The following is a 206,720-nucleotide window of genomic DNA, read 5'->3' as shown; positions in this document are numbered from 1 at the left end:
ATAGTAGTTTGAGGTATATACATTACTGGTCATATCCTTTCGAGTAGAATTTTGTGTGGTAACTCAATTATTACTCTATATTGGATATGATTTTTAATTTTTTGTGAATTACTTTTGCAACACTCTATAATTTTTAATTTATAAAAATCTTTTTTCCCTTTCATCTACCAAGACTATTCCCATGGAAAAGATGCACCAGAATACAGGAGCTACAGAAACAACGCTGTCATTAAACAGAAGGGTAATCATATAAGCTGTTGAAGCTATGAAAATATAGCTGCTTTCACTAATTTCTCCTACTACTTCTTTTATAAGTCCCTTAATAAAGTAAACTCCAAATAATATAAGAGTTATTGCCAGGTAAAATAGTCCATTATTTATACCTATCTGTAAAAAGTAATTATGGGGCTTGTCCACCAGCATTCCCCTGTTTCCATAGAATAGACCCTTTCCAAAAAAATCATCCTGAGGAAATGCCAATACATAGTTATCCTGGCCCCACCCCAGAAGTGGTCTAGTCCACAACAAGGGAATGCTTCTACTCCAGATATACCCCCTCTTACTTCCCTTATTCTCATACCCGTCCAATAGTTTAAACCTCTCCACCTCCCTTACAGGAGTATACTTCCCCCTATGATCCCTGGTATAGAACTTTTCATCAGAGTACAATAACTCATAGGAAAAATCTTTATTGCTCAGAAGGTAAAGATTCTCATTGCTGCCACTCCTTTGTATCCTATAGTTCCTATAACCTTTCCTATCAAGGTAAGCTATGCCACCTTCTCTAGCTACCTCTATCTTTCTTCCCTGATCATCGAAGAATTCAATGCTATCTAGAGTTTCCCTTATAATTAAGTTGTGCTCCCCCTCTATCACTACTCCCCTGTCTATAGGCTTTATGCTGTAGATTTCAGCTCTTTCCCCACTGGAAAAATCCATACGTCTTCCCAGAAATTCCTGAGACCATGTGTCCATTCCCTGCCATACACCATAGATAAGAATCATTATCACTGTGAGCTTTCTCCAGTATTTTTTTATGTCTCCTCCCATAAACAAAAGAAATAGTAATAATCCTCCGTAATATCCCAGCTGTCCCGCCCTGGAGTGGCTTCCAACAAGATTTCCATATGCTAGCAGGGTATAGCATCCGTAAAGCAAGTTTTTTCTTCTGGTAAGGTATCTTCCCAATCCTATAAAAAACATGATTACAGCATAGGACCCCATATAGTTAGGGTTGAAGTGAGTTCCATATATTGCATTTTCTCCAAACCTAAAAACTATATCTCCAAACCTCTCTGATTGAAAACCAGTAATAAGCTTGTAGCCTATCTCATTTTCTAGAAAGTTATAACCAAAAAACTGCATTATACCTATAATAAACACCACCACGCTAGAAATCAGCATTGCATTTACAACAAGGTCTCTTTTTCTTTTCTCTCTGAAAACCTCTAGCCCAGCTATAAATATTGCCATATATGCAATCTGAGCTATCGCTCCTTCAAACCTCCCGTTTATTCCCCACAGGGCTACCTCTTTGCTTTCAGCAAAGATACAGCTTAGAATAGACAGGCATGTCATTACTACTCCTGCTTTTTTATATAAGTTACTTCTTCTTCCTTCTAAAAGAAGCAGAACTATCCCTCCTACTCCTAAAAATACTTCCCTATAGTAGCTGAAGAAGTCATACTGAATTCCTTCAGCTCCAATAGGAGCAGTTATGTATCTAATACTTCCTGGGTCCAGTTGCTTACTGTATCCCAATACCAAAAGCGGTATGATAAAACTAATCATCATTAATACCCCTGTTTTTACCTTCTCCTTCATTCCCTAGTCCTTTCCTCTTTTTAGTGAATTATAGCATAATCTAGACTGCACACTAAATTCCTTCTTAAACTTTCCCACCCTGATTTAAAAATTATAGATAAAAAAAGAGAGCCCCTCGGCTCCCTAATTTTTCTTAGAACTGTGACCAGTCTGTACTGTCTGCATAAGAATCTTCTTTAATATAAGCTCTTATTGCCCCATCAGTATTTCTATAAATCCATCCACCCGTTGCAGCTTCAGCATCTTTTGTAAATAAAGAGTTCCCAGTAGTTGATGATAATGCTACAGCATTCGTTGCAGTAATTGTATTTCCGTTATTTGTTCCAGGTGTTGAAGGTAGTACATTCTTTCCAAAGAAATCTGAAAATTCAACTGTTTGACCATTTGACCCTGAAGATACAACTTTTTCTAAGTCATCCTTATTAGTATTTAAAGCTGTCTGAGTTGGGTACTCATCAGCCTTAGCGTGGAACATAGCGATAGATGTTCTAAGAGATGATAGGTTCCCTTGTACATTAGCTACCTTTGCGCTTTCAGATACGTTAGCAAATCTAGGCAGTGCGATTGCTGCTAGAAGTCCGATGATAGCAATAACTACCATTAATTCAATTAGAGTAAATCCTCTTTTCTTCATTTGTTGCCTCCTGTTTTTTCTCTATTTTGTATTTTGTTACTTGATAATATAGGTATCCTTATTAGATACTATTTATTTTTTTCAATAATGATATCTTGTACATTGATTTATTTGAACAGAAGTCATTCTACTATACCTGAAGTTTTCTGTCAAGATTTCATCATGTAATTTTTGAAATATTAACATGACTAGTTTAGCCCAAAAAATATGACTTTGTCAACTTCTATTTTATTAGTGGTTGTTTTTTACCCCTACTACTGTTCATTCCAGTCTATAGACTGACGAAAGATCCCTGCAGGAAGGTTGGCATGGATCTCCCCGGTCCTCTCCCCGTAGTTATAGTTCCAGCCCCCACTACCGTCGGATTCTCTAAAATCCTGCAAATCGTTCACCGTATTTCTCCTCTTCACTCCCTCTACTTCAGGGGTAGATGGCATCTTCCTTCTTCCCAGCACCCCAGCAAAAGTTACCTGACTTCCATCGGAACTTCTCCCGGAAACGTCCTCCAACACATCCTCCACTCCCATGAGAGCTGGATACTCCTCCACCTGGGTATAGTAATCCTCTAAAGCTACCCTTAGGTCAACAAGATCCTTCTGTACCCCTGCAGCCTTGGAGGAATCCTTTACATCACTTAATCTGGGAAGAGCCATAAAAACAAATATTCCAATTACACTGACTATAATAGCTAGCTCCGGTATGGTAAATCCTTTTTTCATAATAGACCTCCTGACAGAAGAGCTGCCGATTAAGGGATATCCTCCCTACAACCAACAGCTCCCCTCCTTAACTATAGGATTTTTTACTTAGATACTCTTCTCGGTGTTATGAAGGCGTCCCTTAGCTCTACATCTGCACCCTCTGGAAGGTTGATCTCTATCTTAAGAGGTCCCCTCTTTACTGAGATCCATCCAAGTCCCTTGAATACAAGCTCCTCTCCCTCTTCAACAGTCCACGTTTCCTTCCTAAATGGAAGTTTCTGATACTCATCCTTACAGTGGTTACATGGAGGTGTAAGGATTCCCCCTACGTGCTCTGAAAGAAGCTCCTCTATCCTGTCCTCATTTGTCTGGTGGAAAACCACTCCCTTGGAAGCAAAAGCTGTAAAGATAGACTTGTTACCCTCCTCATTATCCAGTACCTTTATCCACATTAGGCCTCCAAATGCCAGGATCCTATTTGGCTTCATCTTAAAGGTCATTCTTGAGATCTCCTTAGATGGTACTACCTTCAGGTTACACTCCTGACAGACCATATCCGAGATTCTTCCCTCTGGTATAAGTCCAGGGGTATCCACAAGGGTAAGATCTGTCTTTGGTATCTTATTTACAACGCTCTTAAGAGTTGTTCCAGGGTATTTTGATGTTGTTACCTTCTTGTCCCCTAGAAGTCCATTTATAATACTGGACTTACCTACATTGGTAGTTCCCATAACTACCACTCCTGCTCCCTTAGGGTAGAAGTGGTTAAGCTTTCTTACTATTCCGTTTATTCCATACTTACTCTTGGCACTTATGATAGCTATATCTAGAGGAACTATTCCCTCCTCAGCCAGCCTCTCCTTTACCCAGTCGGATACCTCTGAAGGGTGCTTATCTCCAGGTATAAGGTCCACCTTATTTACAGCAACTATGGAGTCCATCTCCCTTAAAACATCCAGGATCTCATCGTCGAAGGATCCCTCAAAATCAATTATATCAAACACTGCAAGGGCTACCTTGGCCTTAGACACAGACTTTGCCACCTCAGCTCTGTAGTCCTCCTTTGTCATCTCCATTGGAAGGTAACTTCCATAGTTGGAAATCTTAAAACATCTCTGACAGTAGATCTCCTTCCTGTTCTTTAATACTTCCTTAGGTACATACCCCTGTTTATTTTCATCTATACTCTGCAGCTCTATACCGCATCCATTACATTTTTTGCTCATCTTACCTCCTACAATAACTTTTTATAAAAAGTTATCTTAAAAATTCACCCTTGATTCTTTGCTCGTCCAAAGAATCAACTAAGAAAGGACGCCTCTTTCAAATGTTTCATAGGTTCAGCTTAATTGCAACGCCTTTTTAAGCTACAGTCCTCAGCTAGCGCTTGCGGAACTTAAACTGTATAACGGCTAAGATAACTTTTCCAGCTCTAAGCCACATCAACTTGAAAGAGGTCACTTCCCCTTAATCTCTATAACAACTTTCCAATTTTTAACTATCACTTATAATTTTTTTATAGTTTCTCCACACTTATGTTTAGGTTTGTGTAGATACACATCTGTCCAGCCACCTTCATAGCTTCCTCAGCTATGGTCTTGGCATTCATATCTGTGTGCGTATAGAGCGCCTTTGCTGCTGCATAGGCATATACTCCGCCGCTTCCTATGGTTGCTATGCCGTCCTCAGGCTCAATAACGTCTCCATTACCAGATACGATTAGGACATTGTTTTCATCGGCTACAATTAGCATAGCTTCCAGAACCCTCAGTGCCTTGTCGTGTCTCCACTCCTTAGCCAGCTCTACCGAAGCCTTCTTCAGGTTCCCACCGAACTCCTCCAGCTTCCCTTCAAACTTATCAAAGAGGGCAAAGGCATCTGCGGCACTTCCTGCAAACCCTGCAATTATTGTATCATCATATACCTTTCTTATCTTCTTAGCTGTATTTTTAAAGACCGTTTCCCCCAGGGTAACCTGACCGTCTCCAGCCATAGCCACCTGGCCATCTCTCTTAACAGCTATTATTGTCGTTGCTTTAAATTGATTCATCCTTATCACCCCAGTTTCCATATCCCTTTAGTATTTTAGGTTTCCCCACCATCTCCTCATAGACCCTTGTGCTTTCTATGCTTACATGTCCCATGAGCTCCTGAAGGTACAAGATCTCCATTCCATGCTCCATCATATACACTCCAAAGGTATGCCTGAAGGTATGGGGGCTTATCTCCTTCTCTATTCCCGCTCTCTTTACATATCTGTCTATTATTCTTCTGAGAGACCTGTCACTCAACCTTGTTCCTGAACCGTTCACAAATAGGATATCAGGGGTATACTTTCCCCTGTACTTCTCCTTCTTGGCCTCTATATACCTGATATAGTACTCCCTGGCTCTCTCACTGAAAAACACCATCCTAGGCTGCTTCCCACTGGCCACCTTGAGCTGCCTTCTCTCTAAATCAAAGAGGTTTTCACTTAGAGCCAGGAGCTCATTGGCTCTTATACCGCTTGAGTAGAGAAGTTCAACTATAAGTCTGTCCCTCAGCCCATTGGCCTTCTTGGTATCTATTACCTCTCTTAGAGCATTTACTTCAGCCAAGGTCAGTATCTCAGGTTGCTTTGTATGAAAGGAGGGGCCAGTTAGAAGGAGAGTCGGGTTCTTCTCTATTACCCCCTGTCCCTTGAGATACTTAAAGAATCCTCTGAGGGATGAGAGCTTCCTGTTGAGGGATCTCTTTCCGATATTCTCCCTCTGAAGCTCCATAAGAAATCCCCTGAGCATCATCTCATCTATCTCTTCAGGAGCTATATCTCTTCCCAATCCCTCCAGATACTCCCTCAGCTGACCGAGATCTCTCTTGAAGGATTTTATGGTATTTATACTCTTACCCTGTCCAAACTCCTCATAGTATATAAAGTCCTTTATGAGTTTTAAAAGTTGTCCCCCCATAGATCCACACCTCGTAATCTTCTAGTCTGTAATTTAATTTAATTTAATTTAATTCCTTCAGCTTTTCATCCAGGTACTCAAGGGCTATTTCAGCTACCTTGCTGTATCTCTCCCTCTTATCCTTTATCCTCTTCCCCTCAAGGGATCTTACGATTCCAAAGTTAGGTCCCATAGGCTGGAAATCCTTCTTCTCCTCTGTAATATACTTGATTATTGCTCCAGTTGGGCTTCTGTCATCCAGTACAAATGGTGCCTTTCCTTCAAGCTTGTTGGCAATATTTATAGCTGCCATCATTCCGGTAGCCATTGCTACAACATATCCCTCTCCACCAGTTATCTGACCTGCAAAGTAGATATCTTCATGAGATTTTAAGTTAAGAGTAGGATTTAATACCTTTGTTGAGTTGATAAATGTATTTCTGTGCATTACTCCCAGTCTGATGAATTCTGCATTCTCAAGTCCCGGGATCATAGAGAATACTCTCTTCTGCTCTCCCCACTTAAGGTTTGTCTGGAACCCTACAAGGTTGTATAGCTTTCCTTCCTTGTCATCCTGCCTCAGCTGAACCACTGCATAGTCCTTTACTCCCTCTGGTAGTCTTGGATTGGTAAGCCCCTTTGGCTTTAGTGGTCCAAAGAGAAGGGTCTTTTCCCCTCTGCTTGCCATCTTCTCCACAGGCATACAGGCTTCAAATAATTTTTCCTCTTCAAACTTCTTTAATGGAATAGTTTCAGCATTGATCAGCTCATGGTAGAAGTTTTCATACTGCTCCTTTGTCATACCACAGTTGATATACTCTCCATCTCCCTTATCGTATCTCGACTGGTAGTACACCTTATCCTGGTCTATTGATTCTAAAGTTACTATTGGAGCTGCTGCATCATAGAAGTACAGGTGCTCGTCCTTGGTTAACTTTTTAATATCTTCTGCCAAAGCAGCTGATGCCAGCGGTCCGCTGGCCACTAGTACGATACCCTCTCTCGGTACTTCCTTTAATTCCTCTCTTATTATCTCAATATTTTCTTCCGCTTCCAGTATCTCAGTTACCCTTCTGGAAAAACCTTCTCTGTCAACTGCCAGAGCTTGTCCTGCAGGTACCTTAGTTTCATCTGCTATCCTTACCAGTAAAGAGCCCATTCTTCTCAGCTCTTCCTTCATAAGCCCTGAAGCATTTGATACAGCATTTCCCCCCAATGAATTACTGCAAACTAACTCAGCAAAATCATTTGTTGTATGAGCTTCTGTTTTAACACTTGGTCTCATCTCATAGAGCTTTACCTTTATTCCCCTCTTAGCCAGCTGGTATGCTGCTTCACTTCCAGCAAGACCGGCTCCGATTACTACTACTTCTTTCTTCATATCTATCTCCTTCTACACTCCCGCCACATAAGCAGGATCTACAAACTAATTTATTCTCTACAATATCTTTAATAGGGCCAACTACCCAATATAAAATTTCAACATCTAATTATACATTATTTTACAAATTATAGGAAGTTTTCACTTGTTTTATTTCAACATTTTCCCCTTAACTGCCTCTTAATGAACTTTTAACTCATAGTTAATCGTATAAAGGGAATCGTAATTATCTTTTATTTTTAACCAGTTGTATAATTTAAGAATAAAAATAACTTTTAATCTATAAGGAGTTGATTACTATGAAGATGACCACGATAACGGACATAGAGGATAAATTTCCTGCCAAGGTATCCAGGATAACTTCAGAGGGTGAAATTTACTACCTGAAGAGAAATATTGAAAAGAAGATAACAACAAAGAGGGCTATGAATATCCTTCAAAAATTCTTAGCTGATATACTAAAGATTAAAACCCTTGCTCCTACAGCCAATACTGAGCAGCACTCAACCCATGAAGCGGATAAGATATCCTCCCTAAGAGAGGCAGGACTAAAGGTACCAGAGATCCACTATAGCTGTGAGGAGTACTTTATCATGGAGGACTGTGGTCATAGACTAAAAGACATCTTAAAGAGGGAGGAGGCAGATAAGACACTCTACCTAAGAGAAGCCGTAAAGTCCCTAGCTCTTCTCCACAACCATGGTTTTGCCCACGGCGGATCCCAGATCCGAAACTTTACAGTTAAGGATGGGGAGGTCTATATGATCGACTTTGAGGAGAAGATCCATAAAAAATACCTTTCAGCTATTCAGTTTAGAGATGTCCTTGTTTTCCTCATCTCCATTGCAAGCCTCAGAGCAAGGGATATAGACTACTATGAGATCTTAAAGGTCTATGAGGAGCACTCCAGCTCCAAGGACAGTATCTTAAACAGGATAATAAAACTAACCGATAGATTGTACTTTCTGGGGAGGTTATCCAGAACCAGGGTTTCTAAGTTCTTTGGAAAAGATCTTCTGTTCATCTCCTATCTTATCGACGATCTTTCCTCTATTAAAAGAGCCTAGGGTTAAAAACCCCAGGCTTTTTTTACTTCTTTTTAGGAAGTTTTCTCATATTTTTACACTTTTCATTGGAGCAGGCAAGAAACTTACCCCATCTTCCTTCCTTTACTACAAAGGGCTTTCCACACTTTTCACATGGGCCAGCTTCCTCTACCAGTCTCTTATTCTCCTCGAGGTCCCTGTCTATGTACTTCTTCACAACAACAAGTCCGTCCCTCTCCTCTAGCTTCTCTTCCTTAGCCAGCTTCTTAAGCTCTGGATTCAGTTTTATCCTAACTTCATCCTGCTTATAGTCCTCACTCTCAAGGTAGTGTCCATACCTTCCGGGCTTCAGGTAGATCCTTGCACCCTTGTCGGTAACCATATCTGTAGGTTTACCCTTGGCTATAGCAAGAGCTGTCTCCGTCACAGCCTTCATAGGCATAATTCCGTTCACTTCCTTGATCTCATCCTCTGCCAGCATCTTCTTGATGCTTGCTGGTAGTGGTATCCTTAATCCGTCCTCCTTGAAGTTTTCACTTTCAAGATAGCTTCCAAAGGGACCGAGCTTTAGAAGAAGTTTTGATCCGTTGTCAGCTACCATATCTGTAGGCTGTCCACGCTTCTTCTTCTCCCTTACCTCTACTATATCCCTAACTATTATCTTTCCGGCTTCCAGCTCCTCCTTGGAAAGATCTATTCCCTTAAGGGAGTACTTTTCCTCACATGATTCATCCTCACACATGAGGTATCTTCCGAACCTTCCGCTCTTCATGATCATTATCCCACTTCCACAAGGGCACGGCACATCCGACTCAACTCTTCTGTTTTCAATCTCCTCTACCTTCTTCTGGAAGGCTGTCAGGTACTTGGAAAGGTCCTCGTAGAAGTCTCCTAAAACTTTCTTCCACTCTACCTCTCCCTCCTCTATAAGGTCCAACTTATTCTCCATCTCAGCAGTGAACTTTACATTCATTATATGAGGGAAGTTTGTCTCCAGCTCCTCCTTAACCTCATATCCAAGAGGTGTAGGGATGAAGGACTTTCCTGAAAGCTCCACATACTCCCTCTTCTTGAGGGTCTCGATGATAGAAGCATAGGTAGATGGTCTTCCGATACCGTCGGATTCCAGCTTTTTTACTATGGAGGATTCAGTCAGTCTTGCTGGTGGCTTAGTTATCCCGTCCTTAATAAGGAGCTTTTCAAGGGGCATGATATCCCCCTTCTGGATATTAGGGAAATCCACTGTCTTGATCTCTCCCTCACCCTTAAACACCTTGTAGTAACCGTCGAAGGTTATCTTGTTGGCTGTTCCCCTGAACTGATACTTATCATACTCATTTATAAACTCAAACTGCTTATACTTCATAGGTGCCAGTTGGGATATGATAAATCTCTCCCAGATTAGCTTATAAAGTTTATACTGGTCATCGTTAAGGTATTGCTTTATCTCATTGGGCTCCAGCTCCACATAGGATGGTCTTACTGCCTCGTGGGCATCCTGTACCTTCCCCTTACTCTGCTTCTCCTGGTAGTTCCCTATATACTCCTTACCATACTTTTCATTTATAAAGCTCTTGGCAGCTTCTTTGGCCTCATTGGAGATCCTTGTGGAATCTGTTCTCATATAGGTAATCAGACCCTTGAGGGTACCATCTATATTCTGACCTTCATAGAGGGACTGGGCCACTCTCATAGTCTTGGATGCTGAAAATCCTAGGTAGGAGGATGACAGCTGCTGAAGGGTACTTGTCTTCAGTGGCAGTGGTGGTTTCTTGCTTCTATCGGTGATCTTAGCACTAACTACCTCCAGATCCTTCCCTGCAAGCTCCTTCTCCAGTTCCCTTACTACCTTCTCGTCGAAGATCCTATCCACCTTTTCTCCCTCTATCTTATAGAGCTTAAGGTTTATATCATCTCTGAACTCCCCATTTATCTCCCAGTACTTCTCCGGTACAAAGGCCGCTATGGTGTCTTCCAGATCACAGATCAGCTTAAGGGCCACCGACTGCACTCTCCCTGCACTGGTATTGGAGGATATTACCTTCCACAGAAGGGGACTTATGGAGTATCCCACCAGTCTGTCCAGGATTCTTCTGGCCTGCTGGGCATCTACCTTATTTATATCCACCCTTCTCGGATGACTTACCGCTTCCTTAATAGCTGTCTTTGTGATCTCATTAAACTCGATTCTGTTGAGATCATCCTCTGGAAGCTTCAGTATATGGGCTATATGCCATGCAATAGCCTCTCCCTCTCTATCCGGGTCGGAAGCCAGGAATATCTTATCCGACTTCTTTGCCAGAGCTCTCAGGTTTTTAGTTACCTCTCCCTTTCCCTTGATTGTAGAGTAGGATGGCTCAAAGTTTTTTTCCACATCCACTCCCAATTTACTCTTTGGAAGGTCTCTTATATGTCCAAAGGAAGCTGTTACTGCATAGTTTCTTCCCAACATCTTCTCGATCGTTTTCGCCTTAGCAGGTGACTCCACTATGACTAGGTGTTTTTTCTTTGTAACTTTCTTTTTCTTGGTTGCCGTTTTCTTTTCTTCCGTCGCCAAGGTCTTTCACCTCTATTCTTTATTTACACATCCGTGTATTTATTTTGAAGGCCAAAGCCCTCCTATCACAATTTCTTTTTCAAAAATATAGCTTTTCTCCCTAAAAAAACTCAATGGATACAATTATAATAAATAAATTTAAAAAAATCAAGGATGGTTAGCTAAGACCTTCCTTCTATACTTCCCTCCTGGAGCTCCACAGATGAGCCCCTTCAACTCCAATTCCATGAGGTAAGCCAGCAGTTCTCCTGCTCCGATTTTAGTCTCAACAATAAGCTCATCAAGGTTTGCCTCCCTCTTTAAGGCCTGGAAAACCCTGGCCTCATTCCCGGTAAGGTTAACCTCTTCCTCAGTATCCTTTTCCACCTGGGACTCCCAGCCATATTCATCCAGTATCTCCCGTCCGTTGGTTACAAGTTTTGCCCTACTTTCCCTTATAAGATTATTACATCCAAGGGAGGTTGGAGAGAAGATATCCCCGGGAACTGCATAGACATCCCTTCCCTCATCCAGGGCCAGGGAAGCTGTTATGAGGCTGCCTCCCCTCTCCCTGCTCTCTATTACCACAACACCCATGGAGAGGCCCGCTATTATCCTGTTTCTGGCAGGAAAATTATAGTGGTTTGGAGGTGTTCCCAGGGGATACTCGCTTACTATGGTTCCCTCCCTCTCTATCCTCTTCCAGAGGTCCTTATTTTCTTTGGGGTAGATCACATCCAGGCCGCTGCCCACAACTGCTATGGTCCTTCCCCCTCTAGCAAGGGCTTTTTCATGGGCTGCCCCGTCCACTCCAGAAGCCAGACCGCTGACTACAGTTACTCCTGATCCTGCAAGGTCCCCTGCTATCTTCTCACAGGCGCTCCGCCCATAAACAGTCATCCTTCGAGTTCCAACCACTGCTATACTCTTTCTGGGGAATTCAATCCTTCCCTTTATATAGAGGAAGACTGGAGGCTGGGATATATTTTTCAGGAAGAAGGGGTACCTCTCATCTTTAAGGGAGATAACCTCTACTCCCTCCTTCCTCAGCCTATCCCTATCATCTGAGATATCCATATTTCTGGATTCTCTTATCCTCTTCATGTCGCTTTCTTCAACCTTACAATATCTGGCCAGCTGGATATCCTCCAAGAGAAATATGTCCTCATACCTCTCCAGAGCATTCATAAGCCTTCTCACAATGCTGTCCTTCACACCAGCTACTCTCAGCCTGTACCAGTTATCCATAACATCACCTATCTTTTAAGTTTAGAATACACCTCTACCAGCAGATCCCTTACCTCCTGCGACCCTGGATAGTTGCTGCTTGCTCTTTCCAGCACGCTCTTAGCACTGCTATACCTCTCCAGGCTCATATACATATTCGCTATGGCTACATAAACATCTACATTCTTCTTATATTCCAGATATCTCTCCATATCCTTTATTCCCTTGTTCAGATCCCCTGCCAGCTGGTAGGCACTTCCCCTTCCAAGGTAGGCCTCATAGAAGTCTGGATCCTCGTTGAGCACCCTGGTATAAAGTCCGGCAGACTTTCTGTACTCTCCCAGGAATCTCGTAGTTGTAGCTGCTCCAAAGAGGTTCCTTATATCTCCGTTTCTGTCCTTTAAAAAGACATCCCTTGCCTTCTCATATAGATCATCTTTGAAATACCTGTTCCCCAGTTCAAAGACCTTGTTGCTGTCCGAGTAGCCTGTCATCTCCAGGTACCCCTCATACACCTCATAATATTCCTCCAGGTACTTCCCCTTTCTCCACTGGGATTTGGTCTCATTTTCTATGAGTTTGTCTACAGTAAGGATCCTCTCATATACTATCCTTGCATCTCCAGGATACTTCTTCTCAGCTTTTTTAGCTGTGGAGTTGGAGGTACTGAGCTCCCCTGCCAGCCTTTCAGCCCTTATAAGATTGATATAAGCCTCTGGATCATCCTTTTTCCTGAGGTAGGTTACAAGGTTTTCCTTTCCCGCTGCATAGTTTCCTACCTCTATCTGATATCTTCCTTCGTTTAACAGGTCCTCTAAATCTTCGTTGGCCACAGCCACCTGGAATAGCGACAGGATCGCCATTACCACAATAAACTTCTTCATTACATCTTCTCCTTTACTATACTCTTTACCCTTCCTACGGAAAATACAGTTTCTATCTCCCCCTCTACCGGTATCTCAGAAGAGTCCTTCACTGCTTTTCCTTTATAGGTGGTGATACTGTATCCCATCTGCATTATCTTTGTAGGATCCACTCCGCTGAGTCTCTCCTGCATTACATCCATCTCCTGCTTCTTTTTAGCCAGGTAGTAGCCAAAGGCCCTGTCCAGAGCTTCCTCCCTGTCGGTAACCTCTACATTTCTCTCCCTTATATTTTTAAGGTATCCCTTAAGTCCATAGGACTCCTGCCTTCTTATTAGGTCGTGCTTCTTTCTGTCCAGATACTTGAGGAGGATGGTCTTCATATACCTCTCCCTGTTCTCAATCTCATCCTGTAGCTTCCTCTTTTCAGGTACCACCTTTTCAGAGGCATGGGTAGGGGTAGAGGCTCTCAGGTCTGCCACAAGGTCTGTGAGCAGAAAATCTATCTCATGTCCCACAGCAGATACAATGGGTTTCTTAGCATTGAAGTAGGCCAGAGCCACCTCCTTCTCATTGAAGCACCAGAGGTCCTCTATACTACCTCCCCCTCTACCTGCTATTATAACATCTATCTCCTCTATATTATCAAGGGTCTGGATACCCTTTATTATCTCCTGGGATGCTCCCTCACCCTGTACCTTGGCAGGGTAGACATAGATATTTATATTGGGAAACCTCAGTTTTGCTGTATTTATTATATCCCTCACAGCTGCCCCGGTTCCAGAGGTAACAATTCCTATGGTCTGGGGAACCTTTGGGAGCTTCTGCTTGTACTTCTCATCGAAGTATCCTGCTGCTGCCATCTCCCTCTTGTTCTTTTCCAGCTCCTCAAAGAGGGCTCCCATCTGATTTTCCTTCTCTATGTGCCTTACAAGTACCTGGTAGTCACCCCTTGCCTCATAGAGGGTCACATCTCCAAAGAGTTTGATCACATCCCCCTCCTTGAGGTCCTCGGCTATCCTCTTGTACTTGTAGTTGAAAGCGGCGCACTTTACCTGGGCTTTCTTGTCCTTCAGGGTAAAGTAGAGGTGTCCGCTCTTATAGTAGTTCACCCCCGACATCTCCCCCTTGAGGAAGAGCTCCTGGAAGTTTTCGTTCCCCTCTAAATAGCTTTTTACCTCCCTGTTTAACTGGGAGACTGTATATATCTTTTCTTTCTTTTGCATCTCTACCTCCCCAACTTTTATTTAAAGTTGATAAATCTATTTCGTTACTTCTGTCTTGATACAGAAGTAATCAAGAAATCAAGTCTTCGAAAATGTCTTCCTTGCTATATTATTAATCTAAGCCCTTTATAAGCTACAGTCCTCGTTCCTCTTGTTAAAATCATAGCATATCACTGCGGAACTTATTCTGTAAAGTGGTCTAGCTAATTTCTTAGTACAAAGCTAAATCGACCTTCTCAGACAATTAAATTTCTTTACTATTTAAAATTTCTAAAAAACACTCTCTTCTTGGAGTAGTGATCTCTTCATGAGTTTCTATCATTTTTCTTAATTCCGTTAATTTTTCAAACTTTGACTCCTTTAAAAGAGAAACTAACATTGTCCAAAATTGCCATTCTTCAAATGTCATCTTATTAGAAAAATCATAATCAAAATACTCCAAAACAGCTGCTGGAAATTTATTAGGCTTTATAAATTTTATAAATTCCTTCTCTGCCTTAACGTATTCCTTTTTCTTAATAAGCTCAATAAAGTTGTTCTCCTTCTCTTCTAAGTGTCTCTTTTCCACTTCATCAGATACTCTTTTTATTTCCTCTGAAAACTTCTTATATATACTACCTTTAAATGTAGACCTTAAACTACTCAAACTCCAGTAATTTCCCATTTCATACCTTGGATAGTTCCCAATCATATCAATCAAAAATTTCTTTATCTCATTTTTGGGATTCAATGATGTAACTTCACATAAATAAAGATAATGAAAGTACAGTTCAACTGATAATCTTTGATTGTAGTATTCTTTTTGATTATTTTCTTCCACATATTTCTCCAGCTTTTTTACTAATTCTACATGTCCTTCTGTTGTTAGATAAACATATTTTTTTATACAATTATTTAAAAAACCTGAAGTCTTATCAAGCTTCCACCCTAACTCAATTACAATTTCGTTTATGTTTTCTTTCGCTCCAAAGTAATAATTTTCTATTCTTTCACACAAATTTTTGTTGTAAAATTCATAAACATTACTATATTTCTCAAGCCTAAACTCTTCTTCTTTCATTTTTCTTTTTTCTAGATCTATCTCTTCCTTTTGTTTGAATTGCGATGAGCTATTTATCAAATTATCAATTCTATTCCAGTGGTTTTTAATATATTCCTTAATAAGGTGCAGTTCATTTTCACAAACTATATAAAAACAAACTCTTAGAAGTTTTTTCTTCCCTTCGTGAGTTAGTTCTCTCTCTTCTAAATCAAACATCAACTCCTCATATAGATGAACAAGTTTTTCAAGAACTCTAAGGTTATCCTTACAATGTTGTTTAAACTCTTCTAAAATCATGATCTCCATATCTGCTGAAAGTTTTAACTTTGAAGATTTTAGTTTTCCTAAAATCACTTCATCCTCTATTTCTTCCAATGAATACGTAAAATCAATTACTTTTTCCTTATAGGTTTTATATACTTTTTTCTGATCTTCATCTATCACGTCTTTATTACATAAAACCACTACATTCGTTTTTTGCTTAACTCTTTCTATGAATCCCATTAAATCTTCCATTGGTATTTTACATCTTTCTAAATCATCAAAACATACTATTGATTTTGGGCTATAGTTTAAATCTTTAATGGTAGACATCTCGACTAAATTATTTATAGAAATTGCTTCAAGAGTATTTTGCAATTTAATCTTATCTTTAAGAAAACCTTTTATAAGATTCCTTATAAATTTTGTTTCTGTATTAGATTCTATTTTATTTAAAGCTGGAAATTTATTTTCCTTTAGCATCATTACTTCCAACTCTCTCAAGTTAGAAATACCAAACAAAGAATAATACTTTTGCTCTTTCTCTCTTGCAAACTCTTTGTAAGTATGAGTCTTTCCAATACCCCATTTACCAGTTATTAGAAAACTATATTTTTTATCACTTCCAAGTTTATCATAAAACCTATTTAGCTTCTCTATTAATTGACTGCTATTCATAGATGCCCCCAATATCTTTATGCTCTATAATCTAAATCTTCGATTTCTCCTTAGTTAGAGAGAAACCATAGGAAGGATGATGGTTGTCAATAACCCCTCTATATCCCCTTTGACCTCGTGATTTTTTACCCTGATTGTCTTTATCCCCAGGCTGTTGAAGTATTCATCCCTAATTCTATCATACTCCCTTGCCTCTATGCTCTCATGAATCTCCCCGTCCACCTCTATCACAAGCTTCAGCTTAGGGCAGTAAAAGTCAGCTATGTAATCCCCTACACCATACTGTCTCCTAAACTTTAGCCCCATGAATTGTCTATTTCTCAATTTATTCCAAAGCATCTCTTCGGCTTCTGTTTGATTCTTCTTTAGATTTCTTCTCTTTTCCTCTGTGGATGGTTTATCATAAAGTTTTCTTGGCATACCTTGCTCCTTCCACCCTCAATCCCAGCCCTTCTCCCTATCCAAGGAGAAGGGAGTCTAAGATCCCTTACCTTAAAACTCTCTACTTTGGTTTCTCCCTAGCTAGGGAGAAACCATATAAAGGATGAGGGTTGGTATTCCCTATCCTACACCATCTTCTTGTCTTTTTCGTGATATTCTTTCCAAACTCTCTAAATTCACTCTTCCCTCATCTAAGTTGATTAAACTTTGTACTCAGATATATGCTAGGCTGTCCCACAGAATAAGTTCCGCAGACGACAGCCGAGGACTGTAGCTGATAAAAGCCGTATAGAAATAACCTGCTTATAAAACATTTTAGATGAGGGTCAGTTTTCTTTGGTTCGTTTCTTTTGCTGACCAAAAGAAATGAACTATTCTTAAAGTTCTAATAATAGATTTTCCAGCCTCTTCATCTCATCCCTCTTCACTATTGCTTCCTCGAAGTTCAGCTCCTCTGAAAGCTTTACTATCTCACCCTTGAGCTTCACTATCTCCCTCTCTATATCCTTCTTGGATGTAAATACCCTCTTAGGTCCTACATCGTCCATATCTCCCAGATCAACTCCGTAATCCAGGTTAAGCACCTCTTCCGAGATATCCCTCATGATACTCTTTGGATCGATGCCGTTTTCCTCATTGTATGCCAGCTGGTGCCCCCTTCTTCTGTCGGTCTCACCAATGGCTTCCTTCATGGATTTTGTCATCACATCTGCATAGAGGATAACCCTTCCCTCTAAGTTTCTGGCTGCTCTTCCCATAGTCTGGATGAGGGATCTTCTACTTCTCAGGAACCCCTCCTTGTCAGCCTCCAGTATTGCCACAAGGGATACTTCCGGTATATCCAGTCCCTCTCTCAGAAGGTTTATCCCCACAAGGACATCGAACTCTCCCTTACGTAGTCCTCTTATTATCTCTATCCTCTCAAGGGTATCTATATCTGAGTGCATATACTTCACCCTCACCCCAAATCCGATATAGTAATCTGTTAGCTCCTCTGCCATCTTCTTGGTAAGAGTAGTGACAAGAGTTCTCTCCCCCTTTGCACTCCTCAATCTAATCTCCTCCAGAAGGTCATCCACCTGGTTCACAGTAGGTCTTATCTCCACAGGAGGATCCACGATACCAGTAGGTCTTACCAGCTGCTCCGCTATCCTGTCTCCGCTTGCCTCTACCTCATAGTCTCCAGGGGTAGCCGACACATATACCGTCTGGTTGGCTATCTTCCTGAACTCCTCAAACCTCAGGGGTCTGTTGTCCAGAGCCGAGGGAAGTCTGAACCCGTTGTCCACAAGGGTTTCCTTTCGGGACCTGTCCCCGTTATACATCCCCCTTATCTGGGGAACCCCTATGTGGGACTCATCTATAAATATGAGGAAGTCTTCCGGGAAGTACTCCAGCAGGGTATGGGGAGTCTCCCCAGGCATCTTACCGGCCAGGTACCTGGAGTAGTTCTCTATCCCCTTGCAGTACCCTACCTCCCTTATCATCTCTATATCGTATTCCGTTCTCTGCTTGAGCCTCTGAGCTTCCAGGAGCTTGTTCTCCTCCTCAAACTTCCTTATCTGTATTTTGAGGTCCTCCCTTATCTCGGCCACTATCCGATCAAGGTCTCCCTCCTCCGTCACATAGTGGGTGGCAGGCATTATCGCCAGTCTCTCTATATTCTTTCTTATCTTCTGTCCTGTGAGGGTATTTATCTCGGAGATCTCCTCCAGGTCATCTCCCCAGAACTCCAGCCTGTATCCCGTCTCCATATAGGACGGGTAGATGTCTATTACATCCCCCTTCACCCTGAACTTTCCTCTTTCAAAGGCTATGTCGTTTCTTTCATACCTCAGGGATACCAGCCTGGAGATGAGCTCCTTCCTCTCTATACCAGTCTGGAGATCGATATAGATCCTCATCTTCTTATAGGTTTCAGGCGATCCCAAACCATAGATAGCCGATACAGATGCCACTATTATTACATCCTCCCTGTTTATAAGGGCTGCGGTGGCCGCATTCCTCAGCTTGTCTATCTCATCATTTATGGAGGAATCCTTCTCTATATAGGTATCTGTAGAGGGGATGTAGGCTTCCGGCTGATAGTAGTCGTAGTAGGATACAAAGTACTCCACTGCATTCTCCGGAAAGAAGGCCTTAAACTCAGCATAGAGCTGAGCTGCCAGGGTTTTGTTGGGTGCCAGTATAAGGGCTGCCCTTCCCGTTTCCTTTATTATATTAGCCATGGTAAAGGTCTTTCCCGACCCCGTTACCCCCAGAAGAACCTGGTCTCTGGCTCCTCCCTCTATATTCCTGGAGATCTCCTCTATGGCTCTGGGCTGATCCCCCATTGGTTCATAGTTAGAATGAAGTTTAAACATAGCCTCCTCCTCTTTCACACCTTATTATTTCCGATTATTACTAAGATTTTAACAGATTTATTCCCTCCAAACAAATTATACTTTTCCACTTATTTTTGTGGGAGAAAAGGAAGTTATGGATATCATCTAACAATACTTTCATAGATTATTTTTTAGGAGGAGAGGTATGAAAGTTTTATCTGGAAGCGAGATGAGAAGTTTGGATGAGAGGTATATGAGGGATTACGGGATCTCCCAGGAGATGCTTATGGAGAATGCAGCTCTGGGAGCCTACTACTTTTTAAGGGATAACAACCTGCTGAACTCCCCCTTTATCTTCTTCTGCGGACCTGGAAATAATGGAGGGGATGGTCTGGCCCTTGCCAGAAAGATCCACTCCTACAACAGGGATATAAGGGTGGTCCTCACCCACTCCCCTAAGAAGTACAGGGGAGCGGCTCTTACCAACTACAATATTCTCAAGAAACTCAGGGTTCACATAGAAGATGTAGAGGACCTTGATCTTCCCTCTATATGCAGCGACCTGTCCGAGGGATGCATAATCATAGATGCCCTCCTTGGAACGGGTTTAAACTCCAGACTAAAATCTCCCATAAAGGAGGTTGTGGAGATGATAAACTCCTGCGGGGGATACAAGATCTCCCTGGATATCCCCACAGGCCTCTCCTCAGAGAGCGGTCTCCCCCTGGGAAGTGCTGTTAAAAGTGATGCCACCATCTCCTTTGGACTCCCAAAGTACGGCCACTTTATCGGAAGAGGAAGAACCTATGTCCCCCGCCTGGCCAACTGCAATATATCCATGGGAGAGGACCTCATAGAGGATAGTTCCGTCAAACTCAACCTCCCTGGCCCCCTTCCCCGGAGAAATCCTGTGGGACACAAGGGCAGCTTCGGAAGGGCTCTCTTTATCTCAGGTTGCGATACCTATCTGGGAGCTCCCTACTTCAACTGCTACTCCTTTATCCAGGGGGGCGGGGGATACTCCTACCTCTTCTCCACTAGAAGGGTCATAGATTCTGTGGCTCCCTCTGCCAGGGAGGTTGTCTTTATAGAGGGAGGGGCAACCCCCGGAGGGTCCCTCTCCCCAGATAACCTCAAGGAACTGCTGATGAGGGGGGATTCCTGCGACGTGGTAGCCATAGGTTCCGGCATCTCCCTAGATCCTCAGACTAGTGAGCTTGTAAGGGAGTTTGTCTCTACCTTTACCGGAACCCTCATCATAGACGGGGACGGCCTCACAGCTCTTAAGGACAGCCTCCCGCTACTGAGATCCAGAGAGGGAGCAACTATCCTCACCCCCCACATGGGGGAGTTTGCAGGCTTGAGCGGCAGATATATAGAGGAAATCGAGAGGGAAAGGGTGGAGCTCCTCAGGGAGGTCGCCAGAAACTACAACTCCCATGTAATCCTCAAGGATGCCTCTACCCTCATAGCCTCCCCAGAGGGAGAGATCTTCATAAACCCCACTGGGAACAGTGGTATGGGGGTTGCAGGAAGCGGAGATGTTCTGGTGGGCATCCTGGCCTCTGCCCTGGCATCCTTCAGACTTTCCCCTATGGAAGCTTCCTCCCTGGGAGTCTTTATCCACGGACTTGCAGGGGATATGGTCAGGGATACCCTGGGAGAGGAGGGTGTTACCCCTACCAGGATGATGGAGATACTCCCTGAAACAATCAAAACCTTCAGAGAAAACTATAAGGAGATCATCCAAAACTACACCCCAATTAAGCTATAAAGGATATAAGCTTATTTCTTGTCTTGATACAAGAAATGAACCAAAGAAGATCAAGACTTCTGGTAATCACCTTTTTCAGCAGAGTAAGGTTTTCCTTTCTTTTCATAGGCTCTGGACAAACAAACTCCCATGTCTCTAGAATTTATTTTATAAATTAAGAGCTAGTGGGATAGATAGAACCTATACTGTTTGACGAAACAAAGTTTAAGTAATAATTGAAGCCCGGTGGTGACCTGCAGTCGGCCTTTAACCTCTTATTTTAAAGGGTTAAAGCGTCCGGAATAGTCGATGTGGCTTTGTACTCCAAATTTTTTTCTAGACCGTTAAGCAGGTTAAGTTTATCATAACGTTTTACACTGATCTTTCCCCACAGAGTTGTGATTGTAGCTAAAAAAGGTCGTATATTAACTCTCTACAACAGAGACATTATGTAGGACTAGATCTTCTTTGGGTACTTTCTTGCATCATGGTAAGAAAGTGCCTTGCTCCCAAAGGGAGTGAAGCTGTATTCCCATAAATTTAATATCTAAAATTCTATATCTTAATATTAAAAAAAGGTGAGATCCATTAAGGATCTCACCTTTTTATTCTCTTTCATCCAGATAGAGGGGCTGCTCTATGGTGAGCTTCTCCCTTCTTCCCTTGGAGGCTTCCACAAGGACCAGCTTGGCCTCGGAAAACCTGTCTGAATATACACTTCTTATCCTCTTGGGAGAGAAGTCGTTTCTCTCCAGCTCTACCAGGATCTCAGAAAGCCTGTAGCTTCTGTGGATCATATAGAACTGTCCCCTGGGCTTCAGGAGTCGCTTTGCATTCTCCACAAGCTCCCTCAGGTTGAGGCTTATCTCGTGCCTGGCTACCGCCCTACTGTCATTGGGATTTATCTTCTTCCCGTCTATGGTCATATAGGGGGGATTGGAGATCACACAGTCATAGGTATTCCCCTCCCTGAGCTCCTTCACATCCATATTGAGGACCCTTACCCTGTCCTCCATGGAGTTTCTCCTGAGGTTTCTCTGGGTGAGTTCCGCCATCTCCCTCTGTATCTCCAGAGCTGTTATATCCGAGGCTGCATTCCTCTGACAGAGAAGGATGGGTATAATCCCCGTCCCGCTCCCTATCTCCAGGATCTTAGCCCTGCTTTTCCCTCTATAGAATTCAGCCAGGATCACTGCATCTGCCCCAAACCTGAATCCCTGCTTCTTTTGAATTATATCTGCCCCGTCATCTAGAAGGGTTATATCCTCATCCTCTAGGATCTCCCGGGCTCTTTCTATCTTATCCTCTAGCATCTCTACTCCTTTTCCAGAGTCTTCAGCTTCTTCTCCTCAGCACTAAGCTTGTTCTGAAGCTTCTTAGCTTCCTTTACGCTGAACTTAAGCTCATCCAGGGTCATCTTAAGGATCCCCTTGTTGTATACATCTACATAGAGGTAGCCATTTAATGGATTTACACTCATTACCTTTCCAGGTCCGCTTGTAGTATCAACTGCCTGGTGTACTGCTGGGTAACCCTTCAGTGCTTCCGAGTACTGAGAGTGCTCATACTTTATACAGCAGAGAAGTCTTCCGCATGCTCCTGAGATCTTGGACGGGTTGATTACAAGCCCCTGGTCTCTGGCCATCTTAATAGATACCGAGTCAAACTTGTTGATAAATGTTCTGCAGCAAAGCTCCTTACCGCATATACCTATGCTTCCAAGGATCCTTGCCTCATCCCTTACACCTATCTGTCTGAGCTCTATTCTCAGCTTAAACACTATCGCCAGGTCCTTAACCAGCTCTCTGAAGTCTATTCTTCCCTCAGCTGTAAAGTAGAAGATAAGCTTGGACTTATCAAAGGTAAACTCAGATCCCACAAGCTTCATTGGAAGCTCGTGTCTTATTATCTTGTGCTTACATACAAGGTAAGCTGCCTCAGCTTCCTCTCTGAGGTTGTTGTATCTCTGAATCTCCTCTACACTGGCTTTTTTAAGCACAGGCTTTAGAGGAAGTACAAGCTCGGTATCTGGAAGGGTTCTGGCTTCACCATATACCACCCCTATCTCCTTACCCCTTGCAGTATCCACGAGGACCTTCTCTCCCCTCTTATACTCTGTATTGTCCACAACTTCAAAGTAATATCTCTTCTTTGTTACCTCAAACATTACTCCCAGTACCTTATAGTACTTTATCTCTCTGGGCTCCTCTGCCTTCTCCTCATTAGGAGCAGCTGCCCTTACCTCTTCCTTTACTTCCTGCTTCTTTCCCTGGCCTCTGTCGAAGGGTTTTCTAGGTCCCTTGTTCTTTCCCTGGAACTTTCTTTCTCCCCCCTTGCCTTCCTTCTTAGGTGCAGGTTTATCTCCATCCTTCCTTACGAAGTTCTTGCCTCTTCTGCCTTCACCCTTCTTTTCAGGAGCCTTACCAGGTCTCTTCTCCTGGCTCTTAGGTCTATTATCCCCTTGTTTCTCATCTCTATTCTTCTGAGGAGCCTGTTTTTTTTGCTCTTCCATTTTATCCTCCTAGTTCTATGATCCCTTCCTCTAAAAAACTGCAGTAGGAATCCCGACTTATTATAATATGATCCAGTAATCTAACGTCTAGTATCTCAAGTATCTTCTTCAACTTCACTGTTATCTCTATATCGGCTTTAGAGGGCACTACCGATCCCGAAGGATGGTTGTGGGACAGGATCACCGACTTTGCCCGGTGGTGTATCACCCTCTCCACTATCTCCCTTGGATAGACGGGACTTCTGTCTATGGTCCCTGTGGAAAGGTTCTCCGCCTCTATGAGATTATTGCTGTTATTTAAAAATATAACCTTAAACTCCTCCACCTTGGAGTGACCGATATCATTTCTCAGATACCTGATAAGGTCTTCTGTGCCTGAGATGGTGGTAATATCTCTTCCCTTGGCCCCTTGTTTAAACAGGCTTTTGGCCATCTCCCCCATGAGATTAAAAAAGAGAGCTGTACTTTCTCCCACTCCCCCTATCCTCTCCAGGTCTTCAGTGGGTGCTTTTACTACCTCTTCCAGGCTTCCAAATATATCTATAAGTTCCTTAGCTATGGGTTTTACATCTCTTCTGGGAATTACATAGGTCAGGATCAGTTCCAGCTGCTCATAGTCCAGCAGGGCATGGTAACCTCCCTCCCTGTACTTTCTTCTGAGCCTCTCCCTGTGACCTGTTACGTCCACCTTCATAACACCACCTAAAGTTCTTTCTACTAATTATATCCCTTGGAAAGATTATTGTCAAAGAAAGAAAAAAAGGCCCTGAGGCCTTTTATCCAAAGAGGTCGTAGACCTCATCTACTTTTTTCATGTTTTTTATCACTTCCAGGGCACCGGTTACTATAGGGTAAGCAAGGACCGCTCCCGTTCCCTCACCCAGTCTCATATCCATATTCAGCATAGCCTCCAGCTGAAGCTCCTCCAGGATTACCTTCACTCCAGGCTCCTCACTTCTGTGGGTAGCTATCATATACTCCCTTGTGTGGGGATTTATCTTGTAGGCTGCAAGGGCTGCAACCCCAGATATAAACCCGTCTATAAGCATTGGCTTTCTGTATCTGGCTGCTCCCAGATACATCCCCACCATACATGCTATGTCCAGTCCCCCTACATGCTTCAGGATCTCCATGGGATCTCCTTTGAGAAGGTTGTTCCCCTCTACTGTTTCCTTTATGACCCTCTTCTTCTTCATAAGGCCCTCATCTGAGAGACCTCCTCCCCTACCGACTATATCATCCAGGGGTGCTCCGGTGATTCCGTAGAGTACCGCTGAGCTTGTAGTGGTATTGGCTATTCCCATCTCCCCGTTGGAGAATACGTCGTAGTCCTCCTTAAGGTCCCTTATCATCTCTATTCCGGCTTCCACCGCTGCCACGCACTCCTCTGTGCTCATAGCCGCTCCGTGAACAAAGTTCTTAGTTCCCCTGGCTATATTTTTATTGTAGAGGTTTGGATACTCCCTCGGGATGCTGTTTTTTATCCCTATATCCACAAGCTTAAAGTCCGCCCCTATACTTCTGCACAGTATCCCTATGGCCGCTATCTTGTTGAGCATAGCCTCAGATACTATCCTGGTGTACTCCACCGGACATGAGGATACTCCCTCCTCCACTATTCCATTGTCAGCAGAGGCCACGATGTGACACCTTCTCTCTGCGCTGTTGAATACCCTACCGGTAATTCCCGCTACCTGTACTGCTATCTTCTCCAGCTTCCCCAGACTTTCCACAGGTTTCATCCTGCTATCCAGTCTTTTCTTGGCCTTCTCCTGGGCTTCCCTATCCAGCCCCTCTATATATTCAAGTGTTTCATTTAAAAGCTTCAAAGCTTCTTCCCCCCTATATTCAGTCCTTCCAGTACAGGAAACTTGTCCCTGAAGTTAATCACTGCGATCCCGCAGTTATCTGTGGCAAACTTCCAGTACCCCTCCAGTCCACCGGTGAGGTAGTGGCTGAGTACACAGTTGATTACTCCCCAGTGGGCTACCACCAGGATATCCTTCTCCTCCTCCAGCTTCTCCTCGATAAACTCTACAGATCTCCTCTGAAGTTCCCTTACACTTTCACCACTTTCATAGTCGTAGTCCTGCCACTTCTCCCTCCAGAGGGCTTCCTCCTCTGGATACTTTTCAAGGATCTCCTCATACTTGAGTCCCTCAAAGATACCGAAGTTCAGTTCCCTGAGCCTCTCTGTTTCAATGACCTCCAGTTCCCTGTGGTTAAGGATCCTTGCTGTATCCCTTGCTCTCACCAGGTCGCTCACATAGATCTCATCGTAGTGGAAGGCCCTCAGTATCTCCTTGGCCTCCTTAGCCTGTCTTACCCCTTTTTCTGTGAGTTCAGGGTCCAGCTGTCCATAGAATATTCCATCCCTGTTCAGCTCACTCTCCCCGTGTCTCACTAAGATCAGTCTTCCCATGGCAGCCTCCTAGAAGATAATAGCCGCTGTAAAGAGCACCACTACCTCTGTAAGCTCTACCACTGCTCCCATGGTATCTCCGGTTATTCCGCCTATCTTTCTCTCCATAAGCTTTGCAAAGTATGCTCCAAGGATCATAGCCACTGGTATAGTCAGAAGCCATCCCATGATATTACCCTCTAAAACAGGTGCCACTCCAAGGGTAAACCCTGCTGTAAGGAGAGTAGCTACTGCCACACCTGCTCCATTTGTGTTGGCAACAAGGGCTTTCCCCATTCCAGTAGGTCTTGCATACTTAGCTACCCCTGCATTTACCACCGAGTTTAACCTTGCTATTACAGGCATAATAAGAAGTACCGAGAATCCAACCTCTACCAGAAGGAATATCTTTAGTAGGAACCCTATGATAAGTGCCAGGGCACCATTTGCTCCAAGTCTTGAATCTCTCATTATCTCAAGCATCCTGTGCTTACTTCTGTAACTGAATATTCCGTCGAAGGTATCAGCCAGGCCGTCCAGGTGAAGTCCTCCAGTAAGTACAACTTCCAGAAGAACTACCAGAAGTGCCAAGGCGTATCTGTTGCTTATATAGTTAGACAGAACCAGGTAGGCTCCCCAAAGGATTACTCCTATTACCATTCCCACTATGGGAAAGAACTTAAAGCTTTTCCCCATCTCATCAGCATCGTAGTCGTGCTTCCCCGGTACCGGCAGTCTTGTCATAAATTGAAATAATAGCATTAATCCCTTCATTATCTTCCTCCAAATTTTTCTTTTTTTCTATCTCGGATCTCTAATCTTTAAATTACTTTAATCTTACAGGAAGTCCTGATACTATGAGATAGGCCTCGTGGGCTCTCTCGGCGATCATCTGGTTCATCCTTCCTGCTATATCTCTAAAGTGTCTTCCAAGGGCGTAGGGAGGAACCAGTCCCATCCCCAGCTCATTGGATACCACTACAAGTTCTATATCCGATCTATCTATATACTCGAGTATCTCCTCTACCTCTCCCCTGACCTCTTCCTCTAGGCTGTGCAGGTCCTCCTTGGAGATATTGTCCCAGTCATACTCCCTCTCCATTATCATAAGGTTACTTACCATATTGGTGAGGCAGTCCAGAAGAACTATCTTCTCCTCGGTTATATTCCCCTTAAGCTTTTCACCCAGGCCTCTATACCCCTCTATGGTGAGCCACTGACTTCCTCTCTGCTCCCTGTGCTTCTCTACCCTTAGCTTCATCTCATTGTCAAAGGGAATTGCTGTTGCCACATATACCTTAGGCAGCTTACTCTCCACCACATACTTCTCAGCAAAGGTACTCTTTCCGCTTCTGGCTCCCCCAGTGACATAGGTGATTTTACCCATCTTTTTCCACCCCTAATTACCGTTTTTATTATCTCCGATTATATCACTTACAATTTAAAATAGCAACAGCCAGGGAAAAAGTAGACTACATAAAAAGCAAGGTGACGTTGCATCATGATAATCAGTTGGAACACTTATTACTTCACGGAATTTTTTATAAATTCTATTCTATGCTCTCCTTAATAATAAAAGGGTCGGCTAAGTGCCGACCCGTTATATTACTTTTTACTTCCAACCTGGTTCTACGTGACCGTAGTCTCCGTCTCTTCTTCTATATACAACATTCATCTCTTCAGTCTCTGAGTTCATAAATACATAAAAATCATGGTTCAGAACTTCCAGCTGCATAATTGCTTCCTCTACATCCATAGGTTTAGGAGACACCTTTGTCTCTACTACCCTTCTTACTGCTTCCTTTTCTACAGTTTTAGTGACAGGATTGTACTTAACCTTTTTTACAGCTCCCGCATGCTTGTCGTCTCTTAACTTTTCCTTATACTTTGTGATCTGGGTCTCAAGTACGTCTACAACTTCATCTATAGCTGCATAAAGGTCTTCATCTGTTGAACTTGCTTTTATCTTGTGACCGTTGATATATACCAGAACATCTGCTGTGTGGTATGGTACGGTTTTAAGACGAGCTGCCGATAGAGTTATATCAACTTCCATAATATTATTAAAGTACTTTTTGATTCTTCCTACCTTTTTCTCTGCATGTGTTCTAATCGCTTCAGTTACCTCTAAATGTCTCCCATGGATAATCATTCTCATTCAAATCACATCCTCTCACTAGTCCTTTTGTATAAGCTACGATGTTGTAAGCATCTCTGCTATTAATAAGATTATACCCCACTTTTGGGAATTTCCTATTTTTATTTTTAATTTATTTAATTTTTCTTCCCATTTACCCTCTAGGACCCATAAATACTATATCTCTTCCTCCTGGTGAAGGGATCCCTTCTTGAGGTAGAGCCTCCTGTGGCATATCTTAGCCAGTTCCCTTGAGTGGGTCACCACAACGATGGACTGGTTCATCTCCTTGTTTATCCTGTGGAAGAGGTCGTGGATCCTCTCACTGGTCTCCTCATCCAGGTTACCAGTAGGCTCGTCTGCCAGGAGGATCTTAGGGGAGTTTATAAGGGCTCTTGCTATGGCCACCCTCTGCTTCTCTCCTCCGCTCAGCTCATTTGGTTTGTGGTGGGCTCTGTCTGCCAGCTCCACCTCCTCTAGGAGCTTCATAGCTCTCTCCTCTATCTCCGCCTTCCTGTTGAAGTCCTTAGCCAGGGCTGGCATCATTACATTTTCAAGGGCTGTAAACTCTGGAAGAAGGTAGTGGAATTGGAACACAAATCCCAGCATCTCATTTCTTATCTGATCTATATTGGTACCCTTGAGGTTATCCACCTCTACATTATCAAAGTAGATCCTTCCAGTGTCTGGTTTATCCAGAAGTCCTATGAGGTTCAGAAGGGTGGATTTTCCCGATCCGGATTTCCCCAGGATGGATACCAGCTCCCCCTCGGTCACCTCCAGGTCCAGGTCCCTTATAATGTGCAGGTCCCTCTTCTTGTCCTTATAATGTTTATTCAGCTTATCCAGCTTTAATATTACCTTTTTTCCGTTTCTGTTATTCATATCTTAACGCCTCCACCGGTTGTAGTTTTGCTGCTCTGTATGCTGGGAATATACTAGAGATAAAGATTATCGCCACATTGGCTCCCATTATTGTCAGTACCTCCCTAGCTGTTATCTCCACAGGTACCTTGGTCAGGTAGTAGATGGAGGTTATCTGGGCTATGGAGTAGTTCTTTACATACCAGAGGATTCCAAGGGCCACTGCCGTTCCAATAAGGATACCTGCAAGACCAAGGATCATTCCCTCTATGAGAAAAATCTTCATTATCCTCTGACTTCCAAACCCCATGGATCTCATTATCCCTATATCCTTTGTCTTCTCCCTTACAAGCATGTTAAGGGTCACCCACACCACAAATCCCGCTATTACAACGATGAGGGAGAATACCAGGATCATCACGGTCTTCTCCAGGGAAAGGGCTGCCAGAAGGTTCTTATTCAGGTCTCCCCAGGTTCTTGTGTAGAGCCCCAGGTCATCGCTTATGGTTTTAGCCACCCTGTCGGAATCATAGGCATTGTGAAGCATCACATCTATCTTTCCTGCCACATCCCCCGAGTAGGTGAGCACCTGCACCGCCTTAAGAGGCAGCATTACAAGGCTTGTGTCATACTCATAGTAACCGCTCTGGAATACCCCCCCTATCTTAAACCTTATCTCCCTGTTGTCTGCTGATACAAGGGACACCTCATCCCCGAGTCTTGCACCCAGGCTGTCGTAGAGCTCCTTTCCTATGAGGATCTCCGTTGGTTTCTTAAAGTCCATAGTCCCCTCTACTATCTGCTTATCCAGCTCCATGGCCACTTTGGCGTTTTCAAGGTCCAGTCCCTCTACCTTTACACCGGAAACATAGCTGCCGAAGATTCCCCTGTATTTCAGGATCCCCTGGGTGGATATCTTGGGAACGGATCCCTTTACCCCGGGGATGGCATCTATCTTCTCCTGTATATCTCTGTAATCCTCTATATCCCCGCTCTCCTGCACCACCACATGGGAGGTGATGGAGAGGATGCTGCTTATCATATTCTTATCCAGCCCGTTGGCTATCCCTATGGAAACAATAAGTACCGCCACACCTATGGTTATTCCAAGAGTAGCTATCAGACTCTGTTTTTTTCTCTCTATTATATGCTTTTTTGCTATGAAAAACTCTATCACGGCTCTCTCCTTCGTCTATCTCGGTTATTCAGTCAATTATACACTATCTCTCCTACTTCCTCAATAAACACTTTTCACCGGAGTCCCCTTTTAAAATTTCCGGGGGAGAATAGGGTAGCCCAGAGTGCCCAACCTCTTTTTTTTTCCTCCTAAAAATGTTAGAATTCCCTTGAAATAATTTTACTTTTGGAGGAGATTTTTTATGAAAAAGTTAATACTGTTAATATTTTTACTTGTTTCTGTTCTATCTGTTGCCAAGGATGAGATCACAGTCTACGGTCCCGAATCTATGAAGTGGATCGCTACAGATGTGGCTCCCCTCTTTAAGGCGGATACGGGGATCGATATCAACTATGTGGGGATCAAGGGGGTTGTTCCCAGGATGAAGCTGGAGGCCAGAAGACCAAAGGCAGACGTTGTTATAGGCCTTACCCAGGTCGACGCTGCCATAGCCAAGAGAGAGGGCTTAATTGCTGCCTACAAACCTGCTACAGCTGACAGGATAGCCAAGGAGGAGTTCATCATGGACCCTGAGTGGCACTCCACTCCCTTTGACTACGGTGCAATGGCTATAAACTACAATGCCCAAGAACTAAAGGAGGTCCCTGCATCCTTTGAAGATATCAAGAAGATGGAGAGAAGTCTTATCCTTCCTGGACCGGATTCATCCACTGGTAAGGAGTTTATGCTGTGGACTATCGCCCTCTACGGAGATAAGTGGCTAGAGTTCTGGGATGAGATGAAGCCTGCTGTTCTTACAGTTACTCCAGGGTGGAACGAGTCCTTTGCAAAGTTCACTGCAGGGGAGGCTCCTATGATGGCTGGTTATGCTTCCAGCAGTGTGTACTTCTATCAGGGGGGAGATGCCGATAGGTATGCCAGCTTTATCCCAAGGGAGGGTGGATATATCTACCTTGAGGGAGCTTCCCTTGTGAAAAAGAAAGAGATCAAGGATGGAGCCAAGATGTTTATGGACTATATCCTCAAGGATGAGTTCCAGAAGATGCTGGCTGCCAAGAACTATATGTTCCCAGTAACAGATGTAGAGCTTCCAGAGGACTACAAGTATGTTCCTGTACCTGAAAAGGTAGTTACAATAGATGGAGAGGAAGCCCTTGAAAACCTAGATAAGTGGAAGAAGGAGCTCTCCAGCCTTCTTAAGAATTAGGAGAAGAAATGAAGAAAAACTTTATTCTTAACACCCTGTATCTGCTCCTGTGGCTCCTTCCCATTGGGTTCTTTGCCAGGGATTTCTTTAACCCAGAGGACCTCCTGGAGGTCCTTTCAGCAGATACACTGAAGATAGTTGTATTTACTACAAAACAGGCTCTTATATCGGCTCTATTTTCCTTTATAGTTGCAATAGTGCCTGCATACTACATCACCTACAATAAAAATAAGATGGCTAGGTTCATAGAGGGGCTTATCTTCATTCCCTTCTTCTTCCCGGTCATCTCCACAATTGTATCATTTTCAATTATATTCAACCTGGAGTTCCTCAGGAACTTCCAGGTTCTTTATACTTTAAAGGCAATTATAATAGCCAATACCTTCTACAACTCCCCCATCTTCCTCAAGTATATCGCTGAGGGGATGAGGGCCATCCCCGGGGAGATACTGGAAGCTGCCAGGGTAGACGGGGCCGGAGAGAGGAAGATCTTCCTCTCTGTAAAGCTCCCCCTGATAATGCCCCAGCTTTTCAGGGGATTCTTCCTGGTATTTGTGTATTGCTTTACATCCTTTGCCATAATCCTCTCCCTTGGAGGGATAAACTTCTCAACCCTGGAGGTGGTCATAGCCACCACCCTCATGGGGAGTTTTGATTTTTCCAGAGCCTTTGCCCTGGGGATCACACAATTTATCCTCCTTACCCTGCTCAACTCAGCAGGACAGAGGATAGAGGCCTATGAGCTTCACGGGAAGCAGAGTATCAGGAAGACTAGCTTCCTGGTGGGGATCATCTCCCTTATCTACATGGCTGTACAGTACCTCATCGTGGGAACAGGGCTGATCTTTGCCTTCTTTGATTTCTACAGGGGAAGGTTCAGCCTTACATCATTTATAGGTTTATTTTCCCGGGATTTAAATGCATCCTATCCGGTAATTAAGGGACTTATCAACTCCCTGGCAATATCAGGATGCGTTTCAGTGCTCACCCTGATATTTACCTATCTCATACTGAGGAACTACACTAAGATAACCAACTACATTATCTTTTCCACCTTTGGTATGTCCAGTGCATTTTTAGCTATCACCCTCATCTACATGAATATCCTGTGGTATATCCCCCTGGGGGTTCTCCTTATAGCTGGTTACTTCCTTACCAGCGTTCCCATAGCTTACTCCTTTCTCTTTCAGTATGTGACTAAGTTTCCAGAGGATATAAGGGAGGCAGCCAGGGTGGATGGGGCCAGTAGTTTAAAGATCTTTACCCACATAGAGCTCCCCATACTGAAGAATATCCTCATATCTGTTTTCCTGCAGATATTTGCCATCATCTTCGGGGAGTTCACCATCACCTACACCATGCAGACGGGAAGTGTCCTTCCCCTGGCATCCCTTACAAACTACTCCCTGGCATCCAACAAGATGTTTTTAGAGAGTGCAGCTATGAGCTCCCTCAACCTGATCATTATCATTGGGCTCTTTGTAGGGGGACAGTACCTCAAGGAGAGGGAGGTCTACTAGGGATAGTATTTAAACTTGGTGTAATTCCAATACTTCGTGTATAATGGTAGCATCTATTTGTGAGGTGAATGATATGCTGTATTTCTTATATGGGGATATTCCCCTGGAATTAAAATATAATGAATTGATTAAAAGGATCAGGGAGGAGAACCCTGGTATCGTGGAAAAATACTATGATGCAGGGCTCAAGGAGGAGGAGGGCTTCCTCCAGTCCCTCTCTATAAACTCTATGTTCGGCGGGACCGAGCTTCTGGTTCTAAAGAGACTCAATGCCATGAGGAAGGGGGATAAGTTCCTCTCCATCCTGGAAAACTTCGTTATTACCAATAAGATCGTAGTTGTGACCTACGAGGAGAACCTGGATGAGTATGGGAAGGCTAAGAACGCCCTAAAGAAGACCGACCCCATCCTAAAGGTAGCCTCCAAGCTCTTTAAGGTGGTAGAGGCCAGACAGGCCGGGGAGAAGAAGGCCCTACTCTTCTATATCACTAGAGAACTCAGTATCTCCGAGGGTGAGGCTCAGAGGCTCTTAGATATGCTGGATGATAACTCAGCCCTTGTGAGAAATGAGGTGGAGAAGGTAAAACTCTTCCTCGATGGAGAGCCCTTCTCCTTTGAAAGGATTGAGGGTATCGTCTCCTACTCCAAGGACTACAACCTGGGAGTTCTCATAGGTGATTTCCTTGCTGGAAATACTGCCAAGCTTCTGAACCACCTGAAGCACGACAAGTCCTATATGGGATTCCTCTACGCCCTTACAGGGGAGCTGGATACCCTCTACAAACTGAAGCAGTTGGAGAAGAAGGGGACCATCTCCTACAGCACCTCCTACAATGCCTTCAAGGACAGGGTATATAACAGTGTAAAGGACCACTTTACCACAGGGGCAGGAAGGCCAATGCACCCCTACCCGCTGTTTCTCAAGTTCAAACTCCTTAACAGGTTCAGGGAGGAGTTTCTTCTGAAGAAGCTCAATGAGCTCTTGGAGATCGAATATAAGTTCAAGAGCGGACAGGGGGATGAGGAGATCCTCGTGGAGTCCTTTATAGCTACATTTAATTTGGATAAGTAGTTTTATACTTTTTACTTTTAAAAGGAAAACCTCCGAGGATATTGAATCCTTGGAGGTTTTATTTAGTTATATTTTTTGTTTTCTTATTTTACTTCTCTCTTAAAAGTTATGATACTTTTGTCTTGATACAAAAGTATCCAAAAAATCAAGGCCTCTCAAATGTCTTCTTAGCTCATTATTCCTCTACGAGCTTTTCAAGCTACAATCCTCAATACGTTGCGGAACTTAATCTGTTAAACGCTCTAGTCTATATTTCCTGATAAAGCTATATCGACTTGAGACACCACCCCTTCATGTCATTTCTAATTCTATTGGAGGTATCAGAACAAGCAATTTTCTCCGTGACTCGATGTTAGTTTTAGAAATTTAATATTAAGCATCAAAGCAGAAGATCAGCTATATTTTTTCTTTAAACCTCCTCTTTTCAGTTGATATAACTTTGTACTTTTCAATTAAGCTAGACCGTTCTGCAAGTTAAGTTCCGCAGCGCTTCACAATTTTTTTAACTAAAAAGCGAGGACTGTAGCTTATAAAGGTCGTATATTAACAGCCCTGCTTATGAAATATTGAAAAGAGGGCCAGTTTTCTTTGGTTCGTTTCCTTTTGCTGGTCAAAAGAAATGAACAAAGGCATTATTTGGTAAAAAAGAGGAGAACTCTGTTCTCCTCTTTTCTTTACTTCTTAATTATTCTTACTGCGTTTAGGATTGCAAGTAGTGCCACACCTACGTCGGCGAAGATTGCTTCCCACATAGTTGCGTGTCCACCTACTCCCAGTATCATTACACCTATCTTGATTCCAAGAGCCAGCACGATGTTCTGCAGTACCACCTTTCTGGTCAGAGCTGCCACATCAAAGGCCTCAACAAGTTTTGTAGGCTCATCCGTCATAAGTACCATGTCCGCTGCCTCTATTGCTGCGTCGGATCCTATTCCACCCATGGCTACCCCTATATCTGAAAGAGCTAGTACTGGAGCATCGTTGATTCCGTCTCCCACAAAGATTACGCTTCCCTCAGTTTCATTCTTGATCCTTGTTAGGTGATCAGCCTTCTCCTGAGGCAGAAGTTCACTGTGGATATTCTCTATTCCAAGCTCTCCTCCCACAGCTTCAGCTACACTTCTGCTGTCTCCTGTAAGCATGTGACACTCTACTCCCAGTTTCTTCAGTCCCTCTATAGCCTTGGCTGAATCCTTCTTCACCTTATCGGCTATTAAGATAGCCCCCAGGTGCTTACCATTCTTAGCTACATATACCACTGTTCCGTGGTTTTCAGCTTTCTCATATTTTATATTGTAGTCCTTCATGAGTTTTTCGTTACCTGCAAGGATCTCTTCACCCCTGTAGAATACCGCTACACCCTTACCCTCTATCTCCTTGTAGTCCTGGATATTCTTCTCTGGGATATCTATTCCGCAGGCCTCTACTATACTCTGAGCTATAGGGTGGTTGGAGTGCTTCTCCGCTGCTGCCGCCACCTCTAGAAGTTCCTCCTGAGATATCCCCTCTGCTCTCACCTCAGTTACCTGGAACTTTCCATATGTAAGGGTTCCCGTCTTATCAAAGACCACTGTCTTTACCCTGTTTAACTCCTCTAGATAGTTTCCACCCTTTACAAGGATTCCTCTTCTGGAGGATACCCCTATTCCGCTGAAGAAGCTCAGTGGTATAGATACCACAAGGGCGCATGGACATGATATTACAAGGAAGATAAGGGCTCTGTAGAGCCATGTGGAGAAATCACCATAGATGAAGCTTGGAACTATTGCTATAAGCACAGCTATTCCCACTACTATTGGTGTATATACCCTTGCAAACTTTGTTATAAACTTTTCAGCCTTGGCCTTCTTAGAGCTGGCTTCCTCCACCAGTTCCAGTATCTTGGATACAGTGGAATCTCCAAATAACTTAGTTACCTCTACCTCCAGCAGTCCGTTCTTGTTTAGGGATCCGCTTATCACCATATCCCCCTCGATTACATCTCTAGGGATAGATTCTCCCGTAAGGGCTGAGGTATCCAGGGCAGCTCTTCCCTTTACAATTTTACCGTCAAGGGGCAGCTTCTCTCCGGCCTTTACCTGGATTACATCCCCTACCCTTACAGTAGATGGGTCCACCCTCTTTACACCTTCAGCGGTTTTCACATTGGCATAGTCCGGCCTTATATCCATCAGGTTCTCTATAGACCTTCTGGAGCTGTCCACAGCTCTTCCCTGGAAGTACTCACCTATCTTATAGAATAACATTACTCCCACAGCCTCTGTGGATTCCCCCACGGCAAAGGCACCAAAGGTTGCTATGGTCATAAGGAAGTTTTCATCCAGGAAGCTTCCCCTCTTTATATTGCTGAAAGCCCTGTAGATTATATCCCATCCCACGATGAGGTAACCTGCTCCCATAAGCAGCGGAAGCCACTTAACCTCCTCTCCAATGAGAAGACCCACTATAAACACTACTATACCTATAGCCAGCACTATAAGCTCTTTTCTACCCATGTCGTGATCATGGTCATGGGAGTGGTCGTGGCTGTGATCGTGGCCGCCACAACAGCCTGACTCCTCGGATACTACCTCTACTCCCGGCTCTATCCTGTCTGCTATCTCATTTATTATTTCCAGAATCCCCTCTGGGGCTCCCTCGGCCAGCCTTACGCTTAACTTCTTCTTCATGAAGTTCAGGCTGACCTCATTAAAGTAACCTGATTTTTCAAGGGCTCCCTCTACCTTGGATGCACAGCCTGCACAGTGAAGGTTTTTCACAGTGTACTCCCTCTTAGGAGATGCCTCCTCCCTCTCCGTGATCTTGGTTCCAGGCTCTACCCTGTCAGCTACCACGTTAAGGTCATTGAGGAGCTCCCTGTGATCGTTTCTCTTGGTCTTCAGTGTAAGCTTCTTCTTCAGAAAGTTCAGGCTTACCTCCTCCACATACTCCAGTCCCTCTAAGGTCCCCTCCAGCTTTGCTGCACATCCTGCGCAGTGAAGATTTTTTATGCTATACTCCTTTTTTATAGTCATCCTTCCCACCTTCTTCTCTATTAATTAATTTATTTAACTAACTTGTCCACAATATTATATGAATAATTGTTCATATGTTAAATTATATAACCATATTTTTTTTTTGTCAACACTGTTAGAGGTGTTTTTCCTCCTCCTCTTTTGCCCCTCTTCTTCCTACCTAGAATAAAGGTGTGAAGACCTATCTACCTCTATTCATTTTTTTACAGAGGTGTATCTTGAGAGAAATTTTGTGAAATTTTATTTTATTCCTAGTTCATTTCTTGTCTTGATACAAGAAACGAACCAAAGAAGATCAAGACTTCTGGTAATCACCTTTTAAGGTAGAACAAGGTTTTCGTTTCTTTTTAGAGGCTCTAGATAGAACCTATACTGTTTGACGAAACGAAGTAGGGAAAATAAGCGAAGCTCAACGGTGACCTGCAGTCGGCCTCTCTTTCTAAGGCATACTTTAAATAAAAGCATTCAAATAGTAAGGTCCCCTCTTTATGTCGATATGGCTTTAGGCTTGCCTATCCGCTAGACCGTACAACAGATTAAGTTCCGCAGAGATATACTAATTCATTTTCCAATAGGAGCGAGGACTGTAGCTCATAAAGGTCGTAGAATAACAATTAAACCCCAGAGGTATTATAAAGAGGGCACATTTTTTTCTAAAATAAGGAGCTATCCTAATAGCGACTATATTTTAGTTATAGGGCTTTGCGCTACTTTGGTTCGTTTCTTTTGGGTGACAAAAGAAATGAATAATTATAAAAAAAGACCGCATCTGCGGTCTCTAGTGCTGGTGGTGACTCAGTCCCTGAGCCAATATATTCTTTACATGGTCGTCATCTAGGGAGTAATATACTACCTTCCCGTCCTTCCTGTTCTTTACTACCCTGGACTGCCTCAGTACCCTAAGCTGGTGGGATATAGAGGAGTGGGTCATCTCCAGACTTGCTGCTATATCACACACACACATCTCCTCCTGAAGAAGAAGGGAGAGTATCTTAAGTCTTGTTTTATCTGAAAAAACCTTAAAGAAGACAGCTACCCTGTCTAGAAGCTCCTCTGAAGGCATATTTTCTGCTACTTTATCCACCACATCCTGGTGGATTACATTACAGCTGCATATATCGGTATTCTTACTCATCTCTTCCCCGCCTTTCCTGCTAGTCTCTTATGACGCTAAACTTTCCCTGAAGCTGTTTTCTCAGAAGAGCTGTAAAGTCTGCCTTCTTAGTCATTATAAGGGGAATTATTATCTCCTTCCTGTCCACAGTTATCACATCTATACACGCCTGAAGCTTCTTGCTTCCAGGGGCTACCATCCTCTTAAGAACAGCTGTATCTATCTCCTCCAGCTTCAGGTTCAGCTTATCGTTCTTTAGGGTTCCTCTGTCAAAATCGATTACCACTCTATATGAAAAAGCCATCTTAAAGTGATAGATCCCAAGACCTGCAAGTACTAAGGCAAAGATATAGTAAGCTGCCTTATTTCCCATCTCATATCCGGTATATGCCTGAAATAGTCCCATAAGCAAAAGAGGTATCCCCGTTGCCAGCCACGTCACCTTTTTTTTAAACTCCAGCCCGAAGGAATACCTTCCCACAAGAGCCATATCTTTTTTTTCTATTTTTTTTACAAATTCATCAAAAAATAGCATCCTTTATCTCCTCCATCTATTTTCATTTGGTCACAGAGGATTCCCTCCTCTACCGCTATATTGTAACCTAGTTACAGGGAAAATCAAAACTAAAATATTCTTTGATTCATTTTCCCCACACTCCTCTAGAAATACTAGGGCGTTAAGATTTAAAAACAGCAGGCTTCCCTGCTGTTCTTAAATGATCTATTTAACAAGTTTCTTTATCTTCTCATCCTTGTAGTCAAGGTTGTGTACCGAGTTGATGTATCTGATAGTCTTAGTCTTTCCTCTTACAAGAAGGGTCTGAGTTCTAGCGATATTCCCCTTTCTCTTGATTCCCTCAAGAAGGTCTCCACTTGTGATTCCAGTGGCAGCAAAGATAACCTCATCGTCCTTTACCATATCGTCCATCATAAGAACCTTTCCAAGGTCGATTCCCATATCCTCACATCTGCTCTTCTCATAGTTTGAGATCTTGTCGTTTTCAAGGGATACTCCCTTTACCTCGCTTCTAAGCTTTAGCTTGGCGTTCATATCTCCCCCAAGAGCTTTTATTACAGCTGCAGAGATAACACCCTCTGGTGCTCCTCCGATACCGTAGAGTACATCCACATCTGAATCTATTACCGATGTCAGGATAGATCCTGCCACGTCTCCGTCTGGAAGAGCGTATACTCTAAGTCCTAGGTCCTGAAGATCCTTTATTACAGTCTTGTGTCTAGGCTTATCCAGTACCACAATAGTCATATCCTCATATGGCTTTCCAATAGCTTCCGAGATTGCCTTAAGGTTTTCCATAAGGGGCTTATTCAGGTCGATTACACCCTTTGCCTCTGGTCCTACAATTAGCTTTTCCATATACATATCCGGTGCCTTTAGGAAACTCCCCTTGTTTCCCACAGCCAGTACCGTGATAGCGTTAGCCTGACCCTGAGCGGTCATTCTTGTCCCCTCTACTGGATCCACTGCAATATCAACTGGAGTGCTTACTATAGCAGACTTTTCAGTCGCTTCCTCGGTATTACAGATTCCTACCTTCTCTCCAATATACAGCATAGGAGCCTCATCTATCTCTCCCTCACCTATTACAATCTCCCCATCTATGTGGATTCTGTTAAACATAGTTCTCATGGCATCTACCGCTGCCTGATCTGCTGCTTCCTTGTCTCCTCTACCCACATACTTGTAAGCTGCTAGAGCTGCCGCCTCTGCCACTCTGGCAAACTCTAAACCTAATTCTCTTTTCATTACTCCTCCTAATCGGTCAACCTATATATTTTTTCACCTTTTTTCTTCATCTTCAGCTTTTCCCTTGCCTGCTTCTCGATGAAGTAGTCGTTATGAAGCTCAGCTATACTTTTATCAAGCCCAGCTATACGTATTCTAACATTTTTTTCCTCTAATTCTAAGGATTTTTTTTCCGTATAGAGCTTGTTTATCTTTATGTGACTTCTGTATATTTTAGGAAGAAAGATATATCCCACAAGAATTACAAATAGAGTCAGCACAAGTTCTACCTTATTTTTTAATCTCATCTACCTACCTCGATCTTATACTCTTTACCAGGATCACTCCTGCTCCAAAGGCTATGAGATCCCTTGCTATACTCATAGGAGCCATAGTTATTCCAGGCCACACCTCTATCAGGGAGAAGGTTATTATCCCCAGTACAAAGTAGAGGGTCTCGTCGTGATACCTCTTAAGGAGCTTGTCCATAACCTTGGCAAAAAGAACTATTCCAAGAACAGCCCCCACTCCCACAAGTCCTATGGGAACAACCTTAAAGTCACTTACAAAGCCCACGATATTTGCATACTCTCCCAGAAGAATCAGAAGAAGGGATCCTGATATTCCCGGGATTATCATAGCCCCCCCTGCCATAACTCCACAGAAGATTAGCTTTCCCATGTAGTAGGGAGTCATATCCCCCGCTATCATAGCCTGCATTGTATTACCATAGTGCACATTATAAAAGAAAAATGCCAGGGGAATCAATCCCCCAATGAGAAAGAGTACGCTCTCTCCTCTAGTTGGAGTGATCTTCTTTCTGTGGTGGATTACCGCAGGAAGGGAAGCCACAATCAGTCCTAAAAACAGGAAGCTTGTCCCCTCATAATGGTTTTCAAATAGATACTTTATGAGCTTACTGAAGAGCAGGATTCCTCCCACTACCCCTGCAGCTATCTGGGAGAGGAAAACTATATACTCCATCCTCTTCTTGTGGGTACACTCAAAGAACTCCCCTATGGCCTCTGTGAGCCTCTCATATATACCTAAAATAAGTGCCAATGTTCCCCCAGAGACTCCTGGTATTACATTGGCAATTCCGATCAGTGCACCCTTCCATATGTTACTAAACATTCTATTCTGCCTCCTTTATGTAGTCCAGTGCCATGAGATATCCACGATATCCCAGTCCACAAATCTGACCAACTGCTATATCTGCTATTACGGATTTTTTCCTAAAATCCTCTCTGGAGTGAATATTCGAAAGGTGTACCTCTATTGTTTTTAATCCCACTGCCAGCACAGCATCCCTTATGGCAATACTGTAGTGTGTAAAGGCTGCGGGGTTTATCACTAAATAATCGCTTCTTCCATAGTGTTCATGCAGTTTTTCTACTATAGCACCCTCATGGTTGGACTGAAAGATCTCCACCTCGAGGGAGTGCTCTGCAGCTTTTTCCTCTATCATACTATTGATATCTTCCAGGGTAAGGTGCCCGTAGATCTCAGGTTCCCTTCTCCCCAGAAGGTTGAGGTTTGGGCCGTGTATGACCAATACTCTCATGCGCTCTTCCTACCTTTTTTTTATGTCTTCTACTATTTCTATAAAGGATTTAATATCCTTAAAATCCTTATATACCGATGCAAATCTCACGTAGGCAACCTCATCCAGATACTTTAACTTTTCCATAATGAGTTCTCCAAGGTCCCTTGTGGATATTTCATTGTTGAGGGAGTTTTGCAGCTGCTTTTCTATATCTAGTATAAAGGTTTCCAGAGCTTCCATGCTGATGTTTCTCTTCACTGTAGCACGGATAAGACCCTTCATTACCTTTTCCCTGTCAAATTTTTCTCTGCTGTTATCCTTCTTCACCACATAAAATGGCACCTCTTCTACCTTTTCATAGGTAGTAAATCTTTTCTTACAGTCATTGCATGCTCTTCTTCTCTTTATGGAGTAACCCTCAGAGTAGGATCTGCTGTCAATAACCTTCGTATTTTCAGAATCACAATATGGACATTTCATAAACTGCTACCGCCTAAATATTTTCTTCTCTATCTATACACTCAATGATCTCCTCTGGTGTCTTTACAGAGAGTAATCTGTTTCTGAACTCTTCATTTCTTATAAGTCTTGATATTCTTGCAAGAACCTTCAGGTAGATCTGACTGTCTCTCAGTGGAGATGCAAATACAAAGAAGATATTTACATTTTCCCCATCTAGGGATTCAAAGTCTATTCCCTTCCTGCTCACTCCAAAAGCTATAGTTAATCTTTCAGCAGAGTCTGTCTTTGCATGGGGGATAGCAACATTCTTTCCTATTCCTGTGCTTCCAAGCTTCTCTCTCTCATTTAGCGCTTTATAGGTCTGCGCCTCATCTGTAATACTCTCAGATTCCCCTATAAGGCTCGATAACTCCTTTAGTACCTCATCCTTGCTGCTGCTCTTTAGATCCAAGCAGATTAAATCCTTTGAAAGGTGATCTGTTATCTTAACTATCTTTGGCATCTTTTATATCCTCCCCTAAAAAATGTTTGAAATTAAGGTTAGTATGGAGGTGATAATTTATATATTTCTCCAATATGTTTATCACTCTTATTATTTTATCCAACTTATTAACACTTATTTTCTTGCCCTTACCACCAACAACTAATATTTCTAATATCTCTCTTTCATCCTCTCCAACCTCCCAGGAGCTTGAAGTTCTCTCGGCAAAAAACCTTGACTTCTCCAGATCAAAGTATTTTCCTTCATTTAATTGGAATTTTATTCCTTCCTCATCTATTATTTTAGTTAAAAAAAAGCAAATAAGCAAATACTTTTTTGAACTTTCCTGACTTTCCTCCAGGTATTTTAAGGTTTTGTGAAAAATGTTGTAGAGATAGCTGCTTCTCTGGTTTTCCACTAATGTGAAATTTAGAACAGAGAACAGATACATAGCTATGTTTATCTTTTCCATATCCGACCTTATTCCCAGGAAGGGATCCTTCAGGTCGAAGGTAGATACTACGAGATTATCATTTTTTTTGTAGAATATAAACTTGGAAAGAGACAGGACGTCTGCAGCACTCCTGTCTCTTTTCTTAGATTTTCTTATTCCCTTTATATAGAGATTTACCTTACCATACCTTGGGGTAAAGAGGGTCAGATATCTATCTGCCTCCCCTGTATCCCTTTTATTTATTACTATTCCATCTGTACTTAAAAACTTCATCTAGATCTCAAACTCTTCCTTTCCAAGGGGAAGGTTTACCTGTACATTCTTAATAACCACCTCGGATATAAGGGCATCTACATCGTAGACCCTTATCTTTACAGGAAAGTAGTACCCGGATATCCTGTCCAGCTTATCGAATTTTATCTTAAGGCCGTTTTCATAGGATATCTCCTTGATCCTTCCTGCATAGAAGTCCTCCTTGAATACAGGGTCCGCCTGCTCCCTCTCCTTGAGGTCCTTTATCACCTTGATGATATAGTTTTCCTCATTGTCCAGGTTCTCCTCGTAGCTCTGCTCAAAGAGGGGAAGGTATACTATCTTTTTATCCTTTTTGTAGATATAAACCTCTCCCTTGTTCTCCTCAGGGAAGGTAATCTCCTTACGGATAAGGTCTGGAAGCTTAGCCGCCACCCTATACTCCTTAACTCTCTTTCTGTTGTTTACCACAGTTACCTCTCTGGCATCAAACTTAAAGCTCTCTATACTGGAAACTGTTTTCGTCTGAGCCATGGAAACTATACTTAATACACACAGCACTACTGAGACAAATAATTTTTTCATACTCTACTCCTCTTCCATTATGATAATTTCATTCAAATCAAATATATTGAAATCCTGTTTTACCGTAACTTCCTTAAAGAGCTGGTCCTCGCTCTCCTGGATCTCTGTGATCTCTCCAATATAGAGACCCTTTGGGTAGATATCGCTTATTCCTGAGGTGTAGAGCTTCTCCCCTACCTCTAGTTTTTTGTCCACTGATACATTGTCCAGGGTAAGGATTTCAGAGTTGTTCCCCTTAAGTACCCCGAGGACCTCGTGCTGCTCACTGAGGACACTTGTATAGATGTCATTTTTAGTGAGGAGCTCAACCATGGAATCATTGTCGTGTACTTCCCTCACCCTTCCAATAAGGTTTTTATCTGAAAGAACCACCATGTTCTCCACTATCCCCTGGTTTCTTCCAAGGTCTATATAGATATTTTCATGGTAGGTAATACTGTCTCTGAAGTTTACCTTGGCCACCTTAAAGGAACGTTTAATTCTTTTTCTCATCTCCAGGAGCTTCCTTAACCTTGCGTTTTCATCCTCCAGATGCTTGTTTCTATTACGAAGGATCTCAAGCTTGGCTACCTCCACCCTCAGATTCTTATTTTCATTCATTGCTATCTTATAATTTTTTATATTCTTAATTCCTTCTTTTATATCATTGGTTTTGGTATAGATGATACTTTTCACCGGGAAGAAGAGCCTTTCTGCTCCCTTTTTGATTCCCTCTAAAGGTCCTCTGAAGACCAAAAGGATTAAGATTATAAAAAATAAGTAATGGGCGAGCCTTTTTTTCGGCCCGCCTACTTTTTTAAATTTCATATTAACCTCTTACTAATTCTACTAAGATCTTAGAGCAATCTACCATATCTTTAATTGCTATGAATTCCTCAGTTGTGTGTACCTTGCTCATTCCGATTGCCATGTTTACTGAAGGAATGTTTTTAACGTTATAGATGTTTGTGTCGCTTCCTCCACCACTTGCTAGAGTTGTAAACTGGATTCCAGCCTTCTCACAAGCTGTTCCAAACATCTCTACAACTTCAGCGTCTCTGTCCATATTGAAGCTGCTGTATCCCTTCTTGATCTCCGATTTAAACTCTGCTCCAAACTCCTCACAAGTCTTAGTGAAGATATCTAAAGTCTCGTTTACAAGAGCGTCAAGCTTCTCATCCTGTAAACTTCTAGCCTCATACATCATGCTTACTTCAGGCATTACAATGTTTACAGCCTGTCCACCAGATACTACTCCGATGTTTGATGTAGTTTCCTCATCTATTCTTCCAAGTCTTAACTTAGTGATAGCGTGAGAAGCTACAGTAAGTGCGTTGATTCCGTTTTCCGGTGCAATACCTGCGTGAGCTGGCTTACCTACAACCTTGATCTTACCCTTTACTGCTGCTGGAGCCTGTACAGTAAGGTTTCCTGGCTGTCCGCCTGTATCGATGATGAATCCGAAGTCCGGCTTATACTTATCTACGTCGAAGTTCTTAGCTCCTAGTAGTCCGATCTCCTCTGCCACAGAGAATACTACGATGATCTCTGGGTGATCTATGTTATTTTCCTTTACTATTCTTAGCATCTCGATGATAGCTGCGATTCCAGCCTTGTCATCTCCTCCTAGTACAGATGTTCCGTCTGTTTTGATGATTCCTCCCTCAACTATTGGAGTAATCTTATCACAAGGAAGCACTGTATCCATGTGTGAACTGAAAAGAAGCTTCTTCTTTCCTGGGGCTCTTAGGATACCGATTATATTTCCGGCATTTCCTCCGATTGCCTCTCCTGCATTGTCCTCTATAACTTCTAAACCTAATTCTTCCAATACTTTCTTAAGGTAATCTGCTACCTCTCTCTCCTTTAATGAAGGTGACGGTATCTTTACCATTTCTAAAAAGTTTTCTACTAGTCTGCTTTCGTTTATCATTTTTTGGAACCCCCTAACTTATTCTGATACCCCTTGATTATATACTATCCTTCCCCTTTTGTAAAGGAAGTCTAAACACTCTGTCTATTTTTTGAATACATTTTGCCAAAATCATCACTTTGATTTATACTTGGAACACTTTTTTATAACTACTGTGTATAATCCCCCTTAAGGAGCAATTCTCCCCAGGGAGGCAAACTTTCTTAACTGAGGGATCCTACATCATTCCCGGCATACCCATTCCTGGGGCCATTGGATCCTCCTTTTTTTCCTTCTTGTCTGCCACTACTACCTCGGTAGTAAGGATCAGTGCCGATACCGATGCTGAGTTCTGGATGGCAGCTCTTGCTACCTTGGCTGGATCTATGATTCCCGCCTCTATGAGGTTCACATACTCCTCGGTAGCTGCATTGAATCCGTGTCCCTCTGGAAGGTTCTTAACCTTCTCCAGTACCACTCCTCCATTTAGGCCTGCATTTTCAGCTATCTGTCTCAGGGGAGCCATAAGAGCCTTCTTCACTATCTCCACTCCTATTCCCTGCTCACCCTCTAAAGTAAACTCCTCCATATCCTTAACTATCTCAAGAAGTATAGTTCCTCCTCCAGGAACTATTCCCTCCTCTACAGCTGCTCTTGTGGCATTGAGGGCATCCTCTATACGAAGCTTCTTCTCCTTCATCTCCGTTTCAGTTGCTGCTCCCACCTTTACCACAGCTACTCCCCCAGAAAGCTTTGCCAGCCTCTCCTGAAGTTTTTCTAGGTCATACTCGGAGGTTGTCTCCTCCATCTGAGCTCTTATCTGGTTTATTCTGACCTTGATATTCTCCTCGTCTCCAAGACCATCCACTATAACAGTGAGATCTTTAGTTACCTTTACCCTCTTAGCCTGTCCCAGGTGGTTCAGATCTGTATCTGCCAGGTTCATCCCCTTCTCCTCGGAGATCACCTCCCCTCCAGTAAGGATTGCGATGTCTTCCAGCATAGCCTTTCTTCTGTCTCCAAAGGCAGGTGCCTTTACAGCTATTACATTTAGGGTTCCTCTCAACTTGTTTACCACTAGGGTAGCCAGGGCTTCTCCCTCAAGGTCGTCAGCTACAATAAGAAGAGGTTTTCCCGCCTGCATAGTAGCTTCTAATACCGGGAGGATATCCTTCATATTGTTTATCTTCTTATCTGTAAGGAGGATAAATGGGTTTTCCAGGTCCCCCTCCATCCTCTCTGGATCGGTTATCATATACGGTGAAAGGTATCCCTTGTCAAACTGCATTCCTTCCACTACCTCCAGGGTAGTCTCTAAAGACTTGGCCTCCTCTACAGTTATTACACCAGTTTCTCCAACTTTTTCCATGGCCTTGGCTATAAGAGCCCCTATCTCCTCATCAGCTGCTGAGATGGATGCCACCTGGGAGATCTCCTCTATGGAGTCCACCTTCTTGGCTCTGTTCTTCAGGTGCTTTATAGCCTCTGTAGTGGCCTTCTCTATCCCCTTCTTTATAAACATTGGGTTAGCTCCGGCACTTACCATCTTGAGGCCCTCCTTTACAATGGCCTGAGCCAGCACTGTTGCAGTGGTTGTTCCGTCACCAGCTACATCGTTGGCCTTGGTCGCTACCTCCTTTATAAGCTGAGCTCCCATATTCTCAAAGGGATCCTCCAGCTCTATCTCCTTGGCTATGGATACTCCGTCGTTGGTTATAAGGGGAGCCCCATAGGCCTTCTCCAGCACCACGTTTCTTCCTCTGGGTCCCAAAGTTATCTTTACAGTGTCAGCCAGGGTATTTACCCCTGCCTCCAGCTTCTTTCTTCCCTCTTCATTAAACTTTATAATCTTAGTCATATTACCTCTCTCCCTCTGCTACAGCCAGTATCTCCTCAAGTTCTAAGAGGATATATCTTGCTCCCTCATCCTCTATACTTCTTCCGCTTCTGCCCTCAAAGATAACTCTCTCTCCTACGGCTACCTCTTTTACAGAACCTCCCACAGCGGTAACTTTTCCATACCTGATGGTCTTCTCCTCGCTGCTTCCTGGAAGGATAAGGCCGCTGGCCCTCTTCTCCTCTATCTTCTCCTCTATAACTAATACTCTTTTTCCTATAGGTCTTATACTCACATCTGCCTCCCTGAAATCTCAAGAATCTTTAGCACTCCTTTCTTAAGAGTGCTAATCCTATTAACCATTATAATATATTCTGGAAGTTAGTCAATCCCTAACTACCTTTTAATTTTTTTCAATAAAAAACAGCCACTAACTTGGGAGGAAATGGCTGTTTTAAAAAAGGAAAAATTTTATGAAAAAACTATTATTGCCTATCTGCTATATCTTTATGACGCTTCTTCCTACAAAAGAGTTTAAATTTTTTCCTTAATTTTTTTCTCCCCCAGATCCTCTATAACTCTCAAAAGGTATCCGTCTGGGTCCACCACTGAAAACTGCTTCTCCCCCAGGAACTTTCCCTTGAAGGGATACCACCTCTCCTCTACCTCCCCCTTGATCTCGCAGGAGTTTTCCCTGAGGAGTTTTAGTATAGATTTTACATCCTTTACCTCTATAGAAATGGTTATCCCCCTTCCAAAGGGATAGACCATATCCTCTTCATCCCAGGGGTTCTCTGCCCCCTCCTCCAGGATAAGCTGTGACCCTCCCAGGGAGATGAGGGCAAACCTGTCCTCCTCCCTCATATACTCCAGTGTAAATCCCAGGATCTCCACATAAAACTTTAAACTCCTTTCCAGGTCGGTTACCACCAGCTCCGGTATCAAGGTATTAAACTTCAAAAGCCCCCTCCTTTATACTGTAAGTTCAATAAAAGGAGCGTGACGCTCCACCCATGCTAATCCTACGTAACTGCTTTTTATAGCCAAATCACTCTATGCTTTTCTTTACAATAAAAACATATTATTTTTTAATCCTCTCCAGCAGGGAGATAAGGTTTCTCTCAAACTCCCTGTCATCCTCTGTGGTCCTTTTCTTGGGCCCCTTGGTCCTCTTTCCTGCCTTTCTGGCCTTCTGCCCCATGTGCCTCTGAAACATAAGGGATTCTATATTGAATATATTGTATATCATCCCTTTTGGGTGGATCACTCCCCCGGCTCTCTCAAGGAGGATGGAAGCCAGACCATAGTCCTGGGTCACCACTATATCTCCTGGTTCACACATAGTGGTTATCCTGTAGTCCACTGAATCATTCCCCTGGCCCACCTGTACAACTTCAAAGTCCCCGCTGAGCTCGTGGGCTTCATCTACCACCATTACAAGGTCCACACCATATCTTGCCGCCTGCTCCTCACAGGCCTTCTTTGCCCCCTTGGGGCACGCATCTGCATCTACTATAATCCTCATTTCATTTCATTTCCTTCCTAAAACCGTTCTTACCTAATAGTTTACTATACTTCAATTTATTTTAATATTACTATTATCTACCCTGTTAAAGGATTTTTCTTCTTTTTCAATTCATTGTACTTTCTTTGCTTGTCCAAAGAAAGTACCCAAGAAAAGACACCTCTTTAAAATGTTTCTTAAGCAGATATAATTAATTTACGGCCTTTGTAAGCTACAGTCCTCGTTCAGTAGATCAATATCTCAGTTAATCACTGCGGAACTTATTTTGTCGTACGGCCTAGACAGATTATTTGAGGTAAAAGGTCACATCACCATTGAAAGAGGCACCTAAAAACTACCACCTTAATAAAAATTAAAAAACCATGGTAGATCTCTTTTTTAATTTTATCTCACATTTTTCCTGTGCTATAATAGTAAAAATTTTTTTTAAGGGGGGATCCAATGAAAAAGATAGCTAGCTTTACAGTTAACCACCTGGATCTGTTGAGGGGAGTCTATGTGTCCAGAAGGGATATGGTTGGAGAAAGTGTCCTGACCACCTTTGATATCAGGATGAAGAGGCCCAACCTGGAGCCTGTGATAAATACCGGGGAACTCCATGCCATGGAGCATCTGGGAGCCACCTTTCTGAGAAACCACAGGGAGTGGGATAAAAAGACCGTCTACTTTGGGCCCATGGGATGCAGAACAGGCTTCTACGTCATCTTCAAGGGGGAACTGCAGCCAAGGGATATTCTTCCCATTCTTAGGGAGATGTTTGAATTTATGGCTGAGTTCAAAGATGAGGTACCGGGAGCCACAGCCAGAGACTGCGGAAACTACCTGGATATGAACCTGCCCATGGCAAGGTTTGAAGCTAAGAAGTTCCTGGAGGAGGTACTGGAAGATATAGGGGAGGAGAACCTCGTCTATCCAAAATAAACTTTTAAAAAGCAACGTGACGTTGCATCCTGATAATCAAAAGAATACTGATTACTTCAAGTAACTTTTTATAAATTCTATACTTTCCTATATAATAAAAAGGACCTTAATAATCAGGTCCTTTTTATTATATAGGAAAGTCACTCACACTCCAGGGAGATATGTTTAAAGGTGGTGAATTCAAATAACCCCCTGTCCGTCAGTTTGAGCTCGGGAATCACCGGCAGTGCCAAGAAGGAAAGGTTTATAAGGGGATCTATCCCCTCACTCACTCCATACTCTCGGGAGCTCCTCATAAACTCCCTCATCTTTTTTGCCACTTCCTTCCCAGGTCTCTGGGTCATAATTCCGCCGATCTCAAGGGGGATTGATACGATTACCCTTCCCCTGTGTACCAGACATACTCCCCCCTTTATCCTCTTTATCTCCTCTATGGCAAGAAAGATGTCCTCATCCCTGTCCCCTGCCACTATAAGGTTATGGGAATCATGGGAGATGGTGGTGGCAATAGCCCCCCTTAGATCCCCCAGGTTTTTTATTATTCCCCTTCCTATATTTCCCGTTCCGTGGTGTCTTTCTATGGTGAATAGCTTTAAAAGCCCCTCATTATTTTCAGGCTGAAACTCTCCGTCCACCAAAACAACCTGAGCCTGGCTTTTTTTCGTGAGAAGACTTCCAGGTATAAGCTCTATGATATTAACCCTCTTCCCCTTTACATAAATCTTCAGATCCTTCCTTTCTACCTGGACATTCACACTGGAAAGAAGTTTTTCGTCCATATACCTCCCCTCTATCTTCACTGGGCTTTTTCCGTTGTAGACCTCCACTCCATCCTTATAGGTCTTCAGTACTCTAAAGTTCACCAGGTCTTCAAATACAACTATGTCTGCTGCATACCCTGGTGCCAGAGCTCCTATCCCCTCCAGTTTATAACATCTGGCGGGGTTTATTGTTCCCATCTGAATAGCTGTTACCGGGTCTCTCCCCAGGGCCACAAGCTTTTTCAAGAGGTGGTCTATATGTCCCTCCTTCAGAAGGGTCTCCGGATGGGAGTCATCGGTGCAGAGACAGCACCACCTGGTAAGATTTTCTGGGAGTTCCCTGGCAAGAGCCTCTAAATTTCTGGCTGCTGATCCCTCTCGGATATGTGTATAGAGACCGTTCCTTATCTTAGTGAGCATCTCCTCAAAGGTCTCAGATTCGTGGTCCGTGGATATCCCCGCTCCAGCATAGATAATAACATCTTCTTCAGCCATTCCTGGAGCATGGCCGTCTATTACCATCCCTCTTCTTCTGGCAGCCATCAGCTTCTTCATTACCTCTGGATCCTTTGATCTTATCCCTGGAAAATTCATGAATTCAGCCAATCCAAGCACCCTTTTATGAGACAGGAAACCCTCTAGGTCATCTGCCAGCAGTGTTGCTCCTGAGGATTCAAAGGGAGTTGCCGGGACACAGGAGGGAAGGTTTACAAATACATTTAGAGGTATATCCTCTGTAGCTTCTAGCATATACTCTATCCCGCGGCAACCGGATACATTGGCTATCTCATGGGGGTCCGTTATAATAGTGGTTGTCCCCTGGGGGATTATAAGTTCCGCCATATTTTCAGGAGAGAGCATAGAGGATTCCATATGAACATGAGCATCTATAAGCCCCGGGGAAATATAGGCACCATCTAGATCTATCTCATGAATACCCTGAAACTCTCCCACCCCCACAATATATCCCCCATGAACAGCCAGATCTCCCTCTATTATCTCATGACTGAATACATTTATTATCCTTCCATTTTTAAATACTATGTCTGCTTTCATCCTTCCCGTTGATACGTCGATAAATTCCCTCAGATTATTCATAAACTACCTCCCTTGTAGAAGTTCTTATGCACTCAGGATGCACATAGTGTATAAATAATTATTCCCTAAAATTTCTCCACATCCTCTTGGAAAAAAAGGGATTTATCCTGTTGAGCTATAAAATATCTATAAGAAAGTTATTTTAGTTTTAGAGGAGGTCCCTATGTTTAAAAAAACTATGATACCTGGAATTTTGGGAATGCTTCTTATAATCCTGGCTCTTCTCTGTGGCCCTACTCAGACCCAGCGGTGGCTATTCCTCCTGGGAGCTATGGGGATGACTATCATGGCAATTCTGGAGCACCACAAACTCTTTATAGGTCTCCAATTGGTTATAGTTTCTGGTACCCTTACAGCTTTTCTTCCCACAGGGGAGATCATCAAGGGAAGTATCCCCATACTTGTAAGTATGCCCGTCCTCTACATCCTCTATACCAAGGGCTTTCTGGATACAAATAGAAGATATCTCGGAGCCCTCTCTCTTATCATACTGGGAGTAGGCTATGCTGCCCAGCACCCCCTCATCTACTTTACAGGAGGATTTTTAGTTAGCCTCTTCTCCCTGCTGGAACTCCTTTCGGGGTTTAAGCCTGCCCTTATCTGGCTGACCCTCAACCTTATTTTTACTACCCTGGCTGGGATTACTCTTTTACTCTAGTTCATTTCTTTTGTCGCAAAAGAAACGAACCAAAGAAAATGTGCCCCTATTTATAATCTCTTCAGGATATAATAAGTATTTTACGCCCTTTATAAGCTACAGTCCTCGTTCAATAGATCTATATATTAGCTCATCACTGCGGAACTTAACTTGTTTTAAGGGCTAGTAGAAGACTGAGCTCAAAGCTATATCGATATAAAAAGGGGAGCTTGTAATTTGATTTTGGTTAGCCACTAAATTCATTATTAAAGTGTATTTTCTAGAAAGAAGGCCGACTGCAGGTAGTCGTCTGACTTCACAGAATATTCTACGTCGTTTCGTCGAGCACTTTAGGTTCAATCTTGAGTCCCTAAAAGAAACGGAAACTCTGAGTTACCCCAAAAGACAATTACCAGAAGTCTTGATCTTCTTTGGTTCGTTTCTTGTATCAAGACAAGAAATGAACATAAAAAGTAACTATTTAAGAAAAATAAAATAAAACTCATATAAAAAAAGACCTGCCCCTGCAGGTCCTTTATTTTTTATAATTTAAAATCCACTAAAAAGAATAGCTATTACAAGGAGAGCCATGAGAATTCTGCCCACATACTTCTCAATCTTTCTTCTCTTTCTAGCCAGCTCTCTGTAGGTTTTTTCATATTCTCTTTCATGATGTCCAGATCCTCCCATAGCTCTCCCTCCTTATAAAGTTTTTTATACTTCATTTTACCCTAAATATATCCCTTTATTCATCGGAGTTCCACCTCTATTATTCAAAAAAAATCATTAAACTCCTCTTTAACTCCATTTTTTACTTTGAATTATAGCTAGAGAACATTCAAAGGTTTACAGAGTCCTCTAAATAAAGGCCTTCTTCACCTCCAGGGTCAGCTCCGTTGCCACCCTCTCTGAAATTCCAGCAGTTTCACGCTTCTTCTCCTGTGTCCACTTGAGGTTCATGGGGTAGAACTTTATGCTCTTCACCCCCACTGTACTCTCTGCTCTTTCATCCTCTGTAGCAGCAACCTTGGTGCAGAGGGGAGAATCCAGGGCAACCTCTGCCCTTAGGTTCAACTCGGGGACCTCCTTGATAACCTTAGGGGAATTCTCCTCTGGGGAGTTCCATCCCCACTTCTTTAATCTCCCTGCAACCCTGTGGCTGGAACATCTGGGAAACTTCTGGGTATCTACCTCCTCCCAGGAAGGAGCCTCCCTTGTAAGCTGCCCCAGGAGATCCTCCCTCACCCTCTCGGAAAAGTTTGACCTCCAGGCCTCTATCTCCTCCCAGCTAAGCTCCATGGGATGTACCAGGGCTATAGAGGAGGAGTCCTCTACAACCACCTTCTTGCCATCTATGGTATAGAAGTCATCCTCCACATAGAAAGGTGTTTCCAGGGTATCCCCATTATAGATCCCCCATAGGAGACACCTACCAAGTCTGCTCATCACAAGGTTTTTCAACAGGAGTTCCCTGAAGGGTTCTCCCCTCCATCTTCTGAACTCCCTGAGGGCTTCCTCCAGCCTGTCCCTCTGCAACTTGAGCTCCCTCTTTATCTCCTTCTTCAGCTCCTTGAGTCTGTCTCTGGTTTCCATCATCCCCACACTCATATAGGGCTTCTTGGGAAGGGCTTTTATTATCCTACCGCTCTCCCTCTCTATTCCTATGGTAAAGTCATCCTCCAGGTGAAGCTTCATAACCTCTCCCCCGTAGTCCACCATAATGTCTCCCCTGCCAAAACCCATGTCACCTATGAAGAGGTCCTCCACCTCATATCTGGAGATATCCAGCTTCTTGGCCACCTCCTCCAGGGCTTCCTGGGCCCCTGCTCTCAGGGACTTATACTTGCTTAACTTTCTTATCCTGTTGAGGGTTATAAGGGCTTCCATATCCCCCCTTACCACCATTGCCTCTATAAGGTAGAGGGCTATCCTCTGCATGGAGTTTCCCCCCAGTCTGTAGATGAGGGACTCCACTTCCCTGAGGTTACACCTGTTACCATGGATTACCGGGATCATAAGGAGCCACTTATCCGATGCCCTGCACCCCTTATAGTTCCAGTGATCATAGATGCTTCTCACAAACCTCCCCATACTCTCCCTGGTCATGCAGCTCCCTATGAGGAGACCCTCGTCCTTCATGGTGTCTCCATGACCCTCTCTGTATATATCTATCAGGTAACTTACAGCCCTGGTGGGGTTTCCTCCGTCAATCCTCACAGGAACTTCCATCCTTTCAAGGTCAAGGGCAGGTTCTCCCCTGCTGGGATAGACTTCATCCAGGTAGTAGTCCAGCTCAAACTCCTCCTCTATCTCCACCTGGGGCATGGAGATCCCGCACCCTCCGTCGGCACACCTCCTGTAGTCCTCTAAATCTGTAAGTAAACATGAACAAACCATCTCTTCCTTCCTCCTGATAACTCTTATCCTATCCCTACATCATATACCTTTAATGGTATTAACAAAAATTAAAATTATATATGATTTCTCCTCCAATAATAAAAGATGTATAATTTTTGACTTGACTTAGAGTCAACTCTAGGGTTTATACTCTTAAAAAAGGAGGAGGTTGCATGAAAAAATATACCATCGGAGAGGTTGCCAAAATTCTCGCCCTGAGTCAGCATACCCTCAGATACTATGAAAAAATGGGAATTATAGAGGTAGGAAGAAGGGGTTCAGGCGGGGTGAGGAAATTCACCCAGGAGAACCTCTCTCAGCTGGAATATATCAAAGCTCTTAAGGAGATAGGCCTCTCCCTGGAGGAGATAAAGACCTACACCACAAGGATGAGGGAACCCTCAGAGAGAGGAGGAAGCTCCTGGAGGAGCACAGAGGAAGGGTAGAGGAGCAGATTAATTTTCTGCTGAAGATAAAAAGGGATATAGATGAAAAGATAGATTGTATAGAAGGGAGGTTAAAGAGATGACCATAGATCATATTGCCATATGGACGGATAAGTTAGAGGAGATGAGGGAATATTACTGCAGATACTTTAATGGAAGGAGCAATGAAAAATATACAAATCCCCTTAAGGGTTTCGAGTCCTATTTCATTACCTTTGAGGAGGGAGCAAGGCTTGAGCTAATGAGAAGGAAGGGCATTCCCCAGGGGAAGGAGGGAGAGACACTGGGAATCACCCACCTGGCTTTTAAAGTCAGCAGCAGGGAGGAGGTGGATACCCTTACTAAAACCCTCAGAACTGATGGATATATAGTTGCAGGGGAGCCAAGAACCACAGGGGATGGCTACTATGAGAGTGTGGTGCTGGATCTCGAAGGGAATAGGGTGGTGTTGGTGGGATAATTTATTCGTTACTTTTCTCTTGAAAGAAAAGTAACCAAAAGTTCAAGACTTATTGAAAATATCCATTCCATAATCAAAGAAGTCTGAAAGAATCGAAACTCGCTTTGCTCAAACAATCTATACTTTCTAGGCTTCTTTTTCATATTCCACTTACGATATTTTCAAAATGTCGATTTAAAAGTCCTAATTATTAAATATCAAACTTTCTCACCTGCATAAAGACTTCCACAGTCTTTTGCCCGGAAATAGGTGAAGATTTATGGCAGATGTTCTAATTCATTTATGTGATAAAGAATATTCCCCTGTTCTCAGTGTTGAAATTATAGAAAAAATAATATATCATTATATAAAATTTTAACTATTGTTCTTTTTATGAAAATAAATCAAGTCAGCAGACAGGGAGGGATAATATGGATCAGAAGTTTTTAGAGCATGAGATGGAAAACTATAAGAAGGAGCAGGAGAAGGTAAAAAAGCTCATAGGAAGTATAGGGGCTACCCACAGCAGCAGGAACCACAAGATATTAAACGGGATCTTTCTCATAGTTGTGGTGGGCTCCTTTTTTGCAGGAGGAGTTCTTCACTACATTCCATTCAACCTATCCATAGAGCTTGGGGTTCTTCTGGTATCTATAAAGATAGCCTGGATGATCCACGAGCAGCAGAAAGTAAATCACTTTCAGTTCTGGATACTGAACTCCATAGAGCTGAGGCTCAACTCCCTCCAGACAAACTTTAAAAAACTTCAGAAGGAGGTTAAGAAACACAGGGAGGAAACTGAGAGGGTAGAGGAGGATTTGAAAAGAGAAGAAGTAGAAAAGGAGGAGAGAGTGTCTTAAGACTCTCTCCTCCTTTTAATATATTTCTGATTCGTTACTTCTGTCTTGATACAGAAGTAACCAAGAAATCAAGACCTACGATAATTGTCTTTTAGAGATCGCACAGAGTTTCCGTTCCTTCTATGGGCTCAAGATTGAACCTATTCTGTCCGACGGAACGAAGTAGTTACCTCCTGTGAAGTTTAACGACTATCTTCGGTCACTAAATTCTAAATACTTATAAGCTAAGTCAGCTAGAAAGAGGAAACTAAAAATCTATAAAACCTTACTTTAGGTTTCTCCTTAGCCAGGGAGAAACCGTTAAAAAGGGATGAGGGTTGAACTTTAACATTAATTATATCTCCAGGGTCATTACCTCTACTGTCTTCTCCCTTCCTCCAAAGTTTACCCTGGCCTCCTTGAGCAACTCATATCCCAGTCCTCTCCAGAACTGCCTTCCCCTAAAATTTTCCTCTAGTACCCCTACTCGAAGTTTCTTTATCCCCCTGCTCAACGCCATCCTCTTTATCTCTCCATGGACTCCTCCTCCCACTCCACATCCCCTATATTCAGGCATTATAAGAAGGAGGCCTATCATCCAGGTATCGGTATCGGGATAGTTCTTTAGGATATCCACAAGTCCTATCTCCTCTTCATTATCCATAACCTTAAATACCAGCTTATCCTCTGCCTTCCATCCTTCTGGAACCTCCTCTACTATCTCCCTGAGGGTTTCAGGGGTAGGAAACTTCTCCTCGTGTAGGAGGAAGTAGCTGGAACACCTCTCCAGCACCTTGTGGAGGTTTTTGTCCCCTATATCTTCTGTCCCTATCCTTTCCAATCTTGTCATACTTTTTCCCCCTCTTATACTTTGGTATGAGTATAGTTTACTTTTATCTTATTCCATACCTTCTTATTCCTTCTAAAATTTATTTACCTTTACAGCATACCACTTAATTTGTTATAAAGTACCGAAGGGAATCGACCTCATAACAATAATTAAGGAGAGGATATGAAATTTTTAAAGAATAAAATTATTTCTTCTATTTTTCTGTTTGTCTTCCTTGTTTCCTGCAGCAGTTCCGAGCCAAGGGAAGCAAAGGTTTCTAAAGATATAGTTAATGAAGAAGTTATAACAAGGGAGCAGTCTAGCAAACCTATTGAAGAGATTTCTACAGAAAAACCTGCTATAGAGGAGAAAGTAGAGCCTGCTAAAGATACTCATACTTCAAAGAGTGATGCCAGTGAAAAAAAGGTAGTTCCCACAGAGGAGGAAATCTCTAAAGAAAAGGAAGTTATAATTCCTGGAGAGGATACCTCTTCACAGGAAAGGGTAAAAGAGGATGAGATCTCCGACTCTAAAGAGACTGAAGATAAGACCGAAGAAAAACCAAAAGAGATAGTTATTGATAACTCTTTTTTCGCAGAGAAAGTCGACTCAATCTTCTCTGAAAGAGGTCTTAATTCATCCCACTATGGAATTAAGGTTGTAAACCTGAGTAGTGGTGAGACTATATTTGAAAGAAATGAAGACAGCTCCTTTATACCTGCTTCCAATACAAAGCTATATACAGGTGCAGCAGCTATGGAGATATTAGGGAAGGACTATAGATTTAAAACAAGATTAGCTTACAGGGGAGAGATCTCTCCCGATGGAACCCTTAATGGTGATCTGTATATTATTGGAGGAGGGGACCCCACTCTTGGATCTAAATACCTGTTCAACAGGAGATTTAATATGCAGTCTAAAGCTACTCCCGGCAGGATAGATACACAGCTGGCTTTTTTAGATGAGTGGGCCGATGAAGTTAAGAGTCTGGGGATTAATAGGGTCAATGGTAAAGTATTAGTGGATGACTCACACTTTAATAAAATTAATACTGCTATCAATACCTGGGAGTGGAGGGATATGTCAACCTCCTTTGGTGCTCCCCCTTCAGGAGTTAATATCCTGGATAACATCGTACTTGTAGATTTTAGTAGAGACGGTGGGACAAATATAACACCATCTACTTCCACTGTTGAAGTTATCAATGATACAACAAATAGTAAAGCTAATAAGGTCACTGTTTCTGCACCACCCTATGGAAAAAGTATAGTGGCAGTAGGGGAGGTCTATACCTCGGTCTCTAAGGAAGTACCTGTTCCAGACCCTGGTTTACTCCTTGGGGATCTCTTCAGAAAAAACCTTGAAAAAAATGGTATTTCCATTAATAATGGCTTTGAGGTAGTTCAGACCTCTTCCCATTCAAAGGTTTTCTTCACCCATTACTCCCCTTCGCTAGAGAGGATATCTGTCCTTATGAACAGCTACAGTATAAACCTATATGCTGAAACCTTGAAGCTGGAAGCTGAAAAAGAACTGGCCAAAACCAGACCTATCAGTATTAGCAGGTATTGGTATGAAACATTAAACCTTCAGGGTTTTAGGCTATATGATGGTTCAGGGCTATCCAGGTACAGTAGAGTTACACCTAATAACACCATAGAACTCCTTTCCTATATGTATTCATCGGAATATGCAGAGGATTATTATGGATCTCTGGCAGTTGCCGGACAGCGTGGTACCTTCCAAGACTTTAACAAACCTCCTTTAAGAAACAATCTACACGGGAAAAGCGGTACTCTTACAGGAGTTAAAAGTTATAGTGGATACATCACAAATTCCAATGATGAGTTATTGGCATTCTCTATAATGGTAAACCTTCATGGACTTACTAATTACCAGATTACCGCTAAATTAGAGGAGATAATGTCTGAAATGTATAAACTCCAATAGATGAAAAAGGTAACCTATAGAGGTTACCTTTTTTTATATTTCACCCCTCTAAAATTTTCTTATTATAACAGTTCCTTCTTTGTTTGTTCAACAAATTCGATACCTTTGTCTTGATACAAATGTATCCGAAAAATCAAGACCTACGACAATTGTCTTTTGGAGCTTATGCAAAGCTACCGTTCCTTCTATCGGCTCTAGATAGAACCTAATAAGCGCGACGGAACGAAGCAGATACCTACTGTGAAGTGTGACGACTATCTCCGGTCGTTCGGTAAAGAAAGTTGAATATCTTATTGCGCTTTGCTCCATAAAGATCTGTTAAAGCTTCAAAAAAGTCCTCTTTTCAGTTGATCTAGCTTTGCATTCAAGGAATTATCCAGACCGTCCAACAGGATAAGTTCCGCAGTAAAACGAGGACTGTAGCTTATAAAGGTCTGAGAGCCATAACTCTACCAATGAAACATTTGAAAAGAGGTGTCCTTTCTTAGGTTCCTTCTTTGGACAAGCAAAGAAGGAACGCAGAGTTTCAAGAGAGAAGTTATTATTTCAAAGTTTCAATTAAAAAAACTATCTATAATTATATATAGATAAAATTATAGATTTGAGGTATAATTTTGTATAGGTCATTAAAGGAGAATGAAGAATGAATATAAAGGAAAAGTTAGAGATATTATCAGATGCAGCCAAGTATGATGCCAGCTGTTCCAGCAGCGGAAGCAGCAGGGGCAGCTCCGGGGGGCTGGGTAGTGCATCCTCAAGCGGTATCTGCCACAGCTGGACCGCTGATGGCAGGTGTGTTTCCCTTCTCAAGATTCTTCTCACAAACTACTGTATCTACGACTGTAGCTACTGCTGCAATAGGAGAACAAACAAGGTGAGGAGGGCTGCCTTTACAGTGGATGAGATAGTGGATCTTACCATCTCCTTCTACAGGAGAAATTATATAGAGGGGCTCTTTCTGAGCAGCGGGATAATCAAGGATGAGGACACCACCCAGGGACTCATAATGAGGGTGGTAAAGAAGCTCAGGCTGGAGCACGGGTTCAGAGGATATATCCACACCAAGGCCATCCCCGGAGCAAGCAGGGAGCTCATCAGGGAGACAGGAAGGTATTCCGACAGGTTGAGTGTGAATATAGAGCTCCCCTCTGAGAAATCCCTGAAGCTCCTGGCTCCGGAAAAGAACAGGGAAAACATACTGAAGCCCATAAAGTATATCGGAGAGGAGTATGAACACTACCAGCTTGAGAGGTCTAAGAAAAAAAGGGTTCCAGAGTTTGCTCCGGCGGGGCACACCAGCCAGCTCATAGTAGGAGCGAGCCCCGAGTCGGACAGACAGATCTTAAACCTGGCTGAAAACCTCTACAACAGGATGAGCCTCAAGAGGGTCTACTACAGCGCCTACATGCCTGTGAACAACAGCGAGAACCTTCCTGCCCTGAGTACCAAGCCTCCCCTTTTAAGGGAGCACAGGCTCTACCAGGCTGACTGGCTCATGAGGCTCTACGGGTTTGAGGCCAGGGAGATTTTAGATGAGAGGGACCCCTTTCTCAAGGAGGAGTATGACCCCAAGGTTGGATGGACCCTGAACAACCTGGACCTCTTTCCTGTGGAGATAACCAGGGCATCCTATGAACTCCTTCTGAGAGTGCCCGGGATAGGGATTAAGGGGGCCAAGAGGATAGTTCACTATAGGAGGGACACGGTGCTTAACTTTGAGAGCCTCAAGAAGATGGGGATAGTATTAAAGAGGGCTAAATATTTTATAACTATAAATGGAAGATATATGGACAGCTATATCCTGGACAAGGATATCCTTATAGGAAGACTTTCCGATAAAAGAAGCAGTCAGCTTCAGCTGTTTTAGGAGGAGATATGAATTATACCTACGATGAAACCTTCCAAGGGCTCCTAAGTGTAGTCTATGAGAGGTTTAAGAGAAAAGAATTCAGGGGAGTTATTGGACGAAGGGATGTTGGAACTCTCTTTCAGGGGGAGTATATAGAGACAGACCTGGAGCGGAGTGAGAGGGTCTTTAATAAGCTTGAAGCTACGGCGGGTAGGGGTGTTGTGAGGAAGCTCTTTATGGCCTTTCTTTCCGAGAAAACCGGGATAGAGGATGATATCTTCAGCTATATCTACAGCCTCATTAAAAGGGGAGGAAGTATAGAGGGAATCTATCTAAAGTCGGTGGAGGTTATAGATAAGGCGGCAATGAGAGCATCCCATGAAGCCCACAAGTTCAAGGGTTTTGTTAGGTTTAGAAGGATCAAAGACGACACCTACTACGCCATAATAAACCCCGATTGCAATGTCCTTCCCCTTATAGGAGATCACTTTGCAGGGAGGTTCTCGGACCAGGATTTTGTCATCCACGATGTTAGAAGGGGGATGGCTCTGATCTACTCCTCACAAAATAAAAGTAGCGAGATCTCAAAACTTACCGGGGTAAGTGAGGAACTCCTTACATATAAAGAGGGATCTGAACTCCTTCATGGGGAGGAGGAGGGATATATGGATCTGTGGAGGACCTTCTTCGATGCAGTGAGCATAGAGGGGAGGGAAAACCCCAGGTGCCAGAGGAACTTCATGCCCAAGAAGTACTGGAGGGATCTTGTGGAGGTAAATAAAAGGTAGGAACCTGGGTTCCTACCTTTTTAAAATTCAACAAATTCGATACCTTTGTCTTGATACAAATGTATCCGAAAAATCAAGACCTCCGATAATAGTCTTTTGGGGTTTTACAAGGTTTCCGTTCCTTTTATGGGCTCAAGATTGAACCTATACTGTTGGACGAAACGAAGTTAGTTTTTAGTGTGGTGATTGACGACTATCTACACTCAATTTTTTTCTTGTTCTATAGTTTTTATATCTGGTGGGTTTACCTTTAAAGCTTTTGCACTATTTATATTCAGTAATATTGCCACAACTATGATTGGCAACACTACGGTTATTAATGTTAATAGCTTTCGTTTCAAAATCAAATAAATATATTTTATCCACTCATCAAATTTTTTCTCTTCTTTTAATACAAGAAAATCTTCTTCTAAATGATTTTCTACTTTGTTCATAATATTTTGATAATCCACATTGATAGCGTCGATTTTTTCAAACTCATCATCCTTTAATAAAGCAAGTCTACCTTCTAGAACCGTCAATGAAGTATAGCATTCTTTCATTTGGTCTGCTCTCTCAAGATACCTATTATTTGCTGTATAAACTGAAAATATAGTTAACAAAATTGAAAAAATAAGAATTAATAAATCACTGTCTATATTTTTTGAAAAAATTTCAGGTTTAGTATACGAAAGTAAAGACGCAATTAATATAAAAGATGAATAATAAATATTTAAGAAAGAATTTCTTTTCGCTAATTTTAAAAGCCTTTGCTCACTTTCCATTCTTATCTTTTTGGTCCACCAAATTCTATTAATTAGTTTCTTTCTAAATGATTCAGCCATATTTAACTTTCCTTCCCTTTATCTTCTTCTAACTCTTTAATCGTTTTAAAAAGAATCCCATTAAAAAGCTTCTCAATATTTTCATCTGATTTATTCTTTAATTCAACATTTTCATATAGATTCATTTCTATCAAAAATTTCATTTTTTCATCAATTGAAGGATATTCTTTATCTACATCTAAAATGTATATGCTTTCTTTATTAAATTTTATTTCATTTAAACTTCTAGAAAATCTTTTTAATTTTGAATGCTCTAATCCATATTTTTTAGAAAACTTTTTTAGTAAATAATCTAAATGATACACTAATAATAAATCATCTATTTTAGAAAAATAAAATAGCCATCCATATTTTTTAACCTTCTTTTCATCTTCTGTTGATTTTACCTTTATGCCTGTAATAAAGTTATTTATTCTCCAAATTTGAAATTTTTTTAATTTCTCATTATGTTGACTTATATACTTATATTCTGAAAACAATTTTTCCATCTTTTTTTCAAACTTTAAAACATTTGAACGTTTTACTGTGATTTTATTACTACAAATTTTATAACCTAAGTATTCTATTCCATTCTCTATTTTCCCAAAATCAGTTTTCGATTTATTTAATTCTAAATGATATTCATTCAGAAGCTTTAATTCTATCTTTTCTAAAATCTCTTTTGCTTTTTCCATATAGTGAGATTTAACTTCTTCATTATTAAAAAAAATCAAAATATCATCAACATACCTAAAACACTCTAAACCTTTTTCTTTTTTCAATTCCTCGTCAAATTTTTCTAGGTATATTTCTGCAAGAATATTGGAAATAGCCAATCCTTGATGGACACCTCTAATATTCTTCTTGTTTTTTTCAAAATCAGAAGAGTTTTCTTCAACTACTGGTGTTTCTATTGCTTTTTTTACTAATGGAAATATTGGAAAATTTATAGTTTCACTAATTTCTTCCTTTGTCTTTAGTATATTAAATAAAATATGGTGGTTTATATTATCATAGAAATTAGTTAAATCAAGTTTTATAAAATATTTATATTTCTTTCTTTTCTCTAAAATTTCACCTATTTTCTTTTGAGCAAGCTCCAACGACTCACCTTCATAATAGTCCTTTATTAATCTTTTACTCAAATACTTTAAAACTATCTTATCTTGATACCCCGGAATAGAAATAACTCGAGGATATTTATTTTTACCTTTTAAGACTAACTTTTCTTTATAAGGTACAAATTTATATTCCGCATTCTTCATTTTATCTGCTATATTTTGAAAATACTCTTCTCCTTTTTTCTGGAAAAAATATTTAGTTTTCTTATCAATCCCTATTCCTGAACTTTCTAAAAGAATGTAATTTCTACAAATATTTACTAAATCTTCTGCTTTTATCATTTTAGGCCTCAATATTTTCGACTTTTATGGGGTGTTTCATACATTAAATTAACCAAATATGGACTTAATAACATAATACATTAAAAGGAAAGAATACTACCTAATAAATAGGTAAAACACCCCAACCATCATGATATAGTATTTAAAATCCTTTGTCAACGTTCGTTAACTTTTAAAGTTATGATTTGATTTATGTATTCTTTAAAAAAAGACCTCTTTTTATATGTCTGGGGAATGATAATTTTTCCTTCTTTGCCCTATTCTCTTTTTTCTTTGTTACCTTATTAATGTACCTCCAAGGTAAAAATCCAAGAATTCCCTAACTGAACTTTCTCTATCTTCTTTAGGTTTTAAATATATTTCATTTGGCTGTTTAGACTCAATTTTGTATTTGTTTTCTTCAGTAATAACAGAATGAAAGGTAGGTAAATTTTTGAGGTTTAGTCTGATATAGTTGACGTGCGAAAAGATTTCCAGTCTTTGAAGGTCGGTTACTGGCTCCTTGATTTCTTTTAAAGTGTCTTTTAGAATATTTTTTACTGCACCTGCATCATCTAAAACCCCGATTAGGCAGATTTTTCCGATCTTAATCATTATTGTTTTATTTGATAGATCATCTATATAATCATAGTGGCGACCCTTTATATCCTCACATTCAAGGACTATAAGACTTCCCAGAACCCCTTCTCCTAAGACTGCTCCTGTAAAGGGGCTCCTTGAAACACACCAGATATGGTGTAAACCCTTCCAGTCAAAGGACTCCCTTCCTTCATCTATTGCTGTCATCAGACTATTATCCTTCAGGTGGGTCTTTATAAAGATAAGGCACAGCCATTTGAACAGGTCAAGGTTGACGCTCTTTTTTCTTGGGTATTTTAACAGTTCTTCATTTCCCTTAAAAAATAATCTGCTTACGGGCTTTTCAATTATCCTTCCAAGTTCAGAATTACATTCTTCACAGCAGGGAATCTTATATCTGATATAGCGTAGTTTATATCCGTCTGGTAAGGCTATTTTTTTCCTTGATAGGCTGCACCTTCGTATCACCCAGTAGGGTATTATATGTTCGCCGTTAAAGTTCTTAGCGCCTTCTATTTTTATCCCCTTCCTTTTTCGGGGAGCACCACAGATAAAGCACCTTTTCTCCTGAATAATCTCCCTCTTAAATTCCTCTACTCCCATAAAAACTACTTTTTCTTTCCCCTTCTCATCTATCCCGATAATTCTATCTTTTTCCTCATCCTTAACATATTCAATATAAGTCATTGTATCACCCCGGATTATTCTATAGTTGCCATCATCATATTTTTGGCTCTTGTCTAAATATGCCTCATAAGTACAATTAAAGACAAGGACATTTTTCAAATATAGCTCTAATTTTGACTTATAAAGGTTATTCTAGCTTTTATCTGGCTATTTGAAAATATCGTAAGTGAATGGAAAAAGTTTCCCTTTCACAGAGTTCTTATTTTTTCTAAGGTGAGTCCCCCTCCCTTTATATCGATGTGGCTTTGTACTTTCAAATTTTACCAGACCGTTAGACAGGTTAAGTTTATTGATGTGTTTTACATTATTACTATCTTACAGAACATCAATTGTAGCTTATAAAGGTCGAATATTAATATTCTACTTAGGAGAAATTATAAAGGAAGGTCAGTTTTTTTCTGAAATAAGGAGTTATTTTTTACAACGACTATATTTTAGTTATAAGGCTCTGCGCTACTTTGGTTCGTTTCCTTTTGCTGACCAAAAGAAATGAACAAGTTTTTAAGAGAGAAATATTAACTTTAAATCAAAAAAAGAAAAAAGACCTATGATCTCTCACAAGCCCTTGAATTTGTTTTTACCGTCTGATGCAGTCGATATTACTTTATACTTTCACCATCTCCTACAAAATATTAGGTTCTAAGGTTTTATAGTCCCTTGGCCGACTGCAGTCAGGCCGTTCTCCTTCACAGACTATGCTGCTTCGACTCGTCAAACAGTATAGGTTCTATCTAGAGCCTGTAAAAAGAGTCGCAGACTTTGACCTACTTCAAAAGGTCATTGACAGAAGTCTTGAACTCTTGGTTACTTCTTTTTCAAGAGAGAAGTAACGGTTTCTTTCAAAAAGAAAAAAACCTCACTATTTCTAGTGAGGTTTGAAAGGTCAATTAGTTCTTCTTTGCTTCTTCGAACTTTGCCCATACTCCAGCTTTAACTAGGATAGACTTTACAGTTCTTGTAGGCTGAGCTCCGTTCATAAGGTGCTTAACGATCTCCTCTTCCTTTAGTACTACTCTTGAATCCTCTAGTGGGAAGTAGTTTCCAAGGTAAGCTACTGCTTTACCGTCTCTCTTTGTAAGTGCTTCCATTGCTACTACTCTGTATGATGGCTTCTTCTTGCTTCCCATTCTAGTTAATCTTAATTTTAACATATTATGTTCTCCTTTTATCTTATATTTTTTTATTTATCCGCGTTATCTATTTTTTAGAAAGGAAACTTCATTCCTCTACGTCCACCCTTCATTCCAGGTAAACTCGGCATATTTCCTCCGCTAAACATCCTCATCATCTGCTTCATCTGCTCAAACTGCTTTAGAAGTTTGTTTACATCTGAAACTTCAGTTCCACTACCCTTGGCAATTCTCTTCTTTCTGCTTGCCTTCAGGATCTCTGGCTTCTTTCTCTCCTGCTTTGTCATAGACTGGATTATAGCCTCTACCTTCTTCATCTCCTTTTCAGCTGGAGCAAGGTCTCCGATATCCCCCACACCTGGCAGCATCTTTAAGATATTTCCAATAGGTCCTAACTTCTTGATGTTCTGCAGTTGCTTCAGGAAATCTTCCAGGTCGAAGGATTGATTTTTTATCTTCTCCTCTAGCGACTTAGCGTCATCCTCATCTATGGCTTCCTGAGCCTTTTCTACCAGTGATACTACATCTCCCATTCCCAGGATTCTTGACACAAGTCTCTCTGGATGGAAGAGTTCGATATCATCTATCTTTTCTCCCACACCTACAAACTTAATTGGCTTTCCTACTACAGCCTTGATAGATAGTGCCGCACCACCTCTGGTGTCACCGTCTAGCTTAGTAAGTACCACTCCGTCTATGTTCAGTGTGTTATTAAATGACTCAGCAAGGTTTACTGCGTCCTGACCGATCATTGCATCTACTACTAATAGTATCTCTTGTGGTCTTGTTGCTTTTCTAATGTCTCTCAGTTCATCCATAAGAGACTCATCTATGTGAAGTCTACCAGCTGTATCCAGGATTACATATGTTGCCTTGTTTTCCTTGGCAATGGCAAGTCCATTGTCACAGATACCTCTAGCATCCTTGCTGCCTTCCTCTACATATACAGGAACATCTATCTGCTCTCCCAGTACCTGAAGCTGCTTCATAGCCGCCGGTCTGTATACGTCTGCTCCTACTAAGTAAGGTCTCTCTCCCTGCTTCTTTAGGAACTTTGCAAGCTTTGCTGCAAATGTTGTTTTACCCGCTCCCTGTAGTCCTGCAAGCATTATTACAGTTGGAGCCTTTGGTGCCTTGGTAAGTCTTGCGTTGGTTCCTCCCAGAAGTTCCACAAGTTCGTCGTTTACTATCTTAACAAACTGCTGTCCCGGGTTGATTCCAGTCATTACCTCTTCACCGATAGCCTTCTCCTTTATCCTGTTGACAAAGTCCTTAACTACCTTGTAGTTTACGTCTGCCTCAAGAAGAGATAATCTTACTTCTTTTAGAGCAGCTTTTATATTGTCTTCATTCAGTTTCCCGTGACCCTTAACCTTCTTAAAGATCTCCTGAAACCTACCACCTAAGTTATCTAGCATTAAGTCACCTCTTAAGATTCTAATCTGTCTTTTATCTCATCCAGCTTAGTAAGAGTGAAGTCTTTTCTAAGCTCTTCCAGGGAATCCATGAACTCCCTCTCTCTCTGGCAGAATCCGATCTTTCTTTCATACTCTCTCAGGATCTTCATCCCTCTTCTTATGTTGTCGTACACAGCCTGTCTGCTCACACTGTGATTCTTGGCTATCTCCGACAGTGAAAGATCTTTTTCAAAGTGTTCTAGCATATATTCCTTCTGCTTATCACTCAATAAATTCTTGTAATAATCGAGCAAAAGCGATACCTCTAAAAACTCATCTAATTCCATAAATTACTCCTACATTATATATGATTCACCAAAAAGTGTCAAGTCTTTTTTCTTTACATATACAATATAACACAATTTAGAGGAAGTATCAATCTTCTTTCTCCCTCTAAGGGAAATAAAGGGTTAAATCTACTCTTCTTATCTCAAATTTAACTTTTTTTAACTCCTCTATTCTTAATATGAGCGTACCTTTTGTCTTGAAACAAAAGGTACCTAAAAATTCAAGACTTCTGTCAATTGTCTTTATGGACAATACTTAGTTTTCGACTCTTTTTACAGGCTCTAGATAGAACCTATTCTGTTTGACGAGTCGAAGTAAAGTAGTTTAGTGATGCGCGACGACTGACGGCAGTCGGCCATTTTTTTAGAATCTCTGAAGTATCCATTCTTAGATTCTGATAAAATCTCCTCTTTCCAGTTGATATAACTTTGTACTTAAAAGATCAACCAGACCGTCCAACAGAATAAGTTCCGCAGTGATAAACTAATATATTGGGCTATGGAGCGAGGACTGTAGCTTCCAAAGGTCGGAGATTAACTATCCTACTCAGGAAACCTTTGGAAAGAGGCCTCCTTTCTTGGGTACTTTCTTTGGAGGATCAAAGAAAGTACAAATTAATTAAAGGTTATTAGTTATAAGAATAAAATTAATAAAATACTCAACTAAAAAAGAGGAGCTAATTACAGCTCCTCTCATAACTTTAAAAGTTAAATTAAATCCTATATCTCTCTTAGGAAGATGTTCTGAGTTCTGTCTGGACCAACAGATACTACAGTAATAGGGCATCCTACTAGCTCTTCCATTCTCTTGATGTACTTCTTACAGTTCTCTGGAAGCTCCTCATATTCCTTCATCTGAGTGATGTCTTCCTTCCATCCTGGTAACTCCTCATATACAGGCTTTGCCTTAGCAAGCTTCTCGATAGATGAAGGTACAGTTGTGTAAACCTCTCCGTCGATCTCATATCCTGTACAGATCTTGATTGTGTCTAATCCGCTAAGAACGTCGATCTTAGTGATTACAACGTCAGTCAGTCCGTTGATATCTACAGCGTACTTACCAACTACAGCGTCTAGCCATCCACATCTTCTTGGTCTTCCAGTAGTTGCTCCAAACTCAGCTCCTACCTTTCTTAGCTGCTCACCAGTCTCGTCTAGAAGCTCAGTAACGAATGGTCCCTCTCCTACTCTTGTAGTGTAAGCCTTCATTACTCCGATAGCTCTGTCGATCTTCTTAGGTGATACTCCTACACCAGTAGTTACTCCACCAGTTGTAGGTGATGAAGATGTAACATATGGGTAAGTTCCGTAGTTGATATCAAGCATCATAGCCTGAGCTCCTTCGAACATTACCATCTTATCCTCATCCAGTGCCTTGTTGATCTCAGGTACAGAGTCCATGATTCTGTGCTTTAGCTTCTCAGAGTACCCCTTGAAGTCCTCCATGATAGCGTCAAAGTCCATAGCCTCTGATCCGTATATCTTAGTGAATAGAGCGTTCTTCTCCTCTAGGTTAGTCTTAAGCTTTCCAGCAAAAGCTTCCATATCTAGAAGGTCTACTGCTCTGATACCGCATCTTGCAATCTTGTCTGAGTAACAAGGTCCGATTCCTCTCTTAGTAGTTCCGATCTTGTTAGCTCCTCTAGCCTCTTCCTTTAGCTCATCCAGCTTTACGTGGTATGGCATGATTAGGTGAGCTCTGTCCGAGATGAACAGGTGATCTGTCTTTGCTCCCTTTTCCTCTAATGTAGCCAGTTCCTTTAATAGTACCTTAGGGTCTACTACTACTCCTGGACCGATGATACACTTTCCGTTTCCGTGAAGCATCCCTGAAGGTAATAGGTGAAGGATAAACTTCTCTCCATTTACTACCACAGTGTGTCCTGCATTGTTTCCACCCTGGAATCTTACAACGTAATCCGCCTTGTGTGCTAGTACGTCAATTATCTTACCTTTTCCTTCGTCACCCCATTGAGTTCCTACTACTACGTATCCTGCCAATTAAAACACCTCTTTCCAAAAATTATAATTACAATATCTCATTTCCAACAAACTTACATTTATTATGAATTAAGTTATTAACTTCTCCTGTTAGAGTTTTTCAATCTCTAAATAGTTTATGTTTTTGTTGTGCTTGTGTAAGAATAAGCTTTCAAACTCAGTCATTACATTGTCTGCGTTTTTAGGGTCGTTGTGAAGATCTGTTGTCTGGTACACAACTTCAAACCCCTCTATATCCTTCATGAACTCAAGAACCGACTCAAAGTACTCGTCGTGGTCCGTCTTAAAGAACAGCTTTCCGCCCTTCCTAAAGATCTTTCTCATCATCTCTATAGTTGATGGCTGAAGTACCCTGTTCTTAGGCTTGTGATCCCATGGCTCCGGGAAGTTGATATACATTCCCGCTATCTCCTCATCTCCTATGAAGTTAAGGATCTCCTCTCCCTTTCTCTGGATGAAGAGTACGTTCTCTAGAGGAATCTTCTTTGCTTTCCTAGCTGATGTATGTAACCTCTTAAACCTTATCTCGATGGCCATGTGGTTTCTCTCTGGATACTTCTCACACATACCGTTGGCAAAGTTTCCGGATCCTGAACCGATCTCCAGGTAGATTGGATTATCATTTCCAAAGTACTCGGTCCATCTGTTTTTGTAGGAATCCATTATACTTCTGTCATACATGATGTACTCTGGATACTCCGCTAACCTTACCATATAAGGGTTATAAGCTTTCTTTGGTTTCTCGAAGAAATGTTTCCACATATCTCCTACTTTGTTATTAGGCATCTTCCCTCCTAATTCTATATCTGTTTAGATTTTTTGATAAAATAATAATAAAAATTTAACACCTTAACGTTCTTTTCCAAAAAAAACAAAAGAACAAGTTATTGTATAAAAATATTTATATTATGTCAATAATTCTTTCATAAGCTTTCTCAGTTGACCTCCTGTTTTCCTCAAAGAAATCATCGATATCCTTTGTTTTCACGTCATCTCTTTCCAGAGATCTTACAGCGTCTACAAAACCCATACTTCCGTCTATCTTGTAGCCTATCTTCCTTTTTATCACTTCTCTTGATATTTCTTTCACGTTCTGCAGGTATCCGCCGAAGATTGGAGGTTTTCTGTAGTAGAGGGGTTCCAGTAAACTGTGTCCACCTACATTTACAAGGGTACCTCCCACATAGGCCACGTGGGAGATGGCATAGAGCTTACGGAGTACACCTATGGCATCCACCACAACTATCTGGGTATCCTCCCCTATCTCCATCCTGCCTTCTGCTGCCATCTCACTCCACCTCTGGTATCTGTAGTTCCCATCCAGAAGCCGGGTGCATATATCCTCGGTCCTCTCTATATGCCTCGGAACCAGGAAGAGGAAGTAGTCGCTCTTCAGCTCCTCATAGGCCTCCAGTACATACTCCTCCTCGTCGTCCCTTGTGCTTCCTGCTACTATTACCCTTCTGTTCTCCAGCTTGAGCTCCCTCTTGATATCCTCTATATCTGAGGGGCTGAAGTCCTCCAGCTCTATGTCAAACTTTAGGTTTCCGATGTTTTCTACCCTTTCCTCTGGGGCTCCCAGCTCAATGATTCGTCTGCTATCCTCCTCCGTCTGCATGAGGAATAGCTCTATCCTCTTAAAGAGCCCCTTGAGGTAGAAGTCAAACCTCTTGTAGGAACCAAAGGACTTGTCGGATATCCTTCCGTTTACCATGCACACCTTGGATCTCTTGGCTGCTTCCCTTATGAGGTTTGGCCAGATCTCCGTCTCCACTATGATAAGGCTCTGAAGACTTATATTTTTCAGGATCTTCCTTATGGCAGAGAGATCATCCAATGGAAAGTAAAGGAGGTGCACCCTGTCATCCTTCTCATACTTGGCCCTGGCTGTTGCCATGCCCGTTTCGGTCATCATAGTCACCAGGACCCTCTCATGTCCCTTGGCCAAAAGTTTTCTCACAAGGGATTCAGAGAGGTTTACCTCTCCCACCGAGGCACAGTGTACCCAGAAGTACTTTCCCCTTCTCAGGTCGTAGTCCTGAAAGAGCCTCTTATCCACAAAGGTTCTTATTTTTTTATTAAAAATTGAAACTACAGATATTACAACATAGAGCAATATCCTCAACAGATTGTAGATCATCTTCATCCACCTCTTCTATATTTTTTCAAAAAAATATACCCTATTCTAGGGTATACTTTTCTTCTATTATAACTTTTTTTTACTTTTAAGTTAAAGTACTTTTTCATTTTCATTAAGTTGTTCATTTCTTGTCATAACACAAGAAACGAACCAAAGAAAGTCTAGTCTTACGTTATATCTCAGAAGAAGATACTCTTCTTACGGCTTTTTCAAGCTACAGTCCTCAGGCTTCTAGCCTTGCGGAACTTATCCTGCTTAACAGCCTAGTATGCTCACCTTTGCCAAAAGCTTCATCGATAGCTCCAGACAACTTCATAACTTAATTCATAAAAATACTTCCACAAATTAAATACGCGGAGTTCATAGTCGTCGAGCTTCACAATAAAGTCTAATCCGTTCCGTTACACTCCTTCAGGCTCTGTAGAGAGCCCGGCAAAGGAACGAAAAATTTGTTATTGCCCAAGAAGACAATTATGAATCCCTAGATCTTCTTTGGGTACTTTCTTACATCATGGTAAGAAAGTACCTCGCTCTCCTTGGAGAGTGAAAATTAATTAGTTTCAAGGAGCTCCCTTGCAAAAACCAGTTTAACTCCCTGCTCCTCTATATATGGGAGCATCTCCTTTATTGCTATAGCCAGTCCCTTGTGGTAGTGTCCTATTACAAGGACCTGACCCTTGTGTTTAGCCAGTCCCACAGATCTTCTTATCTCCCTCTTCATATCCTCCATATCCCTGCTGTTATCCAGGAAGTGGGAGGCGTAGTAGGTTGGAAGACCTAGCTCCTTGGAGATCGGGTACCCCAGGTTATTCACTGCAGTGTTGCTGTCTATAAAGTAGAGGTCCTTTCTCTTGGCATATCCCAGAAGCTCCCTCATCTTCTTCTCATTGGCTGTAAGCCTGGATCCCATGTGGTTGTTAAAGCCATCCACACGCCCTACATCCTCAAGGGCTCTGTCAAAGGCATCGTAGATCTTCTCCCTGGACATTGTAGGAAGAAGGATTCCCTCGGTTCTGCTGTTCAGGGAGTCACTGGATCCCGCCATAGGCATGTGTAGGATCACTTCAAAACCGTCCTCCTGGAGCTTTTCTGTAGCCTGTCTGCTCTTTGGAAGGAATGGTATTGTTGCAAAGGTAAGGGCTTCATCTATCTCCCCAAAGTAACCTGCAGCTCCCATACTCATTCCCACATCATCTATGAGGATAGCCAGCTTTGGAGCATCGTAGTAGCTTATCTCAACCCTCTCTGCTAAGCTCCCCTCACCATTCATATAGCTTACAGTTTCAGTATCCCCAGTTTTCAGTGTTTCCCTTAAAAGGTACTGGGTTTCAGGAATCTCTATTGTAGTTCCCCTCTCTGCTCTGATCCTGTAGCCTTCCTCGTCCTTCTCTATCTCAACCCACCTCTTGGCTCCCTGAGCCTCTATCTCCTCTGCTACCCTGGTAACTTCTGCCTGGGTCTGCTCCGCCACAAACTTCTTATACTTATTCTCCTTGGAGGTGGAGTAGATCATCATCCCCACTATAAGTATCAGTATTGCAGCTCCTGCAAGGAGCAACTTCTTCTTGTCCATTCTTTTCTCCCTAAAGCCTCGCTTCAATTAAAGCCGATATCTTATTGCACACTTCCTCTATGGTCTTAGAGCTAGTATCCACTTCCAGGGCATCCTCTGCTTTCTTTAGAGGACTCTCCTCCCTTGTGGAGTCGATATGGTCTCTGTTTTGGATGGATTCCAGTACCTCCTGGAAGGATATATCTATCCCCTTCTCCTTGTACTCCTTCAGTCTTCTGTTAGCTCTCTCCTCTGCGCTGGCTACCAGAAATACCTTCAGGTGGGCATTTGGAAATACCACAGTTCCAATATCTCTACCGTCTAGAATTACCTTCTTACCCTTGCTGATCTCCCTCTGAAGATCCACAAGCTTTACCCTTACTTCCTTTATTGCTGCCACATCGGATACGATAGCCGTTACCCTTGGAGTTCTTATATCGTGGGATACATCCTTCCCGTTTAATATAAACTTCTCCCCCTGGATATCCAGCTTTATCCCGTCCAGCATCTCAGATACTGCCCCTCTGTCCTTGAGGTCTACATTGTTTTCCAGAGAACACAGAGCCACCATCCTGTACATTGCCCCTGTATCCAGGTATGTAAGGTCATACTCCTTTGCCACTATCTTAGAAATTGTGCTCTTTCCGCTTCCTGCGGGACCATCTACTGCTACAATAAAATTATCCACTATCTTCACTCCCTGTAATTTTATATAATTTTTGCCACCAGGTCACACCATCGCAGGACTTACCATAAAACATTTCTATTCTATGATAAGTTTGTGATGTCTTTGTGTTGCCCGGTGGCTTATTTAAATTTTTTATCTTTTAGGCCTTGGCAGCTATTGCTCTCCACTCCTTATCGGCCTTTACCTCCACTATTTCAAATCCTAGAGCTTTTATCTTCTGCTCTATCTCAGGAAGTTTGTCCTCGATAATTCCAGAAAGGATCATAAGCCCGTCCTTTTTGATGACTCTGCTCATATCCTCTAACAGAAGTAGGATTACATCGGCTAGGATATTTGCCACTACCACATCAAACTTTCTGTCCTCAACGACCTTTACCAGGTCCCCCTTGAATACATGGGTCTTCTCCTGGTTTACCTTGTTGAGCTCCAGGTTTTCCTTAGCTGATTCCACAGCCAGCTCATCTATATCTACTCCCCAGATATCTCCGGCTCCCAGCTTGTCCGCTGCCACCATAAGGATTCCAGAACCTGTACCTACATCGATTACAGTTTCTCCCTCCACAATGTGATCCTCCATAAGCTTCAGACACAGAGATGTTGTAGGGTGAGATCCTGTACCAAAGGCTCTTCCTGGATCCAGCTCGATTACCATCTCGTCCTCCTCAGCCTCATACTCCCTCCAGGTAGGCTTTACTACAAACCTGTCACTTACCTTTTCAGGGTAGAGGTACTTCTTCCAGGCATTCTGATAGTCCTCCTCATCGTGCTCATAGAAGTCTATATTGTAGATTACGTCCTCCCTCTCACCGAATCTCTCCTCAAAGACATTGGTGAAGAGCTCCTTCTTTCTCTCAGCATATGCATTGTTTGGGAAGTATGCTGAAAGGGAGTACTCCTTCATAAGAAACTGTCTCTCATCCTTGTAGAAGTCCAAGGCATTTTTCTTGGACATAGGCTCCTCTATCTTCACTCCCTGTATACCAAACTCATAGAGAAGGTTTATCATCTCTGTCTGGACTTCCTTTATATTATCTGCATCAAATATTACTTTTACTTCAATTAAGTTCATATACTCTCCTAATTTTTTAATTAACAAGCTCTATAACCTTTTCTTTTCAGCAACTTCTCTCTAAATAAAAGTTCCTAAAAACTCAGATCATTCGATACCTTTGTCTTGATACAAATGTATCCGAAAAATCAAGACCTTCGACAACAGTCTTTCTAAGAAGTTCCAAGGTTCTCGTTTCTTTTATGGGCTCAAGATTGAACCTGTATAGTTCAACGAAACGATGTAAGTTTTTAGTGTGATGCCCTACGACTGCCTGCGGTCAGCTCCCTAACCATCCTTGATTTATGCTGTTAATTCGTGTTATTCGTGGTTACGTTTTTTAGATCTCCTCTAGTTTGAGGTTTATTCTCTCCATCTTCTCACACATTCCAGTTTCCGGGTTCAGTGTGATGTCCAGTCCGTTTATTCTCTCATTTCCAGTTGCTATCTCAAATCTCTGAGGTAGAGCTGTAAGGAACTTAGGAATTATAGACTCCTGTGTCATCCCTATTATTCCATTTGTAGAACCAGTCATCCCTGCATCTGTGATGTAACCAGTTCCCTTATGAAGGATCCTCTCATCTGCTGTCTGGATGTGGGTATGAGTTCCGAATACTGCAGATACCTTACCATCCAGGTACCATCCAAGGGCCACCTTCTCGGAGCTGGCTTCTGCGTGCATATCCACTATTATGTACTTAGCTTCCTTTCTTATATCCTCTATTACCTCGTCTATCCTCTGGAATGGACAGTCGATCGGTGGCATGAATACTCTTCCCTGAAGGGATACCACTGCTACCTTCTCTCCGTTTTTAGCTTCCTTGATGGTATAACCCTCTCCAGGCACTCCCTTTGGATAGTTTAGAGGTCTTATTATCTCATCGTTCCAAGAAAGGTATTCATAGATCTCCCTCTTATCCCAGATGTGGTTTCCACTGGTTATTACATTCACTCCCCAGCTGAATAGTTCCTCTGCCAGTTTTTCAGTTATTCCAAATCCTGCTGCTGCATTCTCTCCATTTACTATGATGAAGTCATACTCCGACTTCCTCTTGCTCAAAAATGTCTTCAGGGTGTTTCTCCCTGGTTTTCCTACTACGTCACCTACTACTAGTATTCTCATTTTCTTCCTACTTTCTAATTTCTAATTTAAAAAATATTATGTCTTCTACATCTAACTCTCTTAAAAGAGTAATTCCTCATATATATAACCCAATTATTATATCATTTTTATCAGTAATTTTCTATTTTTTTATAGCTTCCAGCTGACTCCCAGGCTCCCTCCATAGTAGTTATCTCCCCCCTGGATATAGTAGGCTGCCCTTGCAAATATAGAGTTCCTATCCCTTTCTGCCGTGCTCTCCAGAGATAGTTCCAGTACCTCATCCTCCCCTACATCCTCTATCCTCCCTTGCGAGGTGGATACCTCATCGTAGATATTCCCCTCCTCCATCCTGTAGATCACCCTCATGGAGTTAGACAGATCATAGACTCCTACCTGAGTTTTGTATCTTCCCTCTATCCCAGGTCCCCACTTAAAGGAGGTATAGTTATCGGAGCCTACCCTTACCTCCTCCAGTTCTATGGCTTCCCTCTTATAGAAGCTCCCCTGGGCAAAGATGAAGGGTATTATCTGTAACCTTCCCGCTGTAAGAAGGTAGCCGTTCTCAGTCCCCAGAGCCAGGGCTGTCCCCCTGTATCTGGCTTTCTCCCCCTCCTTAAATCTGTTATAGGAAAATTCATTGAATAACCAGGTATAGTTTTTAAAGGTCTCCCTGTCATAGTTCAGGTGGAGGGCACAGTGGATCACCTCTGAGCTCCCCTCGGCTCCCCCGTCATAGTCCACAGAGGAGTGTCCATATCCCAGGCTTCCCCTTACATCTGCCCCTAAGTACTTCCCTACATCCTTAATGAAGTAGGCTCCACCAACTACCCCTTCATACTCTCCCCTTCTGTCCAGGGCTTCCACAAAGATGGAGACCTCATTCTCCTCTCCCTCCCTCCTCATCCTTCCCATCTCTCTGAACACTGTAGATAGGTCCTCTAGATATAGGTTAACCCTGCCCATGTCCCTCAGGGTCTTCTCCCTGTAGGAAGGACCTGATGAAGAGACCATCATGGGAGACGGCTGCTCCTCTGGGGGAGGGTCTCCTATCTCCACCTTGGTCCCGTCGCTGTCGCTGCTTATATTGTCTGCTATGAGAACTATCCCTGCAAGGCCTCCAAGCCCCAGCCCCGTGTAGGCTATCTTTTCTTTGGCGGACAACTTTACTACCTCCTGCTGATACTCCTCTGAATAGCTATTCCCACACAGGAAGAGGGTTACCGCCAGCATTGCAATAAACCTTTTCATCTCTATCACCTGACTTTTTTACTTTTAGTTTAACCTTCTTCACCTTTAAATACCAGGTTTCACTAGACATTTCTTTAGAACCTCCCATACATACCTATACATAAATTATTGAATCTACATTTAAAAAGCTTTTTTGATAAGGTATCCTTTAAACACTTGCCACGAATCACACTAATTATGACCGAAATCATTTGGAGAGGCATTTACACGAATTAAAGTTTTGATTGAAGTGGCTGTCTGCAGGCAGTCGTCCGACTTCACTAGAATAGTTTACGTCATTGCGTTTAACTTCTTCAGGCTCTGTAGAGAGCCCTGGAGAGCAATGAAAGATCTGTACAACTTATAAAGACTATTGTCGGAAGACTTGATCTTTTGGATACTTTTGTATCAAGACAAAAGTATCCACTTTTCTTTGGGTACTTTCTTATATCAAGATAAGAAAGTACCTCGCTCTCCTCGAGAGCGAAACACCTCTCCAACAATCAAAACTACCACTTCAAGTGGTAGTTTGCTCAAGCCCTAGAAGGGCGATGTCCCAGCATTGGGCTGAAGCCCTTCTGAACGGTTTGCCAACCGCGTAATATTTCATTCAGCTACTTAAGTAGCTCTTGGTTTCTAGTTCTTTCTTACTTTATCTCCAGTAAAAGGATCGATATACTCTTTCAAAGTTAACTGATCCTCAGCAATACCTTCTTGCAGCTGACTTCTTATATACTCCTCGATCCTTTTCCTGTTCCTACCTACTGTATCAACATAATATCCTCGACACCAAAAATGTCTATTTCCATATTTATATTTTAAATTCGCATGTCTATCAAATATCATTAATGAACTTTTACCTTTCAGGTAACCCATGAAACTTGAAACGCTTAACTTAGGTGGAATACTTACTAGCATATGTATGTGGTCTTTACAAGCACTTGCTTCATGTATCTCTACTTTTTTATTTTCACAGAGCTTTCGAAGTATTTGTCCTATATCTTGTTTTATCTTCCCATATATTATCTGTCGCCTATACTTTGGCGCGAAAACTATATGATATTTACAATTCCATCGAGTATGTGCTAAACTGTTGCTATCCATTTGAACCTCCCTTAATTATTCACTGGTCGGCAAACCTAAAGTGATTATATCAAGGGAGGTTTTTTCATATCATAAGCATAGCCTTCCGGCTTTTTGGGGACCACCCGCATAGCAGGTGGTTTTCTTTTTTACAAAAAAAAGAGACGGCCTAAACCGTCTCTAGTTGATTACTTGGCATATTCAGTTGCTCTTGTTTCTCTTATTACAGTTACCTTGATCTGTCCAGGGTACTGCATAGTCTCCTCTACCTTCTTAGCTACATCTCTAGACATCTTAGTGGCAGCATCATCATTGATCTTTTCAGGATTGATGATGATTCTTACCTCTCTTCCAGCCTGGATAGCATAAGATGAGTCAACACCCTCAAATGAGTTAGCGATATCCTCTAGATCCTCTAATCTCTTCAGGTATGTAGAAAGAGTCTCTCTTCTTGCTCCTGGTCTGGATGCTGATACAGCGTCTGCTGCCTGAACAAGGATAGCCTCTACAGTTTCAAACTCTACCTCATTGTGGTGAGCTGCTACTGCATTTATTACTTCAGCTTTCTCTCCGAATTTCTTCAGGTACTCCCCACCTATAATTGCGTGAGAAGCCTCTATATCGTGATCCAGTACCTTACCTACATCGTGTAGAAGTCCCGCTCTCTTAGCAAGAGTAGCATCTGCTCCAATCTCTGCAGCCAGGTTACCAGCAAGCTTAGCCACCTCAATAGAGTGTACAAGTACATTCTGACCATAACTTGTTCTAAACTTCAGTCTTCCAAGAGTTTTTACTATCTCCTGATGCATTCCAGGAATTCCCAGCTCAAGGATAGCGTGCTCTCCAGCCTCTATGATTTCCTTGTTTATCTCTTTTTTAGCTTTATTTACAGCTTCCTCAATCTTAGCTGGGTGGATTCTTCCATCTGTTACCAGCTTTTCAATGGCGTTTCTAGCGATCTCTCTCTTTACACCATCAAAACTTGAGATTACCACTGCTTCTGGAGTATCGTCGATGATTACGTCCACTCCTGTAATTGCTTCGATAGCTCTGATATTTCTACCCTCTCTACCTATAATTCTACCCTTCATCTCATCGTTTGGAAGGTTTACAACAGATACTGTAGCATCCACTACAAAGTCTGCAGAAGCCTTTCCGATAGCTGTGGATATGATCCTCTTGGAGATTCTGTCCTTCTCCTCTTTAACCTTACCCTCATACTCCTTGATTGCTACAGCAGATTCGTGGGCAAGCTCATCCTTTAGCTTAGATATAAGCATATCCTTAGCCTCAGTCTTAGAAAGACAAGCTATTCTCTCTAGCTCCTCCTCCTGCTTAGCTCTTACCACTTCTATCTCTTTATTCTTTTCATCCAGCTTCTCCTGAACCTTGTCTAGCTCATTGGATTTTGCCTCTACCCTGTCTATCTTCTTATCCAGAGTTTCCTCTTTCTTGGCTATTCTAGCTTCCTTCTGCTGAATATCCTGCTTGGCAGATCTGATATCCTTCTCTGCCTCCTCCTTCATATTGTAGACTCTTTCCTTTGCCTTAAGCTCTATCTCCTTGCCCTTAGCACTTGCTTCCTTTTTAGCATTTTCAACTACTTTTTCAGCCTTTACCTTTGCCTTAGCTACTTCATCCTCTAAGTTGTTAAGTTCATTTATCTTCTTATCTATTATAGACTTCTTGTATACCATAGCTAGTATCAGGCTCAGACCTACTACTGCAGATGCTGTTATCACTGTAGGGTTCATTCTCATACTTCCTTTCTAAATTTTTTTTAGAAGTGTGAAGCTGCCTCATCTTCTGTCTCATAGATTTCAAATACTTCGTCAAGTCCTACCATCTCAAAAATAGTCTTTATGTGGTCATTTAACTTGATTAACTTAATATCTCCACCTATCTCCTTTACACTTCTTAGTTTCCCTCTTAATATTCCCATTGCCAGACTGTTTATGTGTACAAGCTCTTCAAAATCAATGATGAATTTAGTTGTATCAGCCTCTATCATTTTGATCAGTCTTTCTTTAAGTTTAGGAGCTACAAGGGCGTCTAATTCCCCCACAACCTTTATAACCTTAATATCTCCAAGATTTTTCTCCACTATCTCGAAATTTGTTACCATTACTTAGCCTCCTTAACTTCTTTTAATACATTGAATTTTGTACCTTTTTCTTTTTTTTCTATCTCAAACTCATCTACCATACCCTTTACGATGAAGAGACCCATTCCACCTTCATCCTTGCTGAGTCTGCTCTCGTCATATCCCTCGCCGTAATCCTCTACGCTGAGATGAACTGTGTTTCCTTCCTTACTTAGGAAGATCGTCATCTCACCTGTTTCATACCTGTAGGCATGTTCCACTACATTTGTGGCGAGTTCGTCTATTACAGACAAAAGCTTCATTATATCCGGTTTTTCTACGTTTTGAGCCTCCATATAGGTCTTTGCCAGAGCTCGGATTAGAGTTAGATTGTGTAAAGAAGAAGGTACTACCAGCTTAATTCCGTTCTTTTTTCCCAAAAGAATCTCACCTTCTTTCCTTAAAATCTACTATCGTCCATCTTTTCTTCTCATATTCATAGTTCACATCAAAATAGAAGGTCTCCTCCCCCAAGTTTAGAGCCACTATGTTAGATGCCTGGGACCTGTTGTATTTAATTTTAGAGGTATATATCCTAAACCCTCTAAAATCAAACCTTCTGAGCTCCCTCAGGGTTGCCGCATTTCTAAGGCCGCTAGACATATAATCTTCCAGGGTAGTCAGATTATTAACTCGGATCTCCTCCCTTATATGGGCTACGATCTCCTCTAGCTCCTTTTTAGCTCTCCTTCTCTCCTCTAACATACTCTCATACTTAGGTACATCTGGGGTATATCCCTCCATTATAATATGCTTTTGAATGAGGTTTTCCATTTCCTGTATCTCCCAGGAATTATAGTGTTTCATAAACTCTGCATCCTGGGCTTTTTCCTCCCTTGTTTCCAATCTGGAACAAGAGAAAGTTAGCATTGCTATAGTAAACATAGCAAGTAGTTTTTTTACCATTATATTCTCCTATGGGGTGAACATTACAATGATAGCACACCAATTTGAAATTATCAAGTTTATATTTTTAGGGGATTTAGGATGATTTCACCCTTTCGATCACATCGTTCATTATTTCCTCTTCCGTCATTTTATCCAGGTTATACCACAGATAATCCCCCTGATTTTTGAACCACGTAAACTGCCTCTTAGCATACCTTCTGCTGTTTTGCTTTATATCCTCCACAGCCTGCTCTAAGGTGATCTCTCCGTCGATATATCTTATGAGTTCTGCATACCCGATTATGTTCACCTTTTTCAGGTTCTCTCCGTACTTTTTGTAGGTTCTCTCTACCTCCTCCAAAAGTCCAGCCTCCATCATGATATCTACCCTGAGGTTTATCCTCTCATAGAGTACACCCCTGTCCCTTTCCAGGGCTACCTTAAGGAAGGGATAGTTGTTCCCCTTTATATTTTCCTTGGAAACCACTGAAAACTTTTTTCCTGTAAGAAGGCATACCTCAAGAGCTCTCTCCACCCTCCTCTTATTGTTGGGATGGATCCCCTCTGCTGCCTCGGGGTCCAATTCCTTTAGTTCCTCATAGAGACTTTCATTGCTCCTCTCCATGAGCTTTGCTCTGAGCTCATGGTCCGATTCTGGAAGATCTGCCAGCCCGTTAGTTACTGAACCTATATACAGTCCAGTCCCCCCTGTAAGCACTACGCTCTTCCCTTCACCTTCTAACTTCCCCAAAAGTTCATCCACAGTTCTTTGATACTCTCCCACGCTGTACTTCTCCACAGGTTCTACCACATCCAGCATGTGATGAATTACTCCACCCATCTCCTCTTCAGTTACCTTGGCTGTTCCTATATCCAGGTCCTTATATACCTGAGCTGAGTCTGCAGATATTATCTCAGCATCCATGGCCTTGGCCAGTTTTATAGATAAAGCTGTCTTCCCCACAGCTGTTGGTCCTGCTATAACAAGTCCCTTTACCATCTTCTTCCTCCTTACCCTATACTTCAAGACTTCTTGGAGAGTTCCTCTCCTGCTTCCACTGCCTTATTTCTTTGATCCCTTCATTAAGAAGGTAGCACATCCTCTGGGGATTTCTCCCGCCAGCTGAAAGCCTATATCTCCAGCATCAAGATTATTATACCACCTTCATCTGTCAAAGGCAGGGAAAAATTCATTTTATAGTAAAGGACCCGGTCCTTGCAAGGTGCATTCCCGGGTCCTTCATCGTTTCTATAAAAATTCAATAATTGTTCTCAGGTATAGATTAGTTCCAGTACTCAAACTCTACATTTGCAATTCTTACTGTATCTCCGTCCTGGATTCCAGCTTCCTCTAGAACTTCCTCCATTCCAAGGTTTCTCATCATGTGTAGGAAGTTAATAAGAGCATCCTCATCTGCAATGTGGATTACATACTTGGCAAGTACCTCATCTACAATTCTTCCCTCAAGGATGAATACCTCATCATCCTCTGGATCTCTTGTAACAATAAAGTCTTCCTTCTCTCCCTTGATCTCCTTCAGAACTGTTTCTACAGAAACCTCTTCCTCAAGGGGCTCCCTCTCTATGCTCTCTAGTACATCCCAAGTCTTGTAGATTACCGGTTTAAGACCATCATTCATCATTACAGAGATTGGGTAGATAGATAATCCCTTAGCTTCTATATACTCCTTGAACTCATCATACTTCTCAGGCTCCCAAAGTAGGTCCATCTTGTTGGCAAGAACGATCTGCTTCTTTGCAGCCAGCTTAGGACTGAACTTCTGAAGCTCCTCATTTATCTTTTCAAAGTCTTCAATTGGACTTCTTCCCTCAAGAGCTGCCACATCTACAATGTGGTAGATCATCTTACATCTTTCAATGTGCTTCAGGAACTTATCTCCAAGTCCCACTCCCTCGTGAGCTCCCTCGATAAGTCCAGGGATGTCAGCCATAAGGAATGACTTCCCCTCCTCCACTCTTACTACTCCAAGCTTTGGAGAAAGAGTTGTGAAGTGGTAGTTAGCTACCTTGGATTTTGCTGCAGATACCCTGTTGATAAAGCTAGACTTACCTACTGAAGGATATCCAACAAGGGCTACATCTGCAAGAAGCTTAAGCTCCAGCTTAACCTTTAGCTCAGCTCCCTCCTTACCCTTTCCAGCTATCTTAGGCGCCTTTCTTACTGCATTTTTAAAGTGAACGTTTCCGAGTCCACCTCTCCCACCCTTAAGAAGTACTCTCTCCTCGTGGTTGTGGCTAAGATCAAGAAGTAGGTGACCTGTTTCAAGGTCTCTTACCTGGGTACCGATAGGTACCTTGATAACAAGAGCTTCTCCCCTCTTACCGTTCATCTTTTTCTTGGCACCACTTACTCCTCTTTCAGCCTCATACTTTCTTCTGTATTTAAAGTCTACCAGAGTATTTATATTGTTGTCCGCTCTGAAGATAATGTCTCCACCATTACCACCATCTCCACCATCTGGTCCTCCAAACTGTACAGATTTCTCTCTTCTAAAGGTAGCAGCTCCGTCTCCACCGTCTCCAGCCTTTACCGTGATTATTGCCTCATCTATAAACATTAAATATCCCCTCCTTTTAGGGTTTTATACTAACTGATAAATCCAAATAATAAATAAACTTCCAATTTAACCTAGTAATTATACTATAGTTTCCATTTTTTTGCAATTTTTTCTCCTATTTCTGACCCTTATAAAATAGCTTAAGCATCCCAGGACCGCCCTTAAGATTTAATCCCTCTGAACCCCTATAAATAAAAAGACCCTGGCTTCCCCAGGGTCTCTTTTTATCATATGTAGAAGAAATTCAACTTAATTCTCCCTCTCTTCCTTGAACTCCTCTACCTTCTCCTCTACCTTGGTTATATCAAAGAAGAGAGTAGCTATTCCCAGATACCTCTCCTCCTCTCCCATAAAGTTCACTGTATAGAGACTAAAGATAACCTTATCCTCCCTCTTCACATTCATCATGACATTGAGCTTCTTTCCGCCTATGACTATCCTATCCTTCCAATCGGTCTCTTCCTTGCTCTCCTCTATTTTCTGACTATAGTAATCTATAAACTTTTCCTGGGTAGGATTTGTTAGATAAAGAATTATAAATGACAACATCACTATCACTAGATTTTTGAACATATCTACCTCCTTTTTTCTATATTATACACCCTCTCCTTACCTCTTAGCAACATCCCACTATTAAAGAGAGATGATTTAAAGGATTCTTCTCCCTCTGGAATAAAAAGGATATATCACACTTAATTAAGGAGCACAGATTATGAATAAAACAGACAGAATAAAAAAAGTAATCAGGAATATCGCTGCCAAGCAGCTCTTCGGAGTTCTTGCCACTGAGGGAGAGGGGGTTCCCTATACAACTCTCGTGGCCTTTGCTCTACAGGATGACCTAAAAAAACTCTTCTTTGCCACCCCCAGAGACACCAGGAAGTTCAAACATATTACAGCCAATGAAAGGATATCCTTCCATATAAATAACACCAGCAACTCTCCAGAGGATATAGGAAGTGCAGCTGGGGTAACCCTTACAGGAAGAGCTTCCGAATCCTCAAAGGAGCACTCAGAGGAGGCCACAGCCCTCTACCTGTCAAAGCATCCCCAGATGGAAGAGTTCCTTCATTCACCAAATACTGCCTTTATCTCTGTAGAGGTCGAGAGGTACGATGTGGTGGAGAGATTTCAGAATGTTACCGTCTTAAAGGTGAAGGAGGAGGTGGGAGACCTATGATCATCCCTATAGACAGAGCTACCCCCGAGGATGCCCCCTTTATAGGAGGAAAGGGAGCTACCCTGACCAGGCTTACCTCCCTGGGCTACAAAGTCCCCAGGGGATTTTGCATCTCTACCCAGACCTATAGAAAGTTCATCGAAGCTACAGGGCTGAACCACAAGATAAATGCCGAACTGGGAAGGCGTGACCTGGATAGCATGAGGTGGGAGGAGCTGTGGGACACCTCCCTGAGAATAAGAAACCTCTTCAATGTAACCCCTCTTCCAGAGGAGATACGCACCCTCCTTCTGAAGGAGATAAGAAGATGGCCCCTTCCCCTTGTGGTGAGGTCCTCTGCACCTGGAGAGGATTCCGGGAGTTCCTCCTTCGCAGGTCTCCATGAATCCTATGTAGATATAAGGAAGGAGGAGGAGGTCCTGGAAAAGATAAAACTTGTATGGTCCTCCCTCTGGTCGGATAGCGCCCTCCTCTACAGAAGAGAGATGGACCTTAATATCTACAGGTCCTCCATGGGAGTCGTTGTTCAGGAGATGATATCTGGAGAGGTATCTGGAGTGGCTTTCAGTAAAAATCCCTTAGATGGAAGAGAGGAGATTATTATTGAAGCCGTAGAGGGACTCAACCAGAAACTGGTAGATGGGGAGGTTGAACCCTCCAGGTGGATAATAGACAAAGGAAGCAACAGTGTAGATACTTCCACCCAAGCTATCGAAGTCTCTCCCCTCCTGAGCAGGGAAGATCTTGAGACCCTTTCAGCTACCATAAGAAAGCTTGAGGATGAACTCAACTTCCCCATAGATCTAGAGTGGACCCTTAGAGGGGGAACCCTCTATATCCTCCAGGTAAGACCCATCACCTCAATCTCTCCCTCTGAAGAGAGTAACCCCTGGGAGAGGGGGGATAAAAGACCCTGGTACAGGAGTCTCACCCTTACCTTTTCAGCCCTGAAAAACCTCAGGAAGCATATAGAGGAGGAGATCTTTCCCAGAATGAAGGAGGCTGCCTCCTATCTGGAAGGGGTCGATCTGGATGAAATGACCCAGGAGGAGCTCAGGGAGGAGATTGTGAGAAGAGAAGGGCTCTATACCAAGTGGCGGAATATCTATTGGAGGGATCTAATCCCCTTTGCCCACGGTGTTAGGCTCTTTGCCAAGGTCTATAACGACACTATGAAACCAAGGGATCCCTATGAGTTCACCCGTCTCCTCTCCTCTGGAGACCTCATCAGCCTCAAGAGAAACCAGGAGCTCAGGGAGCTCATCTCTCACATAGATAATCACCCAAAAACTAGGGACGCCCTTGTAAGCAAGCAGCTGGATGACCTGGACAGTAACTTCAGGAATAGATTGGAAGGTTTCCTAAGGAAGTATGAACCCTCCACCTTCAAGGGAGAAAAGATCTTTAGCGGCAACAATAATTTTATAGAGTTCCTCCTGAACTCCTCCAAGGGCTTCAGCGAGAGAACCTTCTCCTCCTCCAAAGAGTTGGAAGAGGAATTCTTATCCAGATTCTACTCCGATGAGGGGGAAAAAATACTGGAAGTAGCAAGGGCCAGCTGGAAGTTTAGAGATGATGATAACCTCTATCTAGGAAGGATTGAAACAGGAGTTTTAGAAGCTACAAACTACATGGCGAAAAAATTTGGCTGGACCGGCGACCTGAAATCCTCCTCCCTCCACTCCCCCTATGCTCCCCAGAGTGAGTATAAAAACTCCCAGATCAGTGTGAGAAGATTTACCGGCCAGCCCGCTAGTCCAGGCATAGGCAGCGGAAAAGCCAGAATAATCTCCTCACCACGGGAGATCTTCCAATTTAAGAGGGGAGAGGTCCTTATCTGCGATGCTTTAGACCCCAACATGACCTTCATAGTTCCCCTGGCTTCAGCCATAGTAGAGCAGAGGGGAGGTATGCTCATCCATGGTGCCATCATCGCCAGGGAGTATGGTATCCCCTGTGTTACCGGGGTAGTGGAAGCTGTAGAATCAATTAAGCCCGGAGACTATATTATCGTTGATGGCTATTCAGGTACTGTGTCTATCAGCGACCTCTAATCAACCTCAAAAAACTAAAAAAGAGAGGGACGCTCTCCCTCTAATCTTATGTAATGGATCTTTATCCATGGCAACAATCTATAAATCTATACTTTTCTTAACAATAAAAAAAACCTAGCCTGAAAAGGCTAGGTTTTCTAAGCAGTTACTATGCTCTCTCAGCAAGGATAGAAACTTTCTTCTTTCCCTTTCCGTGTCTTTCGAACTTAACGAAACCGTCAGTTAGAGCGAAAAGAGTGTGGTCTTTACCTTGACCCATGTTAGTTCCAGCGTGGAACTTGTTTCCTCTCTGTCTAACGATGATGTTTCCAGCCTTTACAGCCTCTCCATCGTACTTCTTAACTCCAAGGTAGTTAGGGTTTGAGTCTCTTCCGTTCTTAACAGAACCTTGACCTTTTTTCTTCGCGAATAATTGTATGTTTAACTTGAATAACATTTTATATATCCTCCTTCTCTACAAGCTTAATATGTTTTGGATATTCCTTTGATAATTCCCTTATCATCAGAACCATACTTTCTAACAAAGTATCTATTTCCTTCTCTTTTCCTCTATAATCCATCTCCCTCATATCAACTTCCAGGAAGCCGTCTGAGTTCATATCAAATAGAGGCATCACCTTCAATATGCCCTGCATTCCCCCAAGAGGTAATTGCATTGCCATTGAAAGCGCAGCACACACTATATCCTCACCGAAATCGGCGTATTCAGCGTGCCCAGCAGCTCTATACAGAACTACTCTTTTGTTTTTTCTAAAGATTTCAACTTTAGTCATAATTCAATTAGGACTACGCGTTGATTGAAGTAATTTTGATCTCAGTGAAAGATTGTCTGTGACCTTTCTTTCTGTGATATCCAGTTTTTGGCTTGTATTTGAAGTTTACAACTTTCTTTCCTCTACCTTGAGCAAGTACTTCAGCTACAACTTTAGCACCTTCTACTACTGGAGTTCCAACTTTTACGTCTCCTCCGTTTGCTACTAGAAGAACCTCTGTTAATTCTACTGTCGTCTCAACTTCAGCATTTAGCTTCTCTACTTTTAATACGTCACCTTCTGCAACTTTGTACTGCTTACCACCAGTTTTGATTACTGCGTACATTAAAACACCTCCAAAAGATTAAAAATCGCTGATTTCAGGGTTGCTGACGACCCTTATCATGCGTAACTTAGATAGTTTATCACCATTCACACTTTTTGTCAACGCTTTCAAGTAATTTAAGTATTCTTTCTCTCTCCTCTCCTTCCACCTAAAAACCCTCCATGAAATATTGCTTTCAAGACCTCCCCCAAGAGATTTTCTATAAGTCAATCCTTCGACTAAAATGCATCTCTTAAATCCTAGTTTGGAAAATGCTTCAACTACTTTTTATTAAATATTATATTAACTTTGTCCATTTTTATGACATAGTCAATTTCTTAAGATGTAGGATATTTCAAAACTATGATTTTCACTTATACCATTTTTTTAGTATTGGTGCACCAAAATTTATTTTGACTCCTCCTCAAAAACGGGCTACCCTCCTAGTGGGTTATGTATTTATTCTATGTTAATTGGAGGTTTTTAAATGTTGATGAATTTAATTGGAACATTGAACGGCTTGTTGTGGGGATCTGTACTAATTGTGGCTCTCCTTGGAACTGGACTCTATTTTACCCTTAAAAGTGGATTTTTGCAGTTTAGGATGATCAAGGAGATGGTTATCTTGATCTCAGGAAAGAGAGAAAGCTCCTCAAATAGTGATGGAATCTCATCCTTTCAGGCTTTCTGTATTGGTACCGCTACCAGAGTTGGGGCTGGTAATATTGCAGGGGTAGCAGTTGCCATAGCTGCAGGGGGACCAGGAGCTATCTTCTGGATGTGGATGGTGGCCCTTCTTGGTGCAACATCAGCCTTTGTAGAGAGCACCCTTTCTCAGGTATACAAGGTTAAGGATTCCGAGGGTGTATACAAGGGGGGACCTAGCTACTACATGGAAAAGGGATTAAAGATGAAGGGACTTGGTGTGGCCTTTGCCCTTTGCTGTATTACAGCTTACGGTCTAATCTTCAATGCAGTACTCTCCCATGAGATCAGTGCATCCTTTCAACAGGCTTTTGGTTTCAACAAACTAATTACTACTCTCGTTGTTATGGCTATAGTTGCCTGGGCTGTCTTTGGAGGAGCTAAGAGAATTGCTTCTATCACAGAAAAGATGGTTCCTGCTATGGCTGGTATCTACATCCTTCTAGCTGTCTTCCTTATTGTTACAAACCTCGATGCTATTCCAGGAATAATCTCTTTAATAATTAAAAATGCCTTCGGTATAGAGCAGGTTATCGGCGGAGGTATGGGAGCTGCTATCTCCAGCGGTGTTGCCAGAGGACTCTTCTCCAATGAAGCTGGTATGGGTGGGGGATCTATCGCCTCAGCTGCTGCCACAGTATCCCATCCTGCAAAGCAGGGATTGGTACAGACCTTTGGAGTTTTCATAGATACGCTAGTTATCTGTTCCGCCACTGCAGTGATGGTTCTTATCAGCGGTGACCTCTATACCGAGGGACTTTCAGGGGTTCAGCTCGTTCAGGCATCCCTGGCTCAGCAAATAGGGTCATTTGGTGAGATCTTCATCGCTATATCCATGTTTTTATTTGCCATCAGTACTATCTTTGGCTGCTTCTACTACGGAGAATCCAGCGTTACCTTCATAAAAGATTCCAAGAGCTCCAAGAACCTCTATAAGCTTGCAGGGATTGGAATGGTATTGTTTGGGGGGCTTGCTCAGAGTGCATTGGTGTGGAACCTTGCCGACCTTACCATGGGAGTGATGGCTCTTATCAATATCGTGGCTATCCTTCCCCTTTCAAAGATAGCTTTCAAGGTCTTCCACGACTACAAAACACAGCTGGCAGCTGGAAAGAACCCTGTATTCGACAGGAGTCAGTTCCCAGAGCTTGCTGATATCAGCTCCTGGTCTCCAGAAGAGATGAAAGAGTTCGATGATGTAGAAACTAGAGAAGCTGAGCTTGAGTTGGTGTAATCTTTATTAAGTAAATTATTTTACCCTTATACAGTCACATCGTCTCTAAAAATAAAAGTGGACCTGAGGTAAGTAGCTTATAAGCTCCCACCTCAGGTCCTTTTTATCTCTCTCTGCTACTTTATATTAAAGAAAAGCACTCTACTTTCCTTTAAAGGATTCCCACCAGCTTCAGCAAAGCTCTTCCATCTGGCTCTCTTCTGTGAACCTCTACGAAGCTCTCCTTCATATTCTTAGAACCTCCCCTTGAAAGGATCTTTTCATAGAAGGTATTAGCAAGCTCCCTATCTACCTCCCCTTCCTTGGTCATCTCCCTATAACTATCTGCTGACAGCACCTCTGCCCACTTATAGGAGTAGTAGCCCGCAGCATATCCTCCCGCAAATATGTGGCTGAACTGATTCTGAAACTTATTGTACTCAGGGGTTTTAAGAGGAGCCACAAGATTCCTTACACTATCCAGGGTCTCCTGAACATCCTCCATGGTTTCTGTTGTATCGTGGATGAGCATATCAAAGAGACCAAACTCTATCTGCCTGTTCATCGCCATCCCCTCACCAAATTTTTGCGATTCAAACATCCTTTCCAGGAGCTCATCTGGGACAATTTCTCCCGTCTCATAGTGCTTGGCAAACCTCTTCAGTATCCCCTTGTTATTTGCAAACTCCTGGAACCACTGGGATGGATACTCTACAACATCCCATTCAGTTCCTGCAAATCCAGCTGCAGAAACTTCATCCACCGATGATGTTATATTGTGCAGGGCATGGCCCATCTCATGGAAGAGGGTTACAACATTATCCTGAGAAAGAAGCGATGGCACCCCCTCCCTGCTTACAGGGAAGTTACAGGTCACCTTACCTATGCTCACCTCCCTTGTTCCGTCGGCTTTCAGGTAGCTCCTTTGCCAGGAGTTTGCCCACGCTCCCCCTCTCTTAGTCTCACTGGTTTCCAGGTCCAAGAAAAGGCAGCCAAGCTCCACACCATCCCTTGTAACCTCATAGGCCTCTGCTTTATCGGACCACAACTGGGCATCTTCCTGCTTCTTAAACTTCAGGTTAAAGAGCTCCTCCAAGAAGTCAAACATCCCTCTCACTACTCTTCCCATTTCAAAGTATGGCTTTAGCTCACTTGGATCAAAGCTATACCTTATCTCCTTTAGTTTTCTTGCCAGGTAAGCGGTATCGTAGTATTCAACTCCCCCATGCCCAAGTTTTTCTGCCAGTTCATAGAGCTCCTCTACCTCCCTCTGAGCTGTAGGCAGGGCTTCCTTCCCCAGCTTTCTTAAAAACTCTATGACCTCTTCTCCTGAATCTGCAGTCTTGCTGGCCACTGAAAACTCCCTGTAGTTTTTATATCCCAGGATATTAGCCTTCTCCCTTCTGAGCTTAAGAACCCTCTCTGCTATCTCTTCATTTTGCGGAGCTCTGGTTACATAGGCCCTGTACATCTCCCTTCTAAGCTCCCTGTCGCTGCAGTAGGTCATAAATGAAACATAAGATGGGCCGTGAAGGGTAAACCTCCACTTCCCCTCCTCCACCTGGGCGGTCACCTTATCTGTATGAGGCATCTCACCTATAGCTCCCTCATCCTCCACTATTAGTTCATAGGCATTTGTAGCATCTGTTACATTCTGTGAGAACTCATTGGAAAGCTTTGACAGCTCAAGATTTATCTCCTTGATCCTCCTCTTCTTATCTTTTTCTATCCCGATACCATTTGATTTAAACTCCAGTATCTTCTTTTCCAGGATCCTTCTCTTCACAGGATCTAGCTCCTCCTCTTCATATATCTCCATTATGGCTCTGGCTATCTCCTCATTCTGATTTATCTTTGAGGCATACTCATTCATAATGGGTATGAACTCCATGTATAGTTTCTTTCCCAACTCAGTTATATAGGTAGAGTTTTCATTGGAGATGGGCTGTACCATCTTTGACAGCTCCTCCTCTAAGAGCTCCATCTCATTGAAGAAGTTATTGTAGCTCTTCTTCTCTATCTTCAGAAGCTTCTCTATCTTCCCCTCTATCTCCTCTATCTTCACCTTCAACCTATCTATAAAATCTTCCTCTACCTTTCTGTAGATAAACCTTTCCATCTGTAAACCTCCTCTTTTTTTTACTCCACCTCAAGTATATCACCATTTTCCCTCTCTTCGAAGCTCCTCCAGAAAAAAACAACGTGACGTTGCATCCTGATAATCAAATAGAACACTAATTACTTCATGTAATGCTTTTGAAACTTCTATACTTCCCCTAAAAAAAGGAAGCCCTAAGGCTCCCTTTACTCTATCTATATAACTTCTTCAGTACCTTGGAGGTTTCGTGCTTTCCTCTAACTCCCTTTAGGACAACGTTGGCCTTTTCAACATTTCCGATAAGGATACCTCCCACAAGCTCATCCCTGTCAAAGTAGAGCTTCTTATAGTGAGATTCCCTACTGTCCAGCTGGGTTACCACCTGGTGGTCTCCCCTTTCATTGTCTATATTACCCATGGAGAAGATATCCAGGTTCATTCCGCTAAAAGTTACAGGCTGAACCTCATCCCTATATACCAAGGTATCTCCCACAGCATTTGCTCCGGCAACTCTTCCCTGCTCCACAGCTACCTGCCACAGTCCAACTACCTTTCCTTCATACTCAGCACAGTCTCCGCAAGCATAGATTCCCTCTATACTTGTCTCCATCCTCTCATTTACAACTATTCCCCTGTTGGTTCTCAGCTTGTTCTCTACCATCTCCTTGTTGGAGCTTATTCCGGTATTCATGATTACGATGTCTGTACTTATCTTCTGATCATTATCCAGCTTTACTCCCCTTACCTGGGTTTCACCCTCGATAGCCACCACATAACGGTTCTTATGCACCTTCACTCCGGCCTTTACAATGGCCTCCTCCAGTACCTTAGACCCCTCCTCATCCAGCTGTCTAGGGAAAATTCTAGGTTTTGTCTCGATGATCTCCACATCCAGTCCCATGGATTTCAGTTCCCATGCTGTTTCAAGACCAAGAACTCCTCCCCCTACAACTACAGCTTTTCTGCTCTTCTTTGCGTACTCCTTTATTATATCCACATTCTTCTTTGTTCTTATGGAGAAGGATCCCGCCATATTTACATTGGCAATTGGAGGTACAAAGGATCTTGCTCCAGTAGCCAGGATAAGCTTGGTATACTCCTTCACCTCTCCGTCCAGAAGGGTTATTTTTTTCTTCTCCACATCTATATGGTTTACTACCCTTCCAAGCTCCACCTTGATACCCATATCCTCATACCACATCTCAGGCTTCAGATAGAACTCCTCATCTTTTATCTCCTCAGTAAGGCAGTCGGAAACCACAGGTCTGTAGTATGCGTGGATATCCTCCCTCGTAAGGATCTCTATGTGAGCTTTGGGGTTTCTCACTCTGGCTGCTTCTGCTGCCCCCACTCCCGCTGCTCCGTTTCCTATTATAATAATCCTCTCCTCGGCATCCGAGTGGAAATCTACTTCCTCCTCCTCTACCATCTCAAAGAGTTCCTGTCCCACTCCGCATGCAGGGCATATATTCGGAGGATAGATTCCATCAAATACCTCTCCGCATACAAGACACTTCCACTTCTTCTCCTCTCCGCTTGGGTTTAGCTCCTCCAGGGACATCTCCTCTGCAGCATTCTCCCTTACTGGAGTCTTCTTATTTACCATTGTATCTGCAAACAACTTACCATACTCAAAGGCTCCCTCTAGCTGCTCCTTAGACGGCTTAAACTTTACATTGTATCCGTCCAGCACATTCATCCTCAGCTGATCCAGCCTGCTTATGATATTAGGAACTCCCTCTCCGCTCCATCCGTAGGATCCAAAGGCCGATACATACTTACCGCCGTGAACTATTGGATTAAGAGAGATAGCTATATCCCAGATAAGGGGAAGGGCATCTCCGTTGATTGTAGAGGTCCCCAGAAGGATTCCGTCTGCCCAGTAGATCTCATTCATGATATCCGTCTTCAGGCCTTCATAGTTGGAGATATTTATATTGTACTTCTTTACCTCTATAGAGGAATCATACTCCTTTATCCCCCTCTCCATCTCCATAGCCAGCTGCTCGGTATACCCGTAAGCTGCCACATATGGTATCACTACTACCCTGTTCTTATTTGGATTCTCCTCTATAGACCACTTTCTGTATATCTCCATGATCTCCTGTGGATTCTCATCCAGGATAGGTCCGTGACCAGTAAGAACCGTCTCTATATCAAAGTCCTCTATCTTATCCAGGGCTTCCAGCACATATCCCTTAAATGGTCCGAAGATAGCTGTGAAGTAGTATAGGAGAGCCGACATATAGTCCTCCCTCTTCTCCTCTGGAAGTTTAGAGAGGAGTACCTCGTCAAAGCTGTAGTGTGATCCGAAGGAGTCACATGTAACCAGGGTTCTGTCCTCTGGAATATATGTATACATAGAATCTGGCCAGTGAAGGAATGGTGCCGCTATAAACTTAAGGGTTTTGTTTCCGAGATCCAGAGTATCTCCGTGCTCTACAACGATGGAATCAAACTCTCTGTTTGCAATCTCCCTTAAAAACTCTATGGCATTTGCCGACCCCACTACCTTAGCGTGGGGAGCCAGCTCTAAGAGCATCTCTACAGAGCCTGCATGGTCTGGCTCAGTGTGATTTACCACAATATAATCTATCTCCTTGGGACTTCCCAGGATTTCCTCTAATTTTTTCACATATTCAGGAAAGCACTTTGCCTTTACTGTCTCAAATACTACCGTCTTTTCACTTCCCTTTACAAGGTAGGAGTTATAAGTTGTTCCAAACTTAGTCTCCATAATAATATCAAATACTCTCAGTTTTGGATCCAACGACCCTATCCAATAAGTGTCCTTTTTAAAGTTTAAACTCTGCATTCTTAGCCCCCTATTGATATTTTTTTCTCTTTACACCATCTAATATATAATAATTTATTCACTTTGTCAACAATCATTGTAATTTTGTAATGGTTTTAATCTTTTCTTTGGAATCTACTTCCAAACTCTATATACCATCTCTATTTCCCTCTCCTTTTTCAGGAAGTTTTCCTCCTTTAAATATTCGTATGTTAAAAGGGACCCGATGGCAATTCAGGTCCCCTTTAGGAGTGATCTATTACAATTTACAGTTGCAAAATTTATAGCTTCTTAGCTTCTATATCCCAGATCTCCGATGCGTACTGAGCAATAGTTCTGTCGGAGGAGAACTTTCCTCCATTGGCTATGTTGATCCATGCCATCTTAGCCCACTTCATCTTATCCGAGTAAGCTTCATTGGCTTTTTTCTGGATCTCCCTGTATGCGTCAAAGTCCTCTAATACAAAGTACTGGTCAGCGTCGTGCCAGCTAGCCCCTTCCATTAGGGATGTATATAACTCTTCAAAGTATCCGGTACCCTCATCTGAGAATGTACCGTCCATAAGTACATCTACTACAGCTTTAAGTCCCTCTACCTCATTGTATGGCTTGTGAGGGTCATACCCCTCCTTCTTCATCTTAAGGATATCCTCTACCTTCAGTCCGAAGATAAAGTTATTCTCCTCTCCTGCTTCCTCTACTATCTCTACATTGGCTCCGTCTAGAGTTCCCAGAGTAAGTGCACCGTTTAACATAAACTTCATATTTCCAGTTCCAGAAGCTTCCTTACCTGCTGTGGAAATCTGCTCAGAGATATCCGCTGCCGGGAACATCTTGTGGGCTACAGATACCCTGTAGTTTTCCACAAATACTACCTTGATCCTTCCATCTACAACTGGGTCGTTGTTTACTACTTCAGCTACATCGTGGATTAGCTTTATGATTCCCTTGGCTCTCAGGTATCCCGGTGCAGCCTTTGCCCCGAAGATATAAGTTACAGGGTTCATCTTCAGCTTAGGATCAGCCTTTATTCTGTTGTAGAGATCTATTACATGGAAGATATTCAGGAGCTGTCTCTTATACTCATGTAGTCTCTTTATCTGAATATCAAAGATAGAATCAGGGTCTATCTCCACTCCCTGCTCATTCTTCATATACTTTGCAAACTCTACCTTCTTCTCATGCTTGATGTCCAGGAACCTCTTCAGGATCTCCTCATCCTCAGCATACTTCTCCAGCTTCTTCAGCTCTGTCAGGTCTGTAATCCACTTATCCCCGATAAGCTCAGTGATAAGTGAGGATAGCTGCTGGTTGGACAGAAGCATCCATCTTCTCTGGGTTACACCGTTTGTTTTATTCTGGAATCTCTCAGGGAACAGCTCATACCACTCCTTGAGCTCCTGCTCCTTGAGGATCTCAGTGTGAAGTGCTGCCACTCCATTGGTAGCGTGGGTTCCATAGATAGCCATCCACGCCATGTGGATCAGGTCCCCCTGGATGATAGACATCCTCTTCTGTCTTCCTCTCTGCCCTGGGAACTTCTTCTCCAGAAGCTGGATAAGCTCTATATTGATCCTCTGAGTGATCTCATATATTCTAGGTACTACCTCCTCATACAGTCTGATCCACCACTTTTCAAGGGCTTCAGCAAGGATTGTATGGTTGGTATAGGCACATGTCTTCTGAACAATATCCCATGCATCGTTCCACTCCAGTCCCTCTACATCATATAGTAGTCTCATAAGCTCTGGTATAGCTATTACCGGGTGGGTATCATTCAGCTGGATTGCTGCAAACTCAGGAAGTTTTTCAAAGTCGTTTCCGTGAGTAAGCTTAAACTTTCTCAGGATATCCTGCAGGGATGCTGATACAAAGAAGTACTGCTGCTTAAGTCTAAGCTTCTTTCCCTCATTTGTAGAGTCGTTAGGGTATAGCACTCTGGATATATCCTCAGCTCTTGCCTTTTCCCTGGTTGCTTCCTCATACTCCTGAGCGTTAAAGGCTGTCAGGTCAAGGTCTTTAACCGGTGCAGCTTCCCAAAGTCTCAGGGTATTTACATTTTTAGTTCCATATCCGATTATTGGCGTGTCGTGCGGTATAGCTCTCACCGTCTGATCACCAAATTCAACTATTACCTCCTCAGAGGCTTTCTTTATAGACCAAGGGTCTCCGTATTTTAGCCAAGACTCAGGATACTCCACCTGGAATCCGTTTTCAAACTTCTGGTTGAAGATACCATTCTTATATCTGATACCATATCCGTGCCCAGGAAGGTTCAGTGTTACCATTGAATCCAGGAAGCAGGCAGCAAGCCTTCCAAGTCCACCATTTCCAAGTCCTGCATCTTCCTCTGCATCCTCAATAACATTAAAGTCGATATCCAGCTCTGCAAGAACCTCTCTTACATCATCCAGTATCCCCAGGTTTATAAGGTTGTTTCCTAGCGCTCTTCCCATAAGGAACTCTGCTGAAAGATAGTAAGCCTGCTTTCCATTGCTGTAGATCTCATCTGTATCGCACCAGTTCTCAGTTACCTTCTCCATTACAGTTCTAACCAGTGATTGATATACCTCGTGCTTCTCAGCCATTTCTATAGTTTTTCCAAAATCAACCTTCAGCCATCTCCCGATTCCGCTTTTTATCTCCGCCTTGTCTAAATACATTTGCTTCCCCCTATTCTTGATTTTCAATCTCCTGCATAGTGTTAAGCTTTATGTCCTCCCAGAAATCCCCCTTATAATTTTCCTCAAGCTTCATAAGATATATATCATTATGAATGTGTTCTGCAATAAGGTTTATAAGAAGTTTGTTTTCCGAGAAGGTTCCGTAAAACTCTCCACCATAGTTACTTGCCATGATTGCCAGTTTCATGTCTACCACAAGTAAGATCCTCTTTGTTTTATTACTTGCATCCTCCTTAAGAGAACTTCTGGAGTAGTGCTCTGCTCCCAGGCTTTCATACCCTTTGTTCTGGAAGCTGAAGAATATCACCCTCACTCCTTTTCTCTTGAGAAGTTTAAAATCCTCTTTAAATTTTCCAAACTCATCTAAGTTAAAGTTGGTGTTTATATACACTTCCTTCTCTGCACTCTTTAGCAGCTGATGAATCCTCTCAGTTATCCCCTCATAGGAATTTATATTTAAAAACTGTTTCTCATTTGACTCTATATCTATCTTCTTGAACTCCTCCCCAAGTACATTGGTTGCATCATCTATCTCTCTCTTCAGTCTGAAGATAAGATCCTGGGGATTTATAGCCACATAGGAAGTGACCTCCCCCTCTGGGACAGATAGTATACATCCCTTTCCCTGGAGCTTTGATAGAATTGAATAAACTGAAGTTCTGGGATATCCCAGCTTCTTAGCTATTTGTGACCCATTGGAGTAAGGCGCCTTTACAAGCTGAAGGTATACCTCACCCTCCTTTGAAGAAAGTCCTAACTTTTCTAGTTTGCTTATTATCAGATCTCTACTGTCCATAACTAATTACCTCTCATATTTTTTAGTTAGTACACTTAATCTTTGAGCTAATTTATCACTAAGAAGTTTCTCCTCCATTCTCCACTGCCAGTTCCCCGTAGGCACCGAAGGAACGTTCATCCTTCCCTCGCTTCCTATTCCAAACAGATCTTGAGCCTGGGTCAGAGTCATAACGGACTTAGATCCCCAGATAGCCTCTATAAACTTAAAGTTTATCTCCTCAGATTTTACAGACTTTGTCTTTTTCAAGTATGTATCGCACATCTTTTTATCCTTAGCTCCTATACTTTGGTACCACCCTACTACTGTATCATTATCGTGGGTTCCTGTATAGGCTACAGAATTTTTTTCATACCTGTGAGGAAGGTAGTCATTTTCCTCCCTTGAGTCAAAGGCAAACTCCAGTATCTTCATCCCGGGATATCCGCTGTCCTTGAGAAGCTTTTTAACCCTTGGAGTGAGAAAACCTAGATCCTCTGCTATTATAGGAAGGTCTCCCAGCCTCTTCTTCACTGTATTGAAGAGATCCATTCCAGGTCCCTTCTGCCACCTTCCCTTGGCTGCTGTCTTGGCCCCTGCCGGTATAGCCCAGTAGGATTCAAATCCCCTGAAGTGATCTATCCTCACTATATCGTGGAGCTCAAAGCAGGCCTTTATCCTTTCTATCCACCACTCATAGCCCGTTCTCCTCATATAATCCCAGTTGTATAGTGGATTCCCCCAAAGCTGACCATCTCTGCTAAAGGCATCTGGAGGACACCCTGCCACCTTTCTGGGTTTCTTGTACCTGTTAAAATCAAAGAGCTTGCTCCTGGACCAGGCATCTGCACTGTCTCCAGCTATAAAGATAGGGATATCTCCCACTATCTTTATCCCCTTGTCATTGGTATACTCCTTCAGTTTCTTCCACTGTTCGTGGAAGATATACTGGACAAAGAGGTAGTATCCCATCTCATCATCTAGGGATGCCCTTGCCTCGGTCATGGCTTCCCTCTTTCTGTACCTGTACTCCTTCGGCCACCTGTGCCAGCTTACTCCTCCAAACCTTTCCTTGAGGGCCATATAGAGGCAGTAATCCTCTATCCAGTACTTATTTCTCTCCTTAAACTCGAAGATCTCTTTGTTATCCTCCCTAAGGAACTCCCCGTAAGCTTTTCTTAAGAGAGGTATCTTTACATCGTGAAGAAGGGCATAGTCCACCGCCTTCTCATTGTTCCCCTCCTTCAGCTCCTTGAGCTCCTCCACCTTCAGGTATCCCCTTTCCACAAGATCCTCTAGATCTATAAAGTACGGGTTTCCTGCAAAGGCTGAAAAGGACTGGTATGGAGAATCCCCATATCCTGTCTGCCCCATGGGCAGTATCTGCCAGAGCTTCTGATCTGCACTGGCCAGAAAGTCCACAAATTCATATGCTTTTTTTCCGAAATCCCCTATTCCATACTCCCCGGGAAGAGAGCTTATATGCATCAATATCCCACTGCTTCTTTTAAACACTTCTGCCTCCTTTTCTGCTCCTGTTCCGACCTGAATTCTTACTCCTTTACTCCTCCTACTGTTAGGCCTCCTACCAGGAACCTAGAAAGACTTATAAATAGTATAATTACCGGCAAGCTTGTGATAAGTGCCGATGCTGAGTATACCCCCCACTCAGCTGAAAATGATCCCTGAAGCTGAATGAGTCCCACTGGAAGGGTCAGCTTTTCTGCCGATGTCAGTATAATCCTTGCTATTACAAACTCAGACCAGGCTGACATAAATGAAAAGAGCGCTGAGATAGCAAGAGCCGGCGTAGATAGAGGAAGTACGATCTTATACATAGACTGCCAGACATTACATCCGTCTATATAAGCACTCTCCTCCAGAGATCTAGGTATAGTGTCAAAGTATCCCTTTAACATCCATACACAAAATGGTACTGCTGTAGCTGTATAGGGAACCAGAAGCCCCAAGAAGCTGTTTACCAGCCCCATCTTAACCAGCAGTATATACATAGGAAGGAGCAGCATAGGTGCCGGGAACATCTGAGTTATCAGAAACACCATCATCCCGCTCTTTCTCCCCCAGAATGTAAACCTGGAGAAGGAATAGGCTGCTGTAGCTGAAAGCACCACACCAAATATTGCTGTACAGGTTGATATTATAAGAGAGTTTCTTAGCCACAGTAGAAGATCTGTCTCCCCGATAGCCCTTCTAAAGTTATCCAGTGTAGCTCCCTCTGGAATTATGGCAAGACTTGTTGAAAACAGCTGATTTCCAGGTCTGAGGGCCACCGATAATACATTTAAAAGCGGATATACCGTTATTACACAGAAGATTAAGAGTATCAGGTATATCCCCACTATCTTTCTAGGAGAGTCCCCTCTTTCAAAGCTATGTTTATTTATCACCATTATTCCTCCCTTCCAAAAACATTACTCTTCTTCACATAGAACATTGCAAACAGAAGAAGTATAACAAATATCAGTACTGAGTATGCTGCTGCATAACCATATCTGTAGAAGTTAAATGCAAGTCTGTAAACATCAGTTACTAGTATCTGAGTTTTTTCATTTCCATATCCCCCTGCTATAATAAGGATTACATTCAGCATATTAAATGTCCATACAGTTCCAAGGATTATAGCTGGTGTCAGAGTAGGCTTAAGCAACGGGAGGGTTATGTTTTTAAACTTATCCCATGAACTTGCCCCATCGATATCTGCTGCTTCATAGAGCTCTCCAGGTATAGACTGCAGCCCCCCGAGACTGATCATCATCATAAATGGGAACCCAAGCCATATATTGGTAAGGATAGCTGCTATAAATGTCATAGTTGGATCGCTCAGCCACGGAAGAGAATCCATTCCAAACTTTCCTAAAAATATATTTACAGCTCCAAAGTTCTGATTAAACATACCTTTCCACGTAAGAGCTGCTATATACTGAGGCATTGCCCAGGGAATTATAAGCATTACTCTGATAAGCGCCTTTCCTGGCAGCTTTCTGTTTAACAGAATAGCCAGATACAGACCAATAGTTACATGAAAAAATACGTTTATAAAAGTCCAGACCACTGTTCTTCCCAGTGTCTCTACAAGTCTAGGATCCTGGAATAAACTTAGGTAGTTTCTTATACCTATGAAACCTGGATTTTTAAATGTTTTCAAACTCATATCTGTAAGAGATAACCAAAAACCATAACCCAGTGGATAAAATACCATTACCGCCATTACAAGCATTGCCGGTATTATAAATAAGTAAGGTGTTCTTCTCTTCATCAATAAAGTATTTGTCTTTTCTTTCACTTTTCTCCCCCTTCGTCCCTATAACTTTGTCCTCTTCAACTATAATTTAAAAAATGTGGGAGCGGGAGCCACTCCCACTCTTACATTATTCACCGTGTATTGTTCTGATTCCCTGCTCTGCATCTGCCTGCATCTTAGCAGCAGCTTCCTCAGGTGTCATCTGTCCGTTGATTACACCTTCAAGGTTTGGTCTCATAGCATCCCATACAGCTCTCATCTCAGGTACGATATACATAGGTACTGTCTTGTCTATAGTAGCTATAGACACCTGCATAAGCTCATCGTCCTTTACTGATTGTACTTCTCTCGCTGCTGTAATTGCCGGTGCCTGTGCCTGTGCTAGTGAGATATTTGCATTATTTTCAGCTTCAAAGATAAAGTCAAAGAACTTGTTGATAGCCTCATACTTTTCTTCACCTACAGTCTCAGAGATTGAGTATCCCTTAGATGCTGAAGTAAATAGTGGTGTATCTCCACCAGGAAGTTTTGCCATTGGAGCTATTCCAAGGTTGATTCCTGCTTCCTCATACTCCTTCCACGACCATGCTCCATTTAGAATAAATGCAGCTTTTCCCTGCTTGAACAGCTGATCTGCTACACCGTAGTCCATCCCAGCTTCTCCAAGTCCATACTTTCCTCTAACATCTGATGCAAACTGAAGAGCCTTTACCATAGCTTCATTATTTAGTGTAGGGTTGTACTCCTTGTCAAATACGTCTCCTCCATATCCGTGGTACAGCCCGATAAACCAGAATGGTTCCTTTTCATTGTATAGGAATCCGTATCTTGAGTTTTCCTTATTTCTGTTATCGATATTTCTTATACCCTGGCTGACCTCTAAGAACTCATCCCAAGTTTCAGGAGCACTCTCAACTAGGTCCTTATTATATAGAAGGGCTATCTGGTTTCCGTTAAACTCTGGCAGTGAGTAGTACTCTCCATTAACCACACCAGTGTTTAAAGTATTCTCATCAAATTTCGCAATAAAGTCTCCAGACACTACATCTGTTACCGGCTTGATAAGGTCCGATACAAGGAAGATCCCGATATTGTCATTTGGTCCATATACAAGGTCTGGTCCCTGACCAGCTAGTGAAGCATTTTGGAATTGAGTTCTCAAATCCTCTGTAGAATAGTGTGCCACCTTTACTACTACATCTGGGTTAGCTGCCATAAACTCATCTACCAGCTCAAGGTACATAGTTCTAACAGCAGGCTCCATCTGCTCCCACAACACAATCTCCGTCTTGCTTGGTGCCGCCTTGTCCTTCTTTCCACCGCATGCAAGCATTAAAATCGATAGTGCTGCCAACAGTAGTAACTTCATTGTCCTTTTCATCAACTCTACCTCCCATTTTGTTTTAGTCTTACTTTTTTAAGAAGGATCGCTGTCCTTCTATTCCAACTTACCCTGGTTTCTAATTCCATACACCCTCTTAGTTTTCCCTATAACTTTTCAATCCATTTACAACTTTTTAAACTCATTCTTTTAGGAAAACCATCAACACCCCATAAAATGTTGTATAAAATTAACAACATAATTCTAACTCCAAAAAAACAAAAAATCAAGTAAAATTTCCAAAAAAACTTTCAACTGTATCTTTTGTGCTTTTAAAAGCCGCAAAAGGAACAACTGGATTAATTTTCGAAAAAAATTTGACATTTTGTTTTTTTTAGGTTAGAAATATAACGTTAGCTGTGTTGTTTGACTGATACAACATCTTTTGAATTTTAAAAACCTTTTAATTTTCGGAATTTGCGATGGCTTTCATCCAGCACAAGGGAAAGTAACAAAAAATCGGGGGAGGATTTTATGAAAAGTAAAAATGTATTGAGATGGCTAACTTGTTTGGCTCTTGCTGGCACAATGTCAAATGTTGCTCTTGCTGAAGCCTATAGCGACTACACTTTAGAAGAAAGAGTTAGTATGCTTGAGGAAGAGATGAAGGAATCAAAACAAGAAAAGGTTAAACCCTATGATGGTCAGTGGGATATCTTTGGTTATGGTAGAACAGCTCTAAGAGGGTCTAGAAACAATAACTGGAATACTTCGAGCTCTGAACCGCACACAGATAATTTTCTTGGAAGAATGGGAAACGAGTCTGAATCTAACTACTTGGAAATAGGAGGATCGAGGACTTGGCTGATGGAGAATGGTTCTTGGGCTAAGGTTAGTACAAGGGTGGAGTATGGTAATAACTATCACTTTATAGATTCATCTTCTCCAGAGAGTGATGATGACTCAACTCAATTTGAACTAAAAGAACTATTCATTGAATTAGGGAACCTCGAATTTATGCCAGAAGATTATACTCTTTGGGCTGGAAGAAGATACTATAAGAGGCAGGCTGGTTTCTTAACAGATGATTACTTCACTCAGTCTTCTGGAATAGGTTTTGGAATTGAGAATCCTAGGTGGTCAACTGCCTTTATAGGTGTCGATGCTGATGGAAATACAGATAAACCTAATTTTGATGATAATGGAACAAATAAAAATACTGTTTATGCTTTGGATATGAGGTATCATGCCATCGATAAATGGGACTTCCAAACAAACTTATATATAGACAATGAAGATGATAAGCCTAAGGATGAAGATTCTAACTTTGGTTTTGCTTTAAGAGCAACTTATGACCTTGAAGGATACTACTTCTTTGGAAATGGCTTCTCAAATGCTTCCCTTATCTATGGACAAGGACTTGTGGGAGGGGCTGCTGGTACAAACTTTGGTGACTGGGTTCCAACAGACATAGATGATGACGCTAAAATGGTTAGGCTTAATACTATGGGTGTTCTTGACATCGATGATAAGTGGAGTGTAGGTACAGAACTTAATATCCTCTGGGGTAACGATGAAAACCCATGGGCTCCAGATGGATACAAGGGAGGATTTGTAGTTAGACCTCAATATAGAGTAAATAACAACTTCAAATATGTCTTTGAAGGTTCATATGGTAGAAGAGACTTTGATGTAGACTGGGGTGGTTTCGAAGAGTATGACGTAGCTGCTGTTACCTTTGCTCCTACATTTACAATCGATTCTGGATTCTGGGGTAGACCTGAAATCAGAACATTTGTTACTTATGTAAAAGACGTAAGTGGAACTGCTTCAGTCGATGGATATACTTCTGAAGTCTTTGCCGGTGTACAAGGTGAATTCTGGTTCTAAGCTCTTGCAATAAATAATCTTTTTTCATCAATTAATACCCATGATAAAAAGTAGCCGCTTAATCGCGGCTTTTTTTGTTCCTAAAAATTTCATATCATATAGGTATGACTTCTTTAAATAAACCTTTAAAAGAAATAATTTCCAGATACTTCTTTGCATACTGGAGAAATAATAACTATAAGTTTCCTAGCTTTTTAAGGCATAATATTCTTAAAAATGTTAACGCTTTTCTTGAATGTGGCGATCCTGATATAGGTTTTACTTCCTTCATATGCTTAAAACGTAAAACTATACATAAAACTCCCTTTTCATGCAAATCACGATTTTGTTCATCATGCGGTAAAATCTATGCTGAAAAATGGGCTAACAGTGTTTCTGATAACTTAATCAACTGTCACCACAGGCATGCTGTCTTCTCACTTCCTAAGGGATGGATAAGAAATTTTTTCTTCAAAAACAGACAGCTTCTAAAGAAATTAGCAGAAGCTTCGTACCTCGCGCTGAAATATTCCTTTAAAAAGCTTGGTATTATCCATTTTGGTGCTATTGCTATCATCCATACATTCTCTAGAAAAATAGAGTGGAACCCTCATATACATTGTTTAGTTACCTTTGGTGGAATGACTAAAAATAGTCAGTGGAAAAATATAAACAACTTACCATGGCAGGTTTTAAGAAGGTCCTGGCAAAAGTGCGTCCTGGATTTCATTGCTGAATATGCCAAAATAGATAATCTTCCTCACCTAAAGAATAAGGTTTCTTTATCATACAAAAGGTATCCTAAAGGTTTCTTTGTTAATGCTGAATCTAGGGTTGGTAATTCTAAAAATATTGCTAAATATCTAGGAAGGTATTTAACCCGGCCAGCTATAGCTGAGTATCGGATCATTTCTTTTAATGATAAAATCGTCAAATTTTGGTTTAAAGAAACTGATTCCAATAGAAGAAAGCATCTTACCCTAACTATGGACATTTTTCTTGGCAGAATACTTTCCCATATTCCCCCTAAAAACTTCAAAATGGTAAAGCGGTTTGGACTATATTCAAGAAGGTCAAAAAATAAAATCCCCAGGAAGAAGAAGTTATTTAAAACTAAGCCTTCCTAGGGGGAGCGCTTCTTTAAAGCATTTGGTATTAACCCTTTAATTTGTCGTAAGTGCAGTTCTAAGCTGCACTTACTTGAAATCTATCATGTTAAGTACGGTACTATTCATGATGCTACGCGCATATTAAAGTTACAAACCGTACCCGCCTGTACGGTATTTTGTAATGCTTAAATATATGCGACAGATCTATTCTATACTATATTTGAAGCTTTTTCCAATTCTATGCCTATAAAATATGAGTTTTTAATTCTATACTTTCCTTAACATTAAAAAGGGACGGATTATTCCGTCCCTTTATAATTCATCTATTCTTTTATCCGATAATGGCTTCCTGAATCTACAAATTCAACCTGTATTTCATTCTCTATTCCTCTAGAAAGCCTCTCCTCATTTCCACTACCAACATTGGTACAAGCTATTATAAGGAGAAAAATAAAGGTTAAAAGTATTACTTTTTTCATAATTCAACTCCTTTCATAAAAAATTTACATATAAAAATACTCGTTTAAAATTAACTGGTGATTATTTATAAATTAAGAAATATTAATGAGTACAACAAAAAAAACCACCCCTTGGGGTGGTCTCAATACTATTGATTACTTAGTTCCAAAGATTCTGTCTCCACAGTCTCCTAATCCTGGATAGATGTATCCGTTCTCATCTAATCCCTCGTCTATCTTAGCTGCATAGATATCTACATCTGGGTGCTTAGCTACTACCTTCTCAATTCCCTCTGGAGCTGCTACAAGACACATAAATACGATATCCTTCACTCCCTGTTCCTTTAGGTAGTCGATTGCATATATTGCTGATCCTCCAGTTGCAAGCATAGGATCTACTAGTAATACCTTTCTCTCTGCGATGTCGTTAGGTAACTTGCAGTAGTAGTATACTGGCTCTAGAGTTTCCTCGTCTCTGTATACTCCCACGTGTCCTATCTTAGCTGTAGGTATAAGAGCTGTGATTCCCTCAGTCATTCCAAGACCTGCTCTCAGGATAGGTACAATCGCCACATCCTCAGGCATTGTATAAGCCTTAGTAGTCATTAGAGGAGTTTCCACTGTAACCTCTTGTAGCTGTACATTTTTTGTAGCCTCATATGTCATAAGACCTGCGATCTCGTTTAGAGTCTCTCTAAATAACTTAGTTCCAGTGTTTTTATCCCTTAGGAATGTTAGTTTGTGTTGAATTAACGGATGGTTTACTTCAATTACTGCCATTTTCTTTTCCCCCTAATAATTAATAAAATATATATACTTTCAAGTACTTATTAACCGATTTTTTTTTACAAAAAAAGCAGGACCACTTGTCCTGCTTTTCATAATTATTTCTTAAGTCCAAATTTCTTGTTGAACTTGTCAACTCTACCAGCGGCGTCTACGAACTTAGCCTTACCAGTATAGAATGGGTGACACTTTGAACATACAGCTACTTTAAGGTCGCCCTTGTTGTAAGTAGATCTAGTTTCAAACTTCTCTCCACATGTACACTCAACGTTGATTACTTTGTAATCAGGATGAATTCCGTTTCTCATTGATTTCACCTTCCTCACTTAAACTTTAATTTCGAAATAAATTCTATCATAGAAACCATAATTTTGCAAGTGTTTTTGTAAATTTAATTTACTTGACAACTTCTCCTCCAATAGGTAGAAGGCGCTTTTTCTTAATCCCCTTGAAAAAAGATTAGAGGATAAACACCTGGAGGTGGATAAAGTATATTTAAAACTAAAAGGGAGGAGGATATTATGACAAAGGTTAAGGATAAAAAAGTAAGTCAAAATATGAACTATTTTATTAAGGAGGTGGAGATCGACGGAAAGGTATTTTATGCAATTATGGAGACCATTACTGGAAAGGGTGGTGCCACAAATAGCTATGATTTAAACCTTTATTTTAGCAGTTTAGAGGATGCCGAGGAGAAGTTGAAGTCCATGTGATAAAAAAGTTACTTTTTTCTCTTTCAAAAGAAGGAAAGTTGATTAAGTTACATATAGAAGGTTAAGAGAAATAATTAACTTTGTGTTTCTGGATCACCTTTAACTCACAGAAGGAGGAAAGCATATGAAAAGACTTATCGAAAAATCAGTTAGCAGAAATATGTGGTATTTTATCGAGGAAGTTAAAGTTGGCGGCAGAATTTTATATGCTATAATGGAATCTATAGGAAGCACCTGCGGCAGGTCCAGAGAATACGATCTCAATATGTATTACAGTAGTTTAGATGAGGCCATGGAAAAGCTTAAATCCCTTTAAATCAAGTAACCTCTCACCTGTGTGAGGGGTTCTTTTTTTGCATTTTTTCATCTGGTGCCTTATAATCTTTATAAATACTTTTATTTAAAGAGAAAACAGGTGGTGAAGAGAATAAAGATGAAGAAAAAATATTATGCCTACATCGTGGGCAATAATAGAGGCATATGTACCTCGTGGCCTGAGTGCCAAAAGATGGTCATGGGAAAAAGCGCCAGATATAGATCCTTCCCCAGCGAGAAGGAAGCCAAAATGTGGCTGGAAGATCCTACTGCTGCCCCAGCAGCTAAAAAAAACTCTGGAAAGAAATCTAAAAAATACTATGCCTACAACCTTTTTGAAGTTGGAAAAACTGGTATAGTTGACTCCTGGGATGAGTGTAAAAATATCACTGCCATAGGAAAGGCTCGGTACAAGTCCTTTAAGACCTATGAGGAAGCCAGGGAATGGCTGGATCTGGGGGGAAGATATCTCAGCGAAACAGAGATCAGGATGGGACTCCCAGATGGTATATACTTTGATGCTGGTACTGGTAGGGGAATAGGTACCGAGGTAAGGGTTACCGATAAGATGGGAAACAGTATCCTTCATAAGCTGCTTCCCCAGGAAAAGATCAATGCTCACGGGAACTATCTTACCAGAGAGGGATCTACAAATAACTTTGGTGAGCTTCTTGGCTTATACTGTGCACTAAAAATTGCCATAGAAGAAAATGTATTAAATATATATGGAGACAGTAACCTGGTTATCAGCTACTGGTCCAAGGGACTCATAAAAAGGGAGAGTCAGAAAAGGGAAACCCTTGATCTGGCAGAAAAGGTGGTAACCTTAAGGCGTAGGTATGAGTCTATCGGGGGACAGATTCAGCATATTTCAGGGGATATCAACCCTGCAGACTTAGGATTCCATAAATAATTAGGAGGACATTCATGGATACATTTGAACTTTTTAGCATGGAACACTTTTTAAATCTTGGAGGGTACCTGGTCACTACGCTGCTCCTTGCTCTCCTTTCAGCCTTCTGTTATAAAAAAACAACCTTGGCAAGGGTAAGTGCCCTTCTTATTGCAGGGGTTAAGATTGCAGAGACGGTCTATCGATATGTGTATTTTAAGGAACCTCTCGTAGAGATGCTTCCCCTACACCTCTGTAATCTTACATTTATTACAGCTGTACTTACAATGGCATTTAAGTCATACTTTTTCTTCGAGCTTACATACTTCTGGACTATTGGAGCATTCTTTGCCCTTCTTACCCCTGAAGTTAAGTTATCATTTCCAAATTTTTGGAATATATCATTTTTTTCAACCCACTACTACTTGTTCTACACAGTTATATTCTGTATATCATTTTGGAAGTTTAAACCCACAAAGAATAGCCTTCTCAAGGCTATAATCTATCTGAATATCATCTTTGTATTTGTGTTCATACTAAATACAAACCTGGGCACCAACTATATGTATATAAACTACAAACCAGACTTCAACAGTCCCATCGACTACCTGGGACCATGGCCCTACTACATCCTTTCCTTTGAAGGGATAGGTATAGCCTTATTCATGCTGGCCTATCTGCCCTTTAGAAAGAAGAAACCTCATTTCTCCACAAGATTTTAAATAAAAAGCAACGTGATGTTGCATCCTAATAATCACTTGCAGTACTAGTGACTTCACGTAAATATTTTATAAATTCTATACTTTAACTTAATAACAAAAAAAGACCCTCCAGGGTCTTTTTTTATATCTCAAAGATCACTATATCTCTTATTTCTCTTAGCTTTTCTGCAGTGCCTTTTTCAACACTTACCCTGTATGTAACCCTGTCCAGGTACTCCTTCTCCAAAACCTCTCCCCCTTCAGAGGAGATCACAGAATCCACCTCATTTACCCTGTCATAGGCAAAATCCAAAACATACTTCTTCCTCTCAATATACTCCACTATCCCTGCTTCCTGTACAGCCAGCTTTGCTGTCTTGGCATAGTTTCTTACAAGCCCTCCTGCCCCAAGCTTTACTCCTCCAAAGTATCTTGTAGCTACCACTACAAGGTTGTCTACCTCAAGAAGGTTGAGTATCTCTCCCATGGGCTTTCCTGCAGTTCCTCCAGGCTCTCCGTCATCATCTACCTTAAAATACTCCTGTCCATCATCAAATACCTTATAAGCACTGCAGTTATGCGTTGCCGAGGGATGCATCATCTTTATTGTGCTGATAAACTCCTCTGCCTCCCCCTTGGTAGATACTGGCTTTACATATCCTATAAACTTTGACTTTTTTTCTTCAAACTCTATCATACACTCTCTTGCTATTGTATTCATCTTCCTCAATTCCTTTACATCTTTATATAGATATTTAATATGTTAATAAGTATCCTGTAGGCTGGAGATATTATCTGTCCAATTACCCCAAACCATGCCATGGCTAAAATTATATACATCCCATAACTTTCCATGGAATAGATAATATTCTTCACCTTGAAGCTTCCAAGGCTGGCAACCACCTTAGATCCGTCAAGGGGTGGTATGGGAATAAGGTTAAATATTCCAAGTATCAGGTTTATTCTGATAAGATAACTCACTCCCTGAAAAAGGTTGTTGTTGTATAGAAAGTGAGGTGTTACCTTTATAAGGGTTGCTCCTATAAAAGCTAGAATAAAATTAACAGCTACTCCTGCTATCGCTACCTGAAAGAGGCCCCACTTTTTATCCCTTATCCTCCCATAGTTCACTGGTACAGGCTTAGCCCACCCTACTACAAAACTGGATCCCGTTGCTATTAAAAAGATCGGCAAAAGAGTTCCTAGGGGGTCCAGATGCCTGATTGGATTAAGACTAAATCTCCCCATATCCTTAGCTGTGGGATCTCCATTTTTATATGCTGCTACTCCGTGAGCAATCTCATGGAGCATCACAGAAAACAAGAGTATTCCTATCATCACAACCACAAAGGGATCATATGTTATTTTCTTTATTATATTTAAAAGCAGTAGCCCTGCCAGAACTCCATAGATAACCTTAGTACTTGTAGGAGCTCCTGAGTTTATATATCTAAACTCCCTTAAAAACCTCTTCATCCTCTACCTCCTAATTACCTCTCTGATATCATAGGCTATCATATCTTCTGCTTTTTTTCAATTCCCTCCTCTACCACCTTCTCACCACTATCTTTCCCTCTATATTTTCAAATCTCCTGTCCCCCACTCTGACACTCTTACCTCTTTCAAGAAGGAGTATCTCTCCTGGATCCAGCCTCCCAATAACTCTCTCATCCTGCTCTCTTCCTGCCACCACTACCTCTACTCCCTTTATCCTGCTGTCCCACATCTCCTCCAGGTCCCCCATGGTAAGCTTTTTCTCAACTGCAACCACCCTGGGATAACCTGAGTAGTAGGCGTATTTCCTTCCCAGATAATCATCTCCCCTCTCCCTGTTCATGAGCACTATCAAAACCATAGGAAGAAGGCTCCATACCCTTGTCCTTCTGAAACTAAAGAGTATCATGGTAAGGTAGATAAAGATAAGACATAGACTGCTGCTCACTCCCCTGTACTCTACAGACAAGAGGGGAAGGTTAGATGCTAGGCCTATAAAGGTAACCAGTATATAATAGATGAGATTTACTGTAGGCATAATAAGAAAACCAAGACCTATATTAGATGTAAGGAGAGCCAGAAAAGCGGCCTGAACAAAGAGTGTTCCCAAGGGGATAGCCACTACATTTACCAGAAAGGACAGAAGGGGAATGCTTCTGAAGTTCATGGCAAAGATGGGAGTTAGAGCCACCTGAATCACCAGACTGAGGGATGCCATAGAGGCAAACCACCTCAGAGGTAGGTTTTCTATTTTTCTTAAATATCTCTCCGCCACAGGGTAGATAAATAGGATGGAAAATACCGCCATATAGGATAACTGAAAGGAGATCCTTCCTGCCCCCAGGGGATCTAGCAGAAGGTTTATGGTCATAGCTGTAAAAAATGACTTCCTTCCATCGCTCTCCTCGTAGAGGAGGCCGCTTCCAAGGTAGCAAACTCCCATTATATAGGCCCTGACCACAGAAGGTGTAGGCCCCACTGCTAAAACATACAGACTCAACACCACTATTATCCCTATATACCTTTCATCGTGCCCTATGGGTATCTTCCCTGCCAGATAGAGGATGAGAGCTATAATCACACCTATATGAAGCCCTGAAATAACTATAAGGTGGGAGGTTCCCGTATAGGAAAACTTCTCCCTTAGCTCTCTGTCCAATCCATCCTTATCTCCGGCTATTACTCCTCTATAAAAATCCTTCAGATCTCTGCTGTATCCCTCTAAAAGATTATCTATCCTTCTCTCTAGATACCCCCTGACAATGCTTTCATCTATCCTTCTTCGATCAAGGGCTTCTACTCTATAGTTAATTGCTCCTCTACTCTCCTCTATATCCATTATCTCAGCCTCTAGCCTATACTTCCCCCGACCGACCTCTACTCCAGAAATATATATCCTTTCCCTGGGCAACCTCCCCTCTATTGTTCTGACCTGGGTCCTTCTTCCAGAGGATTCCACCACCATGCCGACCCTCTCTCCCACTCTGTACCCATGAAACTCTACCCCTGTTAATGCTCTCAGAAGAAAAACAGCTCCAAAAACAAGATAGAGTAACCTCTTCTCCCGCCTCCAGATGATAATCATTGTAAGTATTATAAGAGCCACAGAAAAAAAGAGTAGAGGCCCTGCCTGCCCCATAAGCAAAGACATAACAAGAAAGTAGATCCCCACTACATAGATATCCATACACACCTCCCCTGACTGAAATCCACAAGAAAAGCTCCCCGTAAGGAGCTTTAAAATTTAATTGCATTCAAGGAGTGATACAGCTCCAGGGCATAGGAGTCTGTCATCCCGCAGATAAAATCCGTTACCAGTCTCAGCTCATTGTAGAGAGGATTCTTATAGGGGTACCTCTCCTTTATAAATCTGTAGTTGCTGGACATAAGTCTGTATAACTTCGCCTCCTTGGTTCCAGGCATATCCTTTTTTGGAGATATCACAGCATTGGTAAACTCCCTCAGGAGAACCCTCAACACCCTGTCCCCTGCTATCTCCAGCTTTATTACATCCTTATCACCTATAATTATCCCCAGAATCTCCTGGAAGGCATTCTTCAGATGAACTGCATCTGAGCATTCCAGCAGCTCCCTCTCATACCTTCCTGCCATTATATCCTCATAGTGATACATAAATGTTTCTATTACCTCATCCATCATAAAGTTATGCATCCTCTTTCTGAAGATCTGCATCTTTATCTCCCAGGGTTTAGGATAGTCCATATCCACCTCTATCTCCCCCAGACTGAGAAGGATCTCATTCTCCTTCTCATTGGTAAGGTTCAGATATTTTATAAGTACCCCCCTGAGGATCTCATTGTTGAGTATCCCCTTCTTAAAGGCGTCCTCTATATCTGCCATCATATAAGCTATATCATCTGCAGCCTCCAGAAGGAATACTAAAGGATGCCTGCACACCTTTCCTTCTACTCTCAGTCCCAACCTCTCCACAAGTTCCTCATAGGCCTCTGCCTCACTCTGAAAGTACCCGAACTTCTTGTAGCTGACCCCCTTTGCGGGGTCATTCCCCTCATAGGAGCACCTGGGATACTTCATTATTGTCGCCAGGGTAGGAAAGCTCAGGTTCAGCCCATGCTCATCCCTCAGATACTGTAGCTTCTTCAGCTGTCTCAGTGCCTGGGCGTTCCCCTCAAACTTCTTAAAGTCATAGAGCTCCGAGAGCTTCCATGTGGTTCCATAGAAATCTGTGTCCTGTCTGAATTTTTCCCTGAAAAACTCCGTGAAGAAGTCCTGGATTATAAACTCCCCATAGTGACCAAAGGGAGGGTTTCCTACATCGTGAACCAGAGAAGCTGCCCTGAGTACAGCCCCTAAACACTCCTTCATATCAGGGGATAGTTTCCCCTCCTCTATGAGCCTCTTCTCCACCTTGGTTCCCAGCTCGCTGGCTATAGTGGCTACCTCCAACGAGTGAGTCAGCCTGGTCCGTATAAAGTCATTGCTGTCCAGGGGGTATATCTGCGTTTTATTCTTCAGTCTTCTGAAGGCAGAGCTAAATATTATCTTGGAGTAATCTGTTTTAAACTCCTCCAAGGGCTCCTTCATCTCCCTCTCCTTCTCTCTAAACTGATAAGGAGTCATCAGCTGCTTCCAATTCATCATAACTTCCACCCCTTTATTAAATCAAACTCTTATTTCTATAAAGAAAAATCAGGGGATATTCCATCCCCTGATTACCTTTTTCAATATTAATCCTCTATTCCTTTTAATCCCTGTATAAATAATAGAAGAGGAAGGACATCATAAATGATCCCCCTGAAAACAATGCTGTAGTATATACTCCTGATTTTTCTACTCCTTCAGGACTGCTGAGGATCGCCGTAAGTATATCTCCTCCACCAGCCACTAAAATTATTGGAAGGATCGCTATGGATATGAGGAAAGCCATCTTTAGGAAAAATCCCTGAATTCCAAAGCACATCCCCTCTATCTTATGGCCGCTCTTCTCACTTATCTTAGTGCTTATCTCACTTAGCATCGCCGGAGGGAAGATAAAGGCCGCCCCCGATATAGGCATCCCTATAAGGGCAAAGAGGTAAAACCCCGCTTCCTTGGGTATTCCCTTCCCCAGCTGATAGAGACCTCCAGAGAGAAGCATCAGAGCTGTGAGGGCAAGAAGCATAAGTTTTCTGTATCCAAACCTCTTAGAGAGCTTATTGGTAGGATAGAAGAATAGCGCTGAGGTCCCAAAGAGAACTGCTGAAGCCACTGTAATGGCTCCCTTACCCATTCCCATTATATCCTCCACATAGTAGTTCATAGAGGCTCTCAATATATTAAATCCTATAAAGAAGAAGAGTAGCCCTAGCAGGTAGTAGATAAAGGACTTGTCATGAAAAACTATATTCAGGGATTCCTTCAGGTTAACCTTGGATCTCTGCCCATGGCTGTACTTCTTCTCAGGTACAAAAAATACCGTCACATAAGCTACCAGAGCCGATATGGTACTTAGCAGGATAACCATCCCCCTGATACCCTTCTCTGTATCTCCCCCTCCCAGAAGCTTTATAAGGATCCCAGGAAGGATCATAGCCACTGCCGTATAGAGAAGTCTGAATACCGACTGCCAGGTAGACAGGTTCAGCCTCTCCTCTGGGGTGTTACCTATCTCGGGTATGAGGGCATTGTAGGGTGCTCCCACTATGGTATAGAAAACAAAGAATATTGCTCCCACACCAGACAGGTAGAAGAAGGTACCCATTCCTCCCCCTTTTATAGGGTAGAAGAAAGCTATAGTTGCTAGTCCAAGGGGAATACTTCCCGCTGCTATAAAGGGGATTCTCCTCCCCCATCTTGTATCTACCTTATCCGAGATATATCCCACCACTGGATCAGCCACCATATCCACAAACCTTGAAATTACAAGAGCCAGAGATATGAATATAGGTGCCATCAGAGGCCTTATCCCTGAATTTTCCGGTGGGAGATAGTAGTACAATACCCACTGGGCAAATATCTGATCTACTATGGCATAGCTCACTCCTATACCATAAAACAACTGTATACTTACTGGTAGCTTTCTATCCATTCTGCTCCTCTCCCCTTAACATTATCGGTATGCTTCTCTGATCATACTTCTTTACAATACCATATATCTTACTGGCTCTTTCATTGAAATCCAGAAGGGCTTTGGCATCCTCATCTAGCTTCTTACTCACATTCTTAAGGGTAGTAAATGTAGGTATCTCCTGATTCTTCTTTATCCCCTTAAGGTACTTGTGCCCCTTCTCATTGAATCCCAGTATCCTTATATAGGGAACCCTCTCCTTGGCTTTCACAGTGTGCTTTACAGTAAGTCCCAGTAGGATGTGTATGAGGATCCTCTGCAGCCTTGCATTGGTATACCTTTTAGACATTATCTCCTCATAGAACTCATCATACCCCTCATACTTTACCGCTGCACTGTAGAGTTTATTTTCAAACCCCACCTCCACATCCTGTATATCATCCAGGAGATCCCTATGAAGGATTATCTCATGTCTTATAAGAGGGTAGTAATCTCTAAGGAAGGCTGTTCTTCCCTCCCGGTGTTCCTCTGTGAGGATCTCATAACTCACCTCAGGAAGTACTTCTCTTATCCCCTCGCTCCCCTCTGCAAGCATCTTCCTTATAGCTGTAGCACTGGCTATCTTCCCGGCTACATCGTGGGAGTGGTAACCAGTTCCCTCCCTCCTTATAGCTATGGGCTCTACCTTCAGATTCTTCTTTCTTATAGCTCTCACATACTCCGTCCCCAGTATATCATTGGGTGAGAAGTACCCCTTCTTTCCCAACACCTTTTCCAGGGTCTTGGAGAAGGCTGTGGGATAGGATACTCCCCTAGCAAGCTCCTCACGAAGCCCCTCCTGAAATACCTCATCCTCCTCTAACCTTGCTATCTCCTCCAGCTTCTTTACATCTCCGCTTTCAGATCCAAAAACTATATCGGAGACTCCCAGAGCCCCCAGTATCTCCACAGATCCCTTGGCAAATATCTCTGCACTCTGAGTGGAGTAGAAGGTAGGCAGTTCCACCACTATATCCACTCCGTTTTTCAATACCATCTCAGTTCTCTTCCATTTATTTACTATCGCAGGCTCTCCCCTTTGAAGAAAATCTCCACTCATTGCTGCTATCACTATATCTCCCTGGCCGTGCTCCCTGGCCATCTCCAGGTGGTATTTATGCCCATTGTGAAAGGGATTGTATTCTACCACTACTCCCGTTGCCTTCATCTCTTCCTCCCTCTATATAATCGATCTCATCCTCTATTAAAGAGGGTGCAGAAGATCCCTCCTACACCCTTTAAAATTATAACACAATGTCCGTGGCTATTTCTACCACTTAAGGGGAACTACTACCCTCTCCTCCCTGCCATCTACCTCATACTCCAGCTCCAATTGGGTAGGATAACTATCTCTACTATCTACATTAAAAACTATCCACTTTCTTTCATAGAGGCCTGCAGGTATACTGAACTCTCCAGACATAAGGTGAGATTCTGGAAATACCTTCCCCCTCTCTATATTTCTCTTGTCCTTATATAGCTCATCCACAGTCATAGAAGCTGCACCTCCAGCCAGAAGCCCTATCCCGATACTCTGCCAGGTATCATCTGTAAAAACTGCAAGAAGTCCCCCGGCCACTGCTGCTGCTCCCATAAGGGTACTTCTGTTTTTCTCCTTCCTCTCCTTTTCAGCCATCTGGGCATCATACCATACCTTCAACTCCTGCCCAGAGGTGACCCTAATATTGTCGTTGTGGTTATTCTCTCCAAAAATAGGAGTCACATCCCTCACCTTAACTATACTCCCACTCTTATTTTCAAAGGTAAATACCATAAATTTATAAAAATCATTTGAGAGAGCTTTATCCAGGTCTCCACTTATTACCAGCCCCCCCTCTGTGGGAGTCTTGCCGCTTCTGGCTATACTTCCGTCCTCTCTCACTGCCACACCATACCTCCCAGAGTGAACCGATGCACAGGACACTATTATCAAAGTTACAAATAAATAGATTAATTTTCTCATCCTTTCATCTCCTTTTATAGATTGAATTTTTCTCCCTGCTATATTATAATAAACCATACCATTAATTTAGGAGGTTGCTATGCTTTTAGCATTTGATATAGGTAATACTCATATTGTAGCAGGTCTTTTAGATCCAGAGGGAAATACCCTTCTCAGCTTTAGAATTGCTTCAAATGAAAAGCTCACTGAAGATGAGCTGTTCTCATACCTTAGAAATATTACAAAATTTAATGAAATAGATCTTAAAGATGTAAATGGAATTATAGTTTCATCTGTTGTTCCAGGCCTTATTACAATCTGCCAGTTTTTAGGAAGAAAGTACTTTGATATCGATCCCATGATCGTTTCTCTGAACCTCAAGCTTCCCTTCGGCTTCTCAGACGACCTCAATGTTACAGGTTTTGGAGCCGACAGAATAATTGGAATCACAGAGGCTCTTCGTCTCTATCCAAATAAAAACCTTGTTATTTTTGACCTAGGTACAGCTACTACCTATGAAGTTCTTAAGGGAAATACCTATATCGGAGGGGGAATCCTTCCAGGTATAGAGATGACCATAAACTCCCTCTTTGGTAATACAGCCAAGCTCCCAAAGGTTAAGTTTGGAAAACCCGACTCAGTTCTCGGTAAAGATACTGTAGAGCAGATCAGAGCCGGTGTTTTCTATGGTTATGCAGGACAGATAAAGTACCTGATTAAGAAGATCAAGGAAGAGATCAAGGACCCTTATATTATAGCTACTGGAGGACTTGGAAGTGTTCTCTCAAATGAGATCGACGAGATCGATGAATACTCTCCAGAACTTAGTATAAAAGGTCTCTATACCCTCTACCATTTAAATAAGTAATTAAAAAGTGTCATCACAAGAAAACCTCTCAGGCTACTTGTGATGACTTTTTTAATTGACAAACCTCACCTCTACATCCTCTGGCTTCCCTATATTAAACTCACGGTCCATACCCGTATACCTTCTTGGATTTACAGTGAAGATATTGTACTCTATCTTCAGGGTGGAGTCATTTAGGTAGCTGTAGTACTCAATCACTCTTCCCCTTTTATTTCCCATCTGTACCTCTATTCCCGACATTATATCTAAGAACCCCTCCACTCCTTCACGGTCAAGATTCAGGAGCTCCTCTATGGAATTTTCAGTAAAAACAAGTTCTCCGCTCTTATCCATGGAGTTGTAGAGCATCCAGTAAAACTTGTAGATCAGAGGAAGGTAGAGTTCCTCTCCTGCGCTCTCTTTCAGCTTGCTGAGCACCATCTTTCCATATATATCTATCTTATCAAATATCTCCTTGGCCTCCTCCTCCTCCTGGTTCATCTCGTCCATAGCCCTGTAGATATTCTCTATCCTCTCCCGGTCATACTCATCCTTGGTCATAAGCTCAAGGATCTCATCCTTGGATATATCCCTCCTCTTCAGCTCGTCTATAACAACCTTTTCAGTATCTATAAGCCCCTTATAGATTCCATTGGCCACAACCTCCACTATCTCCCTTATCCTGTTGTAATAGTCCTTCTCCACCATAGAATCAACTTCCTCGGTCCTGAGTACAGTTTCATCCAGTTCTGTGAGGAGATCTCCCTCTAGATACCTGGATAATATTCTAAGGTCCTCTAAACTCATCCTCACCTTTATATCCACATCTACTTCTCCCAAAATATCACTGCTTTTCAATGTATAGTTATTGTCATTATTCTCTTTTCTCTCCATCTTCTCCACCACCTTTTACTAATTAGATATTCAACCAATGAAATCATTTCCTTTAAAAGATTCCTCCTTTTAAATAGACACCCTGTAAAAGCTTTTAGAAGATGCAAAAAAGCCCTTTCAGAAAGGGCTCTTTTCTACACTTAATTTTAGGGGAGTTGAGATCTCAATTAAAGAATATGAAAAAGGAAAGATTTAATGAAATTCCACATCTTAACTTTGCGAGAGTTTAAAATGCTTTTCGTTCTCTAATAAGATCTCTATATCTCATCTTACATATTTTTAGACTTTATCCTTTAAAAAAAGTTGATTTAAAAAATAATAAATCACTGTTTAAAAAAGACCCCTTTTAAATAAAGGGGTCCTCTCTTTTATTTTTTTGGCGAACTTAAATCAAAGTATTGTAGCATATCCTCATATGCTTTAATCTTATTCTCTATCTCTTCCTTCTGAGCTACATGGTCCTCTGGATGAGCTGCCTCAGCATCTGCTATTATCCTGTCCATTACCTCCTTAGGTACCATATGCTCTTCGCTCTTTATCTCCAGTATATCTTCCTTGGCTTCAGCGTTTAGTACTTTTTTTACCTCTGCTTCCTTCTTCTTTTCTTCAGCTCTTATTGCATCTGCTGCTCTGTATCCAACAAAGGCTTTGTCTAGCTCCCTCTTCTGCTGGATAAAGTCTCCAGGGAATCTTCTCTCTACCTCAGCCCACATCTCGTTAAAGGCTTCCTCAGATATTCCGTTTTGAGCTTCCCCTCTCATCTCTACTATGTTGTTATAAGCATCTGTCTGAAGGCCCTTGAAAGCTCTTCTGTCTGCTCTCATATTTGTATCTGGATAAAATATCTTAGTCAGCTTGTCCAGCTCTGCTTCCTGCTTAGGTGTCATCTCTGCCATAGTAACTGCTGATAGTAATAAAAATGCTCCCAGTAACGTTTTCTTCATGAATATCCCCCTTCTTTAATTACAGTGGTTCTCCTTTTTTATATAGGACATTATATCATATCCCAGTCTTTTATGGTACACCTAGTTCATTAACTACAAAAAAGGGATAGATCACATCTATCCCTTTTCAAGATTAAAATCTATATGCCACACCAGTTTCTAGGTACAATACATCGTCACCGCTTCCTGCATCCCAGGATGCCTCTCCCCAGAAGGAGTATGCCTCAGATACAGCGACATTACCCCTCACTCCTGCCACATATCTTTTGTGGGTATCCTTGCTTCCCCCTCTGTCAAAACTGTTATCCCTTACTGTTCCCCTCCTGTGAAGGTCTATCTCAGTAAATGGTACAAGGGTAAATCCCTCTGCCATAGGGTGGGCATAGGCAAGCCTTGCCTGGGTATTGTTAAAGGATGAATCATCTAAGCTTTGATACTCATTAAATATAGATGGTATAAGCTGTCCCCTTCCCATATCCATAGAGTAAAGTATCTCGTGCTCTCCGTAGTAACCGCTTTCATCCTCTCTGAGCTCAGAGCTTCTTCCGTTAAAGCTGTCATAGGATGAGTAACCCCAGAAGGATACACCGGAGTCATTGGCTCCAGAATATCCTATCCTGTGCTGATGCCTTTCTGTATAGGTCCCCTCCGACGCATCCTCATATCTATACTGGTAGTATGGGGTTACAGAGAATCCAAATAAATCAAACATATCATTTTGGCCTACTCTGAAGTTATGCCTGTCCCTCTCATTGGCATCCTTTGTGAGACTGGTAGTAAGAAGCTCATACCTAAAGAATATCCCTGTATCATTGTCTGTAAGGGTAATTGCTGTACCTATATCCGTAACATCCTTCCCGCTATCCGAGGACCTCACCTTATCCGTCTCATGCCACAACTCAAACTTTCCAGACCACTTGGATCCATCCTCCCTTGCATAGGTCTGTCCCAGATCCTCAGCAGCTCTTTCCATTACTCCTATCTCTTCCCTGTTGGAATCCTCCTCGAAGTTACTTGTTAAGCCCTCACCATATGCCATAGAACCTGCAGCAATTCCTATACACGTTAAAAGCAGTAATTTCTTCATAAATCTTCCTCCTCCTTGTTAGAGAATTTCATCTCTTTAATTCTTTAGGTGGAGTATATATTATTTATTTTTATATTTATAATATATCAAATGAATGTTAAGCTTCTATCTAATATATTGCTATTTTGTATATTTTTCACAAAAGATTAAATCATTTAGAACACTTTTTACCTATAAAGTTTATTTTTTCACTAATTTTAAGTTAATAAATTTTTTAAGTAAAAGGGGATACCCCTTAAGGTATCCCCTTCATTTAATATTACTTCAAAGGAAGCTATTAGAACTTTGTTCTCCATCCGATATATGGATATGCCTGCCACTTGTAGTTTCCTGTATCTCCATCGTTTCCATAAGCCTGCTGGTTAGCAAACTCCACAGCAAGGGCTCCGTAAATTGAAGTAGAGTCATTTACGTTGTATGAGAACTGAATCTCGAAGTCATTGTAAAGGTATAGGTCTGAATCATAGCTATCCCCTGTTCTGTTTCCATCTGCATCTGTAACATCTATCTTTCTGTCATAGAATGTATATGGATCCACCCCTAGCTCGTGATAGAATGCGAAGTTAACTCCATTCCATGTTCCCAGGTCATATGTGAAGTATGTATAAAGCTCGATATCCACAGCTGTCTGGCTGTCCTTTTGAGATCCACCAGAAGTATAGTATCTGTTTGGTCCCTTTGTTTCATCATATCTGAAGTAAGTATTAAACTCTACTCCAAAGTCGATATTCCCCTCTGAGTAAACAGGAAGGTAAGTAAGAAGGTCTGCACCTGTTCTCACTAGAGTAGTGTTTCCATTGTTATCATCCTGGTATCTTGCCACTGGTCTTACTTTAAATGTAGAGAATCCAGGTACATACTCAGCAAAGTTAAACTCTGGAGTGTATGAGAATCTGTTGTATGACTGAGTAGATCTAACCTCTAATCTCTGTCTTACATCGATCTGAGTGTCACCTAAGTAACCGTGATCATAGTAAAGTCTTGTTCTCATGTCCTTGGTATTTGATCCCTCATCTGAGTGGTTTCTGATGTAGTCTCTTACTCTGTAGTCGATGTAGAAGTTCTCAGTAAATCTAACTCCTCCCTCTGCCAGTGTAAATCTGATGTGCTCACTATCGATATCTTCCTTATCCGAGTACCATCTAACCTCCTGCTTAATAGATCCAGTTGGTCTGAACTCCTCAGCTGCTGCCACAGCTGTACCCACCATTGTAAGTGCACCTAATGCAATTAATAATCTTTTCATCATTAAATTCTCCCCTTTTCCAAAATTCATTACACTCATATCTTGTAACTCTCGCTAAGGTGAGTATATTTAACAATCATTTTTTTTTGAAATACATTGAATATATCTTAAATATATTTAAAAAATATAGAGAATATATGTTTTCATATTCAAACCATATAGAAAAAACTTAAAAGAAATCTAAGAAGGGGTCTTTTTTCTGATTTAAGCTTATATTAATAAAAGAATTAATTAATATATAAAAAAGGATACCTCACAGAGGTATCCCTGATATCTATTATTAGGTTTGATTAGAACTTTGTTCTCCATCCTACGTATGCATATGGGAACCATTTAAAGTCTGAAGCGTACTCCTGACCCTTAGTGTTTCCATACTCAGCTGCAATCGCTCCGTAGATAGATGTAGATGCGTTAACCTTGTACGATGCCTGAAGCTCGAAGTCATTGTAGATAGTCCACTCTTTATCATAAGTGTCTCTGTCTCTCTGATCAGCGTCTCTCTCCTCTTCATATACCTTTAGAGGGTCTAGTCCAAACTCGTAGTAAGCTGTGAAGTCTAGTCCATTCCAAGTTCCTAGCTCATATGCATAGTAACCATATAGCTCTACCCATACTGCTCTCTCGTCTGAAATGCTCTTTCCATCCTTAGTAGCTGTTGAATCATCTAAGTATCCACCGTATACGTTGAACTCAACTGAAAGATCCCCTGGTACAGCTGGGAATGAGTATACAGAAAGGAAATCTAAAGATCCGCTAACTGCTGTTTTATTTGCATTGTTGTCATCCTGGTATCTTACTGCAGGTCTGATCTTTAAAGTATCTACTGAGAAGTAATCTCCTCCCTCAAAGTAGTTTGAGAAGTTAAACTCTGGAGTATAGTAGAACGTGTTGTTATCAGCAGTTCCCTCTACACCGAATCTCTCTCTCATAGTAACCTGGCTGTCCCCTAGAGTCCCGTGGTCATAGTAAAGTCTTGTTCTGATAGACTTAGTGTTAGATCCCTCATCTGAGTGGTATCTGATGTAGTCTCTTACTCTGTAGTCGATATAGAACTTTTCAGTGAATCTAACTCCACCCTCTGCCATTGTAAATCTTAATCCCTCTTGATCTACCTCTTCCTGGTCTCCATACCATCTGATCTCTTGCTTAACAGATCCAGTTGGTCTGAAATCTTCTGCCGCTACTGCAGCAGAGCTTACTAGTGTAAGTGCTCCTAATGCAATCAGTAATCTTTTCATCGTCAAATCTCCCCTTTTCCATTTCAAAACTTTTATAACTCTCGCTAAGGTGAGTATATTATAACTTTTATATTATTTAAAAATATATTTGATATATGGATATTTAAAGGAAAACATATAGAATATTTTCGTTCTATTTTAAAATTAGCTTAAATTTAGCTTAACCGTATATGAGACATTTGGCAGCCTTCATTAATGTACCCTTAAGAAAAGTTTAAAATTAATTTTTTTTAATCTTTTTTTAATTTAAAATTAAAAAAAGACACCCTTTTTAAAGGGTGTCTGAAATATCTATTTTTTGTTCCAATTAGAACTTTGTTCTCCATCCTACGTATGCATATGGCTGCCATTTGAAGTCTGAAGCTTGGTCTCTTCCCTCGTTGTTTGCGTGCTCTACAGCGATTGCTCCGTAGATAGATGTAGAGTCGTTAACCTTGTATGATGCCTGAAGCTCGAAGTCGTTGTAAACTGTCCACTCTGAATCATAGCTCTCAGTTACAACCTTATCCTCTACAGTATCAACCTTTCTGTCGTAGAATGTATATGGATCTAGACCGAACTCATAGTAGAATGCATAGTCTATACCATTGTACTGTCCTAGGCTGTAAGTATAGTAGATGTAGAACTCTACGTCTGTAGCAAAGTTAGAATCCTCAGTCTTTGCATCAGCTTCAGCTGTTCCCTTTGAGTTGTCTGAAACAAAGTCCTGCTCATAGAATCTAGTATAAACGTTGAACTCAACTCCTAGATCGTGGTTACCAGTTGCAAATTCTTTGTAGTAAAGGAAGTCTGCACCAACGTGCTTGTAACTTTCGTTAGCGTTATTGTCATCCTGGTATCTGAAGCTTGGTCTTAACTTGAAAGTATCTGCAAAATCGAAGTACTCTGCAAAATCAAACTCTGGAGTATATGTAAATCTGTTCTTATCCTGGCTGTCTCTTACCTCAAATCTCTGTCTTACATCGATCTTAGTGTCCCCTAAATAACCGTGATCATAGTAAAGTCTTGTTCTTAAGTCTTTAGTGTTAGATCCCTCATCTGAGTGGTATCTGATGTAGTCTCTTACTCTGTAGTCTACATAGAAGTTCTCAGTAAATCTTACTCCACCTTCTGCTAGAGTAAATCTGATATACTGACTATCTACCTCTTCCTTGTCTCCATACCACTTGATCTCTTGCTTAACAGATCCAGTTGGCTTGAATTCCTCTGCTGCAACTGCTGCAGAGCTTACTAGTGTAAGTGCTCCCAATGCAATTAGTAATCTTTTCATCATTAAATCTCCCCTTATTCATTGTTAAACTTGAATTAATCCTTCATTAGTCTAAGTATATTCAACTGACATTCTTTTTTGAAATATATTGTTTATATACCCACTCTTTACACAAATAATAGAGACTATTTATTCTCTTTTCTAATAGAGAATAACTGTTATTAAAAAGTAACTAAAGTTTATTTATTGTGTTATTTTTTTATAAGAGAATTTAAATTCTAATTATAAATACTCAAAATACTAATTCGTTCTCTTTTGAAAAGAGAACGAATTTTCTGTTGTTAGGTGATTTTTGAAGGAGAATTATGACATTTTTTCTTTGAATTTGTATCTTTTTCGTTCCCATTAAACCGATTCCAATTATATAATCCACCCAATCCTTTGAATACATGACTAAATTTTAATAACTTTTTTTCAGTAAGTAAGCTAAAAAAAACAGGCTTTTTAAACTATTTTATAGAAAGTTTTCAATATTTTTGCTGATCTTTAAAGCTACTTTTATCCTTTTGGAAGCCTTAATCCATATTTTTTGTAAACTACAGCTTTACAGTTGAGTTTCTGTTCTCTTTTGTAGTTTGTGTGTTTTCAAACTACAAAACACTTCTTTACTATTTCTTCTACCCTTCTACTCCACCTTAATTTTTTTTAAGGGAAGCTCTTACTTATATTTCGCTTAAATTTTTCTACTGATAAAACTACCGACAAAAAGATTGAATAAAACATCTAGCAACTTCAGTTGATGATAATCCAAAAAAGTTTTATCCAACTGCAATTATAGTCCCTAGATTTTTTAAATCCCGAATCACCTTTAAAACTGCCAGCCTTCGCCTACAGACTTATGATTAGAGTTATTAAAGATAGTAAAGAAGCAATAAAGCCTTCGAAACATGCCATATAAATAGATCTTTGTAAAAAATAAAAGGTCACCTTTAATAACTCCTTCTCTGCAGCGCTATTGGGATTCTCAGTTACTTCCCCAAAATCTGTTATAACTCTCATTGTTTTCATCAAATCTATCTCCCATTAAAAAATAAAATGAATTTACTCTTAAATCTATTCAGAGTTCTATATCTTCTTTAATAACAAAAAACAAAAAAAAGACAGGTAAAAATACCTGTCTTTGAAATCCATATGGATTCGATTATCTCTTTGAGAACTGAGATGATCTTCTTGCTTTCTTCTTTCCGTACTTCTTTCTCTCAACCATTCTTGAGTCTCTAGTAAGGAATCCAGCTTCTCTTAGAGCCTTTCTTAAAGTCTCATCAGAAGCAAGTAGTGCTCTTGAGATACCGTGTCTGATAGCTCCAGCTTGACCAGAGTTTCCTCCACCATCTACAGTTACTTTAACTGCGAACTTTTCAGTAGTCTCAGTTAATGCTAATGGCTGCTCAACGATCTTTGATAGGATCTCTCTTCCACCAAAGTACTCTGCCATTGCCTTTCCGTTTATTTCTACTCCTGTTCCTCCAGGAATAAGTCTTACTCTTGCTACAGAAGTTTTTCTTCTTCCAGTTCCTCTATATTGAATCATGTCTGCCACTGTCAACTACCTCCTATTATAATTCCTTTGTCTCAGGTTTTTGTGCTGTATGAGCGTGCTCTGCTCCAACGAATACTCTAAGTCTAGTAAGCTGCTGTCTTCCTAGCTTGTTCTTAGGTAGCATTCTCTTAACTGCCATCATTAGAGCCTCTGCTGGGTTCTTAGCTAGAACTTCTTCAAGTCTTCTCTCTCTAATTCCACCCATGTAACCTGAGTGATTATAATATACCTTATCAGTAAGCTTCTTTCCAGTTACTGCGATCTTTTCGATGTTTGTTACTACAACGAAGTCTCCTCCATCGATGTGTGGAGTGAAAGTAACCTTCTTCTTACCCATAAGATCCTTAGCGATCTCAGCTGCTAGTCTTCCTAATACAACACCATCTGCGTCGTAGTGGATCCAATCTCTTACTACATCTTCTTTTCTTTGCATTACTGTGTACTTGTTCACTTTGTTTCCTCCTCGAATATTGTTATATTTATAATAATATAACGCAACGGTCCTTTGTGGGAAAGGTACATTTTACCAAAAGATTATATAATTTTTTTTATATCCTGTCAAGGGTTTTTCCTTTCCACTCCCTTAAATTTTCAAAAAAAAGAACTGCCCAAGGGCAGCTCTTTTATAGGTTAATTGCTACTTACTTTTCCTCGTTTTCCTTAGCTTCTTCCTGCTTTGGAATTGGTCTACCAAACATCCACTCCATCTGTCTTCTAAGACCAGTTAGGTCATGCTTAGTTCCTTCTATCTCTATCTCATTGCTTGCAGGGAAGAGTGTGTGTCCCTCCTCGGCTCCCTTGCTCTCATCTAAGTTCATCTGCAGTCTAACTGCTTCCTTTGCTCCAAATGGTCTGAACTCAGTTTTTATCGTCTTTATTACCTCATCATTTCCAAGGATTGCCTCTACCTCTCCCTCCTTGAAGATCCTCTTTGGAGGGTACGCTGCTGTGAACAGGTCACAGCTCTGTACAAACTTTAGTCCCTGAGGTCCCTTCTCTAAGATATCTATAGAATACTTTCCTCTTTCCTTAATAAGGAACTTCTCCATATCGATGATCTTCTTTCCATTTCCAAATGGACTTACTGCCACACCAAACTCACCCTTAGAGATAAGCTCGTCATTTGGTCCGTTTAGTCTCATCTCAAACATAGTATTTCTTTCCATTCCCTCAAATGAGATTACCATAGCCATATTCTGCATTGGTAGTGGAAATAAAGGCTGGATTAACTCATCAAATGCCCCTAATATATCTATTGCTCCTCCTAGTTCAGGATTCTGCTTCGCTCTGTGAGCTGTTATTACGCTTCTTACCTTAATTGCCATTAATACTCTCCCCTTTTACTTTGTTATATAATCTTATCATTGTTAATAGCCCCTCTTTTTCCTGAGGAGTTAATGTTATTTCAGCACTTCTTTCCCTGTATCTGCTGGAATATCTTGCTTTAACTTCATCCTGTTCCTTCATAAGCTCTTCCAGTTCCGATAAACTTTCTTCAGCTACGGGAACAAGTACCCTTTCTACAACACTACCAGAGGCTCTGGGAATCTCCTGTACAGGGGCTCCCTGAAACTTTGCCCTTAGGAAGTCTACCTCTACTTCCCCTTGAGGTCCTCTAAAGTTTACCCTCTCCATGTATATCCAGTCCTCACCTCTGTATTCAAAGCTTAGAAGTGGTTTGAGCTCATTGGTGGCCACATTCTTCTCTATCACCATAAATACTCTGGCTTCCTCATCGTTGTATTTATAGTAGGAATGTCCATTCTTCCCCTTAGCCAGGAATCTGCTATCTGCCTTAGATACCCTGTATCCATCCCTTGCTATCTTCTCATAGGAAGTAGTGGTGCTGCATCCTATCATTGCCAGTATAAGAAACAGGTATAATCCCTTTTTCATCAGCTGCCTCCCATTGAAAATATTATCCTAATAAGAATCCTCTTACGATTATAAATATAACACATTTATCACCCTTTGTAAATAACGCTAAGCCTTAACCCTGCTTAAGTAGAAGGCCTTTGCCCCCTCCTTGGTAGAAAACTTTTCCTCCAGTTGTGCCTCAAAGAGCATGCCTATAATCTCTGAATAGGTTTCCCTATCCTCTACTCCCCATTCAATGAGGTCCCTTCCCCTTATTATAGGAGTCAGCTCCTCCCTTACCTCGGTATAGATCTTCCCTATCCTTTCTATTGTTTCAAGCTCCTCGCTGTTATCCTCCCTTCCACGACCAAGAACATCACATAGGTAGAGGTCTAATAGCTTCTCTATCTCCACCCTCACAGCCAGCTTTCTCACCCTTATCCTGTCAAAACCCTCTATTAAAAATTTCAGGGGCTCCTCATGATACTCTATGAGGGCTTCCACACACCTTCTAAGCGTTCTTCCCCTTACAAGGTCTTCGCTTTCTCTCTGGAATATCTCCTTGGATACTAGGGCATGACCTCTGAACTCCGGCCAGGTCTCCTCCTTACCCATATCATGGTAGATTATCCCCCAGAATACCTCCATAGATCTTCTCTTAACAGGAAGGACATCCAGCATCATGAGAATATGGGTATACACATCCCCCTCTGGATGGTAGATTTCATCCTGAATTACCTCCTTTAGCCTTACAAGCCTGGGAAGGATTATCTCAAGAGCTCCACTTTCATCCATGACCTCAAAAGCCATACTGGGTTTGGGGCTGAGAAGGTAGACTTTCCTCAGCTCCTCAGCCACTCTCTCCCCTGGTACCTCCCTTAACACCTCTATATTCTCCCTCATCATCACCATCGTTTCAGGATCCACATCAAAGGAAAATCTGGAAGCCATCTCAGCTGCCCTCAATATCCTCAGGGGATCCTCCAGAAAGGTGACCTTATCCACATGCCTTATAACTCCCCTCTCTATATCCTCCCTTCCATTGTAGTAGTCATAGACCCTGTCCTCCAGTGGATTATAGTAGAGGGAGTTTATGGTAAAATCCCTCCTTCTGGCTGCATCCCTGACCTCCACTGCTTCCTCTATATAGGATATCTCTATATCGTGCCCCAGGATGTATATTTCATATGCCCTGCCGCATCTGTAGTACTTTCCGTACCCCTTCAGTATCTCCTCAAACCTGTCCCTTGGAAGGCCTATAACCTCCAAGTCTATATCTTCACTGTCTCGTCCCAGAAGCATATCCCTTACCCATCCCCCTACGAGATAAGCCTGCCCTCCGGCACTCCATATATCCTCTATAAGACCTCTGTAATCAACCATCCTCTTCCACCGCTTTCAAATTTTTTCAAAAAAAGGGGCTTTCGCCCCCTCTCTTTACACTCTTACTTAGTTATCCCTCTTTCCTATATAGTCAGCTAGCTCAACAAAGATCGCTGCTCTCTCTTCTCCCAGGGCTTCCACAGCCACGGTCTTGGCTCTATCTATCTTCTCCTCCAGGATCTCCTTGGCTCTTTCCATACCAAAGATCTGCGGGTATGTGGATTTTTGAAGCTCCTCATCACTTCCCACAGGTTTACCCAGCTTTTCAAACTCTCCCTCTACATCCAGGATATCATCCTTTATCTGGAAGGCCAGTCCTATGAGCTCCGAGTATTCTGTCAGCTTAGCTGTAGTCTCTGCATCTGCTTCTCCTATGATGCAGGCAGCTTCCACTGGAAGTTTTATCATCATACCCGTCTTGTGGGTATGGATATACTGAAGAATAGGAAGCTCTATCTCCTTACCTTCGCTTTCAATATCCACCATCTGTCCCCCTATCATACCATTTACCCCAGCATACTCAGAGGTAAGAGCCACAAGCTTGGCTATCTTATCACCGCTCAGGTGCATATTTCCTGCTGACACTACATTAAAGGAGTGGGTAAGTAGGGCATCCCCTATAAGAATAGCCTCTGCTTCTCCATACTTCTTATGGGTAGTGAGCTTTCCCCTCCTGTAGTCATCGTTGTCCAGGGCAGGGAGATCATCGTGTACCAAGGAATAAGAGTGTATCATCTCTATGGCTGTTGCTGTAGAGTATCCAAGACTCTCATCCGCTCCCAGTGCCTCAAGGGTCATGAGAAGGAGCATCGGTCTCAGTCTCTTTCCTCCGTTTAATACCGAGTACCTCATCCCCTCTGCTATTACTGCAGGATACTTAAGCTTATCCAGGTGCTCTCCTATTACCTCGTCTATCTTCTCTCTCTTTTGCATCATATATGTCTTCAACATTATAAAATCCCCCGATTATTCCGCTTCAAAGTTCTCTATCTTAATCTCGCCAGCTTCCTCCACTACCTTCATTATCTTCCCCTCTGCCTTCTCCAGAAGCTCAGATGATTTTTTCAGCAGCTTAGTCGCCTTTTCATACTCCTTCAGTGAATCAGCTAGTTCCAGCTCTCCATTTTCAAGCTTTTTAATTATCTCATCCACTTCCATAAGGTTTTCTTCAAAACTTTTTGCTCTGGCCATTTCCTTCACCTCATCCTACAGTTACCCCATTGAATCTTAAAGTATTCAATCTATAACCTGCATTTTATTAGTAATTATACTATATCTCTCCTAGATAAAACAAGGAAGTAAAATGTCCCAGGCGGAAAACCCAGCCTGGGACACTCTTATTAGTTTAATTGAAGCATTAAAGCATCTATCTCTTTTTGCTTCTCCTCTAGTTCCTTCTTCAGTCTAGCTCTCTCATTTAACTCCTGAATAAGCTGGTTCTTAGATCTGATCTCCTGCTCAAGAAGGGCATTTTCATCCTTTATCTTCATGGCATCTGGAGCTGTTACCTCCAGCGGAGCCTCTGTCTTTTGAACTGCCACTGGTGCAGCTTCTGTAGTAGTTTCTGCCGTCTCTACCGGTGCAATAACCGGTGCAGCTACCATACTGTCATTTCTTGCATATAGAGTATCTCCCAGGCTTTGAGGCATATCTCCCTCTCCGAAATATATTTCAACCTCTTTTCTTACTCCTTTTTTCACTCCTCCTATCACTACAGAAAGTTTTATCGTGGCATGTTCATTTAAAACCTCTTCATTTTCTAAAAGGTTATGCTTTATGTAAACTTTTCCAGCCCCTAATGAATCTCCTTCTAATATTTCTAAATTTTTTTCCGGAACTAATTCTGTTATTATTGTCTGACCACTTCTATAGGAATCTGCTCTTTCTTTTGCATAGTATTGCTCTTTCATCCCTCTCATGTTTACAAGTTTTTGTTCTTTTCCATCTAACCCAATATAAGCAGATTTTTCCCACTCTACAATCATTACCTCATCCGATGTATTGGTGATAGCAACTCTTATTAGTTTATTCTGAAATTCAGTGTTTATCTTGAAATATTCTGTTGTTACCTGACCATCTTCTATTTCTACTTTACTCTTATTAAAGTTTCCTGCATAAATTTTTACATCTCTTCTAACTTCATTTTGAGACACTTGTTTACTTGTGCATGCCCCCATAAGTAAACTAAGACCTAAAACTCCAGTTAACAGTACTTTTCTCATCAAGTTACCCCCTATCAAAATTCTTGTTGTATATTTTATACAATCCTATTATACCCTTTTAAATCATTTCTTTCAAAAAAAATATGTATATTTTTTCAACAACCTAAAGATTTTATCTTTTCCCTTAAACTATCCCTGAAGTATATGGTATAATCCACTAGGAGGTTATATATGCCGTTACTTGAATTACTTAGGAAGAATGTGAACAATAAGGATAGGATTATCGGGAGAGAGAGATACTTCAACTCCTCTGTACTGGTTGCCCTTTGTACTCTTGAAGGGATACCCCACTTTATCTTCCAGAAAAGATCTCCCCACATAAGACAGGGAGGAGAGATCAGCTTCCCAGGAGGAGGGTATGAGGAGAGGGACAAGACCTTTCTTGAGACAGCCCTTAGGGAAACTGTAGAGGAGATTGGTATAGGCAGGGAGAAGATAGAGGTAATCGGAAAGGTGGGAACTATGATCATCCCCACTGGAGTACTGGTAGAAGCCTATTTAGGACATATACATATAGAAGATATAGATGAGTTTAAGATAAACAGGGATGAGGTAGAGAAGCTCCTCTTTATTCCCGTTGATTTCTTCAGAACCACCAAGCCCAGGGTAGAAAAGATAGGGGTCACATCCCATCCAAAATATATAGAGGATGGGATAGAGAAGCTGTTCCCTGCTAGGGAACTCAACCTTCCAGATATGTATCATAAACCCTGGACCAGCAAGCCCCGTAGCGTAAACTTCTTCTTCTATGAGGGGGAAACTATCTGGGGGATCACTGCTGATATAATTATAGAGGTAGTTAAAATTATCGATGAGTATGAAAATAAATTTTAGGAGAACTGGACTATGAATAGAATTTTAGGAAGAGAAGAAGCTGCTACTCTTATTGAGAGTTTAAAAGCTCAGGGAAAGAAGGTAGTTTTTACCAATGGTTGTTTTGATATCCTTCACGTAGGACACCTTAGATACTTAGAGCAGGCAAGGGAGCAGGGAGATTTCTTAGTTGTTGGAGTAAACTCCGATGCTTCAGTTAAAAGACTTAAGGGCCCTACAAGACCTATCAACTCCGAGCTGGACAGAGCTGAGATGCTTGCAGGTTTAAAAGCAGTGGACTACACAGTTATCTTTACAGAGGATACACCTGTGGAGATCATAGAGGAGCTCAAGCCATCTATCCACGTAAAGGGAGGAGACTATAAGAAGGAGGATCTTCCTGAGACAGAGGTAGTAGAAAGAAACGGGGGAGAAGTTAGAATTCTTATGTTAGTAGATGGAAAATCTACTACAAATGTTGTAAATAAAATCTTAGAAAAGTAGAGGAGTAATATGGAAAAGATACTTTCTTTTGACGAGCTTACACACCTTGCTGTAAGGTTGTCCGACTATGTAAAAGCTGATGATGTTGTAGCCCTTATTGGTGACCTAGGTACAGGGAAGACAACATTTGTAAAAACCGTTGCAAGGGAGCTGGGAATAGAGGGTAATATTAAAAGCCCTACATTCAACTATGTTCTAGAACACCTGGGGGGACGTCTCCCTCTATACCACTTTGATGTATACAGACTTTCAGACCCTCTAGAGGTATATGAGGTAGGGTATGAGGACTACCTTCACAATGGTGGTCTTGTACTTATCGAGTGGGCAGATATTATCGCCGAGGAACTTCCAAAGGAGTTTATACAGATTAAGCTCTTCCACCACGATGAAAAGAGCAGAAAAATTTCCATTGAATTTGTTGGAAATAAAGCAAGAGAAAAGGAGTTGTTAGATTATGTTGGTCTTAGCAATTAATACATCTACCAAGGTAGGTACCGTTGCACTGTACCACAGTGAAAAGGGACTTATCAGTGAGGTTAACTTAAATATAAAATTAAATCATTCAGATACTGTAATGACATCCATAGACAGCCTCTTTCAGCTTTCTGGTTACACTATAAAGGATGTAGAGAGAATTGCTGTAAGTGTTGGTCCGGGATCATTTACAGGAATCAGAGTAGGGGTAGGAGCAGCCAAGGGTATGGCTTACTCCCTTAACATTCCAGTAGTTGGTATCAATGAGTTAGATGCCATAGCTCACATGACTGGAGCTACAGACAAGAGGATCATCTCCATGATCGATGCCAGAAAGGAGAGAGTATACTACTGCGACTACTCCTTCGATAGAGAGGGAAGAGTTGTAAGAAACTCTCAGTATCAGGATGGGGAGATTACAAAGGTAGTAGAGGAGTATGCTGAGGATAACCTTCTCTTCCTTGGAGATGCTAGTATAGTATATAGAGAGAGACTGGAGGAACTGGCTGGAGAGAGAGGATACTTCAACCTAAAGTCCCTTTCCATTCCTAGAGCTTCTGTTATGGCAGAGATGGCTGTAGATATGACTCCAGATGACCTTGTTCACCTTGAGCCTTACTACCACAGTAAGACCCAGGCTGAAAGGATGAAGGAAGCACAAAACAAGTAATCAAGTTAATAATTTCAATTAAAAAGAGCACTGAGTGCTCTTTTTCTTTTTTTCTTGAATTTTTAGTCTGAAATCACAAAACAGGACATTAATATTACTGGGGTATTCCTCCATATTATTAAATAGATATATTAAAAAAAATTAATATATCTACTTTTTGCATTGGTAACTTTCCTATTTAAATGGTACTATCCCTTCGTAAAGATTGTTTAATTATTATTTTTTATTTATATAGGAGGCTGAAATGGCTAGAATTAAAAGAATGGGATTAGGTATCATGGGAGCTATCGTGAACACTTTTAGAGCAGAGGAAGTTCTTCCAAACGAGTTTTCCGAACTTAAGAGCGAGACTAAGATAGATTATATTGACTTTATGCTATAAAAAAAAGACTCATGGAGTCTTTTTTTTATTACTTTATTTTTCTCTATCTTGCATAGAAGGTAAGGGTTTTCTTACCATAGGTTCTCTCATCTACCTGATTGAACTCCCCTATCTTCTCTGCCATATCTTCATACTTATGGTGCTCACAGATAATAATTCCTCCCTCAGCAAGAAGGTTGGCTTTTTCCACAGCCTTTATTACCTTAGTACACACTTCCTCTATATACGGAGGGTCCATGAAGATAATGTCAAACTTCTCCCTTTTCTTACCTAGGATCTCCACTGCTCTTTCCACTTCATTCTTATAAGCTCTGCACTGGTTTTCAAACCCTAAGTTGTTAACATTCTCTATTATTACTCTAAGAGCTTCCTTGTCCTTCTCTATCATAACGGCCTTCTTAGCTCCTCTGCTGATTGCTTCTAGAGCTATGTTTCCAGTTCCGCTAAATAGATCTAGTACTCTGCTGTCCTCAATATATGGCATAAGGATAGAAAATAGAGACTCCTTTACCCTGTCCATAGTAGGTCTCGTCTCAGTACCCTTTCTACACTTAATCGTCTTACCCTTTGCTGTTCCAGCTATTATTCTCAAACTTTTCACCTCTTCTTAATAAATAAACATTGAATCTCCAAAACTAAAGAAATGATATCCCTCTTCCACTGCTTTTTTATAGGTCTCCATCATAAACTCTCTTGTTGAAAAAGCCGATATTAACATAAGCAGAGTGGATTTTGGCAGGTGAAAATTCGTAATCAAAGCATCCACTACCTTGAATTCATATCCTGGATATATAAATATATCTGTGCTACCCTTTCTAGCTTCTAATTCTCCACTGCTATTAACTGCAGATTCCAGAGTTCTTACAGATGTGGTTCCCACAGCTATTACCCTTCTTCCCTCAGCCTTAGCTTTTGTTATAACTTTTCTCGCTTCCTCTGGCACCTCATAGGTTTCCTCGTGCATCTTGTGCTCCAGTACATTCTCTGTCTGCACAGGTCTGAATGTCCCCAGTCCTACCTCTAGATACACATCTACTATCTCTACACCCTTCTCCTCTATCTTCTTAAGGAGTTCCTCAGTAAAGTGTAATCCAGCCGTTGGAGCCGCCACCGACTCTCCCTTCTTGGCATACACAGTCTGATACCTCTCCTTTTTAGATAGCTTCTCAGTTATATAGGGAGGTAGAGGCATCTGCCCCAGCTTATCTAGAACCTCCTCAAAGGCCCCCTCATATTCAAAGGAAAGAACTCTGTTTCCGTCCTCCTTCACCTCAAGAAGGGTAGCAACTATCTCACTGTTTTCACCTATTATAAGTTTCTGTCCCAGCTTCAGCTTCTTAGCCTGTCTTATCATACACTCCCAGGTGTTGATATCTATCCTCTTTAACAGGAAAACCTCCAATACTGCTCCGGTTTCCTTTCTTCCTATCATCCTGGCAGGTATTACCTTGGTTGAGTTTCTCACAAGAACATCCCCAGGCTCTAGGTAATCCACTATATTATAAAACCTCTTATGCTCTATCTTCTTCAGACTTCTATCCACAGTCATAAGCCTGGAGTGATCTCTTGGCTCAGCTGGCTTTTGACCGATAAGTTCCTCTGGAAGATTGTAGTCATAATCCGATAACAATGTTGACATGATCCATCTCCTTACTTCTTCTTACCTATTACAATTCTTTCTATATTGTGATAATCCCTTACCACCACTACATTTTCAAAATCATTCTCTTCCATAAGTTCCTTGACCTTGGGAGCCTGATCATATCCCACTTCAAAGGCCAGATATCCTCCTGATTTAAGGTAGTTACCCGATTCATTGGAGATCTGGGTATAGAACTTATATCCGTCACCGTTATCTGTAAGGGCCATCTTTGGCTCATGCCCCTTAACTTCAGGCATAAGCTCTACATACTCCTTTGTGGGAATATATGGAGGGTTGGATACAATTAGGTCAAACTCGGTGTACTTTACATTACTAAAGACATCCGACTTCATAAACTTTACGTTATCCGCTTCATTGAGTTCCTTATTGGAGTTAGCTACCTCTATGGCTCCGTCACTGATATCCACTCCCAGCACCTTGGATCTTTCGATCTCCTTGGCAAGGGATATAGATATAGCTCCGCTTCCTATACCAATATCTAGGATCACAGGCTCCTCTACTCCATAGAGTAGTCCTATACACTCCTTTACAAGAAGTTCAGTCTCCGACCTTGGAATAAGTACCCTCTCATCTACATTAAACTTATAACCGTAAAACTCCTCATCTCCTAGGATATAAGCCAGAGGTCTCTTATCCACAGCTCTCTCCTTGAGCATTGCCCTTATCTCTTCCAGCTCTTCCTTCCTTATCTCCCTCTTGAAGTTAAGGGTCAGGGTCATCCTTCCGGTCTTCAGTACATGGGCAAATATACTCTCCGCCTCAAACCTGGCATTTTCAACGCCCTTCCCTTCCAGGTAGGCTATGCTCTTCTTCAAGATCTCCATGTTCTTAAGTCTGTGGTCCTCAGCCTCCCTGGCTGCCTCTGCATCATCCTTCTTGTGAACGCTGTCCAGCTCATCAAAGTTCCTTCTCTTTCTGGCCATCTCCCTCAGGAGAACCTTGATCTCGCTTCTCTCATTCTCACTCAAATTTCTGTCAAAGTTGGCGTATAGACTTATCCTATCAAGCTTCAGGACATAGGACACCACCTTCTGTGCTTCTAATTTGGGTTTTGAAAAGGAGTATTTTTTCAAATACTCCTCACTGAAATTCAGTATATCAATTAATTTCTTCATTACTCTCCTACGCTTTGAAGAAGCTCAGCCTGGTCGAAGGTAATAAGTGCATCTATCATCTCAGTAAGATCTCCATCCAGGATAGCATCCAGCTTATGAAGAGTCAGCTTGATTCTGTGATCAGTTACTCTTCCCTGTGGATAGTTATAAGTTCTGATCTTCTCAGATCTAGACCCTGTTCCTACCTGCAGCTTTCTTGCTCCGTCCACTTCAGATCTCTGCTTTTCAAGCTCAACCTCATAGATTTTTGCAGCAAGTACTTTCATAGCCTGCTCCTTGTTCTTAAGCTGCGATCTTCCATCCTGACACTCTACTACTATTCCAGTAGGAAGGTGAGTGATTCTTACTGCTGAGTCGGTAGTATTTACGTGCTGTCCACCTGCTCCAGATGATCTGAATGTGTCTATTTTAAGATCCGAGTTCTTTAACTCAACCTGTTCTACATCGTCTATCTCAGGAAGTACTGCTACAGTTGCTGTAGATGTATGGATCCTTCCAGATGATTCAGTCTCAGGTACTCTCTGTACTCTGTGTACTCCCGATTCAAACTTTAGCTTAGAGTATGCTCCTGCTCCGTTGATAGAGAATACTATCTCCTTTAGTCCACCTACTCCAGCTTCACTCTTAGAGATGACCTCATACTTCCACTTGTTTCTCTCTGCATATCTTGTAAACATTCTAAATAGGTTAGCTGAGAATAGAGCTGCCTCATCTCCTCCTGCTCCACCTCTGATCTCGATGATTACGTTCTTGTCATCGTTAGGGTCCTTTGGAAGAAGAAGTATCTTTAGCTCATCTTCAATTCCTGGAAGAGTTGCCTCTATCTCCTTCATCTCCTCCTGCATCATTTCCTTCATATCGTGATCTTTTTCAGATTTGATATTTTCCTTGATGAAATCAAGGTCTTCCATGTATCCTTTATACTCTTTGTACTTTTCAACTATTGGAGTAATATCGTTTAACGCCTTATTGTACTCCATCATTTTTTTAGGGTTACTCGCTACCTCTTGAGTACCCATTAACTCTGTAAGTTCATCATGTTTTTTTACAACTTCATCTAATTTCGCGAACACTTAGCCTCATTCCCTTCATTTTCTTTACTTTAACTTATAAATTATATCATAAGCTCTCTTAAAAATCAATTTAACACAAGCCTCTACAAATTAAAAATAGAGGATATTTATCCTCTATTTTTTATCGCTGATATTCACACCTTCACTGGCGGTATTTTGACTTGCTTCCAGCCTTTTTACAGCTGCTCCTCTGGCTCTCAGATACTCCTCTTCAGATATGTAGTTTCTGATCTCCACCTGGCTTCTCAGCTTATTTTTCATAAGCTCCGCCTCTACCTGTCCAAGCTTATCGAAGACATTACTTATCTTATCCCAGTTCTCCTCAGAGCCCTCCAGCATATACTTATTTACCTCGAGCTCCAGCTGCTTTCTTTCAAGCATAAGGATCTGATGCCTCCTGTTGGCTTCCAGAATTATATCCTTGGCTTTGGCTATGTTTTCCTCACTGACTCCCACACTTCTGAAGTCATCTTCGTAGATTATACCAATATTTTCTAGTCTGGTGGCTCCCATAGCTAATACACTGAAGATAATTGCCATAACCACCAATATTTTTTTCCTCATCTATTCCCCCTGCTAAATCCCTAGATCTGCTACAAAAAGATCCTCTGCATTGAGCTCTAGGTTTTTCTCCTTCACTACATTTCCTTCAAAGAAGCTTTCCCATACTATGTCGCTATTGGAATTTTTCGGTGTGGCCTTTTGATAGGCTACCTTCATCTCCGTTGGAGCTACTGTCTCTGTGGCCATCTGAAAAACATTATCAGAAAATATACCTATTACAAACATTGAAGCTCCCACTGCCACAAGCTTCTTATTCTTCTTCTTTTCTTCATCTAAAAGACGTTTATATACATTTAATTTCACCCTGTCTTTTGGTTCCATCATAGTGTACCTCCCATATCTTTTATCCCCTTATAGTAGATCGACTTTACCGTGGAAAGATTCATGTCCTTAAGCTTTCCAATCTCCCTGAACTTATAGCCATAGATATCCTTCAAAAGGATTATCTCCTTTTCCCTCTTACCTATAGTTTTCAGCCGCTCCTCCAATAAAATATTGGTATGTGCATCCTTGTTGTCCTCCAGCTCCAATATCTCTTCATTTAGCTCAAAGGTCAGCTTATTCTTTCTAAAAAAATCATAAGTTTTATTTATAGCAATTCTATATATCCAGGTATAGATATTACTTTCCTTCCTGAACTTCTTAAGGTTTTTATATACACTCACGAAAACTTCCTGAGCTATATCCTCTGCATCTTCAGGGTTTTTAACCATTCCCAGTATCTTATTGTAGACCCTGGGAAAATACATTTCAAAAATATCATCAAATTCCATTATTTACCCTCTCTTGTCTTACTAACACTTTATATGACGCAAAACCTTCTAAAAAAGTTTATATTTTCTCCATTATATATGAAAATTTTAAGTTTTTTCTGGAGTTGGCTCCAATGGGAATATTAAATACTATTCCCTCCTTTGTGATCTCATAGGGAAGATCACTCTTCATCTCATACCATCTCTTGGGAAGTTCATCGTAGACAACCCTTACCAAGGCAGTGTCGCTTCTGTAGTTTTTTATGGATATATCTACACTCCTTCTTCTCAGTTTCTCTCCAAACCTGAGCTCCTTGGTGTCGGTCTTTATATCCACTTTCTCTTCTACTATTCCGTCAAACTCAAGGGATTCATCGCTCTCCTTAGCCACCATGCTTCCAATATATCTTCCATCCTCTATTACCCTTACGCTGCTTCCCTCTGGAAGCTTTGCACCAGTCACCTTAAGGTTTAACTCCGGGTGATTTACTCCCTCACTGCTTCTGTAGGAGTAGTACTTCTCCACCTCTATATCCTTCTTTGCCAGGTCCACCTTCTTCTCTACCTGGGGCTCTAAACTCAGATTAAACCTTCCCTGCCTTCCATAGGTCAGCTCCATGTCCCTGAGGCTTCTTTCTCCGCTGTTTTTAAATATAACCATATCCTCTAAAAATCTTCTGTCGAGGTTTAGGTTATGGATCTTCTGCCACTTGAGACTCTCATACTCATAGCTGAGATCTAGCTCCTTCATGGGGTTTTCCCCTATTATCCTGACACTGTTCCTCTGGATACTCTCCTCCACAGGCTCCATCTCTATCTGAGAAGGTGGATTTATAACTACCCTTCCATCCCTCCTTCTTTCAATGATCAGTGGACTCAGGGAGAGAAGGGTGTATTTTTCATTGTTATAGATTACCTCTCTTCCCCTATATTGCTCCTCTATACTCTTTTTGTCCGTCTGTCTTATGGAGAACACAGTATCCCCTATATCCTCATTTTCAACTACAAGGGACTCCCTTCTAATATCCTCTGGAAAGTCCTTTAACACTACCTCTTTAGATGGGTCTTCCCACTTAAAGCTTTCACTTATCCTTACCCTTCCCCCATCTAAAAGCTGGACCCTTCTGCTTCCGCCGTCACCAAAGTCCAGGCTCACTCCAAAGCTCACACTACTCAATATCATAAATAACAGTATTTTTTTCAAAATCAGCTACCTGCCTCTCCCTTAATATCAATCTCTACCCTTTTTCCCTCTATCTCTATAACCCTGTCTTCAACTATCTCCACTACCTCTCTGACCCTTGTCATAGAGGTGGTGTCGCTGTCTCCTCCGTTTCTGTCTTCCCTCTTGTAGCTGGCCTCCATCTTAAAGCTGAAGGTAGGCTGGTATACATAGGTCAGGTTATACTGCCCCTTCTGGATATAGTAGACCTCCCCGCTGGCTATGGATACTCCCTCTAGCCTTATGTTATTCACTCCCTTAAGGGCATTGAAGACTACCCTGTGGTAACCCTCTACATATTCACGGGAGATCCTGCTGTCCTCCCTGGGAGCAGCCCCGCTGCACCCCAGCAGTGCAAATAATATTCCTGTAATAAATATTATTCTTTTAATCATCCATATCCTCCACTATCATCTGCTTCAGCTCCTGAAGGATCTCCCCTTCATCTACCTGTTTTACGATCTTCCCCTTCTTAAAGAGTACTCCAACTCCCTTACCGCCGGCAACTCCATAGTCTGCTTCCTTAGCTTCTCCTGGTCCATTTACCACACAACCCATTACAGCTATCTTTACGTTTTTCTCCATACCCTTAAAGTAGTTTTCCACATCCTTGGCAAGGCCTATTAGGTCTATCTCTGTACGGCCGCAGGTAGGACAGGATATTATCTCTACTCCTGCATCTATTATTCCCAGCACCTTTAGGATCTCCTTGGCAACCGCGATCTCCTCCACGGGATCTTCAGTAAGGGATACCCTCATGGTATCTCCAATATCATCCAGTAGAAGACTTCCTATTCCTATAGAGGACTTTACCGTTCCCTGGAAGGCTGTTCCCGCCTCAGTTACCCCCAGGTGAAGGGGATAATCCACCCTTTCCTTTATCTGTCTGTATGCTTTAACCATCATCCTTACATTGCTGGACTTAAGGGATACTATAATATCTTCAAATCCAAACTTCTCCAGGAGTCCTATATGGTACATTGCACTCTCCACCAGAGCTTCAGCACAGGGTTTACCATACTTCTCCAGGATCCCCTTTTCAATGGATCCCGAGTTCACCCCTATCCTTATAGGTACTCCCTTCTCCTTGGCTTTCTCCACTACCTCTCTTACCCTCTCATCGCTTCCGATATTCCCGGGGTTTATCCTCAGCTTATCTATCCCGTTTTCTATGGCAGCCAGAGCAAGTCTGTAGTCAAAGTGTATATCTGCCACAAGGGGTATATTTATTCTTCTCTTGATCTCACCGATGGCTTCTGCTGCTTCAGGTGTATTTACCGTTACTCTCACCATCTCACACCCCACCTCTTCCAGCTGTTTTATCTGCTTTACAGTGGCCTCTACATCAGCTGTATTGGTGTTTGTCATGGACTGAATTACAACTCTGTCGCTTCCTCCGATGGATATATTTCCTACCCTTACTCTTCTAGTATCTATTCCCATTTTTTCTACCTCATTCTATTCTTTAGTTAATGGCTCCATTATACACCAATTCTTTACTTGATTTCAATGGAATCTATCACGTACTTACCCTTATATACCCTTACCTTTAGCTGTGCCTTCTCAGCCCTTCTCAGCTCTGCCTCCATTTGGGCAGCTACGCTCTCCTCCACATAATACCTTTTAAAGGGATTGTCTATATAGTGCTTATCCTCATAGGTATAGCTGATCCTTCCCCTTAGATAATCCCCCTTCTTGGGTTTTCTCTTTTGAAAGGAGGTAATAACCGCTATGCCATCCTTCTCCTCTAAAGTGAAGTACCCCCTTTCATCCCTGTACTCCTCCTCTCCCTTCCTCTGAATCTCTCTCTGATTGAGGCTCAGCCTAAGGTAGTTTCCCCTCATAAAATCATAGGGGTCGTAGTAGCCTACATCAAAGGTATACTCCCTCCCCCTCTTCAGTACTGTATTTTTTTCAAAGACCAGCCCGAGAAAAATACCCAGCTGCATTACTACCATCAATATAAATATCTTCTTCTTCATGACTTCCTCCTGGATAGATAAAGATTTCCTAAAATAAGTGAGATTCCCACAACTATAAAGACTACTCCTCTGATAAGGGTGGAGATATTGTTATCCAGGAACCTTGTAAGAAGTATCAGTGCCATAAGGATACTCCCCTTATTAAATAACTTCACATCATTTACCTTTATCCCTCCAAAGGCGTAGAAGAGTCCCAGAGAGAAGACATAGATATTATAAAAGATATAGCCAAAGGAGAAGAAGGTTGTCACTGGTATCAGAAGAAGGTGGTAGTTTAATGGGTTCTTCCACTGCTTCTTATAAACTACACTTGCCACTGCACTCAGATAAACAACTCCTCCAAGAAACATCTTAGACCCCAGCTCCACTCCCGCTCCAGAATAGTATCCTCCCCGATGAGTCAGCATATAGATCATAACCAGTATTCCCATCTCAGAGATCCACCTCAGCCCAAGAGGCCATAGATAGGTTAGTGTGATGAGCCCTCCGTAAAACATAAGGGAGTAACGTCCTCCCAGAGCAAGGCCCTCATACCAGTAGACCAGTCCCCCCAAGGCAACTATCTTAGTGAGAGCTCTGGTAAAGCTTCCATACCTTCCCTCGTCCTTCCTTATATAAAACATCCCTCCTAGAAGAAGAGCGTAGATAACTATACTTCCCTCACTCCTCAGATAGGAAAAAACTATTACCGAATACAGAAGACCTATGAGGTTGCTTCTTGTGAGGTACACTATAGGAAGAGTCAGTAAGCTCCACATAAAAAAGTAGGAGGTATCGCTTCCAGATATATTGTACATCTGAGAGATGGCAGCTACCGATACTCCACTCATGGCAAAGTTAAAGATCCCGGCCCCGGTAAGCCATTCCTTCCTCTTCCATATGGAAACTCCAAAAACTATCTGAGATGTAGCAAGGATCCATAGTATGAGTCCCGTCTTTACCTCCCGGGTAAGCTGCCACCAGTTATATGCAAAAAGAAGTATCACCCCAAAGGAAACCATAACAAGCCCCGTTATAGTGAGGTAGGCTGAAAAACTTTTGGTGGTTTCCCTCTCATACTTATAGTATTCCCTTATATTTCTCAGGCTTTCATCGTCTATAACCCCCTTGTGGTTAAGCCTTTCCAGCTCAGATAAAATCACTCGTTTCTTCATACTATCAACTCCAATAAACTATAATTATTTAAGCCAACTACTTCTCTTAGTTTAACTCTAAAAAATCCCCTGCACAAGTGCAGGGGAACCTCTTATTTAGCCAAGTGTTTCATTGGATCTAGTGGGTTATTATTTTTTCTTATCTCAAAGTGCAGGTGAGGTCCGGTAACCCTTCCAGTCATACCTGTTTTCCCAATAAGGTCTCCTTGGTTTACCCTCTGTCCAACCTTTACATAGATATTGTTAAGGTGAGCATACCTGGTTTCATACCCACTTGCATGCTTTATTATAATAAGCTTTCCATATCCGCTCATCCATCCAGCATAGCTTACCCTTCCGCTTCTAGATGCATACATCTGAGTATAGTGAGCTCTCAGGTCCACTCCCTTGTGGTAGATATATCTCTTTAAAACAGGGTGCCTTCTTCTTCCAAAGGGACTTGTTACCCCTTTGTATGCCACTGGCATCCTGAAGCTACCGCTGCTTCTTCTGTTGGTAGAAGCTACACTCTTGAGGCTGGGATTATGAAGGTAAAGCTTCTGACCAACCCTGATATTGGTGCTGCTGAGCTTATTATACTTCATAATATCGTCGCTCTTAACACCATACCTCTGAGCTATCTTAAATACAGAATCTCCAGACCTGACCTTATAAAATATACCATTGGATGTGGCAATCTGAATCTTGTCCCCAACCTTTAACACCCTTCCAAGTTGCGGGTTGTTAGCCTTCAATACATCCAGGTTTTGATTGTGTATAGATGCTATCCTAGAAAGTGAATCTCCTGGCTTTACCGTATATATTTCAAAGGTAGGAATCTGATAGTCCACCCTCTTACTCTCTGTAATTGAGGACCTTTTATTCAGTTTATAAGTTTTTTCCACAGTTATATAGTTACTGGAAAGGATCTCAAAGCCTCCACTTTCCTCATCTGTAGCCTCGTAGTAACGGGTAAACTTATCCACATCTGTTATCTCTCTGTTTAAAACTCTGAAACACTGCCCTACAAGAAGAAGCAACACTCCAATAAATATCACTAACCTTACCTGTTGCTTCACTTGCTCTCAACTCCCTTCTCATATGTCTTTAACAAGTCATCATTTGTTGGAGTTGATCTTATAGCGTCTATTATCTTCTTAGAAGCTGTTGCCTTATCAAACTCTGAAAGATACCTTCTTATATTCCATACAAGTCCTAACTTCTTTTTATCCAGAAGTAACTCTTCCTTTCTGGTACCAGATCTTCTTATATCTATAGCTGGATAGATCCTCAGTTCTGCAAGACCTCTATCCAGATGAATATCCATATTTCCAGTTCCCTTAAACTCCTCATATATTACATCATCCATCTTACTTCCAGTATCTACAAGGGCTGTAGCCACTATAGTAAGACTTCCTCCACCTCTGATATTCCTTGCTGAACCAAAGAACTTTTTAGGATAATAGAGAGCTGTAGGGTCTATACCTCCTGAGATAAGCTTTCCGCTGGACGGAATTACAATGTTATAGGCTCTGGCAAGTCTTGTAAGGGAATCCATAAGGATTACTATATCCTTTCCGTCCTCCAGCTTTCTCTTGGCCTTCTCAAGAACCATCTCAGTAACCTTTATATGATTTCTAGGATCCTCATCAAAGGTAGATGAATACACCACAGCACCCTTTACAGTTTCCTTTATATCCGTTACTTCCTCAGGTCTCTCATCGATGAGAAGTATCCATACCTCTACATCCTTATTGTTTTCAATAATTGAGTTAGCTAAGTTACTGATAAGCATGGTCTTACCAGCCTTAGGAGGGGCCACAATAAGACCTCTCTGTCCCTTTCCAATGGGAGCTACAAGGTCTATGATCCTTCCAGAAAGATTTTTTCTGTCTGTCTCAAGTTTAAGGTGCTCAGTAGGGTATGCAGGTACCAGTTCATCAAATGGAATCCTTGCCTCTGCCTTCTCAATATCTCCTCCATTTATAAGAAGAACCTTTCTAAGGGCATAGTTTTTTTCATCCCCCACAGGTGTTCTCACTTCTCCAAGTACCATATCTCCACTTCTCAGTTTAAATCTTCTCACCTGGGATGCCGATACATATATATCCTTCTCTACGCTGGTATCTCTCAGAAATCCATACCCATCCATCATCACATCTAGAGTTCCCCAGGCTATCGTATGTCCCTCTACACTCTCATAGTGACTTAGGATAGCTTCTACTATCTCATTTTTCTTACTCTTACTTCCTATATCCAATCCTATTCCCTTTACTATTTCCTTTAACTCCTTTAGTAAAAGATTATTTAAACTTTCCATTTTTAAGAACCACCTATTCTACCTTTTGATATAAAGAATATACATCGCCGCTATATATATTCCACCTATAATCCACGAATCAACCTTTCTTTTCTTATCCTTAAATAACATCCCTATCATAAGGGTTAGAAGTATCAGGATTGAAGATATAGCTGATATTAAATGAAACTCCCCAAGTGTATCAAATAAACTTCCCTCTCTGTAGCAGAGATCCACTACAAATATTATTGCAATATTAAATATATTACTTCCCAGTATATTCCCTGCTGCCATATTGTAGGACTTCATCTTTATAGCCTGTATAGAAACTGTGAGTTCAGGCAGAGATGTAGCCAGAGCCAGAAGTATTACCCCTACAAAACTCTCTCCCAGGCTTATGCCCATAATGGGAGTCTCTGCTATCCTGTCTGCTACATTGGATAGGGCTATACCTACCGCTACTACAACAAGTCCGCTCATGGCAAAACCTAGCTTGGCCTCCCTAGGAGACATAACTATACTGTCCTCTGGATTCTCCTCAATGGGATCTACAAAGACCCTTCCATGCTCCAGCTTATATATAAGGTTCATAACCACCAAGTAGAGTAAAAATATCCCTATGGATATGAGGCTGATTCCACCTAAACTTATATCTCCAAAAACAAAACCTAGAAAAAATATTGAGGTCAGTAGTATAGAGGAAAAGCAGCTGAGGTAATTTTTCAGCCCTATAGAAGATGAAAAGGAATTTTTTATAAAGAAGATATCCAATATAAAAATAATAAATACATTAAAGAGATTACTTCCGAAGATATTGGAAACAGCCATCTCCGGTTCGCCAATCATAGTGGCAGCTGTGCTTGTAATGAGCTCAGGAAGAGAGGTGATAGAGGCCAACATGATTACCCCTATCCAGCTCTTTTCAAGGCCCATTATATCCCCAAGTTTATCACCACAAATACTTAGTTTCTTTCCCGCCTCTATTATTATAAAAGCCAGTATCAAAAAGATTAAGATATTTAGCACAGCTTCCACCCCTTATTTCAGCTTAGTTTTTTACCAGTTCTCCATAAAGCGTCCACGTCTTTGCATCTGTTATCTTAACTTCCACAAATTCACCTTCAAGGGATGATTCCCCCTCAAATAACACTATCTTATTGGTAGACGTTCTAGAACTTAGTACCGCTTTATTCTTTTTACTAGGTCCCTCTACAAAAACCTTTTCTGTTTTTCCAACAAAGGCAAGACTCAGCTCCTTGGAAGCCTCATTCTGTACCTCAATAAGTCTCTGTAACCTCTCCTTCTTTACCTCCTGGTCTATCTGACAGTCCATTGTAGCTGCTTTAGTTCCCTTTCTAGGAGAGTACATAAACATAAAGGCATTATCAAACTTTGAAGTTCTTACAACATCCAGGGTATCCAGGAAGTCCTCCTCAGTTTCTCCAGGGAATCCTACAATTATATCTGCAGTAAGGGCCGCTCCAGGTACTCTCTCCTTGATCTTTGCAGCAAGAGCTATGTACTCCTCCTTAGTATATCCTCTGTTCATGGCTTTTAATACTCTCGATGACCCCGATTGTAGCGGAAGGTGAAGACATCTTGCAATCTTCTCATTTGCTGCTATCACATCTATTACATCATCTGTAAAGTCTCTTGGGTGAGGAGAAATAAATCTTACTAGGAAATCTCCCTCTATCTTACAGATCTCCTCTAGAAGTCTGGCAAAGTTCATCTCCTTGTCCTCTGAATCATTTCCATAGGAGTTTACATTCTGTCCCAGAAGTATAACCTCTCTGTATTCCTTCTCCACAAATCTTTTTACCTCATCTAAGATCTGGTTCATAGGTACAGATCTTTCTCTTCCCCTAACATATGGGACGATGCAGTAGGTACAAAAGTTATTGCATCCGTAAGTAATTGGTATAGAAGCTGTCTTCTTTGAGTCGAAGTCTGCATCTATTCTAGGAGGAAGCTCATCCTCATCCCCTACAAATACTACGTGCTTAAAGTCTCCGCTTTCAAGCTTTTCCATAGCCTGAGGGATCTTTCCTATATTTTGATTTCCCATAACGATATCGATCTGCTTAAACTTCTTAGCAAGTTCCTCTCCCTGCTCCTGAGCAAAACATCCAGTTACCCCTATTATAGTTCCTCTCTTTTCCTTTATAGGCTTAAGCTCTCCCAGCTTTCCATATATCTGGGTAGCTGCTCCCTCTCTTACAGTACATGTATTTAAAAATACTGCATCCGATTCAGCTAGATCATCAGTCATATCGTATCCCATATTTTGAAGTATATTTTTAATTTTAGCGCTTTCATTTACATTCATTGCACAACCATAGGTTATAATTGTTGCCTTTTTCTTCATCTATCCTCCTAAAATTCTCATTGCAATTATTTTTTTAGCATTTTTTATTATATCATAGGAGGCTTCCTTTTTCAATGGATCCCCACCTGGGAAGTAAGGAATTTAACCCTTAAAATACAAGGGTTCATAGAACTTTTAAGAATAATTTTTTTGCTATATTTCCCACTAATTTTTATGTCCCTCTTGATTTTTTACAATGTAATACAAAATTAAATCAGAGGGCAAGGTACCTCTCTTCTTTTAAACTAAATCGTCTAAGTAGCCCCCTCCTTACACCCTTTCTCTAGGGAACCCTTATTAGGAAGTGGTATCTGTCATCACCAAAATAAGTAAAAAAGCAGGCTATAAAGCCTGCTTTCACTTATCTTCCTCTTATTATCTCTATCATATAACCATCTGGATCGGTAATAAAGTAGTACATAGGTTTTTCCCCTGGAAGCCCCTTGAGGTCAGTTACCCGGTATCCACTCTCCCTGTGGAAAGCGTGGGAACCCTCTAGGTCTGCCACTGTAAGGGCAAAGTGACTAAATCCATTCCCTAGCTCATATGGCTTCTCTGGATCATAGTTATACGTCAGCTCAATCTCAAAATTTCTCTCTGCATCGCTTAGATAAACAAGGGTAAACTTCCACTCTGGAAAGTCCTTCCTTCTCACTTCCTCAAGTCCCACTACCTCAGTATAAAACTTTATGGATTTTTCAAGATCCATAACCCTTATACAGGCATGCTCCAGCTTATACTCCATATCTCCTCCTAGATAGTTATATTTTATTTCCAAATATTACCCTCTCATCCTTACACATACCCGATGGAATTCCCACCATATCCGACAACCTTTTAATCTCATTCATTACATAGATCATAGCATCTTCCTCAGCTATCTCCTTCACATTCTGACCCATTGCAAAGGCGATCTCCATCATCTTCTTGGAGAGCTTCTCCTGAGAGAACCCCTGGTGATCCCCTATTGGGATCTCCTTTTTGAGGTTGTCATCCGACTCCTCCTCGTGATTCTTTTCATCCATAGCATACATGTGCCCCAGGATTGTGTTGTTGTAAGCGATCCCTGCAAGGTAGTTTGCGTAGGTTATCTGCTCAAGCATAGCATCACTCTTTGCACCCTTGATTATCTCCTCCAGACTCTCCCCCAGAATCTTTATAGACTGGAATGCACAGGCATCGGTTATCGGAGTGGCTGCATCAGATGAATAAGCCTCCACCGCATGTCTCAGAGCATCTACTCCTATAGCTCCCATTATCTTATTGGACATAGCCTTGAGAAGATTGGAATCCGTTACAGTGATAATAGGAGTTGTACTTCTGTCTATGAGAACCTTCTCATCCTTATCCCTTACCTTCTGGGTGAATATTGGCATCTCTCCAGTCATAAATGAAGTTACATTTACAGCAACCAGAGGGATCTGCCCCTCACTTCTACAGACTCCATCCTCGCTGCACTCAAGCTTCAGAGATATCCCCTTGGCACAGTTTCTAGTTGAGTTTCCTCCAAAGGATATGATAAAATCACACCCCTTCTCATTGTATACCCCTATTCCGTCATGAATATTTTCCATATCCGGCTTCGCTTTAGCCTTGTCAAAAACAGCATAATCTATCTCATATCTTTCCAGTACTGAAGTTAACTCTCCTATCAGCTTGCTCTCTATAATAGGCTTACAAGTTACTATCAGCGCTTTTCTAAACTTCATCTTCTTTATCTCTTTACCTGCCTGATCTAAACATCCGGCTCCCATTAGGCTCATTGGTGGCATAAAAAATCTATGTTGCATACTGTCCCCTCCATGAATTAGACTTCTATTATAAGATTAGTTCATCATCTTGGATTTGTCAATATCTAAACATACGATTTCTAAGACTTTTGTTTCATTTTAGTGCTTTTGTATTCTATCCACTCCTCTGAACCACCTACCAAACCTGGTATGGATATAGTAGCTTCCTCTAGGGCTTTCAGCTTAAATTCCCTGGAGATCTTCTTTTCTACCCCGTCCTTTTTATAGGTCACAACTATCTCATGGCTGCTCCCCTTTACATTGGAAAGTTTTTTCTTATTCTTCTTTATCTTTACATCTTTTTGATTATCGATTGTATATACAACACTCTTAAAAGCCTTATGTTCTCCAATACTTTTATTCTCCACAAATACCCTGTGCTCTCTTCCGCTAACAAATAAGAATATTCCCAGAAGTATAGAGACCCCCACAAGACCCAGTTGAGCTCCTATCATCCTCTTCATAGTTCACTCCTCCCCAGCTGAACTTCAAGCATCTTTCTTCTCTCAGCATCCTTTTCCCTCTCCCTTCTCCACTGGTGAAGAACAAGGGCCATAGCTATGATTCCATAGGATACAAATACCCTGAAGAACTCACCTATCTGAGCTGATCCCACAAGCTCCTTACCTGCTCTTGGAGATATTACAAAGATCAGATGAAACAGCACAATTCCTACCAGAGCATTGGGAATACTTGCTTTAGATGCAGTAGCTCCTCCTATAAGGATGGCAGCTATGGAAAACATTCCGATCTGCTCGTGGCTGTTGTAGGTATTCATGGTACCTATATTCTGAAGGAAGATTATCTGACCGATACTTGCAAGGACAGTTGAAATAACTATAGAAAGTATCCTTGTTCTCTCTATTGCCACTCCAGAAGATTTAGCTACCTCCATATCCTGGCCTACAGCCTTCATATCCTGACCCAGCTTAGTTCCCCTGAACCAGATTATAAATACACAGAGAAGGATAATTATAAGCACTGTGAATACAGGTATCTCAAAGTTCCCTATCTTCAGACTTATAAAGCTATCAAAGGCCCTTCTTACTCCCTTGAGGTCTATGGCATTTCTTATACCATATCCCCTGCTTAGCACTATCTTCTTATTGGTCATAGGAATTATACTTCCCATTCCATAGAGAACAACCATCTGATAGGCTCCGTTTATAAAGAATCCCATGATCATGGAGGTTATCATCTCCTTACCCTTGGCCTTATTGAGGATAGTTCCCCCCATAACTCCCAGAAGGATTGCCACTGGAATAGACAGAATGATTGCCAGAAAGAGCCCCTGGATCCCCACTATATGCCAGTCCGTTACAAGGATAAGCCCCAGCTGCCCTGCCATGGCCCCTAAAACTATTCCAAAGTTCAGTCCCATTCCCGCCACTACAGGGATAATAAGAGACAGTACCAGAAAAGAGTTTCTGGAAAGTCTCAGGATCATCTCCTGTATAAGGTAGGTAGGACTTAGCTTAGATATTGGAGCTACACAAATAATCAAAGCTATCATTATAAGGGGGACTATATTACTCACCATAAATTTTTTCACTTTATTTTGCAACTACACCACCCCTTTTTCTTGTAAGAGCATACAGGATCATTCCATTGGATATTATGATTCTAAGTGTCTCCGACATATCTGTTTGAATTAAGTTGTTTATCACCGACGGTGTCATAGTAAGGATCCCCTGAAACAGGAAGGTTCCTACTATTACATTGGTTAAGGTTGCCTTGTTTACACTAGCTCCTCCAATAAGTATAGAAGCTACTGCTGGAAAGGCCATATAAAATGGAGCCAGGTAGAGCTGAATAAATCCAAAACTCTGCTGATAAACAATTATTCCGAAAGCCGCCAGAATTGTAGACATAACTACAGATTTCGTTCTCACCCTGTCTATGGATATCCCTGTAGAGTGGGCAAACTCCATATTAGACCCTACAGCCTTCATTGCCATACCAGATCTGGTTCTGAAAAATCCCCACACAAGGAAGCCTAGAAGAGCAAAGAAAGCAAGTTCTCCAAGAGGTACCACAAACTCCCCGCTTGAAAGGGGAAGACTTCTATTCAGTATTCCCTGCCAGTACTCCTCTATACTGATAGTTGTACGGAGACCCTCTCCTCCATAGGCCCATATCATATCCTCACTCTTAAAGGGAAGTACCAGCCACATTATACACATCACCGCTACCGAGGAGAATCCCACATAGGTAGCGATCATCATTTCTCCACCCTTTACCTCGTTCAGGATCTGAGCATATCCCCATCCCAGCAGCACTGAAAATGGAACACTTATCAGAAGAGCTCCTGCAAACCCAATCATCCCCTGAAGCCCCAAAGACATACTGATAGTAGCTCCCAGTAGTCCTGCCTCTACTCCCAGGGGCAGTCCAAAGTTTAGTCCCGTTCCCGAATAGATCATGGGAACAAGGGATAATACCAGGATAATATTCATCCCCACCCTTACAAGGGTATCACTTATAGAGGTCTTCAGATTCAGCCCTACCATGGGAGCTGCTATATACATACTCAGCAGGAATAATCCTATTATTATCCTGGGCCATCCCGCTTCAGCTATAAACTTTTTTATTCTATCCATTACTTTCCTCCCCCTTTACCCCTACCATGAGTTCTCCGAACTTAACCAGATCCTCTGTAGGAGAGAGTATCCCTGCTACCCTTCCCTCATTTATTATAGCTACCCTGTCACTGACGCTTCTGAGCTCCTCCAGCTCAGAGGAAGTTACTATAATAGTTGCTCCTGTAGCCCTGTTATACTCCTTTAGTGCATCTAGAACCAGCTTCTTTGCCCCTACGTCGATTCCCCTTGTAGGTTCAGATACCATGAGAAGATCTGGCTTCATAGTAAAGGCCTTGGCCATACATACTTTTTGCTGGTTTCCTCCGCTGAGCTCTCCCACCGACTGCTTAGAACCCATGCATCTTACCTCCAGCTCCTCTATGTACTTCTTGGCATTCTCCTCTATAGAGCTCTTATCTACCCACTCTACAAGTCCTCCAAGCTTTCTCTTTATAAAATCCCTCTTTATCTCCATGGCTGGATAAGCTATATTGTCCTCTATGGACATCTCTAAGAGGAGTCCCACTCCCTTTCTGTCCTCAGATACAAGAAACAGCCCACTTTCCAGGGATTTATAGGTACTGTTCAGCTCCAGCTTTTCCCCCTTGTAGTATATCTCTCCCCCTGTCTTATGTATCCCCATTATTCCATTGGCTATCCCTAGCTTACCCTGGCCTGCCATTCCTCCTATTCCAAGGATCTCTCCCTTATAGACCTTGAGGTTCACATCCTTTACCAGCTCTCCCGGCATATCCACCCAAAGGTTTTTAAGCTCTAAATCCACCTCTGTTCCAGAGTGGTTTTTCTCCCCTTCCTCTTGACCCTTGGCAAGGCTCCTTCCTATCATCCACTCAGTTATCTCATGGGCGCTTGTTTTCTCTGTTTCGATCTCCTTTATCATAACCCCATCTCTGAGCACTACCACCCTGTCAGCTACATCTATTATCTCATTTAGTCTATGGGTGATAAAGATAATGGATATCCCCCTCTCAGCAAGGTTTCTCATGGAGCGAAGAAGCACCTCTGCCTCCTCCTCAGTTAGAACTGCTGTAGGCTCATCCAGAACCAGAAGCTTGGTATTGGATCTCTCCAGTTCCCTTGCTATCTCAGTGAACTGCTTATGGGCTACGGGCATCTCCTTTATAAGGGTATCTGAATCCATCTCCACTCCAAGAGTTTCTATGGCTGCTGCTGCCCGTTTTTTCATCTGAGCACCGTCTATCTCCTTCATCCTCTCCCCAAAGAAGATTTCAAAGACATTCCCCTTTAGAGATTCCCTGTTTAATACTATATTCTCACTGGCCTTAAACCCGGGGATAAGGGAAAACTCCTGGTGTACCATCCCTATTCCTGCTCCCAGGGCATCGAAGGGAGACTTAAAGTTAACCTCCTTTCCGTCAAAGGTCACATTCCCTCCATAGCCCCCTGTCTCAGCTATAACCGGCATACCGAAGATTATCTTCATAAGGGTTGATTTCCCTGCCCCATTCTCCCCTACAAGGCCTATAATCTCACCCTTCTTTATATCCATATTTATATCCTTTAGTACTGTATTTTCTCCAAACTTTTTAGAAAGCCCCTCTATCTTTAATAGTATATTCTCCAATTCATTCTCCTTTCATACAAAAGAGGAAGGAGGAAATCTTCCTCCTTCCTGCCCTTATCTAATGATATCTACTGAATATCAAAGTACTTTTCAGGTACATCTAAATCCGTCATGTTAAGGTACCCTCTTCCAAATACATATGTATCTTGGTAAAGAAGGAAGAAGTTATCTCTTTCTACACCGTCTACATCGGTATAGTTACTTCCGTTCCACCCTGCTCCTGGAGTATACTTTTCAAGACAGGCCATGATTGCATCTTCATCTGTAGGATCTTCATCCCCTTCAATTGTGTTTATTGCATGAGTTCCCAGAGCTACTGCCACTGCGAAGTTGTATGAATAAGACCAAGTTCCCATTCTGTTTGCTCCTCCATTAGCCACTACAGATTCCTCAACCTTCTTAAGGATCTTTGGCCAATTTCCCTTTTCAGATGAGTCAAACTTTATTCCCAGTGCTCCAGGGTAACCCATTGTAGGAGATGGTAGGTCCGCTTCTACAAAATATCCGCCATCTTCAGCAATTCTCTTTAACAGTGGCTCAGTCTGAGCATCGTTAGTTGCAAAGAAAGCTGTGTCCTTACCATACTGCTTCAGCCAAGTAGGAACCTTCTCTAGGATAAACTGCTGAGCTCCTGCTACTCCAACATCACTTACAGGGTCTGGAGCTGTCATCGTTATAAACTCAAGCCCTAGGTCCTCTGCAGCTGCCTTCATTATGTCTCTTCTTCTAGAAAGAAGCTCATAACTCATATGTCTAGGGAAGGATACGTGCATAAACTTCTTAGCACCCATCTCCTTAGCTGCCCTTACAATGAGGTAACCTCTCGCCACATTATCTGGATTAAGTACAAGGTCTGAAACCTCAGCTATCATCTCAGGATCTTCGTGGGGACTGTTAGCAAAGAGTAGTATGTCATCCCTCTTCTCTCTTACTCTTCTAAAGGCTTCCACAGTTCCAGGAACTGCTTCTGTTATAATAATAGCCTTCATCTTTGGGTCATCTGCTAGTCCAACAATTTGAGATATGGTAGTCTCCATCTCCTGCATAAAGTTGTCTGGATAAGTTACGTGAACTACCCTTCCCCCTTCATCAGCAGAACCATAAAGCTTCATTAGCTCCTCGGCTCCTCTAAGACCATCCTCCGACTGACTTACTGTTCCAGATACGACTCCAATATGGAAATCTTCGGCCAATGAAACTGCAGACAACACCAACATTACAAAAAACAATAGAATTTTCTTCATACTCTCCCCCTTACTTTAGTTGGCAAAAAAATTAACTGTACCCATTTCTAAGTACAGATCACTTAATTTTTCAGCACATTTGTAGGAGTATACCTTCTCTATGTTCAGTTGTCAAATGTATTTCCGCCTTTAATCCAAAGGTATTTCAAAATCCTCATCTCAAGTATTCTAATTGTTCCTTTTTGATCACTTAAATTTCCTGTTATTATACAGAGCTTTAATTGACCACAGAAAAAAGATTAAAAATTGATGATTTTTTTTTAATCTTTAAGTGTCCTCAGGAACTACTTCTGGGCAATAAAAAAAGGCAGCCTATAGGCTGCCCCTTAAATTAAAACTTTATTTCCTTGTTGATGATCTTTTCCTTGATCTCCTCTAGCTTAGCTAGCTTTTCCTCACCAATTATCTCTCTAGTGAATTCAAAGTCTGTAGTTCCTACTCCGCCTTCAGCTACACCTAGTACATTAACTCCTGCCTTAAACTCTCCTGCCTGAATGTCCTTAACAGTGTTGTATACAGCTATATCTACGTTTTTAACCATTGATGTAAGTACTGTTCCCTCAGCTACTCCGTCCTGGTTTGAATCTACACCAATAGCATAAACTCCAGCCTGCTTTGCTGCATCGATAACTCCAACTCCAGTTCCTCCTGCTGCATGGTATACAACATCTGCTCCCTGCTTAATTAGAGAAAGAGCATTTTCCTTTCCTCTTACTGGGTCATTGAATGGGTTTGGACCTGAAGTGTATAGTCCTAGAGTTCTGATCTCAGGGTTTACATACTTTGCTCCTGCCTCAAAACCATTTTGGAACTTCTGAATTAGAGGTACTTCCATTCCTCCAACAAATCCAACTGCTCCAGTCTCACTCATCATAGCAGCTAGTGCTCCCACAAGGAATGATCCCTCATCCTCTGCAAATAGTAGAGAAGATACATTTGGTAGTTCTACTGTCTCATCAATTAGAGCAAACTTTACTTCTGGGAAGTCTGTTGCTACCTGCTCAAGAGCATCTCTCATTAGGAATCCTACACCTACTACTAGGTCGTAGTCATTTTCTGCAAACTCTCTAAGGTACTGCTCATCCTCTGCTGGTGAGGCAGGCTCTACATATTTAAAGTCGATTCCTAGATCCTTCTTTGCATTCTCAAGTCCTCTGTAAGCTGAATCGTTAAATGATTTATCTCCCAGTCCACCAACTGATAGTACGATTCCAACATTAAGCTTCTCTTCCTCAGTTGCCTTTGCAGGCTCCGCTTCCTTCTTTCCACCACAAGCTGTTAAAAATAGTGTTGCTAGTGCAAGCATTAACATAAATATTTTTTTCATAACTTTCCCCCTGGTTAAAATTATTGTCTCTAAAATTATTTTAACACAAGTAATAGCGTAAAAAAAGTTTTTTTATAAAATATTATAAAATATTTTACGTTTTTTTAAGAACGAAAAGTTATTTTTTAGAACAATTTGTTATTTAAGCTTTGATATTTCTTTCTTTACATCGATCTCCTTGGAAACGATTGCTTTTCTCACCTTTTCCAGTTCAGCGAGCTTTTCCTCTCCTATTACATCTTTAGTGTACTCAAGATCAGTTATTCCCACACCATCGTTTTCCACATTAAATATCCTTGTTCCAGCTTCAAACTTTCCATTCTTAAGATCTTCAATTACAGAAACAATTGCTATATCAAGTCTCTTTAGCATAGATGTAAGTACAAGCCCCTCCTCAAGGTAGTCCTGATCAGAATCAACTCCTATAGCATAAAAATCTCTTTCCCTTATTGCTTCAAATAGCCCGTTTCCACTTCCCGCTGCTGCATGATAGATTACATCTACACCATTGTCATTCATAGAAAGAGCTACTTCCTTTCCCTTTGTAGGGTCATTAAACGGGTTATTCCCCCCTATAAAGGCCTGGAATGCTTCAACCTCTGGGTTTACATACTTTGCCCCAGCAAAGAACCCGTCTCCAAACTCCCTTATAGTAGGCACGTCCATACCCCCTATAAATCCTAGCTTGTTTGATTCACTCATCATTGCTGCAAGTGCTCCAACTAGGAATGAACCCTCTCCCGTATCAAATATTGCCCCTATTGCATTGGGAGACTCTACCGGCATATCCACCAGCATAAACTTAGATTCAGGGTAGTCCCCAGTTACCTTCTTCATAGCATCTGCCATCTGGAACCCTATTCCTATAGTTAGATCAAAGTTGTTTTCTGCAAACTCTGAAAGGAATCCCTCATACTCGGAAACAGTTGCAGGTTCCACATACTTAAACTCTATTCCAAGCTTCTCCTCAGCGTCCTTCATTCCCTTATATGCCAGATCATTAAATGACTTATCTCCAAGCCCTCCCACAGAAAGTACCAGTCCTACCTTCATCTTCTTCTCCTGAGAGGTAGCTCCCTCCTCCTTGCTTCCGCATCCAGTTAAAAGCAGCGATAAAATTAATCCCATTACCAGTAAAAACTTTTTCATAAATTCTTCTCCTCCTAAATTTCACATAAAAAAAACAGGAACTCTGCAAACATAATAAAAAAATTATCGTTCACAAACTCCTGTTAACATTAAACTATTTAACTTTTCAGACAAGTTGTCAAAAAAAAGGTGAGACATAGATACTGGAAACCCAAGACTTAACTTCTTACCCATACTTAAAAACATCTACTCTCTCCTCCCTTCCTCTGTCAAAACTCCAAATATTATATCAAAAAAAATGAAATCTATCAATGATGAAACTCTTATTCCTCTCTTTTATTTCATTTTTATAATATTTTTTCCATTTTTTTATCTAGATATCTTAAACTAAGGTAATAAAAAAGGGACACCTGAAGGTGCCCCATTGGATCAAATTAATTTAACTTAGAGATCTCATCCTTTACAGAGATTTCCTTGTTTATTAGCATCTGCTTGATCTCCTCTAACTTTGCAAGCTTCTCCTCACCGATCTTCTCCTTTGTGTAAGTAAGCTCAGTGATTCCAACTCCGTCGTTAGCTACATCAAACATTCTTGTTCCACCTTCAAACTCTCCTGCCTGAAGGTCCTTGATTACAGCTATAATAGCGTTATCAAGCTTCTTAAGCATAGAAGTAAGTACTAGTCCTGGCTCAAGGTAATCCTGGTCTGAGTCTACTCCAACTGCATAGAAGTTTCTCTCTCTAGCTGCTTCAAATAGCCCGTTTCCGCTTCCTGCTGCTGCATGGTAGATTACATCGATACCATTGTCATTCATTGAAAGAGCTATCTCCTTACCCTTTGCTGGGTCGTTAAATGGACTGTTTCCTCCTACAAAAGCCTGAACAATCTCGATATCGTTGTTTACATATCTTGCTCCAGCAAGGAATCCGTTTCCAAACTCTCTGATTGGCGGTACATCCATTCCACCTATAAATCCTACTTTTTGATTTTCAGACATCATTGCTGCAAGAGCTCCTGCTAGGAATGATCCTTCCTCTGTATTGAATACAGCACCAATTGCATTAGGTGCCTCTACTGGCATATCTACTAGCATAAACTTTGAGTCTGGGTAGTCAGCTGCTACCTTCTCCATAGCATCTGCCATCTGGAACCCTATTCCTATTGTTAAATCATAATTATTTTCAGCAAACTCACCTAAGAACCCTTCAAACTCACTTACGCTTGCAGGCTCTACATATTTAAACTCAATCCCTAATTCCTCTTGTGCTCTCTGCATTCCTGCATAAGCAAGGTCATTGAACGACTTATCTCCAAGTCCACCTGTTGAAAGAACTAAACCAACCTTTAACTTTCCTTCCTCTGTAGAAGCTTCCTTCTTCTCTCCACAAGCTGTCAGAAGTAGTGTTAATATCATACCTAAAACTAAAAGTACCTTCTTCATTAAATTTGTCCTCCTTATTTACTAACTGCCTCATTAAGTGCTAGTATCTCATAATTTACGCCCAAACTTTCAGAAGTATATCACTTTTTAAGTGTTTTGTAAAGGGTTACTTCCCACATTTCTTAAACTAAAGGGTGTCCAGTGTAAAGAAAAACTCCACAAGATCCCCCTCCAGCCTCACTCCATACTCACTTCCATGCTTCTCTAGTATCCCCTTTACAATGGCTAGTCCAAGTCCCGTTCCCTCGCTGCTTCTGGCCTTGTCTCCTCTGTAAAATGGTGTCCATATCTCTTTTAGGTCCTCCTCTGCAAGGTTGTCACAGGTATTTTTCACCCTTACCATCACCTTGTCATGTTTTTCCTCTATGTCCACCTCTATCCTTCCATTGGTTTTAGCGTACTTGAAGGCATTTCCTATGAGGTTTTCTAGCACCCTTCCCACATACTTTGAGTCTCCCTTGGCAGGAATATCCCTCTCTGGATAGGATACCCTGTAGTTTTCAAAGTCATAGGAATACTTGTCCATTATCCTTCTTACCATCATTCCCACATTTATATCATTCATCTGAATCTGTAGATATCCTGCTTCGATCTGAGAGATAAGGAGGAGTTCCTTTACAAGGGAGTCTATCTTCTTGCTTTCCTCAACTATTACCTCACAGTAAAAGTCCCTGTTTTCCTCTGAAGCTATCCCCTCCTGGAGCCCCTGGGCATAACCCTGGATTATGGCTATAGGGGTTTTCAACTCATGACTTACACTGGCCACAAACTCCTTCCTCAGGTTTTCCAGCTTCTTTTCATGCTCTATATCCTTCTTGAGCTTATCATTGGCTCTGTTCAGCTCAAAGATTACTCCCTCCAGCATATCTCCCATCTTATTAACACTGTTTCCCAGCTCTCCCAGCTCATCCATTCTCTTCTCTGTAAACTTCTTATTGAAGTTGAGCTCAGCAATATCCTTAGTTATCTCCTTGAGGCGGATAATGGGGTCTGTTATCTTTTTACTGAAGAGAAGGGATAGCAGTATTCCAAATACCATTACAAAGGCTATAAGTCTCATATAGTAGCTGCTGGAGATGGAAACCGCCTCTCTGATAGAGCTTATGGGAGTCCTTATCTCTAAGAGACTTCCCTCTGAGTACCCCTTGTAGAGGATGAGGTACTCACCCATATAGGTTTGCAGCCTTACCCGCTCCACCACAGCTTCTCCAGAGGTAATTTTTTTCATCACTCCGTCCCTCTTAAACTTCTCTATAAAACCATCGTCCAGGTCTTCGTAGAGGTTCTCTGCACTGAGGGGTTTTATATATACAGTTACATTTTCCTCCCTCTCCAGCTCATCCAGGTCTATTATATACTTTGGATTTATAACTATCTCAGATATGGATTTCAAGCTCTTTATCTTGCTTTCCACATAAAACTTTTCCAGGTAGAACTCACTTATAATATATATTCCGCCGCCTATGAGGATTATAACACTGAATATCATGAAAAAAAGCTTTTCCCTTATCCTCATCTACTCCTCCTCAAATCTATACCCGAATCCTCTAATGGTGTGGATATAGGTATCCCCCACCTTCTTTCTTAGCCTCTTCACATGGGTATCCACAGTTCTCACATCTCCAAAGTAGTCCCACCCCCACACAGAGTTGAGGATCTTTTCCCTGGAGAGGGCCAGCCCCTTGTTCTGAACGAAGTAGAGGAGGAGATCAAATTCCTTGGGAGTGAGGTCTAGGTTTTCCCCCTCGAGCATAACCCTTCTTACCCCCTCATCTACCACTATCCCCTTGGTAACAACCTTATCCGGCTTCCCGCTTCTTCTGAAGATCGACTTTATCCTGGCAATAAGCACCTGGGGATTGAAGGGCTTAGTTATATATTCATCTGCTTCCAGCTGGAACCCAAATAGTTCATCGCTGTCCTCACTTCTGGCTGTAAGCATAATTATTGGAATCCCCGAGCTCTCCCTTACCTTTCGGCAGACACTCCATCCATCCATCTTAGGGAGCATAATATCCAGAACCATCAGGTCATAATCTGTTTCACAGAACTTTTCATATCCCTCCTGGCCGTCACCTGCTTCATCCACATGATATCCCTCTCTCACAAGGTAGTCCCTTATGAGCCTTCTCATCTTCCATTCATCTTCTATAATCAATATTTTTTTCATAGGATCTCCTCTTTTTCCTCTACATAAAAAGAGTCCCTTTAGGACTCCTTCTACTTATTTCTTATCTTTGCTGTTTTAAGTGATTTTTCATACCTCTTGTAGATGAAAAAACTAAATACCGATGTCATCCCCATTCCTAAGATCAATTGTAGCATAAAAACCACCTCCACTATCTATCTTGCTATAGGAATATTATACCCTATTTTTTTGTCAGGACTGTGTCATTATTTCAAAAGTTTATTTATTGTATAGAGAAGTTCGTCTACCACCTCATCCCTTCCCTCTCTTATCTGTTCTGCAACACAACTCTTCATATGTGCCTCTAAAAGGGACTTCCCCACTCCATTTAGAGCTGACTTTGCTGAGGATATCTGATTTAATACATCATCGCAATATACATCCTCATCTATCATCCTCTGGATGGCTTTTACCTGCCCCTCTATCCTGTTTAGTCTACCTCTAAGCCTTCTCTTAAACTCTTCTGTGTGATGAGCGTTTTTCTGGCAGCAACTCTTATCCTCCATTGTTATCTCTCCTCTTTTCACTGTTCTCATATAGGTTATACCCTTGATCTGAATCTCTTAAGTCTTAAAGCATTGGTTACCACAGATACCGAACTCATTGCCATGGCTCCCCCTGCTATCATAGGATCCAGAAGGTGTCCCGTTATCAGGTAGAGTCCCCCAGCAGCTATTGGTATCCCCAATGTATTGTATGCAAAGGCCCAGAACAGGTTCTGCTTTATATTTCTCATTGTAGCATGACTGAGCTCAATAGCTCTGGCCACATCTGTTATATCATTTTTCATAAGCACCACTTCAGCACTCTCTATAGCTATATCGGTACCATTTCCAATGGCCACCCCTATATCTGCCTGGGCTAGAGCTGGGGCATCATTTATTCCGTCCCCTACCATTATAACTCTGCTTCCCTCTTCCTGGAGCCTCTTTACCTCTACTGCCTTCCCCTCTGGAAGTACCTCTGCCAGTACCTCATCTATTCCTGCCTTTCTGGCTATTGCATGGGCTGTCTTACTATTATCACCAGTTATCATCGCTACTCTCAGTCCCATCCCTTTTAATACTTTTACTGCTTCTATGGAATTTTCCTTTAGGGTATCTGCTATTCCCACCACTCCGGCAAACTGACCGTCTATTACAACCATTACAGGGGTCTTCCCCTCATCTGCTAAAGCGTGTATCTCATCTATAAGCTCTGCCCCTACCTTCATATCCTCCAGAAGCCTTATATTTCCAGCAGCTACTCTTCTTCCGGCTACTCTTCCCTCTATTCCCTTACCGGTTATAGAGTGGAACTCCTCTACAGGAAGAACTGCTTTCCCCTTCTCCTTCAGGTGCTCCACAACTGCTTCTCCTAGAGGGTGTTCCGAGTGTCCCTCCAGACTTCCCAGGAGCTGTATCATCTCACCCTCATCTATATTATGAGAAAGAACATCTGTTACCACTGGTTTTCCCTCGGTGATAGTCCCTGTCTTATCGAAGACTACTATATCTCCCCTGTGGGTCATCTCCAGAGCCTCTCCTCCCTTTATGAGGATTCCCATCTCAGCTCCCCTTCCGGTTCCAACCATAATTGCTGTAGGTGTAGCAAGCCCCAGAGAACATGGGCAGGCTATTACAAGAACCGATATTAATATAGTCAGGGCAAAGACAGCTGGAGTTTCATGGAGGTCCACCATTCCTTTACTTCCCAGGTAGTACCAGATAGCAGATGATACAAGGGCTATTCCCATTACCACAGGTACAAAGTAACCTGATATTATATCCGCCATCTTGGCTATTGGAGCCTTGGATCCCTGAGCATCCTCCACAAGTCTTATTATCTTGGCAAGGGCTGTATCCTCTCCAGTGGCTGTAACCTCTATATCTATACTTCCCTGCATATTGATGCTTGCTCCCACCACTGAATCTCCGATGCCTTTGGACACCGGCATACTCTCTCCAGTGAGCATAGCCTCATCCACACTGCTCCTTCCCCTTACTACCACTCCGTCCACTGGGACTCTCTCTCCTGGTTTTACAAGAAGAAGGTCTCCCCTCTCCACCTCGTCTATCCCAACTACTACTATTTTTTCTCCTCTTTTGAGGTTGGCAGTTACTGGCTGAAGATCCATGAGCTTCCTTATGGCTTCAGAGGTTCTTCCCTTACTTACCTCCTCCAGATATTTACCCAGCTTTATGAGGGCCAGGATTACAACAGCCGATTCAAAGTAGAGTAGGTGCACATAGGAGAGGTCTCCATCTACTATCCTGTATGTTCCATAGAGGCTGTATAAAAAGGCAGCCCCCGTTCCCAGTGCCACAAGGGAATCCATATTTGGTGCTCTCTTAATGAGACTTCTTATCCCCCTTGTGTAAAAATCCCTGCACAGGTATAGTACCGGTATGGTCAGTGCCATCTGAAATACTGCGAAGGATACTCCATTGTAGTCGGGGTTTATAGCTCCTGGTACCCACATCCCCATCATATGTCCCATGGAAACATAGAACACTGGAATAGACAGGAGCATTACCCATACAAACTTTCTCCACTCCCCTGCAAGGGCTCTTCTCTTTTCATCGAAGACTTCAGCAGTGGATACCCTCTCCTCCACTATATAAAATCCCAGGTTTTCTATCTCCTCCTTTATCTCGGAGAACTTAATTACTGACTTATCATATTCCAGAGTCACCCTTTCAGTGGCAAGGTTTACCTCTACCCTTTCAACTCCCTCTAGCTTTCCGATATTGGTTTCAACCTTTCTCACACAGGACTGACAGCTCAGCCCCTTGATCCCTGCAGTTTTTTCCTCTAGACTTCCCCTTTTTTCCTCAGACAGGATCTCCTCCCCCTGAAATCCCAGATTCTCCACCACGGCTATAATCTCTTCCGAGGGAACTCTTGCCTCATCTGCCCTTACAGTGAGAAGTTCCATTATAAGATTTACCCCCGCAGACTCCACCCCATTCATCTGTCCTATTCCGCTCTCTATCTTCCTTACACAGGACTGGCAACCCATTCCTGTGATCTTAAACTTTCTTTCCATCCTCTGCCTCCCTTTACACAGATCTATAATCTATCTTCCTTTTTCAAAATATACCCCCATACCCTATATTTTGATTCTATCACCGCTTTCCCTACTTGTCAACTAAAGAAATAAAAAAAGAAGCCAGAGGCTTCTCTCAATTTAATAATTATTCGTTACTTCTGTCTTGATACAGAAGTAACCAAGAAATCAAGACCCGTTGAAAATATCTATTCCATTCTAGATAAAATCTGAAAAAATCGTAACTCACTTCGTTCAGACAAACGAATATTTTTCTAAATTTTATTTTAGAACTCCATTGACGATATTTTCAAATGGTCGATATTTAAAAACTACAGCAACAAATATCTATTTGTTTCTATAAAATAAAAAGCACACTACTTTAAAATAGCGTGCTTAAAAAAATATAATTAATAACTTATTCTAATAAAAATGTCTTTAATAAATTAAATCGATATATGCAAGTAAAACTTATGATAATTTGAGCAACATAATACATTTTATGATGTATTTCTCCGCTTTTTAAAAGGTGTTTTGCTCTGAAAATTTCAAAATTATCAATTAACGTTCTTCTCCATTTTAGATAAACAAATATATATAATAACGTTGTAATCGGAAAACCAATAAAAATACCAAATACTCCAATTATAGAGAAATGCCAAATAAGTTTCTCTATAAATCCAATTATTAATATAAATAATAAAAAGGTTAAGTATAATTTAGATAATATTTTTATTGATGAAATTTTCATTTATTAACCACCTTTATTTTACTAAATTTTTATTTAGTCTTCCTAATAAATATCTCATTTTTTTATAAATAAAGCACATTATTTGATTTTCAATGTCTATAAGAACAAATTTTTATTTTATCCTATCTTTCTCTAATTTTTTTATTAACTGCGTTATAGTTGCCACTTGTTAACTTAAAAAAAGCACCTATTATGACTTCAATCCTTTTTTCTTTTGAGGAGTTTAATGATACTGAGAACCATATTTCTGTAGGCGGTTTTGTTAAAGCTACCAAGGATTCTCTGGGGTTGGATAGGAACAAACTATTCCAAGAGATAAGGTTTAATGGTATTCTTAATCATCAAAATAAATTTTATCACTGCTATATCAAATCTGGATACTTCAAGTAATTATAAGGGATATCAATGGCAAGATAGTGTCTCAGTTTATGTTTATTTAAAAGATGGGATTTAGTTACTGGCAAAGATGAAGAACGTAGGGATATAGAAAAAGCACATAGGATTGATTCCTATGTGTTCCTTATACTGCAAATTCTTACAGCAATAAATCTCCTATCACTAAGTGTAATTGCTCTGAGTAATACATATCTTTAAGAAATATTTCCTTACTAAGATTTTTTTCAATATTGTATTTTTTAAGTATTTTTGGCAAAAGAAAAAAATTTCAACTAATTATAAAGCTATTATTATCATCTCTTTCAGCTTCTCTTGTCTTATTTTCTCCAGTCTTTTCGATATACTTAATGACTTCTTTTTACTGATCTTCTTTACTTGCTCTCCTGATTGATTATATCTATTCATTTTATTTACCTCCGATTATTGTCTGGTGAGAAGAGAAGAAAACTTCTCTTCCCACTTATTTTCTATTTCTACTTCTATGCTGCTTCGCTTTCCTTGACTTCATCTACTTCTACTTCATCCTGATTGCCTGATTCATTCGGATTAGGGATTTCACTACACGAATCCTAGGTTTCAAAAGTTGCTTAAAGAAAATGGAATCAGCCAGTCTATGTCGCGTAAGGGGAATTACTGGGATAATGCTCCCATGGAATCATTTTTTGGTCATATGAAGGAGGACTTGGGTTTAAAACCATTAAAAACACTAGATCAAGTTAAGAGGGAGATAAATAAGTATATGAAATATTACAATCACCATAGGTATCAATGAAACTTAAAAAAGATGACTCCTGTTCAATACAGAAATCATCTTTTAACACAAGCGGCCTAGCCATACCTTTTTTAATGTGTCCTTGACAAAGGGTACAGTTTAAAGTAGTTGTCTTTTTTATTAATTTATTATTTGAATAGTAAAAAGATAAAGGTTAATGAAACTAAGATCTGTATAGCAACAATTCCAATACCAGCCATTAGTGCTTTAGGACCCTCTTGTAAAAGTTTTGATACTTGAATCCTCATTCCAATACCAGCCATGGATATTAACATAAGCCACTTACTAGAAATCTTTAAGATGGAAATAATGCCAGATGAAAGAAATTCAAAGTGTGTTAATATACTAAGGATGAAAAATACTATTATAAAAGTAGGAACAGGGAATTTTTTCTTGGTATCTTTACCTTCACTTGATTTGTTAAGTGAAAGAGAAAAAACTGTAACAACAATTCCTAAAAATGCTACTCTAATCATCTTAAATAACATAGCTATGGTTTGCACTTCTAAGTTAACCATTCCAGAACTAGCTGCAACTTGTCCAACAGATTGAAGAGTTCCACCAATAAGAATTCCAGTCTTTACATCATCAAAGTGAAGAACTCTAACTGCTAAAACAGGTAGAAGGAACATAAAGATAGTTCCCATTAGATTAACAATAGCCACAGATATTCCTACTTCATCCTCGTGAGCATCCACAACTGGAGAGGTAGCAGCAATAGCTGAAGATCCACAAACAGCGTTTCCAGCTCCCATTAAAAAGGAAAACTCTTTAGAAAATCCAAGCTTTCTACACAAAAGGATGGCAAGAGAAATAACAAGAAACATTGTAATAGCAACATATCCAATTCCCTTTGCACCAATACTAGTTACCTGACTCAACTTTAGTGTTACTCCCATAAACATTATTGAGATAGGAAGTAATTTCTTTTCTGCAAAAACAGCTCCCTTGAGATGATTTTGATCTCCCTTTATAAGGTTTCCCACAACAATACCAATGACAATTGATATACAAGTACTACCAAGGGAAGGAGCTAAAAATACAAGATTTTTAGCAGCAATAGCAATTAAACAGCAAATAATAAGACCTTTAGTTTCTTTTCGTGATAATATTTTTTTCATAGCATCTCCTAATTTATTAATGTTATTGGTCTAGAATAACATAGGATGATTTCCTAGTGAAGACAGAGGATTTTTTAGAAGGAAGTAATACTTCTGAAAAACATGGAAAAAACTAAGTTTTAAAAACCTAAGAGGCTAATAGTTTTAACTTTTAATAAAAAAGTATAAAAAAGTTAACTCTTTTATTTTTTTAAAAATTTGTTAAAATAATAAATTAAACAAAAAAGTCAGATTAAATCTGACTTTTTAAATAGTTTTATATGGTATAAAGATATTTAACCACTTATTTAAATAAAGCTAGAATCCTTTTGAATGAAGCAATAATATTAAGAAGAATCATAATAAAACCTAAAGTTTTAGCTTCATCAGATGGAATTCCTATAAATAATGAAAAATAATATGTTAAAAAAAATGCACATAGAAATAAATTTATAAATCTTAATGATTCATTTAATATTTTTACCTTCATAAAACCACCTCATAGTTATTTTACAAGGATAGTTGTGAAGAACCTTTATTTTTTTAAACACCCTAAGCTCTCAAGTCTTTCAATATCTACTCTTGAAAGAAAGGGAGCCACTTTAATATTTGAATTTTTACTTTTAAATAGATCTATTGTATGGATGATGATATCTACTTCGTTAATATCTTGATTCTTATATTCGTAGAAGGAGAGATTCTCTACAATATCCACATAAAAGAGTGTTTTCAGCTTTTCTTCTAAGATTTTAGAAGCTCCAATTCCCTTGTTGCATACAATCAATATTTTTTTAGTTTTCTTTTTATTGGCTCTATTTATAGCAGATAAAAAGTGGTAGGAGATATAGATAAGGTCTCCTTGTTCAAACCTAACATTAAAGTTATTTTGGAATATTCTACTCTCTTGATCCACTGTTTTATATAAAAGAGAAAACTCTCTTTTGAAGGATTCAAAATCATCATTATTAACGGGGATATGATTATTTTTCTTAAAAAGTAAAGCTTGAATATGGTTATAAAGCCCCTTACGAAGTTTATCATCCTCCTCAAGAGATAGGCTTAAGTTTCTTTCTACATTTCGTATAAAGATGTCTAAGGAGTTTATAAAGATAAGATCTTTAGAGGACGAAACACGAATATTATTATAGATTAAATTATTTAGAAAAACTTCTATATAAAGGTCCTCTCCTTTTAGAATATCGGAATTTTTCATAAGTTTAGTAGTATAAATATTTTCTCCTTTAACCCTATGTTTAAACGGTGAAATAATAGAAGAAACATCTTCAGTGATAGTGTTTCCATATATGATTCTATAATACTGTATTGTCAAAAGGATTGAGATAATCTTACTTGTTTCAAAGGATGAGTTAATTCCCTTTAAAATATCCTCCATTAATAATTGTGCTTCTTTTAACAATACATTTTTTTCAAAGAAGTTATAGTTAGTCATGAAGTAATTCAGGAAAAAATTTCGAACCTTTTCCTCCTTACCTACTAATGAAAATCCCTTTCTGTGAACATACTTTAGATTAATTTTAAATATTTTTAAAATTGATTTAAGTTCTAAAAAGTCATTTTTTATACTACTCTTACTACAACTTAAATGCCTTTCCAACTCAACTTTTTTAACAAAATTATCCCTTAATAGAAACATAACGATAGAATTTAACCTGTGACTTTTAGAGAAGTTAATTCCATCAAAATCCCTTATTAGAGATTTGATGATATCCTCTTCAAACCTTATAAAGCCTAGATCATCGATGACTATTTGAGAATGTTTCATAAGACCTAAGATATAGTTAGTTTTTTTTATTTTGTATTTAATTCGCTGCTCACTTAGGTTTATGATATTTTGAACCAATACTTGCTTACCTTTTAGTTGTTTTAAAAATTCTATATCATTACTATTTATATTCATAATTTTTCATTATAAAATATTTTTCTATAAAATGAAAGGGGTATTTTTTTTTATAAATAAAATTAAAAGTTAAAAGGTTTAACCAGTAAGGCTTTATTTTTTTAAAATCAATAAAAAATGAATATTATTTCCAACAATAGTTTGCTTTTGGAAAGTTTTGAAAAAAAATAAAACAATGTTAAACTTCTGGTGTTAAGAAAAATATAAAAATTACTGTAGGAGGTAACAATGAATTTAGCAAAATATCCAAGAAGAAGATATACATCTTATAAGACGCCGATTGAACACTTAGAAAGGTTAAGTAAACTATTAGGTGGGCCAAATATCTATATGAAAAGAGATGATCTTTTAGGATTAGCAGGAGGAGGAAACAAAACTAGAAAACTTGAATTCTTAATGGCTGAAGCTTTAGAACAAGGTGCAGATACAATTATAACTTGCGGAGCTGTACAATCTAACCACTGTAGATTAACAATAGGTGCTGCAGTTAAGGAAGGACTTAAAGCTCAAATAATTATGGAAGAAAGAATAGAAGGCAGTTATGATCGTAATGCTACTGGAAATAACTTTATTTATCATCTACTAGGTGTAGAAGATGTACATGTAGTACCAGGTGGTTCAGATATGCCTAATGAGCTAGAAAAGCTTGCAGAAAAGTTAAGAGCTGAAGGAAGAAAACCTTATATAGTACAGGGTGGAGGAAGTAATGAACTTGGTTGCTTAGGTTATATCTCTTGTGCTCAAGAAATTAACGAGCAGTTATTCGAGATGGGATTAAACATAGATAAGATATGTTGTGTTTCAGGAAGCTCATCTATGCATGTTGGGTTATTAGTTGGAACAAAGGGATTAAATATGAATATTCCTATTCAAGGAGTATCAGTAGGTAAAAAAGAGCCAATCCAAGGTGATAAGGTTAAAGAACTTGCAGATAAAGTAACAGAAATATTTGGTATGCCTGAAATTTCAAGAGAAGAGATTGTAGTTGATGATAATTATATTGGAGAATCTTATGGTGCACCAACTAAAGAGATGGTGGAAGCAATTCAAATGGTAGCTAGAGAAGAGGGAATCATTTTAGATGCTGTTTATACAGGTAAGTTTATGGCTGCAATAATTGGTATGATAAGAGAAGGTAAGTTTAAGAAGGATGAAAATATACTTTTACTAAATTCAGGAAGTGGATATAATATTTTTTCATATGAAGATATATTAAAGGAAGAGGTTTACACAAAGTAAATGGTATTTCTACTGATGAGATGGTTGAAGGTATTTAACTATTAGCAAGAAGTGAAGGAATATTACTTTATAAAGGTAGATCATCAGCTCTATATGCTTTATAAATGAAGCTTAGAGTAAGTCCGAAGAGCTAGAGGGAGTAATGGATTTAGTAGTATAAAGATCTTAGAAATGAATTAAAACTTTTAATAACTAACTTAGCTTGTATAGGTTTATTATTGCTATAAATGCCTTTAAACTTATGCAAGTTAAGTTATATAAAAGGTAGGAGGAAAGATAATATGAATGAGGCAATTTTTACTGAAAATGCACCAGCAGCAGTGGGACCATATTCACAGGCCATGAGAGCAGGAGATATGATATTTGTATCTGGACAGATCCCATATGTACCATCAACAATGACTCTAGTATCAGAGGATATCAAGGAGCAGACAAGACAATCTCTAGAGAACGTAAAGGCGATCTTAGAGGAAGCAGGAGCATCATTAAACGATGTAGTAAAGGCAGGAGTATTTATAAAGGATATGAATGAGTTTGCAGCAATCAATGAGGTTTATGCAGAGTACTTTAGCGACAACAAGCCAGCAAGAGCTTGTGTAGAGGTAGCAAGATTACCACTAGACGTAAGAGTAGAGATAGACGTAGTAGCGTATGTTGGAAAGTAGCTTTTAATCAAGGGGAGCTACTCGTTTTATAAAAATCTATATAGAAGATATTAAATTTTTACAAGGCGAGTAACTATAAAAAAGCGTTTATAAATTAAAAAATAGGTCATTATACTATAAAAATTTCAAAAAAAAAGAGATACAAGGGGGGAAAAATGGAAGAGATATTAACATCAAATAATTTATTGTTTGGACTAGCTATCTATATAGCTAACATTATTCAGGGAATCACAGGTTTTGCAGGGTCGTTACTGGCGATGCCTCCATCGATACACCTACAGGGACTAGCAACATCAAAGGTAGCAGTTAATACATATGGACTAATAAGTTCAGCAATTATCTTTTCAAAAACATACAAAAATATGGACTGGAAGGAAGCTAAAAGAATAGTTGTAATCATGGGGGCAGGACTCTTAGGTGGAATACTAATCTCAAAGTTTTCATCACCAACTATCCTACTAAAGGTATATGCATTGTTTGTTATAGCAGTGGCTTTAAAGGAGATGTTTTATAAGGGTGAGTTAGACTTTAGTGACCAAGCTCTAATTATAGTTTTAATCGTTGCAGGTTTATTTCAGGGGATGTTTGTATCTGGAGGACCATTCCTTATAATATATGCAGCAAAGAAGTTTAAGGATAAGGATCAGATCAGAGGAAGTCTTTGCTTTGTATGGCTGTTTATGAATGGATCTTTAATGCTGAGTCAAATCCTTGGAGGAGAGTTTAATTCACACTCTCTATTAGTTACTTTAATAGGACTGCCAGGTGTATTCTTAGGTGTAGCAACTGGTGGATACCTTGCTAAGAGACTTTCAAGGGAGAAGTTCTTAAAGTTTGTATATGTATTAGGAACATCGTTACTAATCTAAAACTAGGGGGCCAATAAAATATGAATATAAAATTTAGTAGTGAAAAGGTAGGAAGAGTAGCTATAGCAGGTCACGTAGGGTGCGGACACTGTCATAGTCTAAACAATCAGGTACAGGATGATTCACCAGGTCTATCGGTGGTATTATCCTTATTTCAAAAAGCTACTGGAACAGATCTTACAATAGCAGATTTTAGGTTTGAAGGAGATAAGATCATCGCTGTACTTGAAAATGGTGGCGAAGGGTATGGTAGTGTAAAGAGGATATATACTCAGCAGGAGAAAGCTATAATTAAAAGGATGATCGGTAAGAAGGCTATCAATACTCATACAGTAGTGTTAGAGGAGTTTGGTAGGATATATGGTCAGGGAGTAATGGAAACTCCAGTAGCAGTACAAACTGCAATAGCCAACGCAGCTCTAAATAGCTTTAGCAGGAACTATCCAGAGAAGTTTATTTCAACAGTTGAAGATCTTGAGGGGAACTTTGGTAGTATTGTTGGAACTATCTTAGATATAAACGGAATACCTACAAGTGTACTGGGAACAGTTAACTGTACAGAGGGGGGAATTGGACCAAATGAAGATCTAGAAGGAAACTCCCCTAATCATTCTAAAAAAGAGATAATAGAGGCTTTAGGAATGGATAAGCTACCTACTTTAATAATAGAAGCAATGATCTATTCAGGGTTCTCTAAGGGACTTACAGAAACTACATTTTTTGTAAGAGGAGATGCAGAGGACGACAATCCATACGCAGTAGAGGCTGTAGTTGAAGCAGCTAAGGAATTAGGAATTACATGCAAGTTTCATGAAGGGGCTGCCAAAAGAGTCAAGGGTGCTTTAAAAGCTAATACTGAAAAGGTTGCAACCAAAATTATAGAACTAGGAGAAAAACTTAAAGTGGCTGATCTTTCAAGGGATAAGGTTCAGATTATATCTGAGCTAGCTAATGTTGTAAGTCAAGATTGTGGTGGAATAAGCTTTATGTCAAATACTCTACACGAAGAGATTGGTGGAGCAGGAATGATTAAAAGAACAGGTGCTGTTATTAATATAGTAGTAACAGAGGAGTATGAGGCTGAAAATCCTATTCCATACTTAACAGAAGAGCTTCTAGAGGATTATGTTAAATTAACAGTTGGAAGTGTTGAAAAATTAGCTGATAAAGCTGAAGTTGCAACAAACCATATAGTTAATGCTAATTAATATTTATAAAGTGTTTTAATAGAACTGAATACCTTGGATAAATTTATAAGGACCACCTATATTATAGGTGGTTTTTTATAGTAGAATGATTTGCATAAAGAAAAAATCAAATTTAAATAAAAAAGTATTTGGGTTAATGTCAGATGATATAATTTAATAGAAAGGTGTATTATCAGATGAAGTACACCACTTAAAATAAAAAATCCCTCATAAAAAAAACCCTGTAAAATGTAATCACCACAACAATATTTACAATATACTTGAAGGAAAAATAAATTTAATTGTAGATTCTCAAGAAATGAGCTATTTCAACTTCATAGTACCCCTTCAGATGTTATTCGAGTATATCTTAACAGATTTAGGTATGGGAGCTAATAAAGAGTCAAAACAAAGGATAAGTAAAATAAATTCTCTTATAGAAGAAAAGAAAAAATAAAATCTAAAAAAAAAGCCGACATAGTCGGCTTTTTAATCTGGTTTATTTAGGTATTTCCATAGTTCAGAGTCTGTAGAAAGAAGGACCTTGGTCTTCCCGTCTCCTCCAAGGATCTCATCATAAGCTGTGAGGGTTCTTGTAAACCTGTAAAATTCAGGGTCTCTGTTGTAGGCGTCTGCATATATCCTTACAGCTTCACCATCTCCCTCTCCCTTTATCCTCTCAGCCTTCTCATAGGCTTCAGCCAGGATTATGGTCTTATTCTTTTCAGCTTCAGATACTATCTCAAGGGCTTTCTCCTGCCCCTCAGCACGATACTTCTTTGCCTGCTGATGTCTCTCTGCTTCCATCCGCTTATATACATTTTCCTCATTCTGCTTTGGAAGATCCGCCCTCTTTATCCTTACGTCCGCTATCTCTATTCCCAGTTTTCTCACCTTTTCGGCACTCTCCCGGGTAACTATCTCCATAATCTCATCTCTCTTAATGGCAATTATTTCAAGGAGGGTGTACTGTCCCAGCCTCTCCCTTACCTCGGAATAGATTATATCGTCAAGCCGTGCCTGAGCTCCCCGTTCATCGTGAACCGTCTGAAGAAATAGAAGGGGATCTACTATCCTCCACCTTGCATAGTTGTCTATTACTATATTCTTCTTATCCCTGGTTATGAGCTCCTTAGGTTCCGAATCATACTCAAGAAGCCTCTTATCAAAGTATTCTACCCTGTCTATAAATGGAACCTTCACCTTTAAACCACTGGTCTCTATAGGGTCACCAACTGGTTTCCCCAGCCTTATAACTACAGCTCTTTCCATCTCAGTCACTGTAAATAAGGAGGTATAGGCTACTATCGCTACCAGTATCAGTATAGAGCTAATTACTTTTTTCATTGGCTCTCACCTCCCCCTGGATAAGGTTTAAAACTCCACTCTTCACTTCACTATCTATTATTACCTTGTCTGTATTCTTAAGGTTTTTCTCTAAATTTTCCAGGTAGAGTCTCGTTTTAGTTACTTCCTCTCCCAGTTTATAGTTTTCATAGAGCTTTAGGAATCTTGCCACGTCTCCATTGGCTTCCCTGATCCTTCTTTCCTTATAGGCTAGGGCTTCATTCACAGCCTTTTTGGCCTGACCTCTGGCCTTTGGTATTACATCATTGGCATATCCATTGGCTTCATTTATATACCTTATCCTGTCCTCCCTGGCACTGGCCACATCCTTAAATGCCTGCAGTACAGGTTTAGGAGGCTGTACATCCTGCAGCTGCACATTGAGAACCTGTATACCTATCCCGTAGATATCCAATATCTCCTGCAGCTTCTCCTTGGTGAGGATCTGTATATTACTCTTTCCCTCAGTCAGACTTTCATCTATCTCAAACATCCCCACTACCTGACGCATACTTGCCTCAGCAGCTGATATTATGGTACTTCCGGGATTTTTTACCTTAAAGAGATAGTCTCTCAGGTTTACTATCTTGTACTGCACACTGAAATCCAGATCGATTATATTCTCATCCCCTGTTAGCATCAGGGATTCCTTGGAAATATCCTGATACTTGGCTGGAGGACCTATATCTACCGTTCTGAATCCTACCTCTACTCTGTATACCTTGGTCGTCTTTACCTTTATCCTTCTTCCCACAGGCCTTGGAAAATACCAGTGTATTCCAGGTCCCACAGTTTTTTCATACTTACCAAAGAGAAGCAATACCGCTTCCTGATCTGGCCCAACCTGAAATATCCCTGTAAGAAGATAGATTACAAGGATTGGCAGAAGGGTTATCTTCCTAAAAAATCTCAGATGGTGATTGATAAATTCCTTTAGATCTTCAACTGTATACATGTCATTGGCCATAGTACAATACCTCCTAGAATTATCTCTCTAGTTCCTTCGTAAACTTCAACCTCTTCAGTCCATTTTTTATGGATCTTGCTTTAAATTTGCTGATACCTCTGATCTCATAGAGCTCCTCTATACTGGCTTCCTGTATAGAGGCAAGATCTTCATACTCATTTATTATCTTTTCAATATCCTTCTTATTCAGTCTGGAGATCTTCCCCAGAAGTCTGTATCCCTTAGGACTTACCTTGTCATCAAGAGTTGAGTAGCTTCTTCCGTGCCCCAGTACATAGGAGAGTTTTTCCGGTTCCAAAAGCTCCTCATCACTGTAGCTTATCAGCTGGGAGTTTATATTATCGATATCCAGCTCATCCTTCTCATCGTTGTAGTAGTCCTTGATAAAGTTTATCCTCTCCTCCTTAAGTCCCTGAAGAAGTTCCTCTAGCTGAAGGTTTATAAGTCTTCCTTCAAGCCCTAGCTCAGCCACATAGTGCCTGACCTCCTTCTTGATCCTAAAGAGCATCTCATATCTTTGAAGGATACTTGTTACCTCATAAAGAGTTACCAGGTCATCAAACTCCATTATTGTAAGATTGCTCAGTTCCTTATCCAGTACCTGTTTATACCTTTCAAAGGTCTTTACTGCCTGAGCTGCCTCGGTAGTAATCTCTCCTATATCTCTTAGCTTATACTTAAACTCATTCTTATAGAGGGTTATCCTGTTCCTTCTCTCGGAGATTGCTATAGTAAGCTTTCCAGCCTGCTTGGCCACCCTCTGAGCTGTCCTGTGCCTGGTTCCACTTTCATTGGTTGAATAGTTTTTTGTAGGCTGCATATGAACGTTTGCATAGAGGATCTTTGAGGCTGAATCATCTAAGATTATAGCCCCGTCCATCTTAGAAAGTTCATATATCTTCTGGGGAGTGTACTCACAGTTTATAAAAAATCCACCGTCGAGCATCCCCTCTATCTCCTTATCCATTCCCACAACTATAAATCCACCGGTACCTGCATCTAGTATGTTATCTAGACCCTCTCTCAGATTTGTCCCAGGTGTAACATTAGAAAGGATGTCTATTAGAGTTTCCTGCGTATTCATTTCCACTTCCTTCATAACTATCTCATCCTTTCCGCAAGCTCATCCAGACTCTTCAGGTAGATAAGCTTTAATTTATAATTCTTCTTTTCCACATCTTTTCTATTGGCTTCTGGAACATATACCCCTGAAAAACCTAGCTTTTCCATCTCTTTGAGCCTTCTGTCTATAAAGGCGGCCTTTCTTATCTCTCCTCTAAGTCCCAGCTCACCTATGGCACCTACCTTCTGACTTACCTCTATTCCTCTGGCCACAGATAGCATAGCCACCACTGCTGCCAGGTCTGCTGCAGGATCTTTTATGGCTATTCCCCCGGGAATATTTACAAAGAGGTCCTTTGTTCCAAGGGGTATCCCAAGGAGTTTTTCAGCAAGGGCCGAGAGGATCTGAATCCTGTTCTTATCAAACCCCTGAACGATTCTTTTGGGAATCCCAAAGGGTGAGTCTGTGATGAGGGACTGGATCTCCAGAAGGAATACCTTGGTTCCCTCCAGTACAGGAACTACCATACTCCCGATATTTTTTTCATCCCTTTCACTGAGGAAGAACTCCGAGGAGTTTTTAACCTCCTTCATCCCGTCCTCCTCCATATTAAATATTCCAAGCTCATTGGTTGAACCAAACCTGTTTTTAATACTTCTGAGGATTCTGTAGTAGAGTCCCTCCTCCCCTTCAAAGTTAAGTACAGCATCCACCATGTGTTCAAGGAGTTTCGGTCCTGCTACCTTTCCGTCCTTTGTGATATGCCCCACTATAAAGAAGGAGATATTGTGAGTTTTGGCTATCTCCACTATTTTTAATGTGCACTCCCTTATCTGTGTGGGAGTTCCAGGAATGGATTCCGAGTTGCTGCTGTAGAGGGTCTGAATGGAATCGATCACCACTACCTTGGGCTTTCTCGTCACTATATGCTCATAGATGCTCTCCATCTCAGTTTCCGGCATAAGATAGAGTCCCTTAGAGGATATTCCCAGTCTCTCTCCCCTGTCCTTGATCTGTGATGGTGATTCCTCTCCCAGAACATAGAGTACATCCCCATAGCTTGTATACTCCTCAGCAGTCTGCAAAAGAAGGGTAGACTTTCCTATTCCCGGGTTACCTGTAAGAAGTACTACTTCTCCCTGAACAAGTCCTCCTCCCAGTACCCTGTCAAACTCTTTAAGCCTGGTTTTATAACGGAAGTTATTCTCTACCTCTATCTCTTTAAAGGAGTAGACCTTTGATTCACTCTTTCCAACTACAATATTTCTGGCTTTGGAACTGCTGATCCTAGGGGAGATCTCTACCTCCTCATCCAGGGTTCCCCAGCTGTCACATTCGGGACACTTCCCCAGCCACTTAGCACTTCTATATCCACACTCATTACACACAAAATAACTTTTACTCTTCGCCAATTAACCTCACCTTTTTTTCATATCACATACTTTTTTTTCTATGTCCTCAATTATTTCCTTATTCACAAAACTGTCTAGCTTTCCTTTATTTAAAGCTATCTCCCTCACTAAACTGGAACTTAAATAAAGGTTCTCTCTGGTAGCTGGAAGAAATACCGTCTCCAGCCTTCCTTCTGAAAGTACAGAGTTCCCCAGGGCAAGCTGCAGCTCATACTCATAATCCGATACAGCCCTCAGTCCCCTCACTATAACATCAGCATTGTTTTCCTCCATAAAATCAACAAGAAGACCTTCAAAGGTTTTTATCTGAATATTTTCTATACTTCCGATTACCTTTTCCACCATTTGCTTTCTCTCCTCTAGAGAAAACCAGTACTTCTTACTTCCGTTATTTAGAATACCCACTATCAGTTTATCTGTAAGTTTTGCTGCTCTTTTGATTATGTCCACATGCCCCTTTGTTATGGGATCAAAACTTCCTGCGTACACTCCTACTCTCATCTATATCACCTATACCTCTAAGATTATTTCATATTCATTTTTTTCCTTGGAGGAATCCACCTCTATTACAAGCTTCTTCCTCTTACTCTTTAGATACACTTCCATAAACTCCCTGTACACCTCTTTAAAGAATGTGCTCAGCTCCTTGGCCAGCTTCAGTTTAACCTTGGATATATCCCTGTCGGTAGCTACATTTTTAATCTCTGAAATAATCTCCAGAGACACAGCTTCCTTGGATTTTATCTTTCCTGTTCCCTGACATAGAGGACACTCCTGCTGGAAGTAGTGGGAAAGGGTCTTACCAACCCTCTTTCTTGTCATCTCCACAAGTCCGAGATCTGTAAAGTGTATTATATTGTTCTTTATCCTGTCCCTTTTAAGGGTTTTTTCCAGCTCCTTGAGAACCTTCTGCTTATCCTCTTCAGACTTCATATCTATAAAGTCTATTATAATGATTCCGCTCAGGTTACGCAGCCTCAGCTGTCTCGGTATCTCCCAAGCCGCCTCTAAGTTGGTCTCCAGTACCGTGCTGTCCAGGTTCATGCTGCCTGTATTCTTTCCTGTATTTATATCTATACTCACAAGGGCTTCCGTTCTCTGGATTACCACAGAACCTCCGCAGTCGAGCCTTACCTCCTCGTTGAGGGCTTCATCTATCTGCTTGCTCACGCCGTAAGCGTCGAAGATTGGCTCCTCCTCGTCATATAGCTTTATCTTTGTCTTAAGGGAATTTTCACTGAAGGCACTTACATAATCCAAGATCTGCCAGTACTTCTCCTCATCATCTATTATAAGCTCATCCACCTTGGAGGAGAATATATCCCTCACTACCGTCATCACTAGTTCATTATCAGAATAAAGAGTTTCCCCTGCCTTGGCAGAGGTTATCCTTGACTCTATTTCATTCCATTTTTTTACTAGGTACTCCACCTCTCTTTCAAAGTGAAGCTCACTCTTTCCTTCAGCTGCTGTTCTTATGATCACTCCCATGGTGTCTGGTTTTATATCTGTAAGAAGCTTTTCCAGTCTTCCCCTCTCAGCACTGCTCTTTATCTTCTGGGAGATAGCAACATAGTCGTTGTTTGGCATAAGTACAAGATATTTTCCAGGTATTGTGTAGTGTGTAGTTACCCTTGCTCCCTTGCTTCCACGAGGGTCCTTGAGTATCTGCACCACCACTTCATCCCCCACATTTAATATGTCCTCTATGGGTCTTTCACTGTTTTCTATGCCGTCTAGATATCTCTCCTCAAACTCCCTGAGATCCTTCACATATAGAAAGGCATTCTTTTCTAGTCCAATATCCACAAAGGCAGATTCCATACCTGGAAGAACATTAGCTACTCTTCCCTTAAAGATACTTCCATTTACCTTCTTCTCATCATCTCTTTCAATGAAAATTTCAGAGGCTTTTCCATCCTCTAGAAGTGCTGCTCTAGTCTGAAACTTATCTACATTAATTATTATCTGATTCATGAATAACCCCACCTAGTATGTCCAGCCTGGTATAGACTTTCCCATTTATTCTCACTTCTCTTAAGCTTAAACCTCTATCTATTCTTATAATTAACTTTCTTCCAAACCTTACCTTATTTACCTTCTTTATTCCAGTTATCTTAGAGATATTTTTTTCATGTGCCTCTACAATTATCTCCTCTTCATCCTGGAACCTCTCTAAGAAATCTCCATAGATCCTAGCTTCCACCAGCTCTCTGAATGCTGGGTGAAATGGCCCTGCTATGATCACTCCATCCTCTCTTAGATCATCTGAGGGTTGCAGCCCTACTCTTATTATATTTATTCCTGCCACTTCAAAGATTGCATAGATAGGAACTATCCTTTCCACTGCCTCCTCTAGGGTCATAGGCTCAAACCTTCCTGCTCTGTACATCCCCTCCATGGCAGTACCACTTATCACTAAGGTAGGATATATCCTTACCATGTCCGGATTAATATCCAGTACCTGCCTTGCGCTGTTTAAGTCTGTAACATAAGTTGAGCCAGGTAACCCTGGCATTAATTGAATTCCTAATTGTATTCCATATTCCTTTATAAGCTCCGATGCTCTGTAGACCTCAGAAGGTTCATACCCCCTGCCACTCAGTCTCAGTACCTCAGTGTCCATAGACTGTACTCCCAGCTCTATGGTAGTTACCTTGTACTTCACTAGCATCTCCAGAATATCCCTGCTTATATAATCTGGTCTTGTGGACATCCTTATACCGTCGATGAGACCACGATCCATATAGACCTTTACGGTTTTCAGGTACTCCTCCTGTAAAGATTTAGAGATTCCAGTAAAAGTTCCACCAAAGAAAGCGACCTCTTTTATTGATTCCTTTGGAAGACTTTCTAAGTACTCCTCTATTATCTCCACCACATCTTCTGCTGTTACATCTGTTTCCCTTCCATTTATCTTCTTCTGGTTACAGAAGACACACGAGTTGGGACAACCAAAGTGACTTATAAAAACAGGTATATTATAGTGCTTCAAAGGCCTTGACTCCAAGTTTCTTGCAGGCATCCTTTGCAGCTGATTGTTCTGCGCTCTTTTTATTTCTTCCATTTCCTCTACCTACTGCTTCATCATTGATACTGACCACTATTTCAAAGTTCTTCCTATGATCTGGTCCCGTTTCCTTCACTACTTCATATACTGGAGTTACCTTATGTGACTTCTGGCTGTGCTCCTGCAGTATAGTCTTAAAGTCGATGAGTTCCTCATTTTCCTCAATATGATTTATCTGGTATTCCAGCAGCTTAGTTCCATATGCCTTTGCCACAAGAAAATCTGAACCTGAATCTAGGTAGATAGCTCCCAGAACAGCCTCAAAAACATCTCCTAGTATGGAGCTTCTGTCTCTACCACCAGTTAACTCCTCCCCCTTGCTTAAAAGAAGGTATTTTCCTATTCCTAGTTCCCTGGAAATTTTTGCAAGCACCGGTTCACTGACTACCATAGATTTAAGCTTTGCCAGGTCGCCCTCAGACGACTTGGTAAAGTTTTTATATAAATATTCAGTAACAACAAGATCTAGAACTGCATCTCCCAGCAGTTCTAGTCTCTCATTGTTTATTTTTTTGTATTCCCAGTGCTCGTTTCCATAGGATCTGTGAATAAGAGCGTGCTTTAAAAGTTCCTTATCCTTAAAGGTATAACCTAGCCTTTCCTCTAGCTTATCGTAAACATTCTCCTTCACCTACGGTCACTCCTTGATCTTCAATTTTTAATTACTTGTACTTTCTCATTGCGATTACTGCGTTGTGTCCACCAAACCCTAGTGAGCTTGAAAGACCTACTCTGATCTCTCTCTCTACAGCTTTATTTGGTACGTAGTCAAGATCTAAAGTCTCATCTGGATTGTCATAGTTAATTGTTGGAGGCATGATTCCCTCATCGATAGCAAGAGCTAAGATTACTCCCTCGATTCCCCCTGCTGCTCCAAGACCGTGTCCAGTTGCTCCCTTTGTAGATGATACAGCTAGCTTGTATGCGTGCTCTCCAAAAGCTGCCTTTATTGAAGCTGTTTCATTCTTGTCGTTAGCTGGTGTAGATGTTCCGTGAGCGTTGATGTAGTCTACTTCAGTAGGGTCCACATTACCCTGCTTAAGAGCCATCTTTATTGCTCTAGTTCCACCTTCTCCACCCTCTGCTGGTGAAGTGATGTGGTATGCATCTCCAGTTTCTCCATATCCCACTACCTCAGCATAGATCTTAGCTCCTCTTGCTTTAGCGTGCTCAAGTTCCTCAAGGATTAGGATTCCTGCTCCCTCTCCCATAACGAATCCGTCTCTGTCTGCTGTAAATGGTCTAGAAGCCTTAGTTGGCTCATCATTTCTTGTAGATAGAGCTTTCATGTTAGCAAATGAGTTGATTCCAAACTTAGTGATACAAGCCTCTGCTCCTCCAGCGATAACTGCATCTGCTTTACCAAGCTGGATAGTTTGCATAGCATCTCCTATTGAGTGCGTTCCTGCAGCACAAGCTGTTACGATACTCTTGTTTGGTCCCTTTGCTCCTGTGTAGATTGCTACGTTTCCTGCAGCCATGTTAGCTATCATAGCAGGAATTGTAAATGGAGAAACCCTCTTAGGTCCTCTGTTTAGCATCTTCTCATATTCCTTCTCGATTACCTCTAGTCCACCGATACCTGAAGATACGATTACTCCAACATTCTCAGCGTTCTCATCTGTAATCTCAAGCTTAGAATCCTCTATAGCCATCTTTGTAGCAGCTATTGCAAACTGAGTATTTCTAGCCAGCTTCTTAAGCTCCTTCTTTTCAATTCCAAACTCAGTTCCGTCAAAGTCCTTTACCTCTGCAGCTATCTTTACAGGAGTATCCTCTGTATCAAATGACTCTATAAGTCCTAATCCAGTTTTTCCATCCTTAATAGCCTGCCAAGACTTTTCTACTCCAGTTCCCAGAGCAGTTATTAATCCCAATCCAGTTACTACAACTCTTCTCACTCTTTTCACCTCTTCAATCTCTTTTACTCTCAATTTTTTATAATAAGGTTCCTACAAAAAGAAAGCTCCACAGGAGCTGTATATAAAATACCTTTAAAATGTAATTATAGGGGTATTTAAAAATACCCCTATACTCTTAATATAATTTAATTTAATTACTTAGACTCAATGTAGTTGATTACATCTTGAACAGTCTTGATCTTCTCAGCATCTGTATCAGGGATCTCTACGTCGAACTCCTCTTCGAATGCCATGATTAGCTCAACTGTATCTAGTGAATCTGCTCCTAGGTCGTCTACAAAGTTTGCCTCTGGAGTAACCTGCTCAGCATCTACACCTAATTGATCTACTACTACTTCTTTAATTTTATCTAACATATTTGTCTCCTCCTTAAATCTTCTTATTCTATGATAATATCAAATTTAACACTTATTTTCAAGTTTTTTGAAACCCTTTCTCACCTTTTACAAGGGATTAAGGCATTAATAGTCCGCCATTTACACTCAGTGTCTGACCAGTGATGTATGTAGACATATCAGATGCCAGGAACAGTACCGCATTAGCGATATCCTCTGGAGTTCCAAAGTCTCCCATTGGAATATTAGTCATAAATGACTGCTTTACATCATCTGAAAGTACATCTGTCATCTCCGATCTGATGTATCCTGGAGCGATGGCATTAACTCTGATTCCTCTCTTACCAGCTTCTCTAGCTAGGGATTTAGTCATTCCTATCATTCCCGCCTTTGATGCTGAGTAGTTTACCTGACCAGCGTTACCCATGATTCCTACGATAGAAGCCATGTTAATGATGCTTCCGCTTCTCTTTTTGATCATCGACTTAAAGAAAGCCTGTGTACAGTTGTATGCTCCCTTTAGGTTTATATTCAGTACAAGGTCAAAGTCCTCTTCCTTCATTCTCATGAAAAGACCATCCCTTGTAATCCCTGCATTGTTTACAAGAACATCTACCTGTCCAAACTTATCTAAAACTGCCTTTGAAAGTTCAGCCATAGACTCACTTGATGCCACATTTCCAGATACGAACATTGTCTCTACTCCGTACGTATTGGCGATCTCCTTAGCTGTAGCCTCTCCTACTTCCTCTAGTATATCTGTAATTACAATATTTGCTCCTGCTGCTGCCAGCTTTTCTGCTACCGATCTTCCGATTCCTCTAGCCGATCCAGTTATTACAGCTACCTTTCCTTTTAAATCAATCACGTTCATATCCTCCTTAAAAGAGTTCATTAAATTTTACTCCAATATATCTATTTTGCAAATATTTTTCAAAGAAAATTTAATTTTAAGTGGTCTATACTTTAGTATCCACCCTATCTATTTAATTAAGCTAGGTCCTCTAGCTTCTCTACATTTTCAACCTCAAGAGTTTTATCTATCTTTCTGATTAGCCCCTTAAGTACCTTTCCAGGTCCGATCTCGTAGATCTTTTCTACTCCAGCTTCTTTAAGAGCAGTTACAGTGTCTACCCACTTTACTGGTCCAAATGCCTGGTTGTAAAGCTCATCTTTAAGCTCCTCTGCACTCTCAACAACTTTAGCTGTAGTGTTTGCCACAAGCTTAACCTCTGTATTCTTAAACTCATATGTGTTAGCAGCCTCTAGGATCTTTTCTCCTGCTGGCTTCATAAGAGACGAGTGGAATGGTCCAGATACAGCTAGTATCATAGCTCTTCTTGCTCCAGCTTCCTTAAGTGCCTCACATGCATTCTCAATAGCTGCTACCTCTCCTGCTATTACAGTCTGCTTTGGCTCATTGAAGTTAACAGCTTCTGCTACTCCGTCTATTCCCTTTAGTACTTCATCTATCTTATCTGCTTCCATACCTATGATAGCAGCCATAGTACCATTTACTTCAGCAGAGATCTCATTCATGATCTCTCCCCTTGTAGAGGTTAACTTTACAGCTTCTCCAAGGCTAAGGTATCCTGCTGCTCCGATGGCTGCATACTCTCCTACAGAGTGCCCTGCAACATAGTCAGCTTTAACTCCCTTTTCCTCCAGTAACTTAGTCAACACTAAACTCATAGCAACTATTGCCGGCTGAGTGTACTTAGTTTCCTTCAGCTTCTCCTCTGGTCCTTCAAACATTACTTCTTTAAGGTCTATTGAAAGACTGTCAAATATCTCATCAAAATACTTTCTTGCTGTTTCATTGTTTTCATATAGTTCTTTTCCCATTCCAACATATTGAGAACCCTGTCCTGGGAAAACAAATGCAACTTTTGACATTTGTAACCTCCTTATTTAATTACACCTGTAATCTTAATATATCACAGGTGCTATTTATTGTCAACAAAGAACTTCTTGACTAGTTTAACTCAGGTATTTCCTTGGTTTTCTTAAGATTAGTACGCCCACTTTATTATAAGAGATCCGTAGGTAAGTCCTGCACCAAATCCTGTGAATGCAAGAGTGTCACCCTTCTTAACTTTCCCCTTTTCAAGAGCTTCTCCTAGAGCCAGTCCGATTGAAGCTGATGAAGTGTTACCGTACTTGTTTAGGTTCAGGTAGAACTTATCAGTAGAAACCTTCAGCCTCTTAGCTGCTGAATCTATTATCCTCTTGTTGGCCTGGTGAGGGATTATCATATCTATCTCCTCCACCGCCTTACCTGCTTTTTCAAGGGCTGCTGAAGTTGCTTTAGGCAGTGCCTTTACTGCAAACTTAAATACATCCTGCCCCTTCATCTTAAGGAAGTTCTGCCTTCTGTCTAACTCATCCTGAGTTGTAGGTCTTACCGTTCCTCCTGCTGGCATTCTAAGGATCTCCTCATTTTCTCCCTCTGCCATGATGTAGCTTGAAAGGATTCCGTATCCTTCCTCTACCTCTCCTACTACTGCTGCTGCTGCACCGTCTCCAAATAGGATACAAGTATTTCTGTCCTTCATATCCAGCACTCTAGACAGAGCCTCTGCACCTATTACAAGGATCTTCTTATACATAAGTGACTTTATAAGACTCGACGCCACTGTAAGACCATATACAAATCCGCTGCATGCTGCGTTCAGGTCAAAGGCTGCTGCATTTTTTGCCCCCAGCTTCTCCTGTACCAGGCAAGCAGTACTTTGGATAAGGTAATCTGGAGTACAAGTTGCTACGATTATCATCTCGATATCCTCAACACTGTCTCCTGACTTAGCAAGAGCTCTCTTCGCTGCTTCCACAGCAAGGTCTGAAGTAGCCTGGTCGGAAGCTACAAATCTTCTCTCCTCTATACCAGTTCTCGTTCTTATCCACTCATCGCTGGTGTCTATAATCTTTTCAAAATCAAAGTTTGTCATTACCTTCTCAGGAACATATGTTCCCATTCCTATTATTCCAACGTCTTTAAATTTCATCGATTCCCCCTTAGCTGATCGCTTCCTTCACCCCACCGACAAGATCTACCTCTGCAAACTTCTCTGCTACCTGAATAGCATTCTTAAATGCTTTGGAATCCGAGTTCCCGTGGGCTTTTATAGATATTCCATTAAGTCCTAAAAATAGTGCTCCTCCATATTCAGAGGAATCCATCTTTTCCTTCAGTCTTTTAAATACAGGTTTTAATAGAAGTGCCCCTAATTTATATAATCCTTTTTTAGGAATTTCCTTTTTAAGGAAATCCAGGATGAAACTAGCTGTTCCCTCTGCTGTTTTTAAAAGTATATTTCCAGTAAATCCATCGGTGACTACAATGTCGATGCCTGCATCCATCATATCACGACTTTCTATATTTCCTACAAAATTTATTTTTTTATTCTCTGCAAGAAGGCTAAAGGCTTCCTTGGTAAGCTCATTTCCCTTACCTGGTTCCTCTCCTATATTTAAAAGCCCTACCTTGGGATCTCCAGTTCCTAGAAGTACCTCCGAGTATTTTGTGGCCATTACTGCAAACTGATCTAGGTATTCTGGCTTACACTCTGCATTTGCTCCTGCATCCAGCATCACAAGGTGCCCCTTCTTAGATGGGAATACAGTTGTTATCGCTGGTCTGAGAACGCCCTTTATTCTTCTCAGCTTCAGCTGACTGGCTGTCATAAGAGCTCCTGTGTTTCCAGCCGATACACTGGCATCAGCTCTCCCTTCCTTTATAAGGTCAAGAGCCACATTCATAGAAGCTAGGGGTTTCTTTCTTACAGCCATAGCTGGATTATCCTTCTCGTCCATAGCTATCACATCTGGTGCGTGTTCTATGGTAATCCTATTCTTATCGTAATTATATTTTTCTAATTCTTTTTCTATCAACTCTTTGTTTCCAACAAGTATAACGTTGAGGTGATCCATCTCCTGGGTTGCAAGTACTGCTCCCTTTACAGGTTCCAAAGGGGCAAAATCTCCACCCATAGCATCTAAAGCTACTCTCATTACTTCCTCCTAATTATAAAATAACTTCTATTATTTTATCAGAATATAAAAAAAAAGACAAGATGATACCATCTTGTCTCTTTTCATTCAATTACTCAGCTTCGTTTGCTAGTACTTGCTTACCGTTGTAGTCTCCACACTCTAGACACACTCTGTGAGGTCTTCTAGGTGCTCCACACTTATCACAAGTTGCTAATCCTGATGCTTTTAGTGAATCATGAGATCTTCTCATGTTTTTCTTAGCTTTAGAAGTTTTCTTCTTAGGTACTGCCATTCTTCATTCGCCTCCTACGCAATTCTTATTTAAAAATTTAATTTTTAAGATTAAGTAACTCTTGCCACCTTGGATCTACATCATCTTTTGAGTATTTCTCCATCTCCTCTAAACCATCACATGCTGGTTCACAAGCTGGATAAGGGGGCATATCAAGTATTATAAATTCTCTAACTAGTTCAGTTATGTCTATCTCTCCGTGGACAGCTTCCTCTAGATAGTTTTCCTTTATATCGCACTCCTTCTTCAGTGAACTCATATGTTTACTATACTTTTCACCTTCAGAGTAGTGACCATCATACTCGCCATCTAAGGATATCGCCACTTCCTTCAGACACTTTACACAAGGTGCTCCTACCTTGACTCTGTAATGTCCTCTAACGAAGATTTCATCTTCAATATAGGATATTTCCCCCTCTACTTCCAAGGGAGATAGAAGTTTAATGTCTTCAACCTCAGAAGTTGTGTAACTAAACTTTTCTTTCTGGTTTGGCTTAGTTCTTAATTCCTCTAACTTTATAATCAAGACTAACCTCCTCATTATAAAATACTTAGATATTTTATCCAATTTCCAAAACTTTGTCAAGTAATTTTTATTAACAAAGGTTTTTTTGTTTCATTTTATACGTTAAACAGGAACTCCATTAAATCTCCATCTTTAACGATGTATTCCTTACCTTCAAGTCTAAGCACTCCAGACTCCTGAGACCCCTTCCAACCACTGTTTTTAACGAACTCATCGTAGGCTACAACCTTGGCTCTGATGAACCCCTTTTCAAAGTCTGTGTGGATCTCTCCAGCTGCTTTAGGAGCTGTATCTCCAATTCTTATAGTCCATGCTCTTACTTCCTTCACACCTGCTGTAAAGTAAGTCTGAAGTCCAAGAAGCTTAAATCCAGCTCTTATCAGTCTGTTTAGACCTGGCTCAGTAACCCCAAGCTCCTCTAGGAACATATCTCTGTCTTCCTCTTCCATCTCCTGAAGCTCAGCCTCTACCTTAGCAGATACTATAGCTACCTCAGATCCAAGGTTAGCTGCGTACTCTCTTACCTTCTCTACATACTCGTTTCCAGATACAAGGTCATCCTCAGATACGTTAGCAGCAAACATCATAGGCTTTAGAGTAAGGAACTGGTATGCCTTTATTAAGAATGCCTCATCCTCTGTAAGCTCTAGAGTCTTAAGAAGTTTGAAGTCCTCTAGGTGAGCCTTACACTTCTCAAGTACCGGCATAAGAGCAAGAGCTTCCTTATTTTTAGCTCTTACAAGCTTAGCCTGCTTCTCTATAGCTCTCTCTGCTGCCTCTAGGTCCGACAGGATAAGCTCTGTATTTATTACCTCGATATCTCTAATCGGATCCACTGAACCATCTACGTGAACTACATTTGTGTCCTCGAAGCATCTTACTACCTGACAGATAGCTGCTGTTGATCTGATATTTGAAAGAAACTTATTTCCAAGCCCCTCTCCACCAGCTGCTCCCTTAACAAGTCCTGCGATATCTACAAACTCAACTGTAGCGTGCTGAACTCTCTGGGGATTTATGATCTTTGATAACTCATCCAGTCTCGAATCTGGTACTGTTACCATACCTACATTTGGCTCTATTGTACAGAATGGGTAGTTTGCCGCTTCTGCTGCCCCTGCTTTTGTTATAGCATTGAAAAGTGTCGATTTTCCAACGTTTGGAAGACCTACAATTCCTATTCCAATCATCTTGAAACCCTCCTAAAATGTCTTATTTATTCTATTAATTTTATCATATCTGTAAAACTTTGTAAATATTCATAAATCTACTTCTGATTTTACCAATAAAAGCAAGGTGACCCTGCACCCTAATAATCAGTTGGAACACTAATTCTTCATGTGATTTTTTATAAAACCTATACTTTTCTTAACAAGAAAAAAGGCCTGGAAGCAACTTCCAGGCCTTGATCTATCTGATTATCTCTCAAGAAGAGTTTCACCTGTCATCTCTGCAGGTTTCTCCACTCCTAGTATATCTAACATAGTTGGAGCAAGGTCAGCCAGCTTTCCAGGCTTCACCTTGGCATCCTTCAGTTCCTTGGATACAAGGATGAACGGCACCTCATTTACAGTGTGGGCAGTAAATGCCACTCCGCTCTCTGGATCCTCCATAAGGTCAGCGTTTCCGTGGTCTGCTGTTACCAGCATAGTTCCCTCTATCTCCTCTATCTTAGCAGCTATCTTACCTAGGCACTCATCTACCACTGCTACAGCCTTCTTAACTGCCTCAAAGTCACCAGTGTGTCCTACCATATCAGGGTTAGCGTAGTTAAGGATGATAGTGTCGTACTTTCCGCTGTCTAGAGCTTCCAGCACCCCTTCAGTCACCTCATAAGCACTCATCTCAGGCTTAAGGTCATAGGTAGCTACCTTAGGAGAAGCTACAAGCTTTCTGTCCTCTCCCTCATACTGCTCCTCCTTACCACCGTTAAAGAAGAATGTTACGTGAGCGTACTTCTCAGTCTCTGCAGTTCTCAGCTGAGTCAGGCCCGCCTTGGAGATTACCTCACCATAGGTATTTACAATCTCCTCATCCTCATATACTACAGGGGCATCTATATCTGCTGAGTACTGTCTCATGCAGGCAAATTTAACCTCCATATACTCCCTTGCAAAACCTTCAAACTCCTTGTCAACTATAGCTCTGGTTATCTGTCTAGCTCTGTCTGGTCTGAAGTTAAAGTTAACAAAACCGTCTCCAACCTTTAGCTCAGATCCCTCTACTACTACAGTAGGCTTAACGAACTCATCGTTCTCCCCCTTAGCATAGGAGTTTTTAACTGCTTCCACTGCAGTGGCTGCTTTTAGTCCCCCTCCCTTTACTATAGCGTTGTAAGCTAGCTCTGTTCTGTCCCAGTTGTTGTCTCTATCCATTGCAAAGTATCTACCAGAGATAGTAACTATTCTACCTACACCTATCTCCTGCATCTTAGCTTCCAGTTCCTCTACAAACTCTATAGCTGACTGAGGTGGCGTATCTCTTCCATCTAGGAATGCGTGTACACATACATCCTCTATTCCGTAGTTCTTGGCCATATCGATAAGTCCCACAAGGTGGTCTATGTGAGAGTGAACTCCACCATTGGAAAGAAGCCCTCCCAGGTGAAGAGCTCCGCCATTTTCCTTAACAGAGGTATAGAGCTCAGTAAGGACCTTGTTATTTTTGATCTCCCCGTCTCTGATATCCTTAGAGATCTTTACAAGGGGCTGATACACTACCCTTCCTGCACCTAGGTTAAGGTGTCCTACCTCTGAGTTACCCATCTGTCCCTCTGGTAGACCTACTGCTTCCCCTGCAGCCTTTAGCCTTGTATTTGGATACTCTGCCATAAGTCTGTCAAAGTTCTTTGTATCTACCTCTGCGATAGCATTTTTTTCATCTTTATTTTCATTTATTCCCCAACCATCTAGGACAGCCAGCATTACTGTTTTTTTCGACATTCTTTTCACCTCATCTTTATTCTCAATCAACCTTTAATAAAATGCACGGAATCTCTTCCGTGCATGAAAAAATTATAGACCTGCTTTTACAATTTCAGCAAATGAATCTGCATCCAGTGAGGCTCCACCTACTAGTCCACCGTCGATATCCGCTTCAGACATAAGCTCCTTAGCGTTTCCTGGCTTCATAGATCCACCATATTGGATCGTCATATCTCCTGCTACCTCTGCACCAAACATCTCTGTAAGAAGATCTCTGATTGCTTTGTGAGTTTCCTGTGCCATCTCAGGAGTTGCAGTTTTTCCAGTTCCGATTGCCCATACTGGCTCATATGCGATTACTACTTTAGCAGCATCTTCTGCTGTAAGTCCTGCCATACCACCCTTTAACTGAGTAGCGTTTACCTCGTTTGTTCTTCCAGCTTCTCTGTCCTCTAGCTTCTCTCCGATACAAAGGATAGGAGTCAGGCCGTTAGCTAGAGCAGCTTTAACCTTCTCATTTACTATCTCGTCTGTCTCACCGTAGTACTCTCTTCTTTCAGAGTGCCCAAGGATTACATACTTTACTCCGATTGAAGTAAGCATCTTTGCTGAGATCTCTCCAGTGAAAGCTCCAGATTCGTTGGCGTTCATATTTTCAGCTGCAATCTCAATGTGAGACCCTTCCACAGCTTTAACTGCGTCTGAAAGAGCTGTAAATGGTGCACCGATTACAACACCTACCTTCTCGTCTCCCTTTACAAGCTCTGCCAGCTTAGTAAGCATCTCAACTGCTTCTGCGTTTGTTTTATTCATCTTCCAGTTTCCTGCAACTATTGTTCTTCTCATTCTTCAATTCACCCCTATTTTCAATTTATGACCGTTTATAAAATTCTAACACATAGAAATTCTTTTTTCAATTTAAGAACAGATCAATAATTTAGCTATCTCTGCTCACTTTTTTCTATTAATAGATCCCCTACACCTTTAAGAGAAATCCCTAGTTATAGTAGATAGCTCCCTCAAGAGGTCCTATATCCACCTTCAGCCTCTTTCCGGTAATCTTCTTATTTTCTTCCTTGAAGAGAGAATCAAACTCTCCCCTTCCATCTGTATAGATACCAACCTTACGGGAAGTCGTTCCTCTGTTCACAACTACTATTACCCTTTTTTCACCTAATATCCTCTCATATGCCAAGACATCATCTAGGGTTTTTCCACTCTCTTCCTCTACTGCCTCCAGGAATCTAACCTTTCCCTCTCTGAAGATCTCTGCATTTTCTCTTCTGAAATCCAGAACCTTGGTATAGTGGCTGCTTATCTCATTGTTTCTTGTGACTGGATACTCCACATACTTTCTTACCTTGTTGTACTCTACTCCATTAAGATTAAGCTTCCCTAAGGCTTCGTAGGTTTCATACCTGTCCCTTTCAGCCTGGTTTTTCTGACCGCTCCACAGCATTGGTTTTCTGCTATAAGGGGCATCTCCCCCCCACATACCAGCTTCGCTACCATAGTAGATATATGGAGAACCAGCCATGGTTAGCTGGATAAGGCTTGCTACCTTCACCCTTGCCACTGCTCTTCTGTCTGCCAGGTCCGGCCTTATATTTAGATAATTGCTCTCTGGAGTATTAAGGCTGTCATACTTTCTTCCAGGATTTGCCATCATAGAAAAGACTCTGTCGGTATCCTTGGAGTCCAGGTAGAGAGGCCCTGCATACACATTATCCAGGGTATTTAGCTTTGAGTAGATATAGAATGCATTTTCAAGCTCATCCTTGGAGAGTTTCTTCCTACTGTCCAGGTAATCTATAATTATAGACCCAAGGGCATAGTTGTCCTTAGAATGGAAGTTAGTGTCATCAAGGTGTGTAGACCTCTCCCAGGCTCTTACCAGAAGTAGGTCCTTCTTCTCCTTGCTCAGTGATTCCTCTATCTCCCTTATAAGGTCCCTAGGAACATTGGAAGCCTCTATCCTGTAGCCATCTACTCCCAGCTCTACCCACTTCTTCAGGGAATCCTTTATATAGGTTCTGTATCCCTCATTGGAGTAGTTTACAGCTACCATGTTTTGTCCCTCATCTAGGAACTTTACTCCCATATGTTCAAGATTCCATCTGTAAACTTCCTCTATAACCTCTACACTTGCTCCCTCAGGTGCCTCTATCCATGCCTTTCTATACTTCTTGCCGTCATCCCCAGTTTCAATTCCAACAACTGAAGTTCCCCTGTACTCTATCCTCTTATCCCAGTTGTCCTCTAGGTAGAACCAGTCTCTATACGGACTCTCCTTCCCCTGAAGCATTAGCTGCTTCAGAGCCCAGAACCTTTTAGATACATAGTCCAGGTTCACATCCAGTACCACCTTCATCTCCTTGTTGTGAGCACTTAAGATCAGCTCCTCAAGAAGCATATCCGATTCCGTCATCTTCCAGGTAGAACTTTCCAGTCCCTCTCCCAGCTTATTTTCATCTCTTCTGTGGTCCACATCTAAAAGCATATACTCACTTTTTCCCCGGCTCTTAACCTGAGCAAGGTCTGGAGATACGTGTCTGTAGTCTATAACATCCATCTTATGAGCTGAGTAGGAGTAAAATACCGATGAAAGGTTTACTACATCTACCCCCATATTTTTTAGGTAGTAGAGCTTTTCCTGAACCCCCTGGAGGTCTCCCCCGTATCTTCTGGTATTCTTACCGCTCCCCTGATTATACTTGGAGGTCATATTTTTTTCATAGGCTTCCTCCACAGAAAAGTCTCCCGTCCAGTCGCTTACCTGAAACTCTCCCAGGGTATCCACACTTCTCCATAATCCCCTGTCTATGAGCTCACTCTTATACTGACCGCTTTCCATCTTTGCCCTTGGTTGGAAGAAGTATTCAGGTCCCATCTCATTAAAGATTGGATCGTTGTCCTCATTGGCATTGTTGAAGGTATCCACATAGATCCCATACCAGAGAGAGTTCTTGGACCACTGAGGTACCTCTAGAAGCTTCCCTTCCTCTACCTCGTAGGTAAACTTTTCTATCTTCTTAGGGGAATACTCTCCCGTCTCTCCCACAAAATATCTTACCCTTCCGTCTCTGGCTTCAAAGAAGTACTCGAGGTTTACCGCTTCCACCTCTATCTCCCCAACATAGTACTCTACCCCTCTGTAGACCCCTGCTGACTCCATGTTCTGCTTCTTCAGTGTACCGTCTCTATAGTAGAGGTTCAGCTCCTCCACATCATCTCCCTTAGTTGAGAATAGTATTCTCAGGGTAGTTTTTCCATCATGCCTTTCGCTTACCTTGGTGATATTCCCATCATGCCTGAGGCTGTCTAAGAATATATAGCTGTCTCCCTTTTTTGCTTCCTTAGGAGCCATATGTTCCTCAGGAATTCTTATGTTTCCACTGGCACACCCTCCCAGGAGCATAAGAGCTATTATTAGTATTCCTGTTTTTTTCAACTTATCCACATCCCCTTTTACAAAAAATTTGAGTGGTATAAACCACTCATCTAAGCATACTTTCCTTCTCTTAATTCTTCCCTCAATATATTTTCATAGTAGAAGTTAATATCATCGGATATATCTGCCAGTATATCACTCATGTCAAACTCCAGCATCTCATACATAGCCGCCATATCCCTCGAGTTCATAGCGTCCTGTATTCCCTTTAGACACCCTCTGAAATCTTCCAGTATCTCATCGAAGTTGCTATCTATGAAGTCGATGGCTGTATTCTCCTTTATGGACAGAAGAACATTGTTACACCACTCAAGGCCTCCCACGATCTCAAAAAGAGACCCCAGAAGTTGCATATCGTCATCTATCTCCACCTCAGAGCCTATAACCTCCAGGGATTCAAAGTACTTCTCTATAAATATCTTCATATCCTTAAGGGCTGTAAGGATGACGATCTTAGGAGTCTGAGTAACTACCTCCACCACATCTATCTTGTCTCCCATTATCATCTGGTTGTCGGTAAGAACCCTTCCATTTACATAGATATCGCAGAGCATCTTTCCCTCTCTCTCCAGTATCTTATTTATCTCATCCATTATGAGTCCCAGACTCTTAAACTTCTTATTTTCAAAATCTATCTTCTTATTATCTATAAGTATATCCATACAATCTACTCCCCTCTAAAAAGCCAGGTCACTTGCAAGAGCTGTATTAGCCAAAGCAAATGCAAAGACTACCACCTTTTTAGAACTACCATCCCTTTCCAGTGATCTTATCACCTCTTTTATGGTACTTCCAGTAGTCACTATATCATCCACTATGAGTATATTTCTTCCCTCTGTACTAAGAGTTCCCTGAAAACTTCCCAAAACATTTTCTCTTCTTAATTTTTCATCCTTTAACTTATGCATGGGCTGGGTATCTCTTATACGCTTCATCCTTTTATAGGCTATCCCTGCATGTTCCAGTATATCCTCTACCTGATTATAACCCCTCTCCCGTTTCCTTGCACTGCTCGCGGGAACTGGAATTACAATGTCTATATCTTCCTCCTCCACTATGGATCTTAGTACCTCCCCTACAAGCTTCCCTATAAAGGCTCCTATATACCTTCTCCTCTTTAGTTTAAAGGAGGCTATAAGCTTCTTTATATCCCTGTCATAGTAGGTTGTGTAGTAGAGGTTACCCCTCCTGTGAAGTTTTATCTTCCCTGCTATTTTTTCATAGCAATTATAGCACAAGTAGGGATCTTTGTCACAGCACCTTTCCCCACAAATAGAGCACTTAGAGGAAAAGATCAGGTCTCTAATACTCCGGTTTAAGCTCTTCATCTTTATCCAGTACCTTAGCGGAATACATCTCTGTATATCCACAATTCATACATATCTTCAGATAATATGTCCCCAACTCCAATTTGAATCCAGGTGTCTTTTCCGCACAGAAGGTCGTCTTCACCTGATATTTATCGTGTCCACACTTTAAGCAACTAAAATCCAAAACTATCACCCCATATTATATTTCTAGTCCATTCAAGCTCCTCACCTAGAAAGCTTACGAGGTCAAACCTCACTTCCAGTCCGAAAAGTTTCTTCCTTTCAATATACTCAAGAGCTGTAAGATATATTCTTTCAGCCTTTCTTCTATTTACAGCTTCTGCGCCGTAACCATAGGAACCTGTACTTCTGTATTTTACTTCCACAAAAATAATGGTGTCACCCTCCATAAATATAAGGTCTATCTCTCCCTGAGTTCCCATTACATTTCTCTCCAGGAAGGTAAGTCCCATCTCCTCAAGGTATTTGAGAGCTACCCCCTCATAGTATCTTCCCTTTTTCCTTTTATTCATTCCGACACCCTTTAGCTTTTCTAGAAGTATATCCTATAAATTAAAGGATTTCAAATATACTGCCCCTTAAAAGCCCTTTACAGAGGTTTTTACAGATTAATTTTAAGATTTTATAAGGTATTTAAACTTTTCAAGCTAGGACTCCAGATTATCTATTCTTCTATATCTCAAGAGATCAAATCTAAAAAAGAGTAGGCTTCAGGATAGTTCCCAGGAAGCTCATCCTGTGGTATTTACATGGACCATTCTCCAATATGGCTTCCCTGTGTGCCTTTGTTCCATACCCCTTATGCTTTTCAAATAGATAGTTAGGAAACTCCCTTCCCTGCTCCACCATCATCCTGTCTCTGGTTACCTTGGCTATTATAGAGGCAGCAGCTATGGAAAGACTCTTTCCATCTCCCTTTATCACAGGAAGCTGCTCCCCCTCATACTTCCTTATCTTGTGGTTCCCATCTACAAGGGCCAGCTCCCACTCTGCTCCCTTGTCCTTCACTTCCTCTATGGCTCTTCTCATAGCCAGAAAGGTAGCATTCAGGATATTGATCTCATCTATTGTCTCAGCCCCCACAACACCCACTCCCACATAGCAGTTCTCCATTATCACATCATAGAGAGCCTCTCTTTTCTTCTCAGTGAGCTTCTTGGAGTCGTTGATCATCTCAAACTCCGGTACTATATTTTTTATCTTAACTGCAGCTGCTACTACGGGACCTGCAAGGGGACCTCTTCCAGCCTCATCTATTCCAATTATCTCACCATATTCCAGGTCAAACTCATGCATCTCCATAATCTATCTCCTGTCTTTAACTAATTATTTATTATTCCTTCCCTATCCTACTCAAATCCAGCTTGAGGTTTTTGGCAACTCCCTGGAAATCCTCTGGGATATCCCCAACCACTTTCATCTCTTCACCGGTTATAGGGTGAGTGAATTCAAGCTTGTATGCATGAAGCATCTGCCTCTTTGCCTTTTTAGATGGACTTCCATAGACCTCATCTCCAAGAATTGGATGGTTCAGGCTCTTCATATGTACTCTGATCTGGTGAGTTCTTCCAGTCTCTATCCCCACTTCCACAAGGGTGAATCCCTCTACCTGCTCCACTACCCTGTAGTTTGAGATGGCCTTCTTACCATTTCTATCCACAACAGCCATCTTCTTTCTGTCCTTGGGATTTCTTCCAATAAGGTTTTCTATCCTTCCCTCGTGTTCTCTGAAGTTCCCCTTACAGATGCACACATAGGTCTTATCTATGGTCTTTTCCTTAAACATATCTGTAAGCTTTAGGTGGGCTTCATCATTTTTTGCTATTATTATAAGACCACTGGTATCCTTATCCAGCCTGTGGACTATCCCAGGTCTTATTACTCCATTTATTGTGGAGAGGTCCTTTATATGATACATAACGGCATTTACAAGGGTCCCTGTATAGTTCCCTGGAGCTGGATGAACTACCATATCCGGTCCCTTATTTATGATGACCATACTTTCATCCTCAAATACTATATCTATGGGCAGATTCTCCGCCTCTATATTCAGGACTTCATCCTCAGGTATCCTTACGACAACTGTTTCGCTTCCCTTGAGTTTATTCCCGCTCTTAACCTTCTTCTTTCCCTCTATGTATATGTCGCCCTCATCAATAAGCTTCTTTATATAGGATCTCGTTAATCCCTCTAGGGTTTCCTCTAGGAAAGCATCTAATCTCTTTCCCTTTCCCTCCTCACTGGGACAAAGGGTTTCTATCGTTTTGTATTCCTTCATTGTTACACCTCTTTACTTTTTTTGTAAAATACAATATAATTTAATGTGAAAATTCACAACTTTCAGAACATCCACTCTCTTTTAGACATAAATCATTAGGAGGCCATTTTAAATGACCAGATTAAATAATTATATCATTAACCTTCTTAAAAAGAAACTTAATACAGAGGATATAAAGGAGGAGAACTTAAAGATCCTGAACAAGGGAAAGTTTGCCAATGCCTTTGTATATAGGTATACAGACTCTGACCACGACTACACTATAAAGGACTTCTACCACTGCCCCTTCATAGTAAGAGTTTTATTTGGAAGGATTATGGCAAAGATAGAGTACAGCACCCTGAAAAAGCTTAGCGGGATTAAGGGGATTGCTCCAGAGGTATATATGCTCTCTCCCTTCACCATCGCCTTTAGTTATGTAAAGGGGAAGCCGTTAAAGGCCTATGATGATGGAAGTAACCCTGTCCCTGTGGAATTCTTCCACAAGATGGAGACACTAGTGGCTGAGATGCATGGCAGAAACATCGTCCACCTGGATCTGAGAAATCTGGGGAATATCATAAGAGGTGAGGACGGGAACCCATACATTATAGACTTCCAGTCCAGCATCAGTACGAAACACCTACCTGAAAGGGTTAGAACTATCCTGGAAAATTCAGATATCTCTGGAATATACAAGTCGTGGAAGAGTGTCTGCTGCGAACCCCTTCCAGAGGATAAGGTAGAATTTTTAGATGACTTCAATAACATCAGAAAACTATGGGTTCTGAGAGGATATCCCATCTCGAGAGCTATTAAGAGGATGAAAAAAAGTATCAAGAAGAGAAGAAAAGGTTAAGCCTCCCAGATGGGAGGTTTTTTTATTTAATTCGTTACTTTCTCCTGAACCCTCTCTTCATTCTTTGCTTGCCCAAAGAACGAAACAAGAAAGGGCACCTCTGTTGAAAAAAGCTACTACATAATTGTAAAACTAAGAAAATATCGAAACTTGCTTCGCTTCAAACAGTCGACATTTTCTAAAGTTTTCCTTCATATTCCATCTGCGCTTTTTTCAAAGGAGGATTTTTTGATTCTTGGACCTTTTCCACCTCTTTCAAGAGAGCGGAACTTTGTACAGAAAGCTTCCGCTAGGCCGTTAAACAAGTTAAGTTCCGCAATGTTATACATTTCTCTTGACCTCCAGAACGAGGACTGTAGCTTTCAAAGGCCGTATAGTAATTATCTTCTAAAAAACATTTGAAAGAGGTCCAGCTTTTCTTTGGTTCGTTTCTTTTGCTGGCCAAAAGAAATGAACAATAAGATATTACATAAAAAGGGGAGTCTAATGACTCCCCTACTTAAATAATGACTATTTAGTTTACCTATTTAATTACTTCTGGAAGTATCTCTCTAGTAGTCCTAGGAATGCTCTTCCGTGTCTTGCCTCGTCCTTTGCCATCTCGTGAACTGTATCGTGGATAGCGTCGAATCCTAGCTGCTTTGCTCTCTTAGCGATCTCAAACTTTCCTGAAGTTGCTCCGTACTCTGCCTCTACTCTCTTAGACAGGTTCTCCTCAGTTGATGCTGATACACACTCTCCTAGAAGCTCTGCGAACTTTGCTGCGTGCTCTGCTTCCTCAAATGCGATTCTCTTGTATGCCTCTGCTACCTCTGGGTATCCCTCTCTGTCTGCTACTCTTGACATTGCCAGGTACATTCCTACCTCTGTACATTCTCCCTCGAAGTTTGCTCTCAGACCTGCGATGATCTCCTCGTCTCCGCATGCAAGTCCCTCTCCGATGATGTGTTCAGTTGCCCAAACTCTTCCTTCTCCCTCTTTGATCTCTACAAATTTATCTGATCCTGCCTTACATACTGGACATACCTCTACTCCTGCTTCTAGAACTTCTCCACATACTGTACATCTAAATTTCATTTCCTAACCTCCGAATTTTAAATTTGCAACTTTGTATTTGTTACAACTTTGTATTAACAACAAAAGTATATCTTAGGGAATATCTTTTGTCAATATTTTTTATCCTTTAAAGGATCAATAGTTTGATACTCATACTATATATGGTTCTCTAGAGAACACCCCTCCCCTTTAATGGTATATCAACTTTTGAAGGCCTAGTCAATTGAATCTATCCACTTTAAAATCACAAAGGTTATATTTGATCATTTTTAAACTAAAATATGCTTTTTTTATCTCCCATCTCCTATACGTTTTAGAAAATATTTCCAGTTAAAAATACCTCTTTCCTTATATTTTTCTAATAAATCCCTTTACTCCTATTTAAGATATAAAAAGAAAAAGGAGGGACACCTCCCCTCCCTTCAATACCTGAGTTTACAATCCCTTCTTTCTGAGCCTGTCATTACTGAGCTGAATGATGGTTTTATTTTCATGAACTATTTTCCTTAACTGGATAATATTATATAATATAATATTATCTAGATCTCTTTCACGACATTTGTCATTTTTTTTTGGAATCGATTTTTGTTACTATTATGAGACGTATTTTTAAAAATTCAACGCAAGTTTACTTATGAAAACTTTAATACGATTAATAGACGGAGGTGTCAAATTTTGAAGAAATTTACTACTATTTGTTCCCTGTTGCTTCTTTCTTCTACCTATGCCTCAGCTCAGGAGATTTCTGTGGGAATAATAGTCCCATCCGAGGAAGATTTCCAGAAGGAGCTGCTGGAGTCCAAGGAAGAGCTGAGGGAGGTTCTCGGGGATAACTATGAGATCAAGCCTATTATAAGGGAGTATTCCAACCTAGAGGAGCTTGAGGAAGCCTATAGAGACCTCTCTAGAAACAATGAAGTCATCCTTTCATTGGACCCAGTTTCCTCTAAGTACCTTAAGGAAACTGGAGGAGATAAGGTTCTTACTCCATTTACCGAAGCTGGCAGTGTGGTTCTCGAAGGAGGAAAGAACTTTAAAAAGATATACCCCTTCAGAACTCTGACACTACTTACAACAAGGGAGGTCAATTCCCAGGCTATAGTTGAAAATCTAGAGAGGGATCTGAATATCGATGTAACTGTCTCCTATATCGAGGAGATGAGCCCCCTTACCACAGATGCCATCCTTCTATACAACCCTTCCAGAAGGGATGAGGAGAATGTTTCTACATTTATAAGGGATAATCTGGACCAGGGAAGGCCAACCTTTGCTGTTATGTCCAGGGATTATGTAGAGGGAGGAGCCCTTGCAGGGATAGTTTCGGGAGAATCCTCTAGCAGGCTTCTGAGAGAATCTGTCCTTGAACTAGAGCAGGATCTTTCTGGTGAGACCTATCCTGTAGATGAGGATTATGAGAGAAAGGTAAGAGAATCCCAACTTCTCTTCAACCTATCTACCTCTAAGAGGTTGGGAGTATATCCCTCTAGGGATATATTGGACAGGGTAGTTTTTGTAGGGTCATATCTCCAGGGAAGCGATGATCTAAACTTCCAGGAGGCAATCAATATTGCCCTGGATAACAACCTCACCCTGAGATCTCAGTCCTACTCACTGGATGCCTTCTCATTCAATCCAAAAAGAGCTCGTGCCAACAACAGACCCAATGTAGATGCCTTTGGTAACTACACAAACCAAAATGATGTATATACCAAATACTCTCCAGTAGAGGCTGAAAATACCCTCAGGGGAGGAGTTAGGGTAAAGCAGAGCATCTTCAACGACGATATCTGGAAGGAAATTGAAGTTCAGGAGAAAGCTTATGAGGCTGAAAAGGAGAACTACAGAAGAGATGAGTCCAATACGATCTTCAATGCTGGGGCAAGATACCTCAATGTATTAAGTGCTCAGGCTTCACTAAATATAAAAAATTATAACCTGGACCTCACAAGAGAGTTCCTCGAGATAGCTAAAAACAGAAAGGATGTAGGTATCTCAGATGCTTCTGATGTATTCAGACTGGAGAGTTTATATGCTCAGTCCCTTACAGAGGTAAGATCCGATACTGGAAAGCTGGAAAACTCCCAGAGAGCTCTTAATCAGACCTTAAATCTTCCACTGGAATCCAAGTTTGAGTATTCACCTATGAACCTGGAAAATGAGGCTTTCCTTACTTCCAATGAGGGGTTCCTGGATATCCTTGAAAACCCTGTGAAACTGAGAGAATTTACGGAATTCTTTATAGGGACTACCAAGGAAAGTATCCCTGAGATAAAGAGTATTGATTTCTTAATCGCAGGTAAAGAAAGAGAGTATAAGACAGCGGCAAGAAGAAGATATACCCCATCCATGGCATTGGAAGCCCAGGCAGCCTGGGATATGGCTGATCCTTGGGGAGAAAATGATGAAGGGAAGGGAAAGGAAGACTACTGGCAGCTTGGTGTTGGATTTGAACTTCCTCTATACAAGGGTGGAGACATCACCTATGAAAAGAACCAGATCTCATCTGAGTTAAAGGCCCTTGAAAGCAATAAGGAAGCCATCACAGAAGATTTTGGAAGAGTTATCGCAGGAAAGATTACAGATCTATCCGTTGGCTATGAGGCTATCCAAAATGCCCAGAGATCAACTGCTGCTTCAGAAAAGAACTTAGAGCTTGTAAGGGATAACTATGCCAAGGGTACAGTTTCCATCACAAACCTGCTAGATGCCCAAAACGATGCTGTCAACTCCAGGGAGCAGGAGGTTATTGCCACCTATAATTTCCTCATCACTCTCCTTGATCTAGAGAGAACAGTGGGATCATATTATTTTGCCCAGGACAATACATTTAAAGCATCTATCGACAATAAAATTCACCAGATAAACTCTAGAGGAGGAAACATCAATGAAAACTAAAGTTACCATACTTTCTCTTGTAATCCTTACCCTTACCTTCATGGGTTGTGGAAAGGAAGAGACCGAAGAAAAGGAAGTTTTAAGAAACGTAGTCTATACAAGGGTGTCTGAAAGCACCTCCACTGTGGAAAAAACATTTTCAGGAACTGTTAAGGGAGCCACTGAAGCCAATATCTCCTTCAGAGTTCCTGGAAACCTAATGACCAAGTATGTAGGTCTGGGAGCAGCAGTAAGACAGGGTGAAGTCATCGCAGCCCTTGATCCCCAGGACTATCAGATAAACTATGCTGAAGCTAAGGCTACCCTTGCTGAAGCCCAGGCTGATGTTACAAGAACTGCAGCTGACTTCAGAAGATACAGGGAGCTTTTCCTAAATGACAACGCTTCTAAAGCTGAGTATGACAACTCTAAAGCAGCTTACCAGGCTGCCCTTGCCAGATTGGATGCATCCAGGGAAAGAGTTAGTTTTGCTGAACTACAGCTTTCCTATACAAAACTTGTAGCTCCATTTAGCGGTACTATCACTGTGGAGATGGCCGATGAGAGTGAAAACCTAGGTGCTGGTTCTCCAGTATTTACCCTTGTAAGAGAGGAGTCTCCAGAGGTTCAGATCTTCCTTCCAGAAGACTTTACAAACCAGGTTAAAGTTGGTGAACCAGTGGTTATCACTGTAAGTGCCCTTGGAGGAGAGAGCTTCTCTGGTGTAGTTAAGGAGATTGGTAGCGGAATTACAGGAATTGGAAATACCTTCCCTGCAAAGATAGCTATCACCGATGCTTCCACAAGTATCAAGACTGGTATGACTGCCCAGGTATCCCTAGGACTTACCAATCCAAATGCCGGAAGACTTCTTATTCCTCTAAGTGCAGTTACCGAGGATGGAAGTGGAAACAGATTTGTCTATGTTATCTCCTCTGTGGAAGATAGAGAAACTGTTTTAGCCAAGAGAGAGGTTAAACTAGGGACTCTTATTGGCAGAGAGATAGAGATCATCTCAGGCTTAGAGAGTGGAGATAGAGTGGTTACTGCAGGAGTTAACTACGTCTATGACGGTCAAAAAGTTAAGGTCTCTACACAAAATTAAGGGGTGATCCATAGATGAATATTACCGGAATTGCAATAAAAAGGAAGATTGTTACCTATACGATCTTCTTGATTCTTATCATTTCAGGGATCTCTTCCTACTTCAGCATGGAGAAGGCAGAGGATCCGGGATTTGAGATTAAGACGGCCACTATTACCACACTATGGCCTGGTGCCAGTACAGCTCAGATGGATGAGCTTGTGAGTGATAAGATAGAAAAGATAGTTCAGGATATAGAGGAGCTCGACTGGATAGAGTCTAAAAACAGACCAGGTCTCTCCACTGTATATGTAAACCTTGTTCCCAGCCTGGACAGACCCCTTCAGGATATATGGGATGAACTCAGAAGAAAGATAGGGGACAATGCTCCTAAGGATCTTCCAAAGGGTGTAATCGGTCCCCTTATAAACGATGAATTTGGTGACGTCTTCGGTACTCTAATAACAGTTACTGGTCACGACTACTCATACAAGGAGCTCTACGACATTGCCGATGAGATGAGGGATGAGCTGCTAAAGATCGAGCACGTTGGAAAGATCAAGATCTACGGAAAGCAAAAGGAGCACATCTTTATAGACTTTGACAATGCAAAGCTTTCTGCTATGAATGTATCCCCTGCTGCTCTGGCAAGAATCGTCCAGACTACAAATATCGTAGCTCCAGGAGGAGATCTTCTAGAGGGAGAGGACAGATTTGTTCTTGAAACCACTGGAGATTTCAAGAGTGTAGAGGATATTAAAAATACTGTAATAAAACTTCCAGGCCAAGAGGGAAGCATCTACCTCAAGGACATCGCTACCATCACAAGAGGGTATGTG

201 protein-coding genes and 1 pseudogene (1 of these 202 only partly in view) are annotated in these 206,720 nt (G+C 41.3%); 37 read left to right on the top strand and 165 right to left on the bottom strand.

Annotation, left to right across the window (positions count from 1 at the left end; genetic code table 11):
- Positions 1-138: 138 nt before the first annotated feature.
- The 7 genes from QMG11_RS08560 to trmFO form a co-directional block, all read right to left on the bottom strand.
- Positions 139-1,791, bottom strand: a complete 1,653-nt coding sequence (locus QMG11_RS08560) for an O-antigen ligase family protein (protein ID WP_281835141.1) — start codon at positions 1,789-1,791, stop codon at positions 139-141.
- Between the two features lie 166 nt (positions 1,792-1,957).
- A complete protein-coding gene (locus QMG11_RS20000; RefSeq protein ID WP_309302088.1) occupies positions 1,958-2,458 on the bottom strand; it encodes a type II secretion system protein in 501 nt (166 codons plus the stop codon).
- A gap of 254 nt (positions 2,459-2,712) precedes the next feature.
- Positions 2,713-3,177, bottom strand: a complete 465-nt coding sequence (locus QMG11_RS08550) for a type II secretion system protein (RefSeq protein ID WP_281835140.1) — start codon at positions 3,175-3,177, stop codon at positions 2,713-2,715.
- Positions 3,178-3,260: 83 nt separating this feature from the next.
- Positions 3,261-4,385 (bottom strand): ribosome biogenesis GTPase YqeH, encoded by a 1,125-nt coding sequence (gene yqeH, locus QMG11_RS08545; RefSeq protein WP_281835139.1) that lies wholly within the window; start codon positions 4,383-4,385, stop codon positions 3,261-3,263.
- Between the two features lie 290 nt (positions 4,386-4,675).
- The gene (gene hslV, locus QMG11_RS08540) at positions 4,676-5,209 is read right to left on the bottom strand and encodes an ATP-dependent protease subunit HslV (RefSeq protein ID WP_281835137.1); all 534 of its coding nucleotides are present in this window, start codon (positions 5,207-5,209) and stop codon (positions 4,676-4,678) included.
- Positions 5,196-6,107 (bottom strand): tyrosine-type recombinase/integrase, encoded by a 912-nt coding sequence (locus QMG11_RS08535; protein WP_281835136.1) that lies wholly within the window; start codon positions 6,105-6,107, stop codon positions 5,196-5,198. Before QMG11_RS08535 ends, hslV begins: the two co-directional genes overlap by 14 nt.
- Before the next feature lie 43 nt (positions 6,108-6,150).
- A complete protein-coding gene (gene trmFO, locus QMG11_RS08530; protein ID WP_281835135.1) occupies positions 6,151-7,467 on the bottom strand; it encodes a methylenetetrahydrofolate--tRNA-(uracil(54)-C(5))-methyltransferase (FADH(2)-oxidizing) TrmFO in 1,317 nt (438 codons plus the stop codon).
- Between the two features lie 299 nt (positions 7,468-7,766).
- Here trmFO and QMG11_RS08525 point away from each other — a divergent pair, with 299 nt between their 5' ends.
- Entirely contained in the window at positions 7,767-8,534 is a 768-nt protein-coding gene (locus QMG11_RS08525; RefSeq protein WP_281835134.1) for an RIO1 family regulatory kinase/ATPase domain-containing protein, read from the top strand.
- Positions 8,535-8,556: 22 nt separating this feature from the next.
- Here the strand turns inward: QMG11_RS08525 and topA are convergent, their stop codons facing one another.
- The 7 genes from topA to uvrB all read right to left on the bottom strand — a co-directional run bounded on the left by topA (position 8,557) and on the right by uvrB (position 19,150).
- Positions 8,557-11,070, bottom strand: coding sequence for a type I DNA topoisomerase (gene topA / locus QMG11_RS08520; RefSeq protein ID WP_281835132.1), 2,514 nt, complete (start codon positions 11,068-11,070; stop codon positions 8,557-8,559).
- 147 nt (positions 11,071-11,217) lie between these two features.
- Positions 11,218-12,297, bottom strand: coding sequence for a DNA-processing protein DprA (gene dprA, locus QMG11_RS08515; protein WP_281835131.1), 1,080 nt, complete (start codon positions 12,295-12,297; stop codon positions 11,218-11,220).
- Positions 12,298-12,305: 8 nt separating this feature from the next.
- Positions 12,306-13,160 carry a tetratricopeptide repeat protein gene (locus QMG11_RS08510; protein ID WP_281835130.1) on the bottom strand — a complete coding sequence of 285 codons (855 nt, stop codon included), beginning with the start codon at positions 13,158-13,160 and terminating at the stop codon, positions 12,306-12,308.
- Complete coding sequence (gene xseA, locus QMG11_RS08505) at positions 13,160-14,365, bottom strand: exodeoxyribonuclease VII large subunit (RefSeq protein ID WP_281835128.1); 1,206 nt, start codon at positions 14,363-14,365, stop codon at positions 13,160-13,162. The genes QMG11_RS08510 and xseA overlap by 1 nt, the downstream gene beginning before the upstream one ends.
- Before the next feature lie 244 nt (positions 14,366-14,609).
- Positions 14,610-16,346, bottom strand: coding sequence for a P-loop NTPase fold protein (locus tag QMG11_RS08500; RefSeq protein WP_281835127.1), 1,737 nt, complete (start codon positions 16,344-16,346; stop codon positions 14,610-14,612).
- A 54-nt stretch (positions 16,347-16,400) separates the two neighbouring features.
- Positions 16,401-16,766 (bottom strand): endonuclease domain-containing protein, encoded by a 366-nt coding sequence (locus tag QMG11_RS08495; RefSeq protein ID WP_281835126.1) that lies wholly within the window; start codon positions 16,764-16,766, stop codon positions 16,401-16,403.
- Positions 16,767-17,164: 398 nt separating this feature from the next.
- Positions 17,165-19,150: an excinuclease ABC subunit UvrB gene (uvrB, locus tag QMG11_RS08490; RefSeq protein ID WP_281835125.1), complete on the bottom strand. Its 1,986-nt coding sequence runs from the start codon at positions 19,148-19,150 to the stop codon at positions 17,165-17,167.
- A 166-nt stretch (positions 19,151-19,316) separates the two neighbouring features.
- Here uvrB and QMG11_RS08485 point away from each other — a divergent pair, with 166 nt between their 5' ends.
- Positions 19,317-20,885 carry an NAD(P)H-hydrate dehydratase gene (locus tag QMG11_RS08485; protein WP_281835123.1) on the top strand — a complete coding sequence of 523 codons (1,569 nt, stop codon included), beginning with the start codon at positions 19,317-19,319 and terminating at the stop codon, positions 20,883-20,885.
- Positions 20,886-21,469: 584 nt separating this feature from the next.
- Here QMG11_RS08485 and QMG11_RS08480 read toward each other — a convergent pair.
- From QMG11_RS08480 to QMG11_RS08435, 10 genes are all read right to left on the bottom strand, one after another.
- A complete protein-coding gene (locus QMG11_RS08480) occupies positions 21,470-22,177 on the bottom strand; it encodes a tRNA1(Val) (adenine(37)-N6)-methyltransferase (protein WP_281835121.1) in 708 nt (235 codons plus the stop codon).
- Between the two features lie 2 nt (positions 22,178-22,179).
- On the bottom strand, positions 22,180-23,031 hold the full coding sequence (locus tag QMG11_RS08475; RefSeq protein ID WP_281835151.1) for a PSP1 domain-containing protein: 852 nt from the start codon (positions 23,029-23,031) through the stop codon (positions 22,180-22,182).
- Positions 23,032-23,377: 346 nt separating this feature from the next.
- Complete coding sequence (gene radC / locus QMG11_RS08470) at positions 23,378-24,070, bottom strand: RadC family protein (RefSeq protein ID WP_281835120.1); 693 nt, start codon at positions 24,068-24,070, stop codon at positions 23,378-23,380.
- 82 nt (positions 24,071-24,152) lie between these two features.
- Entirely contained in the window at positions 24,153-25,205 is a 1,053-nt protein-coding gene (gene cobT / locus QMG11_RS08465) for a nicotinate-nucleotide--dimethylbenzimidazole phosphoribosyltransferase (RefSeq protein WP_281835119.1), read from the bottom strand.
- Entirely contained in the window at positions 25,202-25,798 is a 597-nt protein-coding gene (locus tag QMG11_RS08460) for a histidine phosphatase family protein (RefSeq protein ID WP_281835117.1), read from the bottom strand. Before QMG11_RS08460 ends, cobT begins: the two co-directional genes overlap by 4 nt.
- A 9-nt stretch (positions 25,799-25,807) precedes the next feature.
- Positions 25,808-26,551: an adenosylcobinamide-GDP ribazoletransferase gene (gene cobS, locus QMG11_RS08455; protein ID WP_281835115.1), complete on the bottom strand. Its 744-nt coding sequence runs from the start codon at positions 26,549-26,551 to the stop codon at positions 25,808-25,810.
- 52 nt (positions 26,552-26,603) lie between these two features.
- On the bottom strand, positions 26,604-27,164 hold the full coding sequence (gene cobU / locus QMG11_RS08450; RefSeq protein ID WP_281835113.1) for a bifunctional adenosylcobinamide kinase/adenosylcobinamide-phosphate guanylyltransferase: 561 nt from the start codon (positions 27,162-27,164) through the stop codon (positions 26,604-26,606).
- A 225-nt stretch (positions 27,165-27,389) separates the two neighbouring features.
- Positions 27,390-27,935: a ribosome hibernation-promoting factor, HPF/YfiA family gene (hpf, locus tag QMG11_RS08445; protein ID WP_281835111.1), complete on the bottom strand. Its 546-nt coding sequence runs from the start codon at positions 27,933-27,935 to the stop codon at positions 27,390-27,392.
- 156 nt (positions 27,936-28,091) lie between these two features.
- Positions 28,092-28,799 carry an ABC transporter ATP-binding protein gene (locus QMG11_RS08440; RefSeq protein WP_281835109.1) on the bottom strand — a complete coding sequence of 236 codons (708 nt, stop codon included), beginning with the start codon at positions 28,797-28,799 and terminating at the stop codon, positions 28,092-28,094.
- The gene (locus tag QMG11_RS08435; protein WP_281835108.1) at positions 28,792-29,955 is read right to left on the bottom strand and encodes an ABC transporter permease; all 1,164 of its coding nucleotides are present in this window, start codon (positions 29,953-29,955) and stop codon (positions 28,792-28,794) included. The genes QMG11_RS08440 and QMG11_RS08435 overlap by 8 nt, the downstream gene beginning before the upstream one ends.
- Before the next feature lie 202 nt (positions 29,956-30,157).
- Here QMG11_RS08435 and QMG11_RS08430 point away from each other — a divergent pair, with 202 nt between their 5' ends.
- From QMG11_RS08430 to QMG11_RS08420, 3 genes are all read left to right on the top strand, one after another.
- On the top strand, positions 30,158-31,123 hold the full coding sequence (locus tag QMG11_RS08430; protein WP_281835107.1) for a thiamine ABC transporter substrate-binding protein: 966 nt from the start codon (positions 30,158-30,160) through the stop codon (positions 31,121-31,123).
- 8 nt (positions 31,124-31,131) lie between these two features.
- Entirely contained in the window at positions 31,132-32,643 is a 1,512-nt protein-coding gene (locus QMG11_RS08425; protein ID WP_281835106.1) for an ABC transporter permease, read from the top strand.
- A gap of 73 nt (positions 32,644-32,716) precedes the next feature.
- Positions 32,717-33,715: a DNA polymerase III subunit delta gene (locus tag QMG11_RS08420; protein ID WP_281835104.1), complete on the top strand. Its 999-nt coding sequence runs from the start codon at positions 32,717-32,719 to the stop codon at positions 33,713-33,715.
- Between the two features lie 674 nt (positions 33,716-34,389).
- Here QMG11_RS08420 and QMG11_RS08415 read toward each other — a convergent pair.
- The 17 genes from QMG11_RS08415 to QMG11_RS08335 all read right to left on the bottom strand — a co-directional run bounded on the left by QMG11_RS08415 (position 34,390) and on the right by QMG11_RS08335 (position 48,620).
- Entirely contained in the window at positions 34,390-36,729 is a 2,340-nt protein-coding gene (locus QMG11_RS08415) for a heavy metal translocating P-type ATPase (protein ID WP_281835103.1), read from the bottom strand.
- 778 nt (positions 36,730-37,507) lie between these two features.
- Positions 37,508-37,864, bottom strand: a complete 357-nt coding sequence (locus QMG11_RS08410) for an ArsR/SmtB family transcription factor (protein WP_281835102.1) — start codon at positions 37,862-37,864, stop codon at positions 37,508-37,510.
- A gap of 19 nt (positions 37,865-37,883) precedes the next feature.
- Positions 37,884-38,378: a hypothetical protein gene (locus QMG11_RS08405; protein ID WP_281835101.1), complete on the bottom strand. Its 495-nt coding sequence runs from the start codon at positions 38,376-38,378 to the stop codon at positions 37,884-37,886.
- A 186-nt stretch (positions 38,379-38,564) separates the two neighbouring features.
- A complete protein-coding gene (gene glpX, locus QMG11_RS08400) occupies positions 38,565-39,608 on the bottom strand; it encodes a class II fructose-bisphosphatase (protein WP_281835098.1) in 1,044 nt (347 codons plus the stop codon).
- An 8-nt stretch (positions 39,609-39,616) separates the two neighbouring features.
- Positions 39,617-39,895 carry a septum formation initiator family protein gene (locus QMG11_RS08395; protein WP_281835097.1) on the bottom strand — a complete coding sequence of 93 codons (279 nt, stop codon included), beginning with the start codon at positions 39,893-39,895 and terminating at the stop codon, positions 39,617-39,619.
- 4 nt (positions 39,896-39,899) lie between these two features.
- Positions 39,900-40,721: a DUF368 domain-containing protein gene (locus QMG11_RS08390; RefSeq protein WP_281835095.1), complete on the bottom strand. Its 822-nt coding sequence runs from the start codon at positions 40,719-40,721 to the stop codon at positions 39,900-39,902.
- 1 nt (position 40,722) lies between these two features.
- Complete coding sequence (aroQ, locus tag QMG11_RS08385) at positions 40,723-41,151, bottom strand: type II 3-dehydroquinate dehydratase (protein WP_281835094.1); 429 nt, start codon at positions 41,149-41,151, stop codon at positions 40,723-40,725.
- 9 nt (positions 41,152-41,160) lie between these two features.
- Positions 41,161-41,613, bottom strand: coding sequence for a transcriptional regulator NrdR (gene nrdR, locus QMG11_RS08380; protein WP_281835093.1), 453 nt, complete (start codon positions 41,611-41,613; stop codon positions 41,161-41,163).
- Between the two features lie 13 nt (positions 41,614-41,626).
- Positions 41,627-42,097 carry a PTS sugar transporter subunit IIA gene (locus QMG11_RS08375; protein WP_281835092.1) on the bottom strand — a complete coding sequence of 157 codons (471 nt, stop codon included), beginning with the start codon at positions 42,095-42,097 and terminating at the stop codon, positions 41,627-41,629.
- Positions 42,081-42,803 (bottom strand): DNA repair protein RecO, encoded by a 723-nt coding sequence (gene recO, locus QMG11_RS08370; protein WP_281835091.1) that lies wholly within the window; start codon positions 42,801-42,803, stop codon positions 42,081-42,083. The genes QMG11_RS08375 and recO overlap by 17 nt, the downstream gene beginning before the upstream one ends.
- The gene (locus QMG11_RS08365) at positions 42,804-43,367 is read right to left on the bottom strand and encodes a LolA family protein (RefSeq protein ID WP_281835089.1); all 564 of its coding nucleotides are present in this window, start codon (positions 43,365-43,367) and stop codon (positions 42,804-42,806) included.
- Positions 43,368-43,370: 3 nt separating this feature from the next.
- The gene (mreC, locus tag QMG11_RS08360; protein ID WP_281835088.1) at positions 43,371-44,174 is read right to left on the bottom strand and encodes a rod shape-determining protein MreC; all 804 of its coding nucleotides are present in this window, start codon (positions 44,172-44,174) and stop codon (positions 43,371-43,373) included.
- Between the two features lies 1 nt (position 44,175).
- On the bottom strand, positions 44,176-45,279 hold the full coding sequence (locus QMG11_RS08355; RefSeq protein WP_281835087.1) for a M20/M25/M40 family metallo-hydrolase: 1,104 nt from the start codon (positions 45,277-45,279) through the stop codon (positions 44,176-44,178).
- A gap of 217 nt (positions 45,280-45,496) precedes the next feature.
- The gene (groL, locus tag QMG11_RS08350; protein ID WP_281835086.1) at positions 45,497-47,116 is read right to left on the bottom strand and encodes a chaperonin GroEL; all 1,620 of its coding nucleotides are present in this window, start codon (positions 47,114-47,116) and stop codon (positions 45,497-45,499) included.
- A gap of 1 nt (position 47,117) precedes the next feature.
- A complete protein-coding gene (locus QMG11_RS08345; RefSeq protein WP_281835085.1) occupies positions 47,118-47,390 on the bottom strand; it encodes a co-chaperone GroES in 273 nt (90 codons plus the stop codon).
- A 239-nt stretch (positions 47,391-47,629) separates the two neighbouring features.
- Positions 47,630-48,055, bottom strand: a complete 426-nt coding sequence (locus QMG11_RS08340) for a bleomycin resistance protein (protein ID WP_281835083.1) — start codon at positions 48,053-48,055, stop codon at positions 47,630-47,632.
- A gap of 121 nt (positions 48,056-48,176) precedes the next feature.
- Positions 48,177-48,620 (bottom strand): YaiI/YqxD family protein, encoded by a 444-nt coding sequence (locus QMG11_RS08335; RefSeq protein WP_281835082.1) that lies wholly within the window; start codon positions 48,618-48,620, stop codon positions 48,177-48,179.
- Positions 48,621-49,061: 441 nt separating this feature from the next.
- Between QMG11_RS08335 and QMG11_RS08330 the strand changes: the two genes are divergently transcribed.
- Positions 49,062-49,541, top strand: coding sequence for an S-ribosylhomocysteine lyase (locus QMG11_RS08330; protein ID WP_281835080.1), 480 nt, complete (start codon positions 49,062-49,064; stop codon positions 49,539-49,541).
- Between the two features lie 140 nt (positions 49,542-49,681).
- Here QMG11_RS08330 and ade read toward each other — a convergent pair whose 3' ends face one another.
- Complete coding sequence (gene ade / locus QMG11_RS08325) at positions 49,682-51,400, bottom strand: adenine deaminase (protein WP_281835078.1); 1,719 nt, start codon at positions 51,398-51,400, stop codon at positions 49,682-49,684.
- 163 nt (positions 51,401-51,563) lie between these two features.
- On the opposite strand from ade, the gene QMG11_RS08320 reads away from it, so the two are divergent.
- A complete protein-coding gene (locus QMG11_RS08320; protein WP_281835076.1) occupies positions 51,564-52,058 on the top strand; it encodes a hypothetical protein in 495 nt (164 codons plus the stop codon).
- Positions 52,059-52,586: 528 nt separating this feature from the next.
- Here the strand turns inward: QMG11_RS08320 and QMG11_RS08315 are convergent.
- A complete protein-coding gene (locus QMG11_RS08315; RefSeq protein WP_281835071.1) occupies positions 52,587-52,727 on the bottom strand; it encodes a hypothetical protein in 141 nt (46 codons plus the stop codon).
- A 168-nt stretch (positions 52,728-52,895) separates the two neighbouring features.
- Positions 52,896-54,434, bottom strand: coding sequence for a DUF4132 domain-containing protein (locus QMG11_RS08310; RefSeq protein ID WP_281835069.1), 1,539 nt, complete (start codon positions 54,432-54,434; stop codon positions 52,896-52,898).
- A gap of 173 nt (positions 54,435-54,607) precedes the next feature.
- Between QMG11_RS08310 and QMG11_RS08305 the strand changes: the two genes are divergently transcribed.
- The 3 genes from QMG11_RS08305 to QMG11_RS08295 all read left to right on the top strand — a co-directional run bounded on the left by QMG11_RS08305 (position 54,608) and on the right by QMG11_RS08295 (position 56,179).
- A complete protein-coding gene (locus QMG11_RS08305; RefSeq protein ID WP_281835068.1) occupies positions 54,608-54,880 on the top strand; it encodes a MerR family transcriptional regulator in 273 nt (90 codons plus the stop codon).
- Positions 54,881-54,959: 79 nt separating this feature from the next.
- Positions 54,960-55,340, top strand: a complete 381-nt coding sequence (locus QMG11_RS08300; protein ID WP_281835066.1) for a VOC family protein — start codon at positions 54,960-54,962, stop codon at positions 55,338-55,340.
- A gap of 410 nt (positions 55,341-55,750) precedes the next feature.
- Positions 55,751-56,179 (top strand): hypothetical protein, encoded by a 429-nt coding sequence (locus QMG11_RS08295; protein WP_281835064.1) that lies wholly within the window; start codon positions 55,751-55,753, stop codon positions 56,177-56,179.
- A gap of 334 nt (positions 56,180-56,513) precedes the next feature.
- On the opposite strand, the gene QMG11_RS08290 is transcribed toward QMG11_RS08295, so the two are convergent.
- Entirely contained in the window at positions 56,514-57,008 is a 495-nt protein-coding gene (locus tag QMG11_RS08290; protein ID WP_281835062.1) for a GNAT family N-acetyltransferase, read from the bottom strand.
- Positions 57,009-57,170: 162 nt separating this feature from the next.
- On the opposite strand from QMG11_RS08290, the gene dacB reads away from it, so the two are divergent.
- The 3 genes from dacB (at position 57,171) to QMG11_RS08275 (ending at position 61,574) form a co-directional block, all read left to right on the top strand.
- Positions 57,171-58,937: a D-alanyl-D-alanine carboxypeptidase/D-alanyl-D-alanine endopeptidase gene (gene dacB, locus QMG11_RS08285; protein WP_281835061.1), complete on the top strand. Its 1,767-nt coding sequence runs from the start codon at positions 57,171-57,173 to the stop codon at positions 58,935-58,937.
- 643 nt (positions 58,938-59,580) lie between these two features.
- A complete protein-coding gene (locus QMG11_RS08280; RefSeq protein ID WP_281835060.1) occupies positions 59,581-60,804 on the top strand; it encodes a putative DNA modification/repair radical SAM protein in 1,224 nt (407 codons plus the stop codon).
- An 8-nt stretch (positions 60,805-60,812) separates the two neighbouring features.
- Entirely contained in the window at positions 60,813-61,574 is a 762-nt protein-coding gene (locus tag QMG11_RS08275; protein WP_281835058.1) for a TIGR03915 family putative DNA repair protein, read from the top strand.
- A 203-nt stretch (positions 61,575-61,777) separates the two neighbouring features.
- On the opposite strand, the gene QMG11_RS08270 is transcribed toward QMG11_RS08275, so the two are convergent.
- The 22 genes from QMG11_RS08270 to QMG11_RS08165 form a co-directional block, all read right to left on the bottom strand.
- Positions 61,778-62,398 carry an SLATT domain-containing protein gene (locus QMG11_RS08270; protein ID WP_281835057.1) on the bottom strand — a complete coding sequence of 207 codons (621 nt, stop codon included), beginning with the start codon at positions 62,396-62,398 and terminating at the stop codon, positions 61,778-61,780.
- Positions 62,399-62,400: 2 nt separating this feature from the next.
- Positions 62,401-63,780, bottom strand: coding sequence for a reverse transcriptase/maturase family protein (locus QMG11_RS08265; protein WP_281835056.1), 1,380 nt, complete (start codon positions 63,778-63,780; stop codon positions 62,401-62,403).
- A 276-nt stretch (positions 63,781-64,056) separates the two neighbouring features.
- Positions 64,057-65,046, bottom strand: a complete 990-nt coding sequence (locus QMG11_RS08260) for a hypothetical protein (protein WP_281835055.1) — start codon at positions 65,044-65,046, stop codon at positions 64,057-64,059.
- A gap of 887 nt (positions 65,047-65,933) precedes the next feature.
- Positions 65,934-66,197: a 30S ribosomal protein S16 gene (gene rpsP / locus QMG11_RS08255; protein ID WP_281835053.1), complete on the bottom strand. Its 264-nt coding sequence runs from the start codon at positions 66,195-66,197 to the stop codon at positions 65,934-65,936.
- A 53-nt stretch (positions 66,198-66,250) separates the two neighbouring features.
- A complete protein-coding gene (gene ffh, locus QMG11_RS08250; protein ID WP_281835051.1) occupies positions 66,251-67,594 on the bottom strand; it encodes a signal recognition particle protein in 1,344 nt (447 codons plus the stop codon).
- Between the two features lie 11 nt (positions 67,595-67,605).
- Positions 67,606-67,920, bottom strand: a complete 315-nt coding sequence (ylxM, locus tag QMG11_RS08245) for a YlxM family DNA-binding protein (RefSeq protein WP_281835050.1) — start codon at positions 67,918-67,920, stop codon at positions 67,606-67,608.
- 720 nt (positions 67,921-68,640) lie between these two features.
- Entirely contained in the window at positions 68,641-69,921 is a 1,281-nt protein-coding gene (locus QMG11_RS08240) for an adenylosuccinate synthase (protein ID WP_281835048.1), read from the bottom strand.
- Between the two features lie 90 nt (positions 69,922-70,011).
- Complete coding sequence (gene trmB / locus QMG11_RS08235; RefSeq protein ID WP_281835046.1) at positions 70,012-70,707, bottom strand: tRNA (guanosine(46)-N7)-methyltransferase TrmB; 696 nt, start codon at positions 70,705-70,707, stop codon at positions 70,012-70,014.
- A gap of 115 nt (positions 70,708-70,822) precedes the next feature.
- Positions 70,823-72,061 carry a 3-deoxy-D-manno-octulosonic acid transferase gene (locus tag QMG11_RS08230; RefSeq protein WP_281835044.1) on the bottom strand — a complete coding sequence of 413 codons (1,239 nt, stop codon included), beginning with the start codon at positions 72,059-72,061 and terminating at the stop codon, positions 70,823-70,825.
- Between the two features lie 550 nt (positions 72,062-72,611).
- Entirely contained in the window at positions 72,612-73,634 is a 1,023-nt protein-coding gene (locus QMG11_RS08225; RefSeq protein ID WP_281835042.1) for a divergent polysaccharide deacetylase family protein, read from the bottom strand.
- A gap of 10 nt (positions 73,635-73,644) precedes the next feature.
- Positions 73,645-74,301 (bottom strand): (d)CMP kinase, encoded by a 657-nt coding sequence (gene cmk / locus QMG11_RS08220; protein ID WP_281835041.1) that lies wholly within the window; start codon positions 74,299-74,301, stop codon positions 73,645-73,647.
- A 139-nt stretch (positions 74,302-74,440) separates the two neighbouring features.
- The gene (gene prmA, locus QMG11_RS08215) at positions 74,441-75,370 is read right to left on the bottom strand and encodes a 50S ribosomal protein L11 methyltransferase (RefSeq protein WP_281835040.1); all 930 of its coding nucleotides are present in this window, start codon (positions 75,368-75,370) and stop codon (positions 74,441-74,443) included.
- Positions 75,371-75,689: 319 nt separating this feature from the next.
- The gene (locus QMG11_RS08210; protein ID WP_281835038.1) at positions 75,690-76,472 is read right to left on the bottom strand and encodes a TIGR00282 family metallophosphoesterase; all 783 of its coding nucleotides are present in this window, start codon (positions 76,470-76,472) and stop codon (positions 75,690-75,692) included.
- Positions 76,473-76,601: 129 nt separating this feature from the next.
- Positions 76,602-77,702: an autotransporter domain-containing protein gene (locus tag QMG11_RS08205; protein ID WP_281835037.1), complete on the bottom strand. Its 1,101-nt coding sequence runs from the start codon at positions 77,700-77,702 to the stop codon at positions 76,602-76,604.
- A gap of 615 nt (positions 77,703-78,317) precedes the next feature.
- Positions 78,318-78,785, bottom strand: coding sequence for an IS200/IS605 family transposase (gene tnpA, locus QMG11_RS08200; RefSeq protein ID WP_281835035.1), 468 nt, complete (start codon positions 78,783-78,785; stop codon positions 78,318-78,320).
- Positions 78,786-78,952: 167 nt separating this feature from the next.
- Positions 78,953-80,518 (bottom strand): ribonuclease Y, encoded by a 1,566-nt coding sequence (gene rny / locus QMG11_RS08195; protein ID WP_281835032.1) that lies wholly within the window; start codon positions 80,516-80,518, stop codon positions 78,953-78,955.
- Positions 80,519-80,544: 26 nt separating this feature from the next.
- Positions 80,545-80,889 (bottom strand): STAS domain-containing protein, encoded by a 345-nt coding sequence (locus tag QMG11_RS08190; RefSeq protein ID WP_281835030.1) that lies wholly within the window; start codon positions 80,887-80,889, stop codon positions 80,545-80,547.
- Positions 80,889-81,287, bottom strand: a complete 399-nt coding sequence (locus QMG11_RS08185) for an ATP-binding protein (protein WP_281835029.1) — start codon at positions 81,285-81,287, stop codon at positions 80,889-80,891. The genes QMG11_RS08190 and QMG11_RS08185 overlap by 1 nt, the downstream gene beginning before the upstream one ends.
- Before the next feature lie 7 nt (positions 81,288-81,294).
- Positions 81,295-81,813, bottom strand: a complete 519-nt coding sequence (locus tag QMG11_RS08180) for a hypothetical protein (RefSeq protein WP_281835027.1) — start codon at positions 81,811-81,813, stop codon at positions 81,295-81,297.
- Positions 81,814-81,889: 76 nt separating this feature from the next.
- Positions 81,890-82,795, bottom strand: a complete 906-nt coding sequence (gene miaA, locus QMG11_RS08175) for a tRNA (adenosine(37)-N6)-dimethylallyltransferase MiaA (protein WP_281835026.1) — start codon at positions 82,793-82,795, stop codon at positions 81,890-81,892.
- Between the two features lie 283 nt (positions 82,796-83,078).
- Complete coding sequence (gene obgE / locus QMG11_RS08170; protein WP_281835024.1) at positions 83,079-84,374, bottom strand: GTPase ObgE; 1,296 nt, start codon at positions 84,372-84,374, stop codon at positions 83,079-83,081.
- Positions 84,375-84,623: 249 nt separating this feature from the next.
- Complete coding sequence (locus QMG11_RS08165) at positions 84,624-84,947, bottom strand: hypothetical protein (RefSeq protein WP_281835023.1); 324 nt, start codon at positions 84,945-84,947, stop codon at positions 84,624-84,626.
- Positions 84,948-85,086: 139 nt separating this feature from the next.
- Here QMG11_RS08165 and QMG11_RS08160 point away from each other — a divergent pair, with 139 nt between their 5' ends.
- Both QMG11_RS08160 and QMG11_RS08155 read left to right on the top strand, forming a co-directional pair.
- A complete protein-coding gene (locus tag QMG11_RS08160; protein WP_281835022.1) occupies positions 85,087-85,554 on the top strand; it encodes a pyridoxamine 5'-phosphate oxidase family protein in 468 nt (155 codons plus the stop codon).
- Positions 85,551-87,608, top strand: a complete 2,058-nt coding sequence (locus tag QMG11_RS08155; RefSeq protein WP_281835021.1) for a PEP/pyruvate-binding domain-containing protein — start codon at positions 85,551-85,553, stop codon at positions 87,606-87,608. Before QMG11_RS08160 ends, QMG11_RS08155 begins: the two co-directional genes overlap by 4 nt.
- Before the next feature lie 148 nt (positions 87,609-87,756).
- Here QMG11_RS08155 and rpmA read toward each other — a convergent pair whose 3' ends face one another.
- The 3 genes from rpmA to rplU are packed head-to-tail and all read right to left on the bottom strand — an operon-like array spanning position 87,757 to position 88,706.
- Entirely contained in the window at positions 87,757-88,044 is a 288-nt protein-coding gene (gene rpmA, locus QMG11_RS08150) for a 50S ribosomal protein L27 (RefSeq protein WP_281835019.1), read from the bottom strand.
- A 1-nt stretch (position 88,045) separates the two neighbouring features.
- Complete coding sequence (locus QMG11_RS08145; protein WP_281835017.1) at positions 88,046-88,381, bottom strand: ribosomal-processing cysteine protease Prp; 336 nt, start codon at positions 88,379-88,381, stop codon at positions 88,046-88,048.
- A 13-nt stretch (positions 88,382-88,394) separates the two neighbouring features.
- Positions 88,395-88,706, bottom strand: coding sequence for a 50S ribosomal protein L21 (rplU, locus tag QMG11_RS08140; protein ID WP_281835015.1), 312 nt, complete (start codon positions 88,704-88,706; stop codon positions 88,395-88,397).
- A 466-nt stretch (positions 88,707-89,172) separates the two neighbouring features.
- On the opposite strand from rplU, the gene QMG11_RS08135 reads away from it, so the two are divergent.
- Positions 89,173-90,624: an alanine/glycine:cation symporter family protein gene (locus QMG11_RS08135; protein ID WP_281835014.1), complete on the top strand. Its 1,452-nt coding sequence runs from the start codon at positions 89,173-89,175 to the stop codon at positions 90,622-90,624.
- 151 nt (positions 90,625-90,775) lie between these two features.
- Here QMG11_RS08135 and QMG11_RS08130 read toward each other — a convergent pair whose 3' ends face one another.
- The 8 genes from QMG11_RS08130 to QMG11_RS08095 form a co-directional block, all read right to left on the bottom strand.
- Positions 90,776-92,722, bottom strand: coding sequence for a M3 family metallopeptidase (locus QMG11_RS08130; RefSeq protein ID WP_281835012.1), 1,947 nt, complete (start codon positions 92,720-92,722; stop codon positions 90,776-90,778).
- Between the two features lie 190 nt (positions 92,723-92,912).
- A complete protein-coding gene (locus QMG11_RS08125; RefSeq protein ID WP_281835010.1) occupies positions 92,913-95,516 on the bottom strand; it encodes an FAD-dependent oxidoreductase in 2,604 nt (867 codons plus the stop codon).
- 260 nt (positions 95,517-95,776) lie between these two features.
- The gene (locus QMG11_RS08120; protein ID WP_281835008.1) at positions 95,777-98,158 is read right to left on the bottom strand and encodes a glycogen/starch/alpha-glucan phosphorylase; all 2,382 of its coding nucleotides are present in this window, start codon (positions 98,156-98,158) and stop codon (positions 95,777-95,779) included.
- A 10-nt stretch (positions 98,159-98,168) separates the two neighbouring features.
- Positions 98,169-98,975 (bottom strand): TrmB family transcriptional regulator, encoded by an 807-nt coding sequence (locus tag QMG11_RS08115; protein ID WP_281835007.1) that lies wholly within the window; start codon positions 98,973-98,975, stop codon positions 98,169-98,171.
- 6 nt (positions 98,976-98,981) lie between these two features.
- Positions 98,982-100,469: a 4-alpha-glucanotransferase gene (malQ, locus tag QMG11_RS08110; protein WP_281835006.1), complete on the bottom strand. Its 1,488-nt coding sequence runs from the start codon at positions 100,467-100,469 to the stop codon at positions 98,982-98,984.
- Between the two features lie 38 nt (positions 100,470-100,507).
- Positions 100,508-101,365 carry a sugar ABC transporter permease gene (locus QMG11_RS08105; RefSeq protein WP_281835004.1) on the bottom strand — a complete coding sequence of 286 codons (858 nt, stop codon included), beginning with the start codon at positions 101,363-101,365 and terminating at the stop codon, positions 100,508-100,510.
- Positions 101,365-102,258, bottom strand: a complete 894-nt coding sequence (locus QMG11_RS08100; protein WP_281835003.1) for a carbohydrate ABC transporter permease — start codon at positions 102,256-102,258, stop codon at positions 101,365-101,367. The genes QMG11_RS08105 and QMG11_RS08100 overlap by 1 nt, the downstream gene beginning before the upstream one ends.
- A gap of 85 nt (positions 102,259-102,343) precedes the next feature.
- Positions 102,344-103,597, bottom strand: a complete 1,254-nt coding sequence (locus tag QMG11_RS08095) for an extracellular solute-binding protein (protein ID WP_281835001.1) — start codon at positions 103,595-103,597, stop codon at positions 102,344-102,346.
- Positions 103,598-104,071: 474 nt separating this feature from the next.
- Here QMG11_RS08095 and QMG11_RS08090 point away from each other — a divergent pair, with 474 nt between their 5' ends.
- Positions 104,072-105,427, top strand: coding sequence for a carbohydrate porin (locus QMG11_RS08090; RefSeq protein WP_281834999.1), 1,356 nt, complete (start codon positions 104,072-104,074; stop codon positions 105,425-105,427).
- Positions 105,428-105,501: 74 nt separating this feature from the next.
- Positions 105,502-106,533 carry an IS91 family transposase gene (locus tag QMG11_RS08085; protein ID WP_281834998.1) on the top strand — a complete coding sequence of 344 codons (1,032 nt, stop codon included), beginning with the start codon at positions 105,502-105,504 and terminating at the stop codon, positions 106,531-106,533.
- Positions 106,534-106,838: 305 nt separating this feature from the next.
- Here QMG11_RS08085 and QMG11_RS08080 read toward each other — a convergent pair whose 3' ends face one another.
- From QMG11_RS08080 to rpmE, 3 genes are all read right to left on the bottom strand, one after another.
- Positions 106,839-106,994, bottom strand: coding sequence for a hypothetical protein (locus tag QMG11_RS08080; RefSeq protein WP_281834996.1), 156 nt, complete (start codon positions 106,992-106,994; stop codon positions 106,839-106,841).
- Between the two features lie 135 nt (positions 106,995-107,129).
- Positions 107,130-107,753 (bottom strand): uracil phosphoribosyltransferase, encoded by a 624-nt coding sequence (upp, locus tag QMG11_RS08075; protein ID WP_281834994.1) that lies wholly within the window; start codon positions 107,751-107,753, stop codon positions 107,130-107,132.
- A 104-nt stretch (positions 107,754-107,857) separates the two neighbouring features.
- Entirely contained in the window at positions 107,858-108,067 is a 210-nt protein-coding gene (gene rpmE, locus QMG11_RS08070; RefSeq protein WP_281834992.1) for a 50S ribosomal protein L31, read from the bottom strand.
- Positions 108,068-108,280: 213 nt separating this feature from the next.
- On the opposite strand from rpmE, the gene QMG11_RS08065 reads away from it, so the two are divergent.
- The 4 genes from QMG11_RS08065 to QMG11_RS08045 all read left to right on the top strand — a co-directional run bounded on the left by QMG11_RS08065 (position 108,281) and on the right by QMG11_RS08045 (position 110,401).
- On the top strand, positions 108,281-108,472 hold the full coding sequence (locus QMG11_RS08065) for a hypothetical protein (protein ID WP_281834990.1): 192 nt from the start codon (positions 108,281-108,283) through the stop codon (positions 108,470-108,472).
- A 124-nt stretch (positions 108,473-108,596) separates the two neighbouring features.
- The gene (locus QMG11_RS08060; protein ID WP_281834988.1) at positions 108,597-108,788 is read left to right on the top strand and encodes a hypothetical protein; all 192 of its coding nucleotides are present in this window, start codon (positions 108,597-108,599) and stop codon (positions 108,786-108,788) included.
- Positions 108,789-108,905: 117 nt separating this feature from the next.
- Positions 108,906-109,700 carry a ribonuclease H1 domain-containing protein gene (locus QMG11_RS08050; protein ID WP_309302087.1) on the top strand — a complete coding sequence of 265 codons (795 nt, stop codon included), beginning with the start codon at positions 108,906-108,908 and terminating at the stop codon, positions 109,698-109,700.
- 14 nt (positions 109,701-109,714) lie between these two features.
- Complete coding sequence (locus QMG11_RS08045; RefSeq protein ID WP_281834987.1) at positions 109,715-110,401, top strand: YwaF family protein; 687 nt, start codon at positions 109,715-109,717, stop codon at positions 110,399-110,401.
- 121 nt (positions 110,402-110,522) lie between these two features.
- On the opposite strand, the gene QMG11_RS08040 is transcribed toward QMG11_RS08045, so the two are convergent.
- The 7 genes from QMG11_RS08040 to QMG11_RS08010 all read right to left on the bottom strand — a co-directional run bounded on the left by QMG11_RS08040 (position 110,523) and on the right by QMG11_RS08010 (position 118,404).
- Positions 110,523-111,110, bottom strand: coding sequence for an IMPACT family protein (locus tag QMG11_RS08040; RefSeq protein ID WP_373877221.1), 588 nt, complete (start codon positions 111,108-111,110; stop codon positions 110,523-110,525).
- Positions 111,111-111,115: 5 nt separating this feature from the next.
- Entirely contained in the window at positions 111,116-111,856 is a 741-nt protein-coding gene (locus QMG11_RS08035; RefSeq protein WP_281834984.1) for a site-2 protease family protein, read from the bottom strand.
- 70 nt (positions 111,857-111,926) lie between these two features.
- Positions 111,927-113,561 carry a ComEC/Rec2 family competence protein gene (locus QMG11_RS08030; protein ID WP_281834982.1) on the bottom strand — a complete coding sequence of 545 codons (1,635 nt, stop codon included), beginning with the start codon at positions 113,559-113,561 and terminating at the stop codon, positions 111,927-111,929.
- A gap of 50 nt (positions 113,562-113,611) precedes the next feature.
- Entirely contained in the window at positions 113,612-114,997 is a 1,386-nt protein-coding gene (gene dgt, locus QMG11_RS08025; protein ID WP_281834981.1) for a dGTP triphosphohydrolase, read from the bottom strand.
- Between the two features lie 103 nt (positions 114,998-115,100).
- Positions 115,101-116,423: an MFS transporter gene (locus QMG11_RS08020; protein ID WP_281834980.1), complete on the bottom strand. Its 1,323-nt coding sequence runs from the start codon at positions 116,421-116,423 to the stop codon at positions 115,101-115,103.
- Positions 116,416-117,609 (bottom strand): nucleotidyltransferase, encoded by a 1,194-nt coding sequence (locus QMG11_RS08015; protein ID WP_281834979.1) that lies wholly within the window; start codon positions 117,607-117,609, stop codon positions 116,416-116,418. Before QMG11_RS08015 ends, QMG11_RS08020 begins: the two co-directional genes overlap by 8 nt.
- A 102-nt stretch (positions 117,610-117,711) precedes the next feature.
- Positions 117,712-118,404 (bottom strand): hypothetical protein, encoded by a 693-nt coding sequence (locus QMG11_RS08010; RefSeq protein WP_281834978.1) that lies wholly within the window; start codon positions 118,402-118,404, stop codon positions 117,712-117,714.
- A 79-nt stretch (positions 118,405-118,483) separates the two neighbouring features.
- On the opposite strand from QMG11_RS08010, the gene QMG11_RS08005 reads away from it, so the two are divergent.
- Positions 118,484-119,251, top strand: coding sequence for a type III pantothenate kinase (locus tag QMG11_RS08005; protein WP_281834977.1), 768 nt, complete (start codon positions 118,484-118,486; stop codon positions 119,249-119,251).
- Positions 119,252-119,302: 51 nt separating this feature from the next.
- Here the strand turns inward: QMG11_RS08005 and QMG11_RS08000 are convergent, their stop codons facing one another.
- The 14 genes from QMG11_RS08000 to QMG11_RS07935 all read right to left on the bottom strand — a co-directional run bounded on the left by QMG11_RS08000 (position 119,303) and on the right by QMG11_RS07935 (position 132,911).
- On the bottom strand, positions 119,303-120,124 hold the full coding sequence (locus QMG11_RS08000; protein WP_281834976.1) for a hypothetical protein: 822 nt from the start codon (positions 120,122-120,124) through the stop codon (positions 119,303-119,305).
- Between the two features lie 368 nt (positions 120,125-120,492).
- Complete coding sequence (locus QMG11_RS07995) at positions 120,493-121,068, bottom strand: hypothetical protein (protein ID WP_281834975.1); 576 nt, start codon at positions 121,066-121,068, stop codon at positions 120,493-120,495.
- Positions 121,069-121,201: 133 nt separating this feature from the next.
- Positions 121,202-122,155, bottom strand: coding sequence for a hypothetical protein (locus QMG11_RS07990; protein ID WP_281834973.1), 954 nt, complete (start codon positions 122,153-122,155; stop codon positions 121,202-121,204).
- A 277-nt stretch (positions 122,156-122,432) separates the two neighbouring features.
- Positions 122,433-123,401 carry a FomA family porin-like outer membrane protein gene (locus QMG11_RS07985; RefSeq protein WP_281834971.1) on the bottom strand — a complete coding sequence of 323 codons (969 nt, stop codon included), beginning with the start codon at positions 123,399-123,401 and terminating at the stop codon, positions 122,433-122,435.
- Between the two features lie 290 nt (positions 123,402-123,691).
- Positions 123,692-124,639, bottom strand: a complete 948-nt coding sequence (locus QMG11_RS07980; RefSeq protein WP_281834970.1) for a FomA family porin-like outer membrane protein — start codon at positions 124,637-124,639, stop codon at positions 123,692-123,694.
- Between the two features lie 307 nt (positions 124,640-124,946).
- Entirely contained in the window at positions 124,947-125,909 is a 963-nt protein-coding gene (locus tag QMG11_RS07975) for a FomA family porin-like outer membrane protein (protein ID WP_281834969.1), read from the bottom strand.
- 1,141 nt (positions 125,910-127,050) lie between these two features.
- On the bottom strand, positions 127,051-127,449 hold the full coding sequence (gene rpsI, locus QMG11_RS07970) for a 30S ribosomal protein S9 (RefSeq protein ID WP_309302086.1): 399 nt from the start codon (positions 127,447-127,449) through the stop codon (positions 127,051-127,053).
- Between the two features lie 16 nt (positions 127,450-127,465).
- Positions 127,466-127,900: a 50S ribosomal protein L13 gene (rplM, locus tag QMG11_RS07965; RefSeq protein ID WP_281834968.1), complete on the bottom strand. Its 435-nt coding sequence runs from the start codon at positions 127,898-127,900 to the stop codon at positions 127,466-127,468.
- Between the two features lie 190 nt (positions 127,901-128,090).
- Positions 128,091-128,768 (bottom strand): DUF6941 family protein, encoded by a 678-nt coding sequence (locus QMG11_RS07960; RefSeq protein WP_281835148.1) that lies wholly within the window; start codon positions 128,766-128,768, stop codon positions 128,091-128,093.
- Complete coding sequence (locus QMG11_RS07955) at positions 128,764-129,345, bottom strand: hypothetical protein (protein ID WP_281834967.1); 582 nt, start codon at positions 129,343-129,345, stop codon at positions 128,764-128,766. Before QMG11_RS07955 ends, QMG11_RS07960 begins: the two co-directional genes overlap by 5 nt.
- A gap of 87 nt (positions 129,346-129,432) precedes the next feature.
- Positions 129,433-130,689: a CCA tRNA nucleotidyltransferase gene (locus QMG11_RS07950; RefSeq protein ID WP_281834965.1), complete on the bottom strand. Its 1,257-nt coding sequence runs from the start codon at positions 130,687-130,689 to the stop codon at positions 129,433-129,435.
- 66 nt (positions 130,690-130,755) lie between these two features.
- Positions 130,756-131,640: a polyprenyl synthetase family protein gene (locus tag QMG11_RS07945; protein ID WP_281834963.1), complete on the bottom strand. Its 885-nt coding sequence runs from the start codon at positions 131,638-131,640 to the stop codon at positions 130,756-130,758.
- A 15-nt stretch (positions 131,641-131,655) separates the two neighbouring features.
- Positions 131,656-131,880, bottom strand: a complete 225-nt coding sequence (gene xseB, locus QMG11_RS07940; RefSeq protein WP_281834961.1) for an exodeoxyribonuclease VII small subunit — start codon at positions 131,878-131,880, stop codon at positions 131,656-131,658.
- 149 nt (positions 131,881-132,029) lie between these two features.
- Positions 132,030-132,911, bottom strand: coding sequence for a hypothetical protein (locus tag QMG11_RS07935; protein ID WP_281834959.1), 882 nt, complete (start codon positions 132,909-132,911; stop codon positions 132,030-132,032).
- A gap of 171 nt (positions 132,912-133,082) precedes the next feature.
- Here QMG11_RS07935 and QMG11_RS07930 point away from each other — a divergent pair, with 171 nt between their 5' ends.
- The 5 genes from QMG11_RS07930 to QMG11_RS07910 all read left to right on the top strand — a co-directional run bounded on the left by QMG11_RS07930 (position 133,083) and on the right by QMG11_RS07910 (position 135,754).
- The gene (locus QMG11_RS07930) at positions 133,083-133,745 is read left to right on the top strand and encodes an NUDIX hydrolase (RefSeq protein ID WP_281834956.1); all 663 of its coding nucleotides are present in this window, start codon (positions 133,083-133,085) and stop codon (positions 133,743-133,745) included.
- A 12-nt stretch (positions 133,746-133,757) separates the two neighbouring features.
- On the top strand, positions 133,758-134,228 hold the full coding sequence (gene rfaE2 / locus QMG11_RS07925) for a D-glycero-beta-D-manno-heptose 1-phosphate adenylyltransferase (protein WP_281834955.1): 471 nt from the start codon (positions 133,758-133,760) through the stop codon (positions 134,226-134,228).
- A gap of 9 nt (positions 134,229-134,237) precedes the next feature.
- Positions 134,238-134,702, top strand: coding sequence for a tRNA (adenosine(37)-N6)-threonylcarbamoyltransferase complex ATPase subunit type 1 TsaE (gene tsaE, locus QMG11_RS07920; protein WP_281834954.1), 465 nt, complete (start codon positions 134,238-134,240; stop codon positions 134,700-134,702).
- Positions 134,683-135,372: a tRNA (adenosine(37)-N6)-threonylcarbamoyltransferase complex dimerization subunit type 1 TsaB gene (gene tsaB / locus QMG11_RS07915; RefSeq protein WP_281834952.1), complete on the top strand. Its 690-nt coding sequence runs from the start codon at positions 134,683-134,685 to the stop codon at positions 135,370-135,372. The genes tsaE and tsaB overlap by 20 nt, the downstream gene beginning before the upstream one ends.
- A gap of 244 nt (positions 135,373-135,616) precedes the next feature.
- Complete coding sequence (locus QMG11_RS07910; protein ID WP_281834951.1) at positions 135,617-135,754, top strand: hypothetical protein; 138 nt, start codon at positions 135,617-135,619, stop codon at positions 135,752-135,754.
- 43 nt (positions 135,755-135,797) lie between these two features.
- Here QMG11_RS07910 and rsmD read toward each other — a convergent pair whose 3' ends face one another.
- The 32 genes from rsmD to QMG11_RS07750 form a co-directional block, all read right to left on the bottom strand.
- A complete protein-coding gene (rsmD, locus tag QMG11_RS07905; protein WP_281834949.1) occupies positions 135,798-136,346 on the bottom strand; it encodes a 16S rRNA (guanine(966)-N(2))-methyltransferase RsmD in 549 nt (182 codons plus the stop codon).
- Positions 136,347-136,361: 15 nt separating this feature from the next.
- Entirely contained in the window at positions 136,362-137,393 is a 1,032-nt protein-coding gene (queA, locus tag QMG11_RS07900; RefSeq protein ID WP_281834947.1) for a tRNA preQ1(34) S-adenosylmethionine ribosyltransferase-isomerase QueA, read from the bottom strand.
- 11 nt (positions 137,394-137,404) lie between these two features.
- Entirely contained in the window at positions 137,405-138,532 is a 1,128-nt protein-coding gene (gene prmC, locus QMG11_RS07895) for a peptide chain release factor N(5)-glutamine methyltransferase (protein ID WP_281834946.1), read from the bottom strand.
- Entirely contained in the window at positions 138,532-139,605 is a 1,074-nt protein-coding gene (gene prfA / locus QMG11_RS07890; protein ID WP_281834941.1) for a peptide chain release factor 1, read from the bottom strand. Before prfA ends, prmC begins: the two co-directional genes overlap by 1 nt.
- A gap of 114 nt (positions 139,606-139,719) precedes the next feature.
- Positions 139,720-140,169: a hypothetical protein gene (locus QMG11_RS07885; RefSeq protein WP_281834940.1), complete on the bottom strand. Its 450-nt coding sequence runs from the start codon at positions 140,167-140,169 to the stop codon at positions 139,720-139,722.
- 12 nt (positions 140,170-140,181) lie between these two features.
- Positions 140,182-140,493 carry a hypothetical protein gene (locus QMG11_RS07880; RefSeq protein ID WP_281834939.1) on the bottom strand — a complete coding sequence of 104 codons (312 nt, stop codon included), beginning with the start codon at positions 140,491-140,493 and terminating at the stop codon, positions 140,182-140,184.
- Positions 140,490-140,942, bottom strand: coding sequence for an RNA polymerase sigma factor (locus tag QMG11_RS07875; RefSeq protein ID WP_281834937.1), 453 nt, complete (start codon positions 140,940-140,942; stop codon positions 140,490-140,492). The genes QMG11_RS07880 and QMG11_RS07875 overlap by 4 nt, the downstream gene beginning before the upstream one ends.
- A 58-nt stretch (positions 140,943-141,000) precedes the next feature.
- A complete protein-coding gene (locus QMG11_RS07870; protein WP_281834933.1) occupies positions 141,001-142,125 on the bottom strand; it encodes a hypothetical protein in 1,125 nt (374 codons plus the stop codon).
- A 2-nt stretch (positions 142,126-142,127) separates the two neighbouring features.
- A complete protein-coding gene (locus QMG11_RS07865; RefSeq protein ID WP_281834931.1) occupies positions 142,128-142,538 on the bottom strand; it encodes a hypothetical protein in 411 nt (136 codons plus the stop codon).
- Complete coding sequence (gene ispG / locus QMG11_RS07860; RefSeq protein WP_281834929.1) at positions 142,531-143,586, bottom strand: flavodoxin-dependent (E)-4-hydroxy-3-methylbut-2-enyl-diphosphate synthase; 1,056 nt, start codon at positions 143,584-143,586, stop codon at positions 142,531-142,533. The genes QMG11_RS07865 and ispG overlap by 8 nt, the downstream gene beginning before the upstream one ends.
- A gap of 53 nt (positions 143,587-143,639) precedes the next feature.
- Positions 143,640-144,125 (bottom strand): GDYXXLXY domain-containing protein, encoded by a 486-nt coding sequence (locus tag QMG11_RS07855; RefSeq protein WP_281834927.1) that lies wholly within the window; start codon positions 144,123-144,125, stop codon positions 143,640-143,642.
- Entirely contained in the window at positions 144,122-145,279 is a 1,158-nt protein-coding gene (locus QMG11_RS07850; protein WP_281834926.1) for a DUF2157 domain-containing protein, read from the bottom strand. Before QMG11_RS07850 ends, QMG11_RS07855 begins: the two co-directional genes overlap by 4 nt.
- Before the next feature lie 92 nt (positions 145,280-145,371).
- The gene (locus tag QMG11_RS07845; RefSeq protein WP_281834924.1) at positions 145,372-146,337 is read right to left on the bottom strand and encodes a peptidoglycan DD-metalloendopeptidase family protein; all 966 of its coding nucleotides are present in this window, start codon (positions 146,335-146,337) and stop codon (positions 145,372-145,374) included.
- Positions 146,334-147,578 carry a transcription termination factor Rho gene (gene rho / locus QMG11_RS07840; protein WP_281834923.1) on the bottom strand — a complete coding sequence of 415 codons (1,245 nt, stop codon included), beginning with the start codon at positions 147,576-147,578 and terminating at the stop codon, positions 146,334-146,336. The genes QMG11_RS07845 and rho overlap by 4 nt, the downstream gene beginning before the upstream one ends.
- A gap of 18 nt (positions 147,579-147,596) precedes the next feature.
- The gene (locus QMG11_RS07835) at positions 147,597-148,583 is read right to left on the bottom strand and encodes a sodium:calcium antiporter (protein WP_281834921.1); all 987 of its coding nucleotides are present in this window, start codon (positions 148,581-148,583) and stop codon (positions 147,597-147,599) included.
- A 22-nt stretch (positions 148,584-148,605) separates the two neighbouring features.
- Positions 148,606-149,925, bottom strand: coding sequence for a tRNA (N6-isopentenyl adenosine(37)-C2)-methylthiotransferase MiaB (gene miaB / locus QMG11_RS07830; RefSeq protein ID WP_281834920.1), 1,320 nt, complete (start codon positions 149,923-149,925; stop codon positions 148,606-148,608).
- 361 nt (positions 149,926-150,286) lie between these two features.
- Positions 150,287-150,670: a lactoylglutathione lyase gene (gene gloA / locus QMG11_RS07825; RefSeq protein ID WP_281834918.1), complete on the bottom strand. Its 384-nt coding sequence runs from the start codon at positions 150,668-150,670 to the stop codon at positions 150,287-150,289.
- Between the two features lie 16 nt (positions 150,671-150,686).
- Positions 150,687-151,715: an iron-containing alcohol dehydrogenase gene (locus QMG11_RS07820; RefSeq protein ID WP_281834916.1), complete on the bottom strand. Its 1,029-nt coding sequence runs from the start codon at positions 151,713-151,715 to the stop codon at positions 150,687-150,689.
- A gap of 80 nt (positions 151,716-151,795) precedes the next feature.
- The gene (locus tag QMG11_RS07815) at positions 151,796-152,179 is read right to left on the bottom strand and encodes a DUF6672 family protein (RefSeq protein ID WP_281834914.1); all 384 of its coding nucleotides are present in this window, start codon (positions 152,177-152,179) and stop codon (positions 151,796-151,798) included.
- Positions 152,176-153,255 (bottom strand): ABC transporter permease, encoded by a 1,080-nt coding sequence (locus QMG11_RS07810; RefSeq protein WP_281835146.1) that lies wholly within the window; start codon positions 153,253-153,255, stop codon positions 152,176-152,178. Before QMG11_RS07810 ends, QMG11_RS07815 begins: the two co-directional genes overlap by 4 nt.
- A 13-nt stretch (positions 153,256-153,268) precedes the next feature.
- Positions 153,269-154,315 (bottom strand): ABC transporter permease subunit, encoded by a 1,047-nt coding sequence (locus QMG11_RS07805; protein WP_281834913.1) that lies wholly within the window; start codon positions 154,313-154,315, stop codon positions 153,269-153,271.
- Positions 154,308-155,903: a sugar ABC transporter ATP-binding protein gene (locus QMG11_RS07800; RefSeq protein ID WP_281834912.1), complete on the bottom strand. Its 1,596-nt coding sequence runs from the start codon at positions 155,901-155,903 to the stop codon at positions 154,308-154,310. The genes QMG11_RS07805 and QMG11_RS07800 overlap by 8 nt, the downstream gene beginning before the upstream one ends.
- 68 nt (positions 155,904-155,971) lie before the next feature.
- Entirely contained in the window at positions 155,972-157,147 is a 1,176-nt protein-coding gene (locus QMG11_RS07795; RefSeq protein WP_281834910.1) for a DUF3798 domain-containing protein, read from the bottom strand.
- A 331-nt stretch (positions 157,148-157,478) separates the two neighbouring features.
- Entirely contained in the window at positions 157,479-158,474 is a 996-nt protein-coding gene (locus QMG11_RS07790; protein ID WP_281834909.1) for a BMP family ABC transporter substrate-binding protein, read from the bottom strand.
- Positions 158,475-158,612: 138 nt separating this feature from the next.
- Positions 158,613-159,623 carry a BMP family ABC transporter substrate-binding protein gene (locus tag QMG11_RS07785; RefSeq protein ID WP_281834908.1) on the bottom strand — a complete coding sequence of 337 codons (1,011 nt, stop codon included), beginning with the start codon at positions 159,621-159,623 and terminating at the stop codon, positions 158,613-158,615.
- Between the two features lie 374 nt (positions 159,624-159,997).
- Entirely contained in the window at positions 159,998-161,005 is a 1,008-nt protein-coding gene (locus QMG11_RS07780; RefSeq protein ID WP_281834906.1) for a BMP family lipoprotein, read from the bottom strand.
- 127 nt (positions 161,006-161,132) lie between these two features.
- Positions 161,133-162,521, bottom strand: a complete 1,389-nt coding sequence (locus tag QMG11_RS07775; protein ID WP_281834905.1) for a sensor histidine kinase — start codon at positions 162,519-162,521, stop codon at positions 161,133-161,135.
- On the bottom strand, positions 162,522-163,175 hold the full coding sequence (locus QMG11_RS07770) for a response regulator transcription factor (RefSeq protein WP_281834904.1): 654 nt from the start codon (positions 163,173-163,175) through the stop codon (positions 162,522-162,524).
- Between the two features lie 224 nt (positions 163,176-163,399).
- Positions 163,400-163,699 (bottom strand): metal-sensitive transcriptional regulator, encoded by a 300-nt coding sequence (locus QMG11_RS07765; protein WP_281834903.1) that lies wholly within the window; start codon positions 163,697-163,699, stop codon positions 163,400-163,402.
- Between the two features lie 35 nt (positions 163,700-163,734).
- Positions 163,735-166,221, bottom strand: a complete 2,487-nt coding sequence (locus QMG11_RS07760) for a heavy metal translocating P-type ATPase (protein WP_281834902.1) — start codon at positions 166,219-166,221, stop codon at positions 163,735-163,737.
- Positions 166,222-166,639: 418 nt separating this feature from the next.
- Positions 166,640-166,972 carry a hypothetical protein gene (locus QMG11_RS07755; RefSeq protein WP_281834901.1) on the bottom strand — a complete coding sequence of 111 codons (333 nt, stop codon included), beginning with the start codon at positions 166,970-166,972 and terminating at the stop codon, positions 166,640-166,642.
- A 672-nt stretch (positions 166,973-167,644) separates the two neighbouring features.
- Positions 167,645-167,773: a hypothetical protein gene (locus tag QMG11_RS07750; protein WP_281834900.1), complete on the bottom strand. Its 129-nt coding sequence runs from the start codon at positions 167,771-167,773 to the stop codon at positions 167,645-167,647.
- A 112-nt stretch (positions 167,774-167,885) separates the two neighbouring features.
- Here QMG11_RS07750 and QMG11_RS07745 point away from each other — a divergent pair.
- Positions 167,886-168,140 (top strand): annotated as a pseudogene (locus QMG11_RS07745) (integrase core domain-containing protein); the annotation flags it as partial.
- Between the two features lie 128 nt (positions 168,141-168,268).
- Here the strand turns inward: QMG11_RS07745 and QMG11_RS07740 are convergent.
- The 3 genes from QMG11_RS07740 to QMG11_RS07730 form a co-directional block, all read right to left on the bottom strand.
- Complete coding sequence (locus QMG11_RS07740; protein WP_281834897.1) at positions 168,269-169,261, bottom strand: YeiH family protein; 993 nt, start codon at positions 169,259-169,261, stop codon at positions 168,269-168,271.
- Positions 169,262-169,544: 283 nt separating this feature from the next.
- Positions 169,545-169,730, bottom strand: coding sequence for a hypothetical protein (locus tag QMG11_RS07735; protein ID WP_281834895.1), 186 nt, complete (start codon positions 169,728-169,730; stop codon positions 169,545-169,547).
- A gap of 45 nt (positions 169,731-169,775) precedes the next feature.
- Positions 169,776-171,158 (bottom strand): BglG family transcription antiterminator, encoded by a 1,383-nt coding sequence (locus tag QMG11_RS07730; protein WP_281834893.1) that lies wholly within the window; start codon positions 171,156-171,158, stop codon positions 169,776-169,778.
- A gap of 228 nt (positions 171,159-171,386) precedes the next feature.
- Here QMG11_RS07730 and cuyA point away from each other — a divergent pair, with 228 nt between their 5' ends.
- From cuyA to QMG11_RS07710, 4 genes are all read left to right on the top strand, one after another.
- Positions 171,387-172,397: a D-cysteate sulfo-lyase gene (gene cuyA, locus QMG11_RS07725; protein WP_281834891.1), complete on the top strand. Its 1,011-nt coding sequence runs from the start codon at positions 171,387-171,389 to the stop codon at positions 172,395-172,397.
- A 281-nt stretch (positions 172,398-172,678) separates the two neighbouring features.
- Positions 172,679-173,062, top strand: coding sequence for a RidA family protein (locus QMG11_RS07720; RefSeq protein WP_281834890.1), 384 nt, complete (start codon positions 172,679-172,681; stop codon positions 173,060-173,062).
- A gap of 155 nt (positions 173,063-173,217) precedes the next feature.
- Positions 173,218-173,931 (top strand): sulfite exporter TauE/SafE family protein, encoded by a 714-nt coding sequence (locus QMG11_RS07715; RefSeq protein ID WP_281834889.1) that lies wholly within the window; start codon positions 173,218-173,220, stop codon positions 173,929-173,931.
- 20 nt (positions 173,932-173,951) lie between these two features.
- Positions 173,952-175,139 carry a hypothetical protein gene (locus QMG11_RS07710; RefSeq protein WP_281834888.1) on the top strand — a complete coding sequence of 396 codons (1,188 nt, stop codon included), beginning with the start codon at positions 173,952-173,954 and terminating at the stop codon, positions 175,137-175,139.
- Positions 175,140-175,607: 468 nt separating this feature from the next.
- Here the strand turns inward: QMG11_RS07710 and hflC are convergent, their stop codons facing one another.
- From hflC to QMG11_RS07580, 26 genes are all read right to left on the bottom strand, one after another.
- Positions 175,608-176,465: a protease modulator HflC gene (gene hflC / locus QMG11_RS07705; RefSeq protein WP_281834887.1), complete on the bottom strand. Its 858-nt coding sequence runs from the start codon at positions 176,463-176,465 to the stop codon at positions 175,608-175,610.
- On the bottom strand, positions 176,449-177,432 hold the full coding sequence (hflK, locus tag QMG11_RS07700; RefSeq protein ID WP_281834886.1) for an FtsH protease activity modulator HflK: 984 nt from the start codon (positions 177,430-177,432) through the stop codon (positions 176,449-176,451). Before hflK ends, hflC begins: the two co-directional genes overlap by 17 nt.
- A gap of 19 nt (positions 177,433-177,451) precedes the next feature.
- Positions 177,452-178,531 carry a DNA integrity scanning diadenylate cyclase DisA gene (gene disA / locus QMG11_RS07695; RefSeq protein WP_281834884.1) on the bottom strand — a complete coding sequence of 360 codons (1,080 nt, stop codon included), beginning with the start codon at positions 178,529-178,531 and terminating at the stop codon, positions 177,452-177,454.
- Positions 178,532-178,533: 2 nt separating this feature from the next.
- Positions 178,534-179,907, bottom strand: coding sequence for a DNA repair protein RadA (radA, locus tag QMG11_RS07690; protein ID WP_281834882.1), 1,374 nt, complete (start codon positions 179,905-179,907; stop codon positions 178,534-178,536).
- A gap of 6 nt (positions 179,908-179,913) precedes the next feature.
- Positions 179,914-180,408, bottom strand: coding sequence for a pantetheine-phosphate adenylyltransferase (gene coaD, locus QMG11_RS07685; protein WP_281834880.1), 495 nt, complete (start codon positions 180,406-180,408; stop codon positions 179,914-179,916).
- A gap of 9 nt (positions 180,409-180,417) precedes the next feature.
- The gene (locus tag QMG11_RS07680) at positions 180,418-181,884 is read right to left on the bottom strand and encodes an Rne/Rng family ribonuclease (protein ID WP_281834878.1); all 1,467 of its coding nucleotides are present in this window, start codon (positions 181,882-181,884) and stop codon (positions 180,418-180,420) included.
- On the bottom strand, positions 181,865-182,902 hold the full coding sequence (locus tag QMG11_RS07675) for an elongator complex protein 3 (protein ID WP_281834877.1): 1,038 nt from the start codon (positions 182,900-182,902) through the stop codon (positions 181,865-181,867). Before QMG11_RS07675 ends, QMG11_RS07680 begins: the two co-directional genes overlap by 20 nt.
- Positions 182,889-183,608, bottom strand: coding sequence for a ribonuclease III (gene rnc, locus QMG11_RS07670; protein WP_281834875.1), 720 nt, complete (start codon positions 183,606-183,608; stop codon positions 182,889-182,891). The genes QMG11_RS07675 and rnc overlap by 14 nt, the downstream gene beginning before the upstream one ends.
- A 31-nt stretch (positions 183,609-183,639) precedes the next feature.
- Positions 183,640-184,878 (bottom strand): beta-ketoacyl-ACP synthase II, encoded by a 1,239-nt coding sequence (fabF, locus tag QMG11_RS07665; RefSeq protein ID WP_281834874.1) that lies wholly within the window; start codon positions 184,876-184,878, stop codon positions 183,640-183,642.
- A 155-nt stretch (positions 184,879-185,033) separates the two neighbouring features.
- On the bottom strand, positions 185,034-185,255 hold the full coding sequence (locus QMG11_RS07660) for an acyl carrier protein (RefSeq protein ID WP_281834872.1): 222 nt from the start codon (positions 185,253-185,255) through the stop codon (positions 185,034-185,036).
- Positions 185,256-185,352: 97 nt separating this feature from the next.
- Positions 185,353-186,108: a 3-oxoacyl-[acyl-carrier-protein] reductase gene (gene fabG / locus QMG11_RS07655; RefSeq protein WP_281834871.1), complete on the bottom strand. Its 756-nt coding sequence runs from the start codon at positions 186,106-186,108 to the stop codon at positions 185,353-185,355.
- Between the two features lie 116 nt (positions 186,109-186,224).
- Positions 186,225-187,130, bottom strand: a complete 906-nt coding sequence (fabD, locus tag QMG11_RS07650) for an ACP S-malonyltransferase (RefSeq protein ID WP_281834870.1) — start codon at positions 187,128-187,130, stop codon at positions 186,225-186,227.
- 116 nt (positions 187,131-187,246) lie between these two features.
- On the bottom strand, positions 187,247-188,239 hold the full coding sequence (locus QMG11_RS07645; RefSeq protein WP_281834868.1) for a beta-ketoacyl-ACP synthase III: 993 nt from the start codon (positions 188,237-188,239) through the stop codon (positions 187,247-187,249).
- Positions 188,240-188,249: 10 nt separating this feature from the next.
- Complete coding sequence (gene plsX / locus QMG11_RS07640; protein ID WP_281834866.1) at positions 188,250-189,245, bottom strand: phosphate acyltransferase PlsX; 996 nt, start codon at positions 189,243-189,245, stop codon at positions 188,250-188,252.
- A 91-nt stretch (positions 189,246-189,336) separates the two neighbouring features.
- A complete protein-coding gene (gene rpmF, locus QMG11_RS07635; RefSeq protein WP_281834858.1) occupies positions 189,337-189,519 on the bottom strand; it encodes a 50S ribosomal protein L32 in 183 nt (60 codons plus the stop codon).
- A 37-nt stretch (positions 189,520-189,556) separates the two neighbouring features.
- A complete protein-coding gene (locus tag QMG11_RS07630; RefSeq protein ID WP_281834856.1) occupies positions 189,557-190,045 on the bottom strand; it encodes a YceD family protein in 489 nt (162 codons plus the stop codon).
- 95 nt (positions 190,046-190,140) lie between these two features.
- Positions 190,141-191,235 carry a redox-regulated ATPase YchF gene (gene ychF, locus QMG11_RS07625; protein WP_281834855.1) on the bottom strand — a complete coding sequence of 365 codons (1,095 nt, stop codon included), beginning with the start codon at positions 191,233-191,235 and terminating at the stop codon, positions 190,141-190,143.
- A gap of 228 nt (positions 191,236-191,463) precedes the next feature.
- On the bottom strand, positions 191,464-192,987 hold the full coding sequence (gene gpmI, locus QMG11_RS07620; protein WP_281834845.1) for a 2,3-bisphosphoglycerate-independent phosphoglycerate mutase: 1,524 nt from the start codon (positions 192,985-192,987) through the stop codon (positions 191,464-191,466).
- Between the two features lie 72 nt (positions 192,988-193,059).
- Positions 193,060-193,815: a triose-phosphate isomerase gene (gene tpiA, locus QMG11_RS07615; RefSeq protein ID WP_281834842.1), complete on the bottom strand. Its 756-nt coding sequence runs from the start codon at positions 193,813-193,815 to the stop codon at positions 193,060-193,062.
- Positions 193,816-193,966: 151 nt separating this feature from the next.
- Positions 193,967-196,420 (bottom strand): alpha amylase N-terminal ig-like domain-containing protein, encoded by a 2,454-nt coding sequence (locus tag QMG11_RS07610; protein WP_281834840.1) that lies wholly within the window; start codon positions 196,418-196,420, stop codon positions 193,967-193,969.
- Positions 196,421-196,470: 50 nt separating this feature from the next.
- Positions 196,471-197,082 carry a DUF8042 domain-containing protein gene (locus QMG11_RS07605; RefSeq protein ID WP_281834839.1) on the bottom strand — a complete coding sequence of 204 codons (612 nt, stop codon included), beginning with the start codon at positions 197,080-197,082 and terminating at the stop codon, positions 196,471-196,473.
- A 15-nt stretch (positions 197,083-197,097) separates the two neighbouring features.
- Positions 197,098-197,748, bottom strand: a complete 651-nt coding sequence (locus tag QMG11_RS07600) for a ComF family protein (RefSeq protein ID WP_281834838.1) — start codon at positions 197,746-197,748, stop codon at positions 197,098-197,100.
- Complete coding sequence (locus QMG11_RS07595; RefSeq protein WP_373877220.1) at positions 197,723-197,923, bottom strand: zinc ribbon domain-containing protein; 201 nt, start codon at positions 197,921-197,923, stop codon at positions 197,723-197,725. The genes QMG11_RS07600 and QMG11_RS07595 overlap by 26 nt, the downstream gene beginning before the upstream one ends.
- Entirely contained in the window at positions 197,904-198,263 is a 360-nt protein-coding gene (locus QMG11_RS07590) for a YraN family protein (RefSeq protein ID WP_281834837.1), read from the bottom strand. Before QMG11_RS07590 ends, QMG11_RS07595 begins: the two co-directional genes overlap by 20 nt.
- Before the next feature lie 181 nt (positions 198,264-198,444).
- Positions 198,445-199,053, bottom strand: a complete 609-nt coding sequence (rnhB, locus tag QMG11_RS07585) for a ribonuclease HII (RefSeq protein ID WP_281834836.1) — start codon at positions 199,051-199,053, stop codon at positions 198,445-198,447.
- Positions 199,054-199,084: 31 nt separating this feature from the next.
- The gene (locus QMG11_RS07580) at positions 199,085-200,029 is read right to left on the bottom strand and encodes an RluA family pseudouridine synthase (protein WP_281834835.1); all 945 of its coding nucleotides are present in this window, start codon (positions 200,027-200,029) and stop codon (positions 199,085-199,087) included.
- 112 nt (positions 200,030-200,141) lie between these two features.
- Here QMG11_RS07580 and QMG11_RS07575 point away from each other — a divergent pair, with 112 nt between their 5' ends.
- Entirely contained in the window at positions 200,142-200,867 is a 726-nt protein-coding gene (locus tag QMG11_RS07575; RefSeq protein WP_281834834.1) for an RIO1 family regulatory kinase/ATPase domain-containing protein, read from the top strand.
- Between the two features lie 191 nt (positions 200,868-201,058).
- Here QMG11_RS07575 and QMG11_RS07570 read toward each other — a convergent pair whose 3' ends face one another.
- Both QMG11_RS07570 and QMG11_RS07565 read right to left on the bottom strand, forming a co-directional pair.
- Entirely contained in the window at positions 201,059-201,196 is a 138-nt protein-coding gene (locus QMG11_RS07570; RefSeq protein ID WP_281834833.1) for a hypothetical protein, read from the bottom strand.
- A gap of 202 nt (positions 201,197-201,398) precedes the next feature.
- Positions 201,399-201,944, bottom strand: a complete 546-nt coding sequence (locus QMG11_RS07565; protein ID WP_281834832.1) for a ferritin family protein — start codon at positions 201,942-201,944, stop codon at positions 201,399-201,401.
- Between the two features lie 654 nt (positions 201,945-202,598).
- Here QMG11_RS07565 and QMG11_RS07560 point away from each other — a divergent pair.
- The 3 genes in view from QMG11_RS07560 to QMG11_RS07550 are tightly spaced (at most 14 nt apart) and all read left to right on the top strand, a layout consistent with a single transcriptional unit that may run on beyond the window.
- Positions 202,599-204,818 carry a TolC family protein gene (locus QMG11_RS07560; RefSeq protein ID WP_281834831.1) on the top strand — a complete coding sequence of 740 codons (2,220 nt, stop codon included), beginning with the start codon at positions 202,599-202,601 and terminating at the stop codon, positions 204,816-204,818.
- A complete protein-coding gene (locus QMG11_RS07555; RefSeq protein WP_281834829.1) occupies positions 204,808-205,902 on the top strand; it encodes an efflux RND transporter periplasmic adaptor subunit in 1,095 nt (364 codons plus the stop codon). Before QMG11_RS07560 ends, QMG11_RS07555 begins: the two co-directional genes overlap by 11 nt.
- Positions 205,903-205,916: 14 nt before the next feature.
- Positions 205,917-206,720, top strand: the start of a protein-coding gene (locus QMG11_RS07550) for an efflux RND transporter permease subunit (protein WP_281834828.1). 2,328 nt of this gene lie beyond the right edge of the window; only the first 804 of its 3,132 coding nucleotides appear in the window; its start codon is at positions 205,917-205,919; its stop codon lies beyond the right edge, outside the window.

The organism is Propionigenium maris DSM 9537 (assembly GCF_027925155.1).
Taxonomy (GTDB): domain Bacteria; phylum Fusobacteriota; class Fusobacteriia; order Fusobacteriales; family Fusobacteriaceae; genus Propionigenium; species Propionigenium maris.
Note: the sequence above shows the minus strand (reverse complement) of the source record. Positions and strands in the feature narration are given on the sequence as shown.

Coding starts and splice junctions, on each gene's coding strand:
- QMG11_RS08560 (WP_281835141.1), bottom strand. CDS start 1,791: ATGATTAGTTTTATCATACCGCTTTTGGTATTGGGATACAGTAAGCAA.
- QMG11_RS20000 (WP_309302088.1), bottom strand. CDS start 2,458: ATGAAGAAAAGAGGATTTACTCTAATTGAATTAATGGTAGTTATTGCT.
- QMG11_RS08550 (WP_281835140.1), bottom strand. CDS start 3,177: ATGAAAAAAGGATTTACCATACCGGAGCTAGCTATTATAGTCAGTGTA.
- yqeH (WP_281835139.1), bottom strand. CDS start 4,385: ATGAGCAAAAAATGTAATGGATGCGGTATAGAGCTGCAGAGTATAGAT.
- hslV (WP_281835137.1), bottom strand. CDS start 5,209: ATGAATCAATTTAAAGCAACGACAATAATAGCTGTTAAGAGAGATGGC.
- QMG11_RS08535 (WP_281835136.1), bottom strand. CDS start 6,107: ATGGGGGGACAACTTTTAAAACTCATAAAGGACTTTATATACTATGAG.
- trmFO (WP_281835135.1), bottom strand. CDS start 7,467: ATGAAGAAAGAAGTAGTAGTAATCGGAGCCGGTCTTGCTGGAAGTGAA.
- QMG11_RS08525 (WP_281835134.1), top strand. CDS start 7,767: ATGAAGATGACCACGATAACGGACATAGAGGATAAATTTCCTGCCAAG.
- dprA (WP_281835131.1), bottom strand. CDS start 12,297: ATGGATAACTGGTACAGGCTGAGAGTAGCTGGTGTGAAGGACAGCATT.
- QMG11_RS08510 (WP_281835130.1), bottom strand. CDS start 13,160: ATGAAGAAGTTTATTGTGGTAATGGCGATCCTGTCGCTATTCCAGGTG.
- xseA (WP_281835128.1), bottom strand. CDS start 14,365: ATGCAAAAGAAAGAAAAGATATATACAGTCTCCCAGTTAAACAGGGAG.
- QMG11_RS08500 (WP_281835127.1), bottom strand. CDS start 16,346: ATGAATAGCAGTCAATTAATAGAGAAGCTAAATAGGTTTTATGATAAA.
- QMG11_RS08495 (WP_281835126.1), bottom strand. CDS start 16,766: ATGCCAAGAAAACTTTATGATAAACCATCCACAGAGGAAAAGAGAAGA.
- uvrB (WP_281835125.1), bottom strand. CDS start 19,150: ATGTTTAAACTTCATTCTAACTATGAACCAATGGGGGATCAGCCCAGA.
- QMG11_RS08485 (WP_281835123.1), top strand. CDS start 19,317: ATGAAAGTTTTATCTGGAAGCGAGATGAGAAGTTTGGATGAGAGGTAT.
- QMG11_RS08480 (WP_281835121.1), bottom strand. CDS start 22,177: ATGCTAGAGGATAAGATAGAAAGAGCCCGGGAGATCCTAGAGGATGAG.
- QMG11_RS08475 (WP_281835151.1), bottom strand. CDS start 23,031: ATGTTTGAGGTAACAAAGAAGAGATATTACTTTGAAGTTGTGGACAAT.
- radC (WP_281835120.1), bottom strand. CDS start 24,070: ATGAAGGTGGACGTAACAGGTCACAGGGAGAGGCTCAGAAGAAAGTAC.
- QMG11_RS08460 (WP_281835117.1), bottom strand. CDS start 25,798: ATGGGAAGACTGATCTTAGTGAGACACGGGGAGAGTGAGCTGAACAGG.
- cobS (WP_281835115.1), bottom strand. CDS start 26,551: ATGAAGGGATTAATGCTATTATTTCAATTTATGACAAGACTGCCGGTA.
- cobU (WP_281835113.1), bottom strand. CDS start 27,164: ATGGGTAAAATCACCTATGTCACTGGGGGAGCCAGAAGCGGAAAGAGT.
- hpf (WP_281835111.1), bottom strand. CDS start 27,935: ATGAGAATGATTATCCATGGGAGACATTTAGAGGTAACTGAAGCGATT.
- QMG11_RS08440 (WP_281835109.1), bottom strand. CDS start 28,799: ATGAATAACAGAAACGGAAAAAAGGTAATATTAAAGCTGGATAAGCTG.
- QMG11_RS08430 (WP_281835107.1), top strand. CDS start 30,158: ATGAAAAAGTTAATACTGTTAATATTTTTACTTGTTTCTGTTCTATCT.
- QMG11_RS08425 (WP_281835106.1), top strand. CDS start 31,132: ATGAAGAAAAACTTTATTCTTAACACCCTGTATCTGCTCCTGTGGCTC.
- QMG11_RS08420 (WP_281835104.1), top strand. CDS start 32,717: ATGCTGTATTTCTTATATGGGGATATTCCCCTGGAATTAAAATATAAT.
- QMG11_RS08415 (WP_281835103.1), bottom strand. CDS start 36,729: ATGACTATAAAAAAGGAGTATAGCATAAAAAATCTTCACTGCGCAGGA.
- QMG11_RS08410 (WP_281835102.1), bottom strand. CDS start 37,864: ATGAGTAAGAATACCGATATATGCAGCTGTAATGTAATCCACCAGGAT.
- QMG11_RS08405 (WP_281835101.1), bottom strand. CDS start 38,378: ATGCTATTTTTTGATGAATTTGTAAAAAAAATAGAAAAAAAAGATATG.
- glpX (WP_281835098.1), bottom strand. CDS start 39,608: ATGAAAAGAGAATTAGGTTTAGAGTTTGCCAGAGTGGCAGAGGCGGCA.
- QMG11_RS08395 (WP_281835097.1), bottom strand. CDS start 39,895: ATGAGATTAAAAAATAAGGTAGAACTTGTGCTGACTCTATTTGTAATT.
- QMG11_RS08390 (WP_281835095.1), bottom strand. CDS start 40,721: ATGTTTAGTAACATATGGAAGGGTGCACTGATCGGAATTGCCAATGTA.
- aroQ (WP_281835094.1), bottom strand. CDS start 41,151: ATGAGAGTATTGGTCATACACGGCCCAAACCTCAACCTTCTGGGGAGA.
- nrdR (WP_281835093.1), bottom strand. CDS start 41,613: ATGAAATGTCCATATTGTGATTCTGAAAATACGAAGGTTATTGACAGC.
- QMG11_RS08375 (WP_281835092.1), bottom strand. CDS start 42,097: ATGCCAAAGATAGTTAAGATAACAGATCACCTTTCAAAGGATTTAATC.
- recO (WP_281835091.1), bottom strand. CDS start 42,803: ATGAAGTTTTTAAGTACAGATGGAATAGTAATAAATAAAAGGGATACA.
- QMG11_RS08365 (WP_281835089.1), bottom strand. CDS start 43,367: ATGAAAAAATTATTTGTCTCAGTAGTGCTGTGTGTATTAAGTATAGTT.
- mreC (WP_281835088.1), bottom strand. CDS start 44,174: ATGAAATTTAAAAAAGTAGGCGGGCCGAAAAAAAGGCTCGCCCATTAC.
- QMG11_RS08355 (WP_281835087.1), bottom strand. CDS start 45,279: ATGATAAACGAAAGCAGACTAGTAGAAAACTTTTTAGAAATGGTAAAG.
- groL (WP_281835086.1), bottom strand. CDS start 47,116: ATGACTAAGATTATAAAGTTTAATGAAGAGGGAAGAAAGAAGCTGGAG.
- QMG11_RS08335 (WP_281835082.1), bottom strand. CDS start 48,620: ATGAGGATTATAGTAGATGCAGATGCGTGCCCCAAGGGGGCAAAGAAG.
- QMG11_RS08330 (WP_281835080.1), top strand. CDS start 49,062: ATGAAAAAGATAGCTAGCTTTACAGTTAACCACCTGGATCTGTTGAGG.
- ade (WP_281835078.1), bottom strand. CDS start 51,400: ATGAATAATCTGAGGGAATTTATCGACGTATCAACGGGAAGGATGAAA.
- QMG11_RS08320 (WP_281835076.1), top strand. CDS start 51,564: ATGTTTAAAAAAACTATGATACCTGGAATTTTGGGAATGCTTCTTATA.
- QMG11_RS08315 (WP_281835071.1), bottom strand. CDS start 52,727: ATGGGAGGATCTGGACATCATGAAAGAGAATATGAAAAAACCTACAGA.
- QMG11_RS08310 (WP_281835069.1), bottom strand. CDS start 54,434: ATGGTTTGTTCATGTTTACTTACAGATTTAGAGGACTACAGGAGGTGT.
- QMG11_RS08305 (WP_281835068.1), top strand. CDS start 54,608: ATGAAAAAATATACCATCGGAGAGGTTGCCAAAATTCTCGCCCTGAGT.
- QMG11_RS08300 (WP_281835066.1), top strand. CDS start 54,960: ATGACCATAGATCATATTGCCATATGGACGGATAAGTTAGAGGAGATG.
- QMG11_RS08295 (WP_281835064.1), top strand. CDS start 55,751: ATGGATCAGAAGTTTTTAGAGCATGAGATGGAAAACTATAAGAAGGAG.
- QMG11_RS08290 (WP_281835062.1), bottom strand. CDS start 57,008: ATGACAAGATTGGAAAGGATAGGGACAGAAGATATAGGGGACAAAAAC.
- dacB (WP_281835061.1), top strand. CDS start 57,171: ATGAAATTTTTAAAGAATAAAATTATTTCTTCTATTTTTCTGTTTGTC.
- QMG11_RS08280 (WP_281835060.1), top strand. CDS start 59,581: ATGAATATAAAGGAAAAGTTAGAGATATTATCAGATGCAGCCAAGTAT.
- QMG11_RS08275 (WP_281835058.1), top strand. CDS start 60,813: ATGAATTATACCTACGATGAAACCTTCCAAGGGCTCCTAAGTGTAGTC.
- QMG11_RS08270 (WP_281835057.1), bottom strand. CDS start 62,398: ATGGCTGAATCATTTAGAAAGAAACTAATTAATAGAATTTGGTGGACC.
- QMG11_RS08265 (WP_281835056.1), bottom strand. CDS start 63,780: ATGATAAAAGCAGAAGATTTAGTAAATATTTGTAGAAATTACATTCTT.
- QMG11_RS08260 (WP_281835055.1), bottom strand. CDS start 65,046: ATGACTTATATTGAATATGTTAAGGATGAGGAAAAAGATAGAATTATC.
- rpsP (WP_281835053.1), bottom strand. CDS start 66,197: ATGTTAAAATTAAGATTAACTAGAATGGGAAGCAAGAAGAAGCCATCA.
- ffh (WP_281835051.1), bottom strand. CDS start 67,594: ATGCTAGATAACTTAGGTGGTAGGTTTCAGGAGATCTTTAAGAAGGTT.
- ylxM (WP_281835050.1), bottom strand. CDS start 67,920: ATGGAATTAGATGAGTTTTTAGAGGTATCGCTTTTGCTCGATTATTAC.
- trmB (WP_281835046.1), bottom strand. CDS start 70,707: ATGCCTAATAACAAAGTAGGAGATATGTGGAAACATTTCTTCGAGAAA.
- QMG11_RS08230 (WP_281835044.1), bottom strand. CDS start 72,061: ATGATCTACAATCTGTTGAGGATATTGCTCTATGTTGTAATATCTGTA.
- QMG11_RS08225 (WP_281835042.1), bottom strand. CDS start 73,634: ATGGACAAGAAGAAGTTGCTCCTTGCAGGAGCTGCAATACTGATACTT.
- prmA (WP_281835040.1), bottom strand. CDS start 75,370: ATGAACTTAATTGAAGTAAAAGTAATATTTGATGCAGATAATATAAAG.
- QMG11_RS08210 (WP_281835038.1), bottom strand. CDS start 76,472: ATGAGAATACTAGTAGTAGGTGACGTAGTAGGAAAACCAGGGAGAAAC.
- QMG11_RS08205 (WP_281835037.1), bottom strand. CDS start 77,702: ATGAAAAGGTTTATTGCAATGCTGGCGGTAACCCTCTTCCTGTGTGGG.
- tnpA (WP_281835035.1), bottom strand. CDS start 78,785: ATGGATAGCAACAGTTTAGCACATACTCGATGGAATTGTAAATATCAT.
- rny (WP_281835032.1), bottom strand. CDS start 80,518: ATGAACCCTACAGTGATAACAGCATCTGCAGTAGTAGGTCTGAGCCTG.
- QMG11_RS08190 (WP_281835030.1), bottom strand. CDS start 80,889: ATGGTAACAAATTTCGAGATAGTGGAGAAAAATCTTGGAGATATTAAG.
- QMG11_RS08180 (WP_281835027.1), bottom strand. CDS start 81,813: ATGGTAAAAAAACTACTTGCTATGTTTACTATAGCAATGCTAACTTTC.
- miaA (WP_281835026.1), bottom strand. CDS start 82,795: ATGGTAAAGGGACTTGTTATAGCAGGACCAACAGCTGTGGGGAAGACA.
- obgE (WP_281835024.1), bottom strand. CDS start 84,374: ATGTTTATAGATGAGGCAATAATCACGGTAAAGGCTGGAGACGGTGGA.
- QMG11_RS08165 (WP_281835023.1), bottom strand. CDS start 84,947: ATGTTCAAAAATCTAGTGATAGTGATGTTGTCATTTATAATTCTTTAT.
- QMG11_RS08160 (WP_281835022.1), top strand. CDS start 85,087: ATGAATAAAACAGACAGAATAAAAAAAGTAATCAGGAATATCGCTGCC.
- QMG11_RS08155 (WP_281835021.1), top strand. CDS start 85,551: ATGATCATCCCTATAGACAGAGCTACCCCCGAGGATGCCCCCTTTATA.
- rpmA (WP_281835019.1), bottom strand. CDS start 88,044: ATGTTATTCAAGTTAAACATACAATTATTCGCGAAGAAAAAAGGTCAA.
- QMG11_RS08145 (WP_281835017.1), bottom strand. CDS start 88,381: ATGACTAAAGTTGAAATCTTTAGAAAAAACAAAAGAGTAGTTCTGTAT.
- rplU (WP_281835015.1), bottom strand. CDS start 88,706: ATGTACGCAGTAATCAAAACTGGTGGTAAGCAGTACAAAGTTGCAGAA.
- QMG11_RS08135 (WP_281835014.1), top strand. CDS start 89,173: ATGTTGATGAATTTAATTGGAACATTGAACGGCTTGTTGTGGGGATCT.
- QMG11_RS08130 (WP_281835012.1), bottom strand. CDS start 92,722: ATGGAAAGGTTTATCTACAGAAAGGTAGAGGAAGATTTTATAGATAGG.
- QMG11_RS08125 (WP_281835010.1), bottom strand. CDS start 95,516: ATGCAGAGTTTAAACTTTAAAAAGGACACTTATTGGATAGGGTCGTTG.
- QMG11_RS08120 (WP_281835008.1), bottom strand. CDS start 98,158: ATGTATTTAGACAAGGCGGAGATAAAAAGCGGAATCGGGAGATGGCTG.
- QMG11_RS08115 (WP_281835007.1), bottom strand. CDS start 98,975: ATGGACAGTAGAGATCTGATAATAAGCAAACTAGAAAAGTTAGGACTT.
- QMG11_RS08105 (WP_281835004.1), bottom strand. CDS start 101,365: ATGGTGATAAATAAACATAGCTTTGAAAGAGGGGACTCTCCTAGAAAG.
- QMG11_RS08095 (WP_281835001.1), bottom strand. CDS start 103,597: ATGAAAAGGACAATGAAGTTACTACTGTTGGCAGCACTATCGATTTTA.
- QMG11_RS08090 (WP_281834999.1), top strand. CDS start 104,072: ATGAAAAGTAAAAATGTATTGAGATGGCTAACTTGTTTGGCTCTTGCT.
- QMG11_RS08080 (WP_281834996.1), bottom strand. CDS start 106,994: ATGAAAAAAGTAATACTTTTAACCTTTATTTTTCTCCTTATAATAGCT.
- upp (WP_281834994.1), bottom strand. CDS start 107,753: ATGGCAGTAATTGAAGTAAACCATCCGTTAATTCAACACAAACTAACA.
- rpmE (WP_281834992.1), bottom strand. CDS start 108,067: ATGAGAAACGGAATTCATCCTGATTACAAAGTAATCAACGTTGAGTGT.
- QMG11_RS08065 (WP_281834990.1), top strand. CDS start 108,281: ATGACAAAGGTTAAGGATAAAAAAGTAAGTCAAAATATGAACTATTTT.
- QMG11_RS08060 (WP_281834988.1), top strand. CDS start 108,597: ATGAAAAGACTTATCGAAAAATCAGTTAGCAGAAATATGTGGTATTTT.
- QMG11_RS08050 (WP_309302087.1), top strand. CDS start 108,906: ATGAAGAAAAAATATTATGCCTACATCGTGGGCAATAATAGAGGCATA.
- QMG11_RS08045 (WP_281834987.1), top strand. CDS start 109,715: ATGGATACATTTGAACTTTTTAGCATGGAACACTTTTTAAATCTTGGA.
- QMG11_RS08035 (WP_281834984.1), bottom strand. CDS start 111,856: ATGAAGAGGTTTTTAAGGGAGTTTAGATATATAAACTCAGGAGCTCCT.
- QMG11_RS08030 (WP_281834982.1), bottom strand. CDS start 113,561: ATGGATATCTATGTAGTGGGGATCTACTTTCTTGTTATGTCTTTGCTT.
- dgt (WP_281834981.1), bottom strand. CDS start 114,997: ATGATGAATTGGAAGCAGCTGATGACTCCTTATCAGTTTAGAGAGAAG.
- QMG11_RS08020 (WP_281834980.1), bottom strand. CDS start 116,423: ATGGATAGAAAGCTACCAGTAAGTATACAGTTGTTTTATGGTATAGGA.
- QMG11_RS08015 (WP_281834979.1), bottom strand. CDS start 117,609: ATGAAGGCAACGGGAGTAGTGGTAGAATACAATCCCTTTCACAATGGG.
- QMG11_RS08010 (WP_281834978.1), bottom strand. CDS start 118,404: ATGAGAAAATTAATCTATTTATTTGTAACTTTGATAATAGTGTCCTGT.
- QMG11_RS08005 (WP_281834977.1), top strand. CDS start 118,484: ATGCTTTTAGCATTTGATATAGGTAATACTCATATTGTAGCAGGTCTT.
- QMG11_RS08000 (WP_281834976.1), bottom strand. CDS start 120,124: ATGGAGAGAAAAGAGAATAATGACAATAACTATACATTGAAAAGCAGT.
- QMG11_RS07995 (WP_281834975.1), bottom strand. CDS start 121,068: ATGAAGAAAACGTTACTGGGAGCATTTTTATTACTATCAGCAGTTACT.
- QMG11_RS07990 (WP_281834973.1), bottom strand. CDS start 122,155: ATGAAGAAATTACTGCTTTTAACGTGTATAGGAATTGCTGCAGGTTCT.
- QMG11_RS07985 (WP_281834971.1), bottom strand. CDS start 123,401: ATGAAAAGATTATTAATTGCATTAGGTGCACTTACAATGGTGGGTACA.
- QMG11_RS07980 (WP_281834970.1), bottom strand. CDS start 124,639: ATGAAAAGATTACTGATTGCATTAGGAGCACTTACACTAGTAAGCTCT.
- QMG11_RS07975 (WP_281834969.1), bottom strand. CDS start 125,909: ATGAAAAGATTACTAATTGCATTGGGAGCACTTACACTAGTAAGCTCT.
- QMG11_RS07955 (WP_281834967.1), bottom strand. CDS start 129,345: ATGAAAAAGGGATTATACCTGTTTCTTATACTGGCAATGATAGGATGC.
- QMG11_RS07950 (WP_281834965.1), bottom strand. CDS start 130,689: ATGGTTGATTACAGAGGTCTTATAGAGGATATATGGAGTGCCGGAGGG.
- QMG11_RS07945 (WP_281834963.1), bottom strand. CDS start 131,640: ATGTTGAAGACATATATGATGCAAAAGAGAGAGAAGATAGACGAGGTA.
- xseB (WP_281834961.1), bottom strand. CDS start 131,880: ATGGCCAGAGCAAAAAGTTTTGAAGAAAACCTTATGGAAGTGGATGAG.
- QMG11_RS07935 (WP_281834959.1), bottom strand. CDS start 132,911: ATGAGAAAAGTACTGTTAACTGGAGTTTTAGGTCTTAGTTTACTTATG.
- QMG11_RS07930 (WP_281834956.1), top strand. CDS start 133,083: ATGCCGTTACTTGAATTACTTAGGAAGAATGTGAACAATAAGGATAGG.
- rfaE2 (WP_281834955.1), top strand. CDS start 133,758: ATGAATAGAATTTTAGGAAGAGAAGAAGCTGCTACTCTTATTGAGAGT.
- tsaE (WP_281834954.1), top strand. CDS start 134,238: ATGGAAAAGATACTTTCTTTTGACGAGCTTACACACCTTGCTGTAAGG.
- tsaB (WP_281834952.1), top strand. CDS start 134,683: ATGTTGGTCTTAGCAATTAATACATCTACCAAGGTAGGTACCGTTGCA.
- QMG11_RS07910 (WP_281834951.1), top strand. CDS start 135,617: ATGGCTAGAATTAAAAGAATGGGATTAGGTATCATGGGAGCTATCGTG.
- queA (WP_281834947.1), bottom strand. CDS start 137,393: ATGTCAACATTGTTATCGGATTATGACTACAATCTTCCAGAGGAACTT.
- prmC (WP_281834946.1), bottom strand. CDS start 138,532: ATGAAGAAATTAATTGATATACTGAATTTCAGTGAGGAGTATTTGAAA.
- QMG11_RS07885 (WP_281834940.1), bottom strand. CDS start 140,169: ATGAGGAAAAAAATATTGGTGGTTATGGCAATTATCTTCAGTGTATTA.
- QMG11_RS07880 (WP_281834939.1), bottom strand. CDS start 140,493: ATGATGGAACCAAAAGACAGGGTGAAATTAAATGTATATAAACGTCTT.
- QMG11_RS07875 (WP_281834937.1), bottom strand. CDS start 140,942: ATGGAATTTGATGATATTTTTGAAATGTATTTTCCCAGGGTCTACAAT.
- QMG11_RS07865 (WP_281834931.1), bottom strand. CDS start 142,538: ATGATTAAAAGAATAATATTTATTACAGGAATATTATTTGCACTGCTG.
- ispG (WP_281834929.1), bottom strand. CDS start 143,586: ATGGGAATAGATACTAGAAGAGTAAGGGTAGGAAATATATCCATCGGA.
- QMG11_RS07855 (WP_281834927.1), bottom strand. CDS start 144,125: ATGAAGAAGAAGATATTTATATTGATGGTAGTAATGCAGCTGGGTATT.
- QMG11_RS07850 (WP_281834926.1), bottom strand. CDS start 145,279: ATGAAGAAACGAGTGATTTTATCTGAGCTGGAAAGGCTTAACCACAAG.
- rho (WP_281834923.1), bottom strand. CDS start 147,578: ATGGAAAGTTTAAATAATCTTTTACTAAAGGAGTTAAAGGAAATAGTA.
- miaB (WP_281834920.1), bottom strand. CDS start 149,925: ATGAAGAAAAAGGCAACAATTATAACCTATGGTTGTGCAATGAATGTA.
- gloA (WP_281834918.1), bottom strand. CDS start 150,670: ATGGAGTATAAGCTGGAGCATGCCTGTATAAGGGTTATGGATCTTGAA.
- QMG11_RS07820 (WP_281834916.1), bottom strand. CDS start 151,715: ATGCAACATAGATTTTTTATGCCACCAATGAGCCTAATGGGAGCCGGA.
- QMG11_RS07815 (WP_281834914.1), bottom strand. CDS start 152,179: ATGAAGAGGATGATAGGAGCTCAACTGGGTCTTGTGGGGGTCTCTATA.
- QMG11_RS07810 (WP_281835146.1), bottom strand. CDS start 153,255: ATGGTGAGTAATATAGTCCCCCTTATAATGATAGCTTTGATTATTTGT.
- QMG11_RS07805 (WP_281834913.1), bottom strand. CDS start 154,315: ATGGATAGAATAAAAAAGTTTATAGCTGAAGCGGGATGGCCCAGGATA.
- QMG11_RS07795 (WP_281834910.1), bottom strand. CDS start 157,147: ATGAAGAAAATTCTATTGTTTTTTGTAATGTTGGTGTTGTCTGCAGTT.
- QMG11_RS07790 (WP_281834909.1), bottom strand. CDS start 158,474: ATGAAAAAAATATTTATGTTAATGCTTGCACTAGCAACACTATTTTTA.
- QMG11_RS07785 (WP_281834908.1), bottom strand. CDS start 159,623: ATGAAAAAGTTTTTACTGGTAATGGGATTAATTTTATCGCTGCTTTTA.
- QMG11_RS07780 (WP_281834906.1), bottom strand. CDS start 161,005: ATGAAGAAGGTACTTTTAGTTTTAGGTATGATATTAACACTACTTCTG.
- QMG11_RS07775 (WP_281834905.1), bottom strand. CDS start 162,521: ATGAGGATAAGGGAAAAGCTTTTTTTCATGATATTCAGTGTTATAATC.
- QMG11_RS07770 (WP_281834904.1), bottom strand. CDS start 163,175: ATGAAAAAAATATTGATTATAGAAGATGAATGGAAGATGAGAAGGCTC.
- QMG11_RS07765 (WP_281834903.1), bottom strand. CDS start 163,699: ATGGAGGATAAGAGTTGCTGCCAGAAAAACGCTCATCACACAGAAGAG.
- QMG11_RS07760 (WP_281834902.1), bottom strand. CDS start 166,221: ATGGAAAGAAAGTTTAAGATCACAGGAATGGGTTGCCAGTCCTGTGTA.
- QMG11_RS07755 (WP_281834901.1), bottom strand. CDS start 166,972: ATGAAAATTTCATCAATAAAAATATTATCTAAATTATACTTAACCTTT.
- QMG11_RS07750 (WP_281834900.1), bottom strand. CDS start 167,773: ATGAATAGATATAATCAATCAGGAGAGCAAGTAAAGAAGATCAGTAAA.
- QMG11_RS07740 (WP_281834897.1), bottom strand. CDS start 169,261: ATGAAAAAAATATTATCACGAAAAGAAACTAAAGGTCTTATTATTTGC.
- QMG11_RS07735 (WP_281834895.1), bottom strand. CDS start 169,730: ATGAAGGTAAAAATATTAAATGAATCATTAAGATTTATAAATTTATTT.
- QMG11_RS07730 (WP_281834893.1), bottom strand. CDS start 171,158: ATGAATATAAATAGTAATGATATAGAATTTTTAAAACAACTAAAAGGT.
- cuyA (WP_281834891.1), top strand. CDS start 171,387: ATGAATTTAGCAAAATATCCAAGAAGAAGATATACATCTTATAAGACG.
- QMG11_RS07720 (WP_281834890.1), top strand. CDS start 172,679: ATGAATGAGGCAATTTTTACTGAAAATGCACCAGCAGCAGTGGGACCA.
- QMG11_RS07715 (WP_281834889.1), top strand. CDS start 173,218: ATGGAAGAGATATTAACATCAAATAATTTATTGTTTGGACTAGCTATC.
- QMG11_RS07710 (WP_281834888.1), top strand. CDS start 173,952: ATGAATATAAAATTTAGTAGTGAAAAGGTAGGAAGAGTAGCTATAGCA.
- hflC (WP_281834887.1), bottom strand. CDS start 176,465: ATGAAAAAAGTAATTAGCTCTATACTGATACTGGTAGCGATAGTAGCC.
- hflK (WP_281834886.1), bottom strand. CDS start 177,432: ATGGCCAATGACATGTATACAGTTGAAGATCTAAAGGAATTTATCAAT.
- disA (WP_281834884.1), bottom strand. CDS start 178,531: ATGAAGGAAGTGGAAATGAATACGCAGGAAACTCTAATAGACATCCTT.
- coaD (WP_281834880.1), bottom strand. CDS start 180,408: ATGAGAGTAGGAGTGTACGCAGGAAGTTTTGATCCCATAACAAAGGGG.
- QMG11_RS07680 (WP_281834878.1), bottom strand. CDS start 181,884: ATGAATCAGATAATAATTAATGTAGATAAGTTTCAGACTAGAGCAGCA.
- QMG11_RS07660 (WP_281834872.1), bottom strand. CDS start 185,255: ATGTTAGATAAAATTAAAGAAGTAGTAGTAGATCAATTAGGTGTAGAT.
- fabG (WP_281834871.1), bottom strand. CDS start 186,108: ATGAACGTGATTGATTTAAAAGGAAAGGTAGCTGTAATAACTGGATCG.
- fabD (WP_281834870.1), bottom strand. CDS start 187,130: ATGTCAAAAGTTGCATTTGTTTTCCCAGGACAGGGTTCTCAATATGTT.
- QMG11_RS07645 (WP_281834868.1), bottom strand. CDS start 188,239: ATGAAATTTAAAGACGTTGGAATAATAGGAATGGGAACATATGTTCCT.
- plsX (WP_281834866.1), bottom strand. CDS start 189,245: ATGAGAGTAGCTTTAGATGCTATGGGTGGAGATTTTGCCCCTTTGGAA.
- rpmF (WP_281834858.1), bottom strand. CDS start 189,519: ATGGCAGTACCTAAGAAGAAAACTTCTAAAGCTAAGAAAAACATGAGA.
- ychF (WP_281834855.1), bottom strand. CDS start 191,235: ATGATTGGAATAGGAATTGTAGGTCTTCCAAACGTTGGAAAATCGACA.
- gpmI (WP_281834845.1), bottom strand. CDS start 192,987: ATGTCGAAAAAAACAGTAATGCTGGCTGTCCTAGATGGTTGGGGAATA.
- tpiA (WP_281834842.1), bottom strand. CDS start 193,815: ATGAGAAGAACAATAGTTGCAGGAAACTGGAAGATGAATAAAACAAAC.
- QMG11_RS07605 (WP_281834839.1), bottom strand. CDS start 197,082: ATGGATATACTTATAGATAATAAGAAGATAGATTTTGAAAATAAGAAG.
- QMG11_RS07600 (WP_281834838.1), bottom strand. CDS start 197,748: ATGAAGAGCTTAAACCGGAGTATTAGAGACCTGATCTTTTCCTCTAAG.
- QMG11_RS07590 (WP_281834837.1), bottom strand. CDS start 198,263: ATGAATAAAAGGAAAAAGGGAAGATACTATGAGGGGGTAGCTCTCAAA.
- rnhB (WP_281834836.1), bottom strand. CDS start 199,053: ATGGAGATGCATGAGTTTGACCTGGAATATGGTGAGATAATTGGAATA.
- QMG11_RS07580 (WP_281834835.1), bottom strand. CDS start 200,029: ATGAAGGAATACAAAACGATAGAAACCCTTTGTCCCAGTGAGGAGGGA.
- QMG11_RS07575 (WP_281834834.1), top strand. CDS start 200,142: ATGACCAGATTAAATAATTATATCATTAACCTTCTTAAAAAGAAACTT.
- QMG11_RS07570 (WP_281834833.1), bottom strand. CDS start 201,196: ATGTATAACATTGCGGAACTTAACTTGTTTAACGGCCTAGCGGAAGCT.
- QMG11_RS07565 (WP_281834832.1), bottom strand. CDS start 201,944: ATGAAATTTAGATGTACAGTATGTGGAGAAGTTCTAGAAGCAGGAGTA.
- QMG11_RS07555 (WP_281834829.1), top strand. CDS start 204,808: ATGAAAACTAAAGTTACCATACTTTCTCTTGTAATCCTTACCCTTACC.